General features: G+C 42.1%; 223 protein-coding genes, 1 other RNA gene, 3 pseudogenes and 1 riboswitch (2 of these 228 only partly in view). Of the genes and pseudogenes, 210 read left to right on the plus strand and 17 right to left on the minus strand.

Annotated elements, in window-relative coordinates:
• The 5 genes in view from carB to pyrE are tightly spaced (each overlapping or abutting the next) and all read left to right on the plus strand, a layout consistent with a single transcriptional unit that may run on beyond the window.
• On the plus strand, positions 1-1792 hold the 3' portion of the coding sequence (gene carB, locus JOD03_RS01235) for a carbamoyl-phosphate synthase large subunit (protein WP_204588997.1). 1406 nt of this gene lie to the left of the window's left edge; only the last 1792 of its 3198 coding nucleotides appear in the window; the start codon falls outside the window, past its left edge; the stop codon is at positions 1790-1792.
• Positions 1789-2556, plus strand: coding sequence for a dihydroorotate dehydrogenase electron transfer subunit (locus JOD03_RS01240; protein ID WP_204588998.1), 768 nt, complete (start codon positions 1789-1791; stop codon positions 2554-2556). The genes carB and JOD03_RS01240 overlap by 4 nt, the downstream gene beginning before the upstream one ends.
• Positions 2553-3464, plus strand: coding sequence for a dihydroorotate dehydrogenase (locus JOD03_RS01245; RefSeq protein ID WP_204588999.1), 912 nt, complete (start codon positions 2553-2555; stop codon positions 3462-3464). Before JOD03_RS01240 ends, JOD03_RS01245 begins: the two co-directional genes overlap by 4 nt.
• The gene (gene pyrF / locus JOD03_RS01250) at positions 3461-4162 is read left to right on the plus strand and encodes an orotidine-5'-phosphate decarboxylase (protein WP_204589000.1); all 702 of its coding nucleotides are present in this window, start codon (positions 3461-3463) and stop codon (positions 4160-4162) included. Before JOD03_RS01245 ends, pyrF begins: the two co-directional genes overlap by 4 nt.
• Complete coding sequence (gene pyrE / locus JOD03_RS01255; RefSeq protein ID WP_204589001.1) at positions 4159-4776, plus strand: orotate phosphoribosyltransferase; 618 nt, start codon at positions 4159-4161, stop codon at positions 4774-4776. Before pyrF ends, pyrE begins: the two co-directional genes overlap by 4 nt.
• 241 nt (positions 4777-5017) lie before the next feature.
• Here the strand turns inward: pyrE and JOD03_RS01260 are convergent, their stop codons facing one another.
• Positions 5018-6673, minus strand: a complete 1656-nt coding sequence (locus JOD03_RS01260; protein ID WP_204589002.1) for an Rqc2 family fibronectin-binding protein — start codon at positions 6671-6673, stop codon at positions 5018-5020.
• An 85-nt stretch (positions 6674-6758) separates the two neighbouring features.
• Here JOD03_RS01260 and gmk point away from each other — a divergent pair, with 85 nt between their 5' ends.
• Genes gmk through JOD03_RS01320 form a run of 12 tightly spaced genes read left to right on the plus strand, consistent with a single transcriptional unit; the run spans position 6759 to position 18920 of the window.
• Positions 6759-7379, plus strand: a complete 621-nt coding sequence (gene gmk / locus JOD03_RS01265; protein WP_204589003.1) for a guanylate kinase — start codon at positions 6759-6761, stop codon at positions 7377-7379.
• Complete coding sequence (gene rpoZ / locus JOD03_RS01270; protein ID WP_204589004.1) at positions 7380-7604, plus strand: DNA-directed RNA polymerase subunit omega; 225 nt, start codon at positions 7380-7382, stop codon at positions 7602-7604.
• 58 nt (positions 7605-7662) lie between these two features.
• Positions 7663-8862 carry a bifunctional phosphopantothenoylcysteine decarboxylase/phosphopantothenate--cysteine ligase CoaBC gene (gene coaBC, locus JOD03_RS01275; RefSeq protein WP_204589005.1) on the plus strand — a complete coding sequence of 400 codons (1200 nt, stop codon included), beginning with the start codon at positions 7663-7665 and terminating at the stop codon, positions 8860-8862.
• On the plus strand, positions 8850-11249 hold the full coding sequence (gene priA, locus JOD03_RS01280) for a primosomal protein N' (protein ID WP_204589006.1): 2400 nt from the start codon (positions 8850-8852) through the stop codon (positions 11247-11249). The genes coaBC and priA overlap by 13 nt, the downstream gene beginning before the upstream one ends.
• Before the next feature lie 16 nt (positions 11250-11265).
• A complete protein-coding gene (def, locus tag JOD03_RS01285) occupies positions 11266-11754 on the plus strand; it encodes a peptide deformylase (protein ID WP_204589007.1) in 489 nt (162 codons plus the stop codon).
• Positions 11751-12689 carry a methionyl-tRNA formyltransferase gene (fmt, locus tag JOD03_RS01290; RefSeq protein ID WP_204589008.1) on the plus strand — a complete coding sequence of 313 codons (939 nt, stop codon included), beginning with the start codon at positions 11751-11753 and terminating at the stop codon, positions 12687-12689. The genes def and fmt overlap by 4 nt, the downstream gene beginning before the upstream one ends.
• Positions 12686-14017 (plus strand): 16S rRNA (cytosine(967)-C(5))-methyltransferase RsmB, encoded by a 1332-nt coding sequence (gene rsmB / locus JOD03_RS01295; protein ID WP_204589009.1) that lies wholly within the window; start codon positions 12686-12688, stop codon positions 14015-14017. The genes fmt and rsmB overlap by 4 nt, the downstream gene beginning before the upstream one ends.
• Before the next feature lie 15 nt (positions 14018-14032).
• The gene (locus tag JOD03_RS01300; protein ID WP_204589010.1) at positions 14033-14779 is read left to right on the plus strand and encodes a Stp1/IreP family PP2C-type Ser/Thr phosphatase; all 747 of its coding nucleotides are present in this window, start codon (positions 14033-14035) and stop codon (positions 14777-14779) included.
• A gap of 2 nt (positions 14780-14781) precedes the next feature.
• The gene (gene pknB / locus JOD03_RS01305) at positions 14782-16737 is read left to right on the plus strand and encodes a Stk1 family PASTA domain-containing Ser/Thr kinase (RefSeq protein WP_204589011.1); all 1956 of its coding nucleotides are present in this window, start codon (positions 14782-14784) and stop codon (positions 16735-16737) included.
• 11 nt (positions 16738-16748) lie between these two features.
• Positions 16749-17624: a ribosome small subunit-dependent GTPase A gene (gene rsgA, locus JOD03_RS01310; protein ID WP_204589012.1), complete on the plus strand. Its 876-nt coding sequence runs from the start codon at positions 16749-16751 to the stop codon at positions 17622-17624.
• A gap of 2 nt (positions 17625-17626) precedes the next feature.
• Complete coding sequence (rpe, locus tag JOD03_RS01315) at positions 17627-18274, plus strand: ribulose-phosphate 3-epimerase (protein WP_204589013.1); 648 nt, start codon at positions 17627-17629, stop codon at positions 18272-18274.
• A gap of 1 nt (position 18275) precedes the next feature.
• On the plus strand, positions 18276-18920 hold the full coding sequence (locus tag JOD03_RS01320) for a thiamine diphosphokinase (RefSeq protein WP_204589014.1): 645 nt from the start codon (positions 18276-18278) through the stop codon (positions 18918-18920).
• Positions 18921-19072: 152 nt separating this feature from the next.
• On the opposite strand, the gene rpmB is transcribed toward JOD03_RS01320, so the two are convergent.
• Positions 19073-19261 (minus strand): 50S ribosomal protein L28, encoded by a 189-nt coding sequence (rpmB, locus tag JOD03_RS01325; protein WP_010301642.1) that lies wholly within the window; start codon positions 19259-19261, stop codon positions 19073-19075.
• Between the two features lie 206 nt (positions 19262-19467).
• On the opposite strand from rpmB, the gene JOD03_RS01330 reads away from it, so the two are divergent.
• The 93 genes from JOD03_RS01330 to glnA all read left to right on the plus strand — a co-directional run bounded on the left by JOD03_RS01330 (position 19468) and on the right by glnA (position 120575).
• Complete coding sequence (locus JOD03_RS01330) at positions 19468-19830, plus strand: Asp23/Gls24 family envelope stress response protein (protein WP_204589015.1); 363 nt, start codon at positions 19468-19470, stop codon at positions 19828-19830.
• Positions 19831-19843: 13 nt separating this feature from the next.
• Complete coding sequence (locus tag JOD03_RS01335) at positions 19844-21487, plus strand: DAK2 domain-containing protein (protein WP_204589016.1); 1644 nt, start codon at positions 19844-19846, stop codon at positions 21485-21487.
• A 747-nt stretch (positions 21488-22234) separates the two neighbouring features.
• A complete protein-coding gene (locus JOD03_RS01340; protein ID WP_204589017.1) occupies positions 22235-22423 on the plus strand; it encodes a hypothetical protein in 189 nt (62 codons plus the stop codon).
• A gap of 127 nt (positions 22424-22550) precedes the next feature.
• Positions 22551-23213, plus strand: a complete 663-nt coding sequence (sdaAB, locus tag JOD03_RS01345) for an L-serine ammonia-lyase, iron-sulfur-dependent subunit beta (protein ID WP_204589018.1) — start codon at positions 22551-22553, stop codon at positions 23211-23213.
• Between the two features lie 11 nt (positions 23214-23224).
• Entirely contained in the window at positions 23225-24124 is a 900-nt protein-coding gene (gene sdaAA / locus JOD03_RS01350) for an L-serine ammonia-lyase, iron-sulfur-dependent, subunit alpha (RefSeq protein WP_204589019.1), read from the plus strand.
• A complete protein-coding gene (gene recG, locus JOD03_RS01355) occupies positions 24114-26162 on the plus strand; it encodes an ATP-dependent DNA helicase RecG (RefSeq protein ID WP_204589020.1) in 2049 nt (682 codons plus the stop codon). The genes sdaAA and recG overlap by 11 nt, the downstream gene beginning before the upstream one ends.
• Positions 26163-26249: 87 nt before the next feature.
• The gene (gene fapR, locus JOD03_RS01360; protein WP_204589021.1) at positions 26250-26828 is read left to right on the plus strand and encodes a transcription factor FapR; all 579 of its coding nucleotides are present in this window, start codon (positions 26250-26252) and stop codon (positions 26826-26828) included.
• Complete coding sequence (plsX, locus tag JOD03_RS01365) at positions 26825-27817, plus strand: phosphate acyltransferase PlsX (protein WP_204589022.1); 993 nt, start codon at positions 26825-26827, stop codon at positions 27815-27817. The genes fapR and plsX overlap by 4 nt, the downstream gene beginning before the upstream one ends.
• Positions 27814-28758, plus strand: a complete 945-nt coding sequence (gene fabD / locus JOD03_RS01370; protein WP_204589023.1) for an ACP S-malonyltransferase — start codon at positions 27814-27816, stop codon at positions 28756-28758. The genes plsX and fabD overlap by 4 nt, the downstream gene beginning before the upstream one ends.
• On the plus strand, positions 28755-29498 hold the full coding sequence (gene fabG / locus JOD03_RS01375) for a 3-oxoacyl-[acyl-carrier-protein] reductase (RefSeq protein ID WP_204589024.1): 744 nt from the start codon (positions 28755-28757) through the stop codon (positions 29496-29498). The genes fabD and fabG overlap by 4 nt, the downstream gene beginning before the upstream one ends.
• Positions 29499-29550: 52 nt before the next feature.
• Positions 29551-29790, plus strand: a complete 240-nt coding sequence (gene acpP / locus JOD03_RS01380) for an acyl carrier protein (protein ID WP_204589025.1) — start codon at positions 29551-29553, stop codon at positions 29788-29790.
• A gap of 116 nt (positions 29791-29906) precedes the next feature.
• Positions 29907-30641: a ribonuclease III gene (gene rnc, locus JOD03_RS01385; RefSeq protein ID WP_204589026.1), complete on the plus strand. Its 735-nt coding sequence runs from the start codon at positions 29907-29909 to the stop codon at positions 30639-30641.
• A 2-nt stretch (positions 30642-30643) separates the two neighbouring features.
• The gene (gene smc, locus JOD03_RS01390) at positions 30644-34189 is read left to right on the plus strand and encodes a chromosome segregation protein SMC (protein WP_204589027.1); all 3546 of its coding nucleotides are present in this window, start codon (positions 30644-30646) and stop codon (positions 34187-34189) included.
• A 13-nt stretch (positions 34190-34202) separates the two neighbouring features.
• Positions 34203-35225 carry a signal recognition particle-docking protein FtsY gene (gene ftsY / locus JOD03_RS01395; protein ID WP_204589028.1) on the plus strand — a complete coding sequence of 341 codons (1023 nt, stop codon included), beginning with the start codon at positions 34203-34205 and terminating at the stop codon, positions 35223-35225.
• Between the two features lie 64 nt (positions 35226-35289).
• Positions 35290-35619 carry a putative DNA-binding protein gene (locus JOD03_RS01400; RefSeq protein ID WP_204589029.1) on the plus strand — a complete coding sequence of 110 codons (330 nt, stop codon included), beginning with the start codon at positions 35290-35292 and terminating at the stop codon, positions 35617-35619.
• An 11-nt stretch (positions 35620-35630) separates the two neighbouring features.
• Positions 35631-36986, plus strand: a complete 1356-nt coding sequence (gene ffh, locus JOD03_RS01405; RefSeq protein ID WP_204589030.1) for a signal recognition particle protein — start codon at positions 35631-35633, stop codon at positions 36984-36986.
• A 93-nt stretch (positions 36987-37079) separates the two neighbouring features.
• Positions 37080-37352: a 30S ribosomal protein S16 gene (gene rpsP, locus JOD03_RS01410; RefSeq protein ID WP_053590001.1), complete on the plus strand. Its 273-nt coding sequence runs from the start codon at positions 37080-37082 to the stop codon at positions 37350-37352.
• A gap of 14 nt (positions 37353-37366) precedes the next feature.
• On the plus strand, positions 37367-37600 hold the full coding sequence (locus JOD03_RS01415) for a KH domain-containing protein (protein ID WP_204589031.1): 234 nt from the start codon (positions 37367-37369) through the stop codon (positions 37598-37600).
• Between the two features lie 65 nt (positions 37601-37665).
• Positions 37666-38184 (plus strand): ribosome maturation factor RimM, encoded by a 519-nt coding sequence (gene rimM, locus JOD03_RS01420; protein ID WP_204589032.1) that lies wholly within the window; start codon positions 37666-37668, stop codon positions 38182-38184.
• Positions 38181-38909 (plus strand): tRNA (guanosine(37)-N1)-methyltransferase TrmD, encoded by a 729-nt coding sequence (gene trmD, locus JOD03_RS01425; protein WP_204589033.1) that lies wholly within the window; start codon positions 38181-38183, stop codon positions 38907-38909. Before rimM ends, trmD begins: the two co-directional genes overlap by 4 nt.
• Positions 38910-39041: 132 nt before the next feature.
• Positions 39042-39386, plus strand: coding sequence for a 50S ribosomal protein L19 (gene rplS / locus JOD03_RS01430; RefSeq protein ID WP_204589034.1), 345 nt, complete (start codon positions 39042-39044; stop codon positions 39384-39386).
• Between the two features lie 135 nt (positions 39387-39521).
• Positions 39522-40079, plus strand: a complete 558-nt coding sequence (gene lepB, locus JOD03_RS01435; protein ID WP_204589035.1) for a signal peptidase I — start codon at positions 39522-39524, stop codon at positions 40077-40079.
• Positions 40080-40089: 10 nt separating this feature from the next.
• Entirely contained in the window at positions 40090-40953 is an 864-nt protein-coding gene (gene ylqF, locus JOD03_RS01440) for a ribosome biogenesis GTPase YlqF (protein ID WP_204589036.1), read from the plus strand.
• Between the two features lie 33 nt (positions 40954-40986).
• A complete protein-coding gene (locus tag JOD03_RS01445) occupies positions 40987-41757 on the plus strand; it encodes a ribonuclease HII (RefSeq protein WP_204589037.1) in 771 nt (256 codons plus the stop codon).
• A gap of 94 nt (positions 41758-41851) precedes the next feature.
• Complete coding sequence (gene sucC, locus JOD03_RS01450) at positions 41852-43012, plus strand: ADP-forming succinate--CoA ligase subunit beta (RefSeq protein ID WP_204589038.1); 1161 nt, start codon at positions 41852-41854, stop codon at positions 43010-43012.
• An 18-nt stretch (positions 43013-43030) separates the two neighbouring features.
• On the plus strand, positions 43031-43933 hold the full coding sequence (gene sucD, locus JOD03_RS01455) for a succinate--CoA ligase subunit alpha (protein ID WP_204589039.1): 903 nt from the start codon (positions 43031-43033) through the stop codon (positions 43931-43933).
• 206 nt (positions 43934-44139) lie between these two features.
• The gene (dprA, locus tag JOD03_RS01460) at positions 44140-44835 is read left to right on the plus strand and encodes a DNA-processing protein DprA (RefSeq protein WP_204589040.1); all 696 of its coding nucleotides are present in this window, start codon (positions 44140-44142) and stop codon (positions 44833-44835) included.
• A gap of 96 nt (positions 44836-44931) precedes the next feature.
• Positions 44932-47007: a type I DNA topoisomerase gene (topA, locus tag JOD03_RS01465; RefSeq protein WP_204589041.1), complete on the plus strand. Its 2076-nt coding sequence runs from the start codon at positions 44932-44934 to the stop codon at positions 47005-47007.
• A gap of 18 nt (positions 47008-47025) precedes the next feature.
• Positions 47026-48336 carry an FADH(2)-oxidizing methylenetetrahydrofolate--tRNA-(uracil(54)-C(5))-methyltransferase TrmFO gene (gene trmFO / locus JOD03_RS01470; RefSeq protein ID WP_204589042.1) on the plus strand — a complete coding sequence of 437 codons (1311 nt, stop codon included), beginning with the start codon at positions 47026-47028 and terminating at the stop codon, positions 48334-48336.
• Between the two features lie 61 nt (positions 48337-48397).
• Positions 48398-49288, plus strand: coding sequence for a tyrosine recombinase XerC (gene xerC, locus JOD03_RS01475; RefSeq protein WP_204589043.1), 891 nt, complete (start codon positions 48398-48400; stop codon positions 49286-49288).
• 12 nt (positions 49289-49300) lie between these two features.
• Complete coding sequence (hslV, locus tag JOD03_RS01480) at positions 49301-49864, plus strand: ATP-dependent protease subunit HslV (RefSeq protein WP_204589044.1); 564 nt, start codon at positions 49301-49303, stop codon at positions 49862-49864.
• A complete protein-coding gene (gene hslU, locus JOD03_RS01485; protein ID WP_204589045.1) occupies positions 49842-51218 on the plus strand; it encodes an ATP-dependent protease ATPase subunit HslU in 1377 nt (458 codons plus the stop codon). The genes hslV and hslU overlap by 23 nt, the downstream gene beginning before the upstream one ends.
• Before the next feature lie 81 nt (positions 51219-51299).
• Positions 51300-52076, plus strand: coding sequence for a GTP-sensing pleiotropic transcriptional regulator CodY (codY, locus tag JOD03_RS01490; protein ID WP_204589046.1), 777 nt, complete (start codon positions 51300-51302; stop codon positions 52074-52076).
• A gap of 557 nt (positions 52077-52633) precedes the next feature.
• Entirely contained in the window at positions 52634-53356 is a 723-nt protein-coding gene (rpsB, locus tag JOD03_RS01495; RefSeq protein ID WP_204589047.1) for a 30S ribosomal protein S2, read from the plus strand.
• A gap of 77 nt (positions 53357-53433) precedes the next feature.
• Positions 53434-54318 carry a translation elongation factor Ts gene (gene tsf / locus JOD03_RS01500; RefSeq protein ID WP_204589048.1) on the plus strand — a complete coding sequence of 295 codons (885 nt, stop codon included), beginning with the start codon at positions 53434-53436 and terminating at the stop codon, positions 54316-54318.
• A 75-nt stretch (positions 54319-54393) separates the two neighbouring features.
• On the plus strand, positions 54394-55119 hold the full coding sequence (gene pyrH, locus JOD03_RS01505) for a UMP kinase (protein WP_204589049.1): 726 nt from the start codon (positions 54394-54396) through the stop codon (positions 55117-55119).
• Positions 55119-55676 carry a ribosome recycling factor gene (gene frr, locus JOD03_RS01510; RefSeq protein ID WP_204589050.1) on the plus strand — a complete coding sequence of 186 codons (558 nt, stop codon included), beginning with the start codon at positions 55119-55121 and terminating at the stop codon, positions 55674-55676. Before pyrH ends, frr begins: the two co-directional genes overlap by 1 nt.
• 162 nt (positions 55677-55838) lie before the next feature.
• Complete coding sequence (locus tag JOD03_RS01515) at positions 55839-56597, plus strand: isoprenyl transferase (RefSeq protein ID WP_204589051.1); 759 nt, start codon at positions 55839-55841, stop codon at positions 56595-56597.
• On the plus strand, positions 56594-57385 hold the full coding sequence (locus tag JOD03_RS01520) for a phosphatidate cytidylyltransferase (RefSeq protein ID WP_204589052.1): 792 nt from the start codon (positions 56594-56596) through the stop codon (positions 57383-57385). The genes JOD03_RS01515 and JOD03_RS01520 overlap by 4 nt, the downstream gene beginning before the upstream one ends.
• A 24-nt stretch (positions 57386-57409) precedes the next feature.
• Complete coding sequence (gene dxr, locus JOD03_RS01525; protein ID WP_204589053.1) at positions 57410-58555, plus strand: 1-deoxy-D-xylulose-5-phosphate reductoisomerase; 1146 nt, start codon at positions 57410-57412, stop codon at positions 58553-58555.
• A 30-nt stretch (positions 58556-58585) separates the two neighbouring features.
• Positions 58586-59839, plus strand: a complete 1254-nt coding sequence (rseP, locus tag JOD03_RS01530) for an RIP metalloprotease RseP (RefSeq protein WP_204589054.1) — start codon at positions 58586-58588, stop codon at positions 59837-59839.
• Between the two features lie 58 nt (positions 59840-59897).
• Positions 59898-64217 carry a PolC-type DNA polymerase III gene (locus JOD03_RS01535; RefSeq protein WP_204589055.1) on the plus strand — a complete coding sequence of 1440 codons (4320 nt, stop codon included), beginning with the start codon at positions 59898-59900 and terminating at the stop codon, positions 64215-64217.
• A gap of 124 nt (positions 64218-64341) precedes the next feature.
• On the plus strand, positions 64342-64815 hold the full coding sequence (gene rimP / locus JOD03_RS01540) for a ribosome maturation factor RimP (RefSeq protein WP_204589056.1): 474 nt from the start codon (positions 64342-64344) through the stop codon (positions 64813-64815).
• Between the two features lie 30 nt (positions 64816-64845).
• Positions 64846-65967 carry a transcription termination factor NusA gene (gene nusA, locus JOD03_RS01545; RefSeq protein ID WP_204589057.1) on the plus strand — a complete coding sequence of 374 codons (1122 nt, stop codon included), beginning with the start codon at positions 64846-64848 and terminating at the stop codon, positions 65965-65967.
• A 20-nt stretch (positions 65968-65987) separates the two neighbouring features.
• Positions 65988-66266, plus strand: a complete 279-nt coding sequence (gene rnpM / locus JOD03_RS01550) for an RNase P modulator RnpM (protein WP_204589058.1) — start codon at positions 65988-65990, stop codon at positions 66264-66266.
• Positions 66263-66583, plus strand: a complete 321-nt coding sequence (locus JOD03_RS01555) for a YlxQ family RNA-binding protein (protein ID WP_204589059.1) — start codon at positions 66263-66265, stop codon at positions 66581-66583. Before rnpM ends, JOD03_RS01555 begins: the two co-directional genes overlap by 4 nt.
• Positions 66584-66587: 4 nt before the next feature.
• On the plus strand, positions 66588-69011 hold the full coding sequence (infB, locus tag JOD03_RS01560; RefSeq protein ID WP_204589060.1) for a translation initiation factor IF-2: 2424 nt from the start codon (positions 66588-66590) through the stop codon (positions 69009-69011).
• Entirely contained in the window at positions 69008-69286 is a 279-nt protein-coding gene (locus tag JOD03_RS01565) for a DUF503 domain-containing protein (RefSeq protein WP_204589061.1), read from the plus strand. The genes infB and JOD03_RS01565 overlap by 4 nt, the downstream gene beginning before the upstream one ends.
• Before the next feature lie 14 nt (positions 69287-69300).
• Positions 69301-69636 carry a 30S ribosome-binding factor RbfA gene (gene rbfA / locus JOD03_RS01570; protein WP_204589062.1) on the plus strand — a complete coding sequence of 112 codons (336 nt, stop codon included), beginning with the start codon at positions 69301-69303 and terminating at the stop codon, positions 69634-69636.
• Positions 69637-69686: 50 nt separating this feature from the next.
• Positions 69687-70619, plus strand: coding sequence for a tRNA pseudouridine(55) synthase TruB (gene truB, locus JOD03_RS01575; RefSeq protein WP_204589063.1), 933 nt, complete (start codon positions 69687-69689; stop codon positions 70617-70619).
• On the plus strand, positions 70616-71566 hold the full coding sequence (ribF, locus tag JOD03_RS01580) for a riboflavin biosynthesis protein RibF (RefSeq protein WP_204589064.1): 951 nt from the start codon (positions 70616-70618) through the stop codon (positions 71564-71566). The genes truB and ribF overlap by 4 nt, the downstream gene beginning before the upstream one ends.
• A gap of 115 nt (positions 71567-71681) precedes the next feature.
• Entirely contained in the window at positions 71682-71951 is a 270-nt protein-coding gene (gene rpsO, locus JOD03_RS01585) for a 30S ribosomal protein S15 (RefSeq protein ID WP_204589065.1), read from the plus strand.
• Between the two features lie 144 nt (positions 71952-72095).
• Positions 72096-74210 carry a polyribonucleotide nucleotidyltransferase gene (pnp, locus tag JOD03_RS01590; RefSeq protein ID WP_204589066.1) on the plus strand — a complete coding sequence of 705 codons (2115 nt, stop codon included), beginning with the start codon at positions 72096-72098 and terminating at the stop codon, positions 74208-74210.
• 59 nt (positions 74211-74269) lie between these two features.
• Positions 74270-75487, plus strand: coding sequence for a M16 family metallopeptidase (locus JOD03_RS01595; RefSeq protein WP_204589067.1), 1218 nt, complete (start codon positions 74270-74272; stop codon positions 75485-75487).
• 52 nt (positions 75488-75539) lie between these two features.
• Positions 75540-75656, plus strand: a complete 117-nt coding sequence (locus JOD03_RS13960) for a YlmC/YmxH family sporulation protein (protein WP_476727373.1) — start codon at positions 75540-75542, stop codon at positions 75654-75656.
• Between the two features lie 105 nt (positions 75657-75761).
• Positions 75762-76802, plus strand: coding sequence for an aspartate-semialdehyde dehydrogenase (locus JOD03_RS01600; RefSeq protein WP_204589068.1), 1041 nt, complete (start codon positions 75762-75764; stop codon positions 76800-76802).
• A complete protein-coding gene (gene dapA / locus JOD03_RS01605) occupies positions 76799-77707 on the plus strand; it encodes a 4-hydroxy-tetrahydrodipicolinate synthase (RefSeq protein ID WP_204589069.1) in 909 nt (302 codons plus the stop codon). Before JOD03_RS01600 ends, dapA begins: the two co-directional genes overlap by 4 nt.
• Positions 77708-77814: 107 nt before the next feature.
• Positions 77815-79479 carry a ribonuclease J gene (locus tag JOD03_RS01610; RefSeq protein ID WP_204589070.1) on the plus strand — a complete coding sequence of 555 codons (1665 nt, stop codon included), beginning with the start codon at positions 77815-77817 and terminating at the stop codon, positions 79477-79479.
• A 116-nt stretch (positions 79480-79595) separates the two neighbouring features.
• Positions 79596-81830 (plus strand): DNA translocase FtsK, encoded by a 2235-nt coding sequence (locus JOD03_RS01615; RefSeq protein WP_239584786.1) that lies wholly within the window; start codon positions 79596-79598, stop codon positions 81828-81830.
• 146 nt (positions 81831-81976) lie between these two features.
• A complete protein-coding gene (locus JOD03_RS01620; protein ID WP_204589072.1) occupies positions 81977-82705 on the plus strand; it encodes a UTRA domain-containing protein in 729 nt (242 codons plus the stop codon).
• 45 nt (positions 82706-82750) lie between these two features.
• Complete coding sequence (locus JOD03_RS01625) at positions 82751-83833, plus strand: BMP family ABC transporter substrate-binding protein (RefSeq protein WP_204589073.1); 1083 nt, start codon at positions 82751-82753, stop codon at positions 83831-83833.
• Positions 83834-83976: 143 nt separating this feature from the next.
• Positions 83977-85524 (plus strand): ATP-binding cassette domain-containing protein, encoded by a 1548-nt coding sequence (locus tag JOD03_RS01630; protein WP_204589074.1) that lies wholly within the window; start codon positions 83977-83979, stop codon positions 85522-85524.
• Positions 85514-86563 (plus strand): ABC transporter permease, encoded by a 1050-nt coding sequence (locus tag JOD03_RS01635; protein WP_204589075.1) that lies wholly within the window; start codon positions 85514-85516, stop codon positions 86561-86563. Before JOD03_RS01630 ends, JOD03_RS01635 begins: the two co-directional genes overlap by 11 nt.
• Entirely contained in the window at positions 86564-87526 is a 963-nt protein-coding gene (locus JOD03_RS01640; protein WP_204589076.1) for an ABC transporter permease, read from the plus strand.
• Positions 87527-87629: 103 nt separating this feature from the next.
• The gene (gene yfmF, locus JOD03_RS13875) at positions 87630-88895 is read left to right on the plus strand and encodes an EF-P 5-aminopentanol modification-associated protein YfmF (protein ID WP_204589077.1); all 1266 of its coding nucleotides are present in this window, start codon (positions 87630-87632) and stop codon (positions 88893-88895) included.
• Positions 88892-90187 (plus strand): EF-P 5-aminopentanol modification-associated protein YfmH, encoded by a 1296-nt coding sequence (gene yfmH, locus JOD03_RS01650; protein ID WP_204589078.1) that lies wholly within the window; start codon positions 88892-88894, stop codon positions 90185-90187. The genes yfmF and yfmH overlap by 4 nt, the downstream gene beginning before the upstream one ends.
• Complete coding sequence (locus tag JOD03_RS01655) at positions 90174-90899, plus strand: SDR family NAD(P)-dependent oxidoreductase (RefSeq protein ID WP_204589079.1); 726 nt, start codon at positions 90174-90176, stop codon at positions 90897-90899. Before yfmH ends, JOD03_RS01655 begins: the two co-directional genes overlap by 14 nt.
• 26 nt (positions 90900-90925) lie before the next feature.
• Entirely contained in the window at positions 90926-91726 is an 801-nt protein-coding gene (locus JOD03_RS01660) for a DUF3388 domain-containing protein (protein ID WP_204589080.1), read from the plus strand.
• An 18-nt stretch (positions 91727-91744) separates the two neighbouring features.
• Positions 91745-92596 carry a RodZ domain-containing protein gene (locus JOD03_RS01665; RefSeq protein ID WP_204589081.1) on the plus strand — a complete coding sequence of 284 codons (852 nt, stop codon included), beginning with the start codon at positions 91745-91747 and terminating at the stop codon, positions 92594-92596.
• A 57-nt stretch (positions 92597-92653) separates the two neighbouring features.
• Positions 92654-93232 (plus strand): CDP-diacylglycerol--glycerol-3-phosphate 3-phosphatidyltransferase, encoded by a 579-nt coding sequence (gene pgsA / locus JOD03_RS01670; protein ID WP_204589082.1) that lies wholly within the window; start codon positions 92654-92656, stop codon positions 93230-93232.
• A 12-nt stretch (positions 93233-93244) separates the two neighbouring features.
• Positions 93245-94498, plus strand: a complete 1254-nt coding sequence (locus JOD03_RS01675; RefSeq protein ID WP_204589083.1) for a competence/damage-inducible protein A — start codon at positions 93245-93247, stop codon at positions 94496-94498.
• Positions 94499-94668: 170 nt separating this feature from the next.
• Entirely contained in the window at positions 94669-95727 is a 1059-nt protein-coding gene (gene recA, locus JOD03_RS01680; protein ID WP_204589084.1) for a recombinase RecA, read from the plus strand.
• Positions 95728-95894: 167 nt separating this feature from the next.
• Positions 95895-97451: a ribonuclease Y gene (gene rny / locus JOD03_RS01685; protein WP_204589085.1), complete on the plus strand. Its 1557-nt coding sequence runs from the start codon at positions 95895-95897 to the stop codon at positions 97449-97451.
• Positions 97452-97511: 60 nt separating this feature from the next.
• Complete coding sequence (locus tag JOD03_RS01690; protein ID WP_204589086.1) at positions 97512-98306, plus strand: TIGR00282 family metallophosphoesterase; 795 nt, start codon at positions 97512-97514, stop codon at positions 98304-98306.
• A 73-nt stretch (positions 98307-98379) separates the two neighbouring features.
• A complete protein-coding gene (locus JOD03_RS01695) occupies positions 98380-98646 on the plus strand; it encodes a stage V sporulation protein S (RefSeq protein WP_204589087.1) in 267 nt (88 codons plus the stop codon).
• Between the two features lie 175 nt (positions 98647-98821).
• Positions 98822-100561 (plus strand): 2-oxoacid:acceptor oxidoreductase subunit alpha, encoded by a 1740-nt coding sequence (locus tag JOD03_RS01700; protein WP_204589088.1) that lies wholly within the window; start codon positions 98822-98824, stop codon positions 100559-100561.
• Positions 100562-101428, plus strand: a complete 867-nt coding sequence (locus JOD03_RS01705; protein WP_204589089.1) for a 2-oxoacid:ferredoxin oxidoreductase subunit beta — start codon at positions 100562-100564, stop codon at positions 101426-101428.
• A gap of 359 nt (positions 101429-101787) precedes the next feature.
• Complete coding sequence (gene miaB, locus JOD03_RS01710) at positions 101788-103326, plus strand: tRNA (N6-isopentenyl adenosine(37)-C2)-methylthiotransferase MiaB (protein ID WP_204589090.1); 1539 nt, start codon at positions 101788-101790, stop codon at positions 103324-103326.
• On the plus strand, positions 103323-103754 hold the full coding sequence (locus JOD03_RS01715; protein WP_204589091.1) for a YlbF/YmcA family competence regulator: 432 nt from the start codon (positions 103323-103325) through the stop codon (positions 103752-103754). The genes miaB and JOD03_RS01715 overlap by 4 nt, the downstream gene beginning before the upstream one ends.
• Before the next feature lie 101 nt (positions 103755-103855).
• Entirely contained in the window at positions 103856-104830 is a 975-nt protein-coding gene (locus JOD03_RS01720; protein ID WP_204589092.1) for a TAXI family TRAP transporter solute-binding subunit, read from the plus strand.
• Between the two features lie 118 nt (positions 104831-104948).
• Positions 104949-105464 (plus strand): DUF1850 domain-containing protein, encoded by a 516-nt coding sequence (locus JOD03_RS01725; protein WP_204589093.1) that lies wholly within the window; start codon positions 104949-104951, stop codon positions 105462-105464.
• Positions 105451-107466 carry a TRAP transporter permease gene (locus tag JOD03_RS01730; RefSeq protein WP_204589094.1) on the plus strand — a complete coding sequence of 672 codons (2016 nt, stop codon included), beginning with the start codon at positions 105451-105453 and terminating at the stop codon, positions 107464-107466. The genes JOD03_RS01725 and JOD03_RS01730 overlap by 14 nt, the downstream gene beginning before the upstream one ends.
• Positions 107467-107540: 74 nt before the next feature.
• Positions 107541-107975: an outer spore coat protein CotE gene (gene cotE, locus JOD03_RS01735; protein WP_204589095.1), complete on the plus strand. Its 435-nt coding sequence runs from the start codon at positions 107541-107543 to the stop codon at positions 107973-107975.
• Positions 107917-110415, plus strand: a complete 2499-nt coding sequence (gene mutS / locus JOD03_RS01740; protein ID WP_204589096.1) for a DNA mismatch repair protein MutS — start codon at positions 107917-107919, stop codon at positions 110413-110415. The genes cotE and mutS overlap by 59 nt, the downstream gene beginning before the upstream one ends.
• Positions 110416-110422: 7 nt before the next feature.
• Positions 110423-112204, plus strand: coding sequence for a DNA mismatch repair endonuclease MutL (mutL, locus tag JOD03_RS01745; protein WP_204589097.1), 1782 nt, complete (start codon positions 110423-110425; stop codon positions 112202-112204).
• Between the two features lie 12 nt (positions 112205-112216).
• Positions 112217-113728, plus strand: a complete 1512-nt coding sequence (glpK, locus tag JOD03_RS01750) for a glycerol kinase GlpK (protein WP_204589098.1) — start codon at positions 112217-112219, stop codon at positions 113726-113728.
• Positions 113725-115359 (plus strand): glycerol-3-phosphate dehydrogenase/oxidase, encoded by a 1635-nt coding sequence (locus JOD03_RS01755; RefSeq protein ID WP_204589099.1) that lies wholly within the window; start codon positions 113725-113727, stop codon positions 115357-115359. The genes glpK and JOD03_RS01755 overlap by 4 nt, the downstream gene beginning before the upstream one ends.
• Positions 115356-116258 (plus strand): alpha/beta hydrolase, encoded by a 903-nt coding sequence (locus JOD03_RS01760; RefSeq protein WP_204589100.1) that lies wholly within the window; start codon positions 115356-115358, stop codon positions 116256-116258. The genes JOD03_RS01755 and JOD03_RS01760 overlap by 4 nt, the downstream gene beginning before the upstream one ends.
• Positions 116259-117188, plus strand: a complete 930-nt coding sequence (miaA, locus tag JOD03_RS01765) for a tRNA (adenosine(37)-N6)-dimethylallyltransferase MiaA (RefSeq protein ID WP_204589101.1) — start codon at positions 116259-116261, stop codon at positions 117186-117188. It begins immediately after the preceding gene.
• Positions 117189-117217: 29 nt separating this feature from the next.
• Positions 117218-117445: an RNA chaperone Hfq gene (gene hfq, locus JOD03_RS01770; RefSeq protein WP_204589102.1), complete on the plus strand. Its 228-nt coding sequence runs from the start codon at positions 117218-117220 to the stop codon at positions 117443-117445.
• Between the two features lie 58 nt (positions 117446-117503).
• Positions 117504-118742, plus strand: a complete 1239-nt coding sequence (locus tag JOD03_RS01775; RefSeq protein ID WP_204589103.1) for a methionine gamma-lyase family protein — start codon at positions 117504-117506, stop codon at positions 118740-118742.
• 86 nt (positions 118743-118828) lie between these two features.
• Positions 118829-119221, plus strand: a complete 393-nt coding sequence (locus JOD03_RS01780) for a MerR family transcriptional regulator (protein ID WP_204589104.1) — start codon at positions 118829-118831, stop codon at positions 119219-119221.
• 19 nt (positions 119222-119240) lie between these two features.
• Positions 119241-120575 carry a type I glutamate--ammonia ligase gene (glnA, locus tag JOD03_RS01785; RefSeq protein ID WP_204589105.1) on the plus strand — a complete coding sequence of 445 codons (1335 nt, stop codon included), beginning with the start codon at positions 119241-119243 and terminating at the stop codon, positions 120573-120575.
• A gap of 120 nt (positions 120576-120695) precedes the next feature.
• Here glnA and lexA read toward each other — a convergent pair whose 3' ends face one another.
• The gene (gene lexA / locus JOD03_RS01790) at positions 120696-121319 is read right to left on the minus strand and encodes a transcriptional repressor LexA (RefSeq protein WP_204589106.1); all 624 of its coding nucleotides are present in this window, start codon (positions 121317-121319) and stop codon (positions 120696-120698) included.
• 162 nt (positions 121320-121481) lie between these two features.
• Between lexA and yneA the strand changes: the two genes are divergently transcribed.
• From yneA to JOD03_RS01815, 5 genes are all read left to right on the plus strand, one after another.
• Positions 121482-121793, plus strand: coding sequence for a cell division suppressor protein YneA (gene yneA, locus JOD03_RS01795; RefSeq protein ID WP_204589107.1), 312 nt, complete (start codon positions 121482-121484; stop codon positions 121791-121793).
• Complete coding sequence (locus JOD03_RS01800; protein ID WP_204589108.1) at positions 121790-122440, plus strand: YneB family resolvase-like protein; 651 nt, start codon at positions 121790-121792, stop codon at positions 122438-122440. Before yneA ends, JOD03_RS01800 begins: the two co-directional genes overlap by 4 nt.
• A gap of 82 nt (positions 122441-122522) precedes the next feature.
• Positions 122523-122756, plus strand: a complete 234-nt coding sequence (locus tag JOD03_RS01805) for a DUF896 domain-containing protein (RefSeq protein WP_204589109.1) — start codon at positions 122523-122525, stop codon at positions 122754-122756.
• A gap of 71 nt (positions 122757-122827) precedes the next feature.
• Positions 122828-124813: a transketolase gene (gene tkt / locus JOD03_RS01810; RefSeq protein WP_204589110.1), complete on the plus strand. Its 1986-nt coding sequence runs from the start codon at positions 122828-122830 to the stop codon at positions 124811-124813.
• Between the two features lie 130 nt (positions 124814-124943).
• The gene (locus tag JOD03_RS01815; RefSeq protein ID WP_094941717.1) at positions 124944-125180 is read left to right on the plus strand and encodes a YneF family protein; all 237 of its coding nucleotides are present in this window, start codon (positions 124944-124946) and stop codon (positions 125178-125180) included.
• Between the two features lie 8 nt (positions 125181-125188).
• Here JOD03_RS01815 and JOD03_RS01820 read toward each other — a convergent pair whose 3' ends face one another.
• Together JOD03_RS01820 and JOD03_RS01825 are read right to left on the minus strand one after the other, a co-directional pair.
• Positions 125189-126133: an alpha/beta hydrolase gene (locus tag JOD03_RS01820; RefSeq protein WP_204589111.1), complete on the minus strand. Its 945-nt coding sequence runs from the start codon at positions 126131-126133 to the stop codon at positions 125189-125191.
• A 47-nt stretch (positions 126134-126180) separates the two neighbouring features.
• Positions 126181-127038 carry a hydroxymethylglutaryl-CoA lyase gene (locus tag JOD03_RS01825; protein WP_204589112.1) on the minus strand — a complete coding sequence of 286 codons (858 nt, stop codon included), beginning with the start codon at positions 127036-127038 and terminating at the stop codon, positions 126181-126183.
• Between the two features lie 74 nt (positions 127039-127112).
• Here JOD03_RS01825 and JOD03_RS01830 point away from each other — a divergent pair, with 74 nt between their 5' ends.
• Together JOD03_RS01830 and JOD03_RS01835 are read left to right on the plus strand one after the other, a co-directional pair.
• Positions 127113-128300 carry an acetyl-CoA C-acetyltransferase gene (locus JOD03_RS01830; protein WP_204589113.1) on the plus strand — a complete coding sequence of 396 codons (1188 nt, stop codon included), beginning with the start codon at positions 127113-127115 and terminating at the stop codon, positions 128298-128300.
• A 3-nt stretch (positions 128301-128303) separates the two neighbouring features.
• Positions 128304-128558 (plus strand): DUF3886 domain-containing protein, encoded by a 255-nt coding sequence (locus JOD03_RS01835; protein WP_204589114.1) that lies wholly within the window; start codon positions 128304-128306, stop codon positions 128556-128558.
• A 16-nt stretch (positions 128559-128574) separates the two neighbouring features.
• On the opposite strand, the gene JOD03_RS01840 is transcribed toward JOD03_RS01835, so the two are convergent.
• Positions 128575-129477 carry an aldo/keto reductase gene (locus tag JOD03_RS01840; protein WP_204589115.1) on the minus strand — a complete coding sequence of 301 codons (903 nt, stop codon included), beginning with the start codon at positions 129475-129477 and terminating at the stop codon, positions 128575-128577.
• 66 nt (positions 129478-129543) lie between these two features.
• Here JOD03_RS01840 and JOD03_RS01845 point away from each other — a divergent pair, with 66 nt between their 5' ends.
• From JOD03_RS01845 to lysA, 7 genes are all read left to right on the plus strand, one after another.
• The gene (locus tag JOD03_RS01845) at positions 129544-130086 is read left to right on the plus strand and encodes an NUDIX hydrolase (RefSeq protein WP_204589116.1); all 543 of its coding nucleotides are present in this window, start codon (positions 129544-129546) and stop codon (positions 130084-130086) included.
• 295 nt (positions 130087-130381) lie between these two features.
• A complete protein-coding gene (gene fur / locus JOD03_RS01850) occupies positions 130382-130822 on the plus strand; it encodes a ferric iron uptake transcriptional regulator (RefSeq protein ID WP_204589117.1) in 441 nt (146 codons plus the stop codon).
• A 446-nt stretch (positions 130823-131268) separates the two neighbouring features.
• Positions 131269-132168 carry a site-specific tyrosine recombinase XerD gene (gene xerD, locus JOD03_RS01855; RefSeq protein WP_204589369.1) on the plus strand — a complete coding sequence of 300 codons (900 nt, stop codon included), beginning with the start codon at positions 131269-131271 and terminating at the stop codon, positions 132166-132168.
• 78 nt (positions 132169-132246) lie between these two features.
• Positions 132247-133428: a phosphopentomutase gene (deoB, locus tag JOD03_RS01860; RefSeq protein ID WP_392456366.1), complete on the plus strand. Its 1182-nt coding sequence runs from the start codon at positions 132247-132249 to the stop codon at positions 133426-133428.
• A 14-nt stretch (positions 133429-133442) separates the two neighbouring features.
• Positions 133443-134747 carry a pyrimidine-nucleoside phosphorylase gene (locus JOD03_RS01865; RefSeq protein ID WP_204589119.1) on the plus strand — a complete coding sequence of 435 codons (1305 nt, stop codon included), beginning with the start codon at positions 133443-133445 and terminating at the stop codon, positions 134745-134747.
• Between the two features lie 194 nt (positions 134748-134941).
• Positions 134942-135073 carry a sigma factor-like helix-turn-helix DNA-binding protein gene (locus JOD03_RS01870; RefSeq protein WP_204589120.1) on the plus strand — a complete coding sequence of 44 codons (132 nt, stop codon included), beginning with the start codon at positions 134942-134944 and terminating at the stop codon, positions 135071-135073.
• A 72-nt stretch (positions 135074-135145) separates the two neighbouring features.
• Positions 135146-136468: a diaminopimelate decarboxylase gene (lysA, locus tag JOD03_RS01875; protein WP_204589121.1), complete on the plus strand. Its 1323-nt coding sequence runs from the start codon at positions 135146-135148 to the stop codon at positions 136466-136468.
• Positions 136469-136958: 490 nt separating this feature from the next.
• On the opposite strand, the gene JOD03_RS01880 is transcribed toward lysA, so the two are convergent.
• The gene (locus JOD03_RS01880) at positions 136959-137453 is read right to left on the minus strand and encodes a DUF309 domain-containing protein (protein ID WP_204589122.1); all 495 of its coding nucleotides are present in this window, start codon (positions 137451-137453) and stop codon (positions 136959-136961) included.
• Positions 137454-137506: 53 nt separating this feature from the next.
• On the opposite strand from JOD03_RS01880, the gene JOD03_RS01885 reads away from it, so the two are divergent.
• From JOD03_RS01885 to JOD03_RS01940, 12 genes are all read left to right on the plus strand, one after another.
• Positions 137507-138310, plus strand: coding sequence for a segregation and condensation protein A (locus JOD03_RS01885; RefSeq protein WP_204589123.1), 804 nt, complete (start codon positions 137507-137509; stop codon positions 138308-138310).
• Complete coding sequence (gene scpB, locus JOD03_RS01890; protein WP_420837245.1) at positions 138252-138851, plus strand: SMC-Scp complex subunit ScpB; 600 nt, start codon at positions 138252-138254, stop codon at positions 138849-138851. The genes JOD03_RS01885 and scpB overlap by 59 nt, the downstream gene beginning before the upstream one ends.
• 88 nt (positions 138852-138939) lie before the next feature.
• On the plus strand, positions 138940-139284 hold the full coding sequence (locus JOD03_RS01895; protein ID WP_204589124.1) for a serine hydrolase: 345 nt from the start codon (positions 138940-138942) through the stop codon (positions 139282-139284).
• Positions 139285-139501: 217 nt separating this feature from the next.
• Positions 139502-140239, plus strand: coding sequence for a pseudouridine synthase (locus tag JOD03_RS01900; RefSeq protein ID WP_204589125.1), 738 nt, complete (start codon positions 139502-139504; stop codon positions 140237-140239).
• Positions 140240-140379: 140 nt separating this feature from the next.
• Complete coding sequence (gene resA / locus JOD03_RS01905) at positions 140380-140916, plus strand: thiol-disulfide oxidoreductase ResA (protein WP_204589126.1); 537 nt, start codon at positions 140380-140382, stop codon at positions 140914-140916.
• Positions 140917-140928: 12 nt separating this feature from the next.
• Entirely contained in the window at positions 140929-142587 is a 1659-nt protein-coding gene (resB, locus tag JOD03_RS01910) for a cytochrome c biogenesis protein ResB (protein WP_204589127.1), read from the plus strand.
• Positions 142584-143768, plus strand: coding sequence for a c-type cytochrome biogenesis protein CcsB (ccsB, locus tag JOD03_RS01915; RefSeq protein WP_204589128.1), 1185 nt, complete (start codon positions 142584-142586; stop codon positions 143766-143768). The genes resB and ccsB overlap by 4 nt, the downstream gene beginning before the upstream one ends.
• A 111-nt stretch (positions 143769-143879) precedes the next feature.
• The gene (locus JOD03_RS01920; protein WP_204589129.1) at positions 143880-144596 is read left to right on the plus strand and encodes a response regulator transcription factor; all 717 of its coding nucleotides are present in this window, start codon (positions 143880-143882) and stop codon (positions 144594-144596) included.
• Complete coding sequence (locus JOD03_RS01925; protein ID WP_204589130.1) at positions 144589-146355, plus strand: ATP-binding protein; 1767 nt, start codon at positions 144589-144591, stop codon at positions 146353-146355. Before JOD03_RS01920 ends, JOD03_RS01925 begins: the two co-directional genes overlap by 8 nt.
• A gap of 47 nt (positions 146356-146402) precedes the next feature.
• Entirely contained in the window at positions 146403-146945 is a 543-nt protein-coding gene (locus JOD03_RS01930) for an RNA polymerase sigma factor SigX (RefSeq protein ID WP_204589131.1), read from the plus strand.
• A complete protein-coding gene (locus tag JOD03_RS01935; RefSeq protein ID WP_204589132.1) occupies positions 146929-148146 on the plus strand; it encodes a hypothetical protein in 1218 nt (405 codons plus the stop codon). The genes JOD03_RS01930 and JOD03_RS01935 overlap by 17 nt, the downstream gene beginning before the upstream one ends.
• Positions 148147-148223: 77 nt before the next feature.
• Positions 148224-148350: riboswitch (FMN riboswitch) on the plus strand.
• Between the two features lie 154 nt (positions 148351-148504).
• Positions 148505-149089: an ECF transporter S component gene (locus tag JOD03_RS01940; RefSeq protein WP_204589133.1), complete on the plus strand. Its 585-nt coding sequence runs from the start codon at positions 148505-148507 to the stop codon at positions 149087-149089.
• 44 nt (positions 149090-149133) lie between these two features.
• On the opposite strand, the gene JOD03_RS01945 is transcribed toward JOD03_RS01940, so the two are convergent.
• On the minus strand, positions 149134-149382 hold the full coding sequence (locus tag JOD03_RS01945) for a ferredoxin (RefSeq protein WP_204589134.1): 249 nt from the start codon (positions 149380-149382) through the stop codon (positions 149134-149136).
• A 94-nt stretch (positions 149383-149476) separates the two neighbouring features.
• On the opposite strand from JOD03_RS01945, the gene JOD03_RS01950 reads away from it, so the two are divergent.
• The 5 genes from JOD03_RS01950 to JOD03_RS01970 all read left to right on the plus strand — a co-directional run bounded on the left by JOD03_RS01950 (position 149477) and on the right by JOD03_RS01970 (position 154299).
• Positions 149477-150490 carry a YpbB family protein gene (locus tag JOD03_RS01950; protein WP_204589135.1) on the plus strand — a complete coding sequence of 338 codons (1014 nt, stop codon included), beginning with the start codon at positions 149477-149479 and terminating at the stop codon, positions 150488-150490.
• Entirely contained in the window at positions 150483-151886 is a 1404-nt protein-coding gene (locus JOD03_RS01955; RefSeq protein WP_204589136.1) for a RecQ family ATP-dependent DNA helicase, read from the plus strand. The genes JOD03_RS01950 and JOD03_RS01955 overlap by 8 nt, the downstream gene beginning before the upstream one ends.
• Positions 151887-151953: 67 nt before the next feature.
• A complete protein-coding gene (locus JOD03_RS01960; protein WP_204589137.1) occupies positions 151954-152532 on the plus strand; it encodes a LysM peptidoglycan-binding domain-containing protein in 579 nt (192 codons plus the stop codon).
• 57 nt (positions 152533-152589) lie between these two features.
• Positions 152590-153312, plus strand: a complete 723-nt coding sequence (locus tag JOD03_RS01965) for a metallophosphoesterase (protein WP_204589138.1) — start codon at positions 152590-152592, stop codon at positions 153310-153312.
• A 9-nt stretch (positions 153313-153321) separates the two neighbouring features.
• Positions 153322-154299: a YpdA family putative bacillithiol disulfide reductase gene (locus JOD03_RS01970; RefSeq protein WP_204589371.1), complete on the plus strand. Its 978-nt coding sequence runs from the start codon at positions 153322-153324 to the stop codon at positions 154297-154299.
• A 507-nt stretch (positions 154300-154806) separates the two neighbouring features.
• Here the strand turns inward: JOD03_RS01970 and JOD03_RS01975 are convergent.
• The gene (locus JOD03_RS01975) at positions 154807-155793 is read right to left on the minus strand and encodes an asparaginase (protein ID WP_204589139.1); all 987 of its coding nucleotides are present in this window, start codon (positions 155791-155793) and stop codon (positions 154807-154809) included.
• A gap of 69 nt (positions 155794-155862) precedes the next feature.
• On the opposite strand from JOD03_RS01975, the gene prsW reads away from it, so the two are divergent.
• The 31 genes from prsW to JOD03_RS02130 all read left to right on the plus strand — a co-directional run bounded on the left by prsW (position 155863) and on the right by JOD03_RS02130 (position 179712).
• Positions 155863-156549, plus strand: coding sequence for a glutamic-type intramembrane protease PrsW (gene prsW, locus JOD03_RS01980; RefSeq protein WP_338032424.1), 687 nt, complete (start codon positions 155863-155865; stop codon positions 156547-156549).
• A 69-nt stretch (positions 156550-156618) separates the two neighbouring features.
• On the plus strand, positions 156619-156786 hold the full coding sequence (locus tag JOD03_RS01985; RefSeq protein ID WP_204589140.1) for a hypothetical protein: 168 nt from the start codon (positions 156619-156621) through the stop codon (positions 156784-156786).
• 188 nt (positions 156787-156974) lie between these two features.
• A complete protein-coding gene (gene cmk / locus JOD03_RS01990; protein WP_204589141.1) occupies positions 156975-157652 on the plus strand; it encodes a (d)CMP kinase in 678 nt (225 codons plus the stop codon).
• Positions 157649-158230, plus strand: a complete 582-nt coding sequence (locus tag JOD03_RS01995) for a lysophospholipid acyltransferase family protein (RefSeq protein WP_204589142.1) — start codon at positions 157649-157651, stop codon at positions 158228-158230. Before cmk ends, JOD03_RS01995 begins: the two co-directional genes overlap by 4 nt.
• A gap of 114 nt (positions 158231-158344) precedes the next feature.
• Entirely contained in the window at positions 158345-159487 is a 1143-nt protein-coding gene (gene rpsA / locus JOD03_RS02000; RefSeq protein WP_204589143.1) for a 30S ribosomal protein S1, read from the plus strand.
• 89 nt (positions 159488-159576) lie between these two features.
• Entirely contained in the window at positions 159577-160887 is a 1311-nt protein-coding gene (gene der, locus JOD03_RS02005; RefSeq protein ID WP_204589144.1) for a ribosome biogenesis GTPase Der, read from the plus strand.
• A gap of 15 nt (positions 160888-160902) precedes the next feature.
• Positions 160903-161922, plus strand: a complete 1020-nt coding sequence (locus JOD03_RS02010; RefSeq protein ID WP_204589145.1) for an NAD(P)H-dependent glycerol-3-phosphate dehydrogenase — start codon at positions 160903-160905, stop codon at positions 161920-161922.
• A gap of 33 nt (positions 161923-161955) precedes the next feature.
• Positions 161956-162141, plus strand: coding sequence for a DUF2768 domain-containing protein (locus JOD03_RS02015; RefSeq protein ID WP_275580359.1), 186 nt, complete (start codon positions 161956-161958; stop codon positions 162139-162141).
• Positions 162138-162851 (plus strand): LPS-assembly lipoprotein LptE, encoded by a 714-nt coding sequence (locus JOD03_RS02020; protein WP_338032421.1) that lies wholly within the window; start codon positions 162138-162140, stop codon positions 162849-162851. The genes JOD03_RS02015 and JOD03_RS02020 overlap by 4 nt, the downstream gene beginning before the upstream one ends.
• A 58-nt stretch (positions 162852-162909) precedes the next feature.
• Positions 162910-163140: a stage IV sporulation protein A gene (locus tag JOD03_RS02025; protein ID WP_239584749.1), complete on the plus strand. Its 231-nt coding sequence runs from the start codon at positions 162910-162912 to the stop codon at positions 163138-163140.
• A gap of 321 nt (positions 163141-163461) precedes the next feature.
• Positions 163462-163734 (plus strand): HU family DNA-binding protein, encoded by a 273-nt coding sequence (locus JOD03_RS02030; RefSeq protein ID WP_094941762.1) that lies wholly within the window; start codon positions 163462-163464, stop codon positions 163732-163734.
• Positions 163735-163857: 123 nt separating this feature from the next.
• Positions 163858-164427 (plus strand): GTP cyclohydrolase I FolE, encoded by a 570-nt coding sequence (gene folE / locus JOD03_RS02035; RefSeq protein ID WP_204589148.1) that lies wholly within the window; start codon positions 163858-163860, stop codon positions 164425-164427.
• A gap of 53 nt (positions 164428-164480) precedes the next feature.
• Entirely contained in the window at positions 164481-164705 is a 225-nt protein-coding gene (mtrB, locus tag JOD03_RS02040; protein ID WP_204589149.1) for a trp RNA-binding attenuation protein MtrB, read from the plus strand.
• A 15-nt stretch (positions 164706-164720) separates the two neighbouring features.
• Positions 164721-165368: a heptaprenyl diphosphate synthase component 1 gene (locus JOD03_RS02045; RefSeq protein WP_204589150.1), complete on the plus strand. Its 648-nt coding sequence runs from the start codon at positions 164721-164723 to the stop codon at positions 165366-165368.
• Between the two features lie 16 nt (positions 165369-165384).
• On the plus strand, positions 165385-166083 hold the full coding sequence (locus JOD03_RS02050) for a demethylmenaquinone methyltransferase (protein WP_204589151.1): 699 nt from the start codon (positions 165385-165387) through the stop codon (positions 166081-166083).
• Between the two features lie 16 nt (positions 166084-166099).
• Positions 166100-167074 carry a polyprenyl synthetase family protein gene (locus JOD03_RS02055; RefSeq protein WP_204589152.1) on the plus strand — a complete coding sequence of 325 codons (975 nt, stop codon included), beginning with the start codon at positions 166100-166102 and terminating at the stop codon, positions 167072-167074.
• Positions 167075-167141: 67 nt separating this feature from the next.
• The gene (ndk, locus tag JOD03_RS02060; protein WP_204589153.1) at positions 167142-167588 is read left to right on the plus strand and encodes a nucleoside-diphosphate kinase; all 447 of its coding nucleotides are present in this window, start codon (positions 167142-167144) and stop codon (positions 167586-167588) included.
• 125 nt (positions 167589-167713) lie between these two features.
• Positions 167714-168886 (plus strand): chorismate synthase, encoded by a 1173-nt coding sequence (gene aroC / locus JOD03_RS02065; RefSeq protein WP_204589154.1) that lies wholly within the window; start codon positions 167714-167716, stop codon positions 168884-168886.
• A gap of 1 nt (position 168887) precedes the next feature.
• Entirely contained in the window at positions 168888-169955 is a 1068-nt protein-coding gene (gene aroB / locus JOD03_RS02070; protein ID WP_204589155.1) for a 3-dehydroquinate synthase, read from the plus strand.
• Entirely contained in the window at positions 169952-170317 is a 366-nt protein-coding gene (gene aroH / locus JOD03_RS02075; protein ID WP_204589156.1) for a chorismate mutase, read from the plus strand. Before aroB ends, aroH begins: the two co-directional genes overlap by 4 nt.
• Before the next feature lie 9 nt (positions 170318-170326).
• The gene (gene hisC / locus JOD03_RS02080; RefSeq protein WP_204589157.1) at positions 170327-171424 is read left to right on the plus strand and encodes a histidinol-phosphate transaminase; all 1098 of its coding nucleotides are present in this window, start codon (positions 170327-170329) and stop codon (positions 171422-171424) included.
• A gap of 5 nt (positions 171425-171429) precedes the next feature.
• Complete coding sequence (locus JOD03_RS02085) at positions 171430-172518, plus strand: prephenate dehydrogenase (protein WP_204589158.1); 1089 nt, start codon at positions 171430-171432, stop codon at positions 172516-172518.
• 12 nt (positions 172519-172530) lie between these two features.
• On the plus strand, positions 172531-173820 hold the full coding sequence (aroA, locus tag JOD03_RS02090) for a 3-phosphoshikimate 1-carboxyvinyltransferase (protein ID WP_204589159.1): 1290 nt from the start codon (positions 172531-172533) through the stop codon (positions 173818-173820).
• Positions 173821-173884: 64 nt separating this feature from the next.
• The gene (locus JOD03_RS02095; protein ID WP_204589160.1) at positions 173885-175129 is read left to right on the plus strand and encodes a tetratricopeptide repeat protein; all 1245 of its coding nucleotides are present in this window, start codon (positions 173885-173887) and stop codon (positions 175127-175129) included.
• A 12-nt stretch (positions 175130-175141) separates the two neighbouring features.
• Positions 175142-175693, plus strand: coding sequence for a ReoY family proteolytic degradation factor (locus tag JOD03_RS02100; RefSeq protein WP_204589161.1), 552 nt, complete (start codon positions 175142-175144; stop codon positions 175691-175693).
• On the plus strand, positions 175694-176134 hold the full coding sequence (locus tag JOD03_RS02105; RefSeq protein ID WP_204589162.1) for a DUF2487 family protein: 441 nt from the start codon (positions 175694-175696) through the stop codon (positions 176132-176134).
• Positions 176135-176308: 174 nt separating this feature from the next.
• Positions 176309-176815, plus strand: a complete 507-nt coding sequence (locus tag JOD03_RS02110; protein WP_204589163.1) for a QcrA and Rieske domain-containing protein — start codon at positions 176309-176311, stop codon at positions 176813-176815.
• 18 nt (positions 176816-176833) lie between these two features.
• Positions 176834-177508, plus strand: a complete 675-nt coding sequence (qcrB, locus tag JOD03_RS02115) for a menaquinol-cytochrome c reductase cytochrome b subunit (protein WP_204589164.1) — start codon at positions 176834-176836, stop codon at positions 177506-177508.
• Between the two features lie 39 nt (positions 177509-177547).
• Entirely contained in the window at positions 177548-178327 is a 780-nt protein-coding gene (locus tag JOD03_RS02120; protein WP_204589165.1) for a menaquinol-cytochrome c reductase cytochrome b/c subunit, read from the plus strand.
• 65 nt (positions 178328-178392) lie between these two features.
• Positions 178393-179001, plus strand: a complete 609-nt coding sequence (gene lhaT, locus JOD03_RS02125; RefSeq protein WP_392456442.1) for a lipoprotein heptaprenylglyceryl N-acetyltransferase LhaT — start codon at positions 178393-178395, stop codon at positions 178999-179001.
• Between the two features lie 33 nt (positions 179002-179034).
• Positions 179035-179712 carry a zinc metallopeptidase gene (locus JOD03_RS02130; RefSeq protein WP_204589166.1) on the plus strand — a complete coding sequence of 226 codons (678 nt, stop codon included), beginning with the start codon at positions 179035-179037 and terminating at the stop codon, positions 179710-179712.
• A gap of 86 nt (positions 179713-179798) precedes the next feature.
• Here JOD03_RS02130 and JOD03_RS02135 read toward each other — a convergent pair whose 3' ends face one another.
• Complete coding sequence (locus JOD03_RS02135; protein WP_204589167.1) at positions 179799-180668, minus strand: YitT family protein; 870 nt, start codon at positions 180666-180668, stop codon at positions 179799-179801.
• A 90-nt stretch (positions 180669-180758) separates the two neighbouring features.
• Between JOD03_RS02135 and JOD03_RS02140 the strand changes: the two genes are divergently transcribed.
• The 15 genes from JOD03_RS02140 to nth all read left to right on the plus strand — a co-directional run bounded on the left by JOD03_RS02140 (position 180759) and on the right by nth (position 193892).
• Positions 180759-181094 (plus strand): nucleotide pyrophosphohydrolase, encoded by a 336-nt coding sequence (locus JOD03_RS02140; protein ID WP_204589168.1) that lies wholly within the window; start codon positions 180759-180761, stop codon positions 181092-181094.
• A complete protein-coding gene (gene dapB / locus JOD03_RS02145; RefSeq protein WP_204589169.1) occupies positions 181091-181861 on the plus strand; it encodes a 4-hydroxy-tetrahydrodipicolinate reductase in 771 nt (256 codons plus the stop codon). The genes JOD03_RS02140 and dapB overlap by 4 nt, the downstream gene beginning before the upstream one ends.
• Before the next feature lie 11 nt (positions 181862-181872).
• Positions 181873-182283, plus strand: a complete 411-nt coding sequence (gene mgsA, locus JOD03_RS02150; RefSeq protein WP_204589170.1) for a methylglyoxal synthase — start codon at positions 181873-181875, stop codon at positions 182281-182283.
• Positions 182270-183418: an N-acetyl-alpha-D-glucosaminyl L-malate synthase BshA gene (gene bshA / locus JOD03_RS02155; protein ID WP_204589171.1), complete on the plus strand. Its 1149-nt coding sequence runs from the start codon at positions 182270-182272 to the stop codon at positions 183416-183418. Before mgsA ends, bshA begins: the two co-directional genes overlap by 14 nt.
• A complete protein-coding gene (locus JOD03_RS02160) occupies positions 183408-184547 on the plus strand; it encodes a CCA tRNA nucleotidyltransferase (RefSeq protein ID WP_204589172.1) in 1140 nt (379 codons plus the stop codon). Before bshA ends, JOD03_RS02160 begins: the two co-directional genes overlap by 11 nt.
• Positions 184537-185529 carry a biotin--[acetyl-CoA-carboxylase] ligase gene (locus tag JOD03_RS02165; RefSeq protein ID WP_204589173.1) on the plus strand — a complete coding sequence of 331 codons (993 nt, stop codon included), beginning with the start codon at positions 184537-184539 and terminating at the stop codon, positions 185527-185529. The genes JOD03_RS02160 and JOD03_RS02165 overlap by 11 nt, the downstream gene beginning before the upstream one ends.
• Before the next feature lie 193 nt (positions 185530-185722).
• On the plus strand, positions 185723-186559 hold the full coding sequence (gene panB / locus JOD03_RS02170) for a 3-methyl-2-oxobutanoate hydroxymethyltransferase (RefSeq protein ID WP_204589174.1): 837 nt from the start codon (positions 185723-185725) through the stop codon (positions 186557-186559).
• Positions 186556-187401 carry a pantoate--beta-alanine ligase gene (panC, locus tag JOD03_RS02175; RefSeq protein ID WP_204589175.1) on the plus strand — a complete coding sequence of 282 codons (846 nt, stop codon included), beginning with the start codon at positions 186556-186558 and terminating at the stop codon, positions 187399-187401. Before panB ends, panC begins: the two co-directional genes overlap by 4 nt.
• Entirely contained in the window at positions 187394-187777 is a 384-nt protein-coding gene (panD, locus tag JOD03_RS02180; RefSeq protein WP_204589176.1) for an aspartate 1-decarboxylase, read from the plus strand. Before panC ends, panD begins: the two co-directional genes overlap by 8 nt.
• A gap of 82 nt (positions 187778-187859) precedes the next feature.
• Positions 187860-190532 (plus strand): helicase C-terminal domain-containing protein, encoded by a 2673-nt coding sequence (locus JOD03_RS02185; RefSeq protein WP_204589177.1) that lies wholly within the window; start codon positions 187860-187862, stop codon positions 190530-190532.
• A 26-nt stretch (positions 190533-190558) separates the two neighbouring features.
• Positions 190559-190729 carry a YpmA family protein gene (locus JOD03_RS02190; protein ID WP_204589178.1) on the plus strand — a complete coding sequence of 57 codons (171 nt, stop codon included), beginning with the start codon at positions 190559-190561 and terminating at the stop codon, positions 190727-190729.
• Positions 190726-191208: a cell wall elongation regulator TseB-like domain-containing protein gene (locus tag JOD03_RS02195; RefSeq protein ID WP_204589179.1), complete on the plus strand. Its 483-nt coding sequence runs from the start codon at positions 190726-190728 to the stop codon at positions 191206-191208. The genes JOD03_RS02190 and JOD03_RS02195 overlap by 4 nt, the downstream gene beginning before the upstream one ends.
• Positions 191209-191221: 13 nt before the next feature.
• Positions 191222-192517 (plus strand): asparagine--tRNA ligase, encoded by a 1296-nt coding sequence (gene asnS / locus JOD03_RS02200; protein ID WP_204589180.1) that lies wholly within the window; start codon positions 191222-191224, stop codon positions 192515-192517.
• Positions 192518-192529: 12 nt separating this feature from the next.
• Positions 192530-193234 (plus strand): DnaD domain-containing protein, encoded by a 705-nt coding sequence (locus JOD03_RS02205; RefSeq protein ID WP_338032422.1) that lies wholly within the window; start codon positions 192530-192532, stop codon positions 193232-193234.
• A 1-nt stretch (position 193235) separates the two neighbouring features.
• The gene (nth, locus tag JOD03_RS02210; protein ID WP_204589181.1) at positions 193236-193892 is read left to right on the plus strand and encodes an endonuclease III; all 657 of its coding nucleotides are present in this window, start codon (positions 193236-193238) and stop codon (positions 193890-193892) included.
• Positions 193893-194101: 209 nt separating this feature from the next.
• On the opposite strand, the gene JOD03_RS02215 is transcribed toward nth, so the two are convergent.
• Positions 194102-196708 carry a PBP1A family penicillin-binding protein gene (locus tag JOD03_RS02215; protein ID WP_204589182.1) on the minus strand — a complete coding sequence of 869 codons (2607 nt, stop codon included), beginning with the start codon at positions 196706-196708 and terminating at the stop codon, positions 194102-194104.
• A 4-nt stretch (positions 196709-196712) separates the two neighbouring features.
• Positions 196713-197330, minus strand: a complete 618-nt coding sequence (gene recU / locus JOD03_RS02220) for a Holliday junction resolvase RecU (protein WP_204589183.1) — start codon at positions 197328-197330, stop codon at positions 196713-196715.
• Positions 197331-197478: 148 nt separating this feature from the next.
• Between recU and JOD03_RS02225 the strand changes: the two genes are divergently transcribed.
• From JOD03_RS02225 to JOD03_RS02300, 16 genes and pseudogenes are all read left to right on the plus strand, one after another.
• A complete protein-coding gene (locus JOD03_RS02225) occupies positions 197479-197859 on the plus strand; it encodes a YppE family protein (protein ID WP_204589184.1) in 381 nt (126 codons plus the stop codon).
• Positions 197834-200092, plus strand: a complete 2259-nt coding sequence (locus tag JOD03_RS02230; protein ID WP_204589185.1) for a DEAD/DEAH box helicase — start codon at positions 197834-197836, stop codon at positions 200090-200092. Before JOD03_RS02225 ends, JOD03_RS02230 begins: the two co-directional genes overlap by 26 nt.
• 1 nt (position 200093) lies before the next feature.
• Positions 200094-201356: a ribonuclease H-like domain-containing protein gene (locus JOD03_RS02235; protein ID WP_204589186.1), complete on the plus strand. Its 1263-nt coding sequence runs from the start codon at positions 200094-200096 to the stop codon at positions 201354-201356.
• Positions 201357-201422: 66 nt separating this feature from the next.
• Positions 201423-201710, plus strand: coding sequence for a cell division regulator GpsB (gene gpsB / locus JOD03_RS02240; RefSeq protein ID WP_239584750.1), 288 nt, complete (start codon positions 201423-201425; stop codon positions 201708-201710).
• A gap of 48 nt (positions 201711-201758) precedes the next feature.
• An RNA gene (gene rnpB, locus JOD03_RS02245) (RNase P RNA component class B) lies at positions 201759-202137 on the plus strand.
• Positions 202138-202217: 80 nt separating this feature from the next.
• Positions 202218-203342, plus strand: a complete 1125-nt coding sequence (locus tag JOD03_RS02250) for a THUMP domain-containing class I SAM-dependent RNA methyltransferase (RefSeq protein ID WP_204589187.1) — start codon at positions 202218-202220, stop codon at positions 203340-203342.
• Positions 203343-203366: 24 nt separating this feature from the next.
• Positions 203367-205253: an ATP-dependent DNA helicase gene (locus JOD03_RS02255; RefSeq protein ID WP_204589188.1), complete on the plus strand. Its 1887-nt coding sequence runs from the start codon at positions 203367-203369 to the stop codon at positions 205251-205253.
• Between the two features lie 13 nt (positions 205254-205266).
• Positions 205267-208809 (plus strand): dynamin family protein, encoded by a 3543-nt coding sequence (locus tag JOD03_RS02260; protein ID WP_204589189.1) that lies wholly within the window; start codon positions 205267-205269, stop codon positions 208807-208809.
• Positions 208810-208819: 10 nt separating this feature from the next.
• Entirely contained in the window at positions 208820-209623 is an 804-nt protein-coding gene (locus tag JOD03_RS02265; protein WP_204589190.1) for a sulfurtransferase, read from the plus strand.
• A 71-nt stretch (positions 209624-209694) separates the two neighbouring features.
• Positions 209695-210762 carry a dual-specificity RNA methyltransferase RlmN gene (gene rlmN / locus JOD03_RS02270; protein ID WP_204589191.1) on the plus strand — a complete coding sequence of 356 codons (1068 nt, stop codon included), beginning with the start codon at positions 209695-209697 and terminating at the stop codon, positions 210760-210762.
• Positions 210763-210883: 121 nt separating this feature from the next.
• A complete protein-coding gene (locus tag JOD03_RS02275) occupies positions 210884-212242 on the plus strand; it encodes an IS1182 family transposase (RefSeq protein ID WP_204589192.1) in 1359 nt (452 codons plus the stop codon).
• Between the two features lie 331 nt (positions 212243-212573).
• On the plus strand, positions 212574-212975 hold the full coding sequence (gene merR, locus JOD03_RS02280; RefSeq protein ID WP_204589193.1) for an Hg(II)-responsive transcriptional regulator: 402 nt from the start codon (positions 212574-212576) through the stop codon (positions 212973-212975).
• A 2-nt stretch (positions 212976-212977) separates the two neighbouring features.
• Positions 212978-214618: a mercury(II) reductase gene (merA, locus tag JOD03_RS02285; RefSeq protein ID WP_204589194.1), complete on the plus strand. Its 1641-nt coding sequence runs from the start codon at positions 212978-212980 to the stop codon at positions 214616-214618.
• 128 nt (positions 214619-214746) lie between these two features.
• Positions 214747-214854: a YnfA family protein gene (locus JOD03_RS02290; protein WP_239584751.1), complete on the plus strand. Its 108-nt coding sequence runs from the start codon at positions 214747-214749 to the stop codon at positions 214852-214854.
• Positions 214818-215362: pseudogene (gene resA, locus JOD03_RS02295) on the plus strand (thiol-disulfide oxidoreductase ResA). Before JOD03_RS02290 ends, resA (JOD03_RS02295) begins: the two are co-directional and overlap by 37 nt.
• 324 nt (positions 215363-215686) lie before the next feature.
• Positions 215687-216703: a F510_1955 family glycosylhydrolase gene (locus JOD03_RS02300; protein ID WP_239584752.1), complete on the plus strand. Its 1017-nt coding sequence runs from the start codon at positions 215687-215689 to the stop codon at positions 216701-216703.
• Positions 216704-216752: 49 nt separating this feature from the next.
• On the opposite strand, the gene JOD03_RS02305 is transcribed toward JOD03_RS02300, so the two are convergent.
• Positions 216753-217085: a four-helix bundle copper-binding protein gene (locus JOD03_RS02305; protein ID WP_100353139.1), complete on the minus strand. Its 333-nt coding sequence runs from the start codon at positions 217083-217085 to the stop codon at positions 216753-216755.
• A 344-nt stretch (positions 217086-217429) separates the two neighbouring features.
• Here JOD03_RS02305 and copZ point away from each other — a divergent pair, with 344 nt between their 5' ends.
• Positions 217430-217633 carry a copper chaperone CopZ gene (gene copZ, locus JOD03_RS02310; RefSeq protein WP_094942858.1) on the plus strand — a complete coding sequence of 68 codons (204 nt, stop codon included), beginning with the start codon at positions 217430-217432 and terminating at the stop codon, positions 217631-217633.
• A 133-nt stretch (positions 217634-217766) separates the two neighbouring features.
• Positions 217767-219791: a heavy metal translocating P-type ATPase gene (locus JOD03_RS02315; protein ID WP_204589195.1), complete on the plus strand. Its 2025-nt coding sequence runs from the start codon at positions 217767-217769 to the stop codon at positions 219789-219791.
• Between the two features lie 573 nt (positions 219792-220364).
• Here the strand turns inward: JOD03_RS02315 and JOD03_RS02320 are convergent.
• Both JOD03_RS02320 and JOD03_RS02325 read right to left on the minus strand, forming a co-directional pair.
• Positions 220365-220663, minus strand: a pseudogene (locus JOD03_RS02320) (JAB domain-containing protein).
• Positions 220664-221002: 339 nt separating this feature from the next.
• A complete protein-coding gene (locus tag JOD03_RS02325) occupies positions 221003-221233 on the minus strand; it encodes a hypothetical protein (RefSeq protein WP_204589196.1) in 231 nt (76 codons plus the stop codon).
• A 6-nt stretch (positions 221234-221239) separates the two neighbouring features.
• Between JOD03_RS02325 and JOD03_RS02330 the strand changes: the two are divergent.
• The 4 genes and pseudogenes from JOD03_RS02330 to JOD03_RS02345 all read left to right on the plus strand — a co-directional run.
• Positions 221240-221629 (plus strand): annotated as a pseudogene (locus JOD03_RS02330) (transposase); the annotation flags it as partial.
• A 277-nt stretch (positions 221630-221906) separates the two neighbouring features.
• Positions 221907-222881, plus strand: coding sequence for an ABC transporter substrate-binding protein (locus JOD03_RS02335; protein WP_204589197.1), 975 nt, complete (start codon positions 221907-221909; stop codon positions 222879-222881).
• A 15-nt stretch (positions 222882-222896) separates the two neighbouring features.
• On the plus strand, positions 222897-223862 hold the full coding sequence (locus tag JOD03_RS02340; RefSeq protein WP_204589198.1) for an ABC transporter permease: 966 nt from the start codon (positions 222897-222899) through the stop codon (positions 223860-223862).
• Complete coding sequence (locus tag JOD03_RS02345; protein WP_204589199.1) at positions 223846-224643, plus strand: ABC transporter ATP-binding protein; 798 nt, start codon at positions 223846-223848, stop codon at positions 224641-224643. Before JOD03_RS02340 ends, JOD03_RS02345 begins: the two co-directional genes overlap by 17 nt.
• Positions 224644-224754: 111 nt before the next feature.
• Here JOD03_RS02345 and ilvA read toward each other — a convergent pair whose 3' ends face one another.
• Together ilvA and gltC are read right to left on the minus strand one after the other, a co-directional pair.
• Positions 224755-226017, minus strand: coding sequence for a threonine ammonia-lyase IlvA (gene ilvA / locus JOD03_RS02350; RefSeq protein WP_204589377.1), 1263 nt, complete (start codon positions 226015-226017; stop codon positions 224755-224757).
• Positions 226018-226086: 69 nt separating this feature from the next.
• A complete protein-coding gene (gltC, locus tag JOD03_RS02355; protein ID WP_204589200.1) occupies positions 226087-226989 on the minus strand; it encodes a glutamate biosynthesis transcriptional regulator GltC in 903 nt (300 codons plus the stop codon).
• Positions 226990-227105: 116 nt separating this feature from the next.
• Here gltC and gltB point away from each other — a divergent pair, with 116 nt between their 5' ends.
• On the plus strand, positions 227106-230686 hold the 5' portion of the coding sequence (gene gltB, locus JOD03_RS02360) for a glutamate synthase large subunit (protein WP_204589201.1). 916 nt of this gene lie beyond the right edge of the window; the window shows 3581 of its 4497 coding nt (coding positions 1-3581); it begins with the start codon at positions 227106-227108; the stop codon falls past the right edge of the window.

A 230686-nucleotide genomic window follows, 5' to 3' on the forward strand; every position in this document is an offset into this window, starting at 1 on the left:
AACAACAATTAAAGAGCAAATAGGCGATCTAGACGTTCTCTACCGAGCAAAACGCATGGGATTTGCAGATGTAACAATCGCAAAATTCTGGAATTGGACTGAACAACAAGTGTACGATTTACGCAAGACTGAAAAAATGTTCCCGGTCTACAAAATGGTAGATACATGTGCAGGGGAGTTTGAATCGGAAACGCCGTATTTTTACGGCACATATGAGCAACAAAACGAATCCATCCGTAGTGATAAAAAGAGCGTCATGGTGCTAGGTTCTGGTCCGATTCGCATCGGGCAAGGGGTTGAATTTGACTATGCGACGGTTCACTCTGTATGGGCTATTAAAGAAGCAGGGTATGAAGCCATTATTGTGAACAACAATCCAGAAACGGTTTCGACCGACTTCTCAATTTCCGACAAGCTTTATTTCGAACCGTTGACACTAGAAGACGTCATGCACATCGTGGAACTTGAGCAACCAGAAGGTGTCATCGTTCAGTTTGGCGGACAAACAGCCATCAATTTAGCAGCTGGCTTAGAGGCTCGAGGCGTGAAAATTCTCGGAACGAGTTTAGAAGACTTAGACCGCGCAGAGAACCGTGATAAGTTCGAAGCTCTTCTACGTGAGATCGGTATTCCACAACCGGAAGGAAAGACAGCCGTGTCTGTTGATCAAGCGCTAGCAAATGCTAGAGAAATCGGCTTCCCGGTTCTCGTTCGCCCTTCCTATGTACTCGGTGGCCGCGCGATGGAGATTGTTTACAACGAAGAGGAACTAACGCATTACATGGAGCACGCAGTTGAAGCGAGTCCGGAACATCCGGTGCTTGTCGACCGTTATCTCACAGGTACAGAGATTGAAGTCGATGCGATATCAGACGGTGATTCGGTCGTTATTCCAGGCATCATGGAACACATTGAACGTGCAGGCGTTCACTCAGGAGATTCAATAGCTGTCTATCCTCCGCAAAATTTATCAGCGCGTCATATCGAGCAACTGGTCGATTATACAACACGGTTAGCAAAAGCATTGAAAACAGTTGGGTTACTAAATATCCAATATGTCATTTCACGCGATGAAATCTACGTGCTAGAAGTGAACCCACGCGCAAGCCGAACTGTACCTTTCTTAAGTAAAATCACGGGAATCCCAATGGCAAACTTAGCAACAAAAGCTATCTTAGGAGAAAAGCTCGTCGAAATGGGGTATACACCTGGACTTGCTCCAAACCAAGAAGGCGTCTATGTAAAAGTTCCTGTCTTCAGCTTCGCAAAATTACGCCGTGTGGATACGACGCTCGGACCTGAAATGAAGTCAACAGGAGAGGTGCTCGGTAAAGATCGTACACTTGAAAAAGCATTATATAAAGGACTTGTCGCTGCTGGTCTCGAATTACAACCTTATGGGACAGTTTTGATGACTGTAGCGAATAAGGACAAGCAAGAAGCAGCAAATCTCGCAAAGCGATTCCACGCAATTGGCTTCCGCGTTTTAGCGACTGAGGGTACAGCACGTGCTTTCGAAGAACAAGGTATACCTGTACAAAGTGTCAACAAAATTGGGGATTCAGGTGAAACACTTGTTGATGTGATTCAGTCAGGAAAAGCGCAGTTCGTCGTCAACACGCTGACAAAAGGAAAACAACCTGCTCGTGACGGATTCCGTATCCGCCGTGAAGCAGTAGAAAATGGAGTACCTATTCTTACATCACTGGATACAGCAGAAGCGATTTTGCGCGTGATGGAATCGATGACATTTACAACAGAAACGATGAATCCAATGGAGGTGCGCCGATGATTCGAACCGGCTTGATGGAGGTTGTACGAAATAAAGAAATTGCAGATCGCGTATACGAGATGACGGTGATTGGACAACAGACGATTGCGATGCAAACACCTGGCCAATTCGTACACATCCGGGTTGCAGATCACGCAGAACCTCTTTTGCGCCGTCCAATCAGTATCTGTTCGATTGATCAAGACATTCTAGAGTTTACAATGATTTTTCGAGTAGATGGCAGAGGCACAGAGTTGCTTGCAGCAAAACGTTCAGGAGATACGATTGATGTGATGGGACCACTAGGAAATGGCTTTCCGGTCGTCGCGTCTCCCGAAGAGCACGCATGGCTCATTGGTGGGGGAATTGGTGTTCCTCCACTCTATGAACTTGCCAAACGATTGAAAGAGTCGGGAGTCCAGCTAACGATTATACTGGGTTTCCAATCTGAAAAAGATGTATTCTACGAACAGCGATTTAGAGAACTTGGAGACACATTTATTACGACAGTAGACGGTACGCATGGACTACCAGGGTATGTAACGGATCAAATGGCACTCTTGCAAGATGTACCGAGCATTTATTATAGCTGTGGACCACATCCGATGCTAAAAGCAGTCGAGAAGGCGCTGCCGAATATTCCGGGATTTTTATCCTACGAACAGCGCATGGGGTGCGGTATTGGTGCTTGTTTTGCTTGCGTATGCCCGACGACTGAAGGACAAGGTAGCTATGTGAAAGTCTGTTCAGACGGACCAGTATTTCAAGCGGGGGTGATTGCGTGAATTCACTTGCAATAAAATTACCAGGTCTTGATTTACGCAATCCGATCATGCCGGCATCTGGTTGTTTCGGATTTGGTCAAGAATACGCGAAGTTTTATGACCTAGCTGTTTTAGGTGCGATTATGATCAAAGCTACAACTGAAGAAAGTCGGTTCGGTAATCCGACACCCCGCGTTGCGGAGACATCTTCTGGGATGTTAAACGCTATCGGACTTCAAAATCCAGGTCTAGAGCATGTTTTAGCTCATGAATTGCCGTGGCTTGAGCAGCATGACGTGCCGATTATTGCCAATGTCGCTGGCTCCGAAGTAGAGGATTATGTAGCCGTGGCTCGAGAAATTTCAAAAGCGTCAAATGTCCATGCGCTTGAACTGAATATTTCTTGCCCGAATGTGAAATGTGGTGGAATTGCATTTGGGACGGATCCAGAGATTGCAGCATCTTTAACGCGGGCTGTAAAAGACGTTTCAGAGGTTCCAGTCTATGTGAAGCTCTCTCCAAACGTCACAAATATTGTATCGATTGCTACAGCAGTCGAAGCAGCGGGTGCGGATGGTCTGACAATGATCAACACACTTCTCGGCATGCGACTAGATGAAAAGACTGGTAAACCTATACTTGCAAATAAAACGGGAGGACTTTCTGGTCCTGCTATCAAACCTGTTGCGCTTCGAATGATTCATGAGGTGTATCCACACGTATCGATTCCAATCATTGGTATGGGCGGTGTGCAGACGACACAAGATGTTATCGACTTCTTATCGGTTGGTGCATCAGCAGTAGCAGTCGGTACCGCAAATTTTGTCGACCCATTTGTCTGCCCAACACTCATCGACGAATTGCCAGAAGCTTTACATAGTCTTGGCTACTCATCGGTCGAAGAAATTAGTGGGAGGTCCCATCGATGACAAAACCAATTGTGGCGCTCGATTTCGCAACTCAACAAGATGTTGAATCGTTTTTAGGAAGATTCAACGAACAGCTCTATGTAAAAGTCGGCATGGAATATTATCTTCAAAATGGACCAGACGTGATTCGTTCACTTAAAGAAGACGGTCATTCAATTTTTCTTGACTTAAAGTTACATGACATTCCAACAACAGTTCATAAGGCGATGAAGGGGCTAGCTACTCTTGGTGTTGATATGGTCAATGTCCACGCAGCAGGAGGTATTGCCATGATGAAGGCTGCGAAAGAGGGTTTGGCAGAAGGATCTCAGGGAGATATGGCGAAGTTGATTGCTGTTACGCAACTCACATCGACGACAGAGGGCCAAATGCAACAAGAGCAATTGATTCAAACATCACTTGAAGAATCTGTTGTGCACTATGCGACGATAACGCAACAAGCTGGCCTAGACGGTGTCGTTTGTTCTGTGCATGAAGCGAACATTCTTCGTGACACTTTAGGCGAAAGTTTTTACAAAGTCACCCCGGGTATCCGCTTAGCTGGTGGCGACCTTCATGATCAAAAGCGAATCGCTACACCAACTGATGCAAGAAAGATAGGTTCTACGCACATAGTAGTAGGTCGAGCAATTACGGCAGCTGCAGACCCAGTTGCTGTCTATCATCAAATTTTAAAAGAATGGGGTCATGAAGAATGAAGACAAAAGCGGCACAAGCTTTATTGGAAGCACGCGCAGTACAACTATCAACAGAGCCTTTGTTCACGTGGGCTTCTGGCATCCAGTCGCCAATTTATTGTGATAACCGGTTGCTGATGGGGTATCCGAAATTGCGTGAACAAGTTGCAAGTGAACTGTCTACTTTAATAGAGACCCATTTTCCTAAATGCGAAGTGGTGGCAGGTACGGCAACTGCTGGAATTCCACATGCAGCATGGGTAAGTACGAACCTTCAATTGCCGATGGTCTACGTTCGCTCAAAAGCAAAAGAGCACGGTCGAGGAAATCAAATAGAAGGGAAACTTGTGAGCGGGCAAAAAGTAGTAGTCGTCGAGGATTTGATTTCAACAGGTGGCAGTAGTATTACGGCTGTTGACGCATTAAGAAAAGAAGGAGCGGACGTCCTTGGTGTCGTCAGTATTTTCTCGTACGATTTACCAAAAGCTACTGAAGCATTTGAACAAGTAGGTGTTCCTGCTTACTCATTGACTACCCTAAACGATTTATTGATGGAAGATACTTCTTTATCAGCGGAAGACCGGACGTTTATTGAATCTTGGCATACAGAGTTGAAGAGAAATAGTTTAAAGTGAAAATCAAAGAGGCTGTGACAAAACCCAGCAAAGGGAGTTTCTCGTCATGAGAAACTCCCTTTTTGTATGTTCTATTGGGTGTAGGGGAAGCGTTCCGCGGGCGCGGGCTGAGCCTCGGTCTCAGCTTCCGCTTATAATCCCGCTGGAGTCACCCCTACACACTTTTCATTTTGTTATCTTTAACTTCATTTGTGGAATTAACTGAGTTATGTCCCTGCCTCTTTTTATTGAGTCATAGCTCTTATTTCTGCAACGACCGTACAACCTCTTGGTCAGGCGTCACAAATACTGTCTTCTGCTCAAAATAAATCACAAAGCCAGGCTTCGATCCATTTGGTTTCTTGACATGGCGAATCTCCGTGAAATCAACTGGGACAGAGGATGAGTCACGTGCTTTACTGAAATACGCAGCTAGTACCGCTGCTTCGTGAATCGTTTCTTCGGATGGCGACTCCGCGTGAATGACTACATGTGAGCCTGGTATGTCTTTCGTGTGTAGCCAAGTATCAGTCCGTTTCGCAAGCTTAAACGTCAAGAAATCATTCTGCTTATTGTTCTTACCCACAGAAATCGCCGTCCCGTCTGACGAAATATAGGCTTCAGGTTTCGGCTTACTTTCTTTTTTAGCTTTTGCTTTCGCGCGTTTCTTCAAATACCCTTGATCCATTAGCTCTTCACGAATTTCTTCAATATCAGAGGGCGATGCTTGTTCTAGTTGGCGCATCACTTCATCAAGATAAATCAACTCACTATCGGTTTTATCCATCTGTGCCCGTACCTCTTGTAAAGCTGTTTTTGCTTTCGTGTATCGATGGAAGTAATTTTGGGCATTTTGAGAGGGAGTCTTTTTTGGATTTAATGCGATGACAATGGTCCCTTGATTCTCATCGTAATAATCGATAACCGAAATCTCTTTCATCCCTTTGGTGATGGCATGCAAATTCCCCATCAACAGTTCGCCTTTTTTCTGATCTTCTTGCAGGTTCTCTGCGCGTGTTAGATCTGCTTGAAGTTTTTTCTTTTTTGTTGTCAGTTTTTTACGCTCATTTACCAACCAGCGCTCTAAGTCTCCAGCTTGTTGTTTCACACGGTCACGCTCTGCTTTTTGATAATACACACGGTCTAACAAGTGACCCAATGTCGCAGCAGGCATCCACTCTGTTTCTAAATGAAGGAGAGGGGATGCAGAAAACACGGTTTTGCCGCCAACTTCCGTACTACCGGGTTGATCGCCACCGCGCATAAAGCTCATTAAAAAGTCGTACGCGTCTTGGCCATCTCGAGAAGCGAGTTCTGTCGCATGAAGTTTCGCAACTCCTTGAAAATTTGCCATCCACTCTTCTGCACTTGCAGGTAGTTCTGCAGAGTTCGCTAAAGTAAATGGATTTTCTTTGTCTTGCTTTGGTGGATAAATATAGTCCTGTCCGGGCATCATCGTGCGATACGAATTCATCGAAGGAGGAAGGTGCTTCATCGTCTCAATGATTTTTGATGTATCACCGTTTACAAGTGTTAAGTTGCTGTGACGCCCCATAATTTCCATGATGAGAATGCGGCTAGTATCGTCTCCAATTTCATCTTTACTTCGAATCGTGAATTGAATGATCCGATCCGCTTCAATCTGCTCGACTTTTTCAATGAAGCCACCTTCGATGTGTTTACGCATCATCATACAAAAGAGCGGTGGAGTTGGAGGGTTATCAATCGATTCATACGTCAAGTGAACACGAGCATAGGAAGGATGGATTGAAAATAATAATTTATGGTTTTGGCCGCCTGCACGGATATGAAGCATCAGTTCTTGGGTGTTCGGCTGATGAACGCGCGAGATTCTTCCTGTTCTAAGCTGTTGAAGTTCTTGATTTACTGCTGCTGTAAATAATCCGTCAAATGCCATTTTAGTTCCTCTTTCAAAACGTTTTGTTCTATTCTAACATGATGTGCTATAATCAAGTAAGTATGTTGAATGTGAAGGAGTCATTATGTACAAAGAACGCGGCATCTTAATTGTTCTCTCCGGTCCCTCTGGCGTCGGTAAAGGAACGGTGCGAAAAGAGCTCTTTTCCACCCCAGAAACAAATTATGAATATTCGATTTCTATGACAACACGGAAAGCGCGCGAAGGCGAAGTAGACGGTGTTGATTATTTTTTTAAATCGAAAGAGCAGTTTGAAGAATTGATTGAACAAGGAAGACTCCTTGAATATGCCAATTATGTTGGCAATTATTACGGTACGCCTCTTGATTACGTGAATGCCACGTTAGACGCAGGTCGCGATGTGTTTTTAGAAATTGAAGTGCAGGGTGCCAAGCTCGTCCGAGAAAAAGCACCAGATGCGCTCTTTATTTTTCTAGCACCACCTAGCTTGTCGGAGCTAGAGAGTCGATTAGTCGGAAGAGGAACGGAAACGGACGATGTGATTCAAGCACGAATTGCAGCAGCACGTGAAGAACTTGCGATGATGGATTTGTACGACTATGTTGTTGAAAATGATCAAGTCGAGCGTGCATGTGATAAAATTAATGCGATTGTGACAGCTGAGCATTGTAAGCGTGAGCGTGTAGAGCAACGCTACAAGGCCATGTTGAAAGGAGAACTCTAAATGTTATATCCATCAGTGGATTCGTTAAAGAAAAAAGTTGATTCTAAGTACTCATTGGTGAGTATCGCTTCCAAGCGTGCACGCCAGATGCAAGAAGAGAAAAACATGCGTTTAGTAAAGTATGTTTCTGATAAAAACGTTGGCAAAGCACTTGAGGAAATCGCTACAGGCGTATTAATCAATGAAGTCGCCGACCAAAATGTAGTATACGAAGACGAAGTATAAAACCTACCTCCCAAAGATTGTCTTTGGGAGGTCATTCTGTATAAAAGGGGATTTTCGAATGACTGGGTCAACAAAAATTTTACTCTGTGTGACAGGTGGGATCGCGGTTTACAAAGCAATTGCGCTTGTTAGTAAACTTACACAAGCGGGTGCAGATGTACGTGTCATTATGTCACAATCAGCAATGGAATTTGTCCAACCACTTTCGTTTCAAGCGATGTCCCGCAATGACGTCTATTTTGACACATTTGATGAAAAAGATTCACGTGTCATTGCTCATATTGATTTAGCAGACTGGGCAGATTTAGTTGTAGTTGCGCCGGCAACTGCAAATGTCATCGGCAAGTACGCAAACGGTATTGCTGACGACATGATCACTACAACACTTCTTGCAACGACAAAAGAAGTATGGATGGCACCTGCGATGAATGTCCATATGTATAGTCATCCTGCAGTACTTCAAAATATTGATACCCTCCATAAACGCGGCGTTCGCTTTATCGAGCCTTCTGAAGGATATCTTGCATGCGGATACGTCGGAAAAGGGCGTTTAGAAGAGCCAGAAAAAATTACAGAGCTCATCATGAATCGTAAACAAAAATCAATGCCCTTAAAAGGGAAGTCAGTCGTAGTAACGGCTGGGCCTACGCGTGAACGAATTGACCCAGTACGCTACGTATCAAACTTCTCAACAGGCAAGATGGGCTTTGCGATGGCCCGTGCAGCAGCAGACCTTGGGGCAGAAGTGACATTGATTGCAGGGCCAGTAACATTAGAAACGCCAACCGGAGTAACGCGTGTTGATGTTGAAAGTGCAGCGGACATGTTACGTGAAGTGGAGACACGTTTTGCATCTACAGATATCCTTATTAAAACGGCAGCAGTTGCCGATTATAAACCGAAACTTCAAGCAGACCAGAAAATTAAGAAACAAGATGGCGATACAGTACTGGAGATGGAGCGCACGACTGATATTCTGGCGCATATGGGCTCGATCAAATCGAACCAAGTCGTCATTGGTTTTGCAGCAGAAACGAATGATGTTGAAGCGTATGCGGAGAAAAAACGTGTGAAAAAGAATGCCGATTATATTATAGCCAATGATGTCACGCAACAAGGTGTTGGATTTGGCACAGATACAAATAAAGTAACTGTGTTTTCAAAATCAGGAAAATCAGATTTTCCATTCCTACCGAAACAACAACTTGCACTTGAATTGCTACAGTTTGTTGCTGAGCAGGAGGGATGGCGCTCGTGATTGCACAGGTCATTGTAGATGTTTCTACAGCGGCAATCGACCGGCCGTTTGATTATCACGTGCCTGCCCAACTCGAAAGTTTTATTCATCCAGGTATTCGTGTGCACATTCCTTTTGGACCTCGTAAAGTGCAGGGGTTTGTCATTTCAACGTCAGATGAAACAGAACTTGATGAAAAAAAATTGAAGCCTATTGAATCAGTAGTTGATATTGAACCGGTATTGACAGCAGAAATGCTCGAGCTTGGTAAATGGCTAAAAGATGATACGTTGTGTTTCTATAACGATGCGCTCCAAGTAATGATTCCTGCAGCTCTCCGAGCGAATTACACAAAACTTGTTAAGGTTGAAAATGCTTCAGTTTTATCCGAGCCTTTTCAAAATTTATTGTCCAAAGATCTAGAAGTTGATTTCGCATCACTTGAAAAACAACACTTGATACAAGAACTGAAAGTCCACCTCGATACGGGAAATGCCACGATAGAAACTCGAATTCGTCAAAAAGCGAAACCAAAACTACAAACGGTCTATCACGTCATCGATGCATCGATTGAGCTTTCTGGTCAAGCGAAGAAGCAACAACAAGTTGTAGATTGGATTTTAGAGACAAATTCAAAATCTTTCACCATAGTAGACATTCAAAAACATGTCCAAGTGACGACGCCTGTACTAGATGCGCTCGTTGAAAAGAAGATTTTAAAAAAATCTAAACAAGAAGTGTACCGTGAAATCGAATTACTTGCAGATACATCAATTGATAAAGTGGTCACACTTACAGAGGCTCAAAAAGAAGTTCTTGAGACGATCAACCGTGCGCAACAAAATCAAAAAAGTGAAACATTCCTTTTGCACGGGATTACGGGTAGCGGGAAAACAGAAATCTATTTACATGCGATTGAAGAAGCACTTGCTCTTGGAAAAGAAGCCATTATGCTTGTGCCAGAAATTGCTCTTACACCACAGATGGTTACGCGTTTCAAAATGCGATTTGGGAATCAAGTCGCAGTGATGCATAGTGGTCTTTCTGTCGGAGAAAAGTACGACGAGTGGCGTAAAATTCATCGCCGAGAAGTGCGAGTAGTAGTAGGGGCGCGTTCAGCCATTTTTGCACCGTTTGAAAACGTAGGGTTACTGATACTCGATGAAGAACATGAGTCCTCTTACAAACAAGAAGATTCTCCGCGCTACCATGCACGAGAAGTCGCAAAATGGCGCGCGCAGTTTACAAATTGTCCTGTGATTTTAGGAAGTGCGACACCTTCCATCGAATCCTATGCTCGTGCAAAAAAAGGAGTCTATACACTGCTTGAGCTCCCGAGTCGAGCGAATGCTAAAGCTTTACCACCTGTTGATTTAATTGATATGCGGGAACAACTAAAGGGTGGAAATCGCTCCATGTTCAGCATGGAATTGATTGATGCGATTCGAGATCGATTAGCAAAAAAAGAGCAGATTGTTTTATTTTTAAACAAACGAGGCTTCTCATCTTTTGTATTGTGCCGCGATTGTGGAACGACAGTGCAATGTCCGAACTGTGATATTTCCTTGACCTATCACAGGATGGGCGAAGCTTTAAGATGTCACTATTGTGGATATGAAGAACTAGTTCCCACCCAGTGCCCCCATTGCGAAAGTGAGCACATTCGATTTTTTGGCACAGGTACTCAAAAAGTAGAAGAAGAGATTACAAAGCTATTTCCAGAAGCCCGAACGCTGCGAATGGATGTTGACACAACGCGTACGAAAGGTGCACATGAACGAATCCTGCATCACTTTGGACAACGACAGGCGGATATTCTATTAGGTACACAAATGATTGCAAAGGGATTAGATTTTCCGGAAGTGACTTTAGTGGGTGTGTTAAATGCCGATACTTCTTTGCATCTTGCGGATTTTCGGGCGGCCGAAAAAACGTTCCAGTTGATTACGCAAGTGAGTGGTCGAGCTGGTAGACATGAGAAAAAAGGCCACGTCATCGTCCAAACATATGATCCGGAACATTATGCACTCGTCAATGCCCAGACACATGATTATTTGGGCTTTTACACGCAAGAGATGCAAATGAGAAAAGCTTATCAATACCCTCCGTTTTATTATTTGACCCATATTCAAATCAGTCATCCAGATGTCTTAACGACTGCAGACTATGCGGGTAAGACGGCCGAGTGGTTGCGAGAAAACCTTTCGCAATCAACCGCTGTAATAGGTCCGACTGCTTCTGCAATCAGCCGCATACAAGAGCGGTACCGTTATCAATGCATGATTAAATATAAGCGAGAGCCAAACTTAACGACTGCGCTTCATCAGTTATTAAAGCTTTCCCGAACGCAATGGGAAAAGCAAGGGGTGCGAATCAGCATAGATTTACACCCATCTACGATTGTATAGAAATGAGGAACGAAGAATGACAGTATTAAATATAGTTGAACATCCCAATGATATTTTGACGACTCCGGCAGCAGATGTCACAGAGTTTAATGAAGAACTAGGCAAATTGCTTGATGATATGTATGAAACTATGGTGGCAGCAGATGGTATCGGCCTTGCAGCTCCGCAGATCGGAGTATCAAAACGCATAGCCATTGTAGATATGGGAGAAGGCCAAGAAGTCATTGAAATGATCAACCCACAAGTTGTCGCTATTGGTGGTAAAGAAGTTGAAGTAGAAGGCTGCCTAAGCTTCCCGGGATTGTACGGAGAAGTAGAACGACCGTATTATGTAAAAGTTGAAGCGGAAGACCGTGACGGCAATTTGTATGAATTAGAAGCAGAAGATTATGAAGCACGTGCCATTCAACATGAAATCGACCACTTAAATGGTATTTTATTTACTTCAAAAATTATTCGTTATGTCTCTCCTGAAGAATTCATGGAGGAAGGTGAAGAACAATGACGTCCATCGTATTTATGGGGACACCCGCATTTTCTGTACCCGTTCTTCGTATGTTGGTTGAAGAGGGCTACAACGTTTTAGCAGTTGTCACACAACCTGATCGTCCGGTTGGGCGAAAAAAAGTGTTGACGCCACCACCGGTTAAAGAAGAAGCGCTTCGTCACGAAATCGAAGTGCTACAACCTGAAAAGTTAACAGGCAGTGCGGAATTAAAAAGACTGCAAGAATTAAATCCAGATTTGATCGTGACAGCAGCATTTGGTCAATTATTGTCTGAAGAGGTGCTAACACTTCCTCAATTAGGCGCCATCAATGTCCACGCATCTTTACTACCAAAATATCGCGGCGGTGCACCGATTCATCAAGCGGTTCTAGACGGGGAAGAGAAAACGGGTGTCACTATCATGTATATGGTGAAGAAACTAGATGCAGGAGATATTATCTCACAAGTAGAAGTTCCCATTACAGAACAAGACACTACAGGAACGCTCTTTGACAAGCTCAGTGCAGCAGGTACAGCCTTGTTAAAGGAAACACTTCCATCGATTGTTGCTGGAACGAACGCACGAACACCTCAAAATCCTGATCAAGTAACGTTCGCACGAAACATCTCACGCGAACAAGAACGAATCGATTGGGCAAAGCCTGCTCGGGAGGTTTTCAACCAAATTCGTGGTTTGAATCCGTGGCCAGGGGCGTACACGACGTTTGATGAGGCAAGTTTTAAAATTTGGTCTGCACGTGAAGTGAACGGAAACTCGCATGCTGTGCCAGGTGAAATCATTGATACTACAGGCCGTTTTGTTGTACAGACAGGAGACGGACAAGCATTGGAACTACTTGAAGTACAACCTGCAGGAAAGAAAAAATTAGCTGTTGACGAATTCTTACGAGGTGTTGGGCAGCTATACAAATTAGGAGATCAATTTAAATGAAGCGAAAACAACTAGGCAACCCTAGGGACGCAGCTCTATTTGTTCTAATGGATGTCGATAAAAATCAAGCGTATAGTAATTTGTTGCTCACAAAACATATGAATCAACACAAAATTGCAGGTATTGATAAAGGTCTTATGACAGAACTTACGTATGGGACGTTGCAACACAAAATGACACTCGATTTTTTCCTGGCTCCTTTTATCAAAGGAAAACTAGAAAACTGGGTTCAGTGGGTATTGCGCATGGCCGTTTACCAGATTCACTACCTGGATCGTATTCCGAACCACGCAGTAGTAAATGAAGCTGTTCAACTCGCTAAGTATCACGGACACAAAGGTGTTTCAGGTTTAGTGAATGGTGTGTTGCGTGCATTTCTTCGTGAAGGTGCGCCAAGTTTTGATTCGATTAAAGACCCATTAGAACGTTTGTCTATTGAAACTAGTCACCCAGAGTGGATGCTAGAAAATTGGATCCAAGCATTTGGTTTTGAAAAAACAGAACAAATTGCACGCCAAAACAATGTCGCACCTCCTCAGACTATTCGTGTCAACACGATGAAAATTTCAATTGATGACGCAATTCAAGCGCTCGAGTCAGAAGGGTTTACTGTACGAAAAGGAATCTTGCCAGAAAGCTTGCATGTTGCTGGGAAAACAGCAGCGACGTCAGCACTTTTCGCATCGGGTCAGTTTACGATTCAAGACGAGAGTTCGATGATGCCAGCACATGCACTCCAACTTGAAAAGGGTATGTCGGTTCTTGATATGTGTGCAGCACCTGGTGGGAAAACCACACATATTGCGCAACTTCTTGCCAATACGGGTCATATTACAGCACTTGATCTTCACGAGAATAAATTAAAGTACATTCATGAGAATGCCGAGCGTCTTGGTTTTACACACATTTCGACGGTTGCGGCGGATGCAAGACAAGCGCAAGAAGTTTTAGAGCAAAAGCAATTTGATCGTATTTTAGTGGATGCACCGTGTAGTGGATATGGTGTCATTCGTCGCAAGCCAGATATGAAATATGCAAAAAAACCACAAGATGCAGAACGATTAGCTACGATCCAACTTGCTATTTTAAATGAAGCCTACTCTCTTTTATCGCCTGGTGGCATACTGGTCTATAGCACATGTACGATTGAACCAACTGAGAACGATGAAGTGATTGATGCTTTTTTACAATTGCATCAAGATATGCAAGAACTCTCTCTTCCGGATGTATTTACTGCTCTTCCGCATGGCGCTGCGAAAGTAGGTCATCAAGTACTTCCATATCCAGACGGCGATGGATTTTATGTAGTAGCTCTTCAAAAAGCATAATCAAGGGGTGACAAAATGGAATTTGTTCATCGCACGGATGTAGGTAAAAAGCGTGCAATCAATGAAGACTATTTGCAAGTCTTCGAAAAATCTAAAGGTATGACGTTAGCAGTACTTGCTGATGGAATGGGTGGTCACAATGCCGGGGATGTTGCTAGTGAACTGGCAGTAAGGTTTTTAGTAGACCGCTTTCAGAAGTCTTCTCTACAAGTTGAAAGTGAGGAGACACATGTTTCTAAATGGTTAACAGAAGCCTATGAGGGTGCAAATGACCGAATAAGCACTATAGCTGAATCGGATCCTGCATGCAAAGGAATGGGTACAACACTGATTGCTGCAGTGTTCCAAGATAGAAAAGTCACGTTTGCACATATTGGAGACAGTCGCGTGTATCTCTATTCTAAAGGGGAAATCCATCCATTGACGAAAGATCATTCCTACGTCAATGTTTTGCTCGATTCGGGAGAGATTGATGAAGAGCAGGCGAAAACACATCCTAGAAAGAATATGCTGATGAAAGCGATTGGGACAGAGATTTCTATAGATCCTGATATTTTAACTGTGACAATGCGTGAAGGGGAGTATGTTCTTATGTGTTCTGACGGATTGAGCAATATGCTGTCATCCGAACAAATCGTTCATGTCCTTCAAACTGAAGCCACTCTTACAGCAAAAGCGGATACACTTGTCACACTAGCCAACGACCAGGGTGGAGAGGACAACATCTCACTCATTCTTAGTCACCTGAAGGTAGGTGAGTAACGATGTTAATCGGAAAACGGATAAGTGGACGTTATAAACTAGAGAAACATATCGGCGGGGGTGGCATGTCCAATGTCTACCAAGCACACGATATGATTTTAGATCGAGACGTTGCCATTAAAATATTGCGTTATGACTTCTCAAACGAAGAGGACCTACACAGACGATTTCAACGGGAAGCCCTTTCTGTCACATCACTGACACACGACAATATCGTCACAATCTATGATGTAGGCGAGGACGGGGATATCCATTACATTGTAATGGAACACGTAAAAGGACAAACATTAAAAGAATACATAGCTGACAATGCGCCTGTGCAACCCGCAAAAGCAGTGACGATTATGAAGCAGCTGTTATCAGCGATTGAACATGCACATGAGCACCATATTGTGCACCGTGACATCAAACCTCAAAATATCTTGTTAGATGAAGAGGGCAATGTCAAAGTGACGGATTTTGGAATTGCGATGGCGTTATCTGCGACATCCTTTACCCAAACGAATTCAGTTTTAGGTACTGTTCACTATTTGTCGCCTGAACAAGCGCGTGGTGGCACAGCAACTCGTAAGTCCGACATCTACGCATTAGGAATTGTATTATTCGAATTATTAACAGGTCAACTTCCGTTTAAAGGGGAGTCAGCAGTTTCGATTGCACTCAAGCACTTACAAGCAGAGACACCTTCTGTTCGAGCAATCAATGCAGCGATTCCCCAAAGTTTAGAAAACGTAGTCCTTCGAGCTACAGCAAAAAAACCTGAAGACCGATACGTCTCTGTAAAAGAGATGCATGCGCATATTGCACGTTCTTTGGATACGGACTATTTAAATGAACCAAAGTATGTACCGAGTGTGGATGACGATGCGACAAAAGTGATGCCTGTCATTAAACAGCCGATTCCGCTCGATGAAATCCAAGAAACGCGTAAACTAGAAGACCGGAAACCAAAAGTTGATCCGGCTCCTGCTCCTGTGAAGAAAAAATCGAAAAAGGGTAAAATTATTGCTCTGATTATTGGTGCGTTACTGTTAATAGGGTTAATTGTTGTACTCGCTTTTCCTGGTATGTTCCGCCCTGCGAAAATTGAGGTGCCGGATGTTGTAGGGATGACACTTGAAGAGGCAACGGAAGAACTCGAAGCCACTGGATTTGTTATTGGAGAAGTACGCGAACAGTATTCAGAAGAAGTGGAAGAAGGACAAGTGATCCGCACAACTCCTGAGGCTGGTAGAATGCGTGATCCTGAAACGGAAATCAATTTGTATGTATCGCAAGGACCCGAAACGATTAAAGTAAATGATTATGTAGGAAGAAGTATCGAGCAAGTTCGACCGCTTGTTGCCGACTCCTTCCAATCAGTTACAGAAAACGAAGAGTTTTCGGATGAACCTATTGGAACGATTATTGCACAACAGCCTGAAGCTGGTGAAGAAGTCAACGCACTAGAAACAGAGTTGATTTTAACTGTTAGTAAAGGACCTGAAACGCGAGAACTTTTAGATTTACGCGGTTACAATGCTCGAGCTCTTGAAGATTACGCGGCGTCTTCAGGGTTTGTCATTAACTCGTCTGCCCGTGAAAATTCATCCGAAGTACCCGCAGGTGAAGTCATACGACAAAGCCCTGAACCGGGAACTATGTTAAAGCCAGGTAGTGAAGTAGCAGTTGTTATTTCAGACGGGCCGGCAGCGGCAGCTACCAAATTATATATCGTGTCCATTGAAATCCCGTATGAAGTAGAAGAAGGTCAAGAGCAGGTAGAGCAGTCTGTTCGAATTTTTGTACAGGACCGCACGCGAACTTTAGCAGAACCGATTGAAGAATTTACAATCACGGAAGACGCAACAAGACGACTTCAGTTAGAAATTGTGGAAGGTGCACAAGGGGCGTATCGCATCGAAGTAGATAATGTTGTAGTAGCACAAGAAACAATTAATTACGCAGATCTACCATAAGGAGGAATGGCATGCCAACAGGCCAAATCAGAAAAGCATTAAGTGGTTTTTACTACGTCTATGATCAAGGTACGGTTATCCAAACGCGGGCACGCGGAGTATTTCGCAAAAGAGGCCAGTCGCCACTCGTGGGTGATATGGTAACTTATACAGTCGAAGGAGAGAATGACGGTGTCGTGACGGAGATAGAGGAACGCAAAAACGAGCTTGTACGGCCACCTATTTCGAACGTCGATCAGGCGCTCCTCGTATTCTCTGCGATTGAGCCAGATTTTAATGAACATTTACTTGACCGGTTTTTAACAGTCATCGAAGGGTATGGAATTGAACCTGTCGTGATTGTAACGAAAATGGATTTATTATCGGACGAACAGCGCTTGAAAGTTGAACACCAAGCTTCTTATTATGAGCAAATTGGCTATCCTTTGATTTACACATACAAGGGAGACCCGTTGCTTGCAGAAAGTATCGCTAAGTTGTTACCAAATCGTCTTAGCGTACTAGCAGGACAATCAGGCGTTGGGAAATCGACATTACTCAATACGTTGTTACCAGAACTGAAGTTAAAGACCGGCGAAATCTCTATGGCTTTAGGACGCGGGAAGCATACAACCCGTCATGTTGAGCTAATAGAGGTAGCAGGAGGTCTTTTAGCCGACACTCCAGGATTTAGTAATTTTGAACTCGATCATCTTGAAAAAGAAGAACTAGGTGAATGTTTCCCGGAAATGAGGAAATTAACGTGCAAGTTCAGAGGATGTCTTCATCTGAAAGAGCCAGGGTGTACGGTGAAAGATGCCGTAGACGTAGGCGAAATTGCCGAGCATCGTTATGATAATTATCTTCAATTTTTACATGAAATTATGGATAGAAAGCCGAGGTATTAACAATGGTAAAAGTAGCACCTTCAATTTTAGCAGCAGATTTTGCAAATCTTCAAAGTGAAGTCCAACTCGTCGATCAAGCGGGGGCGGATTGGATTCATATTGATGTTATGGATGGTCATTTTGTTCCAAACATCACTATGGGTACACTTGTAGTAGACGCTATTCGTCCACATACAAAGCTACCACTCGATGTGCATTTAATGATTGAAAATCCAGATCAGTATATTGAGTCCTTTGTAAAAGCCGGTGCGGATATTATTACGGTGCATGTAGAAGCTTGCCGTCATTTGCATCGAACATTGCAACATATCAAATCTCAAGGAATTCAGTGTGGAGTTGTGCTAAATCCACACACGCCAATTTCTACAATCGAACACGTACTGGAAGAAGTTGATGTCGTGTTGTTCATGACGGTAAATCCTGGTTTTGGGGGGCAGTCTTTCATTCCGTCGGTGTTAAAGAAAGTGAAACAATTGGCTGATTTAAAACAACAGCACGGCTATACATTTGAAATTGAAATAGATGGTGGTGTCAATAAAGAAACCGTTAAAGAGTGTGTGGCTGCTGGCGCGACAGTCGTTGTAGCGGGTTCCGCAATTTATGGTGCTGCCGATAAAGAGCAAGCACTTCGTGACATCAAGGAAGCCTAGTATGCGTATTGGGATTTGTGGGGGAGGACCACGTGAGCAACTTCCTCTAACTCTTGAAGCAGATTACTGGATAGGAGCGGACAGTGGAGCCATTCGATTGTTGGAGAAAGGTGTAACACCTGACTTTATCATTGGTGACTTGGATTCTATTCAAAATGCAGAGCGTGAAAAGTGGCAGTCTCAGTTGATGCAAGCCGTGCAAGTTTCACCTGAGAAAGACGAAACAGATACGTATTTAGCACTTGAAAGGGCAGTCGAAATGCTCCCAAAGCAAATCGTACTCGTCGGCGTCACAGGAGGCAGACTTGATCATTATCAAGCAGTCTTGCATGACATGTTGCGTTTTCAACTGCAGTTTCCGTCTATTCAGTTTGAACTACTAGACCGCGACAACAGAATTCTCTTTTTGCAACCTGGCGTTACAGAGGTTGAGAAAAATGAATACACCTACTGTTCTTTCTTTTCATGGCAAGGGGATGTTCTAAACGTTTCTCTCACTGGATTTAAATATCCCGTGCAAAACGACTTGATCAGTAAAACCAGCGCGCGCTTTACAAGTAATGAGATTGTCGAACAAGTTGGGTCTATCTCATTTTCCTCCGGCATATGTTTATGTATACAGAGTCGCGAGGAAAGTGGGGATTAAATGAAGGTCATTACAATTCAACTTCCATCGAGTGTAACAAAGCTTTTGAGATGGTTCTTCCGAGATACCAAAAAAAACCGCCACTAAGGCGGTTTTTTACGTACAAAGAAAAAACCACAGCATATGCCGTGGTCTTTACAAAAGGGAGGCGATTAAACGCGCTCCACTTTTCCTGATTTTAATGCACGAGCAGAAACCCATACGCGTTTTGGTTTACCATCTACAAGAATACGAACTTTTTGTAAGTTAGCACCCCATGTACGCTTAGAAGCGTTCATAGCGTGTGAACGGTTGTTTCCAGAACGAGTCTTACGGCCTGTAATGACACATTGTTTAGGCATACTAATTCCCTCCTCACAACAAGAAGCTATGCTTTTTGTTTTACTTCGTTATTTCACATACTTTAGTAATTTACCATACTTTTTTTATGTTCGCAAGTGTTATCAAGAAAATTTCCTTTACAGCTCATCAGTAAATCGTTTCTTTTCAGGACACGCTTCGTATAGTACAATGGTGAGTAGTCAGTTTGACTTAGGGAGGAATTGCAATGTCAATTGAAATAAAAAATGATTTTGGCCAGATTGAAATTTCACAAGATGCGATTGCTCAAATCGCAGGTGGAGCAGCGATTGAATGTTACGGGATCGTAGGCATGGCTTCGAAACACCAAGTGAAAGATGGCTTATCTGACATTTTACGAAAAGAGAATTTTACAAAAGGTGTACTTGTTCGTGAAAAAGACGGAAAAGTGCATATTGATATGTATATCATTGTGAGCTACGGGACAAAGATCTCAGAAATCGCATACCAAGTCCAATCAAAAGTAAAGTATACGCTTGGCAAATCTTTAGGCATGGCTGTCGAATCGGTGAATGTCTATGTGCAAGGCGTTCGCGTTGCGACAATGTAAGGGAGAGAAATTTATGAAAACGATTAATGGGATTCAATTTGCTGAAATGGTGCAGATGGGTGCACACCACCTGGCTCAAAATGCAGCATATGTAGATGCATTAAATGTCTTCCCGGTTCCGGACGGAGATACAGGGACGAACATGAATTTATCTATGACATCAGGTGCAACAGAAACAGCTAAAGGAACAACAGAACACCTAGGTAAAACAGCTCAAGCACTTGCAAAAGGCTTGCTAATGGGCGCACGAGGTAATTCTGGAGTTATTTTATCTCAGCTTTTCAGAGGGTTCGGTAAGTCTGTTGAAGGCTATTCTGAAGTAACAGCAGAACAATTTGCTGCAGCACTTCAGTATGGTGTAGATACAGCTTACAAAGCTGTGATGAAGCCAGTTGAAGGTACAATTTTAACTGTTGCAAAAGATGCAGCGAGAAAAGCAGTAGAGGTAGCTAAAGAAGTTGATGCGATCGATGAACTCATGACACTTACTCTAGAAGAAGCCAAGGCTTCTTTAAAACGCACGCCTGATTTACTTCCAGTATTGAAAGAAGTAGGCGTTGTCGATAGTGGTGGACAGGGTCTAGTCTATGTATATGAAGGGTTTTTAGCTTCTCTTAAAGGAGAAGAATTACCTGAGAAAACGTCCGCTGCTTCAATGGACGAAATGGTGAGTGCTGAACACCACATGGCTGTTCAAGGCTTTATGGATACGTCAGAGATTGAATTCGGTTTCTGTACAGAATTCATGGTTCGTTTAGATGAAACGAAAAAGTCATTTGATGAGACAGATTTTCGGAATGATTTAAGTGTATATGGTGATTCGTTACTTGTCATCTCAGATGAAGAAGTCGCGAAAATCCATATCCACTCTGAGCAGCCTGGGGAAGTTTTAAACTATGGGCAGCAATACGGGGATCTCATTAAAATTAAAATTGAAAACATGCGTGAACAACACACAGATATTGTGGGTGATAAACCGAAACAAACAAAAGCAGTGAAACATCCATATGCCGTAGTGACGGTTGCAATGGGCACAGGAGTTAGCGAATTGCTGAAAAGTTTAGGGGCATCTGCAGTGATCGAAGGCGGTCAAACAATGAACCCGTCTACTGAAGATATCGTGAAAGCGATTGAAGAAGTCGGTGCAGAGCGCGTATTGATTTTACCAAACAATAAAAATATCATTATGGCAGCTGAACAAGCAGCTGAACTTCTTGATATTGAAGCGGCAGTTGTTCCAACGAAAACTGTTCCACAAGGTATGGCAGCAGTCCTTGCATTCAATCCGGAGGCATCTGTTGAAGACAATAAAACATCGATGACACAAGCCTTCTCACATGTGAAGACTGGACAGATCACACATGCAGTGCGAGATACGTCAATTGATGGTGTCGAGATTGCAAAAGATGATTTTATGGCGATTGCTGAAGGTAAGATTATTCTGTCAACGAAGGATTTAGACGCAGCTGCGAAAGAACTATTAAATAAGATGGTAGACGATGAAGCGGAATTGTTAACAATTCTGTATGGTCAAGACACAACAGAAGCGCATGCCAACGAACTTGCTGAGTGGATTGAAGAAAATTATCCGGATGTAGAAGTAGAAGTATACAACGGTAAACAGCCGCTGTATCCATACATCTTATCTGTCGAATAAGTATAGTTTTAATGTAATGCTAGAAGGGGGAGTTTCTTATTACTGAGAAACTCTCTTTTTATATGGTGTCTTTAGTAATAGGGGTTTTGGCGACTGAACTAGTTTCCATAACATCAGGAATGTAATAATGGCGACCACTAACGTTATAATCAACCTAGTAGTGTGCCAAAGTTAGTAGCGTTCTACACATCGAAAAATAAAAGTTGAGTTCCCTTCCGGGGCTGCTTTCCGAGGGCGCGTCGTGAGCCTCCTCAGCGAAAAACACGCTTGCGGGGTCTAACGTTCCGCTTTTGATCCCTCCGGAGTCAGCCCCTGCTCTCCACTCAACTAATTAACTGCCAGTGTGAAAGCGACTTTCATATAGTGTCTGCCATCAAAGTTAAGAATAAGAGGATTTCAATGGTTTCACCAGTTAGTGGTAATAAAGCCCGGAACCCAGGGCGTCATTTCCCGGGTAGTCAGGGTTTTCCCGAGACCCGGCAACGAAGATGAAAGTGGACTTCTTTCATCTTACGTGGGGAGGCTCGGGGAAATCCTCCCAGGAAATGGCGACCTGGGTGGAGGGTTTTACAGTTTAGAGTGGCGTTCTCCTATCTAAAACTAAAGTTGAGTGGAATGGAGGGGTTGACTCCAGTGGGATCAAAGTCTGCCGTGAGATCCCGCAGGAGCCTGCGACGAGGAAGCTCACGCAGCGCCCACGGAAAGCAGCCCCGCAGTGGAACTCAACGTTTTAAAGGGGTTTCGACTTTGACTGGAATCGAGTTACGCCTCCTAGAAATCCCGCAAGAAGCCATCGCGGTCTATGAAGCAAAGAACGCTTCACAGCCCACGCTGTCATCTCGCACAATTTCTGAACAGTCGGCTCCACATCTAACTGGAATCGAGTTCCGAACGCCAGAAACACGCTCCGGAATCAGCCGCACCCACAAAGGCTGAAGTACGCCTTCATGGGCACGTCTGATTTCCTCGGAGTTTCTAGAGTGGCGTTCTCCACATCTAAGAACTAGAAGTAAAAGCGTTTTCATAGTAAACTAGTAAGGATAAAGGTTTGGGGGAATGACGTATGAAATTTAAATCAGTTTTCGATATAATCGGTCCAGTCATGATTGGACCTTCATCTTCTCATACAGCAGGTGCTGCTCGCATTGGACGCATTGCGCGTGATTTGTTTGGACGTCAACCGAAATGGGCACGTATCCATCTTTATGGATCGTTCGCCGAGACATACAAAGGACATGGAACAGATGTGGCCATCATCGGGGGTCTACTTGACTACGATACAGACGATGAGCGCATTAAAACAGCATTTGAAGATGCAGCACGCCTTGACTTGTATTTTGAATTTATTCCAGAGACCGGTCATACAGAACATCCGAACACTGCGCGTATTGTGATTGGAGACGACGAACAAGAAATGTCCATCGTCGGTATTTCCATCGGTGGAGGAAAAGTTGAGCTTGTGGAATTGAATGGATTCCCTCTTCGTCTATCTGGCGGTGGAGCGGCAATTCTTGTTGTCCATGAAGACCGATCTGGCTGTATTGCCAGTGTTGCAAAATGTTTAGCAGATCAACACATCAACATTGGACATATGGAAGTGTCACGGAAAGAAAAAGGAAACATGGCTTTAATGGTCATCGAAGTAGATCAAACTGTCAGTGAATCCGTTTTAGCAGAAATCGCGACATTGCCAAATATCACGCAAGTCACACGAATTGCAGAGTAGGAGGAACGAAAATGGAAGTATTGTTTCGGAATGTTCGGGAACTTGTCGAACGTGCAGAAAATGAAAATAAATTAATATCTGAAATTATGATTGAACAAGAAATATTAGTGACAGGTCGCACGCGTGAAGAAATTATGAAACAAATGGATCGCAATCTGACTGTCATGGAAGAAGCGGTTGAAAAAGGATTACTTGGAGTACGTTCGACATCGGGATTGACGGGTGGCGACGCCGTACTTATTCAAAACTATATGAAAAAAGGCAACTCCTTATCTGGTGAGCTATTACTCGACGCTGTCAGCAAAGCCGTCGCTACGAATGAAGTAAATGCGGCTATGGGAACAATTTGTGCGACTCCTACTGCAGGATCTGCTGGGGTTGTACCAGGTACTTTGTTTGCTGTCATTCACAAATTAAACCCAACGCGCGAGCAAATGATCAACTATTTATTCACTTCGGGGGCTTTTGGCTTTGTTGTCGCTAACAATGCATCGATTTCAGGTGCAGCTGGAGGTTGCCAAGCTGAAGTGGGGTCTGCGGCAGGAATGGCTGCAGCGGCAATTACAGAAATGGCAGGCGGATCGCCACAGCAATGTTCAGAAGCCTTTGCGATTACATTAAAAAACATGCTTGGCCTTGTGTGTGATCCAGTAGCCGGACTTGTAGAAGTCCCATGTGTAAAGCGCAATGCAATGGGTGCTGCGAACGCACTTGTAGCAGCTGATATGGCACTTGCTGGTGTAACAAGTCGCATTCCTTGTGATGAGGTAATCGATGCGATGTACAAAATCGGACAGACGATGCCAACAGCACTGAAAGAAACTGCGCAAGGTGGATTAGCTGCAACACCAACAGGTCGCTGGTTAGAAGCAAAAATCTTCGGTGGAGCCGTCGCGAGTCGTGAACAATAACCTTTTGCATGAGCCACTCACCATTTTAAAAGGTGTTGGGAAAGCAACTGCAGAAGCATTACAAGAATTGGGCATCTCCACATTGGAAGATGTCCTCTTCACATTTCCCACCCGACATGAAGATTTTCGATTAAAAGATCTGACCCTGACCGATCACAATGAACGAGTAACAATTGAAGGCCGGATTGAGAGTGACCCAACTATCCTTTTTATGGGGAAAAAATCAAGACTACAAGTGAAAGTGCTGACAGGAAGACACTTGATTAAAGCGGTGTTTTTTAACCAGCCTTATTTAAAAGCCAAGTTTATACCAGGTGAAATCGTGACGATTTCCGGTAAATGGGACAAAGGCCGTCAAGTTATTCAAGCTTCTGCGCATCAGCTTGGGCCTCGTACAGATGATCATGATTTTGAACCTGTCTACAGTTTAAAAGGGCGTGTGACTCAAAAAGTATTCCGTAGACTACTGACGCAAGCATTTGAATTAACGAAAGAAGAACTTGTGGACCCATTGCCGGAGTCTGTTCGTGAGTCGTATCGGTTACCGAACTTATACGAAGCGCTTCAAGCTATCCATTTCCCAGAAGATGCAGCGCAGACAAAGAATGCACGTCGACGTTTTGTGTATGAAGAATTGTTGCAATTTCAATTAAAAATGCAAGCATTGAAAAAAATTCGAAAAGATGCGAATGTCGGTCGACCCGTCGAGTATGATCCGCTACTCATCAAGAGTTTTGTAGCTTCTCTTCCGTATGAATTAACGGGTGCACAAAATCGAGCCGTGGATGAAATCTTAAAAGATTTACGGGCGCCCTACCAAATGAATCGATTGCTTCAAGGAGATGTTGGATCAGGAAAAACAGTCGTTGCTGCGATCACAATCATTGCGGCGTATAGTGCAGGGATGCAAGGGGCCATCATGGCACCGACAGAGATTCTAACTGAACAACATGCCAACGCATTCTTTGATTGGTTCTCTCCGCTTGGCATTCAGGTTGCATTATTGACGGGCTCGACGAAAGCGAAGATGAAGCGCCAGATTCTAGAAGGGTTGCAAACAGGGGAGATCGATGTCGTCATTGGGACGCATGCGTTGATTCAACCTGACGTTCAATTTAAAAACTTAGGTGTAGTCGTCACAGATGAGCAACACCGTTTTGGAGTAGAACAGCGCCGCGTGTTAAAACAAAAAGGTCTAGAGCCCGATGTCTTGTTCATGACCGCTACACCTATTCCTCGAACACTGGCAATCACAGCGTTTGGAGAGATGGATGTAACAATCGTTGATGAAATGCCAGCAGGTCGAAAGCCAATTGAAACGTATTGGGTGAAAGAACAGCAATTGCCTGCATTATTGTCTCGCCTAAAAAAAGAGCTGATTGCTGGGAGGCAAGCGTATGTAATCTGTCCTCTCATTGAAGAGTCCGATAAATTGGATCTACAAAACGTACTCGATATCTTCCATGAATTGCAGGCTTATTATGAACCTGAGTTCAAAGTGGAATTGATGCACGGGAAATTACCTTCCGATGAAAAAGACGCTGTCATGCAAAAGTTTTCGGACAATGAAAGTCAAATTCTCGTGTCGACAACAGTTGTGGAAGTAGGCGTAAACATTCCGAACGCGACGTTCATGATGATTTTTGACGCTGAGCGGTTCGGCCTTGCACAGCTCCATCAACTGAGAGGAAGAGTAGGTCGAGGAGATCATCAGTCATATTGTGTGTTAATCGCTGATCCAAAGACTGAAGTGGGGAAAGAGCGGATGACATCGATGACAGAAACGACCGACGGTTTCGCGCTTGCTGAAAAAGATTTAGAACTTCGGGGGCCTGGAGACTTTTTTGGGAGAAAGCAAAGTGGGATGCCTGAATTCAAAGTAGCAGATCTTGTGCATGATTACCGGGCACTCCAAACAGCTCGGGAAGACGCAGAAAGATTAGTGGATAGCCAGTATTTCTGGCACTCAGAAGAGTGGAGTCTGATTCGGGCAAAGCTTGAGCAATCAGGTATTTTGGAAGGCCAGCGAATCGATTGAGAATGCAAAGAACGAAACAGTTCTTGCATTCTTTTTTTTCTATTTATATACTGATATTAGTACCAAGTGCTAAAAGAGGTGATAATCATGCGCTATTCCAAAAAAGAAAGACAATCGGGGCTGAAAACAATGTTGGATGAAAACCCGTTTATAACTGACGAACAACTTGCCACACATTTTACGGTGAGTGTACAAACGATTCGTTTGGACCGCATGGAACTATCCATTCCCGAACTTCGTGAACGGATCAAGCATGTAGCAACGGATAGGCTGTCAACGGTACGCTCTCTGACAGAAGATGACGTGATTGGCGAGATTATTGACTTATCACTTGGTGAATCGGCAATTTCCATGCTTGAGATTGGCGGGGAGCATGTCTTCCAAACCCGCAACATTGCGCGAGGGCATCATTTGTTTGCGCAAGCCAACTCATTAGCAGTCGCATTACTGGATGATGAACTTGCGTTGACGAAAAAGGCGACCATACACTTCGTCAAACAAGTGAAAAAAGGAGATCGAGTAGTTGCGAAAGCTCGTGTATTAGAGCGGTCAAATGAACGAAACTCCATCATTCATGTCATCAGTAAAGTTCATCAGGAAAAAGTATTTGAAGGGGAATTTGAGATGTACCACGTTTCCCAATCCAAAGAGAAGGTGACAAAATGAAACTTGCATTAGACGCAATGGGTGGCGATAACGCACCTGGTGAAATTATTAAAGGCGCCTACCGTGCACTCGATGAATTTCAAGATATTGAGATTATGTTGTATGGTATCGAGCAAGAAATGACGCCGTACCTTAAACAACATGATCGCTTGAAAGTAATTCCAACAACTGAAAAGATTGAAGCGACGGATGAGCCTGTTCGTGCGATTCGTCGCAAAAAAGACGCTTCGATGGTCCGGATGGCACAAGCTGTGAAAGACGAGGAGGTGCATGCTGCGATTTCTGCTGGGAACACGGGCGCGTTAATGGCATCTGGCTTGTTCATTGTTGGCCGTATACCTGGTATCGAGCGACCTGCCCTAGCACCAACTCTTCCAACGATAGATGGGAAGGGGTTTGTCATGTTAGATCTTGGTGCGAATGCGGATGCCAAGCCGGAGCACTTAGTGCAATACGCGGTGATGGGAAGTATTTATGCTAAAAATGTTCGGTCTATCGAAAAGCCGCGTGTAGGGTTACTAAATATCGGTACAGAGCCTGGTAAAGGAAATGACTTAACAAAACAAGCCTATAAACTGTTGGAAGAGGCACCTATCCATTTCATTGGAAACGTTGAAGCACGTGACCTGTTGGACGGAGTAGCGGATGTTGTTGTGACGGACGGATTCACAGGCAACATGGTACTAAAGACAATCGAAGGAACTGCAGGTAGTTTATTTAAAATGTTGAAACAAACATTTATGAAGTCAACCAAGACAAAACTGGCTGCTGCTCTTGTGAAAAATGATTTATCGGATTTAAAAGGGTTGATGGATTATACAGAGTACGGTGGAGCAGGACTGTTTGGTCTCAATGCACCGGTGATCAAAGCACATGGCTCTTCTAATGAAAATGCTATCTTCCACGCCATTCGCCAAGCTCGTACGATGGTGGAATGGGATGTAAGTGGCGTGATCGCGGAAACCATTCGAAAGGAAACTGAACAATGAAGGTAGCATTTGTATTCCCAGGGCAAGGTTCTCAATCTGTCGGTATGGCAAAAGACCTTGTTGAGAACTTTAAAAAGTATGACCAGTACTTGACGACAGCTGAAAAAGCAATGGGTATTCCCATCTCGAACTTAATGTTTGAAGGACCACTTGAAGAATTAACAAAAACGTATCACGCACAACCGGCTCTTCTTCTAAGTAGTACAATCGCTGCGTCTATTCTTATGGAAAACGGCTTGAAGCCCGACTATATGGCGGGGCACTCCCTTGGGGAATATTCAGCACTTGTGATGGCGGGGGTTCTCTCTGTTCAAGACGGTGCATCAATCGTTCACAAACGTGGGAAATTCATGAACGAAGCCGTTCCTGCAGGACAAGGTGCAATGGCAGCGATTCTTGGTATGGCCGCTGACGATTTAGCAACTGTAACAGAAGCTGTTACTACTGAAGGTCACTCTGTACAAGTGGCAAACTTGAACTGTCCGGGCCAAATTGTCATTTCAGGTACTGCTGAAGGCGTAAAATTAGCGTCTGAGCGAGCAAAAGATCATGGAGCAAAGCGCGCAATTCCACTCTCGGTTAGTGGGCCTTTTCATTCATCATTAATGCGTCCGGCTGCAACCAAGCTAGGTGTTGAGTTAGCGATGATTCCACTACGTGAACCAAAAGTGCCGATTATTGCAAACGTTACAGCAAAGCCGGTTGAAAGTGCAGATGAAATTCGCAAACTATTGATAGAACAAGTAACGGCTCCTGTTCGATGGGAAGAATCTATACGAACGATGCTGGATTTAGGTGTCGATACATTCATTGAGTGTGGACCAGGAAATGTATTATCAGGATTAATTAAGAAAATTGACCGATCTGTAACGACTTATTCAGTGTTCGATACACTCAGTCTCACCAATACGTTGTACCATTTGAAAGGAGATTCACAATGAGCTTACAAGGAAAAACTGCCGTTGTAACGGGTGCATCCCGCGGAATCGGAAGTGAGATTGCAAAAGATTTGGCTGCACGAGGTGCTCAAGTGGTTGTCAATTATAGTGGGAGCAAAGAGAAAGCGGAATCCGTTGTGGCGGAAATCACACAAGCTGGTGGCCAAGCGATTGCTGTGCAAGCGTCTGTTTCAAACGCAGATGATGTCACAGCACTGATGAAAGCTTCACTTGATGCATACGGTTCTATCGACATCCTTGTAAACAATGCGGGAATCACGCGTGATAATTTGCTAATGCGTATGAAAGACAGTGAGTGGGACGATGTGATCGACACAAACCTCAAAGGTGTGTTTTTAACGACAAAAGCTGTTACGCGTCAAATGATGAAGCAACGCAAAGGACGTATCATCAATATCTCCTCAATCGTCGGTGCATCTGGGAATCCGGGTCAGACGAATTATGTAGCTGCTAAAGCGGGTGTCGTCGGCATGACAAAGTCTGTCGCACTCGAACTTGCATCACGCAATATTACAGTCAATGCGATTGCTCCAGGGTTCATTGAAACAGAGATGACGGATTCACTACCTGAAGAGATCAAATCCGCAATGCTTGCACAGATTCCACTCGGCCATTTTGGCACTGCAAAAGATATTGCAGCAGCTGTTGCATTTTTAGCTTCGGATGAAGCTACATATATTACAGGGCAAACACTCCATGTCAACGGTGGAATGTACATGTAATCTAGGCAAGACGCAGGTTTTTGCGTATACTAATGAGGGGAGGTGACATGAAATGTCAACAGTATTAGAACGCGTAACAAAAGTCATCGTAGACCGCCTTGGTGTCGATGAGAGCGAAGTGAAAATGGAAGCTTCTTTCCGTGAAGATTTAGGCGCTGATTCATTAGACGTAGTTGAACTTGTAATGGAGCTTGAAGATGAGTTCGACATGGAAATCTCTGATGAGGAAGCTGAAAATATTTCAACTGTAGGTTCTGCAGTAACGTACATTGAAGGTAAATTAGGCGAATAAAGAAACGTAGCCAGAGAGTGCAGACTCTCTGGTTTTTCTTTTTTAGGCCGAGACTATGCAAGGCTTGTAATAAACAGTAAACTAAGAAGGATAGACATGTAGAAAGGCTGAGGCAAATGAAGGAATCGAAGAAAAAACCAGTGTACAGTGCAGAGGCAAAAGCAAAAGTGGCCGAGTTTCAAAAACAAACAGAATTTGTATTTACAAATGAAAGTCTATTGTTTGAAGCGTTCACGCATTCATCTTATGTAAATGAACACCGCAGAAAATCGTTTATTGACAATGAACGGTTGGAGTTTCTTGGTGATGCCGTACTCGAACTAGCAGTATCCCAATACCTTTTCCATCGTTATCCGAAAATGACCGAGGGAGAGTTGACGAAACTTCGTGCGTCGATTGTCTGTGAACCGTCCCTTGTTCATTTGGCAAATGAGTTGGATCTTGGCTCGTATATTTTGCTTGGCAAAGGAGAAGAGAATACGGGTGGGCGTAATCGTCCTGCGCTTCTAGCGGATGTATTTGAAGCATTAGTAGGCGCTTTGTATCTCGATCAAGGATTAGATAAAGTCACTGAGCTTCTGGAAACTGTGATGTTCCCAAAAGTTGAAGTGGGAGCATTTTCAAAAGTCTCGGACTACAAGAGTCAACTTCAAGAGCTTGTCCAGCAAGACAATTCTGGACAATTGAAGTATGAAATCATTGAAGAAAAAGGTCCCGCTCACAATCGTATCTTCATCTCACAGGTGTCTTTAGATGCAGACCCTCTTGGAGAAGGTAGCGGAAGGTCAAAAAAAGAAGCGGAGCAACAAGCTGCGCAACTGGCAATACAGAAATTAAAGGCGGATGAGTAAGTATGTTTTTAAAGAGGCTTGAAATTGTAGGCTTCAAATCGTTTGCAGAACGCATTGCAGTGGACTTTGTTCCAGGTGTGACAGCAGTCGTCGGACCAAACGGAAGCGGTAAAAGCAATATTACAGACGCGATTCGTTGGGTACTTGGTGAACAATCTGCTAAATCGTTGCGTGGAACTAAGATGGAAGACGTCATTTTTGCAGGGAGTGACTCCCGCAAACCACTCAACTTTGCAGAAGTCACGCTCGTTCTAGATAACCAGTCCAAAGCGCTGCATACCGAGTATGCGGAAGTGAGTGTGACGAGACGCGTTTACCGTTCAGGAGATTCCGATTACCTACTGAACCGTCAAACTTGTCGTTTAAAAGACATTACGGAACTGTTCATGGATTCAGGGTTAGGGCGTGAAGCCTTTTCGATTATCTCGCAAGGAAAAGTCGATGAAATTCTAAACAGTAAGGCAGAAGATCGTCGCGCGATATTCGAAGAAACAGCAGGCGTTCTAAAATACAAACAGCGGAAACGAAAAGCAGAATTTAAATTAATTGAAACAGATGACAACTTAAACCGGGTATTGGATATTTTGCATGAGTTAGAAGGGCGTATTGAGCCGCTTCAAATTCAGTCATCCATTGCGAAGGATTATTTGGCATTCGCTGAAGAGCTTCGAACACGTGAAGTAAGTTTGGCCTTATTCGACATTGAACAGGCTGAGGATCAATTGGAAGTCCTTGCAAAACATGCAGAAGAAGTAGCAAAAGAAGTCCAGTCTACACGTACTCAAAAAGAAGAACTCGTTCTTCATCTTACACAAGCGCGTTCACAACTTTCACAACTTGAAGAATCACTCGATACGCTTCAAGATGAGGCTGTTACAATTTCTACAACTTTAGAGCGTCAAGAAGGAAGAAAGCTAGTCTTAGAAGAAAAACAAAATAATCGGAAACAACAAATAGAAAAGCTTCAAGCTTCACTTGCGGTCGCAAAACAAGAAGCAAAACAGCTAGAAGAGAAACATGAACAACTAGAGATGCAAAAAAAGGAGCAAGCGAAAAAAATAAAAGAGTTGCGTGATACACGTAACCAGCTCGAGCAAATTCTACATACGTCTGAAGAAGATTTAGAAGTGCAAGTAGAGACATTAAAAGCGGATTATATAGAACTCTTAAATGAATCCGCGGCACTAAAGAACGAGCAACGAATTTTAGAACAGCAAACAGAAAAGCAAAAGCTCCATTATGCTCGTTTCTCAACGGATTTAAAAGAAATCGAGCGTCAACTGGACGAGGCGAGAAATGCCCACAACCTTGCTAATGCTTCAAAAGAGCAACTCGATCACAAGCTCGAGCAGGCCTTATTAGCATTTAAAGAAAAAAAAGTGGTCTATGATGATGTTTCACAATCGTATGAAAAGAAACGACAACTTCTCTTTGATGGCTATCAACAACTTCATCAGCTTCGTGCAAAACGAGACTCCCTTGTAGAATTAGAATCGGAATTCAGTGGCTATTTCCAAGGTGTGAGAGAATTATTAAAACAACGAAATGAAGAGAGGTTTAACGGCATTCGTGGAGCTGTCGCGGAACTATTAGATATCCCTACAGCATATGTAACGGCCATCGACACAGCTATCGGAGGCCAAGCACAACATGTTGTAACGGATACTACACGTGATGCGCAGCATGCAATTGCCTATCTGAAACAACAGCGATTAGGGAGAGCAACATTCCTTCCGATGGATGTTATAAAGCCACGTCAACTTCCAGATTTTCAGTTGAAAAAGCTTGAAAATCATGCGGCATTTGTAGCAACGGCAAATACGCTAGTTTCCTGTGAACCGGAATATCGTCCTATTCGAGATAATCTACTCGGGACTATTGTGGTCGCAAAGGACTTGAATGGTGCATCTCAACTGGCAAAGCTGATCAACCACAGTGCACGAATTGTTACTCTAGATGGCGATATCGTTCACCCTGGAGGGTCATTGACAGGCGGAACTACGAAAAAGCAAAGTTCAGTGTTCTCAAGGAAAGCAGACCTTGAGAACTATTCTACGCTCGTTGTGAAACTAGAGGCAGACCTCGCACGTGCTGAGCAACAGGTGGCAGATTTTAAACGCAAGAAGGACCAGCTTGAAACAGAACTTGAAACACTTCGGTCCTCTGGTGAAGAACTCCGCAGCAATCAACAACAAGTTTATTCTGAAGCTGCCAGCGCAGAAAACTTAGTCGAAAAATGGCAAGACAAAAAAGATATGTTTCATCTGCAACAGCAAGAACATGGAGATGACCAACAACAAGCGACAACTCGTTTAAATGAAATTGAGCAATTACTAGCAGAGAGATCACAGAAGGCGCAGTCCATACAGAGTCAAATTGATGAGTTGACGGCTCTAAAGTCTAAGACGGTGGAACAGAAAGACGCGATTCAAAACCAACTGGGAACTGTGATCACAGAAGTTGCGCTTGCAAGTGAACGGGCACACCAACTTGATCGAGAATTAACCGCATTGTCTGAGTCTATCGCGAAGGCGACTACACAGATTACAAGTTGGGAAGAAGAACTAGCATGGTATCAAACAGGTCATGAAGGGCAGACAGCCGAAGAATTAGCTGCAGAAATCGGGCAGTTGGTGATCTCTCGTAATTCCTTGCAAACAACGATTCAGTCCGTACGGGAAAAGCGTAAAGAGCTAAATCATCAAGTGCGCGCCGCCGAGTTAGAAGAAGAAGCGGTATCCGAACGTCTGCACACGCTATCCGTGCAACACGAGAAGTTGAACATGCAAAACGAACAACTAGAATCTAGCTTGGCGAGCTATTATTCTGTGTTAGAAGATGACTATGAACTGACGTATGAAGATGCGAAACAGACATTCTCACTACCGGAAGATAGTGATCGTGAGCGCTCTAAAGTTCGATTGTTAAAGCGTTCAATCGAAGAGTTGGGACCGGTAAACATCGCTGCCATAGAAGAGTTTGAGCAAGTCAACGAACGCTATCAGTTCTTAACAGAACAACGCAAAGACTTGATTGATGCAAAGGATACGCTTCATTCAGCGATTACAGAGATGGACGAGGAAATGACAGAACGTTTCAGCCGTACATTTTTTGAAATACAGAAACATTTCCGAGATGTTTTTCGTAAATTATTTGGAGGCGGACAAGCGGATCTCGTGTTGACCGATCCAGAAAATATGCTTGAAACGGGAGTCGACATTGTCGCACAGCCTCCAGGCAAGAAATTACAAAATCTATCGCTACTATCGGGTGGAGAACGTGCACTGACAGCGATTGCACTTTTATTTGCCATTTTACAGACGCGTCCAGTACCGTTCTGTATTTTAGATGAAGTAGAAGCAGCGCTTGATGAAGCCAATGTCGTACGATACAGTGAGTATTTAAAGCAATTCTCGGGTGATACCCAATTTATTGTTATCACTCACCGCAAAGGGACGATGGAAGGTGCAGATGTTTTGTACGGTGTGACAATGCAAGAGTCTGGTGTATCGAAATTAGTCTCAGTAAAATTAGAAGAATACGTATAAGGGAAGGGTTAACATGAGTTTTTTTAAGAAATGGAAAGAAAAAATGGCAGGTACGCCTGAAGAGCAGGTTGAAAAACAAAGCATTACTGAAAAGTTTAAAGGGGGTCTCACGAAGACTCGTGACCAATTTACATCTAAAGTCAATGACTTAGTAGCAAAATACCGCAAAGTAGATGAGGATTTCTTTGAAGAATTAGAAGAGCTTCTCTTGCAAGCAGATGTTGGCTTTGAAACAGTTATGGAACTCATGGACAAGCTGCGTTATGAAGTGCAACGCAAAAATATTAAGGATACATCTGGCATTCAATCCGTCATCGCTGAGAAATTAGTCGAAATTTATGAGGATGGAGAAGAGCAGCTAGCAGAAATTACGTTACCAGAAGAAGGGTTAGGCGTTATTTTAATGGTAGGCGTGAATGGTGTCGGCAAAACGACGACAATCGGAAAGCTTGCATACCAGTACAAGCAACAGGGAAAAACCGTCATGTTAGCAGCGGGAGACACATTCCGCGCAGGTGCGATTGACCAACTGCAGGAGTGGGGAAACCGTGTAGGTGTAGAAGTCGTTAAACAAGGCGAAGGGTCAGATCCGGCAGCTGTAATGTATGATGCAGTGCGCGCAGCGAAAAGCCGTGGTGTCGATATTTTAATCTGTGATACAGCAGGGCGTCTTCAAAATAAAGTCAACTTGATGAATGAGCTGGAAAAGATTCACCGCGTTATTTCACGTGAAGTGCCAGATGCGCCGCATGAAGTGTTACTTGCTCTAGATGCGACGACAGGTCAAAATGCATTGATTCAAGCCCAGACATTTAAAGAAGTGACAAATGTATCAGGAATCGTGTTGACGAAGTTAGATGGCACAGCAAAAGGCGGAATCGTTCTTGCTATCCGTAACAAACTTGGTATTCCTGTAAAGTATGTAGGACTTGGAGAGAAAATCGACGACTTGCAGCCTTTTGATGCAGACAAATATGTATATGGCTTATTTGCTGAAGGATTGGATTTAGAACAACAAAACGAACAAGACAAGTAAAAATACTTGACAGCACTTGGTCGACCTACTACACTAGTGGGTGTAACCGAAAGGGAGCGACAAGATGATTGAAAAAACAACCCGAATCAACTTCCTGTTTGACTTTTATCAATCACTTTTAACAGATAAACAACGCTCATACATGGAACTTTATTATTTAGATGATTTGTCTCTAGGTGAAATCGCAGAAGAATACGAAATCTCCCGTCAAGCGGTCTATGACAACATACGTCGTACAGAGATGATGCTTGAAGAATATGAGACAAAACTAACACTTCTTGAAAAATTTCAGCAGCGCCAACAGTTGGTTGAACAACTCGAAGCGGCTGTGAAACAAAATCAATCACCTGAAAATGTACTCGCTTTATTAGAGCAACTAAAAGGCGTCGAATAGGAGGAGCAATCATGGCTTTTGAAGGTTTAGCAGAACGACTCCAAGGGACGATGCAAAAGATTAAAGGTAAAGGAAAGATTTCCGAGGCGGATGTCAAAGAAATGATGCGCGAAGTCCGCTTTGCTTTGATTGAAGCAGACGTCAACTTAAAAGTCGTCAAAGAGTTTATCAAAACGGTATCTGAACGTGCGGTTGGTCAAGACGTTATGAAGAGTTTGACGCCTGGTCAACAAGTCATCAAAATTGTAAAAGATGAATTGACGCAATTAATGGGTGGCGAACAAAGTAAAATCGCTTTTTCTACACGTCCGCCAACAGTCATTATGATGGTCGGTTTGCAGGGGGCCGGTAAAACGACGACAAGTGGTAAGCTTGCGTCTGTACTTCGTAAAAAATATAATAGAAAACCTCTATTAGTAGCGGCTGATATTTATCGTCCAGCAGCCATTAAACAGCTTGAGACGCTGGGTAAGCAATTATCGCTTCCTGTCTTCTCGCTTGGCACTGAGGTATCACCTGTAGAGATTGCAAGACAAGCCATTGAACACGCTAAACAAGAGCATCATGATGTGGTGATCATCGATACAGCGGGTCGTCTACACGTAGACGAGACGTTAATGGATGAATTAAAACAGATCCGTGCTTTAAAAGAGCCAGATGAAATCTTCTTAGTTGTCGATTCAATGACAGGGCAAGATGCTGTGAATGTCGCATCCAACTTTAATGAAGCCATCGGTATCACAGGCGTTGTATTAACAAAGCTTGATGGAGATACACGCGGTGGAGCTGCGTTATCCATACGTTCCGTTACTCAAAAACCGATTAAATTTGTCGGTATGGGTGAGAAGATGGACGCTTTAGAAGAATTCCACCCAGATCGCATGGCTTCTCGAATTCTTGGGATGGGCGACATGTTGTCGCTCATTGAAAAAGCACAAACGGAAGTCGATGAAACGAAAGCAAAAGAGCTTGAAGAAAAGATCCGTACGCAATCATTTACGTTTGATGATTTCATCGAGCAACTCCAACAAGTGAAAAAGATGGGACCGCTTGATGAGATTTTGAAGATGCTTCCGGGCGCTGGAAAAATCAAAGGTCTTGAAAATGCAAAAGTCGATGAGAAACAGATGGGGCGCGTCGAAGCGATTATTTATTCAATGACGCCTCATGAAAAATCACATCCCGAGAGCATCAATGGCAGTCGTAAAAAGCGAATTGCAAAGGGGTCGGGAACTTCTATTCAAGAAGTAAATCGTCTTTTGAAACAATTTGAAGACATGAAAAAGATGATGAAACAAATGTCTGGTATGCAACAAAAAGGCAAGAAAAAGATGAATTTCCCAGGTATGGATGGGTTATTTCGATAACTTTTAGTAGTGTTAAGAAAAAACACTTTACAAACTAAAAAAAGCTTGGTAATATACTATCTTGTGTGAAACTATTCGGAGGTGCACTAACAAATGGCAGTAAAAATTCGTTTAAAACGTATGGGAGCTAAAAAGTCTCCTTTCTATCGTATTGTAGTAGCTGATTCACGTTCACCACGTGACGGCCGTCAAATCGAAACAGTAGGTACTTACAACCCACTAACTAAACCAGCTGAAGTAAAAATCAATGAAGAATTAGCATTGAAATGGCTTCAAGATGGTGCAAAACCATCTGACACAGTACGTAACTTGTTCTCTGAACAAGGCATCATGGAAAAATTCCATAACGCAAAATTAGGTAAATAATCGGGGGTGATTGCATGAAGCAGCTGATTGAAACGATCGTAACACCACTTGTCGACCATCCGGAATCCATTGAGATTCAAGAACAGGTCTCCGGGAACCGGGTTGTCTATAAGCTTTCTGTACATCCAGAAGATATGGGGAAAGTCATTGGCAAACAAGGACGTGTCGCAAAAGCGATTCGAACAATTGTGTATTCAGCAGCAAGCAGTCACCAATCAAAACGTGTATTTGTCGATATTTTGGATTGACCGAAAGGAAGAACTCAACTAGTTCTTCCTTTTTGTTCGTCTACGACTAGCAAAGGAGCGGTACAATGACACATTGGTTAAATGTAGGAAAGATTGTCAATACGCATGGGATTCGTGGAGAAGTTCGAATTTTAGCATCGACAGATTTTCCCGAGGAACGCTTTAAAAAAGGCAGCGAGCTGGCAGTATTCAAAGAGGATCACCATATCCAAACGGTAAAGATTGCAAGCCATCGCACGCATAAGAACTTTGACTTAGTTACATTCGATGGCATGCCATCAATCAACGACGTTGAAAAATTCAAAGATCATTTTCTGAAAGTAGATGCGGCCACATTAACGGAGCTTGAGGACCATGCCTATTATTACCATGAAATTCTCGGCTGCGACGTTGTCTCGACGGACGGAGAAGACATTGGTAAAGTCACAGAAATTTTAGCTACAGGCGCAAACGATGTGTGGGAAGTAACGCCTGTAAAAGGGAAGAAACATTATATCCCGTATATCGAGCAAGTAGTCAAATCAGTTGACCCACAGGAAAAGAAAATCGTGATTGAAGTCATGGAAGGTTTGCTGAGCGAATGAAGATTCAAGTACTGTCTTTATTTCCAGAGATGTTTGAAGGAGTATTTGGTTCGTCCATCTTAAAAAAAGCGCAAGAATCTGGCAGAGCCAAACTTGAAGTCATCAACTTTAGAGACTATTCAGAGTCGAAACACAAGCAAGTCGATGATTATCCGTATGGTGGTGGGGCTGGGATGGTATTAAAGCCGGAACCTTTATTTGCAGCAGTGGATGCAGTAAAGCACCAAACTGCAAAATCACCTCGCGTCCTATTAATGTGTCCTCAAGGGGAACGCTTTTCTCAACAAAAAGCAGAAGAGCTTGCGAAAGAAGAAGCACTCATCATCATCTGTGGTCATTACGAAGGATACGATGAGCGCATTCGTGAGCATCTTGTGACGGACGAAATTTCAATAGGGGACTTCGTGCTAACAGGTGGAGAAATTGCAGCGATGACAGTAGTCGATAGTGTTGTGCGCTTATTGCCAGACGTTCTAGGTAAGCAAGCTTCTCACGAACAAGATTCTTTTTCCACAGGATTACTTGAGCACCCCCATTATACGCGTCCAGCTGACTTTAACGGCATGAAAGTTCCAGAGGTGTTATTGTCCGGAAATCATGCGAAAATTGAACAGTGGCGACGTGAAGAGTCTTTAAAGCGCACGTTCGAACGCAGACCAGATTTGCTCGAGTCAGCTACACTGACGGAGCAAGACTTGGCCTTTTTGGAAACATTGAAAAACTAGCTGACAAGTATTGCAACTTGTCAATGTCTATGGTATGATGTTTGATGTGCTTCTATACAGAAGCATCTATTTTGGGTGTTCCGCTGCAGCGGATAAGCGTGTAAGAGCATTCGTATAAGGAGAGAAATGATTATGCAAAACATTATTTCAGAGATTACAAAAGATCAGCTTCGTTCTGACCTTCCATCGTTCCGTCCTGGAGACACTGTACGTGTACACGTTAAAGTTGTCGAAGGTACTCGTGAGCGTTTACAGGTATTCGAAGGTGTTGTAATCAAACGTCGTGGCGGCGGTATCAGCGAAACTTTCACAGTTCGTAAAATTTCTTCTGGTGTAGGTGTTGAGCGTACATTCCCTGTACACACACCAAAGATTGCACGTCTTGAAGTTGTTCGTCGTGGTAAAGTACGTCGTGCGAAATTGTACTACCTACGTAACCTACGTGGTAAAGCAGCTCGAATTAAAGAACTTCGCTAATTGGAATACTGTGTGTTGTCGTAAGACAGCATGCAGTATTTTTATTTATAAAGACTTAACACATTATAAGATGGTTACAACTAGAGAAAACCCTCTATTTTTTGTAAGATAGAAGGTGAGGGGAGAGCTGAGCGAATGGAAACAGCCAAAAAGAAAAATGAAGTATGGGAATGGGCAAAAGCAATTTTAATTGCATTTAGTATTGCAGCATTGATTCGTTTCTTTCTATTCACACCAATCGTAGTTGACGGGGAATCCATGATGCCCACCTTAAACAATGGTGACCGTATGGTCGTGAACAAAATTGGCTACGACATCGGTACGCCAGAGCGCTTTGAAATCGTTGTGTTCCACGCACCAGAGCAGAAAAATTACATTAAACGTATTATTGGACTGCCAGGGGACCATATTGCGTATGAAGATGATCAACTGTACATCAATGGTGAAGCTGTGCCGGAGCCTTATCTGGATCAGTATAAAGCTGAGATTACAGAAGGAACACTCACAGAAAACTTCACTTTAGAGGAGCTTACACAGCTTTCAGAAATCCCAGAGGGGTATTTCTTCGTAATGGGGGATAACCGTCGTTATTCAAAAGATAGTCGCGCAATCGGCCTCGTTCCAGAAGATGAAATCATCGGGACGACAAGTTTGATTTTTTGGCCGTTAGAAGATATTAGTATTGTAAAGTAGAGGTGTCACAATGACGATTCAATGGTTCCCGGGACATATGGCAAAAGCACGCCGGGAAGTAACAGAAAACTTAAAGCTTGTGGACATCGTTTTCGAACTGGTAGATGCACGTCTACCAGTTTCTTCACGTAATCCAATGCTCGAGCAAATTGTTCATCAAAAGACAAAATTGATGATTTTAACGAAAGCTGATATGGCGGATGAGCGCGAGACAGCTAAATGGATCGAATACTACGCTACTCAAGGTATACAAGCTGTTGCCATCAATTCATTTGAGGGAAAAGATCTTGAAAAAGTTTTAAAAGAAACACGTGTACTTTTGAAACCAAAGTTTGACCGCATGAAGTCTCGTGGAATGAAACCACGCGCGATTCGTGCGATGATTTTAGGGATTCCAAACGTTGGGAAGTCAACATTGATTAACCGGTTTGCGAAAAAGAATATCGCCCGAACAGGAAATACACCAGGTGTTACAAAGTCGCAACAATGGATCAAAATCGCAAAAGAACTAGAGCTTCTAGATACACCTGGGATTCTTTGGCCAAAGTTTGAAGACCAGCAAATCGGCTTTAAACTCGCTTTGTCAGGCGCTATCAAAGATGCAGTTCTTCGTATGGAAGACTTAGCCGTATATGCCCTTCGATTTTTAGAAGCGCATTACCCAGAACGTTTACAAGAACGTTTTCAACTTGAAACAGTGGGAGACGACTTAGAACAAGTGTTTAATCATATCGGTCAACTACGTAAGGTATACGCAACAGGTGGAGAAGTGGATTATGACGCTGTTGCAGAACTTATCGTTCGAGATGTCCGAAATGAGCATCTTGGTCGCTTGACATTTGATTTTGTAGAAGACGAAGCCCCTTTGGAATAGTTCCAAAGGGTTTTTTATGTAGGAGGAGTCTAGTTGGAATCACTAAAACTAATTAAAGAAAAGCTAGTAGCTGCAACCAGTGAAGAGGAATGGATCACAGCACTTCGGTCAGATGAACGCACAGGTGTAAAAAAACTACTGGCATCATTCGACCGGAAAGTACAGAAAGAACAACAAAAATGGTCAGACTATAAAGCTCGTCATGAATTTGATTCAACGTTTGGAGAAGGACTCGTTGCTGGAGTCGACGAAGCCGGGAGAGGACCACTTGCAGGGCCAGTAGTAACAGCAGCAGTCATTTTGCCAAAAAACACTGAGGCACTCGTCGATGTCAACGATTCAAAGCAGCTCAAAAAAAAAATACGAGAAGCGCTTGCCGAGTTAATTAAAGAGCATGCTGTAAGCTACGCTGTTCATATCCAACCGCGACAAGAGATCGACCGATTGAATATTTATGAGGCAACTCGTCAGTCCATGTTGGCATCAATCGGAGGGTTACAAGTAAAACCTGACATCGTCCTGTCAGATGCAATGCCACTTCCGATTGAGCAGCCATGCTACGATTTGATTAAAGGAGATGCGCGTAGTTTGTCGATTGCAGCAGCCTCAATTCTTGCTAAAACAACGCGTGATGCGTATATGGATCAACTTGCACTAGACTATCCACAGTACGGGTTTGACAAGCATTCTGGGTATGGCACAGCTGTTCACCTTCAAGCAATCGATACGTATGGGATTTGTCCTGAACATCGTCACTCGTTTGAGCCAATCAAAACACTCGTTCAATTTATGAGAGAAGATTGAAAATTCGCAGTTTCAGACTTTTATGGACATATTGTGACAGGTTTTATACAATGGGGGAGGTAGTAAACTCAATAGTTCGATTGGAGGACGCACAATGAATATCCATGAATACCAGGGAAAACAATTGCTACGTCAATATGGAGTTGCAGTGCCAAACGGAATCGTTGCTTTCTCACCAGAAGAAGCAGTTAAAGCAGCGAAAGAATTAGGCGCAGCAGTAACAGTTGTCAAAGCTCAAATTCACGCAGGTGGTCGCGGTAAAGCAGGCGGCGTTAAGATTGCAAAAAATCTTGACGAAGTACGTGAATACGCGAAAGAACTGATCGGTAAAGTTCTTGTAACGCACCAAACAGGTCCTGAAGGTAAAGAAGTAAAACGCATTTATATCGAAGAAGGTAGCGATATTCAAAAAGAATATTACATCGGACTTGTATTAGATCGTGCAACTTCTCGTGTAACGCTTATGGGTTCTGAAGAAGGCGGTATGGATATCGAGGAAGTAGCAGCAAACACGCCTGAGCGTTTGTTCTACGAAGAAATCGATCCAGTTGTTGGTCTTACAGGCTTCCAAGCGCGTCGCATGGCGTTCAACATGAACATTCCTGCTAAGCTTGTCAACAAAGCTGTAAAATTCATGTTGGGTCTTTACAAAGTATATGTTGAAAAAGATGCTGCAATCGTTGAGATCAACCCACTTGTTGTGACAGGTGACGATCAAGTTATCGCGCTTGATGCAAAATTCAACTTTGATGCGAATGCATTGTACCGTCATCCAGAAATTATGGAAATGCGTGACTATGATGAAGAAGATGCAAAAGAAATCGAAGCTTCTAAATATGACCTTAGCTACATCTCATTAGATGGAAACATCGGATGTATGGTTAACGGTGCCGGACTTGCTATGGCAACAATGGATACGATCAGCTATTACGGCGGATCACCCGCTAACTTCCTGGACGTTGGGGGCGGTGCGACAGCTGAGAAAGTAACAGAAGCATTCAAAATCATTCTTTCTGATAAAAACGTAAAAGGTATTTTTGTTAATATCTTTGGCGGAATCATGAAGTGTGACGTTATTGCTGAAGGTGTTATTATCGCAGCAAAAGAAGTTGGACTACAAGTACCACTTGTTGTTCGTCTTGAAGGTACAAACGTAGACCTTGGTAAGAAAATGTTGAACGAATCAGGTCTTAACATCATCGCAGCTGATTCTATGGCTGACGGCGCACAAAAAATCGTGAAACTTGTAGGATAAGAAAGGCAGGGAGATAAAATGAGCGTATATATTAATAAAGATACGAAAGTACTCGTTCAAGGAATCACGGGCTCAACTGCTCTTTTCCATACAAAACAAATGATTGAGTACGGTACGAAAATCGTTGCAGGTGTTACACCTGGTAAAGGCGGTACGGAAGTTGAAGGCGTGCCAGTATTTAACACAGTTGAAGAAGCTGTAAAAGCTACAGGCGCTAATGTTTCTGTTATTTATGTACCTGCACCATTTGCGGCTGATGCAATTTTAGAAGCGGTTGATGCTGAGCTTGATATGGCAATTTGTATCACTGAGCATATTCCAGTTCTTGACATGGTCAATGTGCGACGTTACATGGAAGGTAAAAAGACACGCTTGGTCGGTCCTAACTGCCCTGGTGTCATCACAGCTGACGAATGTAAAATTGGAATCATGCCTGGTTACATCCATACAAAAGGTCACGTCGGAGTTGTTTCACGCTCTGGTACACTTACGTATGAAGCTGTTCACCAGTTAACACAAGAAGGCATTGGTCAAACGACTGCTGTCGGTATCGGTGGAGACCCTGTAAACGGGACAAACTTTATCGATGTTCTGAAAGCATTCAACGAAGATGAAGATACGTATGCAGTGGTAATGATCGGTGAGATCGGCGGAACAGCAGAAGAAGAAGCGGCTGAGTGGATCAAAGCGAACATGAAAAAACCTGTAGTCGGATTCATTGGTGGGCAAACTGCACCTCCAGGAAAACGTATGGGTCACGCTGGAGCTATCATCTCAGGTGGACAAGGAACTGCAGAAGGCAAAATCAGCGCTATGAAAGATGCTGGTATGAAAGTTGCAGCAACTCCATCTGTAATCGGTGAAACTTTAATTGAAGCAATTAAAGAAGCGGGTCTTTACGACGCGTGTAAAACACACTAATATTAGAGATACGGCACACGCCGTATCTTTTTTTATCCCCAAATCTAACCTCGAGGTGATATGTGAACGACCGCCAAAAACTTCTCGCCCTCCATAGTCTGATTCCTTGGCCTTGGCCCCGTTTCAACCAAATTTCTACTTTTCTTGCTAATAATCTGCAGGATCATCTACCCACAATAGTTAAAGAAAACTATAGGACAGCCAGTTTGTTTCCATTTGAAAGCTATTATGCGGCGTCTGACGTAGCGGTAGTTACTTATCTTGACCCGGACTACCCTCCACTTTTAAAAGAGCTTCACGACCCACCAGCTGTGCTTTATTTAAGAGGGAATAAACAACTCCTTACGAATTCCATGCTTGCCATCATCGGTTCTCGCAAAGCAACTTCGTATACACACGATATCATCGACTACTTTATGCCACAGTTTAAAGCGGCCGATTTAACCATTTGCAGTGGACTGGCAATTGGAGCGGATACGCATGCGCACAAAATTGCAATAGAACATGGTGTGAATACTGTAGCTGTACTCGGGTCAGGATTTCACTATCCTTATCCGAAACAAAACATAGCTTTATTTTCAGAACTAGCAAAAAATCATTTGCTTGTCACGGAATACCCTCCGAACACACCGCCTCAACCCCATCAATTTATTGCAAGGAACCGCGTCATTAGTGCACTTTCTAAAGGGATTTTTATAACTGAAGCAGAGTTGAAAAGTGGAACGATGTCAACTGTTGACTTTGCTTTAGATCTTGGAAAAGAGGTGTATACAGTTCCTGGTTCCATATTTTCTACTCTCAGTTCTGGCCCTCATAGCTTGGTCCAACAAGGGGCAACACTTGTCCATTCTAGCGAAGATTTTTCAGAGCAAATCTTGCCACGTTCAATAGCTTTGAAATGAAAAACCTTGCAATCGCTTTAAAACTGTTATACATTTTGCATCAGGTATTTGTTTTTATCGTGAAGCGGATTACCTTCTATTTAAAGGAGGCCAATTATGTCAGATTATCTAGTAATCGTAGAGTCCCCAGCAAAAGCTAAAACAATTGAAAAATATTTGGGGAAGAAATACAAAGTAAAAGCTTCAGTTGGCCACGTTATTGATTTACCCCGTAGTCAAATGGGAGTCGATGTAGAAAATAACTATCAACCGAAGTATATTACCATTCGCGGGAAAGGTCCCATCTTACAAGAACTGAAAACAGCAGCTAAAAAAGCTAAAAAAGTCTATCTCGCAGCTGACCCCGACAGAGAGGGAGAGGCAATTGCGTGGCATTTAGCAAATGCATTATCCATCGATGCAGATTCAGATTGTCGTGTGGTATTTAATGAAATTACAAAAGATGCGGTCATAGAGTCGTTCAAACATCCTAGACCGCTAAATCGTGATCTAGTCGATGCACAACAAGCACGCCGTGTACTCGATCGATTAGTTGGGTACAATATTAGCCCAATTCTATGGAAGAAAGTCAAAAAAGGATTGTCTGCAGGGCGGGTTCAATCTGTAGCATTGCGGTTGATCATCGACCGTGAAAATGAAATCAAGGCATTTATTCCAGAAGAATATTGGTCAATTGAGGCAGAGTTTGAAAAAGGAAAAAGTCGTTTTGAAGCTGTCTATTACGGAGATAAATCCGAAAAGAAAAAATTGACCTCGCAAGAAGATGTAGATGCTGTCTTAAAATCAATGAAGGGCAAGCAGTTTACAGTGGACAAAGTTGTCAAGAAAGAACGTAAACGCAACCCATCTCCATCCTTTACAACATCGTCTCTACAACAGGAAGCAGCACGTAAATTGAACTTCCGTGCTCGAAAAACCATGATACTTGCACAACAGTTGTACGAAGGAATCGACTTAGGTAAAAAACAAGGTACTGTAGGTCTCATTACGTATATGCGTACAGATTCAACTCGTATCTCGGATAGTGCAAAAGCAGAAGCAACAGGTTACATTGAAGGCAAGTATGGGAAAGAGTTTTTATCGACTGCCCAAGCTGCCAAATCAACTAAAAAAACACAAGATGCACATGAAGCGATTCGTCCGACAAGTGCCCTTCGTACGCCGGATGAAGTCAAATCTCTATTATCGCGTGATCAATATCGCCTCTATAAATTGATTTGGGAACGTTTTATTGCAAGTCAGATGGCATCAGCTGTTTTAGATACAGTTGCTGTTGACCTTGTGAATCAAAACGTACTATTCCGAGCAAACGGCTCTCAAGTCAAGTTTGCTGGATTCATGAAAGTGTATGTTGAAGGATCGGACGATCAAATTGATGACAAAGATAAACTTCTGCCAGAACTTACAGAGGGTGAAAAAGTAAAGGCAGCGCTGATCGATCCGAAGCAGCACTTTACACAGCCACCACCACGTTATACGGAAGCGCGTCTTGTGAAAACGCTTGAAGAACTTGGAATAGGTCGTCCGTCGACTTACGCACCAACTTTAGATACGATTCAAAAACGTGGGTATGTACAACTTGAAACGAAACGTTTTGTGCCAACAGAACTTGGAACAATCGTGCATGAATTAATGACGGAATTCTTCCCAGATATCATCAATATCGAGTTCACAGCACAAATGGAGAAAGATCTGGACTTGATTGAAGAAGGTCAGATCGAATGGATCAAACTCATCGACCGTTTCTACGGTGGATTTGAAAAACATGTCAAGCACGCAGATGAAGAGATGGAAAAGATTGAAATCAAAGATGAGCCGACTGGCGAAGACTGTGAAAAATGTGGATCTCCTATGGTTTATAAACTGGGACGCTACGGGAAATTCATGGCGTGCAGCAACTTCCCAGACTGCCGTAACACGAAAGCAATTGTAAAAGAAATTGGCGTACCTTGTCCGAAGTGTCAAAAAGGTCAACTTCTAGAGCGTAAAAGTAAAACGAAGCGAATCTTCTACGGATGTGATCAGTTCCCGGAATGTGACTTCGTCTCTTGGGACAAGCCAATCAATCGTCCATGTCCGAAGTGTGAAGAGATGCTTGTTGAGAAGAAGCTGAAAAAAGGCGTTCAAATTCAATGTGTATCTTGTGATTACAAAGAAGAAGTACAAAGTTAGAAAGAAGGCATTTACCTCATGACTCAAACAGTAAACGTAATCGGAGCCGGCCTCGCAGGGAGCGAGGCGGCTTGGCAGTTAGCAAAACGCGGTATTCAAGTGAAACTTTATGAAATGCGACCTGTGAAGCAAACACCTGCTCACCATACAGATAAATTTGCAGAGTTAGTTTGTTCCAATTCTTTGCGTGCCAATAATTTGACGAATGCTGTCGGTGTGATTAAAGAAGAGATGCGTATGCTCGATTCATTAATTATTCATTCAGCAGATAACAGTGCAGTGCCTGCAGGTGGAGCACTTGCGGTCGATCGTCACGATTTTGCTGGACGCGTTACAGAGACGATTCGTAACCATCCAAATATTGAAATCGTTAACGAAGAAGTGACAGATATTCCAGAAGGTATCACTATTATTGCAACGGGACCTCTTACGTCGCCTGCACTTGCAGAAAAAGTGAAAGAGCTGACTGGACAAGACTATCTTTACTTTTACGATGCAGCAGCGCCAATCGTTGAAAAAGACAGTATCGATATGGACAAAGTCTACCTGAAGTCTCGTTATGATAAAGGCGAAGCAGCGTATTTGAACTGTCCAATGACAGAAGAAGAATTCGACCGTTTCTATGATGCTTTAGTAGAGGCAGAAGTCGTGCCTCTTAAAGAATTCGAAAAAGAGATTTATTTTGAAGGATGTATGCCTGTTGAAGTGATGGCATCTCGTGGACGTAAAACTTTATTATTCGGACCGATGAAGCCAGTGGGTCTTGAAGATCCGAAAACGGGTAAGCGTCCGTTTGCAGTCGTTCAACTTCGTCAAGATGATGCGGCTGGAACGCTTTATAACATTGTTGGATTCCAGACACATTTGAAATGGGGACCTCAAAAGGAAGTCCTTCAACTGATTCCTGGACTTGAAAATGTTGAAATCGTGCGTTACGGTGTGATGCACCGAAACACGTTTATTAATTCACCAACAGTACTTGAGCCAACTTACCAGTTGAAAGCTAACCGCAACATTTTCTTCGCAGGTCAAATGACAGGTGTCGAAGGATATGTAGAGTCTGCGGGAAGTGGCTTATTAGCTGGAATCAATGCAGCGCGTTTAGTGCAAGGTGAAGAGTTAGTTGTATTCCCATCTGAAACAGCGCTTGGCAGTATGGCACGGTATATCACGGAAGCAGATTCGAAGAACTTCCAACCAATGAACATTAACTTTGGTTTGTTCCCGAACTTACCTGAACGTATCCGTGATAAGAAGGTTAAAGCTGAAAAATTGGCTGACCGAGCACTTACAACAATTCAAAATTTTGTGAAGACTAATTCACTTTAATTGAAGTTGCCCCTACAGATTGATATAATCTTAGGGGTTTTTACGTGGAGGAGGATGACCAATGGAACGTCCAGAAGTACGTGATTTTATTGAATTTATTCAACTTGATAAGAACTATTCTCCGCATACTGTAAAAGAATACGAAAATGATATTAATCAGTTCATCACTTTTTTGAATGAAGAAGCAATTACATCCTTTGAAGAAGTAGAATATTTGCATGCACGTCTGTATGTGACAAAACTTTATAATGCGAAACTTGCACGTACATCGATTTCACGCAAAATTTCAGCCATCCGGACATTTTTTACGTATCTTTCGAAAGAACGAGACGTGAATTCAGATGCGTTCCAAGCGCTGTTCCACCCAAAACAACAAAAAAAACTTCCTCAGTTCTTTTATGAGGAAGAGCTAGAAGCATTGTTTACAGCCGCACAAGGGGAGAAACCTCTTAATATTCGCAACATAGCATTACTTGAACTGTTGTATGCAACGGGCATGCGTGTTAGTGAACTGACGGAACTTGAAGTTTCAGCGGTTGATTTACCGTATGGAATCGTCCGGGTAATGGGAAAGGGTCGTAAAGAGCGCTACATCCCCATTGGAAGCTTTGCAGTAAGTGCACTTGAAACTTATTTAGAAGTAGCGCGTCCTCGGTTAATGAAGAACACGCAACACGATAAACTATTTGTGAATAATCGCGGCGAACCACTTACGGACATGGGTGTTCGCTACATTCTTCAGGAAATTGTGAAAAAGAGCACGTTAACTAAGTCGATTTATCCGCACATGATACGCCACACATTTGCAACACATTTGTTAAATAACGGAGCGGACATGCGGACTGTTCAGGAACTACTCGGCCACAGCAGCTTAAGCTCTACACAAATCTATACCCATGTAACAAAAGATCATTTACTTACAACTTATAAAAATTCGCATCCACGCGCATAGGAGGCACACGGAATGACAATTCATGCAACTACAATATTTGCGATACAGCATAAAGGGCAGTCGGCAATGTCAGGGGACGGGCAAGTCACACTTGGAAATCAAGTCGTAATGAAGCATACAGCAAAAAAAGTACGCCGCTTATTCAATGGGCAAGTCGTAGCCGGATTTGCAGGGTCAGTTGCAGATGCGTTTACACTTTTTGAGAAATTTGAAGCGAAACTTGAGATGTACAACGGCAATCTTCAGCGTGCCGCAGTCGAGCTTGCAAAAGAATGGCGCGGAGATAAGATGTTGCGTCAATTAGAAGCGATGCTACTCGTAATGAACAAAGATACACTCTTACTTGTATCAGGTACGGGTGAAGTGATCGAACCAGATGATGGGATCTTAGCGATTGGCTCTGGTGGAAACTATGCGCTTGCAGCTGGTCGTGCTTTGAAGAAGTTCAGCGGTGACGCCCTAACTGCAAAAGAAATTGCACATGCTGCTCTTGAAACTGCAGCAGATATCTGTGTATTTACGAACCACAATATTATTTTGGAGGCGATCGATCATGACGAAAGAGACAACGCCTAAACAAACAAAAGCCTATTTAGACCGCTACATTATAGGTCAGGACGAAGCGAAAAAAGCAATATCTATTGCCTTGCGCAATCGCTATCGCCGGAAACTCTTGAGTGAAGAATTACAACAAGAAGTTGTACCGAAAAACATGTTGATGATTGGTCCGACGGGTGTTGGGAAGACAGAAATTGCAAGACGAATTGCAAAATTGACGCGTGCACCTTTTATTAAAGTAGAAGCAACCAAGTTTACAGAGGTCGGCTATGTGGGTAGAGACGTGGAGTCAATGGTGCGAGACTTAGTAGAAGCGTCTATTCGACTTGTAAAAGATGAAAAAACTGAGCAAGTTCGTCCGCAAGCAGAGCGCTTAGCAGAAGAACAACTTGTAAAATATTTAGTGCCTTCATTAAAAAAGAAATCCAATCCGTCGAATCCTTTCGAAGCATTGCTTGGTGGTCGTGTTGAGCAAGAAGAAGAGGAAGATTCATCCGTACGATTGAAACGTAGTGAAATTGCTGAAAAGTTAAAAGCCGGACTTTTAGAGGAAGAAGAAGTGACTGTTAGTGTAACAGAAGCTACACCGTCCCTATTCGATATGATGCCAGGTGCGGATCAAGGGCAAGGAGCACAAATGCAAGACATGCTTTCAAACTTCATGCCGAAAAAGAAGAAAAAACGCAAAATGAAGGTAAAAGATGCAAGACGTGTATTGATTCTTGAAGAAGCCAGCAAGCTATTAGATACCGATGAAGTGAATCAAGCTGCTATTGAAAAAGCTGAACAAGATGGCATCATCTTCATTGATGAGTTTGATAAAATCGCTGCAAAATCTGGACAAGGTGCAGATGTTTCGCGCGAAGGTGTGCAGCGTGACATCTTACCAATCGTCGAAGGTTCAACAATTGCCACAAAATATGGAGCTGTCAAAACAGATTATATCTTGTTTATCGCAGCAGGTGCGTTCCATATGGCAAAACCGTCCGACTTGATTCCTGAACTGCAAGGACGTTTCCCGATTCGGGTTGAACTCGAAAAGTTAACGAAAGACGATTTCGTTCGAATTTTAAAAGAGCCGAATCATTCTTTGATTCAGCAGTATGTTGCGTTACTTGCTACAGAAGGTATCGAAATAGAGTTTACGGATGAGGCGATTGAGCGGATTGGTGAACTTGCATTTGAAGTGAATCAGGAGACAGACAACATTGGGGCGCGCCGCTTGCATACACTGCTTGAGAAGGTAATGGAAGATTTATCCTATGAGGCATCAGACATTTCTCCTGCCCACATAGACATTACACCGGCATTTGTGGACAGTAAGCTCAAAAATATCGTAAAAAACAAAGATTTGTCACAATTTATCTTATAAATGAAACTTTTTTGTTTTAAAAACAATTAAAAAGCTTTAGAATATTTTATAAATAGAAAAAATTTAAAATGGAGGTTCATAATGAATCTATTAGAAAAAACACGTAAGATCAATTCGATGCTCCAAGCGTCTGCTGGGCAACAAGTAAACTTTAAAGAAATGGCTGAGTCGTTATCACAAGTAATTGAGTGTAACGTATTTATCGTAAGCCGTAAAGGGAAACTTTTAGGGTTTGATATCAATCAACAAATCGACAACGATCGTATGATTCGTATGTTAGAAGATCGTCAGTTCCCAGAAGTGTATACTAAAAACTTATTCAAAATTACTGAAACATCTTCAAACTTGGACGTAGAGAGCGAGTTTACTGCGTTCCCGGTCGAAAATAAAGATTTATTCAAAGAAGGTCTGACTACAATCGTGCCAATCAACGGTGGCGGTGAGCGTCTAGGTACTTTAATCTTAGCGCGTATCAAACAAGCATTCGGCGATGATGATTTAATCCTTGCTGAATACGGTGCTACAGTTGTAGGTATGGAAATTCTTCGTGAGAAATCAGAAGAGATTGAACTTGAAGCACGCAGCAAAGCAGTTGTGCAAATGGCAATCAATTCACTATCTTACAGTGAGCTTGAAGCAATCGAGCACATTTTCGAAGAGTTGAATGGTAATGAAGGTCTATTAGTAGCTTCAAAAATTGCAGACCGCGTTGGAATCACACGTTCTGTTATTGTAAACGCACTGCGTAAATTGGAGTCTGCTGGTGTTATCGAATCACGTTCTTTGGGTATGAAGGGAACATATATCAAGGTTCTTAACAACAAGTTCTTAGAAGAACTTGAAAACATGAAACTATAATTTTAACGTTTCTACTCTCTCCATAGCTGGAGGGAGTTTTTTTATGAGGATTACTAAATTGAGTCTGAATGTTGAGTTCCATTGCGGGGTTGCTTTCCGAGGGCGCGTCGTCTTTAATATGGTGAAATCGAGTTGCAAACGCCAGAAACACGCTGTGGAATCCATCGCACCCGCAAAGGCTGAAGAACGCCTTCACGGGCACGCTGGATTTCCTCGGAGTTTCTAGAGTGGCGTTCTCCACATCTAAAAGTTGTGGGGTCTCACGTTCCGCTTTTAATCCCTCCGGAGTCAACCCCTCCATTCCACTCAACAACTTAGTATTTACTCTGAACTGTACTATCCGCCAATCGCGATTAAATGTTCGACTAAACTAAAATGCCATTATACTGGTTGGATTTGATTTAAAAACTAGGTTTTTTTGTTGTCAACTTGTCCAATGTATGGTACATTATAAGACGGTATGATTATACACGCTATTCAGATGGCCAAGCAGGTGCCTACGGGTCGTTTGGTCACAGGAAGAATGGCGGAAGTTTAAACCAATAGGAGGAAATATCATGTCAGTAATCTCTATGAAACAACTACTTGAGGCTGGTGTACACTTTGGTCACCAAACTCGCCGCTGGAACCCGAAAATGAAGAAATACATCTTCGTTGAGCGTAACGGCATCTACATCATCGATCTTCAAAAAACGGTGAAAAAATTAGAAGAAGCTTATGCTTACATGCGTCAAGTTGGCGAAGAAGGCGGTAAAGTCCTATTCGTTGGTACGAAAAAGCAAGCACAAGAAGCAATCAAGGAAGAAGCAGAACGTTCAGGTAACTACTACATCAACCAACGTTGGTTAGGTGGAACACTTACAAACTTCGGCACTATCCAAAAACGTGTTGCTCGTATGAAGCAAATCGAAAAAATGGAAGAAGACGGTACTTTTGCTGTACTTCCTAAAAAAGAAGTAGTTCAACTTAAAAAAGAACACGAGCGCTTAGTGAAATTCTTAGGCGGAGTTCGTGATATGAAATCTCTACCAGACGTTATGTTTGTTGTAGACCCACGCAAAGAGCGTATCGCTGTTGCTGAAGCAATCAAATTACACATCCCAATCGTAGGTATCGTTGATACAAACTGTGATCCAGATGAAATTGATTACGTAATCCCAGCTAACGACGATGCAATCCGTGCTGTAAAACTTCTAACTGGTAAAATGGCAGACGCTTTACTTGAAGCAAAACAAGGTGAAGAACTTGCTGAATCTACTGAAGAAGTAGCAGCTGAGTAATTTTTAACACAAACAGGTGATAAGCGGCCAACCCACTTATCACCTTTTTTTAAGAACTTGACTAGGAGGAACTTAACATGGCAGTTACAGCTCAAATGGTAAAAGAATTACGTGAAAAAACAGGCGCAGGTATGATGGACTGTAAAAAAGCATTAGTAGAAACAAACGGCGATATGGACGCAGCTGTTGATTTCTTACGTGAAAAAGGTCTTTCTTCTGCAGCTAAAAAAGCAGATCGCATTGCTGCTGAAGGTATTACAGCAATCGAAGTACAAGGTAACAAAGCAGTATTAGTAGAAGTTAATGCAGAAACGGATTTCGTTGCGAAAAACGAAAACTTCCAAACGGTTGTTAAAGATCTTTCTGCTCACCTTTTAGCTACTGAGCCAGCTACTGTTGAAGAAGCTTTGGCTTCAACAATGGAAAACGGTTCTACAGTGGAGAACTACATCTCTAACGCTGTAGCAAAAATTGGTGAAAAAATCACTCTTCGTCGTTTTGAAATCAAAACAAAAACAGACACAGATGCTTTCGGACCATACTTACACATGGGCGGACGTATTGGTGTTCTTGCACTTCTTGAAGGAACAACTGACGAAGCAGCAGCGAAAGACGTTGCAATGCACATCGCTGCACTAAACCCACAATACATCTCACGTGACGAAGTTTCTGAAGAAGAAGTTGAGCGTGAGCGCAAAGTATTAACTGAGCAAGCTCTTAACGAAGGTAAACCAGAAAATATCGTTGCAAAAATGGTAGAAGGTCGCCTTGGCAAGTACTTTGAAGATGTATGTGTACTTGATCAATCATTCGTTAAAAACCCAGATCAAAAAGTTCGTGATTTCGTAAAAGCTACTGGCGGAGAGTTAGTATCATTCACTCGTTACGCTGTTGGTGAAGGAATCGAAAAACGTGAAGACAACTTCGCTGAAGAAGTTATGAGCCAAGTTAAAGGAAACTAATTCAATAACAACAGGCCAGTAGGGAACACACCTGTGTGTTCCCTATTTTTCAAGACAAAATCTGGGAGGATATAAATGACGACACCACAATATAAACGAATCGTATTAAAGCTGAGCGGAGAGGCTCTTGCAGGAGAGCAAGGGTTTGGTTTATCGCCAGCCATCATTAAATCTGTTGCTGAACAAGTGAAAGAGGTAGTAGATTTAGGTATCGAGGTAGCTGTAGTCGTGGGCGGCGGAAATATCTGGCGCGGAAAAGTAGGCAGTGAGATGGGCATGGACCGTGCAACAGCAGACTATATGGGGATGCTTGCAACGGTTATGAATTCACTTGCTCTACAAGATGCACTTGAGAAAACAGGTGTAGAATCACGTGTTCAAACATCCATCGAGATGCGTCAAGTAGCAGAACCTTACATTCGCCGTAAAGCGATTCGTCATTTAGAAAAAGGGCGTGTTGTCATTTTTGCAGCAGGTACCGGCAACCCGTACTTCTCAACAGATACAACAGCTGCACTACGCGCAGCGGAAATCGAAGCAGATGTCATCTTGATGGCAAAAAATAATGTGGATGGCGTATATTCTGCTGATCCAATGGTAGATCCAACTGCTGTGAAATACGAGAATCTGTCGTTCTTAGAAGTTATTCAAAATGGGCTTCAAGTAATGGACTCAACGGCGTCTACTCTATGTATGGACAACGATATTGATCTTATTGTATTCTCAATTATGGAAAACGGTAATATTAAAAAGGCAGCACTCGGTGAAACAATTGGGACTGTCGTAAGGAGGAATTCATAATGACGAAGCAAGTAATTGACCAAACGAAAGATAAAATGGAAAAGTCAGTAGGTGCCTTTTCACGTGAAATCGCAACAATTCGTGCAGGACGTGCCAACGCTTCTCTACTAGACAAAATTACAGTAGACTACTATGGTTCACCAACACCAATTAATCAAATGGCTGGTATTTCTACGCCAGAAGCTCGTCTTCTAGTCATCCAACCATACGACAAAACTGTGATCAATGATATTGAGAAAGCAATTATGAAATCTGATTTAGGGATTTCTCCAACGAACGATGGTTCGGTGATTCGTTTAGCTGTACCTGCTTTGACGGAAGAACGTCGTAAAGACCTTGCGAAACAGGTGAAGAAAGAAGCAGAAGAAGCAAAAGTTCATATCCGAAATGTCCGCCGTGATGGAAATGAAGATTTGAAGAAGTTAGAAAAGAACGGTGAAATTACAGAAGATGATCTTCGCAGCTTCCAAGATGACGTTCAGAAACTAACGGATTCCTATATTGCGAAAATAGATGAACTTGCAAAAGAAAAAGAAAACGAAATCATGGAAATCTAATCTCAGGCGTCCTCTTAGGAGGATGCTTTTCTTTTTCTTTGAAACCTTCTGCTCAAAATCGCGTTCATATGGTGAAAGTAAAAAAATACAACTCAATGCTGTATGAAATTTGGTATGATAGGATATATATGTTTTGATACGAGCGTTTGGAGGAACCAATTTATGTTTAAAAAGCTTTTCACTCAAAAGGAAGAGGTGCCTGTCACAGGTCCTGTGCCGTCCCACATTGCCATCATCATGGACGGAAATGGTCGCTGGGCAACAAAGCGTGCCCTTCCACGGATAGCAGGCCATCATGAGGGAATGAAAACTGTTCGTAAAATCACACGATATGCCAATGATCTTGGTGTACAAGTACTAACGCTCTATGCATTTTCTACAGAGAACTGGTCTCGACCTAAAAAAGAGGTCGAATTTTTAATGCGTCTACCTGAAGAATTTTTAGGTACTTATTTGCCGGAACTGATTGAACAAAATGTTCGTGTTCAGATTATGGGAGACTTTCACTCACTACCAGAGCACACTAAACGAGCTGTTCAAAAAGCAATTGATGGAACAAAGAACAATACCGGCCTGATTTTAAATTTTGCACTGAACTATGGAAGTCGAGCAGAAATTCTACAGGCAGTGAAGACAATTTCTGAGGCTGTACAAACAGGCGAATTAGCACCAGAAGATATTACGGAAACTTGTATAGAAGAACACTTGATGACGAAAGATTTGTTGGCACCGGACTTATTGATTCGAACGAGCGGGGAAGTTCGTCTAAGCAACTTCATGCTCTGGCAACTTGCCTATACAGAGTTTTTCTTCACAGATGTTTTGTGGCCAGACTTTGATGAAGCTTGTTTAAGAGAAGCGGTCTCGGTTTATCAATCGAGAAACCGTCGCTATGGTGGACTGGAGGAAACTAAGAAATGAAAGAACGTATTATTACAGCGTTAATTGCTCTGGCGCTGTTCATTCCCATCATATGGGTGGGGGGCATTGTTTTTGCGGTGGCGATCTATTTGATTGCTACAATTGCTCTTTATGAAATTTTGAGAATGAAACAAATTCGTTTGAAATCAATTCCAGGGTTCTTAGCACTCATAAATTTATATGTGCTACTAGTACCAACTCAATATGAAGAGACGTTGATTGGCTGGACAGGTCACGATAAAATGACTTTTGTTTACGTATTAGTTTTCATGCTTTTGTTGTATGCAGTACTTGTGAAAAATACATTTACATATGATGACGCAGCATTCGTCTTTTTTGGAATGATGTACATCGGTATTTGTTTTTACTATTTAATTGAGACACGTATGGATGGACTCATTTATGTGGTCTTTGCTTTACTTATAGTTTGGACGACAGACTCAGGGGCCTACTTTACCGGAAGAAAGATTGGAAAGAAAAAACTTTGGCCGGAGATTTCTCCAAATAAAACAGTTGAAGGATTTTACGGTGGAGTTGTTGCAGCGCTAGTTTTTGCTTTCTTGCTAAACTGGTTATTCCCTTTTGCAGATACACTTCTGCAACTTGTTCTTGTGACGATTACGGCTTCTATTATTGGTCAGTTCGGTGATCTTGCCGAGTCCGCTATTAAGCGCCATTATCACGTGAAAGACTCGGGTACTTTACTACCGGGTCACGGTGGTATCCTTGATCGATTCGATTCCTTATTATTCGTAATTCCTTTACTACACTTTTTACACTTTATTTAATGTCACCATCTGAGGAGTAGATGAATGAAGAAAATTAGTTTATTAGGAGCCACTGGTTCTATCGGTCAACAAACATTAGATGTATTGCGTACACATCCTGAGCAATTCGAACTTGTCGCCTTTTCTGTCGGTCAACAAGTCGATGCAGCACGTGCAATCGCTCGAGAATTCTCGGTGCCTTTGCTCTCTGTAGCAAATCAAGCAGATGTGAAAGCACTACAAGAAGATCTCCCTTCTACAGAAGTAGTCTGGGGAAGCGAGGGCTTAGTAGCTGTAGCGAGTGAGTCCGGTGCGGATTTACTTGTCAACGCAGTCCTAGGAAGTGTTGGCCTACAACCTACGTTACGCGCTATTGAAAAAGGCATTACGATTGCTATAGCAAATAAAGAAACACTTGTTACAGCCGGACATCTCGTGATGGCAGCAGCAAAAAAACACAATGTAGCCATTCTTCCTGTGGATAGTGAGCATTCCGCTTTATTCCAAGCTTTAAATGGTGAAAATCCAAAGCAAATTAAGAAGTTAGTTATTACTGCTTCTGGTGGAAGTTTCCGGGATAAAACGCGTGCGGAATTAGAAGGTGTAACCGTTCAAGATGCCCTCAATCACCCGAACTGGTCGATGGGAAGTAAGATTACTATAGATTCAGCAACGATGATGAACAAAGGGCTTGAAGTCATTGAAGCACATGTACTCTTTGATATGCCGTACAGTTCCATTGACGTTGTACTTCACCGTGAGAGTATTATCCATTCCATGATTGAGTTTGTAGATACAAGTGTCATGGCGCAGTTAGGTACGCCAGATATGCGTGTTCCGATTCAGTACGCTTTAACGTATCCTGATCGTCATCCATTGCCACAAGCGAAAAGTTTGGATTTAGTGGAAATCGGTAAGTTGCATTTTGAAAAAATGGATTTAGAGCGTTACAAGGCACTTCACCTCGCAATTGAAGCAGGAAAAGAAGGTGGAACAGCAACGACCGTTTTAAATGCAGCAAATGAAGCAGCAGTAGCACTATTCTTGCAACAGAAGATTTCGTTTTTAGCGATTGACTCCTTCATTGAAAAAGCTCTTGAAGCGCATACAGTTACTGCTAATCCGACCTTAGAGACCATCTTGACAGTAGATGCTGAAACGAGAAGATTCGTCGAAAAAATGGTACACTAATCGTACTGTGAGAAATGAAGGTGGGGTAACTTGGAAACAGCAATTGCGTTTATATTAATATTTGGTTCTATCGTCTTCTTCCATGAATTGGGACATTTTATTTTTGCAAAACGTGCTGGAATCATGGTACGAGAGTTTGCAATTGGAATGGGACCCAAACTACTTGGCTATACAAAAGGTGAAACTGTTTATACAATCCGCATGCTACCAATCGGTGGTTATGTGCGAATGGCGGGTGAAGATCTGGATGCCATTGAATTACAACCGGGTTACCGGATTGGTGTTCGCCTAAATGAAAAAAATGAAGTGGATTTACTCGTTTTAAATCAAAAGAATTACTTGCCTGACATGCAATTTTTAGAAATAGAACGTGCGGATTTAATGAACGACATGTTCATTGAAGGATACGATGAGTCCGAAACATTTGTCCGTTACACGATTGCTCGTGATGCAAAAGTGAATGAGTCGGGCAGAGTTTCATTAATTGCACCGTATGATCGTCAGTTCCACTCGAAAACGGTAGGGCAGCGTTCACTAGCTATTTTTGCAGGACCTTTGTTCAATTTTATTTTAGCGTTTCTTGTGTTTACAGCACTTGCAATCTTCCGCGGAATTCCAACCGATGAGCCGCTGATTAGCTCAGTAGTTGACGATTCACCAGCGGCAGTTGCAGGACTTGTTCAAGGCGATGAAGTGACAGCAATTGACGGAGAGTCTGTTGCAAGTTGGTCAGAGCTTGCCCTTATCATTCAAGAGAATCCTGAGACACCTCTAACATTTGATGTGGAACGCGATGGACAACCTCTATCTCTTGAAATAACGCCCAATGCAGTAGAGAACGGGGAACAAGTCATTGGACAAATCGGCGTTCAAAGTCCACTAGAAAAGTCGATTTTAGGTTCTTTTGCGTATGGGGCAACCCAAACGTACGAATGGACTGTGTTGATTTTCCAACTTCTCGGTAACTTGATTACGGGTCAATTTTCTATCGATGATCTCTCAGGACCAGTAGGAATTTATAAAGCAACAGAAGAAGTAGCGAAGTTCGGAATCTTTAATTTGATGAACTGGACTGCTGTGTTGAGTATTAACTTAGGAATTATGAATTTACTTCCTCTTCCAGCACTTGACGGAGGTCGCTTGTTGTTCTTCGGATTCGAAGCACTTCGTGGCCGACCCGTTGATAAGCAACGTGAAGGAATGGTCCACTTTGTCGGGATTATGTTACTGATGGTTCTCATGATCGTTGTTACGTGGAATGATATCCAACGATTTTTCTTTTAATGATGTCTAAGGGAAAGTTCACAAGTTGAACTTTCCTTTATTTTTACGGCAAGGGGGGATGTTCGTGCAAACGAATAAAATGAAGATGTTGCTACTTTTGCAACAATTAGAATTAGAAGAGGAAGCATATTTAGATGCTTTCGATAGTTATGAGCTTGAGAAACTGACTGTACATAAAAAAGAGCGCGTATGGTGTTTTCGGCTGACGGGTGAAAAAGCATTGCCAGGACCTATTTTTCATGAATTCAAAAATCGATTAGTCGAACGCTTTAAAGGAATTGCCATTGTCGAACTTGAAATAGCTTTGACAGGTGACTATGAACTAGCAGAAGTCATTCCGGCTTATTGGTTAGATGTTGTGGAATCATTCTATGAGATGAGTCCACCTTTAAAAGAATTGCTTGCATCTCAAGTGCCTCAAGTAGAGGGCCAGCTAGTCAAAGTGAAATGCGCACAGGAACTGGAACTTCGCACGTTGCAGACCAAATATTTCCCTAATCTTGCAGCTGCCTATAAAAAGCTTGGCATTGAAAATGTGCGTTTTGATTGTATTTTAGATGAGAATCCAGAAAAACTTGCAGAGATGCAACGTCAATTCCATGAGCAAAAGCGTGCAGAAGAAGAGGCACTTAGCCGCAAAGCACTTGAAGACCAGATGAACCGCGAGCAGTCTTCGGGTGAATCAAGTGTACCTGAAGGACCGTTCCAATTAGGAGTCCAAATTAAACAGGATGAACCTATCGTAGAAATTCGACGCATCCAAGATGAAGAACGTCGTATTACAGTCGAAGGCTTTGTATTTGATGTTGAGATTAAAGAGCTTCGTAGTGGTCGTTCACTACTCACAGCAAAAATTACGGATTATACAGACTCCATTCTTGTCAAAATGTTCTCGCGAGACAAGGAAGATGTGCAGATGATGGAGCGACTGAAAAAAGGTATGTGGATCCGAACGCGTGGATCGATTCAAAACGATACGTTTGTGCGTGATTTAATTATGATGTCTCAAGACATGATGGAAATTCGACCAGAAGTGAAGCAAGATAAAGCACCTGAAGGTAAAAAACGCGTAGAGCTCCACATGCATTCACCTATGAGTGCGATGGATGCGGTAACGCCTGTAGGGGAACTTGTCAAACAAGCTGCCAAATGGGGGCATCCTGCAATTGCAATCACAGATCACGGGAATGTCCAAGCGTTTCCTGATGCCTATGCAGCTGGGAAAGCGAATGATATTAAAGTTATATTTGGCTTAGAGGCGAATCTTGTTCATGACGGTGTGCCGATTGCCTATGACGCAATCGACCAGTCACTTGAGCATGCAGAGTTCATCGTATTTGACGTGGAGACGACAGGTCTTTCTGCGACTTACGATAAAATCATCGAGCTTGCTGCAGTGAAAATTCGAGATGGAAATATAGTGGATAAGTTTGAACGCTTTGTAAATCCGCATCAAACACTTTCCGCAACGACGATTGAGTTGACAGGTATCACGGATGATATGGTGAGAGATGCACCGGAACTTGCTCAAGTGACAAAAGAATTCCATGAATTTATCGGTTCTGGAATTGTGGTCGCCCACAATGCTTCATTTGATATGGGCTTTTTATATGAGGCGTACCGTCAAAGTGGCGTTGAGACGTTTGACCATCCAGTAATAGATACATTAGAACTTGCCCGTTTTTTGCATCCGGAAATGAAAAATCATCGACTTGGTTCTTTAGCGAAGAAATTTAATATCGAACTTACACAAGCTCACCGCGCAATTTATGACTGTGAGGCTACGGGTTATTTACTTCTTCATTTATTAAAAGAGGCTGAACAACAAGGAATCACCAATCACAATCAATTGAATGATTACGTAGGAGAAGGCGACGCGTATAAGCGAGGGCGGCCGTCACATTGTACAATTCTTGCTATAAACGACGAAGGATTAAAGAATCTCTTTCATCTAGTATCGATTTCGCACGTTCAGACATTCTATCGTGTCCCACGCATTACTCGTTCTACTTTACAAAAATACCGAAAAGGTTTACTGATCGGGTCAGGCTGTGACAAAGGAGAAGTGTTTGAGGGATTGATGCAAAAACCGCTCGAGCAAGTGGAGCAAATAGCAAAGTTTTATGATTACTTAGAAGTGCATCCGAAAGAAGTATATCAGCATTTGATTGAACTAGAACTCGTGCGTGATGAATGGAACTTAGAAGACATCATCCGCAAAATGATCAAGTTAGGGAAACGTGTCAATAAACCGGTTGTTGCAACGGGGAATGTTCACTATTTAACGGAAAATGATGCAATTTATAGAAAGATTTTAGTGAGTGGTATGGGGGGAGCAAACCCATTGAACCGCCATGAGCTCCCGAAAGTGCATTTCCGAACAACAGATGAGATGTTACAAGCATTTGATTTTTTAGGTGCAGAAACAGCGCACCAAATCGTAGTAGAAAACTCTCAAGCAATTGCCGAACGTATCGGAGAAGTCAAACCAATCAAAGATGATTTGTTTGCACCGAAGATTGAAGGGTCAGATGATGAGATTAAAGAATTGACCTATACGCGGGCGAAAGAGCTATATGGAGATGAATTACCTGAAATCGTGTCGGCTCGTATTGAAAAAGAATTGACGTCAATTATTGGTCACGGTTTTGGTGTTATTTATTTAATTTCACACAAACTTGTGAAGAAGTCTCTCGACGATGGCTATCTCGTAGGGTCACGTGGGTCTGTTGGTTCGTCGCTAGTCGCGACTTTGACGGATATCACAGAAGTGAATCCACTGCCACCGCACTATGTCTGCCCAGAATGTAAAAAATCGGAGTTCTTCCAAGACGGATCAGTCGGTTCGGGATATGATCTTCCGGATAAAGAATGTCCAGACTGCCAAGTGTTGTATCGAAAAGACGGTCAAGATATTCCGTTTGAGACGTTCCTTGGATTTAAAGGTGACAAAGTCCCTGATATCGATTTGAACTTCAGTGGAGAATATCAACCAACAGCACACAATTATACGAAAGAACTGTTCGGTGAAGACAATGTGTTCCGTGCAGGGACGATTGGTACGGTTGCTGAGAAGACTGCATATGGCTATGTCAAAGGCTATGCATCCGATCATAATTTGATTATGCGCGGAGCGGAAGTGGACCGGCTTGTAAAAGGGTGTACCGGCGTCAAACGATCGACTGGACAACACCCGGGTGGAATTATCGTAGTCCCTGATTACATGGACATCTACGATTTTTCACCAATTCAGTTCCCGGCAGATGCACAGGACTCGAGTTGGAAAACGACACATTTTGATTTCCATTCGATTCATGACAACTTGTTAAAACTTGATATACTCGGTCACGATGATCCGACCGTAATTCGTATGCTGCAAGACCTTTCGGGGATTGATCCAAAAACCATTCCAACGGATGATCCGGAAGTTATGAAGATTTTTAGTGGGACAGAATCATTGGGTGTCACGCAAGAACAAATTGACTGCAAAACCGGAACGCTTGGAATTCCGGAATTTGGTACGCGCTTTGTTCGTCAAATGTTAGAAGAGACTAAGCCATCGACATTTTCAGAACTTGTCCAGATTTCAGGCTTATCTCACGGGACAGACGTTTGGCTTGGCAATGCGCAAGAACTGATTCAAGCGGGTACATGTCAGTTAAGTGATGTAATTGGGTGTCGAGATGACATCATGGTCTACCTTATCTATCAAGGATTAGAGCCGTCACTCGCATTTAAAATTATGGAGTCCGTGCGAAAAGGGAAAGGGTTAACACCAGAGTTTGAAAGCGAAATGAAGAAAAACAATGTTCCGGGATGGTATATCGACTCATGTAAAAAAATCAAATACATGTTCCCGAAAGCCCACGCCTCAGCGTATGTGTTGATGGCTGTTCGGATTGCTTTCTTTAAAGTGCATTTCCCAATCCTCTATTATGCAGCTTACTTTACAGTACGTGCATCAGATTTTGATTTGCAGGCAATGGTCAATGGCTCGCAAACGATTCGCGCACGCATTCAAGAAATTAATGCAAAAGGTTTGGAAGCTAGCCCGAAAGAGAAGAGTTTGCTAACCGTACTAGAAATTGCACTTGAAATGTCTGAGCGAGGCATTCGTATGCAAAAAGTGGACCTTTATAAGTCAAAGGCTACAGAGTTTGTCATAGAAGGCACTACACTGATCCCGCCATTTAATGCTGTACCTGGACTTGGTACGAATGTTGCACTTCAAATCGTCCGTGCTCGTGAAACAGGTGAATTCTTATCAAAAGAAGATTTACAACAACGAGGCAAGGTGTCTCGAACGATTATTGACTATTTAGATTCCCTCGGATGTTTAGAAGGAATGCCGGATGCGAATCAATTGTCTTTATTTTAGCTACAATTTGCGTATGCCTCTCATATATGGTATGATTGGCATACGAATGGTAGATAACTTTTGCGCAAAGAGTGGGATTTCCCGCTCTTTTCTGTTGTTTAAAGACAAAAGTAAGGAGGATTTTATGCAAGAGATAGCCACAAAAATTGAGGGAATGATTGCTCCGATCGTTGCCGAAATGAATCTTGAATTAGTAGATGTTGAGTATGTAAAAGAAGGCCGTGACTGGTTTTTGCGCATTTATGTCGATGTTCCAGGTGGTGGAATTGACATTGAACAATGTGCACGTGTAAGTGAGCGAGTGAGCGAACTACTCGACGAAAAAGACCCAATAAAAGAAAACTATTTTCTTGAAGTGTCATCACCAGGCGCTGAACGCCCTCTAAAAAAAGAAGAGGACTACGTGCAAGCAGTTGGAGAATATGTTTTCTTCAAAACCTATGAGCCGATTGACAACCGCAAAGAATTTGAAGGTACGTTAAAAAGTTATTCTAAGGAAGAGGGAGCAGTAATCGAGTATCGTGATAAAACACGTGTCCGCACTGTTACGATTCCTCGCGATAAGGTTGCACTAGCGCGTCTAGCGATTGATTTTTAAGCATATTAGGTAAAATAAGGAGTGATAGCTGTGAGTAGCGAACTATTAGATGCCTTGACGGCTCTTGAACAACAAAAAGGAATTAAGCGTGATGTATTGATTGAGGCGATTGAGGCAGCACTTGTTACTGCATACAAACGTAATTTTAATCAAGCGCAAAACGTGCGAGTGGATATCAATCTTGACTCTGGATCTATGATTGTTTATTCCCGTAAAGATGTAGTGGAAGAAGTAGAAGATGAGCGTTTACAAGTTTCTCTTGAAGATGCACATCAAATCAATCCACATTATCAAGTTGGAGATGTTATTGAAGAAGAAGTGACACCTCGTAACTTTGGTCGTATTGCAGCGCAAACAGCAAAGCAAGTTGTAACACAACGTGTTCGTGAAGCTGAGCGCGGATTGATCTACGAAGAATATGTGGATCGTGAAGAAGATATCGTCAACGGAATTGTAGAGCGCCTAGACGCACGAAACATTTACGTAGGACTAGGTAAAGTAGAGGCTGTTCTTCCAGCGAATGAACAGATTCCTTCAGAAACATACCGTCCGCATGACCGAATCAAAGTGTTTATCACAAAAGTTGAGCGTACTACACGCGGACCTCAAGTATTTGTTTCTCGAACACATCCTGGATTACTTCGCCGTCTGTTTGAGATGGAAGTGCCAGAAATTTACGATGGAATTGTTGAAATTAAATCGATTGCACGTGAGGCGGGAGACCGTTCTAAGATCTCAGTAGTTGCACATAACGAAGATGTAGATCCAGTTGGTTCTTGTGTTGGAGCAAAAGGTGCTCGCGTACAAACGATTGTAAACGAACTCGGTGGCGAAAAAATCGATATCGTAGAGTGGTCTGAAGATCCAGTACAATTTGTAGCAAATGCATTAAGCCCATCACAAGTCTTAGATGTACAAGTAAACGACGACGATAAATCTACAACAGTAGTTGTTCCAGATTTCCAATTATCGCTAGCTATTGGAAAGCGCGGACAAAATGCGCGTCTTGCAGCAAAATTAACTGGCTGGAAAATTGATATTAAGAGCGAAACAGATGCACGAGAACTAGGTATTTACCCACGTGCGTATGAAGAACAAGAAGATCTCGAAGACTTTGTCCAAGACGAAGAGTTCGATTTTTATAAAGACTAAGTTAAAGAAGGTGTCTGCATATGGCAATCCAAAAAAAGATCCCCATGCGCAAATGTGTGGCAACCAATGAAATGTTTCCGAAGAAAGAAATGATTCGTGTTGTGCGGTCAAAAGAAGGAGACGTTTCTGTAGACCCGACTGGTAAGAAATCAGGTCGCGGCGCTTATCTTTCGAAATCGTTAGATGCGGTTGAAGCGGCGAAAAAGAAAAATTCATTAGGCAATCAATTAGAAGTCGCGATTCCACCTTCTATCTATGATGAATTGATCGTATTGATTGAGCGTGAAAAGTTAAAATGACAAGTGAAGAGCAAATTACAAACCTTATAGGTCTCGCAACTAGAGCTCGCAAACTTGTCACAGGTGAAGAGCTAGTGATTCGAGAAGTAAGAAGGCAACAAGCCAAGCTGGTCATATTAGCGACGGATGCATCAGCTAATACAGCAAAAAAAGTGACTGATAAGTGTGCATCATACAACGTTGATTTAGGTGTCTTCGGAAATCGATATGATTTGGGACATGCAACCGGGAAAGAAGCCCGAGTTGTTTTAGCAATTATGGATAATGGTTTTGCGAAAAAATTGGCATCACTAATCAACGAATATAACCGGGGGTGAGCGAATGACGAAAATCAGAGTTCATGAATACGCCAAAAAAGTAAATAAATCAAGCAAAGATGTCATTACAGAGCTTGAAAAATTAAATGTGAAAGTTACGAATCATATGTCAACGATCGAATCCGATACAGTAAAACAATTAGATTCTAAATTCACACCAAGCCGTCCACAAGGCCAAGGACAACAACGTCCACAAGGCCAAGGACAACAGCGTCCACAAGGCCAAGGACAAAACCGTCCACAAGGTCAAGGACAACAGCGTCCACAAGGCCAAGGACAACAACGTCCACAAGGCCAAGGACAACAACGTCCACAAGGCCAAGGACAACAACGTCCACAAGGCCAAGGACAACAACGTCCACAAGGCCAAGGACAAAACCGTCCACAAGGTCAAGGACAACAGCGTCCACAAGGTCAAGGGCAACAGCGTCCACAAGGCCAAGGGCAACAGCGTCCACAAGGTCAAGGACAACAGCGTCCGCAAGGCCAAGGTACTGCACCTAACCGCGGTCCACAAGGTCAGAATCGCCCGAACTCAGGTGGCGGTGGCCGTCCAGGCGGAAATCGTGGTGGATTCCAAGGGCGTCCAGGTGGCAATCGTCCACACCGACGCAAAAAGAATTCAACACCAGTTCAACCACCAGTTCCACGTAAAGAGCGTGAACTACCAGCAAAAATTACGTTCACAGAGTCGCTCTCTGTACAAGAACTTTCAAAAAAATTAGGTCGCGAGCCAGCTGAACTGATCAAAAAGTTATTTATGCTCGGCATTATGGCTAACATCAACCAACAGCTTGATAAAGATACAATCGAATTAATCTGTGCGGACTATGGTGTAGAAGTAGAAGAAGAAATCAAAGTCGATATTACAGACCTTGAAGTACACTTCGAGAACGAAGAAGAGAGCGAAGCGGATTTAAAAGAGCGTCCGCCAGTTGTAACAATCATGGGTCACGTTGACCACGGGAAAACTACACTTCTTGACTCGATTCGTAATTCAAAAGTTACTTCTGGAGAGGCAGGCGGTATTACACAACATATCGGTGCTTACCAAGTAACGGATGAAAACGGCAAAAAAATTACATTCTTAGATACTCCTGGTCACGCAGCGTTTACTACAATGCGTGCACGTGGAGCAAAAGTTACGGATCTAACAATTTTAGTTGTAGCAGCAGATGATGGCGTTATGCCACAAACGGTTGAGGCAATCAACCACGCGAAAGCTGCAGAAGTTCCAATTATTGTAGCAGTAAACAAAATGGATAAACCATCTTCAAATCCAGATCGCGTTATGCAAGAGTTAACGGAACATGGTTTAGTTCCTGAAGATTGGGGCGGAGATACAATCTTTGTACCAATTTCAGCTTTAAAAGGTGATGGAATAGATACATTACTTGAAATGGTACTTCTTGTATCTGAAGTGGCTGAGTTAAAAGCGAATGCTAAGCGCAAAGCAATCGGTACTGTTATTGAAGCGCAACTTGATAAAGGTCGCGGTTCAGTAGCTACTCTACTTGTTCAAGACGGGACATTACGTGTTGGAGATCCAATCGTAGTAGGTCATGCATATGGACGTGTTCGTGCAATGGTCAATGAGACAGGTCGTCGATTAAAAGAGGCGGGTCCTTCTACTCCTGTAGAAATTACAGGATTGAATGAAGTGCCACTTGCAGGAGATCGTTTCGTTGTATTCGAAGACGAAAAAACTGCTCGTCAAGTTGGTGAATCACGTGCATCTACAGCGATTCAAGAACAGCGTTCAGAGAAAACGCGTGTAACACTTGATAACTTATTTGATCAAATGAAACAAGGCGAAATGAAAGAGCTAAACTTGATTGTAAAAGCTGACGTACAAGGTACAGTGGAAGCAATGGCAGCTGCTCTCATGAAGATTGAAGTCGAAGGCGTAAACGTCCGTATCATCCATACTGGCGCTGGCGCAATCACGGAATCTGACATTTCACTTGCTGCAGCTTCTAATGCAATTGTTATCGGATTCAATGTACGTCCAGATACAAACGCAAAACGTGCTGCGGAAGAAGAAGGCGTAGATATTCGCTTGCACCGTATTATTTACAAAGTAATTGAAGAGATTGAATTCGCAATGAAAGGGCTACTTGACCCTGAATTCGAAGAAAAAATCATTGGTCAAGCAGAAGTTCGTGAGACATTCAAAGTTTCTAAAGTTGGTACCATTGCAGGTTCTTATGTCACAGAAGGAAAAATCACTCGTGACTCTGGCGTCCGTGTGATTCGAGACGGCATCGTAATCTTCGAGGGCGAACTAGATACATTGAAACGCTTTAAGGATGATGCGAAAGAAGTAGCACGTGGCTACGAGTGTGGTATCACAATCAAAGGATTTAATGATGTAAAAGAAAACGATATTATCGAAGCCTACATCATGCAAGAAATCGTACGTAAATGATCCTCTATCTCGAGTGTGAATTTATTCTGCCAAATGTGCACACCCTAAAAGAAAAGCGGGCAGTACTTCAGCGAATGTTGAAACGCACGAGTCAAAAATACAATGTCGCTGTCAGTGAATTGGACTTCCAAGACCTCTGGCAACGCACCAAAGTCGGAGTTGTGACGGTCTCTTCTGACCGTCGTCACTCTGAGCGCGAGCTCCACCGAGTGCTCGAGTTTTTAGAATCAAACTCTGAATGGGAATGTCTTCATTACCAAATTCTAGAGCTGTAATTGAGGTGAAGAAAATGTCGATGAGATCAAACCGTGTTGCGGAACAAATGAAAAAGGAAATCGCAGATATCCTAAAGCGTAAAGTGAAAGACCCGCGCGTAGAATTTGTGACGGTCACTGACGTAGAAGTGACTGGTGACCTTCAACAGGCAACTGTTTATGTCACTGTGTTAGAAAACGAGCAGGAAGCACTGAAAGGTCTTGATAAGGCAAAAGGAATCGTTCGCTCTGAAGTAGGAAAACGTATCCGTCTTCGTAAAACACCTGAGCTTGCTTTCCAGATTGACGAATCAATCGCTTACGGAAATCATATAGATAACCTTTTGCGAAAACTAAATCAGCAAGATTAATCTGAAGCCTGCCTCCACTAGAGGCGGGCTTTTTTGTAAGGAGGGGTAGTATGCATGAATTAGAAGGAATTTTGCCGCTATGGAAAGAATCCGGCATGACTTCGCATGATTGTGTATTTAAATTACGTAAGATTTTAAAGATGAAACGAATCGGTCATACTGGCACTTTAGATCCGGACGTAGAAGGTGTACTTCCTATTTGTGTAGGACAAGCCACTAAAGTGGCGGAGTATGTGATGGCACAAGGGAAAGCATACAGAGCAACAGTGTCACTCGGAGCTTCTACGACTACTGAAGATGCCTCTGGTGAAGTGGTTGCGCGAGCACAAGGTCCTGTAGCAATCACAAAAGAGGAGCTGCTTTCTGCATTAGCAGAACTTACGGGCACAATCACCCAAACTCCACCCATGTATTCAGCAGTGAAAGTGAATGGTCGTCGCCTCTATGAATACGCGCGAGAAGGAAAAGTAATCGATCGTCAGAGTCGTGAAGTGACGATTCATACCCTTGAACTTATTGAAGAACCTAAGCAGTGGAGTGGCGATGAACTTACTTTTGTCGTAGATGTTGCATGTAGTAAAGGGACATACATTCGAACTCTTGCTGTTCAAATAGGAGAGCTTCTCGGTGTTCCAGCGCATATGAAAAAGCTCGTTCGTACAAATGCTGGCGGTTTTGAATCATCTGAAGCCGTTACACTAGCTGAGCTCGCTGAACTGTTTGAAAATGATCAAATCCAATCTGTGTTACAACCCATTGAACGTTCGTTAAAAGAGTGGCCGTATCATGAGATCCCGGTAGATCTTGAAAAAGCTTTTTCAAATGGGCAAGTTGTTCCTGCTCACACGGACTTACAAATTCATGATAAGATTGTAATTGGAAAAAATGGAGTAGCGCATGCGGTTTATCGAGCGCATCCAGAAAAGCCAGGTTACATGAAACCTGAAAAAATGTTTACACGTCCGGAGATGGAAATCCAATGATTACCCAGTACATCACTTATCCCTCAAAAATGCCTGCTCCTGATAAAGTAGGATATGCACTTGCACTAGGCTTTTTTGATGGATTACATAAAGGGCACCAACAATTGATCAACCAAGCGGTAAAAAGTGCAAAAACGAATGCGCTGCGTAGTGCCGTCATGACATTTGATCCGCACCCTTCAGTCGTACTTGGGGGGAAAAAAGAAGATATCTTCTATATAACACCACTTAAACAAAAACTTGAATTACTTGAAGAGCAAGGTGTAGATACTGTTTTTGTTGTTCGTTTCACATCGGACTTTGCACGGTTATCACCAGAGACATTTATCGAGCAATTTATTTTGGGCTTAAATGTGCGTCATGTCATTGGGGGATTTGACTTTTCGTTTGGAGCGTTTGGAAAAGGTTCTATGGAGCTTATGAAGACATACGAATCAGAACAGTTGAACGTCACGACGATTGACAAATTTTCGCAAGATGGTGAAAAGGTCAGCTCTACACGTATCCGCGGGGAATTAAAAGAAGGCAATATGCAACAAGTATGTGAACTTCTAGGACGACCATTCCAGCTTGATGGGGTAGTCGTTCACGGAGATAAGCGTGGCCGTACTATTCAGTTCCCAACAGCGAATGTAGAACCAGACGAAGGACAATTCATACCAGCAACTGGTGTTTACGCCGTCCGTATGAAAGTACAAGACCAATGGATTGATGGAGTATGTAACGTCGGCTATAAACCAACAGTCCAATCCGAGAAGAAATTGTCAATTGAAGTTCATTTGTTCGATTTCAATCGCGATATATACGGTGAAGAAGTGCGCATTCATTGGTACTATCCGATTCGCAAGGAACAAAAGTTTCCATCACTTGATGCATTAAAAGTTCAGATTGAAAAAGACAAAGACCAAGCGATTCGATTATTGGCCGGTGAAGGCTTGCAACCCTAACTGCAGTCTGCTATACTGATTCAGTACGTCTTGTACTTAACCTTATCTTGGCTTTTCGATTCTCCAACGATTGCTCAGGTACAGGGGATATTTTATTTTCTAGGAGGAAACCAACATGGCAATTACAAAAGAACGTAAAAATGAACTGATCAATGAGTATCGTACACACGAAAGTGACACGGGTTCACCAGAAATCCAAATCGCTATGCTTACTGAAGAGATCAACTCTTTAAACGAGCACTTACGTACACACAAAAAAGATCACCACTCACGCCGCGGTCTATTCAAAATGGTTGGACGTCGTCGTAACCTATTGAAGTACCTACGTGAAACAGAAGTTCAACGTTACCGTGAATTGATTGCAAAATTAGGCTTACGCCGCTAATTCGAATATTCAATTTAGTAGACTCAACTTGTGATACAGGTTGAGTCTTTCTGCTAATAGAAAGTTGTTTTCATCATATAGAGTAGTCTGATACACTACAAGAGGATACATAACAAGGATTTGGATGTTGAGAGGAGTACGCACATGACCGAAAAGAAAACGTATACGTATGAATGGGCAGGTCGCCCGCTGACGATTGAGGTCGGACAGCTTGCCAAGCAAGCAAATGGAGCCGTTTTAGTACGCTATGGAGATACAACTGTATTGTCTACAGCCACTGCTTCAAAACAGCCGAAGAACTTAGATTTCTTCCCACTTACTGTAAACTATGAAGAAAAATTATATGCCGTCGGTAAAATTCCAGGGGGCTTTATCAAGCGTGAAGGCCGTCCATCAGAACGTGCAATTTTAACGAGCCGCTTAATTGACCGTCCAATTCGCCCACTATTTGCCGATGGTTTCCGTAACGAAGTACAAGTGATTTCAATCGTCATGTCGGTTGATCAAAACTGTTCTTCAGAAATGGCAGCAATGGTTGGATCTTCTCTAGCACTATCGGTTTCAGATATTCCATTTGAAGGACCAATTGCGGGTGTGCAAGTTGGATATGTTGACGGAGAATTTCTGATCAACCCAACAACAGAGCAAATGGAAAACTCATTAATGGATTTAGTTGTCGCTGGAACAAAAGATGCGATTAACATGGTAGAAGCGGGCGCGAAAGAAGTTTCTGAAGAAATCATGTTAGAAGCCATCATGTTCGGCCACGAAGAAATTAAAAAGTTGATTGCATTCCAAGAAAAGATTGTTGCAGAAGTCGGTAAGGCAAAGACTGAAGTAACACTTTATCAACTTGATGAATCAATCGTGGCAAAAGTGCGTGAAATGGCTGAAGTTGAAGTAAACACAGCTGTACAAGTAGCAGAAAAAGCTGCACGTGATGAAGCAATCAATGAAGTACGTACGCGCGTAATTGAAACATTCGAGGCTGAAGAAGCAGACGCCGATACAGTAAAGCAAGTGCGTCAAACTGTTGATATGCTTGTGAAAGAAGAAGTTCGACGTTTGATCACAGAAGAAAAAGTACGTCCAGATGGTCGGAAGCAAGACGAAATTCGTCCACTCTCTTCTGAAGTGAGCGTTCTGCCACGTACTCATGGTTCGGGACTATTTACTCGTGGCCAAACACAAGCACTCAGCATTTGTACATTAGGTCCACTAGGCGATGTTCAAATCATCGACGGACTCGGTATTGAAGAATCAAAACGCTTTATGCATCATTACAATTTCCCACTCTTCAGTGTTGGAGAAACTGGTCCGATTCGTGCACCAGGTCGCCGCGAAATTGGACACGGTGCATTAGGTGAACGTGCTTTAGAAGCAGTGATTCCAGATGAAGAGACATTCCCATACACAATGCGACTTGTTTCAGAAGTATTAGAATCGAATGGCTCTACATCTCAGGCAAGTATCTGTGCATCCACTCTTGCGATGATGGATGCTGGAGTGCCTCTTAAAGCGCCTGTTGCGGGTATTGCAATGGGTCTTATAAAAAAAGGTGAGCACTATACAGTGTTAACAGATATTCAAGGGATGGAAGATCACCTTGGTGACATGGACTTTAAAGTAGCTGGAACTGCAGCAGGTGTCACGGCTCTTCAAATGGATATCAAAATTGATGGGTTATCTCGTCAAATTCTAGAAGAAGCTCTAGCACAAGCAAAAACGGGCCGTCTACAAATTTTAGAGTCAATGCTTGCAACACTTCCTGCTTCTCGTGAGAAGTTATCACAATATGCACCGAAAATTGATGTACTGAAAATCAATCCGGATAAAATCCGTGACGTTATCGGACCGGGTGGTAAAGTGATTAACAAGATCATTGATGAAACAGGTGTTAAGATTGATACTGAACAAGATGGTACAATCTATATCGCTTCTTCAGATGAAGAGATGATTGCGAAAGCACGTGCTATGATTGAAAATATCGTACGTGTAGCAGTTGTCGGAGAATACTATCTAGGGAAAGTGAAACGCATTGAAAAATTCGGTGCCTTCCTTGAACTTTTCCCAGGAAAAGATGGACTTCTTCACATCTCTGAAATTCAAGAAGAGCGAACAAAAGCGGTGGAAGATGTCTTGAAAATGGGCGATGAGCTCCTAGTCAAAGTCATCGAAATCGACAACCAAGGACGCGTCAATCTTTCACGTAAAATCGTGTTGAAAGAAGAAAAAGAACGCGCTGAACAACAACAATAAGAGAAAGCTGCATGCATTGGCATGCGGCTTTTCTAGTCTTTTTGAAAGGTCGAATTAGCATGACGAAATTAACATTACCGAATGGTGTCCGTGTATTGACACATCCGATGGAACACACACGTTCCGTTTCAATCGGGATATGGGTCGAGGTTGGGTCACGCCATGAGCAACCTGAAGAGTCCGGAATGGCTCATTTTATAGAACATATGCTATTTAAAGGTACAAAGACACGGTCAGCAAAAGATCTTGCGATTGCATTTGATACAATTGGCGGCAATAGTAACGCGTATACATCGAAAGAGCAAACTTGTTATTATACACGTGTTGTTGATCGTTATGCGGAACGGGCAATTGAACTCCTTGGTGATATGCTGTGGAACTCTGTATTTGACCCAGAAGAAATGGAACGAGAGAAACAAGTGATTATTGAAGAGATTCATATGGTAGAAGATACACCCGATGATATCGTCCATGAATATTTGTGGGAAGGAATTTATAAAAATCATCCTCTCGCACGTCCAATACTTGGAACGAGTGAAACTGTCGCTTCTTTTTCACGAGAACAAGTCTGTGCATTTTACAACAAAATGTACCATCCTTCTCGAATCATCGTCTCCGTCGCTGGAAATGTAAATGACAGTTTGATTCAGCAAATCGAGAAAACATTCGGTGCAGTAGAGTGGGAAAATCAAGAGCAGGAGGAAGTGCTGCCAGCCCCGTTCTATTCTGTTGAAATCGTGAATGAACGAGAAATCGAACAAGCCCATGTGACACTTGCTTGGAATTCTCATTCTGTTTTAGATGAAGATATTTATGCAATCGTACTGCTTCAGACAATGCTTGGTGGATCGATGTCATCACGACTTTTTCAAACGATACGTGAAGAAAAAGGCTTGGCCTACTCGATCTATTGTTATCATACTTCTTACATCGATGGAGGAGTTTTTGCCATTTATGGTGGGACGTCAACAGATCAAGTAAATGAGCTTCTTGCTGCAATCGATGAAATAGTGAAAGACATTTGCACGACTGGATTTACTTCGCAAGAGCTCGACAACGCACTCGCGCAAATTGAATCTAATTTAATTTTGTCTTTAGAAAGTTCTACAACATGGATGAACCGTCTCGCACGTAACGAGATTTTATACGGAGAGCAACATTCAGTAGAAAGCTACTTAGAAAAATACAAAGCTGTCACACTAGAGGATATTTTGCGTGTCGCACAATTGTTCCAAAATCCAAAATCTTGTTCTATTTTAAAACCATATGCTTCATAATTCATGAAACTCCTCTTTCCCAGTAACATATAGTACTGGATAAGGGGGGTTTATGTGTTTATCGGAGTTGATTCGTAAAGAATTGGTAGGTGTGCAAGACGGTAAGAAATATGGACTGCTAGAACATGCGGAACTGGTAGTCGAACCTGTGAGCGGAGACTTAGTCTAAAAGGTTGCCTTCTAAAAATAATAGTAATAATTATTTAATCCCGTGAATTATCATACGAATTGTGGTACAATATCGCCATTATGAATGCAGGAAGGGGAGTTTAGAGTGAGTGAACAATACCAGGTTGCCATCGTAGGGGCAACAGGAGCAGTAGGACAGAAAATAGCTGAGAAACTAGTTGAGAGGAATTTTCCATACTCCCATATAAAATTATTGGCATCCAGTCGTTCAGCAGGCCAAACTGCTAAAGTTGGTGGCCATACCTATACAATCGAAGAAGCGAAACCGGAAGCGTTTGATGGTGTGGATTTTGCGTTCTTCTCAGCAGGTGGAGACGTCTCCAGAAAGCTTGCAAAAGAAGCTGCGGCTCGTGGAGCAGTTGTCATTGATAATACAAGTGCTTTTCGGATGGACCCGGATACGCCGCTTGTGGTGCCGGAAGTGAATCCGCAGGCATTACATGAACACAACGGGATCATTGCGAATCCAAACTGTTCAACAATTCAAATGGTATGTGTACTTGAACCACTTCGACAAAAAGCAGGTTTGAAAAAGGTAATCGTTTCGACATATCAAGCCGTTTCTGGTTCGGGTGCAGCGGCAATCGATGAGTTGACGAAAGAAAGTCATGCTTTGGGACTTTCGGAACCGTCGCCACAAGTGTTACCAGTAAAGAGTCAACCAAAGCATTATCCGATTGCAGGGAATCTACTCCCACAAATCGATGTGTTTGAAGAAAATGGTTTTACATTTGAAGAGATGAAAATGATGAACGAAACTAAGAAAATCATGAGCTTGCCAGACCTTTCAATTGCAGCTACATGTGTGCGTGTTCCAGTCGTCACAGGACACTCTGAATCCGTCTATTTAGAAACAGAACAAGAGCTATCATTACAGGAGATTCGAGACGTTTTAACAGCGGCTGAAGGCGTGGTCCTACAAGATGATCCAACAGCTCAAGTGTACCCGATGCCACTCTACGCAACAGATGAAGATCCAGTATTCGTCGGCAGAATTCGTAAAGACCCAGTTGAAAAGACCGGAATTCATTTATGGATTGTTGCGGACAATCTGTTAAAAGGTGCCGCTCTGAATTCCATTCAGATTGCCGAAAAAATGATTGAACAAAAAGAGGTGTCCTCGTGAATTTAGGTAAAGTTTCAACAGCACTGATCACACCGTTTACATCGACTGGTGAAGTTGACGTTAACCAACTACAAAAAATTGTAGAGCATTTGCTACAATCAGGTACAGAAAGTATTGTAGTGAATGGGACTACGGCCGAATCACCAGTGTTGTCTCATGACGAAAAGGTACGTGTCATTCAAACAGTAGTGAATCAAGTAGCAGGTCGTGTGCCTGTAATCGCTGGAACGGGTTCAAACAACACAGCACAGACGATTGCTTTCACAAAAGAAGTCGAAGCACTCGGTGTTGATGGTTGCATGGTCGTCGCACCTTATTACAATAAACCAAATCAACGCAGCATGATTGCCCATTTCACAGCGATTGCTGATGCTGCGACAAAGCCATTAATGCTCTACAATATACCCGGACGTTCAGTTGTCAATATGACCGCTGACACTACAGCTGAATTAAGTAAGCATGCAAACATTCACTGGATGAAAGAAGCAAGTGGAGACGTTGGCCAAATTACACAGATACTCCGTAAATCATCAAAAGATTTCAAAGTATATAGTGGAGATGATGGTCTGACATTGCCGTTGTATGCGATTGGTGCTAGTGGTATCGTCTCTGTTGCATCTCATATTGTCGGCAAAGAGATGCAAGAAATGATTCAAGCTTTTGAGCAAGGAAATCATTCGCTTGCTAGAGCATATCATCAACTTCTACAACCACTTTTTGATGGGCTGTTCACATCTCCGAATCCAACAGTCGTCAAATATGCACTCGGAAAGCTGCACGGTTTTTCAGAGGACGTGCGTTTACCCCTCGTTCCATTAAGTGCCGAAGAGAAAGCAAACTTTGATACACTTTGGGCAGAATTTGAAGAAGGCCGGAATAAATTAACACGCACGATCCAAGACTGAGGAAACTCAGTCTTTTTTTCGTTTCACCCCTACTTTCTAAAACGCAACGAGTAAGCTATAATGAAGACTAGTGAAAAGGTGCGGGTACTTATTTAGGAGGAAATCAATTGAAAACTGTTAATGAATCAATTCGCGTGATTCCACTCGGTGGAGTTGGAGAAATCGGAAAGGCTATGTACGTTGTGGAAATTGACGATGAAATCTTCGTTGTCGACAGCGGACTGATGTTCCCGGAAAATGAAATGCTGGGGATCGACATCGTCATTCCTGATTTAAGCTATTTAGAAGAAAATAAAGATCGTGTAAAGGGTATCTTTTTAACACATGGTCATGAAGATGCGATTGGATCAATTGCATACTTACTTCAAAAAATATCAGCGCCTGTTTATGGTTCGAAACTTACAATCGCGCTTGCAAAAACGCATTTAAAAGATTTAAAACCAAAGCAACCGGTAAAGTTTTTCGAAGTAACAAACGCAAGTCGCATGAACTTTAGTCGTACGCACGTGACATTTTTCCATGTGACACACAGCATTCCAGACACACTTGGGATTGTGTTCCATACATCAGAAGGTCCAATCGTTTACACAAGTGAATTCAAATTTGATCAGTCAGCGCAAGGAAAATACGCACCAGACCTAGCCAAACTTGCAATGCTTGGTGATCAAGGTGTATTTATGTTGCTATCCGACTCAACAGAAGCAGAACGTCCAGGGTATACAACGTCTGAGACCGTTATTGCAAACCAATTATCAGACACGTTCTATGCTGCAAAAGGGCGCGTTATTGTAGCTCTTTACGCGTCTAACTTTATCCGTATCCAGCAAGTGTTAGATAAAGCTAAGGAAACCGGTAAAAAAGTGGCATTTGCGGGACGTACTTTAGAAACGACGATGAAGATCGCAATAGACTTGGGCTACATGATTGTCGGAGAAGATGTATTGATTCCTTTAAAAGAAATCAGTTCAGTTGATGAAGATAACCTCGTTATCATCGTATCCGGTACACAAGGTGAACCATTAGAAGCACTTGAAAAAATGGTGCGCAAACAACATCGTGAAATTAAAATCAATGAAAATGATACAGTACTGATTACGTTCACACCATCTCCAGGTATGGAAGTAAGCATGTACCACACGATGAATAGCATCGCAAAAGCGGGAGCACGCGTGTTGACATCTGCTAAAAATGTCCACGTATCCGGTCACGGTAGTCAAGAAGACTTGAAGATGATGATCAACTTCTTAAAACCGAAGCATTTCATTCCCGTTCAAGGTGAATATCGTATGCTGATTGCTCACTCAAAGCTGGCTCAACAAACAGGCATGTCGAAGTCTCAAATCTTTATTGCGGATAAAGGGGACATTGTCGAGTTTAAAAACGGCAAGGTGCGCATGAGTGGCCGCGTTACAGCAGGGAATGTGTTGATTGATGGGATAGGAGTAGGAGATGTTGGAAATATCGTGCTTCGTGACCGTAAATTATTATCGCAAGATGGTATTTTCATTGTCGTCGTGACGTTAGATCGCAAGAAGCGTAAGATTGCCAGTGGACCTGAAGTATTATCTCGTGGATTTGTGTATGTACGCGAATCTGAAGAACTACTGCAGGAAGCGCAACAAAAAGTGAAAACGGTTGTTGAAAAGTATACAGAGAAAGAATCGTTTGAGTGGACGAATATCAAGCAAGAGATTCGGGATACATTGCACTCGTATCTTTTCCAGCAAACGAAGAGACGCCCGATGATCATTCCGATCATTATGGAATATTAAATTGTACAGGGTTTCCACCTTCCGGGGAGGAGGCCCTTTTTACTTATGAAAATGAGGTGAGCGAAGTGGCACGAAAACAAACAAAACGAAAGACCACAAAAAAGAAGAAAACACCCATGCATCCTTTGTTGTATGAAGTGATTGGTCTTTTATTAATTGGACTCGCTGTCATCGGTTTGTTCGAATTTGGTCCTGTTGGATCTGCAATTCACTTTGTGGGTGAAGCGTTATTTGGAAACTGGCATATGGCACTTCCCTTTTTCTTTATTCTCTATGCACTTTGGATGATGGTAAAGCAAACCTTTCCAAAATGGACAAATCGCATTACTAGTGGCTCGATTTTAGTGTTTACGGGAATTTTGATGCTCAGCCACCATTTTATGATTACTCAACGAACCGAAATGGGCTTTGCTGTAGATTCTTCTGTTATGAAAGAAACTCTGACAGTATTGTTTTCTGACACAGTGACGTCAAACCTTGGAGGAGGCCTTTTAGGTGGTGTGTTGTATGCTTCTGCAAGTGCTTTAGTTGCATCGACTGGCGCCGTGATCGTCGCTTGGATTATCCTATCAATTGGACTTATCATTATTACTGGAAAAGCGTTAATTCCATGGCTTGCTGCGTTTTCAAAACAAGCAAGTGTAGCAGGCTTTGATTCTGTAAAAGGATGGATGCAAGCGCAATCTGAAAAACCAAAAAAGAGGGCTCAGCACGCAAAGCCAAAATCAACTCCAGAGCAGTCAATTCAAGTTGGTGTGCATGACGAGCAATTGTCTACTAAAGAAGAGATAGAAGAACTTCCTCAACAAGCACCCATTATTTCGGCTTTCAATGAACGACCAAAACCGAGCGTGGAAAAACAGCCAGAAGAACCTGTAAAAGATGTGGAAATCACGATTGCAGGTGGAGAGCTTGAAAATGAAGATTATTTATTGCCAAGTTTTGAATTATTAACGCCTTCTCCACATGCGGATCAAAGCTCTGAGCTTGGCGCAATTCAATCCAACGCAAAGAAATTAGAACAGACATTTTTAAGTTTTGGAGTGAAGGCAAAAGTCACGCAAGTGCACCTTGGTCCTGCTGTGACAAAATATGAAGTACTTCCTGACGTGGGAGTAAAAGTGAGTCGCATTGTTAGTTTAAGTGACGACCTAGCACTAGCTCTTGCTGCACGTGATATTCGAATTGAAGCGCCGATTCCTGGAAAATCTGCAATTGGGATCGAAGTACCAAATTCTGAAGTGGCGATGGTTAGCTTACGTGAAGTATTAGAAGAGAGTTCACTAGGCAACCCTGGAAAACTTGCTGTGGCTCTCGGGCGCGATATCACTGGAAAAGCAGTTGTTGCTGAACTGAATAAAATGCCTCACCTTCTCGTGGCAGGTTCTACTGGTTCTGGGAAGAGTGTTTGTATGAACGGGATTATTGTCAGTTTGATGATGCGTGCAAAACCGCATGAAGTGAAAATGATGATGATTGACCCAAAAATGGTCGAATTAAATGTATACAATGGGATTCCGCATTTGCTTGCACCTGTTGTAACAGATCCGCGAAAAGCTTCACAAGCACTGAAAAAAATTGTTTCTGAAATGGAGCGGCGCTACGATTTGTTCTCTCATACGGGCACACGAAATATGGAAGGCTACAACCTATATGTAGAGAACTGGAACAATGAGAATGAAGAGCAACATGCAAAGCTTCCCTATATTGTTGTGTTCGTCGATGAGTTAGCGGACTTGATGATGGTTGCTTCAAATGATGTGGAAGACTCTATTACACGTCTTGCACAAATGGCACGAGCTTCCGGCATTCATTTAATTATCGCTACACAACGCCCGAGTGTTGATGTTATCACAGGTATTATCAAAGCAAATATTCCATCTCGTATTGCGTTCTCGGTATCTTCTGCAATCGACTCTCGTACGATTTTAGATATGGGAGGAGCAGAAAAATTACTGGGACGAGGGGACATGTTATTCCACCCATCTGGAAATTCCAAACCGGTGCGTGTGCAAGGAGCATTTGTTTCCGATTCTGAAGTTGAACGCATAGTAGATGCTGTAATTGAGCAACAAAAAGCAAACTACGTAGAAGAAATGATTCCGACAGAAGTGGAAGAAACAGTTCAAAAAGAAGAGCGCGATGATTTATTTGATGACGCTGCACAACTGGTAATGGAAATGCAAACAGCTTCAGTATCGATGATTCAAAGACGTTTTCGTGTAGGCTATTCCCGTGCAGCTCGAATTATTGATCAGCTTGAATTAGCTGGGATAGTTGGCCCATACGAAGGGTCTAAGCCACGTCAGGTATTAATGAATCGTGGGACATACGATATGGAAGAAGTATGACAAAATGATTACAAAAAGATTAAAAGTTTTGCGGTTTAAGTGAAAAAACTATTTATTTTTAAGATTTTAAATGGTATAGTATGACTGATTAGTAGGAATGTTTTACATCAGAGGTCTGATCTCTTTGGTTATTGGTGGTGTAGTGTGTGTCAATTAAGGTTGATCAACGACATTTATATTTGCAGGTAATTGATCGTATCAAAAAAGATATCGACAATGGTGTGTTCAAAGAGAAGGAGAAACTTCCCTCTGAATTCGAACTCGCAAAAATGCTCGGTGTCAGCCGAGCCACTTTGCGAGAGGCTCTTCGTTTGCTCGAGGAAGAGAACATAATTGTCAGACGCCATGGAGTAGGGACATTTATTAATTCAAAACCTGTCTTTACATCTGGCATCGAGCAGCTTTCCAGCGTTTCATCCATGATTAAGCAAGCCGGTATGGAACCTGGAGTTATTTATTTAAGTTCTTTGCAATCGCTTCCAACAGAAGAAGATGTTCAACGTTTTGGATGTTCTGAAGACGATTTAATCGTCACAATTGAGCGTGTACGAACCGCTGATGGTGACCCAGTAGTGTATTGTGTTGATAAAGTTCCAGCGAAGTACCTTCCGGAAGATTACTTGAGCCGGCAAGAAGGGTCACTTTTCTCAGCACTCGAACAATCTGGTGAACTACGCGTTTCACATGCTGTGACATTTATCGATCCAATGGGCTACCATGATGTGGCTTCACCGACATTAAACTGTGAGCCAGAAACGGCACTTCTTGTGTTGAAGCAGCTTCATTACGATGAGCAAGATCGCGTAGTTCTCTACTCGAAGAATTATTTTCGGGCAGATAAGTTTAGCTTTCACGTAATTCGTAAACGGGTGTAATCGTCAATTCCTACTAATAAGAAACTAATTTTGGGGGTTTTTAACGTGTCAAAACGCAAATACGGTTTAGGTCTTTCAGTAATGTTAGCAGCAGGTACTCTTCTTGCAGCGTGTGGTTCTGATGAAGAAACTACAGAAAACAACACTGGTTCAACTGGTGGGGATACAGAGACAGAAGAAACATCTGATTTCTCAGTAGCAATGGTTACTGACGTAGGTGGAGTGGATGACAAATCATTCAACCAATCTGCTTGGGAAGGTATTAAAAAGTTTGGGGAAGATAACGGCCTAGAGCAAGGCGATGGCGGTTATGATTACCTACAATCAGCTTCAGATGCTGACTACGTAACAAACCTTAACAACCTAGTTCGTCGTGACTTTGACGTCGTGTTTGGAATTGGTTTCTTAATGGAATCAGCGGTAAATGACATCGCTGTACAGCAACCGGATGCACAATTAGCAATCATCGATGCTGTTGTTGATCAGCCAAACGTTGCATCTGTTCTTTTCAAAGAGCAAGAGGGAGCTTTCCTAGCAGGAGTTGCAGCAGCTTTAATGTCTGAGTCGAAGCAAATCGGTTTCGTTGGTGGAATGGAAATTCCAGTAATCGAGCGTTTCGAAGCTGGATTTTTAGCAGGAGTTGCAGCAGTTGACCCAGAAATCGAAGTCGATGTTCAGTACACAGGATCATTCGATGACGCTTCACTTGGTAAAACAACTGCTAACCGCATGTACTCTTCAGGCGTAGATATTATTTTCCACGCTGCTGGTGGTACGGGTAACGGAGTATTCGCAGAAGCGAAAGAGCGTAAAACAAAAGATGCTGACGCATTTGTATGGGTAATCGGAGTTGACTCTGACCAATACGAAGAGGGTGCAGTTGGCGATACTAACGTAACTTTAACATCTATGTTGAAGCGTGTTGACCAAGCGGTTTACCGCATCTCTGAAGAAGCAGCAGCTGGTAACTTCCCTGGTGGAGAGCAAACAGTTTATGGCTTAGCTGAAGAGGGCGTTGGCCTTGCAGATTCTCGTGGAGCAATCTCTGAGGATGTAATGGCACAAATCGAAGAGTTCCAACAACAAATCATTGATGGTGAAATTACAGTTCCTGAAACAGTGGAGTAATTGAACGGCAAGAATCATAAGGACCGATTTTTTAATCGGTCTTTATGTTCTTTTTTTAGCTAAAATTCCAAATAATAGATGAAAGATCTAGGACATCTAAATCTTTCATGTGTTATTTAGAAAGTAGAATTGGAGTGATACAAGTGGAGTATGTAATCGAGATGCTGAACATCCGAAAAGAGTTTGGGAACTTCGTAGCAAATGATAATATCACCCTGCAATTAAAAAAGGGAGAAATCCATGCGCTTCTCGGAGAAAATGGTGCCGGAAAATCCACATTGATGAATGTTCTTTTTGGTCTCTATCAGCCTGAAGCCGGAGAAATCCGTGTAAAAGGTCAGACTGTAAATATAGCAAACCCAAATATCGCAAATGATTTGGGAATCGGGATGGTTCACCAACACTTTATGTTAGTGGAAAACTTTACGGTAACAGAAAATATTATTCTTGGTAATGAATTGACAAAGGGCGGCGTCATAGACAAAAAAGTGGCTGCAAAAAAAATCACAGAACTATCTGATATGTACGGGCTTGATGTTGACCCAAATGCAAAAATTGAAGATATTTCAGTCGGTATGCAACAACGTGTCGAAATCTTGAAAACGCTTTATCGTGGAGCGGAAATTCTAATTTTTGACGAGCCGACTGCTTCTCTAACGCCACAAGAGATTGATGATTTGATTCAGATCATGAAACGATTAATTGCAGAAGGAAAATCCATCATTTTAATTACGCATAAACTAAAAGAAATCATGGAAGTGTCTGATCGCGTTACAGTTATCCGAAAAGGACAAGGGATTGGAACAGTTGTTACAACAGAAACAAATCCTGATGAATTGGCATCTCTTATGGTAGGTCGCCAAGTAGAATTTAAAACAGTGAAAAAAGATGCCACTCCAGGTGAAGATACACTTATTATTAAAGATCTATCAGTACAAGATTACCGTGGCATCGATAAAGTGAAAAACCTATCACTCACTGTTCGAAAAGGTGAAATTCTTGGACTTGCGGGAATTGACGGAAATGGTCAGAGTGAATTGATTGAAGCCATTACAGGACTTCGCAAAATTAAATCGGGTACGATTTCTCTTAACGGTAAGGACATTACAGGATTGAAGCCACGCCAAGTAACGGAAAGTGGTATCGGACACATTCCAGAAGATCGTCATAAGCATGGTCTTGTCTTGGATTTCCCAATTGGCCACAACATTGCCCTGCAAACGTACTATAAAGAGCCAATTGCAAAAAATGGCATTATGAATTACAACAAAGTTTCTGAACTTGCGAAAAAAATTATTATTGATTACGACGTGCGTACCACAGGTGAAGATGCATTAGCTCGCTCACTTTCTGGAGGAAATCAGCAAAAAGCAATTATTGGTCGGGAAGTGTATCGTGATCCGGAAATTCTTATTGCTGCACTTCCTACGCGAGGTCTAGACGTTGGGGCTATCGAGTTCATTCACCAACGCTTAATTGAACAACGAGATAACGGTAAAGCTGTATTACTACTATCGTATGAATTGGACGAAGTCATGAACGTTTCAGATCGTATCGCGGTTATGTACGACGGCTATATCATCGATACACTTGATCCAAAACAAACTACGGAGCAAGAGCTTGGTCTGTTAATGGCAGGACAAGCAAAGCAGAAACGATCAAAACAGGGGGAGACAACTCATGTCGAATAGAGTAATCAACATCCTCGTGCCTGTTGTTTCCGTCGTATTGGGTCTTATTGTAGGAGCAATTATTATGCTTTTCAGTGGATATGATCCAATCGAAGGCTATGGAGCATTGTGGAGAGGTATTTTTGGAGACGCGTATGCCGTCGGAGAGACGATCCGTCAAATTACACCGTATATTTTAGCTGGACTTGCAGTTGCGTTTGCATTCCGCACGGGCCTTTTCAACATTGGAGTTGAAGGACAGCTCATTGTCGGATGGTTTGCAGCAGCATGGGTAGGTGTCACATTTACAGATCTACCAACAATTGTGCATTTGCCACTTGCACTTATTGCAGCGGCTTTAGCGGGAGCGTTCTGGGGATTGATTCCAGGCCTATTAAAAGCAAAACTTCAAGTTCATGAAGTAATCGTCACAATTATGATGAACTACATTGCACTATTTGTTACAAACGCATTGATTCGCTCAATTTCAGATGGTGGAGACAATACAGGTCGTATTGCAGAGAGTGCTTCTCTAGCATCGCCTTTTTTACAAGGACTTACAGACTTCTCTCGTTTACACTACGGGATCCTAATTGCCCTTGCGATGGTATTCGTCATGTGGTTCATTTTAGAGAAAACAAAAACAGGGTTTGAGTTAAAAGCGGTTGGATTTAACCAAAATGCTTCAGAATACGCAGGTATGAACGTGAGCCGTAACATTATCATGTCGATGGTAATCGCTGGGATGTTTGCTGGTCTTGCAGGTGCGATGGAAGCATTAGGAACTTTCCAGTATGCCAACGTTAAAGGTGGATTCACTGGAATTGGTTTTGATGGAATTGCGGTTGCCTTATTAGGCGCAAACACGCCACTTGGTGTCGTATTTGGTGCAGCCCTATTTGGTGCATTGAAATACGGATCTCTTAACATGCCAAACGAAGCTGGTGTACCAGTAGAGATTGTATCGATTGTAATTGCAGTCATCATTTTCTTCGTAGCATCTGGGTATGTCATTCGTTTGTTCTTAGAAAAAATCGGCAAGAAAAAGGAGGCGAAATAAATGAGCGCCTTTTTAGATGCACTTTATTTCATTATCCCCGTTTCGATCGCCTATGCAGCACCTCTTATCTTTGTAGCAATCGGTGGTGTGTTCTCTGAGAAGTCAGGGGTTGTCAACATCGGGTTAGAAGGACTTATGGTGATGGGAGCATTTGTTGGGATTGTATTCAACTTAACATTTGCCGATCAGCTTGGTGGAATGACGATTTGGTTTGCGCTTCTTGCAGCCATGGTCGTATCAGGAATTTTCTCACTACTCCATGCGGTTGCATCCATTACATTCCGTGCAGATCAAGTAATCTCAGGGGTTGCCATCAACATGCTTGGAGTAGCATTATCGATCTTTGCTGTAAAACTGATTTATGATAAAGGACAAACGGATTATATTTCTCAACAATTCATTCGTTTTGATATTCCGGGATTAAGCGAAATTCCTGTAATCGGTCCAATGTTCTTTAATGATGTGTATGCAACGTCTATTTTGGCAATTACGATTGCTATTCTTGCTTGGTTTGTTATCTACAAAACACCATTTGGACTTCGACTTCGTTCAGTCGGTGAACATCCAATGGCGGCAGATACAATGGGTGTAAAAGTAAACCGTATGCGTTATATTGCGGTTGTCATCTCAGGTATGCTTGCAGGTATTGGTGGAGCTGCCTATGCACAGACGATTTCATATGAGTTCTCTCAATCGACAATCAATGGTCAAGGATTCATGGCTCTTGCAGCTATGATTTTTGGTAAATGGCATCCACTAGGTGCAATGGGAGCTGCTTTATTCTTTGGACTTGCACAATCGCTCAAAATCGTTGGTGGATCCATCGACTTTATTAGTCAAGTACCAAGTGTGTATCTGGATATTTTACCGTACGTGCTGACGATTCTAGCTTTAGCAGGATTTATTGGAAAAGCAAGTGCACCAAAAGCAATTGGTAAGCCATATATTAAAGGAAAACGGTAATACTAAGAAGGTCTCCGCTATGGAGGCCTTTTTTCATGCCGAAACAATAGTCGTAGTGACTTGATAGTGGTACACTAAACGATAGAGAAAGGGGCTTTATTCTGTGTTTACTACTTCTACTCTCGCACCTGGTGTGCGACTTTATACAATGCCAACAAAACAATTTAAAACGATCACACTTTCCATTAAGTTCACCACAAAACTAACTGCTGAAAATGCTGGTGTACGAACGGTGCTTTCAAACCTGTTGCAATTTAGCAATCAATTAACACCAACTACAACTGCGTTTCGAAAAAAATTAGATGACTTGTATGGTACATCACTTTATCTCGACACGATGAAGCGTGGGGATCAACATACGGTGTATCTGAATGCAGACTTCGTGAATGATGCGTATCTACAAGATCGTAATTTGACAGAAGATGTGTTTGAACTTATTCAAGCTGTTCTGTTCAAACCTCTATTTAATGAAGATACATTCGATCAGCGTATTTTTGAGCGTGAAAAAAAGCAAGTGATGACTCGAGTGGATTCTTTATATGAGGATAAATCTCGTTACGCACAACATCGTTTACTAGAACTCATTCGTCCGAATCATCCAGCATCAATCTCTGCCATGGGTGAGAAAAGTTTATTAGAAAACGTAACTTTAGAGGACGTGAAACAAGAATACAGCAAAATGATTGAATCCGATGAGATTTCTATCTATGTCGTAGGTGATATGAATTCTGAAACCTACAAGAAAGTATTGAAAAAATATCTTTCTTTTTCAGCTAGAGAAACATCTCCGAGAACAAACGATACTGCTATGACAACGGAATACTTAGAAACTGTTGAGAAGTTGGACATGAAACAAGCGAAATTACATATCGCTTATGAGACACCTGTCACTTCTAAATCAAAAGAGTTTCCGGTCATGCAAGTTTTGAACGGCGTCTTTGGTGGATATCCTCATTCCAAACTTTTTACAAACGTGCGTGAGAAAGAAAGTTTGGCTTATTATGCGTCTAGCTCATTTGCCTCATCATACGGATTGTTATTTGCCGTAAGCGGGATTGACCCTGTAGAAAAAGAAAAAGCAGAAGCGGTTATTGATCAACAGTTGATTGAAATTCAAAATGGGAACATTTCAGACCGAGAATTTTTACAAACGAAATCCATGTTAAAAAACCAATTAATGGAGATTAAAGATTCTGCGCGTGGTTTAATCGAAGTGTACGAGTCGTATCATGAAATTGATTCGAATTTCACATTAGATGGCTGGGCAGAAAAATGGACAGAAATTACGAAAGAAGATGTGAGTGAACTTGCAAAGAAAGTTGCAAAAGTGCATACATTCTTTTTAACTACAAAGGAGGGAGCATCATGAACAACTTGAACTTTGAGCAAGTGAATGAGACTCTCTATTATGAAAAACTTGAGAACGGATTGGAAGTGTACGTGTTACCGAAGAATGGATTCTCCAAGTCGTATGTCACGTTTACAACAAAATATGGTTCAATAGACAATCACTTTATTCCTCCTGGAAAAGAAGAGGTCCGCGTTCCAGACGGAATTGCGCATTTTCTGGAGCATAAAATGTTCGAAAAAGAGGATGGAGATGTTTTTCAAAAGTTCAGTGAGGCGGGAGCATCTGCAAATGCTTTTACGTCCTTTACTCGAACCGCCTATTTATTCTCTGCAACAGATCATGTCGAGCAGCACACAAAGACGTTATTAGACTTTGTTCAAATTCCATATTTTACAGAAGCGACTGTCAACAAAGAAAAAGGAATCATTGCACAAGAAATTACAATGTACGATGATATGCCCGATTGGCGGTTGTATTTTGGTACAATTGAAAACATGTATCACGCACATCCTGTGAAAATCGATATAGCAGGTACAATTGAATCGATACAAGAAATCACTGCTGATCACTTGTATCTTTGTCACGAAACGTTCTATCATCCGTCTAATATGGTGTTGTTTGCAGTTGGAGCTGTTGACCCAGAATCTTTCATTCAGTTGGTGAAAGACAATCAAGCGGAAAAACAGTTTAAAAATAAGCCTGAAGTCGTCCATATCCTCCCTGAAGAGACGGATGATGTAGCCGTCGCATACCGTGAAATGAAAATGGACGTAGTGCAACCAAAAGTTTTGTTTGGAATTAAAGCACCTTCACAGTCTCTTCAAGGAAATGCGATGCTGCGATACGAGCTGGCATTGCAAACTGTTTTAGATAGTTTATTTGGCAGATCTTCGGAATTCTTTGAAAAAGCTTATGAAGACGGACTGATTGATGAATCGTATTCAGCAGATTTCTCAATGGAAAGTAGCTATGGCTTCTCTATGATTGGATCAGATACGGATAAGCCGCAGGAGTTGATTGAGCGTATAAAACAACAACTTACTGTTCCATTTTCAGAATACACTTCAATCTCGGAGCAACTTGATCGGACAAAGAAACGGAAAATTGGTACATTTATGCGTTCATTGAACTCAATTGAGTTTATTGCCAATCAATTCACACGGTATAAATTTAATGAGATGGAATTGTTCCAAGTGTTGCCCGTGGTCGAATCGCTTACTGTGAGCGACTTACAACAAGCCTATCACCATTTACAAAATCAAGCTGCGCACACGCAGTTTGTCATCTTGCCTTCAAATGACAAAAAGTAAATTTGTCTGTATATTTGGTGCAACAGGATCCATTGGTCAAGCATGTGTAAAACGCCTTGCGAGTGAGGGATGGAGCGTCTATCTTCATTACCATCAGTCCAGTAAGACGGCGACTTTCTTGCAACAAGAATTGACAAGTCAGTATCCACATCAACACTTTATACCATTCCAAATGGATTTAAGTTCATTGGAACAGCTTGAATTTCCTTTTCTATTTGAGTTGGATGCTATTGTGTTTGCACATGGACAAACGGTTTATGAAGAATTTATAGCGACCTCGACTGTAACAACGCAAAATTTACTAACGACCTATCTACTTGCGCCACAAGAAATTCTTAAGAAGCTCTACCCAAAATTAAAGGGTGGCTCGGTTGTACTGATTGGCTCGATTTTTGGAGAAAAAGGAGCGGCTTGGGAAGTGAGCTACAGTGCTGCTAAGGCAGCACAAATAGGGCTTATGAAGAGCATAGCAAGAGAGTGGGCAGCGATCCCGATTCGAGTCAATATGATAGCAGCAGGGTATATCAACAGTTCCATTCACGAGCATTTAACTGAGGAAGATGAGCAAGTATCCATAGCTCAGATTCCCCTTAAGCGTAAAGGTACTGCTGAAGAGGTAGCATATGGAGTTAGCTTTTTGGTGTCTGATGCCAGTAGTTTTATTACTGGACAATCCTTTGCTATTGATGGTGGATGGAATCTAATTGGATAACTGAGAGTAGAAATGGAGAGATGACAATGTCAACAGAGTGGTTTTTTGAATATGAAATCCAAATCAACAGACCGGGGCTTCTTGGAGACATTGCGTCGCTTCTAGGAATGCTTCGAATTACAATTGTGACAATTAACGGTGTGGATCAGGGGCGCCGCGGCATGCTATTGAATGCGCAGTCTAAAGCAAGCATCGACCGTTTTGAACACATTATCTCCACTATGGAAACAATCCAACTCACAAAATACCGTGAGCCAAAACTACGAGACCGTTTGGCTGTGCGCCACGGTCGCTACATACAGCGTGATTTAGATGATCGAAAGACGTTCCGTTTTGTTCGGGATGATCTTGGTTTACTAGTTGACTTCATGGCAGAGATATTTAAACAGGATGGGCATAAGCTGATTGGTATTCGCGGGATGCCGCGGGTAGGGAAGACAGAGTCTGTAGTGGCTGCTAGTGTGTGTGCCAATAAAAAATGGATTTTCTTATCTTCGACGATGATTAAACAAACAGTCCGAAATCAACTGATGGGAGACGAGTTCAGCAATCAAAATATCTTTATCTTAGATGGAATTGTCACCCGCAAATCATCGGATGAACGCCACCATCAGCTTGTAAAAGAAATGATGCGGATGCAGACGATTAAAGTCGTAGAACATCCAGATATGTTTGTTCAACACTCGGAGTATTCCATTGATGATTTTGACTATATTATTGAGTTACGCCATACACCGGATGAAGAAATTTCATATGAAATCCTAGAAAAAAATCGTGGAAACAATGATTTTGGAGGATTTGGTGGATTCGGCGGATTTGAATTTTAAAAAAGGCAGGTGAATGATGTGTCAGAATTAGGTGCTCGTCTTCGTCAGGCGAGAAAAGAGAGAGATCTCTCAATAGAAGATATTCAAGCATTAACTAAAATACAAAAGCGCTATTTGCATGGAATTGAAGAAGGTAACTATGATTCGATGCCGGGCCCTTTTTATGTGCGCGCGTTCGTTCGCCAATATGCAGAAGCGGTCGGATTAAACGGGGATGAAATCCTTGATACGTATAAAAGTGAAATACCTGTAGCGACTAAAGCTACACCAGCACCAACTCAGGCTTCAACAAGTCGTCGTACATATCGTGGGGGTGGTAACCGGTTGATGGAAATCTTCCCAATGATAGTGGTCGCATTATTCGTAGTAGCTATTTTAGCGATTGCCTATCTACTTTCTCAACGAGCGCCAGTAGATGCACCAGTGGATGAAGTGGGTGAATCCGAAATCATTATCGAAACGCAGCAACCAGAAACAACGCCATCTGATGAAGAGGAAGAAGAGACTGAAGAGTCACAGCAAGAACAAGAACCGGAGGAGCAAACCTCACAAGTCACAATCACTGAGACAAGCACACAAGGTGAGAACTCTTATTTCGACCTATCCGGAGATGAAGAGATAGCAGTTAGAATTCAATTAACAGGAGATTCGTGGTTATCGATTCAAAATGAAGCTGGACAAGAATTGTTAGAATCAGCTCGTGTTTATACCGCCGCAGATGAGTCAGTCACATTTGATCTTCCAGCACAGGGAACTTACAGAGTTCGATTAGGGTTTAGTGATCGAGCAAATGTCTTTATTAATGATCAGCAGGTTGAATATCCAACTAGCAGTAATCCAAGAAACTTGTTCTTTACATGGACGAACTAGTAAACGCCTTGTCCGATAAGGGCAAGGCCTGTTTTCTTAAAGAAAGGAGTAAGCCAATTGAACTTACCAAATAAAATATCAGTGTTTCGCATTTTTTTAATTCCTATTTTTATGGTGTTTATGTTAGTGGACTTTGGATTTGGAGAGGTCAGTCTTTTAGGTGCAACCATTCCAGTGGGCCATCTAATTGGCGCGTTAATCTTTATTTTTGCATCGATTACGGACTTTATCGATGGATATATTGCGCGAAAACATAATCTAGTAACAAACATGGGGAAATTTTTAGATCCATTAGCGGATAAGTTGCTTGTGTCTGCAGCACTTATTCTTCTCGTTTCATTAGAATTGGCGCCAGCTTGGGTAGTGATTGTCATAATCAGTCGTGAGTTTGCGGTAACAGGTCTTCGCTTGATCTTAGCAGGAGGCGGAGAAGTCGTTGCTGCAAATCAGCTAGGTAAAATTAAGATGTGGACTCAGACTGTTGCAATTTCAGCGCTATTACTGGGGAACATTGGTTTTGAAATGATTGGCTTCCCATTCGCAACAATCATGTTATATGTTTGTTTAGTATTTACAGTATGGTCAGGATGGGATTATTTCTATCTGAATCGTCGTGTTTTACTTGATTCAAAGTAAGGAGGGTATTGTATGCGCGCAGAAATTATTGCAGTAGGCTCAGAATTACTATTAGGTCAGATTGTGAATACGAATGCCCGCTTTATTTCTACGCAACTTGCTGAGATGGGAATCACTATTCATTTCCACACAGTAGTAGGTGACAATAAGGGGCGTCTTGTAGAGGCGATTCGAATTGCTGAGGGTCGCGCTGACCTGATTATTTTTTCAGGTGGACTAGGACCTACAAAAGATGATTTGACAAAGCAGACAATTGCAGACCATTTACATGCAAAACTTGTAATTGATCAGCAAGCGTTATCATTTATTGAAGACTTTTTTGCAAAGCGAGGACGGCCTATGACGGATAATAATCGTCAGCAGGCACTGGTCCTTGAAGGGGCGCAAGTGTTGAAGAACGATAATGGGATGGCACCAGGGATGTTTTATCGAACTTCTACGCATACCTATATTTTACTTCCAGGACCCCCGAAAGAGTTAGAACCAATGTTTCAGTTTGAAGCAAAGTCACTCTTAGCAGAACAAGTATTGGATAATCAACTCATTTTCTCCCATGTCATTCGTTTTTATGGAATAGGAGAGGCAGAATTAGAGACGGAGTTGTTGGATTTAATTGAAAATCAAACAAATCCAACGATTGCTCCACTTGCTACGGATAGTGAAGTGACGATTCGATTGACAGCTACTGGTGCAACTGAAGATGAGGCTTGGAGTGCAATTAAAGACGTACAAGCGGAAATTTTGAACCGCGTAGGAAAGTATGTGTACGGGTACAACAATGACTCATTGGCTCAAAAGCTAAAGCAAACATTGATTGCACATCATCTCACGATTTCTGCTGCTGAGAGCATGACAGCAGGTTTGTTCCAAGCTGAACTCGCATCGATACCTGGAATGGCTGAAGCACTGGTTGGTGGTGTCGTTGTCTACAACGAAGAAACTAAAATCAAGCATCTAGGCATAAATAAAGAGACAATCGATACATTTACAGTTGTGAGTCGAGAAGTAGCTGCTGAGATGGCCAAAAAGGTTCGTGAAAAGTTTGCAACCGATATCGGCGTTAGTATAACTGGTGCTGCAGGACCAGAAGGCCATGGTGGACAACCAGCAGGGACGGTTTGGATTGGCATTACTTATAAAGAAGAAGTGCACACATACGAACTTCATTTAGCGGGAATGCGTAATACGAATCGAATCCGTGCAGTGAAATTTGCGATCCACTATATTCTGCGTATAATTATGAACGAGAACAGGTCAAATATTTAGTTAAAAAACCGTAGCTGAGGCTGCGGTTTTTGATTTACAAAACTTAGATTTGCCAAAATGAAGTTGTGTAAAGAAATACGAATAAACGTTCGCTTTTTCCTTGTATTTTTCTCAATAAAGGAGTATAGTAAGTATAGAAACAACATTTGATTTCTTAGGAGGAATTTCATTTGGCAGATCGTAAAGCAGCCCTTGATATGGCTTTAAAACAAATAGAAAAACAGTTCGGTAAAGGTTCTGTTATGAAACTTGGAGAAAAGACGGATCGCGAAATCCAGACATCTTCTAGTGGCTCATTAGCCCTTGATGCGGCTCTTGGTGTAGGTGGATATCCACGTGGGCGTATCGTAGAAATTTACGGCCCTGAAAGCTCAGGTAAAACAACAGTAGCTCTCCATGCTATCGCAGAAGCACAAGCGTCAGGTGGTACAGCAGCATTTATCGATGCTGAGCACGCACTTGACCCAGTGTATGCACAAAAATTAGGTGTAAATATTGATGAGTTGCTTCTATCTCAACCGGATACAGGAGAACAAGCGCTCGAAATTGCGGAAGCACTTGTACGCAGTGGAGCAGTAGATATTTTAGTAATTGACTCCGTAGCCGCATTAGTTCCAAAAGCTGAGATTGAAGGTGAAATGGGAGATTCTCACGTAGGTCTTCAAGCGCGTCTTATGTCTCAAGCTCTTCGTAAACTTTCAGGTGCTATCAATAAATCAAATACCATTGCAATCTTTATTAACCAGATTCGTGAAAAAGTTGGTGTTATGTTTGGAAACCCTGAGGTTACTCCAGGTGGACGTGCGCTTAAATTCTATAGCACAATCCGTCTAGAGGTCCGTCGTGCTGAAGCAATCAAGCAAGGGACAGACATTATGGGGAACAAAACGAAAATTAAAGTAGTGAAAAACAAAGTAGCACCACCATTCCGTACAGCAGAAGTTGATATTATGTATGGGGAAGGGATTTCACAAGAAGGTGAAATCATCGATATGGGGTCCGATCTTGATATCGTTCAAAAAAGTGGTTCTTGGTATGCATACAACGATGACCGCTTAGGACAAGGTCGCGAAAATGCAAAACAATTCTTGAAAGAAAATGAGTCGATCAAGCATACGATTGCATCTCAAATTCGTGCTTCTCTTGGCATGGCTGCAAGTTCATACACGATTGCTGCACATGAAGAAGAGGAAGATGAAGAATTTGAATTAGTTTTAGATAAAGAATAATACGCAAGCGCTCGTCTTTTGACGAGCGCTTTTTTCCATCAACTTGACAGTGATTTTTTATATCGATACAATGAATTTGTATTTTCTATTATTTTCATGCTAAAACGAAACCAGGCAGACAGAAGTCAGCCGACTGAAAACAACAAATAGCAAGAGGGGGTGTCTGCATGATTGAAATCATCATTCCCGCTTTGCTTGGTCTATTTGTCGGTGCCGTTGTTGGGTATTGGTATCTTAAAAAACTTAATGATTCCAAAGTCACTGGAGCGAAACAGTCCTCTGAACTGATTCTAGAAGAAGCAAAGCGTGAAGCGGAAGCACTTAAAAAAGAAGCACTTCTAGAAGCAAAAGACGAAGTACACACATTGCGCACAGAAGCAGAAGCCGACATTCGTGAACGACGTTCTGAACTGCAAAAGCAAGAAAATCGTCTTGTGCAGCGTGAAGAAAACCTTGATCGTAAGGATGAAACACTTGACAAGCGTGAAGCGGGACTTGAACGAAAAGAAGAAGCGTTGGCGGAAAGACAACAGCATATTGAACAAAAAGAGAGTAAAGTGGAAGAGCTTGTTCAAGAACAACAACTTCAACTCGAACGTATTTCTGCACTTACTCGAGAAGAAGCACGCAGCCTCATCTTACGTGAAGTGGAAAACGAATTGTCGACAGATATTGCAGTCATGACAAAAGAATTTGAAACACGCGCGAAAGAAGAAGCCGATAAGCGCTCTCGTGAAATCTTATCACTGGCCTTGCAGCGTTTTGCAGCAGACCACGTGGCAGAAACGACAGTATCTGTTGTGAATTTGCCTAACGATGAGATGAAAGGACGTATTATTGGTCGTGAAGGTCGAAACATTCGTACAATTGAAACATTAACTGGTATCGATTTAATTATTGATGACACGCCAGAAGCGGTCATTTTATCAGGATTCGACCCGATTCGCCGCGAAACAGCACGACTCGCTCTTGAAAAACTGGTACAAGATGGACGCATTCACCCAGCGCGTATCGAAGAAATGGTCGACAAATCGCGTCGTGAAGTAGATGAGTACATTCGTGAAGTTGGAGAACAAACATCATTTGATGTGGGAATCCATAACCTTCACCCAGACTTAATCAAAATCTTAGGCCGACTACGTTACCGTACAAGTTACGGGCAAAACGTATTAAAGCACTCTACAGAGGTTGCTTTCTTAGCTGGATTACTTGCTGCAGAACTTGGCGAGGACGTCACTCTTGCACGCAGAGCTGGACTTTTACATGACATCGGAAAAGCAATTGACCATGAAGTAGAAGGTAGTCACGTTGAAATTGGCGTGGAACTAGCAAAGAAATATAAAGAACATCCAGTCGTCATTAATAGTATTGCTTCTCACCATGGCGACACAGAAGCAACATCCGTGATAGCGGTATTAGTGGCAGCAGCTGATGCTTTATCTGCTGCACGTCCAGGTGCTCGTAGTGAAACACTCGAAAACTATATTAAACGCCTACAAAAGCTCGAAGAAATTTCAGAGTCTTATGATGGTGTTGAAAAATCGTTTGCTGTCCAAGCGGGTCGAGAGATTCGTATTATAGTGAAACCGGACATTATTGATGACATTTCTGCGCATCGTCTTGCACGCGATATACGCAAACGTATTGAAGAAGAATTGAACTACCCGGGCCATATCAAGGTCACTGTTATTCGAGAGACACGATCTGTTGAATATGCAAAATAACAACCATACGCAGGAATTCCTGCGTATGGTTTTACTTATGTTAGAGAGTAGGAAATTGTAATGAAAATTTTATTTATTGGGGATATTGTAGGATCAATCGGTCGGGATGCACTGGAGTCATATTTACCTCGGTTGAAACGCAAATATCAACCGGATGCTATTATTGTAAACGGAGAAAATGCAGCAGCCGGTCGTGGAATTACGAAAAAGATTTATGATGAACTACTGTTTATGGGTGTTGATGTAATCACAATGGGTAACCATACATGGGATCAAAAAGAAATCTTTGATTTCATCGATGATGCAGATTATTTGATTCGTCCTGCGAACTTCTCACAAGAAGCACCGGGCAAAGGGATGGTCACAATCGAGAAGAATGGTAAACAATTAACGGTTATGAATCTTCACGGCCGTGTATTCTTACCAGCTCATGATTGTCCGTTCAAAATGGCAGATGAACTTGTAGAAGAAGCCAAACAAAAAAGTCCGTATATCTTTGTCGACTTCCACGCAGAAGCAACAAGTGAGAAAATTGCATTTGGTTGGCATCTCGATGGACGCGCTTCCGTAGTTGTAGGTACACACACTCATGTTCAAACAGCAGACAATCGAATTCTTCCTGAAGGTACTGCGTATATTACAGATGTAGGAATGACTGGCCCTTATGATGGCGTATTGGGGATGGGTAAAGAAAATGTGCTTTATAAGTTTAAAACTAACTTGCCTGCACGCTTTGAAGTTCCCAAAACAGGTAGAGCAGTTGTCAGTGGCTATTTTGTAGAACTGAACGAGCAAGGAAAAGCAGTGCATCAAGAGCGAATTTACATTAACGAAGACCAGCCTTTTTCAAATTAGTCTATCTCCCTAATTCTTCGCATATTCTCTAGTAGGGATACTGTCCTAAGCCTTCAATGGAAAGGAAAGAGAAATGGACTCACTAAAAGTATCATCCCGGTCAAATCCAAATCTTGTAGCAGGTGCGCTGGTCGCAGTTATTCGAGAAAAAGGCTATGCCGAAATGCAGGCGGTTGGAACAGGAGCTTTAAATCAAGCTGTGAAAGCTATTGCGATTGCCAGAGGGTTTGTAGCACCAAGTGGACAGGATTTATATTGTAGCCCAGCATTTGCGGACATTGAGATTGGTAGACAAGAGCGCACAGCATTGAAGCTGTTTGTGGAAAAAAAGAAAAAGTAGGATGCAGCAGAGGGCCTCGGTTCTCTGCTTTTTGACGGGATTGTGGCAAATTACTTGTGATTTATCCGCCTATAGACTGAAATTGCTGATTTTCAATTGCAATACATAGAGGAATCAAATTCTTCATGATAAACTAATGTAGGATTCGAAACGTATACAATAAGGAGAGATTAACATGTTGCAGCAGCTCGCATGGAAAGTTGGAGGGCAACAAGGTGAAGGGATCGAAAGTACCGGCGAGATTTTCTCAATGGCGATGAACCGCCTTGGGTACTATTTATATGGTTACCGTCACTTCTCATCACGAATTAAAGGTGGACATACGAATAATAAAATTACTGTACGTCCTACAGAAGTTCGCACGATTGCAGACGATTTAGATATACTCATTGCATTTGATCAAGAGACTATTGATTTGAACTATAAAGAATTAACAGAGTCAGGCATTATCTTAGCAGATGCTAAGTTTTCACCTGAACAACCAGAAGACTCAAAGGCTCCTGTCATCGCCATTCCATTTACAGAAATTGCTTCTGAACTTGGAACGTCTTTGATGAAAAACATGGTAGCGATTGGCGCGTCAGCAGCACTTTTAAAGTTAGATGTCGCTGTGTTTGAAGCGGTCGTAAAAGAAATCTTCTCGAAAAAAGGAGAAGAGGTCGTTGCGAAAAACATGTTAGCAATTGAGCAAGGATATGCAAAGCTCGTTGAAATGACACCAGAAAAAGCGGGAAGTTACGCTTTACAAGCAGCGGACGGTCAACGCCGACTCTATATGATCGGCAATGACGCCATCGCACTCGGCGCACTTGCAGCGGGGGTTCGCTTTATGGCTGCATATCCAATCACGCCAGCTTCTGAAATCATGGAGTATTTAATTAAAAAGTTGCCATTGTTTGGTGGAACTGTCATTCAAACAGAAGATGAAATTGCCGCAGCAACAATGGCAATCGGATCGAACTATGGGGGTGTACGTGCGTTTACAGCGTCTGCGGGTCCTGGCCTATCTTTAATGATGGAAGCGATCGGTCTGTCAGGTATGACAGAGCAACCACTTGTAATCGTTGACACACAACGTGGTGGTCCTTCAACAGGCCTTCCAACGAAACAAGAACAATCGGACTTGATGCAGATGATTTTTGGAACACACGGCGATATACCAAAAGTAGTGCTTGCTCCAAGTACAGGGAAAGAAGCATTTTACGATACAATCCAAGCATTTAATATTGCAGAAGAATTGCAATGTCCAGTTATCATTCTGTCAGACTTACAATTATCACTTGGAAAACAGACGGTAGAGCCATTTGATTATGACGCAATCACTGTAACACGAGGCAAACTATTGTCGGGTGAAGAGATTCCTGAAAACGAGGACAAATCGTATTTCAAACGCTTTGAAATCACAGAGGATGGTATCTCACCACGTGTCTTACCAGGGATGAAAAATGCGATTCACCACGTAACGGGTGTGGAGCACGATGAGACTGGGAAGCCGTCAGAAGCAGCAGGCAATCGACAGCATCAAATGGATAAGCGCATGAAAAAGATGAAATCTGTCCAGTTTGATCAACCGATTTACTCGAATGCACCGCATGAAGAAGCAGACGTTTTATTAGTAGGATTTAACTCGACGCGCGGTGTCCTTGAAGAACTTCAAAGTTCTCTAAACGCACAAGGTATCCGCACAAACCATGCGCATATTCGTTTGATTCATCCATTCCCTGCACAAGAGATGCAAACACTTATGCAGTCAGCGAAAAAAGTTTTAGTAGTTGAAAATAATGCGACAGGTCAACTTGCATCTATTGTGAAAATGAATGTAGGGGGGCATGACAAGATTCACAACGTGCTTCGTTATGACGGAACACCTTTCTTGCCACGTCAACTTGAGAATCAAGTAAAGGAGATGCTCTAAATGGCGACATTTAAAGATTTTCGAAATAATGTAAAACCAAACTGGTGTCCAGGTTGTGGGGACTTTTCTGTACAAGCTGCAATTCAACGTGCAGCTGCAAATGTCGGTATTGAACCTCATGAATTAGCAGTTGTATCAGGAATCGGTTGTTCAGGTCGTATTTCAGGGTACATTAACTCGTACGGGTTCCACGGGATTCATGGCCGCGCACTTCCAATCGCACAAGGATTGAAAATGGCAAACCGTGATTTGCACGTTATCGCTTCAGGCGGCGACGGTGATGGATTTGCAATTGGAATGGGCCATACAGTTCACTCGATTCGACGAAATATCGACTTGACGTATGTCGTAATGGACAACCAGATCTACGGTTTAACAAAAGGACAAACATCACCACGGTCTGCAGCGGGCTTCAAAACGAAATCGACTCCAGGTGGAGCAATCGAGCCTTCACTTAAACCGATGGAAATGGCGTTATCTGCTGGCGCAACATTTGTCGCGCAAGGATTCTCTTCTGATATTAAAGAGTTGACAGCGATTATTGAAGCGGGAATTCAACACAAAGGTTTTGCATTCATTAATGTTTTCAGCCCATGTGTTACTTACAATAAAATTAATACGTATGACTGGTTCAAAGAGAACTTAGTGAAGTTGTCTGAGCGTGAAGATTATGACAACACGAACCGTGAGCAAGCGATGCAAGTTGTGATGGAAACTGAAGGTCTTGTAACGGGAATTATTTATCAAGACAAAGAAACAGCTTCTTATCAAGAGCGCTTAACAGATTATGCACAAACGCCATTAGTTGAGGAAAATTTAACGATGAGCCGCGAGCAATTTGAAGCACTTCAAGCAGAATTTTTATAAGTAGATGTGGAGAACGATACTTTATCCAAGAGGTTGAGTTCCGGTTCCGGGGCTGCTTTCCGTGGGCGCGGCGTGAGCCTTCTCGTCGCACACTCCTGCGGGGTCTCACGTTCCGACTTTGATCCCACTGGAGTCAACCCCTGCACTACACTCAACTTTAAGGTTCGCAACTCGATTTCATAAAGCGATAAAAATAGTTATAACTAGAATCTAATCAGTATTTCTCTCGCAAGTGGTGAGTTAGAAATACTGATTTTTTTAGTGCATTTGAATTGCACAAAGCTGTGAACTTTGTAGGCAGTCTAAAGAATATTCGCTATAATGAAAGGATGAAACTGAATGAAAGGGGATTCGGTGCGATGAACGAAGAATCGAGATTACAAAGCGCACAAATCAAACCTGCACAAAAACCAGAAAAAGACTACAGCCAGTATTTTCAATCTTTCTATCAACCACCTTCATTAAAAGACGCAAAAAAGCGTGGGAAAGAATCCATCAGTTACCATTCCGATTTCACAATTGAAGAGCGTTTTAAAGGAATGGGACAGAATCGCAAGTTCTATATACGTACATACGGCTGTCAGATGAATGAGCATGATACAGAGGTCATGGCCGGATTGTTTTTAAGTCTTGGATATATGCCGACTGATACAGTCGAAGATGCAAACGTCATTTTATTGAACACCTGTGCAATTCGAGAGAATGCAGAAAATAAAGTGTTTGGGGAACTCGGTCACTTAAAGAGCTTGAAACGAAGAAATCCAGATGTATTAATCGGTGTATGTGGTTGTATGTCTCAAGAAGAAGCCGTCGTCTCTAAAATTTTGAAAACATATGATCAAGTAGATATGATTTTTGGTACACACAACATCCATCGGTTACCTCAAATTTTGAATGAAGCCTATCTTTCAAAAGAAATGGTAGTTGAAGTATGGTCAAAAGAAGGTGACGTTATCGAAAACCTTCCACGTGAACGAAAAGGTCAAATCAAAGCTTGGGTAAATATTATGTACGGATGCGACAAATTCTGTACATATTGCATTGTGCCTTACACGCGTGGTAAAGAGCGGAGTCGTCGTCCGGCAGATATCATCCAAGAAGTGCGCGAGCTAGCCGCTGCAGGGTATAAAGAAATTACGTTGCTCGGCCAGAATGTGAATGCGTACGGAAAAGACTTTGAAGACGGCACGTATCGTCTTGGGCATTTGATGAATGATCTACACAAGATTGATATTCCACGTATACGTTTTACTACAAGTCATCCGCGTGACTTTGATGACCATTTAATTGACGTTTTAGCGCAAGGTGGAAATTTAGTAGAGCATATTCATTTACCGGTACAATCGGGTTCATCCGATGTTTTGAAAATTATGGCTCGTAAATATACACGCGAGCAGTATTTAGATCTTGTTCGTCGTATGAAAGAACGTATTCCAAATCTGTCCTTATCGACAGACATAATTGTAGGATTCCCAAATGAGACAGAAGAACAGTTTGAAGAAACACTCTCTTTATACAAAGAAGTAGGATTCGAACTGGCTTATACGTACATTTATTCCCCGCGTGACGGAACTCCAGCGGCAAAGATGCAAGACAACGTACCGATGGATGTGAAAAAAGATCGTCTACAGCGTTTGAATGCTGTAGTGAACGAACTTTCCGCACAAGCAATGGTAAAACATCAAGATGAAATCGTCGAGGTGTTGGTTGAAGGGGAAAGCAAAAAGAATGCAGATGTACTTGCTGGGTACACACGAAAACATAAACTCGTCAACTTTACAGGACCAAAAGAGTTGATTGGAAAGCTTGTCCTTGTTAAAATTACAGATGCGAAAACGTGGTCACTCACTGGCGAATTCGTAGAACTGGCAAACACAGAAAAGGTGGAACTCGTATGAGTCAATATACAAAGCAAGACATTATCGAAAAAGCGCATGAAATAGCAACGATGATTGCACAGACTGAAGAAGTTGAGTTTTTCAAACGTGCAGAAGCACAAATCAATGCGAACCAAAAAATCAGAGAAAAAATTGCAAGCTTAAAAAGCTTACAAAAACAAGCAGTGAATTTTCAGCATTTAGAAAAAGAGAAGGCATTGAAATTGACGGAAGCAAAAATCGCAAAAGTTGAAGAAGAAATTGATGCATTTCCAATTGTTCAAGAGTTCAAACAATCTCAAGGCGAAGTGAACAACCTCCTTCAGCTTGTAGCACACGCAATTTCTAATAAGGTAACAAATGAAATTATTGAGTCTACAGACGGAGATCTTTTACAAGGTGTTACAGGGTCAGCACTGAAAAAGAACCAACCCTCTCAAGAATCTTAATTGCTTAGGTAGTGTGTCTTAGTTAGTTCGACACACTGCCTTTTTTTTATGGTAAAATGAAAGCGGGTCCAAAACCTATTCGAGAAAAGGGAGGAAACAAAATGAACAAAAAGTTTAAGTTTCTAGGAACTACTCTTGCAGCTTCAGCACTATTGCTTGCAGCATGCGGAGGCGGAGATGGCGGAGGAGAATCTTCAGGCGAGAAAACGAAAGACGACTTTCCATTTTTAAGTATCGTTACTGGCGGAACACAAGGTACATACTATCCGCTTGGTGGAACATTCGCAAACTTAGTTACTGAAGAAACAGGTATCCAGACAACTGCAGAGGTTTCTCAAGCTTCAGCAGCAAACATGACTGCACTTAAGAACGGTGATGCTGAAATCGCATTCGTTCAGACAGATGTTGCGTTTTATGCAACAGAAGGTACGTTCATGTTTGAAGGGGATGCAATTACAGATATCTCAGCAATTGGTGCACTTTATCCTGAGACTATCCAAATTGTAACTCTTGAGAATACGGGGATTACATCAGTTGAAGATCTACGTGGTAAAAAAGTATCTGTAGGAGCTCCTGGTTCAGGAACTTACGCAAATGCAGAGCAAATCCTTGAAATCCATGGGATGACAATGGATGATGTCGATGCACAAGCACTAGACTTCGGTGAGTCTCAAGAAAGCTTACAAGCTGGTCAGATTGATGCGGCATTCATCACTTCAGGAACACCAACTGGTGCTGTTGAAGCTCTAAATGCAGTAGCAGATGTTACAATCGTTCCAGTTGAAGCTGATAAGGCTGCTGAACTGATTGAAAAATATCCATACTACGCAGAAGATATGGTTCCTTCAGGCACGTACGGTTTAACGGAAGATGTTCCAACAGTTTCAGTACTTGCGATGCTTGCAGTTTCTAATGAACTACCTGAAGATTTAGTGTATGAGATCACAGCTGCCATCTATGGTAACACAGATCAAATCACACATGCTAAAGGTTCACAAATCAGTTCTGAAACAGCATTAGATGGTATTGGAATTGATATTCACCCAGGTGCACAACGTTACTTCGACGAGCAATAATCAACTACTATAAAAAGCAGTGGTTTCGACCATTGCTTTTTTATCCTTATGAAAAGGCTATAAGCCGAAACTCGAAATTTTATTGATTTGGGCTTATAACCCTGAAGGGTATGGGTATATGTTGAAAGGTATATTCAGTTTAATCATCGGTCTGTTTCTCTTAGTTATCACCTTCATTCCGACCCAACAAGTTCTTGTATTCACTGAGACGCGTACCAATGAACCTTCCGTATATTATATTGCTTTGTCGGAGGAACGAGAGTTTGCGATGACATTTACGCATTCGATTCATTTATCAGATGTCACAGAGACGTATACAATAACGCAAGATGGAAGGTTGCAATTTCTTCAAATGATTTACGAAGACTTGGCAGTCGGCATGCCAGGGGATGCTGAAGAGAATCAAACATTCGAGTTTGTAGATGGCAAATGGGTGTTGACTTCAGAAGACACGTATACAGACTCTTTCACTCTGTATAATTCATCCATTCACAAAAAACTTGAAGTACGGTACGATAATACAATCCACGATTTGAAGGCGGAATTACCAACTGGTCGTTCTTATCGTATCGAAGCGGTAGAGATTTCTATTGCAGATCTTTGGAAAGGAGAAAAGGTTGATGGAAGAAAATAAACAGAAACTAGACAATCAAGACGTAGAACAACTTTCTGAAGAAGAACAAAAAGCCATACTTGCTAAATATGATCCAGAATCTAATACACGTGATCATCAAGGGCTTATGCGAAGAATCGTGTATTTTGCGTTGCTCGCTTTTACTTTGTTCCAATTGTACACAGCAATCAATGGGCAATTCACTGCCTACATACAACGCTCAGTCCACTTAGGCTTTGCTTTGGCATTAATCTTTCTACTATTCCCAGCGCGAAAAAAATGGGCTGTCAAATCGACTGTACCTTGGTACGATTACATACTTGCGCTCTTAGCGGTTGTAGTTGGATTGTATTGGCCATTATTTATTGACGATTTAGTATTACGTGTTGGAAATCTTCAAACTGCTGACTTTGTTATTGGGGTGCTTGCAATTCTATTGACACTTGAAGCGGCAAGACGTGCAGTAGGTTTACCGATTACAATCATTGCTAGTGTGTTCCTTGTTTATGCATTCTTTGGACCGTACTTCCCTGGCTTCTTAGCTCACCGTGGGCAGTCAATTGAAAGTATTGTTCAATTAATGTTCTTTACGACAGATGGAATTTTAGGTACACCATTAAGTGTATCTGCAACCTTTATCTTCGTATTCTTGCTATTTGGGGCTTTCCTTGTAAAAACGGGAGTAGGTCAGTATTTCAACGATTTAGCAGTTTCATTCGCTGGTAAATTAACGGGAGGACCTGCTAAAGTTGCGATTTTCTCAAGTGCCCTTCAAGGTACGATTTCAGGATCTTCTGTAGCGAATGTAGTAACATCCGGTTCTTATACAATCCCTATGATGAAAAAGCTCGGCTACCGCAAAGAATTTGCCGGTGGTGTAGAAGCTGCAGCCTCAACAGGTGGACAAATCATGCCACCAATTATGGGTGCTGCTGCCTTCTTAATGGTTGAATTTATTGGGAACGGAATCACGTATTGGGAAATTGCAAAAGCCGCAGCGATTCCAGCGATTTTATACTTCACAGGAATTTGGATCATGACGCATTTTGAAGCAAAACGAGTAGGTCTAGAAGGCTTACCAGATGATCAAATGCCTGATCGCAAAGAAGTTCTAAAGAAGTTATATCTATTAGGTCCGATCTTAGCGATTATTATCATGCTATTTGTCGGAGTACCAACGATGCAAGCCGCTCTTTGGGGGATTGTGATTGCAATCGTCTTGAGTGCGCTTGATAAATCAACACGTATGAGCTTCAAAGACATTATTGATGCGATGGTAGATGGTGCACGTACTGCACTTGCTGTTGCAGCCGCAACAGCTGCAGCTGGTATTATCGTTGGTGTAGTTGTGAAAACTGGTTTAGGATTAGGACTTGCAAATGGTTTAATTACCGCTGCAGGTGGAAGCATTTTATTAACATTATTCTTTACAATGATTGCTTCGATCATCCTAGGGATGGGTTCACCAACTACAGCGAACTATGTCATCACATCGACAATAGCGGCACCAGCAATCATCACGTTGTTAATGCTTGATGAGCCAGCAGGTGCAGCTGTACCATTAGTTATTGCATTATCTGCTCACTTTTTCGTATTCTATTTCGGGATTGTAGCAGATATCACGCCACCAGTTGCCCTTGCTGCTTTTGCCGCATCGGGTGTGTCCGGTGGAGATCCGATTCGAACTGGGGTCAATGCTTCGAAGCTCGCCATTGCCGCGTTCATCATTCCGTACATGATCATCTTCTCGCCACAATTGTTGATGATTGATACGACGTTATTAGAAATTGCATGGGTTCTATTTACAGCTATTTCTGGAATGATTGCAATTGGTGCAGCAATCATCGGATTCTGGTATCGCAAAGTATTCTGGTATGAGCGTATCCTTGCGGGAATTGCAGGACTACTGTTAATCTATCCAGAAGGATTATCCGATACAATCGGTTTAGTGATGTTTATCATCCTTCTTGCAATTCAATTTGTTACAAAAGATAAATTCGGAACGAAACCAGCACAAGCCTAAAATTACGTGCATCTCAAATTTGAGATGCACGTTTTTGTTTTTCTATGCATAGAGTGTGTGGAGGAGGCATGTGTTTGAAAAACTCTCGCCACAATATTACTAAGGCGATCATCGGACATGGTAAAAAGAAGATTGAAAACAAATCTGTCATCTCACTCCCACAGCGCTCTAACCGGATTCTCGGCTGCTGGATTGTGAACCATCATTACCAAGTTAAAAAAGTGTCAGATAGCGTTGAAGTAGTTGGCCAGTTCGATGCATTTGGTGGTTCTAAAAAAACAGCTGTACATGCGGAAGCCATTCATTACAAAGGAATAGTTCCCATCACCCACACCACGATGAGAGCTCATCCCCTTTTTAGAAGAAACCTAGCGATAGGTTCCTTTTTAATGCTCGCAAAAAGTCTGCTATACTTACACTACATTGATCGAAGAGAAGGACGGATTTCAGATGACATATACTCCAATGATGCAACAATATTTATCAATAAAAAAACAGTACCCAAATGAATTTCTATTTTTCCGATTGGGCGACTTTTACGAACTTTTTTTTGAAGATGCGAAACAAGCCGCATCTATTTTAGAAATCACACTGACGGGCAAGGATGCTGGCGCAAAAGAACGGATTCCGATGTGTGGAGTTCCCTATCACTCTGCAACAGGATACATCGAAACGCTTGTCAGTAAGGGACACCGTGTCGCGATTTGTGAACAAGTCGAAAATCCGAAGTTTACAAAAGGAATCGTTAAGCGCGAAGTAGTTCAAGTAATCACGCCGGGAACATTATTTGAAGGTAAGTCGATTTCTTCTGCTACGAATCATTATGTCGGAGCTGCACTGCTAGGTTCTCCAATACAACTCGCTTACTTAGATGTGGCGACAGGTGAGGCCTACTCTACGAGCATTCGTGAGAACCATAGAGCGTTATTTGCAAAAGCCAATGAATTGAACATAAAAGAGCTAGTTCTCCTTGAACAAGATGCATTGCTCGTAGAAGAGCTTAGTGAGCTATACGATGTTCACTTGACTATACATACTCCCGATGAATTGTCCGGGTATAGCGATTTATCTCATGAAGCAAGTAAATTATTACTTTCTTATCTTCATGCAACACAAAAACGAACGCTTACTCACCTCCAAACGTTTCAGCATTACGAGGAAACGGCATTTTTATCCATTGATAGTGCTTCAAAACGAAATCTTGAGCTTGTTCAATCTATCCGCTCGGGTGATCAAAAAGGAACGCTCGCATGGTTACTTGATGAGACAAAGACAGCAATGGGATCACGTAAGCTCAAGCAGTGGGTACATCAGCCACTTGCGAATCAGGCAGGCATTGAAAAACGTTTAGACAAAGTGGAAGCATTTTTAGATGATTTTATGGTGCATGAGGAAGTGAAAGAAGCATTAACTACGGTTTATGACATGGAACGACTTTTAGGAAAAGTGAGTTTCGGTACATTGAACGGAAAAGATGCTGCGCAGTTGAGAAAAACCTTACAACAAGTACCCGTTTTGAGAGAGATTTTATCCGAATCTACAAATTCACATTTACAACAATTGGGACACCAACTTTCAGATCCGGTTGAATGTCGAGAGCTTTTGGAGAGGGCGATTGCCGATTCACCCCCTCTTGCATTAAAGGACGGAGGCGTAATTCGCGAGCAATTTTCACAACAGCTCGATGAATTCCGCTATCTCGCTACTAACGGAAAAGACTGGTTAGCTGAACTCGAGCAACGCGAACGTGAGTTGACGGGAGTCAAAAACTTAAAGATTGGGTACAACCGGATTTTTGGTTATTACATCGAGTTAACGAAATCGATGGTTCATCTTGCAGATGAAGCACGATACGTTCGAAAGCAGACACTTGCAAATGCTGAACGCTTCATAACCGAAGAATTGAAGGAAAAAGAGACAATGATTCTAACCGCACAAGAAAAAGCATTAGTTCTTGAAACAGAACTATTCGAAAAAGTGCGGGATGACATTAAACAACATATATCTGTCCTTCAGCAGCTTGCTGATGCTCTAAGTGAATTAGACGTCCTGCAATCTTTCGCGACATGTGCAAACTACTATCAATTGACACGCCCTACATTTGAATCGGATACGAAAATGGAAATTCGAGATGGACGACATCCCGTTGTGGAAAAAATGATGAACAACCACCACTATGTCGCAAACGACTGTGTGTTGACGAACGAGAAAAATATGTTATTGATTACTGGACCGAACATGTCGGGTAAAAGTACGTATATGCGTCAGGTTGCCATCACCATCATTATGGCGCAAATGGGGTCGTTTGTTCCTGCATCTTATGCACTCCTACCGATTACAGATAAAATCTTTACGCGAATAGGGGCTGCTGATGATCTTGCAGGCGGACAAAGTACGTTTATGTTAGAAATGGTTGAATCAAAAAATGCAATTGTCGGTGCCACAAAAAATAGTTTGCTGTTATTTGATGAGATTGGCCGGGGAACCTCCACTTATGATGGAATGAGCTTAGCGCAAGCAATGATGGAATACATCCACGATAAGATTGGAGCAAATACCCTTTTCTCCACACACTACCATGAACTTACAGAGCTAGAAGGGCAGTTGCCACGCCTTAAAAATGTGCATGTAGCTGCGACAGAACAAGATAAAAAAGTAGTGTTCCAACACAAAGTGAAAGACGGTGCCGCCGATAAAAGTTATGGCATTCATGTCGCAGAATTAGCGGAACTTCCAATAGCTATAATTGAACGAGCGCAACAGTTGTTATCGGATTATGAAGAACAAGAAGACCGTCAATTATCCTTATTTGATTTCACTGCGACAAGTGAGCCAAAACTAAAAGAACATGACGTTGTGGTTCAACTGCGAAAACTAGACGTGATGGATATTACGCCACTCCAAGCGCTGAATTTATTACACACACTCAAACAATCTGTAGAGGAGTGAGGGACCTGTGACGAAAATAAAAGTAATGGATGAACTGTTATCCAATAAGATAGCAGCTGGAGAAGTCGTCGAGCGTCCTTCCAGTGTTGTGAAAGAACTTGTAGAAAATGCGATTGATGCAGGGAGCACATCGATTCAAATAGAATTGGTTGAAGCAGGCCTACAAAAAATCGAAGTCACTGACAACGGGGACGGAATGGACCGAGAAGATGCGGAGTTAGCATTTTCTCGGCATGCCACGTCTAAACTATTGACTGAACATGAATTGTTTCGTATTCGTTCGCTTGGATTCCGGGGAGAGGCACTTGCAAGTATTGCAGCGGTCTCTAAAATCTGGATGCAAACCTCAACAGGAGAGGGCTCTGGCACGCAATTGACAATGGAAGGTGGTCGGTCTATAAATGTGCAAGACGGACCACTACGCAAAGGAACAATCATCCGTGTCGAACAGCTCTTTTATAATACACCGGCTCGTTTGAAGCATGTGAAATCGATACAAACTGAACTAGGTCACTCAATCGACTTGATCAATAAATTGGCCCTAAGCTATCCATCTATTGCCTTTACTCTGATTCACAATGGACAAACGCTTCTTCAGACGTCTGGACGTGGCAATCTTCAACAAGTGGCAGCGTCTATATACGGAACGGGTACAGTAAAGCAAATGATAGCGTTTGAAGCTGAAAATGAAGACTTCAAAATTACGGGTTTAACGTCACAACCGACCGTGACTCGGGCATCAAAAAACTATTTAACGATTTTTGTGAATGGTAGATGGATCAAGCACTTCGGGTTAAATCGTGCAATCGAAGAGGCATACCACACGTTTTTACCAATTGGTCGTTATCCGATTACTTTACTTTCCATCACGTTAGATCCGTTACTTTCCGATGTGAACGTGCATCCGGCGAAACATCAGATTCGCATTAGTAAGGAAAAAGAACTCGAATTGTTTGTGACAAAAACACTTCGTGAAGTACTACGTGGGAAGCAAGATATCCCAAAAATGACGGTTCCAAAAGAAAAGCCAGCTCCTTCGACTCAAACCTCTTTTTTTCAAAACACGACGAAAACCTATGACTATAGTGCACCACCTGTAGTCGACCAAGAGTATATCGAACAAACAGTAGAGCAAATTTTTGAAAAGAGTGCACAAGAGTCGCTTGATGTTTTAGAAGAAGGTGTAGAGGCCGTATCTGCGCCGGTTTTACCGGAGATGGACATCGTCGGACAGATTCATGGAACCTATATAGTCGGTCAAGCGCAGGATGGATTTTATTTGGTTGATCAACACGCGGCACAAGAGAGAATCAAGTACGAGTTTTACCGAACGAAAGTAGGGGAAGTGAATCATGAAGAGCGTCAAATGCTTTTGCTCCCATTAACCTTTCATTTTTCTCTCGATGAGGCGCTTCGTATTAAAGAAAATCGACAAGAACTTGAGTCGGTGGGTATTAGGGTTGAAGAGTTTGGAGATTCCAGCTTTGTCGTTCGTGAATACCCTTCTTGGTTTCCGAAAAATCAAGAACGTACGATTATCGAAACAATGCTCCAAGCAGCGCTAGATAAAAAGCACGTAAATGTAGCAAAATTACGGGAAGAAGCAGCGATTTTGATGAGCTGTAAATTATCGATTAAAGCGAATCACTACTTACCACGTGAGCAGATGGCGACATTACTTGAGGATTTGCGACACTGTGAACAGCCCTATACCTGTCCGCATGGTCGACCGGTCGTCATTCATTTTTCAAGTTACGAGATTGAAAAAATGTTCAAACGTGTCATGTAAAGGAGACTGGATATGGACTATATTTTATCAATTGACCAAGGAACGACGAGTTCACGCGCGATTTTATTCAATCGAGAAGGGAAGCCTGTGCATACGGCTCAAAAAGAGTTCACGCAACACTTTCCGAAATCCGGTTGGGTCGAACACGATGCACAAGAAATCTGGGGATCGGTGTTATCTTGTATCGCAGGCGTGCTTACCGAAGCAAATGCCCAGCCGGAACAAGTGAAAGCGATTGGTATAACAAACCAACGCGAGACCACTGTCGTTTGGAACAAGAAAACCGGCAAACCGATTTATCATGCGATCGTATGGCAGTCTAGACAAACGAATGGCATTATTTCGAAGTGGAAAAAACAAGGGTTTGAACAACAAGTGACGGAAAAAACTGGATTACGACTGGACCCGTATTTTTCTGCTAGTAAAGTTGCTTGGATTCTAAATGAAGTAGAGGGAGCTCGCGAACAAGCAGAAAATGGGGAATTGTTATTCGGGACAATTGAAAGCTGGCTCATCTGGAAGCTTAGCGGAAACAAAACGCATGTCACCGACTATTCGAATGCTAGTCGCACACTGCTCTTTAACATTCACGATTTACAATGGGATGACGAGCTTCTTGAGATGTTTAACATTCCAAAATCTATGCTTGCTGAAGTTGTCGATTGTTCCGGAGAAATTGCAATGACTGATCCGTCGGTATTCTTTGGGAAAGAAGTGCCAATTGCAGGCGCTGCCGGGGACCAACAAGCAGCTTTGTTCGGTCAAGCATGCTTTACAAAAGGAATGGCCAAAAACACGTATGGCACAGGATGCTTTATGTTACTCAACACTGGCGAAGAAGCAGTAACTTCAGATGATGGACTCCTCACAACAATTGCTTGGGGAATAGATGGGAAAGTTCATTACGCACTTGAAGGAAGCGTATTTGTCGCAGGATCGGCTATCCAGTGGCTCAGAGATGGTTTGCGTATGCTTCGCAAGGCATCGGATTCCGAAGCCTATGCAGCGCGTGTTGCGTCAACGGATGGGGTATACGTCGTCCCAGCATTTGTAGGACTCGGTACACCATACTGGGATTCGGATACGCGTGGCGCAATTTTCGGGTTGACTCGAGGGACGGAGAAAGAACACTTTATACGCGCAGTACTGGAGTCCCTTGCGTATCAGACGAAAGACGTGCTAGATGCAATGGAACAAGCAGCGGGAGTGTCAATCGAGTCGCTTCGTGTGGATGGAGGTGCTGTGGATAATTCATTTTTAATGCAGTTCCAAGCGGATATTTTACATGCAGCGATTGAAAAAGCGGGACTCAACGAAACGACAGCACTTGGTGCAGCCTATTTAGCGGGTCTTGGCGTAGGTTTCTGGAGTTCACTTGATGAGTTATCAGAGCTACATGAAACGACGAAAACATTTGAACCAAAAATGGACGAAAAAACGCGAAAAACATTGTATTCAGGATGGCAACAAGCAGTTGCTGCTGCACGCTCGTTTAAACCGACTGAAGGAGAGGATGTTTCATGAAATCGTATTTAGACCGTGCATATTTAAAAGACACATTAGGCTCGTATCACTTTGACGTAGTTGTCATCGGTGGCGGAATTACTGGCGCTGGAATTGCACTGGATGCTATTTCACGAGGACTAACAGTTGGCTTGATTGAAATGCAGGACTTTGCTTCCGGTACTTCTTCACGTTCAACGAAACTTGTTCATGGTGGACTCCGTTATTTAAAACAATTTGAAGTTCAAATGGTAAGTGAAGTGGGCAAAGAGCGAGATATTGTTTATCAAAATGCAAAACATGTCACAACGCCAGAATGGATGATGTTGCCATTTTATAAAAAAGGCAACTTCGGACCGCTTTCTACTTCTTTAGGACTGAAAGTGTATGACTATTTAGCAGGTGTGAAAAAGGACGAACGACGTGAAATGCTTTCGAAACAAGAAGTGATTGACCTTGAACCTTTAATTAATACGAAAGGGTTAAAAGGTGGCGGTTACTACGTAGAGTATCGAACAGATGACGCACGATTGACAATTGAAGTAGTAAAGAAGGCGATTGAACTTGGGGCAGTGTGCTTAAACTATATCAAAGCCGAAAACTTCATCTATCAAAATGAAAAAATAATCGGTGTGCGCGCGAAAGATATGCTATCGGGTGACCAACTCGATATCCATACGACGACTGTCATCAATGCTGCAGGTCCGTGGGTAGATGAAGTGCGTGGGAAAGATCGTCTTGAAAATAATAAACATCTTCAACTTACCAAAGGAGTTCATATCGTGGTCGATCAAAAGCGCTTCCCACTCCAGCAAGCGATGTATTTTGATGTACCCGATGGTCGTATGATTTTTGCAATTCCAAGAGATGGTAAGACGTATGTCGGAACAACAGATACGTTTTACGATGCAGATCCACTTAATCCTATAGCGACTGAAGAAGAAATCACATATTTAGTAGATGCTTCGAATCAACTTTTCCCTTCCATCCATTTAAAAAGAGAGGACGTAGAATCCACATGGGCTGGCGTCCGACCATTGATCTCAGAAGATGGCAAATCCGCTTCTGAAATCTCTCGAAAAGATGAAATCTGGGTGTCGAGCACAGGGCTCGTTACGATTGCAGGTGGTAAATTGACGGGGTACCGGAAGATGGCAGAAGATGTGATTGATACAATCAAAGGAAATTACTCCCGCGAGATCCCATCGTCACCAACTAAGCAGCTTCCGTTATCCGGTGGTGATTTTGGACTGCTCGACTTTGATGAATATGTTTATGAGCGTTCAAAACAACTCATTTATTATGGTTTGTCACTCTCTGAAGCTAAAAACGTCGTGACGTTTTTAGGCAAAAATAGTGAAGTGGCAATCGGTTATATTCCATATGTTCAGAGCTGGGAAACACCAACACTTAGTTTGAAAGATCGTATCTTACTTTACTATACGATTCAAAACGAAATGGTAACGAATTTAAGTGATTTCTTCATCCGTAGAACAGGTTATCTTTATTTTGATATCGCCCGAGTTGAGTATACGTGGAAAGAGGTAAGTGCAATCCTAGCGCAGGAGTTACAACTCTCCGATGAACAAAAGCAAGCAGGAGAAGACGAGTTGAAACAACGCATAGAAGAAGCAAAGGGGACTGGAGTATGACGACAAAGTGGATGGAGATGACCGATCAGTCAAAACTTTTCGTACGCGACTATCCTGTTGAAGACGCGACTACAACAGTCGTCGTGTTACATGGTTTAGCAGAACATTCGGCTCGTTATGAGCAGTTTGCTGGTGAATTGAATGACAAAGGCTATCATGTACTTGTTCCCGATCACCGGGGGCATGGCCAAACTGGAGAACGTGCGGGCCGCCTTGGTTATTTTGCGGAAGAAAATGGGTTTGAGCGCGTGGTGGATGACGTAAATGAGTTGATACAGCACCATCTCCTCGATTATCCGTCACGTGCAATTTTCTTGGTCGGCCATAGTATGGGGTCATTTCTCGCTCGTAGATATGTTCAAAAGTATCCGGCTGTCGTTGATAAACTTGTTTTGATTGGCACTGGAGGAGACCCAGGACTTCTTGGAGCTTTTGGAGCGCGTCTTGCAACTTTCAAGGCCCGCGGGGAAGGTGCAACACAGCCGGGGACACTTATGAATAAGTTAACCTTTGGAAATTACAATAAAGGTATAGAAGATGCAGAGACGGAGTCGGATTGGTTATCTACTGATGCTGAAGTAGTGAGAGATTACCTCGCTGACCCGTATTGTGGTTTTGTACCCACGAATAAGCTATATCAAGACTTATTACAAGGATTAAAAACGATTCACGCGACAGACCAGCTTGCACGTATGAGAAAGAGTCTTCCTGTGTTACTGATTGCAGGTACAGATGATCCAGTGGGGGATTACGGGAAAGGTGTTCGTAAAGTTGCTCTAAGTTTTCAAAAAGCAGGTAGTGAAGATGTCAAACTTGTCTTGATTGAAGGGCAGCGCCATGAAATTTTAAATGGTAAAGGGCGTCAAACGGTCGTTGATCAAATTTTAGGATGGTTGTAAATGAAACAAAAAGTAGTAGTACTGATAGGACCGACGGCCGTTGGGAAGACGGCAACAAGTATTGCCCTTGCAAAAGCAATTAACGCTGAAATCATCAATGGGGATGCGCTTCAAGTTTATAAAGGATTGACGATTGGAACGGCAAAGATTTCTGAAGAGGAAATGGAAGGTATTCCACATCACTTACTCTCCATAAGAGAACCAGATGAAGCTTTTTCAGTTGCTGACTATCAATCCATCGTAAGAAAGAAAATACAAGAGATCGCAGCAAGAGGAAAAGTCCCTCTCATTGTTGGGGGAACAGGTATGTACATCCAATCTATTCTCTATGACTTCCGCTTTAATTCATCACCACAAGATATGGAATTACGTGAAAAGTTGGAAAGTGAAGATGCTATCGCATTATGGAACAAGTTAGACACACTTGACCCAGAAGCAGCTACTACCATCTCTTATCAAAACAAACAGCGTGTCATTCGTGCATTGGAGCGTGTCATGAGTGCTGGTATTACACAAAAAGAACAGCAACAAGATACGGGCAATGAACCCTATTATGATTTTTACATCATCGGATTAAACCGTGACCGACAAGAACTTTATGATCGGATCAATTACCGTGTAGAAGTGATGATAAAACAAGGGCTACTAGAGGAAGTAAAGCAATTACTTTCATATGTACCGAAAGAGGCGCAGTCGTTCAAAGCGATTGGGTATAAGGAAGTCATCGAAGCCATAGATGGTAACTGGCCCCGCCAACTTTTAGTGGAAACGATTCAACAAAACACTCGACGTTATGCAAAGCGGCAGTTGACCTACTTCCGGAATAAATTGCCTGTCAACTGGTATCACCCTGAAAAGGACATCACTCAGATCGAACTAGATTGCCAAAAGTTTTTGAAGGAAAATAACGAGGAATTAGCGAATAAGTAGGTAGAGACGAGGACAAAGGGGAGATTCTAATGGCGAATGTAAATATGCAAGATACGTTTTTGAATCAGTTGCGTAAAAATGAAGTGTTTGTGACTGTATTTTTACTAAACGGTTTTCAACTGAAGGGGTTAATCAAATCGTATGACAACTTCACCGTATTACTTGAGTCGGATGGGAAACAGCACTTGATTTATAAACATGCGATTTCAACATTTGCTCCAAGTAAGCGCGTAGAATTAAATTTAACATCAAATTAATGGAGAGCTCGTCCTCTAGCGGAGGCGGGCTTTCTTTTCAGTAGGAAAGGAAATAAGTATGACACACTTTTTATTACCACAACAACTAGACTACATTGAACAAATCGAGAAAGAGATTGCCCCACAACAAAAAGAAGCAGAGCGTATCGCTTTTTACAACCAACAAAAAGTTTTGCATGCGTTTTGGAACCATTCAGTGAGTGAACATCATCTCACGCCTTCATTTGGGTATGGATATGACGACGAAGGACGTGACACCCTAGAAGCTGTCTATGCGGATGTATTTAGAGCAGAGGCAGCCTTGGTCCGCCCGCAAATCATTTCGGGTACACATGCCATTACCATTGCACTCTTTGGCATTTTACGTCCTGGAGATGAGCTCATCTATATTACCGGTAAACCGTACGATACATTAGCATCAATCGTCGATGGGGGAGAAGTAGATACTGGTTCATTGAAAGATTTCGGTATTCGCTATCGCCATATTGATCTTGTGGGTGGACTGGGAATTGATTGGGAATCCGTGAAAGCGGCGTGTAGCTCTTCACCAAAAGTAATGGCGATTCAGCGTTCTCGAGGCTACGCGAACCGCCCTTCATTCACGATTGCACAAATCAAAGAGATGGTCACTTTCATTAAAACCTATAGTCCGCATACCATCATTTTTGTAGATAACTGTTACGGGGAGTTTGTTGAAGAGTTAGAGCCAACAGAAGTGGGTGCAGATTATATGGCAGGATCTCTCATTAAAAATCCTGGTGGAGGTCTTGCGAAAATTGGTGGGTATATCGCAGGAAAAAAAGAAATTGTTGAAAAATGTGCATTTCGCATGACATCTCCGGGTATAGGGGGAGAGGCAGGAGCATCCCTATATGCGCTGCAGGATATGTATCAAGGATTTTTTATGGCACCACATATCGTCCTGCAAGCAGTAAAAGGGGCTTACTTTACAGCAGCTGCACTGGAGAATAAAGGATTTACAGCTTCACCAGCTTCTACTGAAAAGCGCACGGATCTAATTCAATCCGTTATTTTCACTACGCCTGACGAAATGATAAAGTTCTGTCAGCAAATCCAAGCGTCTTCTCCAATTAACGCGAAGTTCGCTCCAATTCCAGCATATATGCCTGGGTATGAAGACGACGTCATTATGGCGGCTGGAACATTTATTCAAGGGTCGAGTATTGAACTGACAGCAGATGGTCCAATTCGCCCCCCTTATACAGCTTATGTGCAGGGTGGACTGACATATGAACATATTAAACTTGCGGTTATACGGGCTCTCTTCTCACTTTAATTTTTTATGTCAGATTAGCTAACATGTTGTTGACATGTAAGTTAACATGACATATACTATTTTTAGATGAAGAGAGGAGGTGCAGCATGGAAAAGCAGTGGAGACGATCGATGCCCATACTGTCGATGAACATCGTGATGCAATTGACAGGCTTGACGGCTCGACAAATTCGGTATTATGAAGAAAATGAATTGATTTATCCTTCTCGTACAGAGGGGAAGCAACGCATGTTTTCATTAGATGATATTGATACGCTTCTTGAAATCAAAGATTTACTTGCTAGTGGAGTGAATATTGCAGGAATCAAACAGATTTTTGAGATGAAAAAGCAACCAGCTGCTACCTCCATACATAAGATCTCGGATGTAGAACTTCGCTCAATTGTCAAAGAAGAGCTGAAGAAATCGCAACTGAATCAGCGTGTCTCTTTAAGGCAAGGCGATTTGTCACGGTTTTTTAACAATGGCAAATCTTATTAATAAATAGGAGAGTGAAAAAATGGGTAAGTACACAAAAGAAGATATTAAGAATCTAGTAAAAGAGCATGACGTTCGGTACATCCGACTTCAGTTCACAGACATCTTAGGGACAATCAAGAATGTTGAAATTCCTGTGAGTCAGCTAGACAAAGCACTCGATAATAAAATGATGTTTGACGGTTCTTCCATCGAAGGATTTGTGCGTATCGAAGAATCTGATATGTACCTAGTTCCTGATCTAGACACATGGGTAGTGTTCCCATGGATTACTGGTAAAGGGAAAGTAGCTCGCCTGATTTGTGACATCAACCGTCCAGATGGTTCTCCATTTGAAGGTGACCCACGTAACAACTTGAAACGTGTTTTAAAAGAGATGGAAGAGCTAGGATTCACATCATTCAACTTAGGGCCTGAGCCTGAGTTCTTCTTATTCAAATTAGATGAAAAAGGTGAACCAACGCTAGAATTGAATGACCACGGTGGTTATTTTGACCTTGCACCAATGGATCTAGGTGAAAACTGTCGTCGTGATATCGTATTAGAATTAGAAGATATGGGCTTTGAAATTGAAGCATCTCACCACGAAGTAGCACCAGGGCAACATGAAATCGACTTCAAATATGCAAATGCTGTAGAAGCATGTGACAACATTCAAACATTCAAATTGGTTGTTAAGACTATTGCACGTAAACACGGTTTGCACGCAACATTTATGCCAAAACCATTGTTCGGTGTGAATGGTTCAGGGATGCACTTTAACTTGTCATTGTTCAATGGCAAAGAGAACGCATTCTTTGATGAAAATGCAGATATGCAGTTAAGTGAGACAGCAATGCAGTTTATGGCTGGAGTTTTGAAACACGTACAAGGTTTCACAGCTATCACTAACCCAACTGTCAACTCATACAAGCGTCTAGTACCAGGTTACGAAGCACCAGTTTATGTAGCATGGTCTGGTCAAAACCGTAGTCCATTAATTCGTATCCCTTCATCACGTGGTTTGAGTACGCGTATTGAGGTGCGTTCTGTGGATCCAGCTGCAAACCCATACCTTGCAATGGCTGTAATCTTGCAAGCAGGTCTTGATGGTATCAAGAACAAATTGACACCACCACCTGCAGTGGACCGTAATATTTACAACATGAATGAAAAAGAGCGTGAAGAAGTAGGAATCGCAAATCTTCCTGGAACTCTTCAATCAGCGCTTAAAGAACTTTCTAAGAACGAAACTGTTATTCAAGGTCTTGGTGAGCACATCTACCACAACTTCGTGGAAGCGAAAGAAATCGAGTGGGATATGTTCCGTACAACAGTACACCCTTGGGAACGCGAGCAATACTTGAAGATGTATTAATAGAGTCAAAACCTTCGTTGGAAGCAATTTCAGCGAAGGTTTTTTAATTGTGGAGGTAATAAATGGAATAGATTGATAGAATAAAAAAACTTCGCTGGACAGAAACCCAGCGAAGTCTTTTTAATGAATATGGCGATATACACCGACAACTTTACCTAAAATGCTTACTTGATCCACAATAATTGGTTCAAGTGATGAATTTTCAGGTTGGAGTCTAAAATAATTTTTCTCTTTAAAGAACCGCTTTACAGTCGCTTCATCTTCTTCTGTCATCGCTACTACAATATCCCCATTGTTTGCAGAATTTTGTTGCTTCACGACAACATAATCTCCATTTAAAATTCCGGCTTCAATCATACTATCTCCCATGATCTCAAGCATGAACAAGTGGTCATCAATCGTACCAAATGTCGTCGGAAGAGGGAAGAACTCCTCAATGTTCTCGATAGCTGTAATTGGTTGTCCTGCTGTTACTTTCCCGATTAAAGGTACTTGAACAACAGAAGCGGGTGAAATATCTGTTACATCTAATTCTTCTAAAATTTCAATTGCACGTGGTTTTGTAGGATCTCTGCGAATCAAGCCTTTGCTTTCTAAACGCGCAAGATGACCATGAACTGTAGAACTCGAAGCCAAACCGACAGCTTCACCAATTTCTCTTACGGAAGGCGGATAGCCTTTTTTTCGTACTTCTTCTTTTATAAAAGCGAGTATATCTTCTTGTCTTTTTGAAGCCTTTCTCATTAGGGTTCCCCTCCAAGTCACGATCATTATTTCATATCTAAAGTATAGCATTTGAACCAATGAAATGCAAACATAGGTTCTAAAATGGTTTGACAAGAAACGTGTGTTCGTATTATGATGAGTATACATATACGAACATACATTCTTAAGGAGTGAATTATCTTGAAAAACAAATTGTCGATTGTTTATACTACATGTCTTGTACTCATTATACTTTTTACTTTCACATCACTTCATTTTAAAAATCAAACTACAGGAACGAACGAAATTGTCATCTCACAAGGTGACTCTCTATGGACTTTAGCAGAGAGCTACGTGGAAAAAGACGAACGACTCCATTGGATTGATCAAGTTATGAAGTTGAACTTTATGACAGATAGCAAAATTCACGTTGGGCAAACTCTTACAATTCCATCAACTGAACAATTCAATTACTTAGGAGAACCAACGCAGTTAGCGGGGACAGAACAATGATAACAAAACAAGCAGTTATTTATAGTCGTGTCAGTACAGATAAAGAAGCACAAGAAACGTCACTTGTTCGTCAATCCGAAGAACTCCATGCATTAGCAGCGAGTCACGATTTACACGTCTTGGCAGAATACAGCGATCAAGAGAGCGGTTATGATGTCGATCGTGAAGGACTCTTAGACCTTCTTACAACAATTAAAGAAGAGGACGTGGATTATTTACTAATTCAAGATGAGACACGGCTTGGACGTGGACATGCACGCATGGCAATCCTGCATTTGCTGGAAAAAGAAAATGTGCAAATTTTAACAGCACGTGAGGACGGTGCTCTTGCTCTCTCGGAAACCGATACTATGGTCCTTGGTATCTTATCAGTTGTAGAAGAATACCAACGCAAAATTCACAATGCAAAGATTCGAAGAGGAATGAAACGAGCTGTACAAAACGGCTATCAACCAGAGCGCAACTTAAAATCAAGAGGCAATCTACTAGGGCGAGAACGTATTGAAGTACCCATCGAAGAAATCGTGCGTCTTCGTGTTGCTGGTCTCACCTATGAAGAGATCAGTACAACCTTATCTGCTCTTGGACACTCCATCAGTAAAGCTACTGTCCATAGACGTTACAAAGAATATAAACAACAAGCCTAGGTATTCCGCGCTGGAATGCCTTTTTTCTTGCACTTTTAATGAATTTCTCCTATCGTGTAGTAGAAAGCAAGGAGGTAGAACAATGTTAAGTCCTGAAAAACTCGCACGTATAAGCGAACTTTCTAATAAATCTAAGAAGCAAAAGCTTACTGAAGTGGAAGCAAAAGAACAATCATCTCTTCGTAAAGAGTATCTTGAGACTTTCCGCTCCACAATGCGAAAAACAATTGAAAATGTGAAAATTGTGGATCCGGAAGGCAATGATGTAACGCCCGATAAGGTAAAGCAAGCAAAAGAGAATAACCACCTCAATTAATAGAAGTAGTTGCTAGATGGCACGAGGTTGACTAAACTAAGAGAGTAATCAAATTTGAGAGGATGTCGTTCATGCAAGCAGAAAAAGATTTACTAGCAATCAATACGATCCGTACATTATCCATCGATGCAATTGATAAAGCCAATTCAGGTCACCCAGGTTTACCAATGGGAGCTGCTCCAATGGCTTATACATTGTGGACACGTCACTTACGCCATAACCCACAAAACCCGAACTGGTTTAACCGCGACCGTTTTGTACTATCCGCAGGTCACGGATCAATGCTTTTATATAGCCTGCTTCACTTAAGTGGCTATGATCTTCCGATGGAAGAAATTAAAAACTTCCGTCAGTGGGATTCTAAGACACCTGGCCATCCAGAGTACGGTCACACAGCAGGAGTAGAAGCAACGACAGGACCACTTGGTCAAGGAATTGGTATGGCAGTCGGTATGGCAATGGCAGAAGCGCATCTTTCTGCGACGTATAATACGACACATGATATCGTTGATCACTACACATACGCGTTATGTGGAGACGGAGATTTAATGGAAGGTGTTGCAGCTGAAGCTATTTCACTTGCAGGTCATTTGAAATTAAACAAATTGGTTGTTCTTTATGATAGTAATGACATCTCACTTGATGGAGATTTAGATAAATCTTTCTCAGAATCAGTTCAAAAGCGTTTTGAGTCTTACAACTGGAACTATATTTTCGTAGAAGACGGAAACGATGTAGACGCAATCGATCGCGCAATCGCAGAAGCTAAGACATCAGACCGTCCAACACTTATCGAAGTGAAAACAGTCATTGGATTTGGTTCACCAAACCGTTCCGGTAAGGCGGATGCTCACGGAGCTCCAATGGGCGCTGATGAGACGAAACTAGTGAAAGAAGCATACAAGTGGACATTCGAAGAAGACTTCTATGTGGACGATACAGTTTATGCAACTTTCAAAGAGGCTACTGACAAACTTGGTGCAGAAGAAGAAGCGAAGTGGAACGACTTGTTCACACAATTTGAAGCGCAAAACGCGGACCTTGCAAGCCAGTTGAAGCAAGCAATTGATGGAACATTCTCAATCGACTGGGATTCTGCAAAACCAACGTATGAAGTAGGCACTTCTGTAGCGACTCGTTCTGCTTCTGGTGACGCAATCAATGCGATTGCAAAAAACCTTCCGTCATTCTTTGGGGGCAGTGCAGACTTAGCAGGTTCAAATAAAACGACAATTAAAGGTGGCGGTGACTTCTCAGCAGATTCTTACGAAGGCAAAAACATTTGGTTCGGAGTACGGGAATTTGCGATGGGTGCTGCACTAAACGGTATGGCACTTCACGGTGGACTAACTGTGTTCGGCGGAACTTTCTTCGTCTTCAGTGACTACGTGCGACCAGCAATCCGTCTATCTGCACTCATGAACCTACCTGTAACATATGTATTCACACACGATTCAATCGCAGTAGGGGAAGATGGCCCAACCCATGAGCCAGTTGAGCAGTTAGCATCACTTCGTGCAATGCCGGGTCTTTCAATCCTTCGTCCTGCAGACGCAGTTGAAACGCAAGAAGCATGGAAACTTGCAGTGGAATCAAAGGATACGCCAACACTTCTTGTTTTATCTCGTCAAAACCTACCTGTACTTGAAGGAACGGTTTCGGGGGCAGCTGAAGGTGTTGCAAAAGGTGGATACGTGGTATCTGCTGGAGAGAACCCGACAGGTCTTTTACTTGCAACTGGTTCTGAAGTAAGTCTTGCAGTAGAAGCGCAAAAAGTTTTAAAAGAGCAAGGTGTTGAAGTTTCTGTAGTTTCTATGCCATCTTGGGATCTATTCGAAAAACAAGATGCAGAATACAAAGAATCTGTTCTTCCACGCTCCATCACGAAACGTCTTGCAATCGAGATGGGTGCATCTCTTGGTTGGCATAAATATGTTGGCTTTGACGGAGATGTACTTGCAATCGACCGCTTTGGTGCAAGTGCTCCTGGTGAGAAAATCATGGAAGAGTTTGGTTTCACAGCACAAAATGTTGCAGACCGCTTCCTAAAACTATAAGAGTTTTGTAGAGCATCCGAAAAAGGGTGCTCTATTTTTTTCAAGCTCTAGTCAATTTGAGGAAACATGTAGTATACTAGTGAATGGTGTCTGAGACACGTCGATAAGCCAGCAAAGGAGGATGACATACATGAACTTAGCACTTGCGATTACGTTGATTATCGTTGCTCTTATTCTCGGTCTTGTTGGAGGATTCTTTGCAGCACGTCAATATATGATGAAATATCTAAAAGATAATCCGCCGATCAATGAACAAATGCTTCGCATGATGATGGCCCAAATGGGACGCAAACCATCTGAGAAGCAAGTCAAACAAATGATGGCGCAAATGAACCGCGTACAAACTAAACCAGGTAAACAAAAGTAAAAAGCAGCTCAATTGAGCTGCTTTTCGTTTGTATATAAGTCGTATTTCACTAAGAAATCTAACACGGTTTGTTCATACTCTTCAGGGTTTTCATTGAAAGATTTAGCATGAGCGCCTTTATCGAAAAATTTGAGTTCTTTTGCGCCAATTTTTTTGTCATACAGCTCTTGAGTCATCTCCGGAAGAATGAAGTCATCCGGTTTAGAATGGATAAAAAGTACAGGTTTTTCAATTTTATCGACGACGTCAATTGGAGATACGAGACGGAATGTGTAGCCTTCACGTAGTTTCATGAAAAGATTCGCGACACGAACTGTAAACATCGACCGAATCGGCGTTGTTTGCATCATAACATGATGCACTTGACGTTCAAAATCAGAAAATGCACAGTCTGAAATGTAAAAATCCGCATCATCTCGAATGGAACCGGCGTATAAAAGTGTCGTTGCAGCCCCCATTGATTCTCCGTGAATGCCGATGACACCACCTTCACCTACGCGATCGCGTAGCGCATCCACAACAGCTTCTAAATCCATTTTTTCATAATGTCCAAAACTTGTCGTCTTACCTCCCGAATCACCATGACGCCTATGATCGTAAATGACACTGTTGTATCCAAGACGTTCGAACATACGCACAAAGCGCAATGAATTGACTTTGTTCTCGGTGACACCGTGGCATATGATCACGTAATTCTTCGTATCATGCGGTCGAATAAAGATCGATTTTAATTGATACCCATTTTTACTTTCAATCCAGACTTCTTCTTTCTTTATGGCATCATACCAAGATTGATCTAATCGTTTTTCTGAAATCTCCCGGTTTAATACAAAATCCGGTTCTTTTTGTTTGATATACATCAGTCGATTTGTCGCTACAAATCCAATCAATGTTGTTAATGCCGTGATGAGACTCGTGACAAGACTTGTCCAAATGATGACCCTCTTTTTCATCTCCATCATCTCCGCTATTCGTTATATCTCACTGTACCCACAACTGCTTACATTGACACATACGGTCGGATTTCTTTAATTGTTTGTTGTAACACGTTCTCATCAATACCTGTTTCGATCGACATTCTGTGCAGCATATGCACGACTTGCTCCGTCGCTACATTACCGGTCGCTCCTGGAGCAAATGGACACCCACCTAACCCACCGGCAGAACTATCAAACCGGTCCACACCTGCTTGCATGGCAGCAAATATATTAGCAAGCGCCATTTTTTCTGTATCATGAAAATGGGCAGTAATCAGTGTGTTTGGAAATTGGTCTTTGAGTAATGAGAACAGGGTATAGCTCTCAAGTGGCGATGCCTTACCGATCGTATCAGCGACGCTTAATTCTTGAACGCCCATTTCAACAAAAGTGCGACACAGATGTATGACATCTTCAATGGCCTGTTTTCCTTCATAAGGGCAATAAAAGGCAGTCGAAATACAAGCGCGTACAAAGATTCCCTTTGAAAGCAACTGTTGAATCGGTTCCGCTAACTGTTCAACGGCTTGATCAGTAGTTTTATTTATATTTTTCTGATTAAACGTCGAGGAAACCCCGACAAAAACTGCCACATGCTCTGCGCCAGCGGCTATGGCATTTTCCATTCCTCGTGCATTTGGGGTCAACACGAATTGGCGCCCGGTTTTTTCAACGGATGCCATTATATCAGCCGCATCGGCCATTTGTGGAACCCATTTTGGCGATACAAATGAAGTAAGTTCCATTTCTTTGACCCCTGCTTTTTGAAGCCCTTTTATATACCTAAGTTTATGCTCCGTTGCTACATTTTTCTTCTCATTTTGTAAGCCATCCCGTGGCCCGACCTCGATAATTGTCACTTTATTTGGTAAACTAATCATGGTATCAATCCCCCTTACTAGTAGTTTACGCATAAGTGGGGACAGGTCGCAAGGGATGACAAGGAGGAATTGGGATGTCTACTGAAGTTGTAATTGTAAGCGCTGTCCGAACAGCAATTGGCTCTTTCCAAGGAGCATTGAAAGATGTGCCGGCTACAAAGCTAGGGGCACTCGTTATTGAAGAGGCACTAACACGTGCGGGAATCTCAAAAGACCAAGTGGATGAAGTGATTATGGGGAATGTGCTTCAAGCAGGACTTGGACAAAACCCGGCACGTCAAGCCTCGATTTTAGCGGGCCTTCCGCAACAAGTGCCAGCCATGACTATCAATAAAGTGTGTGGATCAGGTTTGAAAACAATTCATTTAGCGACGCAAGCTATTAAAGCTGGGGATGCAGAAATTGTTGTAGCAGGCGGAATGGAAAACATGAGCCAAGCGCCATACCTGTTAATGGGTGCTCGAGACGGTTATCGCATGGGGAACCAACAAGCAGTCGATAGTATGATTTCAGACGGTCTATGGTGTGCATTTAACGACTATCATATGGGTGTTACAGCAGAAAACCTTTGTGCAAACTACGGTTTAACTCGTGAAGAACAAGACGAATTTGCAGCGCGCTCACAACAACGTGCGACTGCTGCAATTGAAGCAGGAAAGTTCGAAGAAGAAATCGTGGCAGTAGAAATTCCACAACGCAAAGGGGACCCAATCGTATTCAATGTAGATGAATACCCGAAACATGGATCGACTGCAGAAAAACTTGGCAAACTTCGTCCGGCATTCAAAAAAGACGGCTCTGTCACGGCAGGAAATGCTTCAGGTATTAATGACGGGGCAGCTGCTGTAGTGGTGATGTCCAAAGAAAAAGCACTTGAGTTAGGCGTGCCAATTTTAGCAACGGTTGTGGCGAACGCATCAGCAGGTGTTGACCCATCTATCATGGGTATTGGACCAGTAGAAGCGGTTGCGAAAGTAATGAAGAAGTCTGGATTGACAGTTGCAGACATGGATTTAGTCGAAGCAAATGAAGCCTTCGCAGCACAAGCGCTTGCTGTAGATCGCGAATTGAAATTTGATGCAGAAAAATTGAATGTAAACGGTGGCGCTATTGCTCTTGGTCACCCAATCGGTGCCAGTGGGACACGTATATTTGTCACACTTCTTCATGAGATGAAAAAGCGTGATGCGAAGACTGGTCTTGCAACATTATGTATCGGTGGAGGACAAGGCGTAGCAACCATCGTTTCCCGAGGTGAGTAATACGTGAAAAAGAAGAAAAAGCATACTCAAAATCACCGTCAAGTTGAGAAGCAAGATGATTCTCTCACATTAAAAGACCAACTTTCAGAAGATGTTTTCTCAAAGCTTCAAGCGGCTAAGACGGCTCTGTCAGAAGAACAAAAGAAGAAAGAAGAAGAAGGGCATGCACGTAAATTGTTTGAGAAGAAACAACGTGAAAAGAATATGAGCTTTGAAGAACTTCTAGAGCAGTACGGCGATAAAGGGTCAAAGTTTTAAAAAAAGAGCATGTCGATCAGTCGACATGCTCTTTGTATTTCTCAGGCTTTGTGAGCGCCACGTATGTTGCAATTTCATCATCTGTAACAGAATGATAATAATTTTTTAATGTGTCTTGCAACTGATTGAGCTTACTCGTTCCGATAACAACAGAACTAACTGCTGATTGCTTCAAAATATGGTGCAGGCTTACAGCACCTAAGTTTGGAATATCATGGGCCAACTGTTTAACAATAGTAGGAAGATCCTCTTCTGTATAACTCCCAAATGAAGAGATTTTTTCTAACTTTTCGAGTGCGGCATCTGTTAAAAGACCCTTAGCTTGGCCACCCCGGACAAGTACTCCGATTTCGTGTTGTTCCAAAAATGGAAATACACTTTCCGGTCGTCGATCTAAACCGGAATATTGCATCATCACACTGACAGCGCGTGACTTTTCAAAGTACGGATAAATCACATTTGGTCGGATTGATGAAATCCCGTAATGGCGAATCAAACCCTTATCTTGGAGTTTCTCAAATGTTTCGATGATAGCGTCCCAGTCATCTTCTTTTGTTCCCCCGTGAAGTTGATACAAATCGATCACATCCGTGTTCAACCGTTTTAGAGAGTGATGAATTGCTTCTTCAATCCATTTTGGATTAGGATCCCAAGTCCAGCCTTCTTTTCCTTCTTCAAATCGATTTCCGACTTTTGTAGAAAGTAAAACATCTGATCGTCTTCCAACTATACTTTTTCCTATACGTTCTTCGTTCGCTCCTTGTTCATACAAGTCTGCTGTATCAATCCAATTAATACCTGCATCAAGTGCAGTATGAATGATTTTATCAGTTGACGCCTGATCTTTTGGAAGGGTCATCCCTCCAAGAGATAATTCAGATAGTGAAAGTGAACTATTTCCAAGTTGTACATGTTTCATCTGCTCTCCTCCTTTCCATAATGGTACAATGAGAGTAGAAATTATACAAAGAACAGGAGCGAGACGATGACAAACTTTGAAGAAAAAACGACAAACACGACACCGATTTATTCCGGTCGTGTGATTTCTTTATCTGTTGACGATGTTGTGCTACCGAATGGTAAACCATCGAAGCGAGAGCTCGTAAAACATCCAGGTGCGGTGGCGGTCATTGCCATTACCCAAGACCACAAAATTGTTTTGGTCGAGCAGTACCGCAAAGCCCTTGAACGAACACTCGTTGAAATTCCAGCAGGGAAAATCGAGCAAGGAGAAGATCCGAAGGAAACTGCGTTTCGAGAGCTTGAGGAAGAAACAGGCTATACAGCGTCCGACCTGCATTTTGTTCAAAGTTTTGCGACCTCACCCGGTTTCGCAGATGAAATCATCCATATTTATGTAGCACAAGGATTAAAGAAAGTTACAGAAAATCGCCAACTTGATGAAGATGAGTTTGTGGAGATTCATGAATGTTCTCTTGCGGGAGCAGAAAAATGGATTCAAGATGAGAAGATATACGATGCCAAGACTGCTTTTGCGATTCAGTGGTGGCGACTCCATAGGTTCTAGTTTTTCATGCACGATGCATACATTGTCTCAAGAGGGGGGAGTGTATGCAGCATGTGCTGCTCCAGTGGTGGACAATGTTTGTAGTCTCAAGTTTAGGTAGCTGTTTTCTGGCTTCTCTTTTACTCGCGAGCAATTGGTTGGCGTCTATTGACTGTGGCCGTTCTAATCGGACATGGCAGTTCGCAGTGGCCACCTTTTAATTAGAATAATTATAAAAAAATAAGCATTCTAAGAAGTTACACTTGTCACTTGAAAATGTCATTTGGTATACTAGTCTCATGTTAGGAGGCGTCGTATGGAAGGCCGAATCGATCGAATCAAAAAACAATTGTCCGGCGCCGGCTATAAACTGACGCCGCAACGAGAATCAACTGTACGTGTTCTACTTGAGAATGAAGAAGCACATTTAAGTGCAGAAGACGTTTTCTTATTGGTACGAGACAAGTCTAAAGATATCGGACTTGCAACAGTTTACCGGACGCTCGAGCTTCTCAATGAATTAAATGTCGTCGACAAAATCCAATTCGGAGATGGAGTTTCCCGTTATGATTTACGACAAGAGGGCGCTGCTCATTTCCATCATCATTTAGTATGTATGGAGTGTGGAGCCGTCGATGAAATTCAAGAAGACTTATTAGGGGATGTCGAACAAATCGTGGAGTCGCGCTTTAATTTTCAGATTAAAGATCATCGCTTGACGTTCCATGGTATTTGTCATCGCTGCCATTCAAAATAATCAATGACGTCAAAGTCGAAGAGGATAGCCTACTTGTGCTATCCTTTTTTTATTATTAGATGTGTAGAACGCCACTCTAGAAACTCCGAGGAAATCTGGCGTGGCCGTGAAGGCGCTTTTCAGCATTTGCGGGTGCGACAGATTCTGGAGTGTGTTTCTGGCGTTCGGAACTTGATTTTATTCAGAGTCGAAAAAAGGAACTCACTACCTCCTCTTGTCGATTGTTAAAGTCACAAAATCTTACTAGTAAGACCTTACGAAATCAAGGTCTTTGGACAATGCGCTTCAAGGACCATGTGAAGTCAATTAACGCCCGTAACTGCTCATTTGGCGACCCGATTGACTCCTTTAACGCTCGTAAAAGCCGAATTAGCGCCCGTAATGATAGTATGGAAACTAATTACCCGCATCAACCACTAAAAACCACTAATCCTACTATGAAAAAGGTGAATGTCTTGAAAGAAGCACTTGAAGATTACCTACATTTTTTACGGATAGAAAAACAAGTTTCGGACAATACTCTTGTTGCCTACCGTACAGACCTATCCGCTTACATACAGCAGCTCGAGCAACTGAACATCAAATCATTCCAAAATGTTTCAAAAGAAGACATTTCACACCACTTGCGTAGCCAAAAGCTGGAAGGGAAATCTGCGCGTACAATAGCGCGCAAAGTCGCAGCACTTCGCTCATTTCATCAATTTTTACTAAGAGAGCGCGTAACAGACCATGATCCGTCGTATCAAATCGAACATCCCCAGTTTGACAGCGTGTTGCCAAAGTTCCTAACGATTGATGAAGTCGATCAGCTCACCAGTGCCATTTCAAAAGAGAAGCCACAAGGGATGCGTGATTATGCCCTCATCGAATTGTTGTACGCGACAGGAATGCGAATATCCGAGTGCACGCAACTTGATCAAGAGGACGTTCAGTTATCGATGGGTTTTGTTCGAGTTACAGGGAAAGGACATAAAGAACGAATCATCCCACTTAATCAAACATCGATTCGACTTATCACACGTTATCTAGAATCAGCAAGGGGTAGACTATTCAAGCCAGGAGGAGATGAGAAGGCACTTTTCATCAATCAAGCTGGAAAGCGACTGACAAGACAAGGGATTGCAAAACTGCTGAAACAACATGCGCAACGTGCGGGACTGACAAAAGAAATAACGCCTCATTTGTTACGTCATACATTTGCGACACATTTGATTGAGAATGGTGCAGATTTACGCGCCGTTCAGGAGATGCTTGGGCACTCGGACATTTCGACAACTCAGATTTACACGCACATTGGCAAGAAGCGATTAAAAGAGGTCTACAATGAATTTCATCCACGTGCTTAATTTGTAAGAGGTCTGACGTGTATTTTTTCCATAAAAGATGCTACTATTACCGTATACCATATAAAGTGAGGGATTTTGATGTCATATTCATTCAAACGAGCACATGTTATCGTAATGGATTCAGTCGGAATTGGAGAAGCTCCAGACGCAAAAGCTTTTGGTGATGAAGGGTCGAATACACTCGTTCATACAGCAGAAGCAGTAGGAGGACTTCACCTTCCAAACCTTCAAAAGTTAGGCCTAGGGAACATCGAAACGATTCCTGGTGTGGAAGCGGTCTCACAACCACTCGCACATTACGGAAAAATGCAAGAAGCATCTGTTGGAAAAGACACGATGACAGGTCACTGGGAGATCATGGGCCTTCACGTAGATCAACCATTTAAAGTGTATCCAAACGGATTCCCACAAGAGTTGATTACGCAACTTGAAGAAAAGACAGGCCGCAAAGTACTTGGGAACAAACCTGCAAGTGGAACAGAAATTTTAGACGAACTTGGGAAAGAGCACATGGAAACTGGAGCAATTATTGTGTACACATCTGCTGACCCTGTGCTTCAAATCGCGGCTCACGAAGAAATCATTCCACTAGATGAGTTGTACCGCATCTGTGAAATTGCACGTGAACTCACGCTTTCTGAAGAATTTTTAGTCGGACGCATCATAGCTCGTCCATTTATCGGCGAGCCTGGCAACTTCCAGCGCACAACAAATCGTCATGATTATGCATTGAAGCCATTTGGTCGCACTGCTTTAAATGAATTAAAAGATAACGGTCTAGATGTGATTGCTATCGGAAAGATTGATGATATTTACAATAGCGAAGGAATCACGGAAGCCGTTCGTTCAAAAGACAACATGGACGGTATGGATAAACTCCATGAGGTTCTTGGACGCGACTTTACAGGGATCAGCTTCTTGAACTTAGTAGATTTTGATGCATTATATGGACACCGTCGTGACCCGAAAGGATACGCGTCTGCACTTGAGGCATTTGATGCGCGTCTGACAGAAACGCTTGAAAAATTAGCTGAAGACGATTTACTGATTATCACAGCTGATCACGGAAATGACCCAACAATGCCTGGAACAGACCATACACGTGAATTCGTACCGCTTCTAGTCTATTCAAAACGCTTTGAAGGCGGAAAAGAATTGCCACTACGTGAGACGTTTGCTGACATTGGTGCTACTTTGACAGATCTATTTAAAACAAACCCCACTTCATTTGGAACTAGCTTCTCATCTGAATTGGTTTAAGGAGAGGTAAGACTATGAGAATGATCGATATTATTGAAAAAAAGCGTGATGGTCATGAATTGACAGAACAAGAAATCCGCTTTTTTGTAGAAGGTTATACGAATGGAACAATTCCTGACTATCAGATGAGTTCATTGCTTATGGCGATATACTTTGAAGATATGAACGACCAAGAGCGTGCTTTCTTAACGATGGCGATGGTCGAATCAGGAGATCAAATTGACCTTTCCGCAATCGAAGGAATCAAAGTTGACAAGCACAGCACAGGTGGCGTTGGCGATACAACGACTCTAGTGCTTGGTCCCCTTGTAGCTGCTGTCGGTGTACCTGTTGCAAAAATGAGTGGACGCGGTCTTGGGCATACAGGAGGAACAATCGATAAGTTAGAAGCAATCGAAGGATTCCATGTGGAGTTAACAAGTGAGCAATTCACAAAACAAGTCAATGAGTTGAAATTAGCCGTTATCGGGCAAAGCGGGAACTTGACACCTGCAGATAAAAAGCTCTATGCACTTCGTGACGTTACAGCGACAGTGAGCAGCATCCCACTGATTGCAAGTTCGATTATGAGTAAAAAAATCGCTGCTGGTGCAGATGCAATTGTACTAGATGTAAAAGCTGGCGAAGGCGCATTCATGAAGACGATTGAAGATGCAGAAGCGCTGGCAACAGCCATGGTCCGTATTGGGAACAATGTAGGCCGGAATACAATGGCAATCATCTCGGATATGAGTCAACCGCTTGGCCGTGCAATCGGTAATGCCCTTGAAGTCGAAGAAGCAATTGATACATTGTCTGGTAAGGGCCCAGAAGACCTTACAGAGCTATGTCTAGTACTTGGAAGCCAGATGGTCGTTGTGGGTGGAAAAGCAGAAACTCTTGATGAAGCTCGTAAAATGCTAGAAGCTGTTATTGCAGATGGTTCTGCACTTCAAATCTTCAAAGATTTTATTAAGTGGCAAGGTGGAAACCCAGCAGTAGTCGACAATCCAAAACTTCTTCCACAAGCTGCACATAAAATTGATATTTTGGCTCCAAAATCAGGAACGATTAGTTTTATGGAAGCAGATGAGATTGGGACAGCAGCAATGATTCTTGGTGCAGGTCGTGCAACGAAAGAATCGGAAATCGATTTAGCAGTTGGAATTATGCTTCATAAAAAAGTTGGAGATACTGTATCTGAAGGCGAAGCACTTGCAACGTTTTATGCAAATAGCGAGGACATTGAAGATGCAAAAACGAAGTTCCTAGAGAACATCACAATCTCAGATCAAGCTACAGATGCACCACCACTGATTTATAAAATCATTACAAAATAAAGCCACAAGGCGTTAATCGATTTGTCGATTCGCGTCTTTTTTTTGTTCTTTTTTCTAGTTTTCTCGACTAACAGGAATAGAAGAACTCCGTTGCGAAATTCACAGAAAACAAGGAGGAATGTTCATGTTATCAACTATTGAAAAAGTCGGAGATCAAACGTTAATCGTTCGTCTACAAGGAGAAACTAATTCGTATGCGCTTTCACTCAGATTACACGCAAACTGAAGTCGCGAACAGATTAGGTGTTTCTCAAGTGCAAGTTTCACGAATGGAGAAGCGAATATTAGAGCGGCTAAGAGGTTGGATTCCAGCGAATAGCCTATGATGCGCATTGAAAGCGGAACTTCAGTGTGGTAAAGTGTGTGTAGTAAAAATCCAGGGAACGTGAGGGATTCGCATGAACCAAACACTGAACTATCCAACAAATGAACAAGGTCATTTAACGATTGCTGGGCTGGATGCCACAGCATTAGCAAGAAAATATGGTACACCTGTTGTCGTCTATGATATTGAACTAGTCCGTGAACGTGCGCGTAAGTTTAAAGAGACGTTTGAAAAACATAATGTAAAGGCACAAGTCGCTTATGCTTCAAAAGCATTTTCATCTATTGCAATCTATGAAGTAATGAAAGAAGAGGGGCTTTCACTAGATGTAGTGTCAGCTGGAGAACTATATACAGCACTTCACGCCAAGTTCCCCGCGTCAAAAATTCATTTCCACGGCAACAACAAAAGTATGGAAGAGTTGGTCATGGCATTTGACGCAGAAATTGGTTGTATTGTAGTCGACAATTTCTACGAAATCGAGTTAGTGAAGCAGCTAGCAGAAGAACGAAAGCAAGCGATTTCGATTTTACTCCGTGTAACGCCAGGGATTGAAGCCCATACCCACGATTACATCACGACAGGTCAACAAGACTCGAAGTTTGGATTTGATTTAAATAACGGACAAGCAGACGATGCATTTGAGGCGGTTGCACATCATCCATACGTCAACTTACTAGGGCTTCATTGTCACATCGGGTCTCAGATTTTCGAGACACAAGGTTTTGTTGCTGCAGCAGAAAAACTATTGACAAAGATGCAAAACTGGAGTGAATCACAAAATTATTCGTGTACGGTTCTCAATCTCGGCGGAGGTTTCGGTATCCGGTATACAGAAGAAGATGCCCCACTTGCGCCTGAAAAATATGTAGAAGAAATGATTAAAGCTATCAGTCGCCTCTCGTCGGAATCCGCTTATCAGATGCCTGAGATTTGGATTGAACCTGGACGGTCTCTCGTCGGGGATGCAGGAACAACTCTTTATACAATTGGCAGCCAAAAGACTGTCCCGGATGTTCGTCATTACATTGCTGTTGATGGGGGAATGTCTGATAATATTCGTCCAGCTCTCTATCAGGCCCGTTACGATGCGCGTGTAGCCAATCGCATGAACGCGGATGCAACTCAGCTGGTGACGGTAGCCGGAAAGTGCTGTGAATCAGGTGATAAATTGATTGAAGATATCACGTTGCCTGAAGTAGAAGCAGGAGACATTCTTGCAATCTTCTCAACAGGAGCATATGGATATGCGATGGCGAGCAACTACAACCGATTGACACGACCAGCAGTAGTCTTTGTGGAGAACGGAAAGGCGCGCCTCGTCATAAAACGTGAATCACTTGAAGATTTAGTACGAAACGACTTGTCTCTTTATGGGGAGGTCGAAGGACAGTGAAGCTAAAAAATCGAAACATAGTGCTGTTTGTATTGTTGTTGGTAATGGGACTAGGCTGGGGAGTCGTGTACTGGATATTTATAGCGCCGACAGTTTAGATGTGGAGCCGACTGGTCAGAAATTGTGCGAAATGACAGCGTGGGCTGTGAAGCGCTCTTTGCTTCATAGCCCGCGATGGCATTTTGCGGGATTTCTAGGAGGCGCAACTCGATTCCATGTAGATGTGGAGAACGCTACTCTAGAAACTCCGAGGAAATCAGGTCTGAGTTTTGTATTAGTTTCCATAATATGACTTCGGTAGAATAAATCACGTTTAGTGTAGAAGAAAAATCAGTTTCGGTAGAAGAAATCCTGATTAGTGCAGAATAAATTACGTATTCATCCGATGAACGTTCGCTCAGTTTGATACCGACTAGCTTTCTTAAAGGTGACTGATTTAAAAACAAGTCCCCTCACTTGAACCTTTGTTCGAGTGAGGGGACTTTCCACTTTATTTCTGCCGTTTCAACAAAGCCTGTTGTCGAGCTAAGATGACGTCTGAGCGGTCGCGTGTCGAGTGTCTATGAATGATCTCGTCTCCCACGTGAAGCGCTGGAGGAAACGACGCAATCTTTGCTTTTAACTCCATATCGCGAATAGGTAACTGGATTGATTCATAAGGAGAATGACTAGCCACCTCTCGAATCAATTCCAAAAACAATGTATCAAGCTTTTCAAAATCTAAATAATCCTCTAAAAGAATTCTATTAGTTACAAGTAGCTTCAAAGATTTTTCTAAACTTCTCAAAGCCCCATCGAAATTTGCACGTCGCCAGTGGTAGAGTCCCGTCGCCAGCAACACAAACCCCACTAAAAAATGGGACTTCTCCCGCGGTGCGACCTCTTTCCATAACTCCTCGCCGATCTCATGGCATTCAAAATAGTCTTTCGTTACATAAAAATGATACAAAAACTCTTCCATTTCAGGTCTTTTCATAAGGTGCATTGTGTCATCACATCCGGTATAATAAGAATCATTGTGCAATAAAGGGTGAGTAGATGGCATACGAAGTAAAAGTTGAGGCGTTTGAAGGTCCATTGGATCTTTTACTCCATTTAATTAATCGATTAGAGATTGATATTTATGATATAAAAATGACTGAGATTACCTCTCAGTATATGGAACATGTACATGCCATGCAAGTGCTGGAGCTAAATGAAGCTAGCGAATACTTGGTTATGGCGGCTACGCTATTAAGTATTAAAAGTAAAATGTTGTTGCCTGTTGTGACAGTAGACCTCGATTTAGATTCTGAATATGATGACTATGATCCACGGGATGAACTCGTGACGAGACTACTTGAATACAAACGATTCAAGGAAGCAGCCCAAGAACTGAAAGAACGTGAACAAACGCACAGCCAACACTTTTCAAAACTGCCAGCAGTTTTTGAAACACAAGAAATCGAAGTGGCTGAAGTTCTAGAACAACAATACGAAGCGTATGATTTGCTAGGTGCTTTTCAAAAAATGCTAAAACGAAAACAACTGCAAGCACCGTTATCGACACGTATCGCTAAAACTGAGATTTCGATTAAAGCGCAAATGCAAGAAGTTGTCTCAAAGCTTCAAGCAGCTCATGGGAAGATGGTATTTGAAGAATTGTTCGATACAAATGAGCGCTCCGTATTAGTAGCGACATTTCTATCGGTATTAGAGTTGATGAAGCGGCAACTAGTGCTCGTTCATCAAATCGAAAATTTTAAAAACCTTGAAATAGAGTTAGTTAAGGAAGTGCATGAAAGTGAAATTGAATCAGAGTTTGATGAGTCAGCTCGAGAGCCTGTTGTTCATAGCAGGTGATGAAGGACTAAGTTTTGCTAGTTTACTGAAATTTACAGAGCATTCTGCAGATGAAGTGAAGTTTCACTTAGATGCTATGATGGAGAACTATAAACAAGATGAAGCGCGTGGAATCGAATTGGTTATACTCGCTTCCAACTATCAATTTGTTACGAAAAGGAAAAATGCAGAAGTCATTCAACGTATGGTAGATACAACACACTCTACATCTTTGTCTCAAGCTGCGATGGAAGTGCTTGCGATCGTCGCTTATAACCAACCTATCACACGTGTTGAAATAGATGAAATTCGTGGTGTGAAATCAGATAGTGCGGTGCAAACACTAGTATCCCGCGTATTGATCAAAGAAGTAGGGAGAGCTGAAGGAACGGGTCGGGCCATATTATATGGAACAACACCTGAATTCATGCAAGTTTTTGGGCTGCAAAACTTGAGCGACTTGCCTCCACTTCCAGAGTCGAATGAACTTGAAGATGAAACAGACCTCTTTTTATCAAAGTTCCAAGAGCAGTTTGATTTGAACTCGACAGAGAAGGGATGAAGGTTTGGTAAGACAAAAGTGTTCAGCGGGACTGCGCATATGGTCCTGCTGTTTTTTTATTTGGATTTTCATAAGCAGTGCGGCAACTGTGCAAGCGTCGTTCGCAGTGGTCGATGCAGAATCAGGACGAATACTAGCCGAGCAAGAAGCAGCTGTAAAGATGCCTCCTGCTTCAATCACCAAAATAACGACAGTCTACGTGGCGCTCCAAGAGAGTACACCGGATGAGCAAGTGCGTATCAGTCGAAATGCTAGTAATCAAGAAGGCTCCTCCGTATACTTAAAGAAAGGCGACGTATGGAGATTAGAGAGCTTACTTTATGCGACTATGTTACAATCAGGAAATGACGCTGCTGTTGCAGTAGCGGAACACGTAGCGGGAAGCGAAGAAGCATTTGTCGAGTTATCGAAGTTTGAAGACTCGCGTGTTTAATGAAGTTGAATGGGTTGTTATGGATGGCGACTATAGTGCTCAAGATGGAATTAAGATATCGATTCAAGAGCCTTATGCTTTCTTGAAGAGAAAAGATGAAAAACTAACGAATAGTGTCTATTTAAAAAAAGGACAAACAACTGGTGAGTGGGAGATCAAATTAAACAGTGATTCCCTTCGATTTCCCATCACTTATACTATGGAATGAGGGTTTAGAATGGAACGTTTACAAAAAGTAATAGCAAATGCAGGAATTGCATCTCGCAGAAAAGCCGAACAATTAATTTTAGAAGGAAAAGTCAAAGTGAATGGGGTTCGAGTGAAAGAGCTTGGAACTAAAGTTTCAAACTCAGACGAAGTAGAGGTAGAAGGTGTCGTTCTTGAAAAGGAAACGAAAGTCTACTATCTCCTATACAAACCTCGCGGAGTAATCTCAGCTGCAACAGATGACAAAGGACGCAAAACAGTCGTTGATATTATCGAATTTGAAGACAAACGTATTTTCCCAGTAGGTCGTTTAGATTACGATACATCTGGTTTGATTCTTTTGACAAACGATGGAGATTTCTCCTATGCATTAACCCATCCGAAGTTTAAAGTCGATAAGACGTATGTTGCGCGTGTGAAAGGAATTCCTTTCCGTGAAAAAATTAAGCAATTGCAAAAAGGAATTCAGCTTGAGGATGGAAAAACTGCTCCAGCAAAAGTGAAGATCTTATCAGAAGATAAAAAACAAGACAAAGCTATCGTTGAAATTACAATTCATGAAGGAAAAAATCGACAAGTGCGTCGTATGTTCGAAGCAATCGGTCACCCTGTTCAAAAGTTAAAACGTGAGAAGTTCGGACTATTAACATTACACGGTCTCAACGCAGGTGAGTACCGGAAGCTTACAACGCATGAAGTGAAGCAGATGCGCGTGCTTGCGGATACTGGAAAAGTCGGTCATATCTAACAAGAAAAGTCTATATTCGTATAGACTTTTCTTGTCGTTCACAAAGCCTTCATAACTGAAAACTGTGAGACCTAAAATATTTGTTATACTAATCTGTAGCACGAATTCCAGAGAATTATGTATAAAGGAGGCATCAGCAAATGGCTCAGTCAAAAAAGACGCGATTTTACATTCGGACTGCCATTTTAACTGTGTTGGTTGTTGCAATCATCGGAACCATTTATGTGAATGTCACGAAAGAAAAAAATGCCGTTCTAGCGGTTGGAGATCAAGCACCAGACTTCCAACTTGTTGATATGGAAGGAAACGTTCAAAGGCTTTCGGATTATGAAGGACAAGGCGTATTTTTGAATTTCTGGGGAACATGGTGCAAACCATGTGCGAAAGAAATGCCGTACATCGACAAACACTATCAATTGAACAAAGATCAAGGTGTACAGACGATTGCAGTAAATATTGCAGAATCCGACTTTAAAGTAAATAGTTATACAAAACAATATGGCATGACATTCCCAGTCGTTATCGACCGAAAGAAAAACGTCATGGATCTTTATAATATTGGACCACTTCCCACAACATTCCTTGTGAATCCAGATGGAGAAATTGTTCGAATTATTCAGGGTGAGATGACGGAACAAGATGTGGCAAACTTTATGGAAGAAATTAAGCCACTTTAAGGAGTTAGGGAAATGAAAACGCTTGAATGTAAATGTGGACATATCAATCCAGAAGGTACACAATTATGTGAGAGTTGCGGTCGCCCATTAACAGAAGAGGCACGCAATAAACCACTGGCGGATATGCGTTACGAAGGATCGGCTCGACGATCACAAACGTATAATAAAACAATTATCGATAAAGTATGGAACTTCTTCTCTAGCGTAAAGGTAGGTATGTGGATTATAGTGGCAATCTTGGTTGCTGCTGCAATTGGTACGATTTTACCTCAAGTATTTTATGTACCGGCAAATAATGCTACAGAAGCAGCGGCCTATTATGAGAGAGTCTATGGGACATTTGGAAAAATCTATAATGATTTAGGGCTATCTAATTTATATAGCTCATGGTGGTTCCAAGGATTAATTGGATTACTTGGAATCTCTTTAATTATTGCGAGTTTGGACCGAGTCATTCCCCTTTATAAGTCTTTGAAAAAGCAAAAAGTTAGACGACATCTTTCATTTTTACAACGCCAAAGACTATTCACAAAAGCTGAAGGTGTTCAAGAAGATGTTTTAACAGATGCTGAGAAAAAGCTGAAAGAGCTGAAGTATACTGTGCGTCGTGAAAATGGTGCGCTTTTAGCTGAAAAAGGCCGTTTCTCCAGATGGGGTCCCTATGTTAACCATTTAGGACTTATCATCTTCCTTGGAGGAGTTATGTTTCGAGCGATACCTGGTTGGTATGTAGATGAAACGATGTGGCTCCGTGAAGGTGAAACATTAGCAGTTCCAGGAGCTCCTGGATATTACTTAGAAAATAATAGCTTTGAGTTTGATGTCTATGATCCAACTGACTCGAACGAAGTATTCTCCGATGCAATCGAGCGTGTAGGCACAATAGCTTCAAATTACCAAACAAATTTAACTTTGTATCGTGGTGAAAATGAAGAAATTACTGGTGATCCTGGTGAATTAACAGAGATTACTGAAGGACCTACGATTGTAAATAAACCGTTTAAATTCGAGTCGTATAATATTTATCAAATGGACTTCCGCTTAGATGAGTTGCGATCCATGACATTCCAACTGCAAGATAAAGAAACAGAAGAAGCATTTGGTGAGCAATTTACAATCGATTTAGTGAATCCAGAATCTGATTACGATTTAGGAGACGGTTACCGAGTTGAGCTGGTAAACTATTATGCGGACTTTACTGGATTTGAAGATGGTGAGCCTCAATCTAAATCACCAATACCTAACAATCCTGCATTTTTAATTCGTATGTTCACACCAGACAATCCTCAGCCTGAAACGAGTTTTGTATTAATTCGTGAGACGATTGAGCCATTTGGTGAAAATGAATACAAGATAGCGTTTCAATCTGCCGAAACACGTGATATTTCAGGTTTGACCGTTCGGAAAGATCTCACACTCCCTATTCTAATGGTGGGTGGAATTATCTTTATGATTGGTGTTGTTCAAGGATCCTACTGGAATCATCGACGTATTTGGTTACAACAGACTGAAGATGGTGTAGTCTATGTAGCAGGGCACACAAATAAAAACTGGAACTCTGTGAAGAAAGATTTGCACATAGTTACGAAAGATACTCAAATCCCACGTCCGGTGGATCAACAAGACCCAGAAGCGGATATGGACTTTGATGAAGGGGACGAGAAGTCATGAGTTTAGTTGAAATTAGTAGTGCGGCACTTTATCTGGCGTTCGTGGCTTACCTGTTAGGAACTATCTTCTTTGGAGGTGCAGTGAAATCTGCATCCAAAGAAAAATCAGCTTACAATAAGCGATGGGGTTTCTACGGTATAACGATTACGGTAATCGGATTTATAGCGAATCTTGTTTACTTTATTACACGTTGGATTGCAGCAGGTCATGCACCTGTAAGTAATTTATTCGAATTTACTGCAGCATTCGGAATGATGATTGTCGGAGCATTTATTCTGATCTATTCGATGTATCGTATTGCTGCTCTAGGTCTATTTGCATTACCAGTCGCAGTTATCATCATTGGGTACGCAAGTATGTTCCCAACAGATGTATCTCCTTTGATTCCTGCTTTACAGAGTCACTGGCTGACGATTCACGTTATTACAGCGGCTTTAGGTGAAGCGATTCTTGCAATTAGTGCCGTGGCCGGTTTAATCTGGCTATTAAAAAATATCGACATGACTAAGAAATCAAAACAACGTTTTTGGATCGAAGCAGTAATGTATGTACTTGTCGTAACAATCGGTTTTATCGTTTCAACAACTGTCTTCTCCTTAACATATGAGCCGGTGCAATATTCGTATGTAAATGCTGAAGGAAACGAAAGTGTTATTGAATATAAAAAACCTGCCCTGTTTGGGATGAATGAATCTCAAGCTATTACAGAAGGCGCTATGGAGCCACTCGTAAACGTTCCTGCGCTTGTAAATGGGAATAAACTGACGACAGTCGTTTGGTCCGTTATTTTTGGTACCATCTTGTATGGGTTGATGCGTCTCGTCTTCCGCCGCAGACTTGCGGAAGTGGTTCAACCATTCACGAAGCGCACGAACTCACAATTATTAGATGAAATTGGGTATCGCTCTATACTGATCGGATTCCCGATATTTAGTCTTGGAGCATTGATTTTTGCGATGATCTGGGCACACGAGGCGTGGGGTCGTTTCTGGGGATGGGATCCAAAAGAAGTTTGGGCTCTTATTACCTTCCTGTTCTACGCAGTCTACTTGCACTTACGTTTAACAAAAGGTTGGCAAGGTGAGAAGAGTGCATGGCTTGCTCTGATTGGGTTTATCATCATCATGTTCAACTTGATTGTAGTAAACTTGATTATAGCTGGACTTCACAGTTACGCGTAACACAACAAGCTGTCACATAAGTGGCAGCTTTTTTCATAAAGTTTTCTTTCCGAACGTCGTCATGTACAATATGAAGAGAAGACAAGTGATTACAGAAAAGGGAGTGTCGACATGTCTGAATCCGTGAAATTACTAGTGGTGGATGATGAAGAGCGTATCCGCCGTTTATTGAAAATGTACTTAGAGCGTGAAGGGTATGAAATTGTTGAAGCTGAAAATGGTCAACAAGCGGTTGAACTTGCAGCACAAGACGATTTTCATGCAATTTTACTTGATATTATGATGCCAGTGAAAGATGGCTTAGAAGCCATGAAAGAAATTCGTGAAGTGAGTGCGACACCAATATTATTACTTACTGCAAAAGGTGAAGAATCAAACCGTGTAGAAGGTTTCGAACTGGGTGCAGATGATTATATTGTGAAGCCTTTTAGCCCACGAGAAGTGGTCCTTCGTATCAAAGCAGTACTGCGCAGGTCGGCTACTGTCATTTCGCAATCAAACTCATCCGTGAGTAAAGATATCGTAGTGTTTCCTCACTTAACAATTGATCATGATGCGCACAGAGTAACTGCAGACGGAACAGAAGTCAGTTTGACGCCAAAAGAATACGAATTATTGTATTTTCTCGCTAAGTCACCTGACAAAGTCTTCGATCGTGAACAATTATTAAAAGAAGTTTGGCACTATGATTTCTTTGGAGATTTGCGTACGGTCGATACTCATGTGAAGCGTCTGCGCGAAAAACTAAACCGTGTTTCTGAAAATGCAGCAAAGATGATTGTAACTGTATGGGGCGTCGGCTATAAATTTGAGGTTATAAATGAATAGAATTTGGAATAGTGTGGTCGGGAAGTTATGGGGAACCATAATGCTTCTCGTCCTCTTTGTATTGTTTATTGTTACTGTACTTATGCTCGAATTCTTAGAAGATTTTCACACGCAACAAGCTGAAAACAAATTGCGTCAAGAAGCGTCGTTAATCACTACTATCTTTAATCAGCAATCATCGATTGATTATCCGTATATACAAGAAATTTTAGCTGATGAAACGAATTTAATGATTTTTTCTGAGGAAAAACAATTACAAGATGTCATTCATGAGGGCTTAGGTCAACAAGAAGCAGAGCAAAGATTGCAGTCAAATGAACTATTTACACGTGCATTTGAAAGTGATCAAGCCACACTGAAGACGATGTTGCTCCCTTCACTCTCTGAGCCCGACCGGATGGAAAACTTTTTAGTGCTTGCCTATCCACTCGACGAAACTACTTCGCCGCATGGAGTTGTGTTTATTTATCAAAGCTTGAAAGAAGTAAACAATACTTCGAATCAAACGACAAAAATCGTGTTCCTTTCAGGATTTCTAGCGATGATTCTAACAACCCTCTTATCCTTTTTCTTATCTACTCAGATCACATCACCACTCCGAAAGATGCGGGAAGGGGCTCACGAGCTTGCAAAAGGAAATTTCCATACGCGTGTCCCATCGTCTCAACGAGATGAGATAGGAGAGCTTGGAGCTGCTTTTAACCGTATGGGTATGCAGATCAAACACAATGTGGAAGTCATTAACCAAGATAAAGAACAACTATCGAATATTTTATCGTCCATGACGGATGCTGTTATTACATTTAACAAAGATGCATCAATTTTATTAAGTAACCCACCAGCAGATGAATTGTTGCGGAGATGGTCTACCCATGCAACAGATTCGGACTCTCCGTTACCGGCAGCTCTCATCCATATGTTAGAGCATACGGTAGAAAATGAAGAAGAGTTAGAAGAAGAATTTGAATTGGATTCTCATTATTACAGCATTAGTTTATCCCTACTTTACTCAAAGAATATGGTTCGTGGAGCAGTTGCCGTCATTCGCGACATGACCGAACAACATCGTCTAGACAAAATGCGTAGTGACTTTATTGCAAATGTGAGCCATGAGTTGCGAACACCGATTGCGATGCTTCAAGGGTATAGTGAAGCAATTTTAGATGATGTGGTAGAGACGGAAGAAGAACGGAAAGAAATGGTCCGTATTATTTCTGACGAATCGAATCGTATGGGGCGTTTGGTTACAGAACTGTTAGACTTAGCGCGCTTAGAATCAGGGTACTTGCGCATCTACCAGGCGGCTTTGCCGATTTCCAAAAGTGTGGAGCGCATGACCTCTAAATTTGTTCAACGGGCAAAGGAACGGGACATACAAGTGACATTCCAGTCCTTCGTAGACGAATCCGTTGCCATTTATGCAGATGAAGACCGGATTGAGCAAGTTCTGACAAACTTGCTTGAAAATGCACTTCGTCATACGGAACCTGGTGGACAAGTTAATGTGGCTGTGAAAGAAACACAATCAACCATTCAAATCGAAATCCAAGACTCTGGCTACGGGATCCCAGCTGAAGATCTCCCATATGTTTTTGAGCGTTTTTATAAAGCAGATAAATCGAGAACACGTGGGAAAGGTGGTACTGGTTTAGGTCTTGCCATTGCCAAAAATATTATCGATCGGCATGAAGGAACTATTTGGGTAGAGAGTGAAGTCGGTACTGGAACAACTTTCACAATCGAGTTAAAAAAGATGTAACTTATTTCGAATTCAAACGACTAATGCAATGAACGGGGGGAAATCATATGAACGACTCCGTTTTTCACCGAATCTATGATTCGTACCATCAAGATTTGTTTCAATTCTTGATTTATTTGGTGCAAAACAGACAGGTAGCTGAGGATTTGACGCAAGAAGTATATATACGAGTATTGCGCTCGTATGACTCATTTCAAGGTAAAAGTTCTGAGAAAACATGGCTTTTCTCAATTGCTAAAAATGTAGCAATTGATCACTTTCGAAAACAGAACGTACGTAAAAAGCGTACGTTCGATTCGTTTGATTGGGAAGCTATACAGTTAACATCTACAGATATGAGACCAGATGAGCTAGTACAGCTTGATCATGAGAAAAAACAACTTTTAGATACTTTGAATGAATGTACAGGTGATCAAAAGATGGTCATTGTCTTACGTTATTTTCAGCAATTATCCATTCAAGAAACAGCAGATGCACTTGGCTGGACTGATTCAAAAGTGAAGACAACGCAACACCGTGCCATCCAACAGTTAAAGAAAAAGATGTCACGTGCACGAGAGGAGGAAATGCAGCATGACGAACGAATTTGATGCAGACAAACGTCTTGAAGAGTTGGTATCTTCTATGCCAATTCAACACGATACTCGTTCAAAGGATGAGGTCTGGGCAGCAATTAAACAATCTGCAAAGCCTCCTATCAAGAAGAAAAAACCGTGGTTACCAGCAGTTATCACTGTTGCGGCACTTTTTGTTTTAGTGCTATTTGTTCAATCCTTATTAAGCACGCTTGACTCTACTAGTGAGACAACGATGACGCAGGAAGCAAAAATGTCAGAAGGTGGAATGGATGAAGCTGGGACAGAAGAATCATCCATGTCTATGAGCTCTGTCGAGGAAAGTGAAGAATCCGCAGACTCTGCAGTTGCAACAGGTGAAGCAGAAAGTGCATCTTTACAACTAGCTGAAGATGCAACACTAGTTTTCACAAATGATCCGCTTCTAGAAACTTTTACAGCTATGAATTTTTCGATGAACTATCAAGCAATTGCCTTTCCGATCACAGTTCTTATCCCGAATGAACGTATCGAGCAAGACTTCGAAGGCCGTGTACCTACACAACTCGAATTGTATAAAAATTACGCTGCAGAGATTGATGAAGAGGCACTAGGATTTGATAACTATCATCCACTAGTTGGGGATTACGAAGAAGGCGAGAGTCTGCGTGTTACATTGCCAGCAGACCATCCTTACGATATGGCTTCTGCCACTATGGAAGTCTATTTCAATACTTTAGAAGATGTATTTGGATCAACTTTCAATCAAGCAGTTATAGTAGATGAAAATTCGCAACCAATTGAGTGGGATCAAGTGGGACCACTCACGGAACCAGTTGACCTTATCTCTGAAAATCTAGCCTACAATGTCATGCAAAACGCTATAGGGGAGACGTATTTAATTCCTTACACACGTGCACAATATGCAACAGTTGAAGAAGCAATTGGACAGTTACAGACACCTGACAATACTTTAGTGGAAGCGGTTATTCCAAGTTCACTTGAATTTACTGTAGAAGAAACAGAAGATGCTGTATCTATTCAGTTTGCTGAGATGCTTACAGCAGACGCATTGCCTAGACGAGATATGGTAGCTATGATCGAGTCACTTGTTGCTACAGCAGCTTCATTTAACAAATCACTACTGCTAGAAAATTGGGATACGACACTTTACCCTCTACCTGAAGATACAAATTCTTTAATTGGAGTGAATCGTGTATTCCTACAAAGCGAATAAGCATACGTATTGCAACAATAAACACTGTCTGATATGATTAACAATGCATACACTAGTATGTAAAATTTAATCATATGATTCATCTTCGGGGCAGGGTGCAATTCCCGACCGGCGGAAATGACGAAAGTCTAGCCCGCGAGCCGCAAGGCAGATTCTGGTGTGATTCCAGAGCCGACAGTATAGTCTGGATGGGAGAAGGTGAAGGTGCAGCGTTTATGTGATCTCAAACGCTTATTTAAGTGTACCTTTCTCCCTTAAGTCGAACCTGGCTTAAGGGTTTTCTTTTACACGCAAATAAGTGCGCATATTCTGTGAACCTTTCCTCTTGTGAAGAGAATCGCAAAAGGAGCGGAAAGTCATGTTTAAAAGCAACACACGCAAGCTTATTGCGGTGGCTATGCTCAGCAGCTTATCATTCATTTTGATGTTGTTAGCATTTCCACTACCAGCACTACCAGCCTATTTAAAGGTTGACTTTAGTGATGTACCAGCTTTGATTGCTGCGATCACAATGGGACCTGTAGCAGGTGTCGCGGTGGCATTTTTAAAGAATGTTTTGGATTGGTTCTTCTCAGGAAGTCCAACAGGTGTACCGGTTGGCCATATGGCGAACTTTGTCACATCAATTTTATTCATCGCACCTGTATATTTCATTTATAAAAAAGTTACATCGTCTAAAGGAATGTATGTAGGATTAGTAGCAGGAACGCTTTCAATGGCGATTGGAATGACACTACTGAACTACTTGGTATTTTTACCGATGTATTCATATTTCTTGAACTTCCCTATGGAAAGCGGTTCAGCTTTAATGAACACATTAGTCTATGGAATCTTGCCATTTAATTTGATTAAAGGAGCACTGATTACTGTAGTGATGGTTTTACTATTCAAGAAACTAAAACCTTATTTAGATAAAGTTTCGAAAACGTATCAAGTAGCCTAAAAAAATCGTCTAGTTCGTAGTGAACTAGACGATTTTCTTCATATCTATTCGTATTTTAATGCATCTCCATCAAATGATTCGTCTGCAACTTTGATTGAATCTGTCGGACACCCTTCGAATGCATCTTCTAAATCCTCTAATAACTCGTCTGGAACAGCGGTAGTCCCCATGTTATCATCTAAAATAACGAATGCAATTCCTTCGTCATCATAGTCATAAATATCAGGCGCTGCAGCTCCGCAAGCACCACATGCGATGCACGTATCTTTATCAACAATTGTATATTTAGCCATTACGGTCTCTCCTTTTTTATCAAGCAACTCTTCGTATAGCTTTCATTTTATAGATTGTAAGACTGCATTTCAACCATTAAACATGAGGTGTGCTATGTTTTTTCATAAACTATTAACTTCACTATTTCACCAATTGAACGGGGAACGTTCTGTCATGGCTCCTTATTATATCTTACGAGGTAAAAAATCTGGACAGACACTACAAGATATCCATTACTATAAAGTAGCTGGTTTTTTTGGTGTGGGTCAAGACCTTTCGAAAGAATCTTATAATCAATATGTACAAGAATTGATTGATTTAAAATGGATTCATTCGAAAGAAAAGCCTATAGTGACGGATGAAGGCAAAGAACAACTAGATGAATTTTCGACTCTATTTCATAGAGGTGTAGTCCCGCCAGCACTGCTTTCTGTCGAAGCAACGCTTCTTTTGATTGCTCAACTTGCATCCAATGCTTTATATGAGAATAACCGCTACATTCCCGTTATAGATAATCAAACAATTCAACACCGTGTAAAAGAATGGTTATATACACAGCCATCACTTTCAACAGTAGCGAATGAAGTGAAGAAGACACTACATAGTTTTGTGACTGAAGAATTATCAACAGAGCTTGAGAAAAATCTGTTCGTTTATCGGATAACCGGATATCAAACGGCAGGACTGACGTGGACTCAACTTGCGGAACAATTTAATACAGCAGCAATTGATTGTCTGTATGTATACCGACAGAGCGTCTTGCGATTTTATGGATATCTTGAGCAACAGCGTAGTCCCTTAGTTCGCTTGTTCGAGCCACCCTCTCCATTGACTGAAACTGCAAAAAATACGCAAAGTCTATTGCAAAAAGGGTATAGCTTAGAGGAAGTGTCAATGGTACGAAGCTTAAAATTAAGTACAATTGAGGATCATATTATTGAACTGGCCAGTTATACGACCGGCTTTAACTATCAAGATTATATTACTGAACAAGATGTGATGAAAATCAAAAAGAAGCAACTTCAACTCAATACACATAAGTTGAAGTTGCTTAGAGAGCAGTTGCCGCAATTTAGTTATTTTCAAATTCGGCTAGCGCTTGCGTTAGGAGGGGATCTGAATGAGTAATTTAGAGCGACAGTTGGCTGAGCGATTTGGGTTCCCTGCTTTTAGAATAGGGCAAGAAGATGTTATTCGTAACTTCTTAGAGGGACGTGACGTGTTAGCCGTTCTGCCCACTGGAACAGGAAAATCTATACTCTATCAATTTCCGAAGCCCTATTATAGTGGGGCAGTTGTGATTGTATCACCACTAGTTTCGTTAATGATGGATCAAGTGGAACAATTGCGTTTAAAAGGCGTCAAAAGAGTAGTAGCACTTACTTCTTTTCAATCAGTCGGTGAACGTAAAAATACTTTACGCAACTTGCATACTTTCGACTATGTATTTGTTTCTCCTGAAGTAATGCAAACAGAACAGGTGAAGCATGCTTTAAAAAGTTTACATATAGGGTACTTTGTATTTGATGAAGCACATTGTCTAACACAATGGGGATATGATTTCCGTCCTGATTATTTGCGAGCAGCAGAATGGATACATAAAGAATTTAACAAACCATTACTTGCATTGACGGCAACAGCCTCTCCGCAAGCTCGCCAAGATATCAAAAATTTATTGAAAAGACCGGATATGGTAGAAGTTGTGAGGTCAGTTGATCGACCTACTATAGCAGTAGAATCCATCGTAGTAGACTCTGAATCATCTCGAGAAAAAGAAATTGTTCAACAAATTACCACGCTTAGTGGACCTGGAATTCTCTATACCCAGTCTAGAAAGAAGGCTGTTTATTACGCAGCACAATTACGAAAAAAAGGCATTCGTGCAGCGGCTTATCATGGCGGGATGGAAACGATGGATCGCACGCTTATTCAGCAACAGTTTTCATTAGGGCAACTAGACTGGGTATGTGCAACAAATGCTTTTGGAATGGGCATCCATAAAGAAGATATTCGGCAAGTCATTCATGATCATATTCCAACATCGGTTAGCAACTATTTGCAGGAGATTGGACGTGCTTCACGAGATGGAAAGCAGTCCTTTGCAACACTTTATTATCATCCTGACGATGTCTCAAAAAGCGTGTATATAGCAACTTCGGACATTCCTGATGAACAGGACATACAGATGTTTCGTGAAATGGAGATTGGAGAACAGAAGCAGCGTATCTTAGACTATTGGAAAACAAAATTGGATGATAAACACCTTGTAGAATTGTTTGAAGGGATACGAAGTACAAAACAACGAGACATTTATTCTTTGTATAATTTACTAACTTCTTCTCGTTGCATCCGTAGTTCATTAGTTGAAGCATTTGGTGAATCTTTGAGTGAGCGACCAGAAATCTGCTGTTCAAACTGTACAAATACTTTGCTAGCTAAGCAAAGCTTAAAACTAAAAGACCAGAGTCAAATAGATAACTCAAAATTGGATTATTCGACAAGACTCGCACAATTATTCCCTTAAGTATCATTTACTTTCACACTTCAATTCGGCATAATTAGACAAAAGAACGCATGTGGGGGCAAGTATCATGGCAAATAATGACTATCAAAAAAGGCTAGATGAGCATCGAAAACCTATTGACGAGCCTGTAACAGCCACTCGTAGAGCTCGTCACCAGAAGAAGATAAAAAAACAATCTTCTAAAACTCCACGTAGTTGGTTTTTGCCTACATTGTTTACGTTGGGGATTATTTCACCAATCATTTTATTTGTATATGTTTCTGTGTTTTATAATCCACTAGCAAATGAAGTACCTGCCAATCAACAAGTCATTCAATTAGACGTTCAACCTGTTACTCCAGTGCAGCAGGAGGAGGAAGAAGAGCAGGAAGAACAACCTGTAGAAGAAGTAGAGGAAGTTGTCGAGCAAGAACCGGTAGAACAAGAACCAGTAGAACAAGAGCCTGTTGAAGAAGTGCAGGAGCCTGTGCAGCAACCAGAGCCACAACAACCAGCAGCTCGCACACACACTGTTCAAGCAGGGGAAACTCTTTATCGTATAGCGGTTACTTATTACAATGATCCAAGTGCAGTAGACCGAATCAAGCAAGCAAACAATTTAACTTCCAATGAAATTAGTACGGGCCAACAACTCGTATTGCCATAGCAGCTCGCTCCTTAGGGGGGCGAGTTGTTCGTTTCCTTAAAGAAAGAAGGAGAAACTATGTTGGTTTTAGTGAAAACAGGACTTCAACTCGTGTATTATATGAAACGTTTAGCGACTGAAGTCAATATCAAACATCATGTCGTCCATACATCGAAGTTTTCACAATCTGTGCGATGTTTATTTATCTCAGATGTTCATCAACGAACTATTCCTAAGTCGTTCACCAAATGGTCCTATGATTTTGTGTTGATTGGAGGCGACCTGGTTGAAGGCGGTGTTCCGCTGTCTCGCGTCGAAAAAAATATTCAGCGCTTGTCTGCAGTTGGTCCCTGTTATTATGTCTTTGGAAATAATGATAGAGAAGTAGGGGAACACGAACTTCTTCAGCTGTTTTCAAAATACGATGTGAAGGTATTATCAAATAGAACTGAAAGACTTGAAACAATTCCAATGCAAATTGTTGGGATTGACGATGGCTATACTGGTACAGTAGATATAGACAAAGCATTTGAAGATGTTGATCCATCCATTTTCACTCTATTTATGACACACTCACCTCATTATTTTTCTAAAATAGAGGGTATTGATTTAGAAGTTGCAGGTCATCACCACGGTGGACAGATCCGATTTTTAAATTATGGCATTCAACCAGTTGGAACTTTCACAAAGAGAAATAATCGGCATAGTTTAATTTCAAATGGTTTTGGTACGACAGCACTTCCGTTGCGCCTAGGCGCTGAAAGTGAAGTGCATAGCATTCAGATAGTAGGAAAGAAGTGATAGAACGTGATGTATGGTGTTGTCATCATAGGAGGCGGACCCTGCGGACTAGCCGCAGCGATTGCCGTAAAAGAACAAGGACTTAGTTATGTTTGTATTGAAAAAGGAAACGTAGTGAACGCCATTTATAACTACCCAACGCACCAAACATTTTTCAGTACGAGTGAAAAGTTATCTATTGGAGATGTTCCTTTTCTAGTAGAGGAGAGAAAGCCAAGAAGGAATCAGGCACTTGTCTATTATAGAGAAGTTGTGAAACGTAAAGAGTTAAAAATAAATACATTTGAATCTGCCAAAAGAATTTCAAAAGTAGGAGATGTATTTGAAGTTGCTACATCCAAGGACACGTATCAAGGAAAGAACTTGATTTTAGCTACTGGCTACTATGATCAACCGAATTATATGAATATTCCAGGTGAAGAGCTTGACCATGTCTCCCATTACTTTAAAGAAGGGCATCCTTATTTTCAGCAACGTGTAGTGGTAATTGGTGGGAAAAATTCAGCCATCGACGCTGCATTAGAATTAAATAAAGCAGGCGCGTTCGTTGACGTTTTCTACAGAGGGGATACTTATTCTCCAAGTATCAAACCATGGGTCTTACCTGAGTTTGAAGGGGCAGTCAAAACTGGGGAAATTGCGATGCATTTCTCAACAGAAGTGTTAGAAATCACTTCTGACAGTGTACGTGTAGTAAAGCAAGGGGAAGAAAACGTAGTACCTGCTGATTTTGTATTCGCGATGACAGGGTATCATCCAAACCGACAGTTTTTATATGACTTGGGTATTGAATTCGATCAAGAGACTGGCAGACCCTACTTAAATGATGAAACGATGGAGACCAATATTCCAGGCGTGTATATTGCAGGTGTCATAGCGGCAGGAAATAACGCCAACGAAATTTTTATCGAAAATGGAAGATTTCATGGTGAGTTAATCGCAACACACATTGCAAAAAAGCATAATGAAAAGGAGTTTCTCATTTGACGAGAAACGCCTTTTTCGTGTTTATAGGCTTATAATTACTTTCCATACTATCAGAAATGTCATAATTAAAGCCGCTACCGTATCAATTGAGCAACTTATTGTACTAATGGATGCCACTAACGTCATAATCAACCGATTTAATGTAATAATCAACCTGATAGTGCACTAAAGTCCATAGGCTCCACCGTGAGATTGCGCAGGAGCCTGAGACGAGGAAACTCACGCAGCGCCAACGGAAAGCAGCCCCGTAGTGGAAATAAAGTATCATACATGGTACAGGTATTGAAGTAAGACTAAGAGAAATTCAATGGTTAAAGTAATTAGTGCCAACAAAGCCCGGAACCCAGGTCGTCATTTCCCGTGCCATCAGGGTTTTCCCGAGACCCGGCAACGAAGAGGAAAGTGTCCTTCTTTCATCTTACGTGGGGAGGCTCGGGGAAATCCTCACAGGAAATGGCGACCAGGGTGGAGGGCTTTCCAGTTTAGAGTGGCGTTCTCCACATCTAACTAGTCTTCCTCAAAAGGAGACTGGAAAAAGTGGAACAGTGCCTTGTCGACATCATCTTGATGAAGTGCCGCAAGCAAAGCAAGCCGAGCCTTCTGTCCATTCAAACCATGCGCAAAATGAACGCCACGATTTTTTAAATCACGTCCTCCTCCTGCATATCCATAGACGTCGAGAGCAATCCCATTAAAACAGCGTGAAACTAAGACTACAGGAATTCCGCGATGTTGTAATTTCTCAATCTCGGGCACGAGGGCAGGTGGTATATTTCCTTGTCCAAGTCCTTCTAACACAATCCCATCATAGCCTGTATTAAATATGGCTTCGATAATTTCAGGTTCCATTCCAGCATATACTTTTAATAAGCCCACTCGCTTCTCGAGAGTTGCAATTGGTAACGAGGGTGTTCGAAGTGGGGTATGATGGAAATGAATAATTTTCTTTGTGACGTGTCCAATGGGTCCGTATGAAGGGGATTGGAACGTACTCACATTGCTAGTATGAGTTTTTGTAACACCTTCAGCAGTATGAATCTCGTCATTTAGAACGACTAATACTCCTTTTGCATTTGCTTGTTTGTGAAGTGCCACTCGTGAGGCGGTTAATAGATTATATACGCCATCTGCCCCCAGTTCATTTGAAGAGCGCATAGCTCCTGTCAGTACGATAGGTGTATCCGTCTGAAGCGTTAAGTCTAAAAAATAGGCTGTTTCTTCAAGCGTGTCTGTACCATGCGTGATAACTACTCCATCGAAATGAGAAGTCGCTAGTTTTTGTTCAATTATCGATTTGAGTTCAAGCATATGCTGTGGCGTAATATGTGGGGACGGTAAATTGAACACTTCGAGTTCTTCAATCTCAGCAAGCGCGGCTAATTTATCCAATTCTGCGGATAATGGATTTTTTTCAGATGTCATGACGGCAGCAGATTCTGCGTCCGCATGCATAGAGATAGTTCCACCTGTATGCAGCAACAATAATTTTTTCATTTTCCCACTCCTTATATAAAATGGTACGATAAGAATATAGTACCACGAGAGGAGGAGAAAAAACTGTTCATACTAGTATCAGTTGCAATTGCACCATCTCTTGCTCTCCTCAGCTATTTCTATTTACGTCGAGAAATTGAGTCTGAACCAACTAGATTACTTTTTTATTCATTCATATACGGAGCCATCTTAACGTTCCCGATTCTCTTCATTCAATACATAGTGCAGCAAGAAACTGCTTTAACAGACAACTCGTTTTGGAGTGGCTCTCTATCTGCGATGTTAGAAGAGTTCTTTAAATGGTTGATCTTACTTGTCGCTATCTATCGCCAAACAAAATTTTCGGATCCTTATGACGGTATTTTGTACGGTGCTAGTGTTGCATTAGGCTTTGCGACTGTGGAGAATATCTTATTCTTGGTTAGTTTTGGGATAGATAATGCGTTTATCCGTGCACTCCTTCCTGTTTCTAGTCATGCATTGTTTGGAGTTGTGATGGGCTATTATTTAGGAAGAGCTCAGTTTGTGAAAAAAGGTGAAAAATTACAGTTAACGCTTGCTCTTTTTGCACCCTTACTTTTGCATTTTGTCTATAATTCCATTCTTTATACGGCAGACGATGAAGTAATGGTATGGTCTGTGTTCATGTTAGGACTTTGGATTTTCGCATTGTCACGTGTTAAGCAAGCGCACATCTTATCGAGAAAGTATCGCCTTATGCAACATCCGTTTTACGACTCTAATAAGCCTTCTTAAAACTTTCGACTTGTCGGAAGTTTTATGGATGGTGACTCTCGTTGCAACAGTCCTTATTTAGGTGGGCTTTTGTTTTGGCAACAATCGAAAATGTCCGCGATGGAGACAAATGTTTCAACAAACTATGCAAGCCGACTCTACAACATCGGTGAGAACATGGATCAGTTAATGGAACATATTGATGGCGCTACATTGCTTGCAGATGCTGTACTGGCCTCTGAAGATTCATCAGTTTGAACAAGTCCTTTGTTTTGAGGAAAAGGTTCAAACAAAAACTGGACAAGTATATACATTATTTGTAGATGCTGTGACACATAAACTGATAAAGAAATAGCATATCAAAGGATAACAGCAACTCCTCTAATTACTTCGATTAGAGGAGTTTTTGTGGTAAACTGTTTCTGATGAACTGGAGGAAACTGACGATGAAAACTATACGTATTGCCATTGATGGACCTGCGGGTGCCGGCAAATCAACAATTGCTAAATTAGCAGCAGAAAAATTGAATTATACATATGTTGATACAGGAGCAATGTATCGGGCCATTACATACAAATCAATAAAAAATGGTCTTGATCTTTCTTCAGAACAAGAAATCGTAAAACTATTAGAAGAGACTAGTATAGAGCTTCAACCCTCTGAAAACGGGCAACAATTGTATTTGGATGGTGAGAATGTATCGGAAGCTATCCGTACTCAGGATGTGACAGCAAATGTATCACAAGTTGCCGCTCATGCTTTGGTACGTGAAGATTTAGTGAAGCGACAAATGGTACTTGCAAATACAGGAGGCGTGATCATGGATGGCCGTGACATCGGTACGCATGTCATACCTGACGCTGAACTGAAAATCTTTATGTCAGCATCAGCGGATGAGCGCGCTCGCAGACGTTTTGTAGACAATGAAAAAAGAGGCATTCATATTGAATTTGAAGAACTAAAAGCAGACATCATTCGTCGAGATAAGTTTGACAGTGAAAGAGAAGCCTCTCCACTTGTTCAAGCAGAAGATGCACTTTATTTAGACACTACTGAATTATCGATAGAGCAAGTGGTAGATGAGATTTATATGCTTGCAAAGGCAAAGGAGTCTGAACAATGAATTTATATCAAGTAGCAAAAACTGTAGTGTATGGTGCTCTTTCGCCTATCTATCGCTTCGATGTTCATGGAACAGAAGACTTCCCGAAAGAAGGGGGAGTACTTGTCTGCTCAAATCATATACATGCACTGGATCCACCGGTTGTTGGAATTTTGGCACCAAGACCGGTACATTTTATGGCAAAAGAAGAATTATTTAATGCGCCAATTTTAAAAACTTTAATTCCGAAATTAAATGCTTTTCCTGTTAAACGTGGCATGAGTGACCGGGAAGCCATGAGAAAAGCAATCCAGCTTCTTAAAGACGGGAATGTGGTCGGTCTTTTTCCGGAAGGTACACGTTCAAAAGATGGCGTTTTAAAAGAGGGTCTAGCGGGTGCAGGGTTTTTTGCACTACGCGGAGATGCGGTTGTAATTCCTACGGCTATCGTAGGGCCTTATAAGCCGTTCAAACGTCTTAAAGTGATCTATGGTAAACCAATGGATATGACACCTTTTCGTGAACAACGTGCATCCGCAGACGTTGTGACAGCAGCTATCATGGCTGAAATTCAAAAGCTATTGGATGCACATAAGTAAAGTTCTAAGAATACTTTTGACCCTCCTGCCATATAGTAGGTAATGGCTAGGTTTTGTATTATCAGCCAATTTCGACTAAAATAAGCTATAGACGTAGTGGAGGAGGATTATCTTATGACAGAAGAAATGAATGTAAACGATATCCCAGTACTCAAAGAAGGCGATATTGTTCAAGCGAAAGTAGAACAAGTCGATGAAAAGTCGATTACAGTTACAATCGAGAACGCTCCGTTTAACGGTATTGTACCGATCAGCGAGTTATCTAGTCTTCACGTAGAAAAAGCTTCAGACGTAGTAGCAGTTGGCGATGAACTGAAACTAATGGTCACAAAAGTAGAAGAGCAAAATTATGTCCTCTCAAAGCGAAAAGCAGCAGCTGAAGAGGCTTGGAACGGACTTGAAGAGAAATTTACAAACGGTACAATTATAGAAACAGAAGTAAAAGAAGTAGTGAAAGGTGGACTTGTCGTCGATATCGGCGTACGAGGATTTATTCCTGCTTCTTTGATAGAAGATCATTTTGTCGAAAGCTTCGATGACTATAAAGGCAAGACACTAGAGTTCAAAATTGTTGAACTCGACAAAGAAAAAAACCGAGTCATTCTTTCACACCGAGCTGTTGTAGAGGAGCAGAAATCTTCTTTAAAACAGCAAACTCTTGATCAACTTGAAGTTGGAAGTGTAGTTGAAGGAACTGTGCAACGACTTGCTTCATTTGGAGCATTCGTTGATATTGGAGGGGTTGACGGACTTGTGCACATTTCACAAATCTCTCACGATCACTTAGATAACGTGGCGAGTGCCTTAAGTGAAGGGCAAAAAGTGAATGTCAAAATCTTATCAGTAGATCGTGACGCAGAACGAATTTCACTGTCCATCAAAGATACACTCCCAGGTCCTTGGGAAACTGTATCAGAAAAAGCCCAAATCGGATCCGTTCATACAGGTACAGTAAAACGACTTGCTTCATTTGGAGCATTCGTTGAGGTGTTCCCAGGAGTGGAAGGACTTGTGCACATTTCACAAATCTCTCACCAACACATCGGTTCTCCGCACGAAGTGCTAAGTGAAGGGCAAGAAGTTGAAGTGAAAGTATTAGATGTGAAACCTGAAGAGCGCAGACTTTCACTGAGCATCAAGGAGCTTCAAGAAAATACGGCGGATGACTTCTCAGATTACGAAATGCCGGAAGAATCTAAAGGCTTTTCAATCTCTGATGTGTTAGGGGACCGTTTCAAAGATTTTAATAAAGAGTAATGTAACAGAGGCTTCTATGCCTCTGTTTTTTCTTTTTGGCCCGTATTCGTGTATAATACCTTTTAGATGAAGTTGGAAGGATGAACGAAATGACAAAACCAGTAGTAGCAATCGTCGGTAGGCCGAACGTCGGCAAATCGACTATTTTTAATCGTATAGTAGGAGAACGCGTATCGATAGTAGAGGATACACCAGGTGTTACTCGTGATCGTATCTATAGTTCAGCAGAATGGCTAACACATGATTTCAGTATCATCGATACAGGTGGTATTGAATTAAGTGATGAGCCATTTTTAGAGCAAATCAAACAACAAGCAGAGGTTGCGATGGAAGAAGCGGATGTCATCATCTTCCTCACAAACGGTCGTGAAGGTGTCACAGCTGCGGATGAATACGTGGCAAAAATTCTTTACAAAACTAAAAAACCTATTGTGCTTGCAGTTAACAAAATAGACAATCCAGACATGCGTGATATGATCTATGATTTCTATTCACTCGGCATGGGTGAGCCTTTTCCGATCTCAGGTTCTCACGGACTTGGACTTGGTGACTTATTAGATGAAGCTGCAAAACACTTCCCAGAAGATGATGCAGAGGATTATGGTGATGAAGTCATTAAATTCTCATTGATCGGCCGTCCGAATGTCGGTAAATCGTCACTAATTAACGCGGTTCTTGGTCAAGAACGTGTTATCGTGAGTGATGTAGCAGGTACAACACGTGACGCGATTGATACACATTATACATTTGATGATCAAGAATATGTGATGATCGATACGGCAGGAATGCGGAAAAAAGGGAAAGTATATGAAAGTACTGAAAAATACAGTGTCCTACGTGCATTGAAAGCGATCGAACGTTCAGATGTTGTCCTAGTAGTCTTGAATGCTGAAGAAGGAATTCAAGAGCAAGACAAGAAGATTGCAGGATATGCGCATGAAGCAGGCCGCGGTGTCATTATCGTTGTAAACAAATGGGATGCTTTAGAAAAAGATGAAAAGACAATGAATGTATTTACACAACAAATTCGTGAACATTTCCTATTCTTAGATTACGCGCCAATTGTTTTTGTTTCTGCTCTAACGAAACAACGCGTGCATAACATCTTCCCAATTATCCAACGTGTAAGTGAAAACCATGCGATGCGTATCCAGTCTTCTATTCTTAATGAGGTAATAGAAGATGCAGTAGCACGAAATCCAGCTCCATCGGATAAAGGGAAGCGTCTGCGTATATATTACGCAACTCAAGTTGCCACTCGTCCACCGACATTTGTTGTGTTCGTCAATGAACCTGAGCTGATGCACTTCTCTTATATCCGTTTCTTAGAAAACCGTATACGCGAAGCATTTGATTTTGAAGGGACTCCAATTAAAATCATCGCGCGTGCACGCACATAAAAGGGGGAGCAGAGAATGCAAACAATCACGGTCATAGGGGCAGGAAGTTGGGGGACAGCTCTTGCATTTGTACTAGCTGAAAATGATCATAACACTTTGATTTGGTCTCATCGACAAAGTCAATCAGATGAAATCAATTCCCACCACACAAACTCAAAATATTTGCCTGATCGTCTTTTACCTGAATCGCTGAAAGCAACGAGCGATTTACAGCAAGCGATTGCGCATTCTGACGTTATCGTACTAGCAATTCCTACTAAAGCATTTCGGGAAGTCATCAGTAACTTTATGCCTTTCTTAAACACGCCTAAAACATTTGTTCACGTATCTAAAGGAATTGAGCCAGATTCCTTAAAGCGAATTTCTGAAATTATGGAAGATGAAATTCCAGCTGAACTTCGATCAAGTATCGTTGTTTTATCAGGGCCTAGTCACGCAGAAGAAGTCGTGTTAAAGCATCCAACTACCGTAACTGTGGCTAGCACAGATATTGAAGCTGCAAAAAAAATACAAGATTTGTTCATGAATCACTATTTCCGCGTCTATACCAATGAAGATATTATTGGTGTGGAGCTCGGCGGTTCATTAAAGAATGTGATTGCTCTGGCTGCTGGTATTGTAGACGGTTTAGGCTACGGGGACAATGCTAAAGCTGCTTTAATTACGCGAGGACTTGCGGAAATCAGTCGACTAGGTATTCAAATGGGAGCAGAACCTTATACGTTTATCGGCTTGACTGGTATGGGAGATTTGATTGTGACGTGTACATCCGTCCATTCCCGAAATTGGCGAGCAGGAAATCTATTAGGCAAAGGCAATTCTCTTGAAGAAGTATTAGAAGATATGGGTATGGTTGTGGAAGGTGTTCGCACAACGAAAGCAGCGTACCAGCTGTCCCAAAAATACGACATCGAGATGCCGATTACAACAGCACTCTACAAAGTATTGTTTGAACGGTTAACACCTAAAGAAGGTGTAGATCAATTGATGCTTCGTACAAAGAAGCACGAACTAGAAGATTTTAAATCGTTTTAAGAAAGTGGGATTATCATGTCGTCATTAGACAAAATGTGGGTCTCTTTTGGATCAATGGGATTTATGTTTGTTGCGATGTTATTGATGTTATTTGTAAACACTAAAATTCAAAATAACTGGGTCGCTTGGCCAATCCGAATTGTGGCCTGGGTTTGTCTGCTGCTTGGTTTTGTCTCCATGCTATATATCATATTTAACCCAACACGAGGAACAGCATGATGAAACAAAAGCAGCTGTTTATCTATCTTATTGGTGCGATGCTCCTGCTATCAGCCTGTGGATTCCAAAGTGGCTACCAACCGGATAACGTCAATCCATATCCAGAGCAACTTGAACAAGTTCAAAGAGCGGTTGATCAGTACAGTGAGAACACTGGGGGATTATTGCCTATCAAGGAACGCGATCAAACGGTCGATCAATTTATCAAATATCCAGTAGATTTCATGAAAATCGTTCCTTCGATCATGGGACAAGTACCACCGAACTCTTTTGAAGCTGGAGGATTCTATCAATACATTATTTGGGATGTAGAGGAGAATCCTACTGTTAAACTTGTCGATCTTCGCGCCACAGATATCTTGCGGGATTTAAACTTTCGCCGCTCTATTAATGGATATGCGCCAATTGCTGAAACGTTAGCAGAAGGTGTCTATGCACTTGATTATGAAAAAATGGGATACTCGTCTGAAGTGACGGTACCAAGTCCATATTCCACCGCTCAATTGCCATTAGTGGCTATTGGAACGGGAGAAATTTTTATTGATTATTCACTTGAACTCAATTTGAAGTTGCAAGAACTCGATGAACCGGTTGAACCAGGTACAGATATTCGGTACTTGTTAATTGACGATTCACCGATTGTTCCTGCATATTCACTTCCATATACCGTGAATGAAGATAATGAACCAATTTTTATGTTGCCAGAATGATCCACAGGTCTACTGTGGGTCTTTTTTTCATAGTGTGAACTATGAAAGGGGGATGGCGATGAGCGCTCTCAATGAACTAGTGAAACGAACAAATGAAGATGGATATATAGGCGTCGTGGGACCAGTCCGCGTAGGCAAATCCACTTTGATTTCAAAATTACTTGAGCATTTAGTCCTCCCATCGATTGAAGAGGCCGAGCAAGAAATTGTGGCACAACTAAAATCACTTGGTAAGCCGTTTGTATTGTTGATTAATTCAGAATCACCTTTTTCAGAAGAAACGCAGTGATTGGTTGGACAAGTAAAACATAGGCTTGTAAGAACAATTGAAAAAATAGTGAAGCAAGAACAACAAGGATTGGTTTCATTTATTTTGTGAGAAGAAAGGAGCCTATACGGCTTCTTTTTTAGTTTCAATAAAAATATTATGGAAACTATTTGCGTATTTCCAAATGTTGTGCTTTATTAAAATGCTGAATAGTCCCTCAGAAATATGCTCAAAATCCTTATATAACAACGATTTGTGTAGCAAATTGAGTTGCATCCGTTATTTCGTTGTGATACTCTTTTTACAGATTGAATGTATCTTCCTTGAGAGGAGGTGAATGATGTGAATAAAACAGAATTAGTTAATGCTGTAGCAGAATCAGCTTCTCTTTCAAAGAAAGATGCTTCTAAAGCGGTTGATGCTGTATTTGAATCCATCCAATCTGCTCTTGCAGAAGGAAACAAAGTTCAATTAATCGGTTTTGGTAACTTTGAAGTGCGTGAGCGCGCGGCTCGTAAAGGTCGTAACCCACAAACAGGTAAAGAAATCGAAATCGCTGCTTCTAAGGTTCCTGCGTTCAAACCAGGGAAAGCACTTAAAGATGCAGTAAAATAATGGTCTACATAGAACAGCCCTAGTGGCTGTTCTTTTTATTTGCTCTAATTCAAGATATACAATTTCCCCATTACTACCCATTGTGTTAAGATTCTAATGATGAATGTACGAGGGGGAACCGCGATGACAACGGTCGATTTACATAAAATAGAGAATGCAGTAAAAATGATTTTAGAAGCTGTAGGAGAAGACCCTGCTCGTGAAGGTCTTATAGAAACACCTAAGCGAGTTGCCAAAATGTATGCGGAGATGTTTGAAGGTCTACATCAAGATCCAAAAGAATATTTTAAAACGATTTTTCATGAAGACCATGAAGAATTAGTGCTTGTAAAAGATATTCCGTTTCATTCGATGTGTGAACATCATTTGGTTCCTTTTTACGGGAAAGCGCATGTTGCCTATATTCCTCGTAACGGAGTTGTGACAGGTTTAAGTAAATTAGCGCGTGCTGTAGAAACGACAGCGAGACGTCCTCAATTACAAGAACGTATAACTTCTACAATTGCGGACAATATTATGGAAATGCTAAATCCTTACGGTGCATATGTCGTGATTGAGGCAGAACATATGTGTATGACAATGCGCGGAATTAAAAAACCAGGTGCTAAGACAATTACTGCTGTTGCACGTGGCGTTTTCCAAGAAGATGATGTAAAACGTGCGGAAATTCATTCCTTCATACAAATGTCCTAATTATTACGTTCTCTCTATGGTAAACTTAAGAAATACAGATAGGAGACATGACAATGGCGACTAATGAATTTATTGTAATTAAAGCTTTAGAAGATGGTGTGCATGTAATCGGGTTGACGCGTGGGACGGATACAAAGTTCCATCATTCAGAAAAGCTCGATACAGGAGAAGTCATGATTGCACAGTTCACAGACCACACATCTGCTGTAAAGATTCGTGGAAAAGCTGAAATTCAGACTGCTCATGGAGTTGCTGTTAGCGAGTCGAAATCAAAATAGTTGGTGGTCGTACAGATGACAAACATTTATCAAAAACAAGTAAACAATTGGCGTGACGATATAGCGAAGATTCTGTATCATCCGTCACTCGTTAAACATACAGGGGTACCCAAGCTAAATGACTTGCAGATGACCTCGTTGTTTTTACCTTTGTTAGTAGGTGAAAACGAAAAGGAACTTACTTCTTACTACGCAACAGCGATTATCTATATTGCGCTGTCAAGTCATGACGATGTTATAGAGCGAGGGACTTTAAACAAAAGTCAGCAGTTACAAGTACTTGCTGGAGATTATTATAGTGGTAAATATTATCAATTGTTATCCGTTGAAGGCAAAACAGAGCTGATTGGTCAGTTAACAAACTCTATTCGTCTTATGACAGAAGCACGCACACAGCTTCTTTGCGTAGACAAAACTTCAGAAGTGCAACGTTTAACTGCTTCTCAGACGATCGTGACTGCACCTACTCAAGCTCTTTTTCAACAACTAGGACTGACAAAGTATGTACCACTGGCAAAAACAATCGCTTTTTGCCAACTCCCGCAGATGGACGTTTCAGACCTACTGGGTCAGCTCGAGGCGTATGAACAACTACCCTCCGATTTAAAAATGTATATTCGGTCTCTACTTCAAGAACAAGTCGAACTAGAGACAAAATTGTAAGGATGAAGGTGGACTTATGGCCAAACAAAAAGAACAACGCGTGCATGAAGTCTTTGAAAAAATCTCTTCCAACTATGATTCCATGAATGCCGTAATTAGCTTTCAACAGCATAAAAAATGGCGTGAAGATACTATGGACGCTATGGCTGTTAAACCAGGATCTGCAGCTCTAGATGTATGCTGTGGAACGGCAGACTGGACAATTGCATTAGGGCAAGATGTTGGCGAATCAGGAAGAGTAGTTGGACTCGATTTTAGTCAAAACATGTTATCTGTCGGACGTGAAAAGACGGCACCTTTTTCTCAAATTGAATTGATTCATGGCAATGCTATGGAGCTTCCATTTGCAGATAATGAATTTGACTATGTCACAATCGGTTTTGGACTTCGCAACGTACCTGATTACAAAAAAGTATTAAGTGAAATGTACAGAGTGGTGAAACCTGGAGGTATGGTTGTTTGTTTAGAGACATCTCAACCGGATTCAAAACTATACAATAGCTTCTTTCGATTGTATTTCCGTTATATCATGCCGATATTTGGAAAGTTATTTGCAAAAAGTTACGATGAATATTCATGGTTACAAGAATCGCAAAAAGACTTTCCAAATAGACAAGCACTTACAGCACTATTTGAAGAAGTAGGATTTAAAAATGTGACAAGTAAGCCTTATAGTGGAGGAGCAGCAGCTCGGCATATCGGCTATAAGATGTAGTTAGGAATGGTATTGAGTGGACAAGTTGAAATTAAAAGCCTTATATGCCGATTTACGACCTGACCTAGATCAAGTCGAAAAAGAATTGATAACTTCTGTAGCATCCGACGCTCCACTGCTAACAGATGCTTCTTTGCATTTGCTCCAAGCAGGTGGAAAGCGAATTCGTCCTGTTTTTGTATTGTTATCTGCGAAATTTGGGGACTTTTCTATTGAACGCATCAAACATGTAGCTGTTCCTGTTGAATTGATCCATATGGCATCACTTGTACATGATGACGTAATCGATGATGCCGACACTAGACGGGGCAGACCAACAGTGAAGGCCGAATGGAACAATCGCATGGCCATGTATACAGGGGACTTCCTGTTTTCAAAAGCAATTGCTTCCCTTGCGAATATCGAAAAGCCATATGCTCACAAGTTACTTGCTGATACAATGGTCGAATTATGCATAGGTGAGATTGAACAAGTGGAAGATAAACGCTTATATGATTTGTCTGTGAAAGACTATTTGCGAAGAATTCGTCGTAAAACCGCTCTGTTGATTCGTGTATCCTGTGAACTTGGGGCGCTTGCTTCTGAAGTCGATGATAAGACACGCATTCATTTACGGAATTTTGGTTACTACGTAGGGATGTCCTTCCAAATTGTCGACGATATTTTAGATATTGTATCAACGGATGAAATGCTTGGAAAACCAGCGGGTAGTGATTTACTCCTCGGTAATATTACGTTACCGGTCGTCTATGCACGTGATGAGGCAAACGTTTCAAGATTATTAGCACGCATCGAACAAGGAGATACGACAGAAGAGACGCGACATGAACTGCTCACAGTTCTTCGTAAATCCGAAGGCTTAGAAAAAGCAAAACGACTGAGCAACTTGTATTTAGAGAAAGCAATGAACGAGATGCGTAGCCTTCCAAATAGCCCCGCTAAACGATCTTTGCAAAATATTGCTCTATTTATGAGTAAACGCAAATTTTAATTGAACTTCAGTCAAGACAATGGTACGATTTTAAACGTGTGAAACTTGATTTTAAGGAGCGACTAAAATGGAAAAAACATTTTTAATGGTAAAACCTGATGGCGTACAACGTAACCTTATTGGTGAAATCGTTGGCCGTTTTGAAAAGAAGGGCTTCCAACTTGTTGGGGCTAAATTAATGCAAATCCCAACTGAACTTGCTGAAGAGCACTACGGTGAGCACAAAGAGCGTCCTTTCTTTGGCGAATTAGTAGACTTTATCACTTCTGGACCAGTTTTCGCTATGGTTTGGGAAGGTGAGAATGTAATTTCAACTGCACGTCTTATGATGGGTGCTACAAACCCTAAAGATTCAGCTCCTGGAACAGTACGTGGAGACTTTGCAGTAACTGTTGGAAAAAATATCATTCACGGTTCAGATTCTGCTGAATCTGCTGAGCGAGAAATCGGTTTATTCTTTAAAGAAGAAGAGCTAGTTTCTTACACGAAATCTTCAAACGACTGGATTAACTAATCCGCTAAAAGACATCCATTTGGGTGTCTTTTTTGTTTTTCTAGGTGTACACCATTTCAGATTCACGTATGATTGTGGTATAGTGAAAAACATATACTTTAGCACGTTGAAGGGAGAAAGTTATTTTGCGTTACTTAACTGCCGGAGAGTCACATGGACCTCAACTGACAACTATTATTGAAGGTTTACCTTCTCAACTTGAAATCTCAATTGAAAAATTAAATGATTCATTGCGTAGACGCCAGGGAGGACATGGGCGTGGACGACGTATGCAGATTGAAAAAGATTTAGTCGAAATCACAGCAGGTGTTCGTCACGGGAAATCTCTAGGGTCTCCTATTTGTTTGCAAGTGACAAATGATGATTGGAAACACTGGACACATATTATGGGTATTGAACCTCCAGAAGACGATACAGAAGTGAAACGACAAATTTCTAGACCACGACCAGGACATGCAGATCTTGTCGGTGGGATTAAATACAACCACCGTGACCTTCGCAACGTCTTGGAACGTTCTTCAGCACGCGAAACTACTGTACGTGTTGCTGCTGGTGCGCTAGCAAAACAAATGCTAGAACAATTGGGTATTCACGTAACCGCGTATGTGACGACGATTGGGGGCATTCACGCCGACCGCTCTATTCCAGAAACACTTGAAGCTGCTGAAATCGCAGAGCGTGCAGCAGGTAACCCGGTCTACTGTTTGGATGAAGAAGTATCAAAACAGATGGTCGCTGCAATTGATGCTGCAAAAAAAGCCGGAGATACGATTGGTGGAGTCGTCGAAGTGCGTGTGACTGGAATGCCAGCAGGTGTTGGTAGCTATGTGCATTACGACCGTAAACTCGATGCTCGACTAGCATTTGCAATGATGAGTATTAATGCATTTAAAGGTGTAGAGCTTGGTCTAGGGTTTGAAATGGCCAATCTACCTGGTAGTCAAGTTCATGATCAGATTCGTTACAATGCACAAGATGGGTATACACGTGAGACCAATCGTCTTGGAGGAACAGAAGGTGGTATGTCTACAGGTATGCCATTAGTAGTTCGAGGCGTGATGAAACCAATTCCGACCTTGTACAAACCACTTGAGAGCGTAGATATCGATACAAAAGAAGTATTCAAAGCAAGTATTGAGCGCTCTGATGCTTGCGCTGTTCCGGCTGCTTCAGTCGTTGCGGAACATGTCATTGCTTGGGAAGTTGCCCAAGCGTTGTTAGAAACATTCCCTGCAGATCACCTAGATCAATTGCGAAATGCCGTCAATGAGCGACGTAAGGCTGCAAAGGAGTTTTAAAATGGAACTTACTATTCAAACAGCTAGTGCGGCTTATCCCGTTATTCTGCAAGAAGGGGCTATTCAGTCAATTTCAAACGTGTTGCCTGCTCAGTATGACAGATTGGTCGTATTTGCAGATCAGCATGTCTGGACTCTGCACGGAGAAGAATTTAAGCGACAGCTCGACTTGGAATTCAGTTTACATCTTGTTCGTGCGGGTGAGTCTGCAAAAACACTGACTCACTATGAGCAATCGATGACATTCCTACTTGAAAATGCTGTGTCAAGAAAGTCTGTGCTAATTGCATTTGGGGGAGGGGCTATCGGAGATTTTGCAGGATTTGTCGCAGCGACCTATATGAGAGGGATCCCCTTCATTCAAATCCCAACAACGATTCTTGCACACGATAGTGCGGTTGGAGGGAAGACAGGGATCAACCATAGTCTTGGAAAGAACATGATCGGAGCTTTTCATCAGCCTCTCGGTGTTTTGTACGATCCAACTTTTCTGAAAACTCTCCCAGATAGTGAAGTGCGTTCAGGTTTTTCAGAAGTTATTAAACACGCTTTCCTTTCAGATGGTACTTGGTCGAATCACCTCCAAACGATTACTTCTATCAATACTCTACGCAAATTAGATTGGCAAGCCGAGCTAGCAAAAGGCATACAGGTAAAAGCAAAAATTGTGGAACAAGATGAGAAAGAGGCTTCTGTGCGGAAGTATCTCAATCTTGGCCATACTTATGGTCATGCCTTAGAAGCTCTTGCCGGTTTTGGTCGTCTGAAGCATGGAGAAGCCGTTGCGATTGGTCTTGTTGTAACGTTCTACTTGAGTGGCCTAGAGCAACTCGCGACGAATTGGTTTAAACAACTTTCAAAACTTGGATACCCGCTAGAAGCTGTAACCCAGTTTTCTATAGAAGAAATTATCACGTATATTCGAAATGATAAAAAAAATAGCGGCGAAGATATCCAATTTGTACTTTTACATGAAATTGGAAAACCGTATGTGAGCACCGTTCGTGAAGAAGCAATACGATTGGCTCATGATCGTTTAGTAAACTTAGTAAAGGAGGAGCGAACATGATTAGAGGAGTGCGAGGAGCAACTACGATTCCAGCAGATCAGCCAGACCAAATTCTCATCGCTACTCAAGAACTTGCGATGGAGATGGCCCGTGTAAATTCTATTCAGGCTGAAGACGTTGCATCTGTAATTATTTCTACAACCCCTGATGTCATTTCGGCTTTTCCAGCAAAAGCCGTTCGTACGATTGAAGGGTGGGAGTATGTGCCCGTCATGTGCATGCATGAAATGTCTGTTGCAGAGAGTTTGCCACGATGCATTCGAATTATGATGCATGTCAATACAACAGTAGCTCAAAACCAAGTAGAACATATATACTTGAATGAGGCAGTGACATTGCGCCCAGACTTAGTGAAGAAATGAGGAATTGCAATGAAGTTTAAAAAACAATTAGCGGGTTTACAAGCGTACAAACCAGGAAGAACGATGGAAGAAGTAAAAAAGCAATTTGGTTTAAATCAAGTAATCAAACTTGCCTCTAATGAAAATCCACTAGGATCCTCTCCGAAAGTCCGTGAGTATCTAGCAACACAGTCCATCGACTTTGCCCTCTATCCAGATGGGTATGCGCAGACGATTCGCGATGCAGTTGCAGAACACTTGAATGTAAAACCGACACAACTGATCTTTGGGAACGGGTCGGATGAAGTGATTTTACTAATTGCGCGAGCACTTTTATCTCCAGAAGTGAATACGATTGCAGCGGATATCACGTTTAGTCAATATGCGCACAATGCCAAGATTGAAGGTGCAGATTTCATCGCAGTTGCTTTAAATGAGGATGGTACGCACGATCTAGAAACGATGCTTCAGAAGGTGACAGATCAAACTGCCGTTGTGTGGATTTGCAACCCGAATAATCCAACAGGTTCTTTGACGCCTTCATCCGCTATTTATTCGTTTCTTCAACAAGCACCAAAAGATGTTCTTGTCGTTGTAGATGAAGCCTATTTCGAGTATGTAGACGCAGAAGACTATATAAATCCAATACAGTGGCTTGAAGAATTCCCAAATCTGTTGATTTTACGCACATTCTCTAAAGCATATGGATTAGCAGCATTCCGTATCGGTTACGGAATTGGCTCAGAACAGGTGATTGCGCAATTAGAACCGACACGTGAACCGTTCAATAACACGACACTAAGTCAAGATGTGGCGCAAGTCGCTCTACAAGATCAACAGTTTATTGCACATACAGTAGAACAAAACAAACAAGAAAAACAGCGCTATGTGGCATTTTGTGAAAAGCACGGGCTACGATATTTTCCAACACAGACAAATTTTATATTGATTGATATAGAGCAAGATAGTGATGAAACTTTCCAGTATTTGATGTCGAAAGGATATATTGTACGTAGTGGGAATGCATTAGGACTTCCTGGAACACTGCGTATCACAATCGGCACACCTGAACAAAATAAAGGTCTTCTACAAGAATTAGAGCAATTAGTTTTAAAACAGAAAGTGTGATTGAAATGAAAACGTCAGTAGTTGTGGTAGGACTTGGGCTGATTGGTGGAAGCCTATCACTTGCACTACGAAGAAATACAGAGTGTCATGTGATAGGCTATGATGTCGACGCTAACACGGTCCGAACAGCACGAAGGCTCGATGTAATCGATGAAATGGCTTACTCACTTGCGCGATCCGTTCGTGAAGCGGATATTGTGATTTTAGCGACACCAGTGAACACGACGAAAGAATTGCTTCAAGAAGCTTTAAAATGGACGATGAAACCGGGTGCTTTTATAGTCGACACGGGGAGTACAAAAAAAGAAATTGTGGATCTTGCTAATGAATTAGAATTGCCGTTCATTGGTGGGCATCCAATGGCAGGTTCACATAAAAGTGGAATAGAGGCAGCCCGTGCTCATCTATTTGAGAATGCCTATTTTGTTTTATGTCCATCTAATCAAACTTCCAACGAACAGCTCGAGACATTCCAAAAGCTTCTTGCACCTTCAAAAGCGAAGGTGGTAAAAGTGACAGCGGAAGAGCATGACGAAATGACGGCTACAGTAAGCCATTTTCCACATCTTATTGCATCCTCACTTGTTCATCAGTTGGCAACAAAAGCGAAAAACCCTTTGACTAAGAGGCTAGCAGCAGGTGGATTTCGTGATACGACAAGGATTGCATCTGCGAATCCTGTCATGTGGCGAGATATTACATTGCAAAACCGAGATCAGTTATTAGATCAGCTAGACAGTTGGCTAGACGAGATGCAAAACGTGAGACAACTTGTAGCTACAGGGGACGCTACAGCTATTGAAAACTACTACCTTGAAGCGAAACGAGAACGAGATATCTTACCGATTCATACACAAGGGGCACTTTACAGCACGTTTGACCTGTACATTGATGTACCCGATTATCCAGGAGTGATTTCTGAAGTAACAGGTTTGCTTGCATCCCATAAGATTAGTATTTTAAACATCCGTATTATTGAGACACGGGATGATTTGTTTGGTATTTTAGTGATTAGTTTACAGTCTGATGAAGATCGCGTGCGTGCGATGGAGTGTATTCATCAAGAAACAACCTATGAAACGTATATTGCGTAAGGAAGTGATAGTGTGAAGAGTTTACAACATACTGGTAGATTAAAAGGGACTCTTTCTATCCCTGGAGACAAATCCGTTTCTCACCGTTCAATTCTATTTGGAGCGATGGCAAAAGGTGTGACAACCGTTGAAGGTTTTTTACAAAGTGACGATTGCCTTAGCACTATTGACTGTGTGCGTAAGTTTGGTGTGGATGTCGCAGTAGAAGGCGAATCCGTCACAATAACAAGTGACGGAATTGAGAACTGGGTTGAGCCGGACACAATTTTGTATACAGGTAACTCAGGAACGACAACACGTCTTCTTTCAGGGGTGCTCGCATCGACAAATTTTGCTTCTGTGATGATTGGAGATGAGTCGATTCAAAAGCGCCCAATGAAACGGGTAACAGATCCACTTCGACAAATGGGCGCAGATATTATTGGTAGAAAAGGCGGTAATTTCACACCACTCGCTATTCAAGGTCGCGAACTCACCGCAATTGATTACCCGATGCCAGTCGCATCTGCACAAGTGAAATCAGCCATTCTTTTAGCAGGTATTCGTGCTGAGGGAACGACTATTATTACCGAACTTGAAAAAACTCGGGACCATACAGAAAAAATGTTGCGTCACTTTGGAGTGGAGCTTGATGAACAAGACAAAACCATTTCTTTACGGGGTGGACAAACACTGACACCGGCACATATCGTCGTACCAGGTGATATTTCCTCCGCTGCTTTTTGGCTTGTAGCAGGTGCGATCACCAAGGACTCTGAAGTGGAACTTGCGAACGTTGGCTTGAACCCGACGCGAGATGGTATTTTGGAAGTACTCAAAAATATGGGAGCTGACTTATCATTTGATTTTGCGGACTCTCCTTCTCACGAAGAAATTGGGACACTCAAGATTCGGACAAGTTCCTTACGTTCCACAGAAATTGGTGGAAGTCTAATTCCGCGTCTTATAGATGAGATTCCCATCATTGCGCTTCTAGCTACGCAAGCTGAAGGTACGACTATCATTCGTGATGCAGAAGAACTGAAAGTAAAAGAGACAAATCGAATAGATGCAGTTGTGACAGAGCTGAAAAAATTAGGTGCAGACATTGAATCAACGGAGGACGGTATGGTTATTACGGGTCCGACTCCTCTGACCGGTGGAAAAATAACAACGTACGGTGATCACCGAATTGGCATGATGGGGGCGATTGCTTCCCTACTAACATCGACTCCGATTGAGTTAGATGATCCAGAGTGCATTGCCGTAAGTTACCCTACATTTTTTGACCATTATTCAAAATTGACGGCAGACTCACATTAGAGTCTGTCTTCTTTTTGTTTTCTAGAAATTCGTGTAAACTAAAGGCAAGAAAGAAGTGATTGAAATGACATTAAATGAAATTCTCCGTCAAATCGAGACGGGTCAAAATGATTGGCAAGAACAATTAGAGACATATCTATTAAATGCAGAGCCAGATGAAATTTATCAAGCTTCTGAACAACTCGCAGCGTATGGTTTTGTTGAAGAAGCGATTCGTATGCTCGAGCATCTTGTCTACTTGTTCCCGGAAGAAGAACAGTTAAAAGTAGATCAAGCTATTTGGATGCTCGAGGTAGGTAGAGAAGAACAGGCACTCACAATTCTCCAGGAAATTCCACGACAGTCTGAAGTCTATCCACAAGTACTACTTGCAATGGCAGACTATTATCAAATGACGGGTCTTTATGAAGTAGCGGAACAAAAGTTAGAAGAAGCAACCCGGTTGATGCCTGATGAGCCACTTTTAAAACTTGCCAAGGCAGAACTAAAACGCGAGACAGGTCGATATTTGGAAGCAGCTCGTATCTATGAAGAAGTGTATCCACTCCGTTCAGAACTTCCACATATAGATTTGTCCCAAAAGTTAGCAGAAACCTATTCAGCAGGAGCTGCGTACGAAGAAGCGATTCCTTATTTTAAAGATTCTTTAGCACAGGGGGAAGCTCCTGATAAACTATTCCAATATGGGTATGCGTTGTTCCAGATCGGTGACTATAAAGCAGCGATTGAGCAATTAGACGAATTACTCGCGGCAGACCCAGATTACTATTCAGCTTATTTATTATCTGCACAAGCTTATGGCATGCTCAAGGAGAACCAATCAGCTCTTGAAAGAATAGAACAAGGGATTGAAAAAGACTCTTTTGAAAAAGAGTATTATCTAGTTGCAGGGAAACTGGCACTTAAATTAGGCCAAGAAGATAAAGCACAACGCTACTTTAGTGAAGCGATTGCTCTTGATCCAGAATACATTGATGGCATTTTACACCTAGTCCACCTTTACATGCATCAAGAAGAGTATGAAGCTGTAGTTCAACTGGCAGCAGATGTTCAAGCAGATGGAGCAACATTGACTTCCCTCTATCCATTCTTGGCACAAAGTCATCATGAATTAGAAAATTATAATAAAGCATACGATTTCTATAAGCTCGCATACACTGAACAAAAAGAAGATGTCTATTTTCTTGAAAAATATGCATACTTCTTACTAGAAGAGGGGAAACGTAAAGAAGCGAAATCAGTCATTGAGCAACTGCTTAGTTTACATCCTCAAGCGGTAGAGTGGCGAGAAATGATAGATAACTTATAGGAGGGACTAGCTATGACTGCTTCGGTAACAGCAAATGAAAAGCGTGATTTTGTGAAATGGTTGCTGTCGAATTTTCAGTTGAAGCGGCGTGAAAGCGTATGGATTTTAAATTACTTGGTGAGTCATGAAGAATTGCTCGAAAATGTTCATTTTGTTGAAGGGGTGGAACATTGTCCCCGTGGCATGATGATTTCGACTACGTCATCTACAGGTGCACCTTTCCGCTTCTATAAAGGAACAATCGTATCAGCAGATGCTGAAAAATCTTTTCATGATATGCGCTTACATCCAGATGAACCAATGTACATCGAGTTAAAATTCCCAGATAAGAAACGTATTCCCCAGTTCATTGCTGTGTTGGAAGACAACCCATTCTTGCCAATGAATGAAGAACTGAAAAAGATGGATCGAGTAACAGCAGATCAAGTGGTCGACAGCTCCTTAAAGCACTATCAACTGTTACAACTTGAAAAAGCAATTGATCGAGCACTTGATGCGCAAGACAGAGAGCTATTTGCTAGACTTTCTAAACACTATTATGAGTTGCAGTCGGAGGTTGACTAAATGTTTTATAACGGAAAAGACAGTACACAGTTCCTTCAACAAACAGAGTTTATTGACACAGCTCTTGTACCCTTGATTTCAATTGGATTGAAAAAAGAGACGCTTCATAATGCAGCGTCTCAATCCGATTATGTGTTATCACTTGTGAATGCATTGGAGAATCAGTTTAAAGGGAGAGTTGTCGCTTTCCCTTCTTTTTGCTATGTCGAAGGACAAGAGAAAGAAGACCTGTATAGTAATTGGAAGCTAGCTTTTGAGAATTCACCATTTAAACATGTTTTATTTATCACTGGGGATTCAGAATGGCTAGCAATCGATGATTCTGTGCTGTGGACACCAACGATTCCATTGGATTCAATGGACGCAAAAATGAAAATAAAAATCTTGGATGATCAAGTGCGTCAAATCATTCCTCGTATCGCTGAAAAATGGTCTACATAACGGCATTTCTTTATTTTTCAATAGGATTCAACAAATGTTCACAAACTGTCGAATTCACCCCTAGCCAATATTGATTTTATTGCTAGGTTAAAGTATCATTGAACTGTCCTAGTATTATTTTATTCACGCAAGTATGTCCTTTGGACTGACCTTTACGTTAGAGGGGGGAAACCGATGAGCAACAACAAAGTAACAAGACGTCAATTTTTAAGCTATACACTTACTGGAGTTGGCGGATTCATGGCTGCAGGTATGCTCATGCCAATGGTTCGTTTTGCAATTGACCCTGTTCTTCAGAAAAAAGATGGTGCAGACTTCGTTCTTACGGATCTACCTGTCGCTGATATTACTGAAGAACCGACTCGTGTCGATTTCAACTTCGAGCAAATTGATGCATGGTATTCATCAGAAGTAACGAGCACGGCATGGGTCTATAGAGATGGAGACACAATTGTTGCCTTATCTCCTATCTGTAAACACTTGGGATGTACAGTAGGCTGGGCGACTGACAGCGCACATCCAAATCGATTCTTCTGTGCTTGCCACGCAGGATTATATGAAAAGAATGGAAAGAACGTTCCAGGAACACCACCACGTGGTCCACTTGACATGTATGAAGTACGTGAAAGTGCAGATGGATTACTTGAGTTAGGTCCAGTTGTTCCGAATACATTAGTGTAATAAAGGGGGTACGACATCGTGCTGAACAAGATTTATGATTGGGTAGATGAGCGTCTCGATATTACACCAATTTGGCGTGACATCGCAGACCATGAAGTTCCTGAACACGTAAACCCTGCACACCACTTTTCGGCGTTTGTGTATTGTTTCGGAGGATTAACGTTCTTTGTTACAGTTATTCAAATTCTTTCAGGTATGTTCTTAACAATGTACTATGTGCCGGATATTGAAAATGCATGGAACTCTGTTTATTATCTTCAAAATGAAGTGGCATTCGGAGAGATTGTTCGGGGTATGCACCACTGGGGAGCATCGCTAGTTATCGTTATGATGTTCTTGCATACATTGCGTGTTTTCTTCACAGGTTCGTATAAAAAACCTCGTGAATTAAACTGGATGGTAGGAGTAGGAATCTTTGGTATTATGTTAGGCCTTGGATTTACGGGTTACTTGTTACCATGGGATATGAAAGCATTGTTTGCAACAAAAGTAGGTATTGAGATTGCAGCTTCGGTTCCATTTATCGGTGGAGCAATTAAGACATTGTTAGCAGGGGATGAAGTAATCCTTGGTGCGCAGACACTTACACGTTTCTTCGCAATTCACGTATTCTTCTTACCAGCAGCATTGTTCGGATTATTAGCAGCTCACTTTATCTTAATTCGTCGTCAAGGTATTTCAGGTCCACTATAATAGGTTAGTGGAAAAAGAGGATAACAAGGAGGGGACTTCATGCATCGCGGAAAAGGTTTAAAATTCGTGGGTGACTCTCGTGTTCTGCATCCATCTAGCCGTAAGAAAAAGGGACCTAAAGATTACTCTGAGTATCCAGGGAAAACAGAAGCGTTTTGGCCAGACTTTCTACTAAAAGAATGGTTGATTGGTTCTGTATTCTTAGTAGGTTATCTAATTTTAACGGTATCGCATCCAGCACCGCTGGAGCGTCAAGCAGATCCGACTGACACTGCATATACTGCATTACCAGACTGGTATTTCTTATTCTTATACCAACTTCTGAAATATGAATTTGCATCAGGACCATATAACATTATTGGTGCAATCATTATTCCAGGTATCGCATTTATGGCACTACTTCTTGTACCGTTCTTAGATACGTCGAAAGAACGTCGTCCATTCAAGCGTCCTCTACCAACTGGCTTTATGCTTCTTGCAATCGCGTCTATGATCTTCCTAACATGGGAGTCTGTAGTGAACGTAGATTGGGATGCAAAACGTGCAGCAGGTGAGATTCGTGAAGAAGTAGCTGTAGAATTCGATGAAAACTCCGAAGGCTATCAATTGTACTCCACATCGTCCTGTATAGGATGTCACGGGAATGCCTTTGAAGGTGGGCTTGGACCAACGCTAGTTGGTACTGGTCTATCAGCTGAAGAGATTTATGACATCGCTGTAAACGGTGTAGGTACTATGCCAGCTGGAACTTATCAAGGAACAGATGAAGAGCTTCAAAAGCTTTCTGAATTCATCTCAACTTTAGAACCAGCAGAATAATACTTCTAAAAGAGAGTCAGTCATGACTCTCTTTTTTTTATCACTTGATGAGAGGACTACGAGTTATGATGACACTCATTCGTTCCGTATTGTATGCAAAGCCGTTTATGTGGCTGTTGTTTGTTGTGAACTTACTGGGTACGATTTACGGGTATTATTGGTATAAAGGACAATTGTCTATCACGGAACCCATCTACTATATTTTCGTTCCGGATAGTCCGACTGCAAGTTTGTTTTTCACACTTGCCTTATTAGGCTGGCTGTTAGGGAAGAATTGGCGACTAATCGAGGCGTTAGCTCTAGTCACGCTTGTAAAGTATGGGTTATGGGCAGTTGTCATGAATTTGCTGACCATTGGAGTAGATGGACCCATCGGACCTGTCGGATGGATGCTTGTGATTTCCCATTTTGGGATGGCCGTTCAAGCGATTCTTTATTTCCCGTGGTACCGCTTTGGCTGGATTTCATTGAGCATTGCAGCTATTTGGACACTGCATAATGATGTGATTGACTATGTTTTTGGGCAGATGCCTATTTATCGTTCACTTCTCGAATTTTCATCACAAATCGGCTATTTTACATTTTGGTTATCAATAGGATGTATAGCACTCGCCGCTTGGAATATAAGTACGAAGCGATACATGACATTTGATAATTTGATCAAGAGTCGATAAAATAGAGGTATATCAGAAAAGAGGGGGAAAACAGTGGGTTTTCTAATTTACTTTGCTGTTCTATTAATTTTACCGCTTTATGCACAATTTAAAGTGAAGAGTACGTATAAACGGTACTCAAAAGTTCGATCAACATCTGGTATGACGGGTGCACAAGTTGCACGCACGATACTAGATGCACACGGTCTACAAGATGTTCAAGTTGTTGAGAGTAAAGGGTTTTTAAGCGATCACTACAACCCGATGACGCGTATCGTTGCTTTATCGTCTCACAACTTTCACGAGGCATCTGTAGCGGGAACTGCGATTGCCGCACACGAAGTTGGACATGCGATTCAACATAAAGAAGCGTACTCGTTCTTAACAATTCGTCACAAGTTAGTACCTGTTGCGAATATCTCTTCGAATGCTTCTTGGATCTTTATTCTAATTGGTATTTTATCGACAATACCAGAAATGCTATTAGTCGGTATTGGTTTACTTGCAGCTGGTGTAGTTTTCCAACTTGTAACTTTACCAGTTGAGTTCAATGCCTCAAGTCGTGCCATGAATGAAATGGTCAGTCTGAACCTAATTCGCAATGAAGAAGAACGTCATGCGAAGAAAGTATTGAACGCAGCAGCTATGACGTATGTAGCAGCAGCGGCAGTAGCAGTACTTGAGTTACTTCGTTTGATTCTAATCTATACAGGTATGCAACGTAGCGAATAAATAAAAACTGCTCAGAGCATTTTGCTCTGAGCAGTTTTTTTATGATTTACTCGGCATTTCTGGACGAGCCTGTTCCACTTTTCTTGTTAATCAAATGGCTTTTTATTCTCATCCAGCGTAAAGCCCTCGCCCATGACGTCATGTACATCCACTATCGAAACGAATGCATGTGGATCAACAGAAGTAATAATACTCTTTAATCGAACAATCTCGTTTCGCCCGATGACACAGTAGAGCATTTCTCGTTTCGCTTTTGAATAGAACCCGTGCCCATCCAGTACTGTCACGCCGCGGTCCATTTCTTTTCCAATGCGCTCTGCGATTTCCGCCTGGTGATCAGAGATGATAAATGCCCCTCGACCCGAGTAAGCACCTTCTTGCACGAAATCAATGACGCGAGCACCGATAAATACAGCAACAAGTGTATACATCACTGAACGTTCGTCTAAGAATGTTAACCAGGATAGTAAAATAACTCCTGCATCGAATAAGAACATTGTCTTTCCCATACTCCAGCCGACGTATTTGTGCACAAGTCGCGCCAAAATGTCCACGCCACCTGTTGTACCTCCGTACCGGAAAATGATTCCAAGTCCCACTCCGACAAAGACTCCGGCAAACAGTGAGGCTAAGAATAAATCGTTTTGTAAGCCGATTTGTACTTCATACACTTGAAAAATCTTTAAAAATACTGAAACACTGACAGTTCCAATCAATGTATACAAAAATACTTTACGACCCAAGAGCTTCCAGCCGATAATAAACATTGGAATATTTAATAATAAGTTCATGAGTGCAACGTCCCAGCCAAGCACAAAATAAAGTATCAATGTGATTCCTGAGAATCCACCTTCTCCCAGTTCATTTTGGATATTAAAATGAACAAACCCAAAGCTGAAAATCGCAGCCCCGAGCATGATAAAGAAGATGTTTTTAAATTTTAATCCTAATTTCATTCCATCCACCTCAATCCTCATTATCTGTCATTTGCTACGCTTTGACAACAACTCTTTCAATAGCTACGATAAACAGTAAGGAGTGGTGAAATGGAACAAAAAACGATGCATCAAATGCAACAAGAAGTCGATTCATATATTGGTCAATTTAAAGAAGGATATTTTCCTCCGATGGAATTGCTGGCACGTCTGACGGAAGAACTTGGAGAGTTATCTCGTGAAGTGCAGCATCTTTATGGCATGAAAAAAAAGAAAAGTACGGAAACGGAAAAAGCGATTGAAGAAGAGCTCGGAGACTTCTTATTTGTTCTCATCTGTTTTGCGAATGCGCAAAATATTAATATGCAACAAGCACTAGACCGAGTAATGGAGAAATTTAACACGCGTGATAAAGACCGCTGGACAAAGAAGGAGGAACTACAATGATTCGTGTAGCTATCGCAGGACCTCGTGGTAAAATGGGAGAAGAAGCTGTTAGCATGGTAGTGGCACATGCTGAATTTGAACTTGTATCCGTCCTAGATTCAAAACAGTCAGATCTAGATTTAGGTTCTGTACCTGTATATACATCAATTAAACAATTACTTGAGGAAACGAACCCGCAAGTCTTTATTGATCTAACCACACCTGAACTAGGTATGAAACATACAACCGCAGCAATTCAAGCTGGTGTTCGCCCAGTAGTTGGAACAACAGGGTTTACACAGCAGGACTTAACGGAACTTGAAGAGCTTTGTGAAAAGACTCAAATCGGTTGTATAATTGCGCCGAATTTTTCAATCGGAGCCATTCTTATGATGAAATTTGCTGAACAGGCAGCTCGTTATATGCAAGACGTAGAAATCATTGAGATGCATCATGATAAAAAGTTGGATGCTCCTTCTGGTACAGCAGTAAAAACTGCCGAGCTCATTCAAAATAATCGTCCTGCGCATCAACAAGGCCATCCTGAAGAACAAGAGTCTATCGAAGGCGCACGCGGTGCAGATTTAGAAGGTATTAAATTACATAGTGTACGACTACCTGGGTTAGTGGCTCATCAACAAGTATTGTTTGGTGGAGAAGGACAACTTTTAACATTGCGCCATGATTCTTTTACACGTGGTTCATTTATGCCAGGGGTTGCACTATGTATTAAAGAAGTCATGACAACAACAAAACTTATTTACGGGCTCGAAAACCTGATTGATTAGGAGATGACGATATGCGCATTGCACTCATTGCACATGATAAGAAAAAGGATGATTTGATTCAATTTGTAACAGCTTATAAAAATACTTTAGTAAAACATGATTTATACGCGACGGGAACAACGGGAAGTCGTATCGAAAGTGAAGTCGGCGTATCGATTCATAAGTTTAAGTCTGGCCCACTCGGTGGCGATCAGCAGATTGGTTCAGCAATAGCAGATAACTTGATGGACATGGTCATCTTTTTTAGAGACCCATTAACTGCTCAACCTCATGAGCCAGATGTAACAGCTTTGATTCGTTTATGTGATGTTTATCAAATCCCATTAGCGACTAATATGGGCACCGCAGAAGTACTTTTAAAAGGTATCGAAGAAGGATTTTTGGACTGGAGATTATTGGAGGATCGTCGTGACCGCTACTAGCAGAAAGTTAAAAATTGGGATTACATGTTATCCAACTGTAGGTGGATCTGGCATCATCGCAACGGAACTTGGTAAACAACTTGCTGAACGTGGACATGAAATCCACTTCATAACATCTAGTATGCCCTTTCGCTTGAAAGGGTTTTATCAATCTGTCACCTATCACGAGGTCGAAGTGAATAATTATTCTGTGTTTCAATATGCGCCATATGACATCGCCCTTGCAAACAAGATAGCCGAGGTCATTGATGATGAACAACTCGATGTGTTGCATATGCATTATGCTATCCCCCATGCTGTCTGCGCAATTTTAGCTCGTGATATGGCAAAGCGTGATGTAGGAATTGTTACAACGCTTCATGGAACAGATATTACAGTACTTGGCGTAGATTCTTCTTTAAAAGGAGCCATCCGGTACGGAATTGAAAAATCAGATATAGTGACGGCAGTTTCAAACTCACTTGCGAATCAAACAATGGATTTAATTGAACCAAACCAAGAAATTCGAACTGTCTACAATTTTATTGATACAGCTGATTATCATTCACAAGATGTAAGCCATCTACGTAAAATTCTTGGGATAGCCCCTGATGAAAAAATAATTTTACACGTCTCGAATTTCCGTAAAGTCAAACGTGTACAAGACGTTGTTGAAACGTTCTCATATGTTCGTAAACAAATGCCGTGTAAATTATTGCTGGTAGGAGATGGACCGGAACGGCATCCGATTTTAGAACAAACAAAAGGGACGGCTTATGAACACGATATATTATTTTTAGGCAAACAAGAGAATGTAGCCGAATTATACGCGCTTGCAGACTTGTTTTTGTTGATGTCAGAAAAAGAATCGTTTGGGCTTGTTCTATTAGAAGCAATGGCATGTGGCGTACCTTGTATTGGAACAGATATTGGAGGAATCCCAGAAGTCATCGACCACGGTGAGAATGGATTTATCGTTCCTGAAGGGGCAGTTGAACGCGCAGCATTGCTTGCAGTTGAACTGTTAACCAATGATGAAATGTTTGCGACATTTAAAGAAAACGCTTTGCAAACTGTTCACTCAAAATTTAACAGTGACACCATTATTTCTCAATATGAGAATCTTTACTATGAGGTAGCACGCTATGACGACTAATTGGACACATGCATTTGAAGTGGTCAAGATCCTTCAAGAGGCAGGTTACCAAGCGTATATTGTAGGCGGAGCTGTGCGCGATCATCTACTTGGCATTGCTTGCAAAGACATTGACGTAGCAACAGATGCATTACCAGAGAACGTTCAAGAACTTTTTCCAAAGACATTTGCAACCGGTATTGCACATGGTACAGTTACGGTGCTCCACGGTGATGCAATTGAAGTGACCACATTTCGTGTGGAATCAGAGTATATCGATAAACGAAGACCTTCCGAAGTACGTTTTGTGCGCGAGTTGAAAGATGACTTAAGCCGCCGTGATTTCACCATCAATGCTCTTGCAATGGGGATTGATGGTGAAATTATAGACTACTACGGTGGAAAAGAAGATTTACAAAATAAACTTATTCGGGCAGTTGGTCAACCAAAGGAGCGCTTCGAAGAAGATGCGCTCCGTATTCTTCGGGGTATTCGGTTAGCAGGTCAGCTCGGCTTTTCCATTGAAACTCAAACACGGCAAGCTATGACAGAGGCGAGTCATCTCTTACCTTGGATTGCAAAAGAACGCATCAAGCAAGAAGTGTCTAGAATATGGACCATGGTTGACCCTGAGATTTCGCTTCGTGAATTAAAACACCCACATTTTGATGAGTTTTTGCCAGGTGTTTTTACCATTCTTCCTGAGCGTCACACACCATTTGAATCTACTGCCGAAGGATGGGCATGGTTTCATTATTTCCAGTCTGACACGTATGAGTTTCCTTATTCAAATGACGAAAAGCGATTAAATAAAGAAGTAGTTGCTTTAATGAAGCGTGTATCAAAGGAAGGTTGGACCTATCGATCTGTTTTTAATTCAAGTGAGAGTGCAGTGCGAGTTTGCTGGGAAATCTCACAAAGCAAACCTTTTGCTACGAAACAACACCTTCTTCGTTGGCTTCAAGATGCACCAATTCGCTTTCCAAAGGATCTTGCACTGTCCGGACACGACTTAATGCAACTAAAACAGCGTAATTCAGGTCCATGGATCAAAAAGACGAATGAACGGATGGCTGACGAGATTTTAGCCGGCAACATTCTGAATACACGAGATGCATTAAAGAAGTGGGTGCTTGAACATGTCGAATAAACAACAACTACTATCCTTTCTTATGAACGCTGAAGAACCAATTTCTGGTGAACATCTCTCCGAACAATTAGGAGTATCCCGTACAATGATTTGGAAGTATATCAAATCGTTGAAGGAAGATGGACACGAAGTGGAAGCTATCAAGAAAAAAGGGTATGTTTTAAAGCAGCTGTCGTCTCAATTATCTGTTGAGACGGTTTCACCTTATTTAGAAACAACTCACTTTGCACGTGCTTTATATTATCTTGAGAGCTGTCCTTCTACCCAACTTGTAGCGAACGAACTGCTAGTAAAAGGCAAAGGTATGCATGGACTGGTCGTTGTCAGTGAAGAACAGACAGCGGGAAAAGGCCGTTTAAATCGACAGTGGGTATCGTCAAAAGGAAAAGGTCTTTGGACTACATGGATTATTAAACCAGACTTGCTCCCTCATGAAGCACCCCCTATAACATTAGTGGTGGCGCTAGCTCTTGCCAAAGCTATTCATTCAACGACAGGGATACAGGTCGATATTAAATGGCCCAATGACCTCTTAATTGATGGAAAAAAAGTCGGTGGGATTTTAACAGAGTTACAAGCAACGCCTGATAAAATCGAAGCCATCTTACTAGGGATTGGTATTAATGTATTGCAGGCAGAAGAAGAATTAAACCAGGACTTAACAAAACGTGCAACTTCACTCGCAATCGAATGTGACACTCCTGTTGACCGCACCAGACTACTTGCGGCTATGGCAAATGAACTTGAACAAGCCATTACGACTTTTGAAACACAGGGCTTTCGCCGCTTTCAAGTAGAGTGGGAACGACACTCGACTATGATAGGAAAGATGGTCACAGCGACAACAGTTCGTGAAACGATTCAGGGGATTGCCCTTGGTTTAAATGAACATGGTGCATTACTTGTTCAAACGGGTGACGGCGTACGTACGTTATTCTCAGGCGATGTTACACTGAGTGGAAAACTGGACACATTTTCATAATATGCTACACTGAATTTGGATGGTATCTCTTGAGAACCATACCTATTGTAAGACTTGAACCTAACATATCGCCTTGATCAGTCTTCTGACAGGGACGGAAAAAACCAATTCTGGCTATTTTTCTGCCCCTGCGTCTTTTTGCAGGGGCTTTTAGTATGGTTTTTTCCTTCTGAACACTAAAGGAGGGAAAACAGTGAAATCTACAACTCAATTTAAAGCGATGAAAATGAAGTATGAAAAGATTACGATGGTCACAGCTTATGATTACCCATCTGCCAAAGTAGCCGAACAAGCAGGGATCGATATGATTCTAGTGGGCGATTCATTAGGCATGGTCGTGCTCGGGTATGATTCAACGATTCCTGTAACTGTGGATGATATGATTCATCACGGGAAAGCCGCAAGACGCGGTGCACCTGATACATTTTTAGTCGTTGATATGCCATTTGGTGTTTGTCATTTATCAACGGACCAAGCACTCCGTTATGCGATTGAAATGATGCAGAAAACGGGTGCAGAAGCAGTGAAAATTGAAGGGGCAGGAACGATGATTCCGCTCATTGAGCGATTGACGGCTGCTGGGATTCCAGTTGTTGCACACCTCGGTTTGACACCACAAAGTGCAGCTGTCCTTGGAGGATTCAAAGTACAAGGGAAAACATCGTCTGAAGCATTAAAAATACTCGAAGATGCTAAAAAAACAGAGCAGGCTGGAGCATTTATGCTCGTGGTAGAATGCATTCCTCATCAGCTCGCCAAACAACTCTCAGAAGCATTGACGATTCCGACAATTGGTATTGGAGCTGGGAAAGATGTAGACGGTCAAGTCCTTGTTTTCCATGACTTAATAGGCTACGGAACGCATCATATACCAAAATTTGTGAAACAGTATGCGACCGTATTCCCAACGATGCAACAAGCATTGGCAACTTATGTGGATGAGGTGAAGTCTCTCACATTTCCAAGTGAAGCCCATCAATTTGTTATGAAAGAACAAGAAACGATTGCCTTGTACGGAGGAAAGAAATGAAACTGCTTAAAACAAAACAACAAGTAAGCGCATGGCGCAAAGAGCAGAGCGGGCCAGTTGGTTTCGTTCCAACAATGGGCTATTTACACGAGGGGCATGCTGAATTGCTAAAGGCATCTGTAGAGCAAAATGATGTAACAGTGATCAGTATATTTGTAAACCCCACACAGTTTGGTCCAAATGAAGATTTAGACAGGTATCCACGTGATTTTGAGAGGGATCAAGCTCTAGCTGAATCACTCGGTGTAGATGCAATCTTTTATCCTTCAGTAGAAGAGATGTATAGCACCACAACAACTCTCTCTATTCAACCAGGTGCTATGGCCACGAAACTTTGTGGAGCAAGTAGACCCGGTCATTTTGATGGAGTTCTGCAAATCGTTACAAAACTCTTTCATATTGTTGAACCAACAAACGCTTATTTTGGGCAAAAAGATGCCCAACAACTTGCACTAATTGAATCTCTTGTTGAATCCTATGATTTTCCTTTAACCGTGCACCGTATCCCAACAGTTCGTGAACAAGATGGACTGGCGAAAAGCTCTCGAAACGTTTTTTTGAATAACAAGGAACGCAAGGAAGCAGCTGTCCTTTTCCAAGCGCTTCAACACGGAAAAGAATTAGTGGAGTCCGGAGCGCGGACAGATGATGTGATTCGATCTGTGAAAGCGATGATTGAAACAAATACGTCTGGCCGAGTAGATTATGTGGAGCTGTTGAGTTATCCAAATCTTGAAGTGCAAGAAAATGCGCCACTCTCAATTTTAGCGACAGCCGTTTTCTTCACAAAAGCCCGCCTTATTGACAATATATTAATAGAAAGAGTGAATGCCCATGCTTAGAATGATGTTAAACAGTAAAATCCACCGAGCGACTGTAACGGAAGCCGATTTAAATTATGTAGGAAGTATAACAATCGACCAAGACCTGTTGGATGCAGTTGGCATGCTTCCGAATGAAAAGGTCCATGTTGTGAACAACAATAATGGTGCCCGTTTTGAAACATACATTATTGCAGGAAAACGTGGCAGTGGTGTCATTTGTGTAAATGGAGCAGCTGCGCGATTAGTGCAAAGAGGGGATATTGTCATTATTTTATCGTATGTCTATATGATGAATGATGAGGCAAAATCGCATAAGCCGACTGTAGCCATCATGAACGAAGATAATTCAGTTCGAGACTTGATTTCCTACGAACCAGAAGCAACAATTCTATAATACAAAAAGCGCCGGTTTCTACGTGAACCGGCGCTTTTATGTTACAATTCTAAGGAATCTAAAAGTACTGTGAGTGAACGAGATGAATGATGTATATGCAGTGGTGGACTTAGAGACAACAGGGAGTTCACCAAAAAATGGAGACCGAATTATACAAATCGGTATTGTTCGAATAGAGAAAGGGGAGATTGTCTCTACCTACTCTTCTTTTGTGAATCCAGAAAAACCGATTCCATACTTTATTCAGACACTTACACATATTGGGAACGACGATGTCAAACATGCACCTTTGTTCTCAGACATCGCGCACGAAGTGGCAAAACAACTAGAAGGTGCGATTTTTGTAGCGCATAACGTCAACTTTGATTTTCCGTTCATTCAAGGTGAGTTGAAACGTATCCAACAACCCGCTTTAAAGAATAAAAAAATTGATACAGTCGAGTTTGCACGACTCATGTTTCCGACAGCACTTAGCTACAAGTTGAGTGAAATCACAGTTGAACTTGGTATTCCTTTAGAAGATGCCCATAGAGCGGATGCGGATGCATACGCAACTGCAGAGTTGTTTTTGTCATGCGCGAAAAAGTTGACGACCCTATCTCTTCCAACTATCGAGAAATTACATAAGCGCTGTTTTAAATTGAAATCACATTTAGCTCCATTATTTTTTGAGGCATTGAAAAAACAGCAGCAGCTGACAACACGAGTGGAGAGCACGCAACCAATCGAGAGAGAGTTGCCTGCTTATCCTGATTCCTCTTCTTCAAAAATGGAGCTTTTGTCGACAATTTATCCAGGAGCCCAGGAACGTCCTGCTCAATTCCGTTATATGGACGCGGTCCATGGTGCACTAGTTAGTAAAAAAGAAGTCGCACTCGAAGCGGAAACAGGCATCGGAAAAACAATCGGTTATTTACTTCCTAGCATCAGTTATGCAAAAGAATCTCGGAAAAAAGTAGTGATTTCAACATATACCAACACTCTTTTGGATCAATTATACGAAGGTGAATGTGCGACACTGTTGAGTCATTTCCCACAATCTTTCCGTGTGTCTAAACTAAAATCCTATACACATTATCTCGATTTGAATTTATTTGAGTTACGTTTAGCAAGTCGAGATGAATCGTATGATGAAACGTTCGCGCTCATGCAGCTTCTCGTCTGGTTAGAAGAAACGACTACAGGCGACTTAAGTGAATTGAATACTACAGGTGGTGGACAACTGACGCTTGATAAAGTCCGAAAACATCAACGAACACCACAATTTGCAAACGATTTTTACGAGCGTGAATACCGTCGCGCGAAAGATGCAGATATTATTTTAACGAATCATGCGATGCTTGCAGGGCAACCTGAAATTCTGCGCTCGCTTGATCACGATATCGGTGCAGTTGTTATTGATGAAGCGCATCATTTCTTAACTGCGGTTCAAAAGCTTAATGAAAAAGTCATTTCATTTACAGAGTGGAAATACTTACTCAGTCAGTTTGGATTTGTGGACAAGACGCAAATTGGCTGGAAGCTTGAACAGATTGAATCGTACGCGTCAAAATTAGTAAAAATCAAAATCAAGACAGAAACTGTGAACGATGTCTTTGAACTGCTTACAAAGCAGTTGACAGATTGGACCAATCAACAGCGGACGAGTCGTGGAAATTCAAAGCTCCAGCTGCAGTTGACAGATCATAAGGATCTTTTTGTAGATCTCGTACAAGAAGTCAATCGTCTTGTAAGCCTGTATGATGCGTTTCTTTATGAAAATGACATATCTTCTAAGGTTGTAAAAGAAGATGTGTTGTACTGGGTTCGTGAGTTACGAATCGCTGCATATGATTGGGAAGAGTTTGTAGATCAGCTCTCAAATGAGGCAAGTTGGGTAGAGGCAGACAAGCGAAGTCTACCGAGTTCATTTGTCTTTCATCAGCGAAAGCTTGATCAGCAGCTGACGACTGAGAAGCTGCTCGCTCCTCTTCGTGAAGGAAAAGCACTTATTTGGACGTCTGGTACTTTAACCGTGCCAAAGCAACCGTGGTTTATTTTAGATCAATTGTATTTACCAAAAGAACTGACGATTCAACGCTTTCAGGCAGAACCAGACTTTTACAAAGGAGCCGAAGTCTTTGTCGTCAAAGATGTCCCTGATGTTACCCAAGTGGATCAAAATACGTTTATCGAATCGATTGCAGATGTCATCATTCAAACTGCTCAAGTAGCAAATGGCCGTATGTTTGTATTGTTTACATCTCAAGATATGCTAAGAAAGACGGTTGAATTAATTGAAGAGACTGACTTACTTAGTGAGTATTTATTAATCGCACAAGGTATGAATGCTGGTAGCAAAATGCGCATGTTACGTACTTTTCAACGCTTCCCGAAAGCGATTTTGTTCGGAACAACAACGTTCTGGGAAGGAATCGATGTGCCGGGAGATGCACTTTCCACAATACTATTAGTTCGATTGCCATTCACAAGCCCTGATGATCCCTATTTTAAACAAAAAGCAGATCAGTTAACGAAGCAAGGGCGCAATGCTTTTACGCAGTATGCACTACCGGAGGCAATTATAAGGTTCCGACAAGGGTTTGGGCGCTTGATTCGTAGCCCGGAAGAAAAAGGAGCTTTTATAATTCTCGATCGTAGAATTGAAACAAAATCGTACGGAAAAGATTTTTTAGATGCCATTCCACAAGTTCCAAAAAAACAAGTTTCCATTGAAACGATGGTCGATACATTAGAAACTTGGTATAATAGCTAAGTATATTGAAGAAAGCAGGGATTGCAATGGAATCAAAAATTGAAGTCATCCAATCCGTGACCGTAACGTACCAATCCGACCTCTATAAGCTAGTAGACGCACTCAATCGTTCATTGAAACACGATGATTTGATGTTCGGTTTAGCGCTTGACAAAGAGGATGAATCAAAAGCGGTCTTTACAATTTACCGCACATGAAAATGAAATGGATCGTAGCGACAGTGCTGCTAATTGGAGTCGTCATCATTTCCGGTCTCGGAATTCTCTATACAGTGGCAAAGAAGCCTGAACAAAACGAATTTGCAAAGTATGAAGAACTCGTCAAATCTCAGGGTCTTCTTAGTACTGTTTCAGAAGTTTATGCCTACAATAGTGTGACGAGTTATGTAACTGTCATCGGAAAGTCCTCTGAAGGGCAAGATGTGGCGTACATCATCGACAAAGCTGAAAACCAAACAGCGTATGAAGTAAACCTCTCTGATGGGATTTCTGCTGAAGAAGCCGAACAGCGAACGCGCGCAGAAGGCAATGTCGAGAAGATTATGTCCATAAAACTCGGTCATGAAGAAATAGGACCTGTATGGGAAGTCACCTATTTGAACACGAATGATGCGCTTGGCTATACGTACTTGGATTTTAAATCAGGAGATTGGTGGAAGCGGATTTCGAATTTATAAGATGGAGGAAATCATGAAGAAAATTTCAATTAATCAAATGCCTTCTCATATCGGAGAAGAAGTAAAGCTAGGGGCTTGGATTGCGAACAAGCGTTCTAGTGGGAAAATTGCATTTTTACAATTGCGAGATGGAACTGGATTTGTACAAGGTGTTGTAGTGAAGGCAGACGTTGGAGAAGAGCTTTTCCAAACTGCAAAAGGTCTGACTCAAGAGTCTTCGGTTTATATTACCGGAACAGTGACTGAAGATACACGCAACAGTTTTGGTTGTGAAATCCAAGTTTCAGAAATTGAAGTGTTATCACTCGCTGAAGATTTCCCGATTACACCAAAAGAGCACGGGACGGAGTTTTTGATGGATAACCGTCATGTTTGGCTACGCTCTCGTAAACAACATGCCATCATGAAAATTCGTAACGAAATCATTCGAGCGACCTATGAATTCTATAACCAAGAGGGCTTTGTCAAAATGGATCCTCCGATTTTAACAGGTTCAGCTCCAGAAGGTACGTCTGAACTGTTTGCGACAAAGTATTTCGATGAAGATGCGTTCTTATCACAATCCGGTCAGTTATACATGGAAGCAGCAGCGATGGCAATGGGGAAAGTATTCTCGTTCGGTCCAACATTCCGTGCTGAAAAATCAAAAACGCGTCGTCATTTGATTGAATTCTGGATGATTGAGCCGGAGATGGCATTTGTTGAGTTTAATGAGAGCTTAGAAGTGCAAGAAAATTATGTATCCTACATCGTGCAATCGGTATTGAAGAACTGTCAATTAGAGCTTGAGCGTTTAGGTCGTGACACATCGAAATTAGAAGCAATTCAAGCGCCATTCCCTCGTATTACATATGATGATGCTATCACTTTCTTGCATGAACAAGGATTTGATGACATTAAGTGGGGCGATGATTTCGGAGCACCACACGAGACAGCGATTGCTGAAGCTTATGACAAGCCTGTATTTATCACTCATTATCCAACCGGTATCAAGCCTTTCTATATGCAACCACACCCAGACCGTGATGATGTGGTGTTATGTGCAGACATGATTGCACCAGAAGGTTACGGTGAAATTATCGGTGGATCAGAACGTATTCATGATTATGATTTATTAAAGCAACGTATACAAGAACACAACTTAGATGAAGCTGCATATGCTTGGTACTTAGAACTCCGTAAATATGGAACGGTACCTCACTCAGGATTCGGTTTAGGTCTTGAGCGCACAGTAGCATGGATCAGTGGAGCGGAACACGTTCGTGAATCCATTCCATTCCCACGTCTATTAAATCGTTTATACCCATAAGGAGGACATCACGTGAAAAACACGTCGAGTCGCCTGGAGCAGTGGATGAAGCAGGGAAATGTAACCATTTCCCAGCTTTTTTTTACTCATTATCGGGCTTTAGAGCTTTCCGACCAAGAAGCCATGGTGATTTTACATATTCAATCGTATCAACAAGCTGGGATTCATTTCCCGACGCCTACCGAAATATCCTCTCGAATGGAAATCACGGAACATCAAGTTGCAGCCATCTTACAACGATTGATGCAAAGGGGATTATTGTTTATCGAACAATCCAATACAGATAAGATGGTAGAAGAGTCTTATGTGTTATATCAGCTGTGGGAACGACTTGTAGATTGTTTAGAGAAGGAACATTCTGCATCAGAGAAAAAAACATCGGAACAACAGATTGGTGAGTTATTCCGTACTTTTGAAGAAGAGTTTGGTAGGGTATTCACTCCACTTGAATATGAGACGATTTCAAAATGGATTGATGAAGATCGTCACAGCGTGGATGTGATTAGGCAAGCACTTGTAGAAGCTGTGCTTGCTGAAAAGAAAAGTTTGAAGTATATAGACCGCATATTATTTGAATGGAAGAAAAAAAATCTGACGACACTCGAAGAAATTCGTAAGCATTCTGAAGGGTTTCATAAATATACGGTAAAACGAACACCGTCTTCAGAAAGTCGACCAAAAGTGCCGTTTTATAATTGGTTGGAAGAGAGGGAGTAAGATGGTAACGAAGAAAGAGTGGCTTGAAATTCTAGATGTTATGGATACGATGTATCCAGATGCCCATTGCGAATTGGTGCATGACAACGCATTTGAACTTGTCATTGCCACACTACTATCCGCACAATGTACGGATGTCTTAGTGAACCGTGTAACGAAAGATCTTTTCCAAAAATACAAGACACCCGAAGATTACTTAGCTGTTCCTTTAGAAGAATTGCAACAAGATATTCGATCAATAGGATTGTATCGCAATAAAGCATCGAATATTCAAAAGCTGAGTCAGATGTTACTTGATGAATTTGGTGGCGTGGTTCCCGAAGATCGCGACACGTTGACGCGCCTACCAGGTGTGGGTAGAAAGACGGCAAATGTAGTGGTATCTGTCGCATATGGAGTACCTGCTCTTGCCGTAGACACACATGTTGAACGTGTATCGAAACGGCTAGGTGTTTCAAGGTGGAAGGATTCACCGTTACAAGTAGAGGAGACGCTGATGCGAAAGATGCCTAAAGAATTGTGGTCCAAAGCGCATCATCAAATGATTTTTTTCGGACGGTATCATTGCAAAGCGCAAAATCCAAATTGTCCCGAATGTCCACTTCTCGAAAAATGTCGTGAAGGTAAAAAACGAATGAAAAGCAAATTAGCTGATTAAAACAGAACTCAAATTATACGCATTGCAGTGTATGATACCAAACTTATATAGTGGGTAGGGGTGACTCCAGCGGGATAAAAAGCGGAAGCTGAGACCTTGGCTCAGCCCGCGCCCGCGGAACGCTTCCCCTACACACATAACACCATTTAAAAAAGGAGTCTCTCATATAACGAGAAACTCCTTTTTCTTATACATATTCAAGCTGAATTTTAGTTGTTATTTGTTTCTTCTTCACCTGTACCAGGTTCTGTAGGCTCAGTCGGTTCTTCAGAATCGCCATCGCCTTCACCCGGCTCAGTTGGTTCCTCAGATTCATCTCCGTTACCATTACCATTTCCGTTGCCATTGCCATTGCCGTTTCCATTACCGTTGCCGTTTTCGTCACCTTCACCTTCACCCGGTTCAGGTTCCGTAGGTTCCGTAGGCTCCGCAGGCTCTTCTTCCTCCGGCTCTTGTTCTTCAGCAAGAGTAATCGATACTGTGGCAGGGGCACTGGATATACCTTCAGCTGTTGCTACAACACTAAATGTATAGGTGTTTCCAGGTTGTAAATCCCTAACAATAAGCCCGGTATCGGATGTCGTGTCTACCTCTTGAGCGCCACCATCGTTTACTCTCACAGATACGACAAACTCTACATCTTCAACACCTTCAGGAGCTTCATAGTTCCAACGAAGTGTTGCGGACGCGTTAGACTCATCAAAATCTGCCGCTAATCCTGTCGGAGCAGGGAGTTCAGTCAACTCGTATTCATCAGAAACGGCCGTTGGTTCTGAACCGCGAACGAATAATTCTGTACGACGTAGGTTACTTGGTGTAAATTCACTTGCTAATTGAAGGGGTGAAGTACCTACTTCAATAGTAGCTTCCACTACTGAGTTTGGACGGCTAAAGTCTGCAGCATTTGCAGAAATGGTCGTCATGATCTGCTTGAACATTTGTTGCGGTACACGACGCTCTTCAGCAGAAGTCATCGGTTCACTTCGTTTACTATTTCCTGACCAAATCGCTACTGAATAATCCGTAGAGTAGCCAGCAAACCATGTATCTGGGAACGAACCAGAAGGGAGGTTATTTGCTGCAATCTCGTCGGCACTATAGTTCGAAGTACCAGACTTACCTGCCAAGTCAATCCCAGGAACTGCAGCGGTTTGACCTGTACCATTTTGGTTTTCTAAAACGTCACGTAACATATCCGTCACCATGTAGGCTGTAGAATCCTTCATGACTGTTTCTAAGTCGTTTTTCAAAACGTCTTCTGTTTCTCCGTCACGATAGACGATTTTTTCAATTGCATAAGGTTCCGCGTGGTATCCGCCATTAGCAAATGCACTATATGCACCAGCAAGCGTCATTGGTGAAATTCCTTCAATACCACCTAGAACAGACGATTCATAAACATTTTCAATGCCTAACCCAAAACGATTGATAAAGTCTCGAGAGTTATCAAGACCCACTTCGCGCAGTGTTTTGACTGCAGGTGTGTTTTGAGAGCGGTATAATGCTTCGCGCATTGTCATAGGACCTAAATAACGATCGACAAAGTTCCGTACAACTTGGTCAGTACCTGTGTAGGTGATTTGTTCATCGACTACAGTTTGCCCTGTTGACCAGTTCAGATTTTCTATCGCAGGCGCATACGCAAGAAGTGGTTTCATCGTAGAGCCAGGCTGACGGTCTTTATTATCATACGCATAGTTCCAACCACGATTTGAATAATTTCGTGCTCCACCTGAAGCAACAAGTGCTCCAGTTTTCGGGTCTACGACGGCGATACCTGCTTGTTGTTTCTCAGTAGCATAAATGTCAGAGTTGATCACTTCTTCTACTTTCGTTTGTACAGCAGGGTCTAAAGTCGTGTGAACAGTGATACCTTCTGATAGAAGAGAAGGGTCAATTTTGTTTAATTCACTTTCCACGATATCAATGAATGCTTCATATTTTAATTCGCTTGAAGCTTGACGTTGATCTTCTGGAATCAATGTCTCTGTAACGGGAATTGCACGAGCAGCATCCGCTTCTTCAGTCGTAATTTTTCCGTGTAACTCCATTAAATGCAGGACTGTATTTCGACGTTTTTCAGCAAGTTCTGGATTGTTGAACGGATTGTAATTGTTCGGACTTTGTGGAATTCCAGCAAGCATCGCTATTTCATGTAGTTCTAGTTCATTTAATTCCTTACCATAGAAATAATCTGCAGCTGTTCCAAAACCATAATTGCGACCTGACATAAGAATTTTATTGAAATACATTTCAAAAATCTCTTCTTTGTCATAGGCGCGTTCTAATTGGAACGATAGCCAAGCTTCTTGCGCTTTTCGTTTTAATGTCTTTTCATTTTGCAAGAAAGAGTTTTTCACGACTTGTTGCGTAATAGTAGAAGCACCCTGTGCTCCAAACCCTTGTGTAACGTTCGCAATTACGGCACTTCCTAAACGCAAGAAGTCCATACCCATATGGTCATAAAAACGAACATCTTCTGTAGCTAAAATCGCATCTTCCATCTGTTGTGGAATATCATCAAAATTGACATAAATTCGGTTTTCAGTTCCAGAAGTATAGAAAGCTTCGCCATTTTTATCAAGGAAAGTGGACGAAATCGGGTCTTTTAAAGACTCTTCATCAAGCGGTGGTGCAGAGCTTGCGTAATACACAAATAATCCAAAACCACTAAGTAAGCCAATAAGGCCAATTGCGACTAGTGCTAAGAATATCTTTTTGAAGATACCCCGTTTGCCAGTTTTTCCTTTTGTTTTCTTTTTGCTTTTTTGTTGCTCTAATCTAATTTGTTGCCGAGTTCGCTGTTCATTCGCCACGAGCTCATTCCTCACTTTCTTTGCCAGTCAAATAAAGATCGACAGCATCTAAATAGGGTACACGCGGAGCATACCCAGGAGTAATTTCAATACCAGTTTGTTCAAACTCATCAAGTGTGATCGATTTTCGACCACCTTGATTCATTCGATCCCAATACAAGTCAAGTGTTTGACTACTCATGAAAAAGTAGCGTTCAAGAGTTGAAAAAGCTACAACCAAAAATGCGATACCATTTTGCTCTGCTACTTGTCGCATGTGCAGGACTTGGTGTTCGTGAACATTTTGAAGAGGAAACGATGTTTTATTCTTCGTCTCTTTCGCTTCAAAATCTAAATAATATCCATTATATACGCCATTGTAATCTGTTGTGGATGGTGTACGGTAATAAGCTTCTCGTATGACTGCACGCGCTCTTCCGGGGTAATCCACTTTTACGATTTGGATTGGGATTGGTTTTTTATGAATCACTGCTACTTTATGTTGCAAGTAATAGTCATTCGTTTCATTGACTTCATCCTCTAACGTCTTTCCCCGATTACTAAAAGAATAATCCTTTTTGGACGCAGTTTTTTTCGGGGAGGTAGGTTGGTACCGTTTTCCATTCGGATACCGTATGCTCATAGTCAACACCTCTGTGCCTAAGTGTAGCATATACACTAGACGCCTGACATGCCCCGAATGTTTCATTCGAATGTTTGTTCGTAAAACTAGTTGAAGTAGTGAACTTTTGATATGATAAAAGGATAGAAGTGAACAGGAAGTGACACAGATGAAACTTAAAGACTTAACAGAAAAATTGATTAGTGAATCAGAAGCGTGTCTTGCAAGATTTGAACAACTACGTGTCGAAGATCGCACACCTGATTTTTTCGAGGAAGTAAAACCTCATGTTGCAAAAGTGGATATATGGATTAGCGAGTGGAAACAAGAAGCCGAGCGCTACATTCGTCTTAACCGACCGAAGTATATCCACCAAAACCAAATCGATGCAACTGAAGATGGGATGAAACAGTATAGTGTACAGTCTTTTTTCAAAGAAACTTCGAAGAAAAGATTTTATCAAAGTGTACATGCCGTTCTTTACACACTGAAAACTTTGCTGACGGAATTGGAGCGTGAGGGCAATGACGACAATATCCCAACTACTTGATGAATGGGTAAAAGATCCTGCCAAAAAACAGCAGATTCAGTCGATACATGTCATAGAACCAAAAGAAGCAAAAACAGTCCCGTTTCCTCAAGACTTAGATGATAGTTTGATAGCTGCCCTCCATGCGAAAGGAATTTCAGAACTTTACACACATCAAGCGAGTGCATACATGCATGCTCGTGCTGGAGAGTCGTTTACAGCAATTACTCCTACAGCTTCTGGCAAATCATTGTGCTATCATCTACCAGTTTTGCAGTCGATTATTGAAGACCCCAAAAGCCGGGCGATTTATATATTTCCAACGAAAGCTCTAGCGCAAGATCAAAAAGCAGATGTGAACAAATTGATTGAAGCCACAGGCAAGCAAATCAACAGTTTTACATATGATGGAGATACAGAGCCAGGGATTCGTAGAAAAGTGCGAACGAATGGCAATATCATTCTAACCAATCCGGACATGTTGCATTCAGGTATTTTACCGCACCACACAAAATGGGTGTCGATGTTTGAGAACTTGAAATACATCATAATTGATGAAATGCATACGTATAAAGGTGTGTTCGGCTCTCACGTAGCGCATGTTATACGTCGATTGAAACGAATTTGTGCATTTTACGGAAGCCACCCGGTCATCATCTGTACGTCTGCCACAATTCAAAATCCAAAAGAGTTAGCGGATTCACTCACACATGAAGACCATGTCGTACTCACAAATAACGGTGCCCCTTCCGGAACAAAGTACTTCATGTTTTACAATCCGCCTGTCGTCCATCCGACTTACAACGTGCGAAGAAGTGCTGTTCTAGAAGTTCGTGACCTCGCGCAAGAATTGTATACAAAACGTTTACAGACAATCATTTTTGCAAAGAGTCGCGTTCGTGTAGAGATGCTCGTCACCTATTTGAAAGCATTGGTCAGTAAGAAACTAAATGATCGCTCCATTCAAGGATATAGAGGAGGGTATTTACCTTCTGAAAGAAGAGAGATTGAGAAGGGCTTGCGTGACGGGGACATTCGAACAGTCGTCAGTACAAACGCTTTAGAACTGGGTGTCGACATTGGGCAATTGCAAGTCTGTATTATGACGGGCTATCCAGGCAATATTGCAAGTGCATGGCAACAAGCAGGACGAGCGGGGCGTCGTCAAGAAGAGTCACTTGTTGTCTATGTCGCACAATCGACAGCACTGGATCAATACGTTGTTGACCATCCCGAGTATTTACTTGGCCAATCTCCAGAAGAAGTCCGTATTTTCCCGGAGAACATGTTGATTTTAATGGACCATTTAAAATGTGCATCGTTTGAATTACCGTTCGAGAAACTAGAAGACTACGCCGAGTATCATGTGACGCCACTACTTGAGCTTTTGAAAGAAGAACGCGTCTTGTTAGAAACAGCAGATAAATGGCATTGGATGGCTGAAAGTTTTCCAGCGAGTAATATCTCCTTGCGTTCAGCCTCTCAGGACAATGTGATTATTATTGATCAATCCGTTCCAACCAAGACTCGGGTTATAGGAGAGATGGATTTATTTAGTGCGATGACATTGTTACACGAAGAAGCGATCTATCTCCATCAAGGCACTCAGTTTCAAGTAGAGCTTCTCGATTGGGATGAGAAAAAAGCATTTGTCACAGAAGTAGATGTAGATTATTTTACGGATGCAAACATTGCAGTGGAAATGAAAGTACTTTCGAAAGATAAACACCGAACCGAAAAGAACGTCGAGATGCATTATGGCGATATTATCGTGCTCGCACACCCTACACTCTTTAAAAAAATCAAATTTGATACGCATGACAATATTGGATCTGGAACAATCGATTTACCGCCACTTGAGCTTCATACATCTGCAACATGGATCACTTTTTCAAAACCGGAAGAAGGGAATCTGCATCTGTTCTCAGATGCAATGGTTGGTGCAGCTTATGCGCTACATTCTTTCATTCCACTATTTTTAGACTGTGATCGTAAAGATGTGCATGTCGTTCCGCAAATGAAATCCATCTTAGACCAGCAACCAACATTTTTCATTTACGACAGTTATCCAGGTGGTATTGGTTTATCTGAACGAATGTTAGACCGATTTGAAGAACTTGTGGAAGAAACACATGCGCAAGTAGCTTCTTGTCCATGCTTGGATGGATGTCCTGCATGTATTGGTGCGCAGGAAGCAAATGTCGGTTTAAAAGAAGAAGTCCTTTTATTACTAACGAACTTGGTGCGTGACTGATATGTCCTATGAAAAAAAATTACTGGCTATGAAAGGCCTTATAAAAAAGCAACCTGAACAAGTCAAAGAACCTATCAAAGAAGTGAATCGTCCTGATTTTGTGAAATGGTCTTCGTCGGACTATGACTTGGTTCATACAGACCAAGGCGTCTACTATAAAATCTCAACGCTTTTGCCGCATGACTTTAAGCATGGAGGGACTCAGTTTTCAGAACTCTCCTCCCTTGTCGCGAAAGCAAAGCGCGATTTCAAAGGGCATCCACTAACTCCAGAAGAGTCAAGTCGCCTCTTTTTTTATGACACCGAAACGACGGGTCTAAAAGGTGTCGGCGTTCATATTTTTTTAAATGGCGTCTTGTTTGAAACGGCCACTGGGTTTCAACTCGATCAATTTATTTTGGCTTCTCCGCAACATGAATTGGCATTTTTAAAAGCGTTACCTTTTCAAGACCGTGACACAATTATCACGTATAACGGCAAAAGCTTTGACTTGCCCCAGCTCGAAGTGCGTTGGACGATGAACCGAAAACTTCTTCCAAGTTTTCCGCAAGTGTTTCAAATTGATTTGCTTCACGGAAGTAAGCGACTGTGGAGAGGACAACAAGAGCGTTATAAGTTGCAAGACATGGAAAGAGAACAATTGAACTTTCATAGGGAAGATGACATGCCCGGACATCTCGCTCCGATTGTTTATATGGACGCTGTTAGATCGGGGAAAACCGAAAACTTGGATCGCATACTAGAACATAACAAATGGGATTTGTATTCTCTAGTGGCATTGTATATCCACTCTCTTCGTCATCTCGTAGATGCACCTGAGACCCGGTCTTCTCAAACTGAATTAAATTTAGCAAAATGGCTGCGAGATTTAAAATTGTTGCCAAACAGTCGAGAGCTTTATGAAAAAGTAACTGAACGTTATGAGAAACAAGATATACCACACGCTTATTATTATTTGTCTCTTTTACAAAAGCGTGAAGGAGAATTTGCATCAAGCCTTGATTTGATGGAGACAGCTTCAGAATTGCTAGTAGGAATTGAGAAGTTGGACGCACTCATTCATTGTGCAAAACTTGCAGAGCATCAAATGAAAGATCTCGGCCAAGCGAAGAATTACGTCCAACAAGCAAAAACACAGTTGTTATCATTAACAGCAATCTTGACGCGTGAGAAATTGGCTTTCTACTTGGCAGAATTGAAAAATAGGGACGAACGATTAGACCGGAAAATCATTTCTCGGGAAAGCGCAAGTTTCGACAAATAGATAGGTGTGTCAAGCGTTCCTATGCTATAATGAAGCCAATCACCAATGGATGGAAGGAAGATGGGTATGGGGATTCAATTTAAACCAAATGATATTTTAGAGAAACAATTTAAAACAACAATGCGTGGCTATAGTCAAGAAGAAGTCGATGCATTTTTAGATGAAGTCATTAAAGACTATGAGCAGTTCGATAAGCGAATCCAAGAGCTCGAGAAAGAGAACCGAGATCTTCGCACGCAATTAGAAGATACACCAAAATCAGCACCAGCTCCGCAGTCATCTACAAACTTTGACATTTTAAAGCGCTTGTCTAATTTGGAGAAGCATGTATTTGGTGCGAAGCTTTACGACTGATAGTTCTTGTGTAAACCAGTAAAATAACGTATACTCGATTGTGGCCTTCTATTCAGGCAATCGCTGCACATACTAATGTGTAGAGGAAAGTCCATGCTCACACAGTTCTGAGATGTCTGTAGTGTTCGTGCCTCGTGAAGTCATAAACGAGGGCAGCTGCCAGCTGACGGCAGAGAAACCACCTACGTCTTACGGGATATGGTGCAGTACTCTTGAAAGTGCCACAGTGACGAAGTCTTATCGGAAACGGTAAGAGTGGAACGCGGTAAACCCCACGAGTGAGAAACCCAAATTATGGTAGGGGCATTTCCATGAAGGAATTGAACGGATTGGAAGACGGCATGTCCGTAGATAGATGATTGCCGCCCAGTATGTACGAGGGAATTTCCCGTTTGAGTACAAGGGAGACAAAACATGGCTTATCGAATAGAAGGTTTTATGATAAACAGCACAGCTCTCCTTTTCGGAGAGTTTTTTCTCTTTATAGACTAAAAAGGAGTGGATACTATGCCATATAAATTACTTGCGACAGCTGCAATGGGATTAGAGGGTATCGTTGCAGATGAATTGAAAGACTTAGGTTTTGAAACACAAACAGACAACGGGAAAGTGTTTTTTGAAGGGGACGAAGAAGCCATCGCAAAAGCGAACATTTGGCTACGTGTGGCAGACCGTGTGAAACTTGTAGTAGGGGAGTTCCCTGCCAAGACATTTGATCAACTTTTCGAAGGGACAAAAGCACTTCCATGGGAAAAGTACTTACCGGTAGATGCAAATTTCCCAGTGAGCGGGAAAAGTGTGAAATCGACATTATACAGTGTTCCAGATTGTCAAAGTATCGTGAAAAAAGCAATCGTTGAGCGATTAAAGTCCGCATATAAACGTATGAGCTATCTTGATGAGTCCGGTGCTCGCTATAAAATCGAAGTCAGCATTTTAAAGGACCGTGTGTTACTCACAATGGATACAAGCGGGGTTGGCCTGCATAAACGCGGATATCGAACGACGCAAGGGGATGCTCCTTTAAAAGAAACATTAGCAGCGGCTCTTGTAAAAATTTCAAAGTGGAGTCCAAGTCGTCCATTTGTCGACCCATTCTGTGGCTCGGGTACACTTTGTATTGAAGCGGCAATGATTGGTCAGAACATTGCACCCGGATATAATCGTGAGTTTGATGCAGAACACTGGAGTTGGATCAAACCAGCAGTATGGGAAAAAGTACGTGATGAAGCCGACACACAAGCGGATTATGATCAAGAACTCACAATCCTTGGAACGGACATCGATCACCGTATGATTGAAATTGCGAATTCCAATGCATTAGAAGCAGGATTTGCGGATATCATTACATTCAAGCAGATGCAAGCCGCAGATTTTACAACTCGTTACGATAACGGTGTTGTCATCAGTAACCCACCCTACGGAGAACGTATCGGTGAAGTTGAAGAGATTGAAAAGACATTGTCTCAATTTGGCTATGTGATGAGTAAATATCCATCGTGGTCTGTTTATTTGTTATCTTCTATGGAAAACTTGGAAACCGTTTATGGTAAGAAAGCAACGAAAAAACGCAAATTATTCAATGGATTTATCCGTACAGATTATTATCAATTCTGGGGTCAAAGAGTCTAAATTAGTCTAGAAAAGAGTGAAGTTATGCGCAAAAATATTCCATTCGAATTATCCAAAGATCAATCGTTCTATCAGTCGTTATCGAACTGGTTAGGTGATGTGTTTTATGACACCTTGCCGGAAAATGGATACGAGATTCGTGATGAACAAGTATATATGGCCTTCCAAATTGAAAAGGCATTACAGTCAAAATCCGTTCTTTTTGCCGAGGCCGGAGTAGGAACTGGAAAGACAATGGCTTATTTATTACCATCGATTGCGTATGCACGCTACACAGGTAAGCCTGTAATTATAGCTTGTTCGGATGAAGCCCTTATTGAACAGCTGATCAAACCAGAAGGGGATATCTCTCGCCTATCTGAGCTGCTCAACTTATCGATTGATGTACGTTTGGCAAAGTCGCGAGAAGAATATTTGTGTCTGCAACGATTAGATGAACAACGTCGTGGGTTTGATGTGCCAGAATTTGTGGATGAGATTGATGACCGTCTTCCGGAGTTTGTATTTGGGGGATCTTCTCTTCAAAAAGTGTATCCGTATGGAGATCGCAAAGAATTCAGCTTCCTTACAGACGAGCAGTGGAAGCTTGTCAATTATCATCCGGTACAACAGTGTTCCATCTGTGACATCAAAAATCAATGTGGACAAACCATCTCTCGCCAATTCTACCGTCAAGCAACTGACCTAGTGATTTGCTCGCATGAATTTTTGATGGAACATTTGTGGACGGCAGAGTCACGCAAGCGTCAAGAACAATTGCCATTACTTCCTGAAGCTTCTGCGATTGTATTAGATGAAGGACACTTAGTGGAATTTGCCGCTCAGGAAGCATTTACATTAAAAGTGCAAAGCGAATCATTATTGGATTTGTTAGAGAAAGCACGAGTAGAAGGATTGCGTCCTAAAACGCTTCACTATCTTGATGTTCTAGAAGAAGCTCATTTAGCGTTTTTTGAACTGTTACGTTCTTCTATTGACAATGACATGCTTGAAAAGATGACAATCCGTCATACCGATGAGTTGAAAGCTGCGAGTGGATTACTTGTCAGAACAGTAGAAGCTCTACTAGAAGAGTTTGTATTCGAGGGTGAAATGTACTCGATTGAATCCTACGATATGAAACTGATGGAAGAATACTTGGAAGATTACTTGCAAGCGTTCCAGTTGTTCACAGAAGACAATGAAGCGATTGATTGGGTAGAAGAGGTAGACGGGATTGAAACACTTGCCATCATGCCAGAACTTGTAGACGAACAACTTGCTGAAAAATTGTTTAATGGAACACTACCAATTATCTTCTCTTCTGCAACACTCAGTGTCGAGCAGACGTTTGACTATTTAGCTGGCAATTTAGGGATTGCAGACTATCAGTCACTTCAAGTTGCTTCACCATTTGACTACAAAGAAGTCATGACGATTCATGTGTCTGAACCCGTGGATAAAAGCGAAAAAGTACTCGAACTTCTAAAATCAGAAGAGCCGACACTTATTTTGTTTGCGACAAAAGAATCGTTTGAACAGTTCCAATTGATGTATGGACATGAGGATATTTTGTTCGAAGGGGAACAAGAAATGAGCTCGCTTATTGAGGCGTACAAAGAAAAGCCATCTGTTTTAGCTTCCTACTCACTTTGGGAAGGATTGGATCTACCGCAAGACTTATTGACGCGTGTCATTGTCTACGATTTGCCATTCCCACCGAATGATCCGATTTTCAATGCGAAGCGTGCAGCTTCTTTCAATGCATTTGAAGAAGTGGATTTACCATTTATGAAGATGCGAATGAAGCAGGGGGTCGGGCGTTTGATTCGTACAGAAAAAGATCGTGGCTCGATTGAGATTTTACTGACTGCATCTGAAAAAGCATTTTTACAAGAGCTCGAACAGGAACTTCCTGTCTCGCCAAAGTAAAGGGGTAGCGTGTATGAATGAACAACGACAACAACTGTATAGACGAACTGCGCTTTTAAGTGTCGTAACGAAGCAGCAAGGGAATGTTACTACATTTGATAAAGCGAAGAAATTTGGTCAAAAACTGTTTACGGAAAATCTGACGATTGCGTTTGCTGGGCACTTCTCTGCGGGGAAGTCCAGCATGATCAACGCGTTGACAGGTGAAAACTTGTTAGCAACAAGTCCAATTCCCACATCTGCAAATATAGTGACGATTCAAAAAGCTACGAATTGGAAAGCATACATCCACTTTATGAATGGAGACGTCGCCGTAGCAGAGGAAGAATTGGCTGTAGCCAACCTTAAACGTATGGCAAAAGACGGACAATCCGTTCGTAAAATCGAATTGTTTCACCCAGATACTCGATTGCCAAATGATATCGTAGTAATGGATACACCTGGAGTGGATTCTACGGACGATGCTCATAGACTATCTACAGAATCTGAGTTGCATTTAGCGGACTTGGTATTTTATGTGATGGACTATAATCATGTCCAGTCAGAATTAAATTTTACTTTCACAAAAGACTTGATGCGGACAAATCCGAACGTTTACTTGATTATTAATCAAATGGATAAGCACAGAGAACAAGAACTTTCACTAGAGGCTTACAAACAGTCAGTTAAGACAGCATTTGAGAGCTGGGGTGTCCATCCAAAAGGAATTTTCTTTACGTCTCTTCGTGATGCTAAGACCTATCCAGTGAAGGATGTTCAGGATGTCATCCAACACGCGCTCGAGAATAAGGAGACGGTTTTAGAAGAAAGTACTACAGGCACTCTTCAAAAACTTATTGATGAACACGCTACCTATTTAAAAGAAGATCAAGAAGACTTAGCCGCTACATATGAAGAGCTCTTTTCACCAGAAGAATGGCTCGATAAAAAGACGACCTATTCAGAGACAAAGCTTGCACTTCAATCATTTGAACTTCTGGATTTCACCAAGTGGAAAGAAGAACTTCAAAATGATGTCCAAGAAGTGCTATCGACGGCCTATTTGATGACGCCTGATGTCCGCGAGAGAATCCGTCTATACGCGGAGGCGAGTCAACCTGGTTTCAAAGTAGGCTTTTTTGGCGCGAAGAAAAAGACGGAAGAGGAGCGAGACAATCGTTTAAAAGCTGCAACGCAACTTTTGCAAGAAGTGTTTGATCAAACGACCTTACCCCTACTACAACGAGTGATCGATCGCTATGCACGTGTAGTACAGTCGGACGAGACATATATTTCTTTCAAGATGGATCCAAAACTTATCGCTACAGAGTATAAACCTGGCACAAGTGCAACAGGAGACGGGCTTCTTCAGTTTTCGTCTCGAATCGAACAGGCTATTAAACGATTTATTGTGCAGACAACACTTGTTTGGGCGGATGAACGTTTATCTGAGTCAGATGGAGAAACGATTTTATCAGAAGACGATCAACTTAAGAAACAATCGTTAACGAGACGAAAACTAGCTCTAGAAGAGTGGTTTGCAAGTGAAGAACGTCTAGCCGATTACTCGCTACAAATGAAGTCACCAAATGAACAGTTACAAGCTGCACGCATGCTTCAGTTAAAGACATGGGAAGAGGAGTATACAGAGTTTTACGCCAAAGCCAAACCGCTCAAACTCGGACAAGAAGTTGAAAAAGTGATTGATGAAAAGCAAGAGCAAGAAGCTGAAAAAGCGGCATCATTTGACGAGTCCGCGATTTTGTCAACGGCGCAAAATGTTACGACGCAACTGGCAGACATACCGAACTTTAAAGATGCTGTGCGTGAGCTAAAACAAAAAATCAAACGCGTGACGAATCGCTCATTCACTATTGCTCTATTTGGTGCATTTTCTGCTGGTAAATCTAGTTTTTCAAATGCTTTGCTCGGAGACGCAGTTTTACCAGTGTCGCCTAACCCGACAACGGCTTCTATCAATAAAATCGCTCCTATTGCAGAGGGCAAACCTCATCGTCACGCGGATGTAGCATTCAAGAAAAAGGAAGATTTACTCACAGAATTAAAGGCCATGGTTGCGCCTCACGGTAAAGAATGTCAATCTCTTGAGGAATTCAAAAGTCGAGCCAATGAGTTTTTAACTAAACCTCTCGATGAAACGAAAAAGTCCTTCATTCGCGCATTCTTATCTGGTAGTGACGAGCAACTTATTTATCTTGGAACCACGCGTCTAGTAGATCATGAAAACTTTACTGAATATGTCGCATTCGAATCAAAAAGTTGTTTTGTTGAGACAATCACTTATTACTACGATTGTGAACTGACTCGAGCAGGGGTCACATTAGTGGATACACCTGGGGCAGATTCGATTAATGCACGGCATACTGGCGTTGCCTTCGATTACATTCGAAATGCAGATGCAGTTCTATTCATCACCTATTACAATCACGCATTTGCAAAAGCAGACCGTGAGTTTTTAATTCAACTTGGACGTGTAAAAGATTCTTTTGAACTCGATAAAATGTTCTTCGTAGTCAATGCAATTGACCTCGCAAGTTCTGAACAAGAAAAACAAGAAGTCATCGACTATGTGGGACAAGAACTGACGCAGTTCGGCATTCGCTTCCCACGCTTATATGGGGTGTCTAGTCTACAAGCTTTAAAAGAGAAGCAGACTGGCGAAAACTTAACGAGTGGTATGCCTGCTTTTTCAGATGCTTTCCAAGCGTTTTTAAGGAATGAGCTTCTTGATGTGATTTTACAGGCCGTTTCGGAACAAGCGGACGAGTTAGTCGAGCAATTCTCTAAGCTAATTGATTCTACTGAGGAGAATATGCTACGGAAACCACAACGATTAGCAGAACTCGCAGAACTCGAACAACAGTTGCGCTCACGCTATACAAAGTCCCATTCACAATCGATGCGTACTGCTCTATTAAATGAAGTAGACACGCTTATTTATTATTTGAAACAACGACTGTTCTACCGATATCCAGACTTCTTTAAAGAAGCATTCAATCCGTCAAGGTTTGCTAGTAAGGATGGAAGACAAGCATTCGAACAAGCGTTACGTGAAGTCGCTGCAAGTATACAGTTTGATGCCGCGCAAGAGCTGCGCGTCACAAACTTGCGCCTTCAACAAGCAACTGACAAAAATGTTCGGGATTACGAGCGACAAGAGCTTGCGTTCTTGTATGAACAGCCTGCTGCATTTGCAGTGAGTCCTATAGAGCTCAAAGCACCCAAACTTTTAGAGTTTCAAGAGCCTACTCTAAAAGTTGAAAACTATAGTTCGTTAAAGAGTGGATACAAGAACGCGAAACGATTCTTCGAAAAGAATGAAAAACAAGCTGTGCAACAGGACCTCGAACGCATGATCAAAGATGATTTAGAAAATCCATTTGCTGCTGAGAAGTCACGCTTGCGCAATTGGACAGATAGTTATTTCAGCGAAGTAATGGATCAAATAAAGTTGCGACTCTTACAATCATCAGTTTCAACGATACAAGCAGAACGAGAACTTTTAGAACAACACGAAACGCTTACGAAATGGAAACAAAAACGCACACTACTTTAGGAGGATGAATATGATCATTACTAAAGATTTGCATGAACTTCCAAAACAACACGTTCGTTTCATCGACACACGATTTGATTTACAAAACCCAACTTGGGGCGAGCAAGCATACCAACAAGACCATGTGCAAGGCGCTATCTATTGGCACCTAGAGGATCATCTTTCGGATATGTCTCGCTCTGAAGGCCGTCATCCAGTTCCGTCAAAACAACGGATGACAAAGTTAATTCAAGCATCTGGATTAACATACGAAGACGAACTCGTCATTTATGATCAAGGAAACGCACCATTTGCTGCACGTGCTGCTGTACTACTGCTGTGGGCGGGTTTTACGAATGTCTCGATTGCGCGTGAAGGATATGGCCGTCTAAAAGAAGTGTTCCCGCTAGAAGGAGGCACTGCTTGGTATCCTTCAACAAATCAAACTCTACAGTTCCATGATGGTCTTCTTGCGAATCAGCAGGATGTGAAAAATCATATTGCTCAAAATGGCATGTTGATTGATGCACGTTCTACTGATAGATACCGAGGAGTGACTGAGCCCATCGATGCGATTGCCGGACATATTCCAACGGCAGCAAACATTGATTGGGAGCAATTGAAATCGGACAGAGGTCTTTTAAAAGGTACAGAAGCAGAAGCGCTTTTTCGCCATCTCCCTGAAGAGAAAGAAATCATGACCTATTGTGGAAGTGGCGTTACAGCATCTCCCTTAACCATTGCGCTACTAGAGAGTGGAAGAGAGAACGTGCGTCTCTACGCTGGTAGTTACAGTGACTGGATTCAAACGAATGAAATTGAGACAAGTAAATAAACTTGTCACTCATCCAATCCTATAGTATAATGGGAAAATTGTAATGAGGATGAAATGAGGGACACCATAAAATGAAAAAATCAATTTATAGCCTGACAAAGGATCAATTAACAGACTGGTTACTTGAGCGTGGTCAGAAGAAATTCCGTGCAGAGCAAGTGTGGAATTGGTTATATGTTAAACGTGTACAATCGTTTGAAGAAATGAACAATGTGAACAAAGAATGCTTGCAACTACTGAGCGAACATTTTGTAATGCAGACATTGAAAGAATCTGTAAAACAAGAATCGGCAGATGGGACAATCAAGTTCTTGTTCCAACTAGAAGATGGCAACTTGATTGAAACTGTACTTATGCGCTTCCATTACGGACTTTCCGTATGTGTAACGACACAAGTGGGCTGTAATATCGGTTGTAGCTTCTGTGCTAGTGGACTCTTAAAAAAGAGCCGGGACTTAGATGCGGGAGAAATTGTTGGTCAAATCATGAAAGTACAAGAACATTTAGATGCTGCTGGGAAGCAAGAGCGTGTCAGCCATATCGTAGTTATGGGTATTGGTGAACCTTTTGATAACTATACAAACTTGATGAATTTCTTGACAGTTGTTAATGATCAAAAGGGACTTTCAATCGGAGCACGTCATATCACAGTGTCCACGAGTGGACTTGCAAAGAAAATCCGTGAATTTGCAGATGAGCAGACTCAAGTGAATCTTGCAGTTTCTCTTCATGCGCCAAACGATGACTTGCGCAGTAAAATCATGATTATCAATAAAGCATTCCCAATTGAAAAATTGATGGATTCTGTTGATTATTATTTAGAGAAAACGAACCGTCGAATTACGTTCGAATACATTTTGCTTCGTGACGTGAACGATCATGTAGAAGAGGCGAAACAGTTAGCGGATCTTCTCGAGAATAAGCGGCACTTGTCCTATGTAAACTTGATTCCTTACAACCCAGTCGATGAGCACGGACAGTACCAGCGAAGCACACCAGAAGCAATCGATGCCTTCTTCCAAACGCTAAAAAAACGCGGCATCAACTGTGGTGTTCGTATGGAGCAAGGGACGGATATCGACGCAGCTTGTGGACAACTTCGTAGTAAGCAAATCAAAAAAGAAAAAGTTGCAAATTAATCGAGTCAGCAGAGATATTATCTCTGCTCAGACTGTTGACAAACCCATGAAATATTGAGTTTGTCTGCAGTCTTTTTTCTTTTTATAATAGATTTAATAACTGTTTAGGGGGAACACGACCATGATGACGAAGAATATCGGTAACCAGAGAGACCAACTTGAAATGTTGACGATTGACCAACTGGTCCCTGAGGACCACTTAGTTCGTAAACTTGATGCGGCAATCGATTTCTCGTTCATCTATCCATTGGTCGAGGACCTCTATTCTTCGACAGGTCGCCCGAGTATCGATCCAGTCGTGCTCATCAAGATGACGTTCCTTCAATATATGTTCGGTATCCGTTCGATGCGCCAGACGATCAAAGAGATCGAGACCAATATGGCCTATCGTTGGTTCCTAGGTTTTGGGTTCCATTCAGAGGTGCCGCATTTCTCGACGTTCGGGAAAAACTATGTACGACGCTTTGCTGACACCGATCTGTTCGAACAGATCTTCTATCGTATATTGAAGGAGATCATGGACAAGGGGCTACTCAGTAGTGAACATGTCTTCGTCGACTCTACACACGTGAAGGCATCTGCGAATAAACGTAAGTTCACGAAGAAGACTGTCCGTAAAGAGGCGCGTGCCTATGAAGAGAAGCTCCAACTGGAGCTAAACCTGGACAGGCAGGAACACGGTAAGCGACCATTTTCACCAGATTCATTTGAAAAGGAAGAATACAAGGAGATCAAAGAGTCGACGACGGATCCCGAGAGCGGTTATTACGTGAAAGACGAGAGGACCAAACAGTTCGCCTACTCCTTCCATGCAGCCACGGATGAAAAAGGTTTTGTGCTCGCGAATCTCGTCACACCAGGCAACGTCCATGACAGTATCCCTTTCCAGTCCATCATCGACACTGTGATTGAAAATGTAAAAAGACCAGTAGTAGTGGCAGCGGATGCCGCATATAAGACACCTGCGATTGCGAACTATCTTGTAGAGAACCAGATGTTGCCGGCCTTTCCTTATAAAAGACCGATGACACGCCCCGGCTATTTCAAGAAACAAGAGTATGTCTACGATGAGCACTTTGATTGCTACCTGTGTCCTGAAGGACAGGTGCTGAAATATCGTACGACCACCCGTGATGGCTATCGCCAGTATTCGTCGGACCCTAAAGAATGTGCTGTTTGTCCGGTCTTGCAGAACTGTACGCAGGCAGCCAAGCCTCAGAATGTGATCCAGCGGCATATCTGGGAGGACTACCTCGAGCTGTCAGAGGACCTGCGTCACCATCACGAGATCAAAGAAGTATATAACCGCCGTAAAGAGACCATCGAACGTGTCTTTGCGGATGCTAAAGAAAAGCATGGTATGCGTTGGACGACCCTTCGAGGGATAAAAAAATTGTCCATGCAGGCGATGCTTACTTTTGCTGCCATGAACCTGAAGAAGTTGGCTACATGGACCTGGAAAGGTCCACAGATGGCCTAAAAATATCGAAAAGATGAGCACTACAACCATTTTGCTCACGCCATTTTGGCTGAAAAATAGCCAAAAAAAGAGAAAGGATTCGAAATCGGGTAGATTTCGAATCCTTTTGTCTACAATCTGTGCTATCCCTTTAAGGATAGCTTTTTCTTATTACTTACAAGAGTTAGTTCGTAAAAGTCTACTTTTACGAACGCTTTATTTTTAATAAACGACTATTTTAAATCTAGTTTTAGTAACTTGAAATTTTATATATAGAAAGAAAGTATTGAAGTGTAGATGTTTGACCATGTACCTAAGTGCATGGTTTATACTTTTTCTGAGGTGAAGAAAATTGAGCTATCGAATCAGTGAACTTGCAACCCTATGTGAAGTGAATAAGGAAACCATCCGATACTATGAACGAAAAGAGCTATTGCAAGAACCGGTCCGGAATAATTCGGGGTATCGGATTTATTCGAAGGAAACGGTCAAACGGGTAGGATTTATCCGGCGACTGCAGGAACTGGGATTTTCGTTGAATGAGATTTATAAATTGTTAGGGGTGGTCGACAAAGACGATGTGCGCTGTGAAGATATGTTCGATTTTGTGTCCACAAAAGAAGTGGAAGTCCGAAAGCAGATTGAGGATCTAAAGCGTGCGGAACGGATGCTGAGCGAGTTGAAAGAGCGGTGTCCAAATGAAAAAGAGCTGCATGAATGCCCGATTATTGATGTTTTGATGGAGGAGGAGTAGACATGAAAAAATATCGAGTGGATGTCCAAGCGATGACCTGTACCGGATGCGAAGAACACGTGGTAGTCGCGCTTGAAGCGATTGGCGCAAAAGAAATCCAAGCTGATTTTCGAAAAGGTGAAGCTGTATTTAAACTGCCGGAAAACATGGAGGTTCAAAAGGCACAAAAAGCAATTGCTGATGCCAACTATCAGCCGGGGGAAGCAGAAGAAGTCCGAGCCCAAGAAGCACTCCGCCCAGATGAAGAAGGCGAGTATGACTACATCATCATCGGTTCCGGGGGCGCTGCCTTTTCTTCCGCCATCGAAGCTGTGAAACATGGGGCGAAAGTGGCGATGATTGAACGGGGAACGGTAGGCGGTACCTGTGTGAACATTGGCTGTGTTCCTTCCAAAACCTTGTTACGGGCCGGAGAAATCAATCACTTGGCCAAGAATAATCCGTTTATCGGGCTGCACACCTCAGCGGGGGAAGTGGATTTGGCTCCGCTGGTCAAACAGAAAGAGGAATTGGTGACGGATCTCCGGAACAAGAAATATGTCGATTTGGTTGAAGACTACGGTTTTGAGTTGATCAAAGGGGAAGCCAGATTTATAGATGAACACACTATTGAAGTGGCCGGCATGAAGCTTTCTGCCAAACAGTTTCTGATTGCGACGGGGGCGGCTCCGGCTATGCCAGCCATTTCCGGACTGGAAGAAGTGGATTACTTGACCAGCACAACCTTATTGGAGCTAAAGAAAGTGCCGAAACGCCTGACGGTCATCGGTTCCGGCTATATTGGTGTGGAATTGGGTCAGTTATTTCACCACCTCGGATCCGAAGTCACACTGATGCAAAGAAGTTCGCGCCTGTTCCAGGAATACGATCCGGAAATCTCGGAAGCCCTCACGAAAGCTTTGACCGAGCAAGGCATTCGGTTAGTGACCGGTGCCACGTACGAGCGAATTGAACAGGACGGAGAGGTGAAAAAAGTATATGTCGAGGTGGACGGTCAGAAGCGAATCATTGAATCCGATCAACTGCTGATTGCAGCCGGCCGAACGCCCAATACGGAAAGCTTGAATTTGAACGCGGCGGGTGTTGAAACAGGGCGCCTCGGAGAAGTTCGGATTGATGATTATGCCAAGACCACCAATGAACGAATTTATGCAGCAGGCGACGTTACGCTCGGTCCTCAGTTTGTTTATGTCGCGGCTTATCAAGGGCGAGTGGCAGCAGGAAATGCGCTCGGTGGGCAGAAGGAAAAGTTGGATTTGGCCATTGTGCCGGGTGTTACGTTTACAGCGCCGGCGGTTGCCACCGTCGGCTTGACAGAGAAACAGGCAAAAGAAAACGGCTATGACGTTATCACTTCCGTCCTGCCGTTGGAGGCTGTTCCGCGAGCGCAAGTGAACCGGGAGACGACCGGCGTGTTCAAACTGGTGGCGGATGCGAAAACACGCCAGCTGCTGGGCGGGCATATCGTAGCGGAAAATGCAGGAGATGTCATTTATGCAGTGACACTTGCTGTGAAGTTCGGTTTGACCATCGAAAACATTAGCGACACCTTTGCGCCGTATTTAACCATGGCGGAAGGGGTGAAATTGGCTGCCCTCACGTTCGACAAGGATGTTTCCCAACTGTCTTGCTGTGCCGGTTAAAAGGGTTAAACAAGTAAATTCTAATGGAAAATAGGATTCCCTAGTTGCTATGGTCAGGGTTAAGTAGATCGAAATCAGAAAAGAAACTATTTGCCAATAGAACTCAAAGGTTGAAGGGAGCATTAAAGTTGATTTATACGATTTTCTTATTCGTCATCGCAGGAATAGCTGAAATTGGCGGAGGTTATTTGATTTGGTTATGGCTGCTAAAAAGGATAAAAAGAGAAATCGCTTGATTATGAGGACAAGTATTTTGTTCATTCTGGTCGTCGTTATTGCATTTACTATCTACAACGGATTAACCAAAGAGAAAAACGAATTGCTGCAAGTTGGAGATTGGGCACCCGATTTTGCTTTGACGGATTTGAATGGGAACGGGATCAGCTGTCTGAGTACAAAGGGCAGGGGGTGTTCGTGAACTTTTGGGGTACTTGGTGCAAACCGTGCGAAAAAGAGTTCCCGCTGATGGAAAAGCAGTACCAAGTATACAAGGACCAAGGTGTAGAGATACTCGCTGTCAATATTGCACAATCCGATTATGAAGTGAGACAATTTGCTGTACAGCGAAATTTAACGTTCCCGGTTGTTATCGATAAGGACAAAAGTGTTATGGAAGCCTATACTATTCGTCCATTGCCCACTACATTGTTGGTCAATCAAGAGGGAAAAATCGAGAAAATCATTACGGGTGAAATGTCCGAAGAGGATATTGCGAGTTATATGGAACAGATCAAACCGAGCTGATACAACTGAGTTCCCCAGAATAGTGCGAGCCACGTATTTTGAAAATTGATGCAAGGAAAAAACGAGAAAAAGACATTTCTTTAAAGTGGACTAAACCACAAGAAAAGCAATGTCAGGTGTAGAAAATATATAAACAAAAATCAGGTAAAGATCCTACACCGGACTGATTGGAAGGTCTGTTCTTTTAGGGCAATTAGTAAAGGGTATGAATTACCTGTTTGAAATCAAGATATCTGCACAAAAAGTCGAAACTTTTTCGTTAAGCTATAAGAGGTTGATACTTATGGAAAGTATAGAAAATTGACATATTCGGAGGGCATCTACATGAAAAAAAAGAGAATGAGCATAGCGGTACTGTCGGCTTTACTTTTACTGGCCGGCTGCAGCAATGATACAACGGATTCATTTGAAGTGCCGTTTGAAGGGGAACTGAACCATGTCCATGGGATGGGTTATGCAGGAGAAGAGAACGGACTGTACTTTGCATCACATACTGGGCCAAAAATTTACCGCGATGGCGAGTGGTTTGAAACAGCGGATAATTTTTACGATTATATGGGCTTTAACGCCGTAGATGAGGGCTTCTATTCTTCAGGACACCCGAGTGCAGATTCAGATTTGCCCAATCCACTTGGGATTCAGCGAAGTATAGATGGCGGCGAAACTTTGGAAGAGATTGCATTCCAAGGAGAAACGGACTTTCATGCGATGGCGGTAGGGTACAACAGTCACGATATCTTCCTGCTCAATCCGGCAAAAAACTCTTTGCTGGAAGCCGGATTTTACAAAAGTAACGATAAAGGAGAATCGTGGGAACCTGTGAAGGCTGAAGGGTTGAATGGGGAAGTGACTGCGCTCGCCCTTCACCCGACTGATTCGAACTTCGTCGCTGCGGCTACGGCTGCAGGGGTTTATTTCTCGCAGGATGGCGGCGAAGTTTTTGAAGCGATTACAGCCGGAAATGAAACAGGCACAGCGGTGCATTTCACCGAAGACCAGTTGTATTTCGGAAGCTACGGGACAGCGGCGGCTCTGGTGAAGTATACTATGGAAAATGAAGAACTCGAGCCGGTGGATACACCGGACCTTTCACAAGATGCCATCGCTTTTATTGCACAAAACCCGATGGATGGAATGGAACTGGCGATCTACACATTTGAAGGAAATGCCTACTTGTCGGAAGACGGATTACAGACCTGGAAGAGGGAAAAACCAAGTAGAAACCAGCACGGAATGTGCGGGGAAAAATTCGGCAATCTGGATTTCCAATCAATGACCATTTTATCACCGTGTGGGGGATTGGCTACAAATGGATCAATGAAATGGAATAATACTAGATAAAGATAAAAGGCTCATCGGAAAATATCTCCAATGAGCCTTTTCGGGTAAATTACGCAACGTTACGGCAAGCTTCTGCACATCTGCGGCAAGCTTCCGCACAGCGTTTGCAATGGTCGTGATGGTCGGCGTGCTTCTCGCATTCATCTGCGCATGCTTCACAAATGGTTGCGCAAACGGCTGCCAGTTCGGAAACGAACGGCGAATTGCGGGTAATTGCATGTTCCAGAAATGCGCAAATGTCTGCACATTCACGGTCTAATCGAATACATTGGGCCACCATCTTCACATCTTCTTCCTGCAGACAAGCATCAAAACAATGGTTACATTCCGCCGCACAATCGTGCAATGCCTGAATCAATTCCTGATGTTGTTCATGAGCCATGCTAAAACCTCCATTTTTTATATTTTTGCTTCCGTTTCTAATATTCCCTCTACTTTCCAGACTAAACGGAAATACCGAAACTCCATAGAAACTGCACAAATTTATTGGCGAAACAGCAAACTCCTTCCGAAAAAAACAAAAGTATATCTGGTGATAGCCCATTGTCGGCCGTTTATAGAAAAGTGATCGAATATCAAATCAATAGGGTGGTTTTTTCTTTTTGGTCACAGTAAATTCCTTGGGCGTCCAGAAAACAAAGACAAAGTAAAAATGAAACTGAAAACTTGATATACCCTAATGAGGTATGTTAAGTTTGTGGAAATACTACTCTAGGAGGAATAAGAATGATTGAAACATTAAAAGTACAAGGCATGTCCTGCAGCCACTGTGTAAACTCGGTTGAAACGGGCGTCGGTGAACTCGAAGGGGTTTCATCTGTGGCAGTTGATCTTAAAAAAGGTGAAGTGGCAGTGGATTATGACGCTGGCAAGACATCATTAAACGAAATTCAGGAAGCGATTGAAGAACAAGGATATGCCGTCGTATAAGAGTGCTTTCACAGCACTCTTTACTTTTAAAAGAAATATACGCCGCGGTAGTATATTGGGGGCTTTGTGGCTGTTAAGAATGTCATAAGGGTAATTGGAATTAAGAAGCACTATTTTGAAGGAGGCGTACTGAATGGTTAAAAGTGAAAAAGACCATCACCACCATCACGACGAACAAGCAGATCACAGTAAAATGGACCATTCCGATCATAGCGGGCATGATCACGGCCATCATCACCACGGTAATTTTAAAGAGATTTTCTTAAAGTCGCTGCCGGTTGGCATCATCATTCTGTTATTGTCGCCGATGATGGACATTCGGCTTCCCTTTCAATTCACTTTTCCATACTCGGATATTGTGGTCGCAGGATTAGCAACCATCTTATTGGTTTATGGGGGGAAACCTTTCTTTCAGGGGGCGATAGAAGAATTCAGGCAAAAAGCGCCGGGTATGATGGCCCTTATTTCTTTAGGGTTGTCCGTTTCCTATCTGTATAGCATTTATGCGGTGCTGGCACGCTATGTGACTGGCGAACACATCATGGACTTTTTCTTTGAATTTGCTTCCTTGCTGTTGATCATGCTCCTTGGACATTGGATCGAAATGAAGGCTGTCGGAGAGGCAGGAGACGCGCAAAAATCGCTCGCTGAATTGGTGCCGAAAGATGCACATGTGGTATTGGAAGACGATTCCATTGAGACGCGTCCCGTAAATGAGTTGAAAGTCGGAGACCTTGTACGGGTTCAGGCCGGAGAAAATGTCCCTGCCGATGGCATCATCAAAAGAGGCACCTCCCGGATCAATGAAGCTTTGCTGACGGGGGAATCTAAACCCATTGAAAAAGGAGCCGGAGACAAAGTAATCGGCGGTTCCACGAACGGTGCAGGCATCTTATATCTTGAAGTACAGGAAACCGGCGACCAATCGTTCATTTCTCAAGTTCAAACCCTGATAAGCCAAGCGCAGGATCAACCTTCAAGAGCTGAAAATCTTGCTCAAAAAGTAGCCGGCTGGCTGTTTTATATCGCCATTGCGGTGGCTTTCATCGCTTTTGTCGTTTGGCTGTACATTGCTGACATTCAAACCGCTATTCTTTTTACGGTTACGACATTAGTCATTGCATGTCCACACGCTCTCGGCCTTGCCATTCCGCTGGTTATTGCACGAAGCACCAGTTTAGGTGCAAGCCGCGGGCTGTTGGTGAAAGACCGCGAAGCATTGGAGTTAGCAACTAAGGCTGATGTAATGATACTGGATAAAACGGGTACGTTGACTACTGGCGAATTTAAAGTTTTGAACATGGAAACACTGGATGGTCAACATACCGAAGCCGAAATCGCGGCGTTAATGGCAGGGATTGAAGGCGGATCCAGCCACCCAATCGCCCAGTCAATAGTCCAATACGCTGAGAAACAAGGGATTCAGCCTGTCCACTTTGATTCGATTGATGTTGTGTCGGGTGCGGGTATAGAAGGAAACGCCAATGGCCGCAAATACGAATTGATCAGCCAAAAGGCACTTGGAAGAGATGTAGCGGTGGATGTTCCCAAAGGGGCAACATTAAGTATACTGGTTGAGGACGGGAATCCGATCGGTACGGTCGCATTAGGCGATGAATTGAAAGAAACGAGCAGAACGCTGATACAGGCATTGAAGAATTACAATATAAAACCGATTATGGCTACAGGCGACAATGAAACGGCTGCCCAAGGAGTAGCAGAGAAACTGGGCATTGAATACAGAGCCAATCAATCGCCGCAAGATAAATATGATTTAGTGGAATCACTGAAAAATAATGGACAAACGGTCATTATGGTCGGCGACGGCGTAAACGATGCACCATCCCTTGCAATAGCAGACGTGGGTATTGCAGTCGGTGCGGGAACGCAAGTCGCCATTGATTCCGCTGATGTGATTTTGACTCAGTCGGATCCAGGAGATATTGAATCCTTTATCGAATTGGCCAACAAAACAACCAGTAAAATGAAACAGAACCTCGTGTGGGGAGCCGGATACAACTTTATCGCCATTCCCATAGCTGCGGGGGGGCTAGCTTTCATTGGAATTACGTTGGTTCCTGCAGTAGGAGCAGTTCTGATGTCCGTATCCACCGTTATCGTGGCTATTAATGCGATGACATTAAAGCTAAAGAATTAGACCTGTCAAACCCCGTGTTTAAAAGTCGTACACGAGAAGTGCTGCCTCCCAAAAGTTGAATTCTTTAACTTTTGAGGTATCGTTTTAAATGAGATTAAAGTCAAACAAAGGTTTTAAGACTTTGGATAATTAAATATAGTTAACATAGAAGAAATTATAGGAAGAGAAGAAGTCAAAAAAGCTTCTTCTCTTTTCTTATTAGATTCTTTTAATACATAAAAAGTTTTCGAAAATAGAGCAATCAATAATTAAAATGGGTATAATAGGAACAAACGTTCTTATTGGAAATGTGGCAGTTCAGCTTCAGCACTTCTGGTGATTTTCATATCCTCACACTCTTTCCTGATTTGTTTTTTGAATTTCTCTTATATTCAGAATCGCAGAGATTACAGCTTCTGTAAATCAATAAAATGAATCCATTCCGGAATTTTTCATTTTTTTAAATGAAACCGGAAAGGCAATCGGACTTTCCGGACCCATTTCTTGTTTTCGATCAATTGTTTTCGGCAGTCTGCGGAAAACAGCCCTTTCTTTTGAATCAAGTAAGGGGCGTGCCCCTTACTTGAGGGAATTTTAGAAATAGCCTTTTTCTTTTAAGGAAATGCCACCTTCATTTCCGACAATCACGTGGTCGAGTAATTCGATGCCGAGTATCTCGCCGCATCCCTCAAGCCGTTTCGATACTGCGATATCTTCCATGCTCGGGGACCCGAAGGATGGTTATGGGCAACGATGATGCTGTGAGCATTGTTCATAATGGCTGTCTTGAAGACCTCACGGGGAGGGACGATGCTGGCACCTAAAGACCCTGTAGGACAGCGGTGTACCGTAATGACTTGGTTCTTTGCGTTTAAACAAATGACGAGGAACACCTCACGGTCTTCATCTCCTATGAGTGCCTGAACAAATTTGATGGCATCTATGGGTTCGTTATCTTCTCCGGTAGGTAACTTTTATATGACTCTTCAATTTCTTTGATCTCCTGTTTAATCCGTGTAATTTCAATGATTTTTTCAAAATGCATGTGTATCGCTCCCTTTCAATTTTGGTCCGCCGGGCGGAAGTAGTCCCAAAAGGGATTATTTTTTGCCTTTTGGTAAGGAAGACGGATACACCACCTAGAGGGCCGGTCAAGGGTCTCAGCGCAAAAGTTTCAGACGTTCTTCGACTGAGAGGTCGTCTCTTTTCTGTTGCTGTTCTTCCCATTCTTCTTAAAGTCCCTCGTCTGTCAGGTCGAACAGGTCAGATTGATCGATCTCTTCCTCGATGATATGGACCAAACGTCCACCGTTTATGTTTGTCTCGGTGTCCGTGACCTGTGAAACGGGCGGTTTCGTGAATGCAGCCTCTTTCTTCACTGAACTTGGTACCGGTTCACTTGCTGTATGACGCTCCACATAATCTCCGAATACTTCGGATTGCCATGCCTTCTGTAGTTTCAAGGGATACAGCACTTTGATTGCTACCTTTGTCCTGAAGGACAGGTGCTGAAATATCGTACGACCACCCGTGATGGATATCGTCAGTATTCGTCGGATCCTAAAGAATGTGCTGTTTGTCCGGTCTTGCAGAACTGTACGCAGGCAGCCAAGCCTCAGAAGCTGATCCAGCGGCATATTTGGGAGGACTACCTCGAGCTGTCAGAGGACTTGCGTCACCATCACGAGATCAAAGAAGTATATAACCGCCGTAAAGAGACCATCGAACGTGTCTTTGCGGATGCTAAAGAAAAGCATGGTATGCGTTGGACGACCCTTCGAGGGATAAAAAAATTGTCCATGCAGGCGATGCTTACTTTTGCTGCCATGAAACTGAAGAAGCTGGCTACATGTACCTAGAAAGGTCCACAGATGGCCTAACAATATAGGAAATACGAGCACTACAACCAGTTTGCTCACGATATTTCAGTGGAAAAATAGCAAAAAAAATAAAAAGGATTCGAAATCGGGTAGATTTCGAATCCTTTTGTCTACAATCTAAGCAGAGATATTATCGCTGTTGATTTTTTTATTTGTATTATTTCTGAAAATTCGATTGACTTTCATCCAAAACCAACGTACTATAGCTTTATAATACTTCGTCGCTTCAACGCGCTAAAGTTAAGGGGGAAATTAAATGAACTGGAAAAAATCACTCGGACTACTTGCACTATCATCTACTCTATTACTTGCTGCATGTGGTGACGCATCACAGCAAGCAGAAGGGGCAGAAGATCAAGTCACAATCGGTGTTACACAAATTGTGGAGCACCCTTCCTTAAATGCAGCATTTGAAGGCTTCCAAAAAGCAATTGAGGATGCTGGAATCGATGCAAATTACCAAATTGAAAATGCACAAAATGATACGAGTGCAAATACTACCATTGCGACGAACCTAGTGAGCGCAGAAGTAGATTTGATTTTTGCAAACTCTACACCTAGCGCACAAGCTGTCGCAAGTGCTACCTCTGAGATTCCAATTGTATTCACCTCTGTAACAGATGCAGTTAGTGCGGAACTTGTGCAGTCGATGGAATCACCGGGTGGAAACGTAACAGGTACGGTCGATACACAACCAGAAGCGATTCCAAGCACAATGAAATTTTTGAAAGATAATTTGAATGCAACATCTGTTGGAATGGTATTCAACTCAGGTGAGCAAAACTCTCGCGCTCAAGTCGATCGAGTAAAAGAAGAAGCAGCTAAAATCGGAATTGAAATTGCAGAAGCCTCGGTAGCGACTTCAGCTGAGGTCAAGCAAGCAACAGAGTCATTGATTGGTAAAGTCGATGCACTTTACATCATTACAGATAATACAGTTGTATCTGCCTTAGAATCTGTCATTTCTGTGGCAAACGACAACCAATTACCGGTAATGGTGGGTGAATTTGATTCTGTAGCCCGTGGAGGACTTGGAGCTTACGGATTTGATTACTTTGATATCGGCTATGAAGCGGGTGAGATGGCTGCTCAAATTTTATCAGGTGAGAAAACACCTGCAGATCTACCAGTTCAATATCCACAAAACGTGAAATTTGTTGTCAATAAAGATGCAGCAGATACACTAGGTATCACTATAGATGAGAGCTGGAATGCTGAAATCGTTGAATAGAAAAGGGGAATACCTATGCTAGGAGCACTAACAGGAGCAGTAGAACAAGGATTGATTTATGGGATAATGGCACTCGGCGTCTATTTGACATTCCGGGTGCTTGATTTTCCTGATCTTACGGTAGACGGAAGCTTTGTTACGGGAGCTTCTACTGCTGCTATGATGATTGTACTTGGCTACTCGCCACTGCTTGCCACTATAGCGGCACTAGCAGCAGGATTTATTGCTGGAATAGGAACAGGGCTCTTGCATACAAAAGGGGGCATCAATCCTCTACTGTCTGGTATTTTGATGATGATTGCCTTGTATTCAATCAATTTACGTATTATGGGGCTCACTGTTGAAAATTCCGTCGGACGACCAAATATTCCACTGCTACAATCTGAAACATTAATTACCAAGTACATCTCGTTCATCGAATCATTAGGTATCCCAACATACTATGCGATTGTAGTTGGTGCACTTGTTGTTGTCGCAGTCGTAAAAATTGCATTGGACCTCTTTTTAAAAACGGAAGTGGGTCTTGCTTTGCGCGCGACTGGAGATAATAAGCGAATGATTCGAAGTTTTTCAGGAAATACAGATCGTCTGACAATCATCGGTCTTGCGATTTCGAATGGTTTAGTGGCACTTTCAGGTGCTCTTATCGCCCAATACGGGAAGTTTGCAGATGTTGGAATGGGTATCGGAATGATTGTCATTGGATTAGCATCTGTTATTATCGGGGAAGCGCTTTTTGGAACAAAATCTATTGTGCGCATTACACTCGCTGTTATTGTAGGTGCTGTAATCTACCGTCTTGTATTAGCATTTGCCCTACGTATCGAGTTTTTAGATACAGGGGATATGAAACTGCTAACAGCTTTAATTGTTGTATTGGCTTTAGTTTTACCGACGAAGTTATCGAAACTTAAAAAACAGGCATTGCGTAAGCAGCAAGTAGAGAAAAGAGGAGGTGTCGAACTTGCTAACCATTCATAACTTACAGAAACGCTTCAACGAAGGCAGTCATGATGAGAAGATTGCGCTCCGGTCGATTGATTTGACCCTTCAAGATAAAGATTTTGTAACGATTATTGGAAGTAATGGAGCAGGAAAATCGACTTTACTCAACTGTATTTCGGGGACATTGCCCATTGAGCAAGGAGATGTACTACTCGATAACCAAAATGTCGAACACCTGCCTGAACATAAACGTGCAAAGTGGATTGGACGAGTGTTTCAAGACCCGATGGCGGGAACGTCACCGACTCTGACGATTGAAGAAAACTTAGCAATTGCCTATTCACGCAATACAAAACGTAGTTTTCGATTCGCAGCGACAAAGCACCGCCGTGAGTTTTTTAAGTCGGAGCTTGAAGCACTTCATTTGAATCTTGAAAATCGCCTGACTACAAAAGTAGGCATGTTATCGGGGGGAGAACGGCAAGCTTTGTCACTTCTTATGGCCACATTTACCAACCCTTCGATTCTACTCTTAGACGAGCATACGGCTGCTCTTGACCCAGCTCGTGCCGAGTTGATCACCCAACTGACGAAACAATTAGTTGACCAAAAGGGACTGACAACATTGATGGTAACGCATAATATGCAACAAGCAATCGATCTTGGAAATCGACTAGTGATGATGGATCAAGGTTCGATTATTTTTGAAGCGGATGAGGAGCGCAAGAAGTCTTTGACGGTGCAAGATTTGTTGAATGAGTTCAAGCAGATCAAAGGTAGCCAGGCCTTGTCTGATCGTATGTTACTAGAAGCATAAAAGCAGCCTCCACTCAAAATGAGCGGAGGCTGCTTTTTATGTGCCTATTTTATTTTCCCAGGGAAGCGCAGATAGCAAGTTGAGCGGAATGGAGCTCAACTTGCTGTTTCATTAAACCAATAACTCAAATAATAAAGAGTCCGTGTTCACAACCTTGTAATCAAACCCATTCGACTCAAACCTCTCTACTAGCGCGGGATAATCTGCTGGGTCATGTAACTCGATTCCGACTAATGCTGGGCCGCTCTCTTTGTTATTTTTCTTCGTGTATTCAAACGTCGTAATATCATCTTCAGGACCGAGGACGTCATGTAAAAATTGACGCAAAGCGCCCGCACGTTGAGGGAACTTTACTAAGAAATAATGGAGATAGCCTTCATATAATAAAGATTTTTCCTTGATTTCTTGCATCCTGGAGATATCATTGTTTCCTCCACTGATAATGGCCACAACTTGTTTCCCTTGTATATCCTCTTTTAACGTGTCGAGTGCAGCAATCGGAAGTGCACCTGCAGGCTCTACAACAATCGCATGTTGATTGTACATTTCCAAAATCGTCGTACAGACTTTTCCTTCATCGACGGCAACAATCTGATCCACGGTCTGAGACGCTATTGAATAAGTAAAGGCACCCGCACATTTAACGGCAGCACCGTCTACAAACTTATCGATAGACTCTAACGCAACGGGTCTACCTTTCTCAAAAGCTGTGGCCATACTTGCTGCACCGCTGGGTTCAACGCCGATAATTTTTGTAGCAGGAGAAACCCCTTTAAAATAACTCGCAACACCTGAAATAAGTCCACCGCCACCAATACTTGCAACAATGACATCCACTGGTGTTTCTGCATCGTTTAAAATCTCGACACCAACTGTTCCTTGCCCTGCGATGATTTCATAATCATCGAATGGATGAATAAACTCTGCTTTCTTCTCGTCACAAAATGCGAGAGCGGATGCAACTGAATCATCGAAAGTATCCCCTTCTAGACGAATTTCAACAAACTCGCCACCAAACATACGGACTTGGTTCACTTTTTGTTTTGGTGTCGTCTTTGGCATAAAGATGGTTCCGAAAATTTTCAGTTCTGAACAAGCATACGCTACACCTTGAGCGTGGTTTCCAGCACTCGCGCAAACAACACTATTTTGTCTCGCCTTTTCTTCTATAGAAATGATTTTGTAATAGGCACCTCTCAATTTAAAAGAGCGCACATGCTGAAGGTCTTCTCGCTTTAAATAAATTTCCGCATTATAGCGTCTGCTCAGTACATCGTTTCGTTGAAGAGGGGTATGTACCACGACATCCTTCAATTGATGAAATGCCTGAAGAATTGATTCAACTTTCACGGTTTGCTTGTTTTGTACTTCAATCATTTCATCACACCTTTTTTTGAATATTGCATTAGTTTAACACACCGACGCGATGAAGTGAACGTGAAATTATAAATATTGGTTCATTCGTTTAAAAAAGTCTTTCGAGAATTCAATGAACACTTTCTCAGACGGTGTGAGAATTCGAGTAGCAGGTGTGATTAAGCCAACTGAACGACTGAGTGTTGGTGTGGTAAGTTGGATTTTTTTAATTAATCGTAAAGAGCCATCCGGCAATGTGCTATCTGGCAAAATTGAAATGCCTAGTCCGGCTGCAACTAGCCCCTTGATAGCATCTAGATCCTCACCAATTGAACTGACCTGTGGCACGAAACCAACCGATTGACATGCCTGTATGACAGTCTTGTGCAGCACAAACTCTTCTGGAAAGACGATAAAAGGCTCTTTTTTTAGCTCGCTTAAATGGACAGAACGTTGACTAGCTAAGCGATGTTGAAGCGGGACAACAAGTGAGAACGACTCTGTAAATAATTCTGTTGTTTCAAGATCAGGGTCACCTGCTGGAAGTGGACCTATGAATGATAGATTAATCGATCGTTCCTTCACAGCATCTATTAAAAAGTGATAATTACCTTGTCTAAGTTGAAACTCGACATCCGGATGTTCTTTTCGAAAAGCAGTAATAACACTTGGTAAAAGTTGCGTCGCAAAACTACTAGGAAAACCTATTCGAATTGTCCCTTTCTCAGGATCTAAATAGTTCCCGATTTCCTCCAAGCCATAATTAATTTCAGCAAGGGCTCGTTCTGTATGTTTTAAGAAATCTCTACCAATCGATGTCAGCTTTACATTGCGACCAATTCGGTCGAATAACTGAACACCAAGTTCTTTCTCTAAATTAGCGATTTGCCTGCTAATGGCAGATTGAGCAACATGCAACTGAAGAGCGGCTTCTGAAATATGCTCCCGTTTTGCTACTTCTTGAAAGTAGATGAGTTGGCGTAGTTCCAAGGTTTATCAACACTCCAATCTCAAATTGATATAGATATGATAGTAATTATATATTGTTTATATCAGTTTGAAAACTTACACTATTCTTACACATCAATGACATGGAGGGATGAACAATGACATTTCATCAATACCCACAAAAACAAGGTCTTTACAATCCGAAAGATGAACATGATGCATGTGGGATCGGACTCTATGCAAATATAAAAGGAATCGCCAGCCATGACATTGTGATGGATGGTCTTGAAATGCTCCATAGACTTGACCATCGTGCAGGTCGTGGGAGTGATCATAAAACTGGAGATGGTGCAGGAATCATGGTGCAACTACCAGATGCTCTATTCCGACAAGTACTCGACTTTCCATTACCAACTCGAGGGGATTATGCAGTAGCAATGGTGTTTTTACCAAATGAAGCAGCCGTTGAAGACGTAGCAAAGTCGAAATTAGAAGAACTTGTAAATGATTCTAAAACTATAGATTTTCTCTCATGGAGAGATGTTCCATTGAATGCAGAAGGCTTATCTGAAGCAGCAACCCACTCGATGCCAATCATCAAACAACTTTTTGTAAAAAAGAATGGAGCGTCACAGCAACGTTTGGCATTTGAACGTGCCCTTTATGTCATCCGAAAGAAATTCGAACATTGGTTACTACAAGAAGGATACGAAGTGTACATTCCCTCTTTCTCGAGTGAGACGATTGTCTTCAAAGGACTTCTCACACCGAAAGAGGTTAGCGAGTTTTATGTAGATTTAAAAGATCCACGTTTCGTATCTGCCTATAGTCTTGTTCATTCGCGTTACAGCACAAATACTTTCCCTAGCTGGAAACGAGCACATCCAAATCGCTACCTTGTTCACAATGGAGAAATCAATACATTGCAAGGCAATGTGAACTGGATGAAAGCGCGTGAAAAACAATTTGTCTCAGAACTTTTTGGTGAGGATATTTCTGAAATTCTACCGATTGTGGATGAGACAGGTAGTGATTCGTCAATGCTTGATAATGCGTTTGAGTTTTTGGTACTTGCAGGACGCACACCCGCACATGCAGCGATGATGATGATTCCTGAACCGTGGAGTGAAGAAAATCCACATATGACGCCAGAAAAAGAAGCATTTTATACGTATCATTCTACATTCATGGAACCGTGGGATGGACCGACTGCGATTTGTTTTACAGATGGCAAACAAATTGGTGCAGTGTTAGACCGGAATGGACTTCGACCAGCTCGGTATTACGTGACAAAAGATGACCGCATCATCTATTCATCTGAAGTTGGTGTTGTCGATGTAGAAGAGGACATGATTCTTTCAAAAGAACGCCTAAGTCCTGGAAAGATGTTGCTTGTTGATTTAGAACAAGGACGAATTATCGGAGACGAAGAATTGAAACAAACGATTGCGACTGCTGAGCCTTACAGCGAATGGATTGAAAACCTTGAAGTGCTTGAATCCATGCATGAACTTGTAGAAAATAGTGATGATTTACACTACAAACAACAGTTAAACCAATATACGTTTGAAGATATTCATAAATATTTACTACCACTTGCAGCGGAAGGAAAGGACCCGATTGGCTCAATGGGCAACGACACGCCTCTTGCTGTATTGTCCGATCGTCCACAGCTTTTATACAACTACTTCAAACAGCTGTTTGCACAAGTTACAAACCCGCCAATCGATTCGATTCGTGAAAAACTGGTTACGTCAACAATAAGTTATTTAGGTGCGGAAGGGAATTTATTAAATCCACAAGCTTCGCATGCAAAACGCATTTTTATTAAAACTCCAATTTTGAAGGCAAGTGAGTTGAACCAACTCTACAATCATCCGGTGATGAAATCCAAAACTGTAGATGTGGCTTTCGATGGGAAGTTGAAAGATAAGCTAGATCAGTTATGTGAGGAAGTAGAACAAGCGATTCTCTCCGGTGTCAGTTTACTTGTCTTATCGGATCGCTCATTACAAAAAGGACAAAAAGTGGTTCCGATTCTCTTAGCATCCAGTGGTATACATCATCATTTGGTGCGGAAAGGACTTCGGACACAAGTTTCTCTAATCATTGAATCGGCGGAAGTAAAAGAAGTGCATCATATTGCTGCGCTGATTGGGTATGGCGCAGATGCAATCTACCCGTATCTCGTATATGCGACACTACATCAAGCTATCGAAGAAGGTCATCTACAAAAAACTTACACAGAAGCAGTCACATCCGTAGTAAAAGGATTTACAGATGGTGTTGTGAAAGTTATGGCGAAGATGGGAATCTCAACAATTCAAAGTTACCGCGGAGCGCAAATTTTCGAAGCAGTAGGAATTGGCCATGATGTCATTCATACCTATTTCACGGGTACTAAATCACAACTCGGTGGTATTAATTTGGATACGATTCAGCTGGAAATGGAAAAACGTGTAGAAGCTGCCGTGAGTTTTGCTGCTAAACCACTCGATTCCGGAAGTCAATTCCAGTGGCGAGCAAATGGTGAGCACCATGCTTTCCGCCCGAAAACTATCCATACATTGCAATGGGCGACACGTCAAAATGATAGTGGACTTTATCGCCAATATGCAGAAATGGCAAATGAGGAGCGCATGGGCTTTTTACGAAATCTGTTTGACATAAAGTCAGACTTGGCACCTATTCCACTTGAAGAAGTAGAACCCGCAAGTGAAATCGTGAAACGATTTAAGACAGGTGCGATGTCGTTTGGTTCATTATCAAAAGAAGCGCACGAAACGCTCGCTATCGCCATGAACCGTCTTGGAGGGAAAAGCAATAGTGGAGAAGGTGGGGAACACCCTTCTCGCTACAAACGGGATGACAACGGTGATTTCCGTCGCAGTGCCATCAAGCAAATTGCATCAGGGCGTTTTGGCGTCAAAGCGATTTATCTTTCTCAAGCAGATGAATTACAGATTAAAATGGCACAAGGTGCGAAACCTGGAGAAGGTGGCCAACTCCCAGGGAATAAAGTCTATCCGTGGGTTGCGGACGTCCGAGGATCAACACCTGGTGTTGGATTGATTTCACCACCTCCTCATCACGATATCTATTCAATCGAAGATATGGCACAACTGATTCATGACTTGAAAAATGCAAACCGGCATGCACGCATTAGTGTCAAACTCGTCTCAAAAGGTGGAGTAGGTACGATTGCAGCTGGTGTAGCAAAAGGTGCAGCGGATGTCATTGTAATCTCAGGTTATGACGGAGGGACGGGTGCTTCGCCGAAGACAAGCATTACCCATGCGGGTCTGCCGTGGGAACTCGGTCTAGCAGAAGCCCATCAAACGCTTATGCTAAATGGGCTGCGTGATCGTGTGACGCTCGAGACAGACGGCAAACTGATGACTGGAAAAGATGTGCTACTTGCCGCTCTTTTAGGTGCTGAAGAATATGCGTTTGCAACAGCTCCACTCATAGTCATGGGCTGTGTCATGATGCGGGCATGTCACTTAGATACTTGTCCTGTCGGAATCGCAACACAAAATCCAAAGCTCCGTGATAAATTTACAGGTGCTGCAGATCAAGTCGTGAACTACATGTTGTTTGTAGCAGAAGAAATGCGTGAGTGGATGGCGAAACTTGGCTTCCGCACAGTAGAAGAGCTAGTGGGTCGCACGGATGCCTTACATGTCTCACAGCGCGCATCATCGCACTGGAAAGCAGGGCAATTAGACCTCACGGCACT

This window comes from Chryseomicrobium aureum (genome assembly GCF_016909155.1).
Lineage (GTDB): Bacteria > Bacillota > Bacilli > Bacillales_A > Planococcaceae > Chryseomicrobium > Chryseomicrobium aureum.

What these genes read in the sequence shown, in the direction of transcription:
- panD (WP_204589176.1), top strand. Translation starts at nt 187,394, where the DNA reads ATGCTTAGAATGATGTTAAACAGTAAAATCCACCGAGCGACTGTAACG.
- frr (WP_204589050.1), top strand. Translation starts at nt 55,119, where the DNA reads ATGACGAAGCAAGTAATTGACCAAACGAAAGATAAAATGGAAAAGTCA.
- JOD03_RS13960 (WP_476727373.1), top strand. Translation starts at nt 75,540, where the DNA reads ATGTGTTTATCGGAGTTGATTCGTAAAGAATTGGTAGGTGTGCAAGAC.
- JOD03_RS02050 (WP_204589151.1), top strand. Translation starts at nt 165,385, where the DNA reads ATGGCCAAACAAAAAGAACAACGCGTGCATGAAGTCTTTGAAAAAATC.
- ffh (WP_204589030.1), top strand. Translation starts at nt 35,631, where the DNA reads ATGGCTTTTGAAGGTTTAGCAGAACGACTCCAAGGGACGATGCAAAAG.
- JOD03_RS02225 (WP_204589184.1), top strand. Translation starts at nt 197,479, where the DNA reads ATGAAACTTAAAGACTTAACAGAAAAATTGATTAGTGAATCAGAAGCG.
- miaB (WP_204589090.1), top strand. Translation starts at nt 101,788, where the DNA reads ATGAACGAAGAATCGAGATTACAAAGCGCACAAATCAAACCTGCACAA.
- rnc (WP_204589026.1), top strand. Translation starts at nt 29,907, where the DNA reads ATGAAGGAATCGAAGAAAAAACCAGTGTACAGTGCAGAGGCAAAAGCA.
- pknB (WP_204589011.1), top strand. Translation starts at nt 14,782, where the DNA reads ATGTTAATCGGAAAACGGATAAGTGGACGTTATAAACTAGAGAAACAT.
- JOD03_RS02305 (WP_100353139.1), bottom strand. Translation starts at nt 217,085, where the DNA reads ATGGCTCATGAACAACATCAGGAATTGATTCAGGCATTGCACGATTGT.
- fabG (WP_204589024.1), top strand. Translation starts at nt 28,755, where the DNA reads ATGAGCTTACAAGGAAAAACTGCCGTTGTAACGGGTGCATCCCGCGGA.
- JOD03_RS01760 (WP_204589100.1), top strand. Translation starts at nt 115,356, where the DNA reads ATGACGACAAAGTGGATGGAGATGACCGATCAGTCAAAACTTTTCGTA.
- JOD03_RS01865 (WP_204589119.1), top strand. Translation starts at nt 133,443, where the DNA reads ATGAGAATGATCGATATTATTGAAAAAAAGCGTGATGGTCATGAATTG.
- JOD03_RS01955 (WP_204589136.1), top strand. Translation starts at nt 150,483, where the DNA reads ATGAGTAATTTAGAGCGACAGTTGGCTGAGCGATTTGGGTTCCCTGCT.
- JOD03_RS01335 (WP_204589016.1), top strand. Translation starts at nt 19,844, where the DNA reads ATGAAAACGATTAATGGGATTCAATTTGCTGAAATGGTGCAGATGGGT.
- topA (WP_204589041.1), top strand. Translation starts at nt 44,932, where the DNA reads ATGTCAGATTATCTAGTAATCGTAGAGTCCCCAGCAAAAGCTAAAACA.
- JOD03_RS01840 (WP_204589115.1), bottom strand. Translation starts at nt 129,477, where the DNA reads ATGAAACATGTACAACTTGGAAATAGTTCACTTTCACTATCTGAATTA.
- JOD03_RS01595 (WP_204589067.1), top strand. Translation starts at nt 74,270, where the DNA reads ATGACGAAATTAACATTACCGAATGGTGTCCGTGTATTGACACATCCG.
- JOD03_RS01755 (WP_204589099.1), top strand. Translation starts at nt 113,725, where the DNA reads ATGAAATCGTATTTAGACCGTGCATATTTAAAAGACACATTAGGCTCG.
- coaBC (WP_204589005.1), top strand. Translation starts at nt 7,663, where the DNA reads ATGACTGGGTCAACAAAAATTTTACTCTGTGTGACAGGTGGGATCGCG.
- JOD03_RS01780 (WP_204589104.1), top strand. Translation starts at nt 118,829, where the DNA reads ATGGAAAAGCAGTGGAGACGATCGATGCCCATACTGTCGATGAACATC.
- def (WP_204589007.1), top strand. Translation starts at nt 11,266, where the DNA reads ATGACAGTATTAAATATAGTTGAACATCCCAATGATATTTTGACGACT.
- JOD03_RS02255 (WP_204589188.1), top strand. Translation starts at nt 203,367, where the DNA reads ATGCGCAAAAATATTCCATTCGAATTATCCAAAGATCAATCGTTCTAT.
- glnA (WP_204589105.1), top strand. Translation starts at nt 119,241, where the DNA reads ATGGGTAAGTACACAAAAGAAGATATTAAGAATCTAGTAAAAGAGCAT.
- JOD03_RS01775 (WP_204589103.1), top strand. Translation starts at nt 117,504, where the DNA reads ATGACACACTTTTTATTACCACAACAACTAGACTACATTGAACAAATC.
- rsgA (WP_204589012.1), top strand. Translation starts at nt 16,749, where the DNA reads ATGCCAACAGGCCAAATCAGAAAAGCATTAAGTGGTTTTTACTACGTC.
- pnp (WP_204589066.1), top strand. Translation starts at nt 72,096, where the DNA reads ATGACCGAAAAGAAAACGTATACGTATGAATGGGCAGGTCGCCCGCTG.
- JOD03_RS01565 (WP_204589061.1), top strand. Translation starts at nt 69,008, where the DNA reads ATGATCCTCTATCTCGAGTGTGAATTTATTCTGCCAAATGTGCACACC.
- JOD03_RS01940 (WP_204589133.1), top strand. Translation starts at nt 148,505, where the DNA reads ATGTTTAAAAGCAACACACGCAAGCTTATTGCGGTGGCTATGCTCAGC.
- JOD03_RS01260 (WP_204589002.1), bottom strand. Translation starts at nt 6,673, where the DNA reads ATGGCATTTGACGGATTATTTACAGCAGCAGTAAATCAAGAACTTCAA.
- JOD03_RS01240 (WP_204588998.1), top strand. Translation starts at nt 1,789, where the DNA reads ATGATTCGAACCGGCTTGATGGAGGTTGTACGAAATAAAGAAATTGCA.
- tkt (WP_204589110.1), top strand. Translation starts at nt 122,828, where the DNA reads ATGCAAGCAGAAAAAGATTTACTAGCAATCAATACGATCCGTACATTA.
- JOD03_RS01975 (WP_204589139.1), bottom strand. Translation starts at nt 155,793, where the DNA reads ATGAAAAAATTATTGTTGCTGCATACAGGTGGAACTATCTCTATGCAT.
- JOD03_RS02085 (WP_204589158.1), top strand. Translation starts at nt 171,430, where the DNA reads ATGAAAACGTCAGTAGTTGTGGTAGGACTTGGGCTGATTGGTGGAAGC.
- aroH (WP_204589156.1), top strand. Translation starts at nt 169,952, where the DNA reads ATGATTAGAGGAGTGCGAGGAGCAACTACGATTCCAGCAGATCAGCCA.
- trmD (WP_204589033.1), top strand. Translation starts at nt 38,181, where the DNA reads ATGAAGATTCAAGTACTGTCTTTATTTCCAGAGATGTTTGAAGGAGTA.
- JOD03_RS02265 (WP_204589190.1), top strand. Translation starts at nt 208,820, where the DNA reads ATGATCATTACTAAAGATTTGCATGAACTTCCAAAACAACACGTTCGT.
- JOD03_RS01615 (WP_239584786.1), top strand. Translation starts at nt 79,596, where the DNA reads ATGCATCCTTTGTTGTATGAAGTGATTGGTCTTTTATTAATTGGACTC.
- JOD03_RS01555 (WP_204589059.1), top strand. Translation starts at nt 66,263, where the DNA reads ATGACAAGTGAAGAGCAAATTACAAACCTTATAGGTCTCGCAACTAGA.
- JOD03_RS01930 (WP_204589131.1), top strand. Translation starts at nt 146,403, where the DNA reads ATGAACGACTCCGTTTTTCACCGAATCTATGATTCGTACCATCAAGAT.
- JOD03_RS02120 (WP_204589165.1), top strand. Translation starts at nt 177,548, where the DNA reads ATGCATCGCGGAAAAGGTTTAAAATTCGTGGGTGACTCTCGTGTTCTG.
- JOD03_RS01700 (WP_204589088.1), top strand. Translation starts at nt 98,822, where the DNA reads ATGTTGCAGCAGCTCGCATGGAAAGTTGGAGGGCAACAAGGTGAAGGG.
- folE (WP_204589148.1), top strand. Translation starts at nt 163,858, where the DNA reads ATGACAACGGTCGATTTACATAAAATAGAGAATGCAGTAAAAATGATT.
- JOD03_RS02160 (WP_204589172.1), top strand. Translation starts at nt 183,408, where the DNA reads ATGACGACTAATTGGACACATGCATTTGAAGTGGTCAAGATCCTTCAA.
- JOD03_RS01725 (WP_204589093.1), top strand. Translation starts at nt 104,949, where the DNA reads ATGTTGAAAGGTATATTCAGTTTAATCATCGGTCTGTTTCTCTTAGTT.
- JOD03_RS01900 (WP_204589125.1), top strand. Translation starts at nt 139,502, where the DNA reads ATGGAACGTTTACAAAAAGTAATAGCAAATGCAGGAATTGCATCTCGC.
- JOD03_RS01675 (WP_204589083.1), top strand. Translation starts at nt 93,245, where the DNA reads ATGCGCGCAGAAATTATTGCAGTAGGCTCAGAATTACTATTAGGTCAG.
- JOD03_RS01950 (WP_204589135.1), top strand. Translation starts at nt 149,477, where the DNA reads ATGTTTTTTCATAAACTATTAACTTCACTATTTCACCAATTGAACGGG.
- JOD03_RS02275 (WP_204589192.1), top strand. Translation starts at nt 210,884, where the DNA reads ATGATGACGAAGAATATCGGTAACCAGAGAGACCAACTTGAAATGTTG.
- JOD03_RS02190 (WP_204589178.1), top strand. Translation starts at nt 190,559, where the DNA reads ATGGAATCAAAAATTGAAGTCATCCAATCCGTGACCGTAACGTACCAA.
- panC (WP_204589175.1), top strand. Translation starts at nt 186,556, where the DNA reads ATGAAACTGCTTAAAACAAAACAACAAGTAAGCGCATGGCGCAAAGAG.
- lysA (WP_204589121.1), top strand. Translation starts at nt 135,146, where the DNA reads ATGAACCAAACACTGAACTATCCAACAAATGAACAAGGTCATTTAACG.
- ribF (WP_204589064.1), top strand. Translation starts at nt 70,616, where the DNA reads ATGATTACCCAGTACATCACTTATCCCTCAAAAATGCCTGCTCCTGAT.
- JOD03_RS02100 (WP_204589161.1), top strand. Translation starts at nt 175,142, where the DNA reads ATGACTGCTTCGGTAACAGCAAATGAAAAGCGTGATTTTGTGAAATGG.
- JOD03_RS02015 (WP_275580359.1), top strand. Translation starts at nt 161,956, where the DNA reads ATGTGGGTCTCTTTTGGATCAATGGGATTTATGTTTGTTGCGATGTTA.
- mutS (WP_204589096.1), top strand. Translation starts at nt 107,917, where the DNA reads ATGACATATACTCCAATGATGCAACAATATTTATCAATAAAAAAACAG.
- glpK (WP_204589098.1), top strand. Translation starts at nt 112,217, where the DNA reads ATGGACTATATTTTATCAATTGACCAAGGAACGACGAGTTCACGCGCG.
- codY (WP_204589046.1), top strand. Translation starts at nt 51,300, where the DNA reads ATGAATCTATTAGAAAAAACACGTAAGATCAATTCGATGCTCCAAGCG.
- JOD03_RS01880 (WP_204589122.1), bottom strand. Translation starts at nt 137,453, where the DNA reads ATGCACCTTATGAAAAGACCTGAAATGGAAGAGTTTTTGTATCATTTT.
- JOD03_RS01995 (WP_204589142.1), top strand. Translation starts at nt 157,649, where the DNA reads ATGAATTTATATCAAGTAGCAAAAACTGTAGTGTATGGTGCTCTTTCG.
- JOD03_RS02315 (WP_204589195.1), top strand. Translation starts at nt 217,767, where the DNA reads ATGGTTAAAAGTGAAAAAGACCATCACCACCATCACGACGAACAAGCA.
- JOD03_RS01870 (WP_204589120.1), top strand. Translation starts at nt 134,942, where the DNA reads ATGCGCTTTCACTCAGATTACACGCAAACTGAAGTCGCGAACAGATTA.
- asnS (WP_204589180.1), top strand. Translation starts at nt 191,222, where the DNA reads ATGAAGAAAATTTCAATTAATCAAATGCCTTCTCATATCGGAGAAGAA.
- JOD03_RS02235 (WP_204589186.1), top strand. Translation starts at nt 200,094, where the DNA reads ATGTCCTATGAAAAAAAATTACTGGCTATGAAAGGCCTTATAAAAAAG.
- JOD03_RS01690 (WP_204589086.1), top strand. Translation starts at nt 97,512, where the DNA reads ATGAAAATTTTATTTATTGGGGATATTGTAGGATCAATCGGTCGGGAT.
- JOD03_RS01800 (WP_204589108.1), top strand. Translation starts at nt 121,790, where the DNA reads ATGATAACAAAACAAGCAGTTATTTATAGTCGTGTCAGTACAGATAAA.
- xerC (WP_204589043.1), top strand. Translation starts at nt 48,398, where the DNA reads ATGGAACGTCCAGAAGTACGTGATTTTATTGAATTTATTCAACTTGAT.
- hisC (WP_204589157.1), top strand. Translation starts at nt 170,327, where the DNA reads ATGAAGTTTAAAAAACAATTAGCGGGTTTACAAGCGTACAAACCAGGA.
- JOD03_RS01330 (WP_204589015.1), top strand. Translation starts at nt 19,468, where the DNA reads ATGTCAATTGAAATAAAAAATGATTTTGGCCAGATTGAAATTTCACAA.
- JOD03_RS01705 (WP_204589089.1), top strand. Translation starts at nt 100,562, where the DNA reads ATGGCGACATTTAAAGATTTTCGAAATAATGTAAAACCAAACTGGTGT.
- JOD03_RS01945 (WP_204589134.1), bottom strand. Translation starts at nt 149,382, where the DNA reads ATGGCTAAATATACAATTGTTGATAAAGATACGTGCATCGCATGTGGT.
- JOD03_RS02185 (WP_204589177.1), top strand. Translation starts at nt 187,860, where the DNA reads ATGAATGATGTATATGCAGTGGTGGACTTAGAGACAACAGGGAGTTCA.
- rplS (WP_204589034.1), top strand. Translation starts at nt 39,042, where the DNA reads ATGCAAAACATTATTTCAGAGATTACAAAAGATCAGCTTCGTTCTGAC.
- ccsB (WP_204589128.1), top strand. Translation starts at nt 142,584, where the DNA reads ATGAGTTTAGTTGAAATTAGTAGTGCGGCACTTTATCTGGCGTTCGTG.
- JOD03_RS01640 (WP_204589076.1), top strand. Translation starts at nt 86,564, where the DNA reads ATGAGCGCCTTTTTAGATGCACTTTATTTCATTATCCCCGTTTCGATC.
- sdaAB (WP_204589018.1), top strand. Translation starts at nt 22,551, where the DNA reads ATGAAATTTAAATCAGTTTTCGATATAATCGGTCCAGTCATGATTGGA.
- rpe (WP_204589013.1), top strand. Translation starts at nt 17,627, where the DNA reads ATGGTAAAAGTAGCACCTTCAATTTTAGCAGCAGATTTTGCAAATCTT.
- JOD03_RS01415 (WP_204589031.1), top strand. Translation starts at nt 37,367, where the DNA reads ATGAAGCAGCTGATTGAAACGATCGTAACACCACTTGTCGACCATCCG.
- mgsA (WP_204589170.1), top strand. Translation starts at nt 181,873, where the DNA reads ATGCGCATTGCACTCATTGCACATGATAAGAAAAAGGATGATTTGATT.
- JOD03_RS01400 (WP_204589029.1), top strand. Translation starts at nt 35,290, where the DNA reads ATGATTGAAAAAACAACCCGAATCAACTTCCTGTTTGACTTTTATCAA.
- JOD03_RS02135 (WP_204589167.1), bottom strand. Translation starts at nt 180,668, where the DNA reads ATGAAATTAGGATTAAAATTTAAAAACATCTTCTTTATCATGCTCGGG.
- ylqF (WP_204589036.1), top strand. Translation starts at nt 40,090, where the DNA reads ATGACGATTCAATGGTTCCCGGGACATATGGCAAAAGCACGCCGGGAA.
- rimM (WP_204589032.1), top strand. Translation starts at nt 37,666, where the DNA reads ATGACACATTGGTTAAATGTAGGAAAGATTGTCAATACGCATGGGATT.
- JOD03_RS01815 (WP_094941717.1), top strand. Translation starts at nt 124,944, where the DNA reads ATGAACTTAGCACTTGCGATTACGTTGATTATCGTTGCTCTTATTCTC.
- JOD03_RS01970 (WP_204589371.1), top strand. Translation starts at nt 153,322, where the DNA reads ATGTATGGTGTTGTCATCATAGGAGGCGGACCCTGCGGACTAGCCGCA.
- tsf (WP_204589048.1), top strand. Translation starts at nt 53,434, where the DNA reads ATGGCAGTTACAGCTCAAATGGTAAAAGAATTACGTGAAAAAACAGGC.
- JOD03_RS02195 (WP_204589179.1), top strand. Translation starts at nt 190,726, where the DNA reads ATGAAAATGAAATGGATCGTAGCGACAGTGCTGCTAATTGGAGTCGTC.
- sdaAA (WP_204589019.1), top strand. Translation starts at nt 23,225, where the DNA reads ATGGAAGTATTGTTTCGGAATGTTCGGGAACTTGTCGAACGTGCAGAA.
- JOD03_RS01960 (WP_204589137.1), top strand. Translation starts at nt 151,954, where the DNA reads ATGGCAAATAATGACTATCAAAAAAGGCTAGATGAGCATCGAAAACCT.
- JOD03_RS01660 (WP_204589080.1), top strand. Translation starts at nt 90,926, where the DNA reads ATGTCAACAGAGTGGTTTTTTGAATATGAAATCCAAATCAACAGACCG.
- rpsP (WP_053590001.1), top strand. Translation starts at nt 37,080, where the DNA reads ATGGCAGTAAAAATTCGTTTAAAACGTATGGGAGCTAAAAAGTCTCCT.
- smc (WP_204589027.1), top strand. Translation starts at nt 30,644, where the DNA reads ATGTTTTTAAAGAGGCTTGAAATTGTAGGCTTCAAATCGTTTGCAGAA.
- gmk (WP_204589003.1), top strand. Translation starts at nt 6,759, where the DNA reads ATGTACAAAGAACGCGGCATCTTAATTGTTCTCTCCGGTCCCTCTGGC.
- fur (WP_204589117.1), top strand. Translation starts at nt 130,382, where the DNA reads ATGGAAGGCCGAATCGATCGAATCAAAAAACAATTGTCCGGCGCCGGC.
- der (WP_204589144.1), top strand. Translation starts at nt 159,577, where the DNA reads ATGACAAAACCAGTAGTAGCAATCGTCGGTAGGCCGAACGTCGGCAAA.
- rpoZ (WP_204589004.1), top strand. Translation starts at nt 7,380, where the DNA reads ATGTTATATCCATCAGTGGATTCGTTAAAGAAAAAAGTTGATTCTAAG.
- JOD03_RS01730 (WP_204589094.1), top strand. Translation starts at nt 105,451, where the DNA reads ATGGAAGAAAATAAACAGAAACTAGACAATCAAGACGTAGAACAACTT.
- yfmH (WP_204589078.1), top strand. Translation starts at nt 88,892, where the DNA reads ATGAACAACTTGAACTTTGAGCAAGTGAATGAGACTCTCTATTATGAA.
- ndk (WP_204589153.1), top strand. Translation starts at nt 167,142, where the DNA reads ATGGAAAAAACATTTTTAATGGTAAAACCTGATGGCGTACAACGTAAC.
- rpsA (WP_204589143.1), top strand. Translation starts at nt 158,345, where the DNA reads ATGACAGAAGAAATGAATGTAAACGATATCCCAGTACTCAAAGAAGGC.
- JOD03_RS02105 (WP_204589162.1), top strand. Translation starts at nt 175,694, where the DNA reads ATGTTTTATAACGGAAAAGACAGTACACAGTTCCTTCAACAAACAGAG.
- JOD03_RS02250 (WP_204589187.1), top strand. Translation starts at nt 202,218, where the DNA reads ATGCCATATAAATTACTTGCGACAGCTGCAATGGGATTAGAGGGTATC.
- trmFO (WP_204589042.1), top strand. Translation starts at nt 47,026, where the DNA reads ATGACTCAAACAGTAAACGTAATCGGAGCCGGCCTCGCAGGGAGCGAG.
- resA (WP_204589126.1), top strand. Translation starts at nt 140,380, where the DNA reads ATGGCTCAGTCAAAAAAGACGCGATTTTACATTCGGACTGCCATTTTA.
- miaA (WP_204589101.1), top strand. Translation starts at nt 116,259, where the DNA reads ATGAAACAAAAAGTAGTAGTACTGATAGGACCGACGGCCGTTGGGAAG.
- JOD03_RS01515 (WP_204589051.1), top strand. Translation starts at nt 55,839, where the DNA reads ATGTTTAAAAAGCTTTTCACTCAAAAGGAAGAGGTGCCTGTCACAGGT.
- priA (WP_204589006.1), top strand. Translation starts at nt 8,850, where the DNA reads ATGGCGCTCGTGATTGCACAGGTCATTGTAGATGTTTCTACAGCGGCA.
- fabD (WP_204589023.1), top strand. Translation starts at nt 27,814, where the DNA reads ATGAAGGTAGCATTTGTATTCCCAGGGCAAGGTTCTCAATCTGTCGGT.
- JOD03_RS02300 (WP_239584752.1), top strand. Translation starts at nt 215,687, where the DNA reads ATGAAAAAAAAGAGAATGAGCATAGCGGTACTGTCGGCTTTACTTTTA.
- JOD03_RS02260 (WP_204589189.1), top strand. Translation starts at nt 205,267, where the DNA reads ATGAATGAACAACGACAACAACTGTATAGACGAACTGCGCTTTTAAGT.
- hslU (WP_204589045.1), top strand. Translation starts at nt 49,842, where the DNA reads ATGACGAAAGAGACAACGCCTAAACAAACAAAAGCCTATTTAGACCGC.
- rpmB (WP_010301642.1), bottom strand. Translation starts at nt 19,261, where the DNA reads ATGCCTAAACAATGTGTCATTACAGGCCGTAAGACTCGTTCTGGAAAC.
- plsX (WP_204589022.1), top strand. Translation starts at nt 26,825, where the DNA reads ATGAAACTTGCATTAGACGCAATGGGTGGCGATAACGCACCTGGTGAA.
- JOD03_RS01825 (WP_204589112.1), bottom strand. Translation starts at nt 127,038, where the DNA reads ATGATTAGTTTACCAAATAAAGTGACAATTATCGAGGTCGGGCCACGG.
- sucD (WP_204589039.1), top strand. Translation starts at nt 43,031, where the DNA reads ATGAGCGTATATATTAATAAAGATACGAAAGTACTCGTTCAAGGAATC.
- JOD03_RS01520 (WP_204589052.1), top strand. Translation starts at nt 56,594, where the DNA reads ATGAAAGAACGTATTATTACAGCGTTAATTGCTCTGGCGCTGTTCATT.
- JOD03_RS02010 (WP_204589145.1), top strand. Translation starts at nt 160,903, where the DNA reads ATGCAAACAATCACGGTCATAGGGGCAGGAAGTTGGGGGACAGCTCTT.
- JOD03_RS02140 (WP_204589168.1), top strand. Translation starts at nt 180,759, where the DNA reads ATGGAACAAAAAACGATGCATCAAATGCAACAAGAAGTCGATTCATAT.
- recU (WP_204589183.1), bottom strand. Translation starts at nt 197,330, where the DNA reads ATGAGCATACGGTATCCGAATGGAAAACGGTACCAACCTACCTCCCCG.
- truB (WP_204589063.1), top strand. Translation starts at nt 69,687, where the DNA reads ATGCATGAATTAGAAGGAATTTTGCCGCTATGGAAAGAATCCGGCATG.
- hfq (WP_204589102.1), top strand. Translation starts at nt 117,218, where the DNA reads ATGGCGAATGTAAATATGCAAGATACGTTTTTGAATCAGTTGCGTAAA.
- JOD03_RS01925 (WP_204589130.1), top strand. Translation starts at nt 144,589, where the DNA reads ATGAATAGAATTTGGAATAGTGTGGTCGGGAAGTTATGGGGAACCATA.
- dapB (WP_204589169.1), top strand. Translation starts at nt 181,091, where the DNA reads ATGATTCGTGTAGCTATCGCAGGACCTCGTGGTAAAATGGGAGAAGAA.
- JOD03_RS01965 (WP_204589138.1), top strand. Translation starts at nt 152,590, where the DNA reads ATGTTGGTTTTAGTGAAAACAGGACTTCAACTCGTGTATTATATGAAA.
- JOD03_RS01820 (WP_204589111.1), bottom strand. Translation starts at nt 126,133, where the DNA reads ATGAAAAAGAGGGTCATCATTTGGACAAGTCTTGTCACGAGTCTCATC.
- JOD03_RS01535 (WP_204589055.1), top strand. Translation starts at nt 59,898, where the DNA reads ATGTTCGTGCAAACGAATAAAATGAAGATGTTGCTACTTTTGCAACAA.
- JOD03_RS01695 (WP_204589087.1), top strand. Translation starts at nt 98,380, where the DNA reads ATGGACTCACTAAAAGTATCATCCCGGTCAAATCCAAATCTTGTAGCA.
- resB (WP_204589127.1), top strand. Translation starts at nt 140,929, where the DNA reads ATGAAAACGCTTGAATGTAAATGTGGACATATCAATCCAGAAGGTACA.
- JOD03_RS02025 (WP_239584749.1), top strand. Translation starts at nt 162,910, where the DNA reads ATGAGCGCTCTCAATGAACTAGTGAAACGAACAAATGAAGATGGATAT.
- JOD03_RS01300 (WP_204589010.1), top strand. Translation starts at nt 14,033, where the DNA reads ATGGAATTTGTTCATCGCACGGATGTAGGTAAAAAGCGTGCAATCAAT.
- JOD03_RS02335 (WP_204589197.1), top strand. Translation starts at nt 221,907, where the DNA reads ATGAACTGGAAAAAATCACTCGGACTACTTGCACTATCATCTACTCTA.
- rnpM (WP_204589058.1), top strand. Translation starts at nt 65,988, where the DNA reads ATGGCAATCCAAAAAAAGATCCCCATGCGCAAATGTGTGGCAACCAAT.
- fmt (WP_204589008.1), top strand. Translation starts at nt 11,751, where the DNA reads ATGACGTCCATCGTATTTATGGGGACACCCGCATTTTCTGTACCCGTT.
- mtrB (WP_204589149.1), top strand. Translation starts at nt 164,481, where the DNA reads ATGGCGACTAATGAATTTATTGTAATTAAAGCTTTAGAAGATGGTGTG.
- JOD03_RS01845 (WP_204589116.1), top strand. Translation starts at nt 129,544, where the DNA reads ATGACAAACTTTGAAGAAAAAACGACAAACACGACACCGATTTATTCC.
- lepB (WP_204589035.1), top strand. Translation starts at nt 39,522, where the DNA reads ATGGAAACAGCCAAAAAGAAAAATGAAGTATGGGAATGGGCAAAAGCA.
- ftsY (WP_204589028.1), top strand. Translation starts at nt 34,203, where the DNA reads ATGAGTTTTTTTAAGAAATGGAAAGAAAAAATGGCAGGTACGCCTGAA.
- JOD03_RS02045 (WP_204589150.1), top strand. Translation starts at nt 164,721, where the DNA reads ATGACAAACATTTATCAAAAACAAGTAAACAATTGGCGTGACGATATA.
- JOD03_RS02165 (WP_204589173.1), top strand. Translation starts at nt 184,537, where the DNA reads ATGTCGAATAAACAACAACTACTATCCTTTCTTATGAACGCTGAAGAA.
- pyrF (WP_204589000.1), top strand. Translation starts at nt 3,461, where the DNA reads ATGACAAAACCAATTGTGGCGCTCGATTTCGCAACTCAACAAGATGTT.
- acpP (WP_204589025.1), top strand. Translation starts at nt 29,551, where the DNA reads ATGTCAACAGTATTAGAACGCGTAACAAAAGTCATCGTAGACCGCCTT.
- JOD03_RS01635 (WP_204589075.1), top strand. Translation starts at nt 85,514, where the DNA reads ATGTCGAATAGAGTAATCAACATCCTCGTGCCTGTTGTTTCCGTCGTA.
- JOD03_RS01715 (WP_204589091.1), top strand. Translation starts at nt 103,323, where the DNA reads ATGAGTCAATATACAAAGCAAGACATTATCGAAAAAGCGCATGAAATA.
- JOD03_RS02110 (WP_204589163.1), top strand. Translation starts at nt 176,309, where the DNA reads ATGAGCAACAACAAAGTAACAAGACGTCAATTTTTAAGCTATACACTT.
- JOD03_RS01885 (WP_204589123.1), top strand. Translation starts at nt 137,507, where the DNA reads ATGGCATACGAAGTAAAAGTTGAGGCGTTTGAAGGTCCATTGGATCTT.
- rpsB (WP_204589047.1), top strand. Translation starts at nt 52,634, where the DNA reads ATGTCAGTAATCTCTATGAAACAACTACTTGAGGCTGGTGTACACTTT.
- pyrE (WP_204589001.1), top strand. Translation starts at nt 4,159, where the DNA reads ATGAAGACAAAAGCGGCACAAGCTTTATTGGAAGCACGCGCAGTACAA.
- JOD03_RS01720 (WP_204589092.1), top strand. Translation starts at nt 103,856, where the DNA reads ATGAACAAAAAGTTTAAGTTTCTAGGAACTACTCTTGCAGCTTCAGCA.
- rsmB (WP_204589009.1), top strand. Translation starts at nt 12,686, where the DNA reads ATGAAGCGAAAACAACTAGGCAACCCTAGGGACGCAGCTCTATTTGTT.
- JOD03_RS01655 (WP_204589079.1), top strand. Translation starts at nt 90,174, where the DNA reads ATGACAAAAAGTAAATTTGTCTGTATATTTGGTGCAACAGGATCCATT.
- copZ (WP_094942858.1), top strand. Translation starts at nt 217,430, where the DNA reads ATGATTGAAACATTAAAAGTACAAGGCATGTCCTGCAGCCACTGTGTA.
- rny (WP_204589085.1), top strand. Translation starts at nt 95,895, where the DNA reads ATGATTGAAATCATCATTCCCGCTTTGCTTGGTCTATTTGTCGGTGCC.
- nth (WP_204589181.1), top strand. Translation starts at nt 193,236, where the DNA reads ATGGTAACGAAGAAAGAGTGGCTTGAAATTCTAGATGTTATGGATACG.
- rimP (WP_204589056.1), top strand. Translation starts at nt 64,342, where the DNA reads ATGCAAGAGATAGCCACAAAAATTGAGGGAATGATTGCTCCGATCGTT.
- rpsO (WP_204589065.1), top strand. Translation starts at nt 71,682, where the DNA reads ATGGCAATTACAAAAGAACGTAAAAATGAACTGATCAATGAGTATCGT.
- pyrH (WP_204589049.1), top strand. Translation starts at nt 54,394, where the DNA reads ATGACGACACCACAATATAAACGAATCGTATTAAAGCTGAGCGGAGAG.
- JOD03_RS02230 (WP_204589185.1), top strand. Translation starts at nt 197,834, where the DNA reads ATGACGACAATATCCCAACTACTTGATGAATGGGTAAAAGATCCTGCC.
- deoB (WP_392456366.1), top strand. Translation starts at nt 132,247, where the DNA reads ATGTCATATTCATTCAAACGAGCACATGTTATCGTAATGGATTCAGTC.
- JOD03_RS02340 (WP_204589198.1), top strand. Translation starts at nt 222,897, where the DNA reads ATGCTAGGAGCACTAACAGGAGCAGTAGAACAAGGATTGATTTATGGG.
- aroB (WP_204589155.1), top strand. Translation starts at nt 168,888, where the DNA reads ATGGAACTTACTATTCAAACAGCTAGTGCGGCTTATCCCGTTATTCTG.
- JOD03_RS01805 (WP_204589109.1), top strand. Translation starts at nt 122,523, where the DNA reads ATGTTAAGTCCTGAAAAACTCGCACGTATAAGCGAACTTTCTAATAAA.
- JOD03_RS01830 (WP_204589113.1), top strand. Translation starts at nt 127,113, where the DNA reads ATGTCTACTGAAGTTGTAATTGTAAGCGCTGTCCGAACAGCAATTGGC.
- JOD03_RS01320 (WP_204589014.1), top strand. Translation starts at nt 18,276, where the DNA reads ATGCGTATTGGGATTTGTGGGGGAGGACCACGTGAGCAACTTCCTCTA.
- sucC (WP_204589038.1), top strand. Translation starts at nt 41,852, where the DNA reads ATGAATATCCATGAATACCAGGGAAAACAATTGCTACGTCAATATGGA.
- JOD03_RS01935 (WP_204589132.1), top strand. Translation starts at nt 146,929, where the DNA reads ATGACGAACGAATTTGATGCAGACAAACGTCTTGAAGAGTTGGTATCT.
- lhaT (WP_392456442.1), top strand. Translation starts at nt 178,393, where the DNA reads ATGATGACACTCATTCGTTCCGTATTGTATGCAAAGCCGTTTATGTGG.
- dxr (WP_204589053.1), top strand. Translation starts at nt 57,410, where the DNA reads ATGAAGAAAATTAGTTTATTAGGAGCCACTGGTTCTATCGGTCAACAA.
- lexA (WP_204589106.1), bottom strand. Translation starts at nt 121,319, where the DNA reads ATGAGAAAGGCTTCAAAAAGACAAGAAGATATACTCGCTTTTATAAAA.
- JOD03_RS02020 (WP_338032421.1), top strand. Translation starts at nt 162,138, where the DNA reads ATGATGAAACAAAAGCAGCTGTTTATCTATCTTATTGGTGCGATGCTC.
- fapR (WP_204589021.1), top strand. Translation starts at nt 26,250, where the DNA reads ATGCGCTATTCCAAAAAAGAAAGACAATCGGGGCTGAAAACAATGTTG.
- merA (WP_204589194.1), top strand. Translation starts at nt 212,978, where the DNA reads ATGAAAAAATATCGAGTGGATGTCCAAGCGATGACCTGTACCGGATGC.
- gpsB (WP_239584750.1), top strand. Translation starts at nt 201,423, where the DNA reads ATGGGGATTCAATTTAAACCAAATGATATTTTAGAGAAACAATTTAAA.
- cmk (WP_204589141.1), top strand. Translation starts at nt 156,975, where the DNA reads ATGAAAACTATACGTATTGCCATTGATGGACCTGCGGGTGCCGGCAAA.
- hslV (WP_204589044.1), top strand. Translation starts at nt 49,301, where the DNA reads ATGACAATTCATGCAACTACAATATTTGCGATACAGCATAAAGGGCAG.
- rbfA (WP_204589062.1), top strand. Translation starts at nt 69,301, where the DNA reads ATGTCGATGAGATCAAACCGTGTTGCGGAACAAATGAAAAAGGAAATC.
- infB (WP_204589060.1), top strand. Translation starts at nt 66,588, where the DNA reads ATGACGAAAATCAGAGTTCATGAATACGCCAAAAAAGTAAATAAATCA.
- rlmN (WP_204589191.1), top strand. Translation starts at nt 209,695, where the DNA reads ATGAAAAAATCAATTTATAGCCTGACAAAGGATCAATTAACAGACTGG.
- JOD03_RS01920 (WP_204589129.1), top strand. Translation starts at nt 143,880, where the DNA reads ATGTCTGAATCCGTGAAATTACTAGTGGTGGATGATGAAGAGCGTATC.
- JOD03_RS02095 (WP_204589160.1), top strand. Translation starts at nt 173,885, where the DNA reads ATGACATTAAATGAAATTCTCCGTCAAATCGAGACGGGTCAAAATGAT.